210 protein-coding genes and 3 pseudogenes (1 of these 213 only partly in view) are annotated in these 226518 nt (G+C 72.9%); 99 read left to right on the top strand and 114 right to left on the bottom strand.

Annotated elements, in window-relative coordinates; translation table 11 throughout:
- The 13 genes from CHC11_RS21980 to CHC11_RS21920 all read left to right on the top strand — a co-directional run.
- A protein-coding gene (locus tag CHC11_RS21980; RefSeq protein ID WP_089313650.1) for an NRAMP family divalent metal transporter crosses the window boundary here: on the top strand, positions 1–1159 show its 3' portion. 71 nt of this gene lie to the left of the window's left edge; 1159 of the gene's 1230 nt are visible here — the last part of the coding sequence; the start codon falls outside the window, past its left edge; it ends in the stop codon at positions 1157–1159.
- A 7-nt stretch (positions 1160–1166) separates the two neighbouring features.
- Positions 1167–1775, top strand: a complete 609-nt coding sequence (locus tag CHC11_RS21975) for a 5-oxoprolinase subunit B family protein (RefSeq protein WP_089313649.1) — start codon at positions 1167–1169, stop codon at positions 1773–1775.
- Positions 1776–1791: 16 nt separating this feature from the next.
- Positions 1792–2682, top strand: coding sequence for a 5-oxoprolinase subunit C family protein (locus CHC11_RS21970; RefSeq protein WP_089313648.1), 891 nt, complete (start codon positions 1792–1794; stop codon positions 2680–2682).
- Complete coding sequence (locus CHC11_RS21965) at positions 2679–3470, top strand: putative hydro-lyase (protein WP_089313647.1); 792 nt, start codon at positions 2679–2681, stop codon at positions 3468–3470. The genes CHC11_RS21970 and CHC11_RS21965 overlap by 4 nt, the downstream gene beginning before the upstream one ends.
- 20 nt (positions 3471–3490) lie before the next feature.
- Positions 3491–4849: a protein kinase domain-containing protein gene (locus tag CHC11_RS21960; RefSeq protein WP_089313646.1), complete on the top strand. Its 1359-nt coding sequence runs from the start codon at positions 3491–3493 to the stop codon at positions 4847–4849.
- A gap of 161 nt (positions 4850–5010) precedes the next feature.
- Entirely contained in the window at positions 5011–6297 is a 1287-nt protein-coding gene (locus tag CHC11_RS21955) for an ABC transporter substrate-binding protein (protein ID WP_089313645.1), read from the top strand.
- Positions 6294–7208: a carbohydrate ABC transporter permease gene (locus CHC11_RS21950; protein WP_089313644.1), complete on the top strand. Its 915-nt coding sequence runs from the start codon at positions 6294–6296 to the stop codon at positions 7206–7208. The genes CHC11_RS21955 and CHC11_RS21950 overlap by 4 nt, the downstream gene beginning before the upstream one ends.
- Positions 7205–8098, top strand: a complete 894-nt coding sequence (locus CHC11_RS21945; protein WP_089313643.1) for a carbohydrate ABC transporter permease — start codon at positions 7205–7207, stop codon at positions 8096–8098. The genes CHC11_RS21950 and CHC11_RS21945 overlap by 4 nt, the downstream gene beginning before the upstream one ends.
- The gene (gene yicI / locus CHC11_RS21940) at positions 8098–10389 is read left to right on the top strand and encodes an alpha-xylosidase (RefSeq protein ID WP_089313642.1); all 2292 of its coding nucleotides are present in this window, start codon (positions 8098–8100) and stop codon (positions 10387–10389) included. The genes CHC11_RS21945 and yicI overlap by 1 nt, the downstream gene beginning before the upstream one ends.
- Positions 10389–11753, top strand: coding sequence for a GH1 family beta-glucosidase (locus tag CHC11_RS21935; protein ID WP_089313641.1), 1365 nt, complete (start codon positions 10389–10391; stop codon positions 11751–11753). Before yicI ends, CHC11_RS21935 begins: the two co-directional genes overlap by 1 nt.
- Positions 11754–11834: 81 nt before the next feature.
- Entirely contained in the window at positions 11835–12824 is a 990-nt protein-coding gene (locus CHC11_RS21930) for a LacI family DNA-binding transcriptional regulator (protein ID WP_245919566.1), read from the top strand.
- 105 nt (positions 12825–12929) lie between these two features.
- The gene (locus CHC11_RS21925) at positions 12930–15917 is read left to right on the top strand and encodes a glycoside hydrolase family 3 protein (RefSeq protein ID WP_245919563.1); all 2988 of its coding nucleotides are present in this window, start codon (positions 12930–12932) and stop codon (positions 15915–15917) included.
- A 352-nt stretch (positions 15918–16269) separates the two neighbouring features.
- Positions 16270–16593, top strand: coding sequence for a protealysin inhibitor emfourin (locus CHC11_RS21920; protein WP_143227191.1), 324 nt, complete (start codon positions 16270–16272; stop codon positions 16591–16593).
- A gap of 18 nt (positions 16594–16611) precedes the next feature.
- On the opposite strand, the gene CHC11_RS21915 is transcribed toward CHC11_RS21920, so the two are convergent.
- From CHC11_RS21915 to CHC11_RS21865, 11 genes are all read right to left on the bottom strand, one after another.
- Positions 16612–17088 carry a nucleoside deaminase gene (locus CHC11_RS21915; protein ID WP_089313638.1) on the bottom strand — a complete coding sequence of 159 codons (477 nt, stop codon included), beginning with the start codon at positions 17086–17088 and terminating at the stop codon, positions 16612–16614.
- 57 nt (positions 17089–17145) lie between these two features.
- A complete protein-coding gene (locus tag CHC11_RS21910; RefSeq protein ID WP_089313637.1) occupies positions 17146–18156 on the bottom strand; it encodes a LacI family DNA-binding transcriptional regulator in 1011 nt (336 codons plus the stop codon).
- Positions 18157–18189: 33 nt separating this feature from the next.
- Complete coding sequence (locus CHC11_RS21905; RefSeq protein ID WP_089313636.1) at positions 18190–19614, bottom strand: GH1 family beta-glucosidase; 1425 nt, start codon at positions 19612–19614, stop codon at positions 18190–18192.
- Positions 19611–20513: a carbohydrate ABC transporter permease gene (locus tag CHC11_RS21900; RefSeq protein ID WP_089313635.1), complete on the bottom strand. Its 903-nt coding sequence runs from the start codon at positions 20511–20513 to the stop codon at positions 19611–19613. Before CHC11_RS21900 ends, CHC11_RS21905 begins: the two co-directional genes overlap by 4 nt.
- Positions 20510–21499 carry a carbohydrate ABC transporter permease gene (locus CHC11_RS21895; protein ID WP_342750001.1) on the bottom strand — a complete coding sequence of 330 codons (990 nt, stop codon included), beginning with the start codon at positions 21497–21499 and terminating at the stop codon, positions 20510–20512. The genes CHC11_RS21900 and CHC11_RS21895 overlap by 4 nt, the downstream gene beginning before the upstream one ends.
- Before the next feature lie 108 nt (positions 21500–21607).
- Positions 21608–22918 (bottom strand): ABC transporter substrate-binding protein, encoded by a 1311-nt coding sequence (locus tag CHC11_RS21890; RefSeq protein ID WP_179278941.1) that lies wholly within the window; start codon positions 22916–22918, stop codon positions 21608–21610.
- 165 nt (positions 22919–23083) lie between these two features.
- The gene (locus CHC11_RS21885) at positions 23084–24130 is read right to left on the bottom strand and encodes a LacI family DNA-binding transcriptional regulator (protein ID WP_089313633.1); all 1047 of its coding nucleotides are present in this window, start codon (positions 24128–24130) and stop codon (positions 23084–23086) included.
- A gap of 10 nt (positions 24131–24140) precedes the next feature.
- A complete protein-coding gene (locus tag CHC11_RS21880; RefSeq protein WP_089313632.1) occupies positions 24141–25787 on the bottom strand; it encodes a glycoside hydrolase family 13 protein in 1647 nt (548 codons plus the stop codon).
- 31 nt (positions 25788–25818) lie between these two features.
- Positions 25819–26649: a carbohydrate ABC transporter permease gene (locus tag CHC11_RS21875; protein ID WP_089313631.1), complete on the bottom strand. Its 831-nt coding sequence runs from the start codon at positions 26647–26649 to the stop codon at positions 25819–25821.
- Entirely contained in the window at positions 26646–27674 is a 1029-nt protein-coding gene (locus CHC11_RS21870) for a carbohydrate ABC transporter permease (RefSeq protein ID WP_179278940.1), read from the bottom strand. The genes CHC11_RS21875 and CHC11_RS21870 overlap by 4 nt, the downstream gene beginning before the upstream one ends.
- Positions 27671–28972 carry an ABC transporter substrate-binding protein gene (locus CHC11_RS21865; RefSeq protein WP_089313630.1) on the bottom strand — a complete coding sequence of 434 codons (1302 nt, stop codon included), beginning with the start codon at positions 28970–28972 and terminating at the stop codon, positions 27671–27673. Before CHC11_RS21865 ends, CHC11_RS21870 begins: the two co-directional genes overlap by 4 nt.
- A gap of 208 nt (positions 28973–29180) precedes the next feature.
- Here CHC11_RS21865 and CHC11_RS21860 point away from each other — a divergent pair, with 208 nt between their 5' ends.
- The 9 genes and pseudogenes from CHC11_RS21860 to CHC11_RS42145 form a co-directional block, all read left to right on the top strand.
- Positions 29181–29882 carry a nucleotidyltransferase domain-containing protein gene (locus CHC11_RS21860; RefSeq protein WP_245919561.1) on the top strand — a complete coding sequence of 234 codons (702 nt, stop codon included), beginning with the start codon at positions 29181–29183 and terminating at the stop codon, positions 29880–29882.
- Complete coding sequence (locus tag CHC11_RS21855; RefSeq protein WP_245919559.1) at positions 29879–30625, top strand: nucleotidyltransferase domain-containing protein; 747 nt, start codon at positions 29879–29881, stop codon at positions 30623–30625. The genes CHC11_RS21860 and CHC11_RS21855 overlap by 4 nt, the downstream gene beginning before the upstream one ends.
- Before the next feature lie 114 nt (positions 30626–30739).
- Positions 30740–31402 (top strand): GTP cyclohydrolase II, encoded by a 663-nt coding sequence (gene ribA / locus CHC11_RS21850; protein WP_089313628.1) that lies wholly within the window; start codon positions 30740–30742, stop codon positions 31400–31402.
- Entirely contained in the window at positions 31399–32238 is an 840-nt protein-coding gene (locus CHC11_RS21845; RefSeq protein ID WP_245919558.1) for a CDP-alcohol phosphatidyltransferase family protein, read from the top strand. The genes ribA and CHC11_RS21845 overlap by 4 nt, the downstream gene beginning before the upstream one ends.
- Positions 32195–33166: a zinc-dependent alcohol dehydrogenase gene (locus tag CHC11_RS21840; RefSeq protein ID WP_089313627.1), complete on the top strand. Its 972-nt coding sequence runs from the start codon at positions 32195–32197 to the stop codon at positions 33164–33166. The genes CHC11_RS21845 and CHC11_RS21840 overlap by 44 nt, the downstream gene beginning before the upstream one ends.
- A 29-nt stretch (positions 33167–33195) precedes the next feature.
- Positions 33196–33594: a 6-pyruvoyl trahydropterin synthase family protein gene (locus CHC11_RS21835; RefSeq protein WP_089313626.1), complete on the top strand. Its 399-nt coding sequence runs from the start codon at positions 33196–33198 to the stop codon at positions 33592–33594.
- Positions 33591–34709, top strand: a complete 1119-nt coding sequence (locus CHC11_RS21830; RefSeq protein WP_089313625.1) for a glycosyltransferase family 4 protein — start codon at positions 33591–33593, stop codon at positions 34707–34709. The genes CHC11_RS21835 and CHC11_RS21830 overlap by 4 nt, the downstream gene beginning before the upstream one ends.
- A 26-nt stretch (positions 34710–34735) precedes the next feature.
- Positions 34736–35533 carry a class I SAM-dependent methyltransferase gene (locus CHC11_RS42150; RefSeq protein ID WP_218826192.1) on the top strand — a complete coding sequence of 266 codons (798 nt, stop codon included), beginning with the start codon at positions 34736–34738 and terminating at the stop codon, positions 35531–35533.
- A pseudogene (locus CHC11_RS42145) lies at positions 35461–36297 on the top strand (lysylphosphatidylglycerol synthase domain-containing protein); the annotation flags it as partial. The gene CHC11_RS42150 and the pseudogene CHC11_RS42145, both read left to right, overlap by 73 nt.
- On the opposite strand, the gene CHC11_RS21820 reads toward CHC11_RS42145, so the two are convergent.
- Positions 36298–37059, bottom strand: coding sequence for a creatininase family protein (locus tag CHC11_RS21820; RefSeq protein ID WP_089313624.1), 762 nt, complete (start codon positions 37057–37059; stop codon positions 36298–36300).
- A gap of 52 nt (positions 37060–37111) precedes the next feature.
- Positions 37112–37645 (bottom strand): annotated as a pseudogene (locus CHC11_RS42835) (phosphatase PAP2 family protein); the annotation flags it as partial.
- Positions 37646–37932: 287 nt separating this feature from the next.
- On the opposite strand from CHC11_RS42835, the gene CHC11_RS21810 reads away from it, so the two are divergent.
- The gene (locus CHC11_RS21810; protein WP_089313623.1) at positions 37933–38496 is read left to right on the top strand and encodes a DUF1349 domain-containing protein; all 564 of its coding nucleotides are present in this window, start codon (positions 37933–37935) and stop codon (positions 38494–38496) included.
- A gap of 40 nt (positions 38497–38536) precedes the next feature.
- On the opposite strand, the gene CHC11_RS43915 is transcribed toward CHC11_RS21810, so the two are convergent.
- From CHC11_RS43915 to CHC11_RS21795, 3 genes are all read right to left on the bottom strand, one after another.
- Complete coding sequence (locus tag CHC11_RS43915) at positions 38537–39046, bottom strand: hypothetical protein (protein WP_425427335.1); 510 nt, start codon at positions 39044–39046, stop codon at positions 38537–38539.
- A complete protein-coding gene (locus tag CHC11_RS42830) occupies positions 38940–39659 on the bottom strand; it encodes a hypothetical protein (protein WP_245919557.1) in 720 nt (239 codons plus the stop codon). Before CHC11_RS42830 ends, CHC11_RS43915 begins: the two co-directional genes overlap by 107 nt.
- Before the next feature lie 177 nt (positions 39660–39836).
- On the bottom strand, positions 39837–40793 hold the full coding sequence (locus CHC11_RS21795) for an NHL repeat-containing protein (protein ID WP_089313620.1): 957 nt from the start codon (positions 40791–40793) through the stop codon (positions 39837–39839).
- 91 nt (positions 40794–40884) lie between these two features.
- Between CHC11_RS21795 and CHC11_RS21790 the strand changes: the two genes are divergently transcribed.
- Positions 40885–41409, top strand: a complete 525-nt coding sequence (locus CHC11_RS21790; protein ID WP_245919556.1) for a MarR family winged helix-turn-helix transcriptional regulator — start codon at positions 40885–40887, stop codon at positions 41407–41409.
- Here CHC11_RS21790 and CHC11_RS21785 read toward each other — a convergent pair.
- Both CHC11_RS21785 and CHC11_RS21780 read right to left on the bottom strand, forming a co-directional pair.
- Positions 41406–41792: a dihydrofolate reductase family protein gene (locus CHC11_RS21785; RefSeq protein WP_425427338.1), complete on the bottom strand. Its 387-nt coding sequence runs from the start codon at positions 41790–41792 to the stop codon at positions 41406–41408. The two genes, CHC11_RS21790 and CHC11_RS21785, sit on opposite strands and share 4 nt — an antisense overlap.
- Positions 41793–41854: 62 nt before the next feature.
- A complete protein-coding gene (locus CHC11_RS21780; RefSeq protein ID WP_089313619.1) occupies positions 41855–42730 on the bottom strand; it encodes an NAD(P)-dependent oxidoreductase in 876 nt (291 codons plus the stop codon).
- Positions 42731–42863: 133 nt separating this feature from the next.
- Here CHC11_RS21780 and CHC11_RS21775 point away from each other — a divergent pair, with 133 nt between their 5' ends.
- Entirely contained in the window at positions 42864–43544 is a 681-nt protein-coding gene (locus tag CHC11_RS21775) for a reverse transcriptase domain-containing protein (protein ID WP_089313618.1), read from the top strand.
- A 507-nt stretch (positions 43545–44051) separates the two neighbouring features.
- Here the strand turns inward: CHC11_RS21775 and CHC11_RS21770 are convergent.
- From CHC11_RS21770 to CHC11_RS21740, 8 genes are all read right to left on the bottom strand, one after another.
- Entirely contained in the window at positions 44052–44945 is an 894-nt protein-coding gene (locus CHC11_RS21770) for a hypothetical protein (protein WP_089313617.1), read from the bottom strand.
- A gap of 262 nt (positions 44946–45207) precedes the next feature.
- On the bottom strand, positions 45208–45393 hold the full coding sequence (locus tag CHC11_RS42140; RefSeq protein ID WP_218826191.1) for a DUF4253 domain-containing protein: 186 nt from the start codon (positions 45391–45393) through the stop codon (positions 45208–45210).
- A 217-nt stretch (positions 45394–45610) separates the two neighbouring features.
- Positions 45611–47320, bottom strand: coding sequence for an ABC transporter ATP-binding protein (locus CHC11_RS21760; RefSeq protein WP_143227188.1), 1710 nt, complete (start codon positions 47318–47320; stop codon positions 45611–45613).
- Positions 47317–49053: an ABC transporter ATP-binding protein gene (locus CHC11_RS21755; RefSeq protein WP_089313615.1), complete on the bottom strand. Its 1737-nt coding sequence runs from the start codon at positions 49051–49053 to the stop codon at positions 47317–47319. The genes CHC11_RS21760 and CHC11_RS21755 overlap by 4 nt, the downstream gene beginning before the upstream one ends.
- Positions 49054–49201: 148 nt before the next feature.
- Positions 49202–49357: a VenA family class IV lanthipeptide gene (locus CHC11_RS41470; RefSeq protein ID WP_179278939.1), complete on the bottom strand. Its 156-nt coding sequence runs from the start codon at positions 49355–49357 to the stop codon at positions 49202–49204.
- A 5-nt stretch (positions 49358–49362) separates the two neighbouring features.
- Positions 49363–51219 (bottom strand): alpha/beta hydrolase family protein, encoded by a 1857-nt coding sequence (locus CHC11_RS21750; protein ID WP_089313614.1) that lies wholly within the window; start codon positions 51217–51219, stop codon positions 49363–49365.
- Positions 51220–51245: 26 nt separating this feature from the next.
- A complete protein-coding gene (gene lanL, locus CHC11_RS21745; protein WP_089313613.1) occupies positions 51246–54098 on the bottom strand; it encodes a class IV lanthionine synthetase LanL in 2853 nt (950 codons plus the stop codon).
- Between the two features lie 456 nt (positions 54099–54554).
- Positions 54555–55682: an ROK family transcriptional regulator gene (locus tag CHC11_RS21740; protein WP_089313612.1), complete on the bottom strand. Its 1128-nt coding sequence runs from the start codon at positions 55680–55682 to the stop codon at positions 54555–54557.
- Positions 55683–55830: 148 nt separating this feature from the next.
- Here CHC11_RS21740 and edd point away from each other — a divergent pair, with 148 nt between their 5' ends.
- The 4 genes from edd to CHC11_RS21720 are packed head-to-tail and all read left to right on the top strand — an operon-like array spanning position 55831 to position 59720.
- Complete coding sequence (edd, locus tag CHC11_RS21735) at positions 55831–57639, top strand: phosphogluconate dehydratase (RefSeq protein ID WP_089313611.1); 1809 nt, start codon at positions 55831–55833, stop codon at positions 57637–57639.
- Positions 57639–58655 carry a glucokinase gene (gene glk / locus CHC11_RS21730; protein ID WP_089313610.1) on the top strand — a complete coding sequence of 339 codons (1017 nt, stop codon included), beginning with the start codon at positions 57639–57641 and terminating at the stop codon, positions 58653–58655. Before edd ends, glk begins: the two co-directional genes overlap by 1 nt.
- Entirely contained in the window at positions 58652–59278 is a 627-nt protein-coding gene (gene eda / locus CHC11_RS21725) for a bifunctional 4-hydroxy-2-oxoglutarate aldolase/2-dehydro-3-deoxy-phosphogluconate aldolase (protein WP_089313609.1), read from the top strand. The genes glk and eda overlap by 4 nt, the downstream gene beginning before the upstream one ends.
- 52 nt (positions 59279–59330) lie before the next feature.
- A complete protein-coding gene (locus CHC11_RS21720; protein WP_089313608.1) occupies positions 59331–59720 on the top strand; it encodes a PPOX class F420-dependent oxidoreductase in 390 nt (129 codons plus the stop codon).
- Positions 59721–59893: 173 nt separating this feature from the next.
- Here CHC11_RS21720 and CHC11_RS43495 read toward each other — a convergent pair whose 3' ends face one another.
- Together CHC11_RS43495 and CHC11_RS21710 are read right to left on the bottom strand one after the other, a co-directional pair.
- Entirely contained in the window at positions 59894–60403 is a 510-nt protein-coding gene (locus CHC11_RS43495; RefSeq protein ID WP_089313607.1) for a DUF1707 SHOCT-like domain-containing protein, read from the bottom strand.
- Positions 60404–60405: 2 nt separating this feature from the next.
- The gene (locus CHC11_RS21710; protein WP_089313606.1) at positions 60406–61059 is read right to left on the bottom strand and encodes a PadR family transcriptional regulator; all 654 of its coding nucleotides are present in this window, start codon (positions 61057–61059) and stop codon (positions 60406–60408) included.
- Positions 61060–61266: 207 nt separating this feature from the next.
- On the opposite strand from CHC11_RS21710, the gene CHC11_RS21705 reads away from it, so the two are divergent.
- Positions 61267–63249 (top strand): bifunctional phosphatase PAP2/O-acyltransferase family protein, encoded by a 1983-nt coding sequence (locus CHC11_RS21705; RefSeq protein ID WP_179278938.1) that lies wholly within the window; start codon positions 61267–61269, stop codon positions 63247–63249.
- 75 nt (positions 63250–63324) lie between these two features.
- On the opposite strand, the gene hpnH is transcribed toward CHC11_RS21705, so the two are convergent.
- From hpnH to hpnC, 6 genes are read right to left on the bottom strand one after another with little or no spacing between them, the layout of a single operon-like run.
- On the bottom strand, positions 63325–64329 hold the full coding sequence (gene hpnH, locus CHC11_RS21700) for an adenosyl-hopene transferase HpnH (RefSeq protein ID WP_089313604.1): 1005 nt from the start codon (positions 64327–64329) through the stop codon (positions 63325–63327).
- Entirely contained in the window at positions 64330–66306 is a 1977-nt protein-coding gene (gene shc, locus CHC11_RS21695) for a squalene--hopene cyclase (protein WP_089313603.1), read from the bottom strand. It lies immediately after the preceding gene.
- On the bottom strand, positions 66306–67331 hold the full coding sequence (locus tag CHC11_RS21690) for a polyprenyl synthetase family protein (RefSeq protein WP_089313602.1): 1026 nt from the start codon (positions 67329–67331) through the stop codon (positions 66306–66308). Before CHC11_RS21690 ends, shc begins: the two co-directional genes overlap by 1 nt.
- Positions 67328–68647, bottom strand: a complete 1320-nt coding sequence (gene hpnE, locus CHC11_RS21685; RefSeq protein WP_089313601.1) for a hydroxysqualene dehydroxylase HpnE — start codon at positions 68645–68647, stop codon at positions 67328–67330. The genes CHC11_RS21690 and hpnE overlap by 4 nt, the downstream gene beginning before the upstream one ends.
- Positions 68644–69561: a phytoene/squalene synthase family protein gene (locus CHC11_RS21680; RefSeq protein ID WP_089313600.1), complete on the bottom strand. Its 918-nt coding sequence runs from the start codon at positions 69559–69561 to the stop codon at positions 68644–68646. The genes hpnE and CHC11_RS21680 overlap by 4 nt, the downstream gene beginning before the upstream one ends.
- A complete protein-coding gene (gene hpnC, locus CHC11_RS21675; protein ID WP_089313599.1) occupies positions 69558–70421 on the bottom strand; it encodes a squalene synthase HpnC in 864 nt (287 codons plus the stop codon). The genes CHC11_RS21680 and hpnC overlap by 4 nt, the downstream gene beginning before the upstream one ends.
- Positions 70422–70554: 133 nt before the next feature.
- Between hpnC and CHC11_RS21670 the strand changes: the two genes are divergently transcribed.
- Together CHC11_RS21670 and acnA are read left to right on the top strand one after the other, a co-directional pair.
- Entirely contained in the window at positions 70555–71538 is a 984-nt protein-coding gene (locus CHC11_RS21670) for a DUF2804 domain-containing protein (RefSeq protein WP_089313598.1), read from the top strand.
- Positions 71539–71800: 262 nt separating this feature from the next.
- On the top strand, positions 71801–74566 hold the full coding sequence (gene acnA / locus CHC11_RS21665) for an aconitate hydratase AcnA (protein WP_089313832.1): 2766 nt from the start codon (positions 71801–71803) through the stop codon (positions 74564–74566).
- A 57-nt stretch (positions 74567–74623) separates the two neighbouring features.
- Here acnA and CHC11_RS21660 read toward each other — a convergent pair whose 3' ends face one another.
- Positions 74624–75361 carry an SDR family oxidoreductase gene (locus tag CHC11_RS21660; protein WP_245919554.1) on the bottom strand — a complete coding sequence of 246 codons (738 nt, stop codon included), beginning with the start codon at positions 75359–75361 and terminating at the stop codon, positions 74624–74626.
- A 69-nt stretch (positions 75362–75430) separates the two neighbouring features.
- Here CHC11_RS21660 and CHC11_RS21655 point away from each other — a divergent pair, with 69 nt between their 5' ends.
- Genes CHC11_RS21655 through mug form a run of 4 tightly spaced genes read left to right on the top strand, consistent with a single transcriptional unit; the run spans position 75431 to position 77765 of the window.
- The gene (locus tag CHC11_RS21655) at positions 75431–76039 is read left to right on the top strand and encodes a TetR/AcrR family transcriptional regulator (protein WP_089313597.1); all 609 of its coding nucleotides are present in this window, start codon (positions 75431–75433) and stop codon (positions 76037–76039) included.
- A gap of 42 nt (positions 76040–76081) precedes the next feature.
- Positions 76082–77011 carry an aldo/keto reductase gene (locus tag CHC11_RS21650; protein WP_089313596.1) on the top strand — a complete coding sequence of 310 codons (930 nt, stop codon included), beginning with the start codon at positions 76082–76084 and terminating at the stop codon, positions 77009–77011.
- Positions 77012–77061: 50 nt separating this feature from the next.
- Positions 77062–77202, top strand: a complete 141-nt coding sequence (locus tag CHC11_RS41465) for a hypothetical protein (protein ID WP_179278936.1) — start codon at positions 77062–77064, stop codon at positions 77200–77202.
- Positions 77202–77765, top strand: coding sequence for a G/U mismatch-specific DNA glycosylase (gene mug, locus CHC11_RS21645; RefSeq protein ID WP_179278935.1), 564 nt, complete (start codon positions 77202–77204; stop codon positions 77763–77765). Before CHC11_RS41465 ends, mug begins: the two co-directional genes overlap by 1 nt.
- A gap of 18 nt (positions 77766–77783) precedes the next feature.
- On the opposite strand, the gene CHC11_RS21640 is transcribed toward mug, so the two are convergent.
- The 5 genes from CHC11_RS21640 to idi form a co-directional block, all read right to left on the bottom strand.
- Positions 77784–78212 carry an ASCH domain-containing protein gene (locus CHC11_RS21640; protein WP_245919553.1) on the bottom strand — a complete coding sequence of 143 codons (429 nt, stop codon included), beginning with the start codon at positions 78210–78212 and terminating at the stop codon, positions 77784–77786.
- A 243-nt stretch (positions 78213–78455) separates the two neighbouring features.
- On the bottom strand, positions 78456–79373 hold the full coding sequence (locus CHC11_RS21635) for a carbohydrate ABC transporter permease (protein ID WP_089313593.1): 918 nt from the start codon (positions 79371–79373) through the stop codon (positions 78456–78458).
- Entirely contained in the window at positions 79370–80278 is a 909-nt protein-coding gene (locus CHC11_RS21630) for a carbohydrate ABC transporter permease (protein ID WP_245919551.1), read from the bottom strand. Before CHC11_RS21630 ends, CHC11_RS21635 begins: the two co-directional genes overlap by 4 nt.
- Positions 80275–81579, bottom strand: coding sequence for an ABC transporter substrate-binding protein (locus tag CHC11_RS21625; RefSeq protein ID WP_089313592.1), 1305 nt, complete (start codon positions 81577–81579; stop codon positions 80275–80277). The genes CHC11_RS21630 and CHC11_RS21625 overlap by 4 nt, the downstream gene beginning before the upstream one ends.
- 141 nt (positions 81580–81720) lie before the next feature.
- Positions 81721–82299: an isopentenyl-diphosphate Delta-isomerase gene (gene idi / locus CHC11_RS21620; RefSeq protein WP_089313591.1), complete on the bottom strand. Its 579-nt coding sequence runs from the start codon at positions 82297–82299 to the stop codon at positions 81721–81723.
- Positions 82300–82449: 150 nt separating this feature from the next.
- Here idi and dxs point away from each other — a divergent pair, with 150 nt between their 5' ends.
- Positions 82450–84372, top strand: coding sequence for a 1-deoxy-D-xylulose-5-phosphate synthase (dxs, locus tag CHC11_RS21615; RefSeq protein WP_089313590.1), 1923 nt, complete (start codon positions 82450–82452; stop codon positions 84370–84372).
- Here the strand turns inward: dxs and CHC11_RS21610 are convergent.
- From CHC11_RS21610 to CHC11_RS21590, 5 genes are all read right to left on the bottom strand, one after another.
- Entirely contained in the window at positions 84369–84734 is a 366-nt protein-coding gene (locus CHC11_RS21610; RefSeq protein ID WP_089313589.1) for a hypothetical protein, read from the bottom strand. The genes dxs and CHC11_RS21610 overlap by 4 nt on opposite strands.
- Before the next feature lie 64 nt (positions 84735–84798).
- Positions 84799–86148 (bottom strand): FAD-dependent oxidoreductase, encoded by a 1350-nt coding sequence (locus CHC11_RS21605; RefSeq protein ID WP_089313829.1) that lies wholly within the window; start codon positions 86146–86148, stop codon positions 84799–84801.
- A gap of 64 nt (positions 86149–86212) precedes the next feature.
- A complete protein-coding gene (locus tag CHC11_RS21600) occupies positions 86213–87694 on the bottom strand; it encodes an amino acid permease (protein WP_425427334.1) in 1482 nt (493 codons plus the stop codon).
- Positions 87695–87870: 176 nt separating this feature from the next.
- A complete protein-coding gene (locus CHC11_RS21595; protein ID WP_245919549.1) occupies positions 87871–89952 on the bottom strand; it encodes a 3-hydroxyacyl-CoA dehydrogenase NAD-binding domain-containing protein in 2082 nt (693 codons plus the stop codon).
- Entirely contained in the window at positions 89949–91151 is a 1203-nt protein-coding gene (locus CHC11_RS21590; protein WP_089313587.1) for a thiolase family protein, read from the bottom strand. The genes CHC11_RS21595 and CHC11_RS21590 overlap by 4 nt, the downstream gene beginning before the upstream one ends.
- 234 nt (positions 91152–91385) lie before the next feature.
- On the opposite strand from CHC11_RS21590, the gene CHC11_RS21585 reads away from it, so the two are divergent.
- Complete coding sequence (locus CHC11_RS21585) at positions 91386–93176, top strand: AMP-binding protein (RefSeq protein ID WP_342750000.1); 1791 nt, start codon at positions 91386–91388, stop codon at positions 93174–93176.
- Here CHC11_RS21585 and CHC11_RS21580 read toward each other — a convergent pair.
- The 5 genes from CHC11_RS21580 to CHC11_RS21560 all read right to left on the bottom strand — a co-directional run bounded on the left by CHC11_RS21580 (position 93173) and on the right by CHC11_RS21560 (position 97452).
- Positions 93173–94357, bottom strand: coding sequence for a sensor histidine kinase (locus tag CHC11_RS21580; protein ID WP_245919547.1), 1185 nt, complete (start codon positions 94355–94357; stop codon positions 93173–93175). The two genes, CHC11_RS21585 and CHC11_RS21580, sit on opposite strands and share 4 nt — an antisense overlap.
- On the bottom strand, positions 94351–95013 hold the full coding sequence (locus tag CHC11_RS21575; protein ID WP_089313826.1) for a response regulator transcription factor: 663 nt from the start codon (positions 95011–95013) through the stop codon (positions 94351–94353). The genes CHC11_RS21580 and CHC11_RS21575 overlap by 7 nt, the downstream gene beginning before the upstream one ends.
- A 77-nt stretch (positions 95014–95090) precedes the next feature.
- On the bottom strand, positions 95091–95705 hold the full coding sequence (locus CHC11_RS21570; RefSeq protein ID WP_089313585.1) for a TMEM175 family protein: 615 nt from the start codon (positions 95703–95705) through the stop codon (positions 95091–95093).
- Between the two features lie 72 nt (positions 95706–95777).
- The gene (locus tag CHC11_RS21565; RefSeq protein ID WP_089313584.1) at positions 95778–96680 is read right to left on the bottom strand and encodes an NADP-dependent oxidoreductase; all 903 of its coding nucleotides are present in this window, start codon (positions 96678–96680) and stop codon (positions 95778–95780) included.
- 40 nt (positions 96681–96720) lie between these two features.
- Entirely contained in the window at positions 96721–97452 is a 732-nt protein-coding gene (locus CHC11_RS21560) for a TetR/AcrR family transcriptional regulator C-terminal domain-containing protein (RefSeq protein ID WP_089313583.1), read from the bottom strand.
- Between the two features lie 123 nt (positions 97453–97575).
- Here CHC11_RS21560 and CHC11_RS21555 point away from each other — a divergent pair, with 123 nt between their 5' ends.
- Positions 97576–99084: an MFS transporter gene (locus tag CHC11_RS21555; RefSeq protein ID WP_089313582.1), complete on the top strand. Its 1509-nt coding sequence runs from the start codon at positions 97576–97578 to the stop codon at positions 99082–99084.
- 30 nt (positions 99085–99114) lie between these two features.
- Positions 99115–100578, top strand: a complete 1464-nt coding sequence (locus CHC11_RS21550; protein ID WP_089313581.1) for a serine hydrolase domain-containing protein — start codon at positions 99115–99117, stop codon at positions 100576–100578.
- Between the two features lie 47 nt (positions 100579–100625).
- Here the strand turns inward: CHC11_RS21550 and CHC11_RS21545 are convergent, their stop codons facing one another.
- Entirely contained in the window at positions 100626–101762 is a 1137-nt protein-coding gene (locus CHC11_RS21545) for a hypothetical protein (protein WP_089313580.1), read from the bottom strand.
- Positions 101763–101873: 111 nt separating this feature from the next.
- Between CHC11_RS21545 and CHC11_RS21540 the strand changes: the two genes are divergently transcribed.
- Positions 101874–102548 (top strand): HAD family hydrolase, encoded by a 675-nt coding sequence (locus CHC11_RS21540; RefSeq protein ID WP_089313579.1) that lies wholly within the window; start codon positions 101874–101876, stop codon positions 102546–102548.
- A 53-nt stretch (positions 102549–102601) separates the two neighbouring features.
- On the opposite strand, the gene CHC11_RS21535 is transcribed toward CHC11_RS21540, so the two are convergent.
- The 10 genes from CHC11_RS21535 to CHC11_RS21490 form a co-directional block, all read right to left on the bottom strand.
- Positions 102602–103522, bottom strand: coding sequence for a cyclase family protein (locus CHC11_RS21535; RefSeq protein ID WP_089313578.1), 921 nt, complete (start codon positions 103520–103522; stop codon positions 102602–102604).
- A complete protein-coding gene (locus tag CHC11_RS21530) occupies positions 103519–104466 on the bottom strand; it encodes an ornithine cyclodeaminase family protein (RefSeq protein ID WP_218826189.1) in 948 nt (315 codons plus the stop codon). Before CHC11_RS21530 ends, CHC11_RS21535 begins: the two co-directional genes overlap by 4 nt.
- Positions 104463–104891, bottom strand: coding sequence for an aconitase X swivel domain-containing protein (locus CHC11_RS21525; RefSeq protein WP_089313577.1), 429 nt, complete (start codon positions 104889–104891; stop codon positions 104463–104465). The genes CHC11_RS21530 and CHC11_RS21525 overlap by 4 nt, the downstream gene beginning before the upstream one ends.
- Entirely contained in the window at positions 104888–106174 is a 1287-nt protein-coding gene (locus CHC11_RS21520) for an aconitase X (RefSeq protein WP_089313576.1), read from the bottom strand. Before CHC11_RS21520 ends, CHC11_RS21525 begins: the two co-directional genes overlap by 4 nt.
- Positions 106171–107409 carry a metal-dependent hydrolase family protein gene (locus tag CHC11_RS21515; RefSeq protein WP_089313575.1) on the bottom strand — a complete coding sequence of 413 codons (1239 nt, stop codon included), beginning with the start codon at positions 107407–107409 and terminating at the stop codon, positions 106171–106173. The genes CHC11_RS21520 and CHC11_RS21515 overlap by 4 nt, the downstream gene beginning before the upstream one ends.
- On the bottom strand, positions 107402–108427 hold the full coding sequence (locus tag CHC11_RS21510) for an oligopeptide/dipeptide ABC transporter ATP-binding protein (protein WP_089313574.1): 1026 nt from the start codon (positions 108425–108427) through the stop codon (positions 107402–107404). The genes CHC11_RS21515 and CHC11_RS21510 overlap by 8 nt, the downstream gene beginning before the upstream one ends.
- Positions 108424–110286 (bottom strand): dipeptide/oligopeptide/nickel ABC transporter permease/ATP-binding protein, encoded by a 1863-nt coding sequence (locus CHC11_RS21505; RefSeq protein WP_179278933.1) that lies wholly within the window; start codon positions 110284–110286, stop codon positions 108424–108426. Before CHC11_RS21505 ends, CHC11_RS21510 begins: the two co-directional genes overlap by 4 nt.
- Positions 110283–111293, bottom strand: coding sequence for an ABC transporter permease (locus CHC11_RS21500; protein ID WP_089313573.1), 1011 nt, complete (start codon positions 111291–111293; stop codon positions 110283–110285). The genes CHC11_RS21505 and CHC11_RS21500 overlap by 4 nt, the downstream gene beginning before the upstream one ends.
- Positions 111293–112849, bottom strand: a complete 1557-nt coding sequence (locus tag CHC11_RS21495; RefSeq protein WP_179278932.1) for an ABC transporter substrate-binding protein — start codon at positions 112847–112849, stop codon at positions 111293–111295. The genes CHC11_RS21500 and CHC11_RS21495 overlap by 1 nt, the downstream gene beginning before the upstream one ends.
- Before the next feature lie 188 nt (positions 112850–113037).
- Positions 113038–113637 (bottom strand): helix-turn-helix domain-containing protein, encoded by a 600-nt coding sequence (locus CHC11_RS21490; RefSeq protein ID WP_089313571.1) that lies wholly within the window; start codon positions 113635–113637, stop codon positions 113038–113040.
- A 176-nt stretch (positions 113638–113813) separates the two neighbouring features.
- Between CHC11_RS21490 and CHC11_RS21485 the strand changes: the two genes are divergently transcribed.
- The 11 genes from CHC11_RS21485 (at position 113814) to CHC11_RS21440 (ending at position 123397) form a co-directional block, all read left to right on the top strand.
- Positions 113814–114569 carry an SDR family oxidoreductase gene (locus CHC11_RS21485; protein ID WP_245919611.1) on the top strand — a complete coding sequence of 252 codons (756 nt, stop codon included), beginning with the start codon at positions 113814–113816 and terminating at the stop codon, positions 114567–114569.
- Between the two features lie 27 nt (positions 114570–114596).
- Entirely contained in the window at positions 114597–115529 is a 933-nt protein-coding gene (locus tag CHC11_RS21480) for a beta-keto acid cleavage family enzyme (protein ID WP_245919545.1), read from the top strand.
- Positions 115530–115544: 15 nt separating this feature from the next.
- A complete protein-coding gene (locus tag CHC11_RS21475) occupies positions 115545–116213 on the top strand; it encodes a helix-turn-helix domain-containing protein (protein WP_089313569.1) in 669 nt (222 codons plus the stop codon).
- Positions 116214–116268: 55 nt separating this feature from the next.
- Complete coding sequence (locus tag CHC11_RS21470) at positions 116269–117162, top strand: proline iminopeptidase-family hydrolase (RefSeq protein WP_089313568.1); 894 nt, start codon at positions 116269–116271, stop codon at positions 117160–117162.
- Positions 117163–117187: 25 nt separating this feature from the next.
- Entirely contained in the window at positions 117188–118840 is a 1653-nt protein-coding gene (locus tag CHC11_RS21465; RefSeq protein ID WP_089313567.1) for a gamma-glutamyltransferase, read from the top strand.
- Between the two features lie 340 nt (positions 118841–119180).
- A complete protein-coding gene (locus CHC11_RS43910) occupies positions 119181–119417 on the top strand; it encodes a zinc-binding dehydrogenase (protein ID WP_218826187.1) in 237 nt (78 codons plus the stop codon).
- 301 nt (positions 119418–119718) lie between these two features.
- Positions 119719–120036, top strand: coding sequence for a hypothetical protein (locus tag CHC11_RS42820; protein WP_245919543.1), 318 nt, complete (start codon positions 119719–119721; stop codon positions 120034–120036).
- Positions 120033–121070, top strand: coding sequence for a peptidoglycan-binding protein (locus tag CHC11_RS21455; RefSeq protein WP_245919541.1), 1038 nt, complete (start codon positions 120033–120035; stop codon positions 121068–121070). Before CHC11_RS42820 ends, CHC11_RS21455 begins: the two co-directional genes overlap by 4 nt.
- A complete protein-coding gene (locus tag CHC11_RS21450) occupies positions 121067–121777 on the top strand; it encodes an ABC transporter ATP-binding protein (RefSeq protein WP_089313565.1) in 711 nt (236 codons plus the stop codon). Before CHC11_RS21455 ends, CHC11_RS21450 begins: the two co-directional genes overlap by 4 nt.
- Positions 121774–122955 carry an ABC transporter permease gene (locus CHC11_RS21445; protein WP_089313564.1) on the top strand — a complete coding sequence of 394 codons (1182 nt, stop codon included), beginning with the start codon at positions 121774–121776 and terminating at the stop codon, positions 122953–122955. Before CHC11_RS21450 ends, CHC11_RS21445 begins: the two co-directional genes overlap by 4 nt.
- A 79-nt stretch (positions 122956–123034) precedes the next feature.
- On the top strand, positions 123035–123397 hold the full coding sequence (locus tag CHC11_RS21440; RefSeq protein WP_089313563.1) for a hypothetical protein: 363 nt from the start codon (positions 123035–123037) through the stop codon (positions 123395–123397).
- Positions 123398–123404: 7 nt separating this feature from the next.
- Here CHC11_RS21440 and efeU read toward each other — a convergent pair whose 3' ends face one another.
- The 4 genes from efeU to CHC11_RS21420 all read right to left on the bottom strand — a co-directional run bounded on the left by efeU (position 123405) and on the right by CHC11_RS21420 (position 126708).
- Positions 123405–124268: an iron uptake transporter permease EfeU gene (efeU, locus tag CHC11_RS21435; protein WP_245919539.1), complete on the bottom strand. Its 864-nt coding sequence runs from the start codon at positions 124266–124268 to the stop codon at positions 123405–123407.
- An 89-nt stretch (positions 124269–124357) separates the two neighbouring features.
- Positions 124358–125614, bottom strand: coding sequence for a ribonuclease D (locus CHC11_RS21430; protein WP_089313821.1), 1257 nt, complete (start codon positions 125612–125614; stop codon positions 124358–124360).
- 163 nt (positions 125615–125777) lie between these two features.
- Positions 125778–126344 carry a DUF3000 domain-containing protein gene (locus CHC11_RS21425; RefSeq protein WP_089313562.1) on the bottom strand — a complete coding sequence of 189 codons (567 nt, stop codon included), beginning with the start codon at positions 126342–126344 and terminating at the stop codon, positions 125778–125780.
- 151 nt (positions 126345–126495) lie between these two features.
- Positions 126496–126708 carry a hypothetical protein gene (locus CHC11_RS21420; RefSeq protein WP_179278931.1) on the bottom strand — a complete coding sequence of 71 codons (213 nt, stop codon included), beginning with the start codon at positions 126706–126708 and terminating at the stop codon, positions 126496–126498.
- Between the two features lie 226 nt (positions 126709–126934).
- On the opposite strand from CHC11_RS21420, the gene hemE reads away from it, so the two are divergent.
- Positions 126935–127951 carry a uroporphyrinogen decarboxylase gene (gene hemE, locus CHC11_RS21415; RefSeq protein WP_425427337.1) on the top strand — a complete coding sequence of 339 codons (1017 nt, stop codon included), beginning with the start codon at positions 126935–126937 and terminating at the stop codon, positions 127949–127951.
- On the opposite strand, the gene CHC11_RS21410 is transcribed toward hemE, so the two are convergent.
- The gene (locus CHC11_RS21410; protein ID WP_089313559.1) at positions 127948–128946 is read right to left on the bottom strand and encodes a DUF4349 domain-containing protein; all 999 of its coding nucleotides are present in this window, start codon (positions 128944–128946) and stop codon (positions 127948–127950) included. The two genes, hemE and CHC11_RS21410, sit on opposite strands and share 4 nt — an antisense overlap.
- A gap of 77 nt (positions 128947–129023) precedes the next feature.
- Entirely contained in the window at positions 129024–130142 is a 1119-nt protein-coding gene (locus tag CHC11_RS21405) for a hypothetical protein (protein ID WP_143227185.1), read from the bottom strand.
- Positions 130143–130269: 127 nt separating this feature from the next.
- Here CHC11_RS21405 and hemG point away from each other — a divergent pair, with 127 nt between their 5' ends.
- From hemG to CHC11_RS21390, 3 genes are read left to right on the top strand one after another with little or no spacing between them, the layout of a single operon-like run.
- Complete coding sequence (gene hemG / locus CHC11_RS21400; RefSeq protein ID WP_245919537.1) at positions 130270–131703, top strand: protoporphyrinogen oxidase; 1434 nt, start codon at positions 130270–130272, stop codon at positions 131701–131703.
- Positions 131700–132398, top strand: coding sequence for a hydrogen peroxide-dependent heme synthase (gene hemQ / locus CHC11_RS21395; protein WP_089313557.1), 699 nt, complete (start codon positions 131700–131702; stop codon positions 132396–132398). The genes hemG and hemQ overlap by 4 nt, the downstream gene beginning before the upstream one ends.
- A gap of 59 nt (positions 132399–132457) precedes the next feature.
- Positions 132458–133027, top strand: coding sequence for a hypothetical protein (locus CHC11_RS21390; RefSeq protein WP_143227184.1), 570 nt, complete (start codon positions 132458–132460; stop codon positions 133025–133027).
- Here the strand turns inward: CHC11_RS21390 and CHC11_RS21385 are convergent.
- The gene (locus CHC11_RS21385; protein WP_089313555.1) at positions 133024–133683 is read right to left on the bottom strand and encodes a TIGR04222 domain-containing membrane protein; all 660 of its coding nucleotides are present in this window, start codon (positions 133681–133683) and stop codon (positions 133024–133026) included. The two genes, CHC11_RS21390 and CHC11_RS21385, sit on opposite strands and share 4 nt — an antisense overlap.
- Positions 133680–134081, bottom strand: coding sequence for a peptide-methionine (R)-S-oxide reductase MsrB (gene msrB / locus CHC11_RS21380; RefSeq protein ID WP_089313554.1), 402 nt, complete (start codon positions 134079–134081; stop codon positions 133680–133682). The genes CHC11_RS21385 and msrB overlap by 4 nt, the downstream gene beginning before the upstream one ends.
- Positions 134082–134145: 64 nt before the next feature.
- Here msrB and CHC11_RS21375 point away from each other — a divergent pair, with 64 nt between their 5' ends.
- Complete coding sequence (locus CHC11_RS21375) at positions 134146–135231, top strand: DNA polymerase domain-containing protein (protein WP_089313553.1); 1086 nt, start codon at positions 134146–134148, stop codon at positions 135229–135231.
- Positions 135232–135292: 61 nt separating this feature from the next.
- Here CHC11_RS21375 and CHC11_RS21370 read toward each other — a convergent pair whose 3' ends face one another.
- A complete protein-coding gene (locus CHC11_RS21370) occupies positions 135293–137233 on the bottom strand; it encodes a Xaa-Pro dipeptidyl-peptidase (RefSeq protein ID WP_089313552.1) in 1941 nt (646 codons plus the stop codon).
- 242 nt (positions 137234–137475) lie between these two features.
- Here CHC11_RS21370 and CHC11_RS21365 point away from each other — a divergent pair, with 242 nt between their 5' ends.
- Complete coding sequence (locus CHC11_RS21365) at positions 137476–137682, top strand: DUF4236 domain-containing protein (protein ID WP_089313551.1); 207 nt, start codon at positions 137476–137478, stop codon at positions 137680–137682.
- Here CHC11_RS21365 and leuA read toward each other — a convergent pair.
- On the bottom strand, positions 137660–139336 hold the full coding sequence (leuA, locus tag CHC11_RS21360) for a 2-isopropylmalate synthase (RefSeq protein ID WP_245919607.1): 1677 nt from the start codon (positions 139334–139336) through the stop codon (positions 137660–137662). The genes CHC11_RS21365 and leuA overlap by 23 nt on opposite strands.
- Positions 139337–139637: 301 nt before the next feature.
- Here leuA and CHC11_RS21355 point away from each other — a divergent pair, with 301 nt between their 5' ends.
- Positions 139638–140333 carry a FadR/GntR family transcriptional regulator gene (locus CHC11_RS21355; RefSeq protein WP_089313549.1) on the top strand — a complete coding sequence of 232 codons (696 nt, stop codon included), beginning with the start codon at positions 139638–139640 and terminating at the stop codon, positions 140331–140333.
- Here the strand turns inward: CHC11_RS21355 and CHC11_RS21350 are convergent.
- Positions 140316–142727 (bottom strand): HelD family protein, encoded by a 2412-nt coding sequence (locus CHC11_RS21350; protein WP_089313548.1) that lies wholly within the window; start codon positions 142725–142727, stop codon positions 140316–140318. The genes CHC11_RS21355 and CHC11_RS21350 overlap by 18 nt on opposite strands.
- Before the next feature lie 219 nt (positions 142728–142946).
- Between CHC11_RS21350 and CHC11_RS21345 the strand changes: the two genes are divergently transcribed.
- A complete protein-coding gene (locus CHC11_RS21345) occupies positions 142947–144638 on the top strand; it encodes an alkaline phosphatase D family protein (protein WP_089313547.1) in 1692 nt (563 codons plus the stop codon).
- 45 nt (positions 144639–144683) lie between these two features.
- Here the strand turns inward: CHC11_RS21345 and CHC11_RS21340 are convergent, their stop codons facing one another.
- On the bottom strand, positions 144684–145775 hold the full coding sequence (locus CHC11_RS21340; protein WP_089313819.1) for an ATP-dependent DNA ligase: 1092 nt from the start codon (positions 145773–145775) through the stop codon (positions 144684–144686).
- Between the two features lie 64 nt (positions 145776–145839).
- On the opposite strand from CHC11_RS21340, the gene CHC11_RS21335 reads away from it, so the two are divergent.
- Together CHC11_RS21335 and CHC11_RS21330 are read left to right on the top strand one after the other, a co-directional pair.
- A complete protein-coding gene (locus CHC11_RS21335; RefSeq protein WP_089313818.1) occupies positions 145840–146541 on the top strand; it encodes a dihydrofolate reductase family protein in 702 nt (233 codons plus the stop codon).
- A gap of 152 nt (positions 146542–146693) precedes the next feature.
- Positions 146694–147095, top strand: a complete 402-nt coding sequence (locus CHC11_RS21330) for a hypothetical protein (protein WP_089313546.1) — start codon at positions 146694–146696, stop codon at positions 147093–147095.
- A 10-nt stretch (positions 147096–147105) separates the two neighbouring features.
- On the opposite strand, the gene glgX is transcribed toward CHC11_RS21330, so the two are convergent.
- The 4 genes from glgX to CHC11_RS21310 form a co-directional block, all read right to left on the bottom strand.
- Positions 147106–149214, bottom strand: coding sequence for a glycogen debranching protein GlgX (gene glgX, locus CHC11_RS21325; RefSeq protein WP_089313545.1), 2109 nt, complete (start codon positions 149212–149214; stop codon positions 147106–147108).
- Positions 149215–149308: 94 nt separating this feature from the next.
- Complete coding sequence (locus CHC11_RS21320; protein WP_089313544.1) at positions 149309–149893, bottom strand: GNAT family N-acetyltransferase; 585 nt, start codon at positions 149891–149893, stop codon at positions 149309–149311.
- A 47-nt stretch (positions 149894–149940) separates the two neighbouring features.
- Positions 149941–150516, bottom strand: coding sequence for a DUF4262 domain-containing protein (locus tag CHC11_RS21315; RefSeq protein ID WP_089313543.1), 576 nt, complete (start codon positions 150514–150516; stop codon positions 149941–149943).
- A 54-nt stretch (positions 150517–150570) separates the two neighbouring features.
- Positions 150571–151425: a hypothetical protein gene (locus CHC11_RS21310; protein WP_143227183.1), complete on the bottom strand. Its 855-nt coding sequence runs from the start codon at positions 151423–151425 to the stop codon at positions 150571–150573.
- 92 nt (positions 151426–151517) lie between these two features.
- Between CHC11_RS21310 and CHC11_RS21305 the strand changes: the two genes are divergently transcribed.
- Positions 151518–152312: an SAM-dependent methyltransferase gene (locus CHC11_RS21305; RefSeq protein ID WP_089313541.1), complete on the top strand. Its 795-nt coding sequence runs from the start codon at positions 151518–151520 to the stop codon at positions 152310–152312.
- Positions 152313–152378: 66 nt separating this feature from the next.
- On the opposite strand, the gene CHC11_RS21300 is transcribed toward CHC11_RS21305, so the two are convergent.
- On the bottom strand, positions 152379–152789 hold the full coding sequence (locus CHC11_RS21300; protein ID WP_089313540.1) for an organic hydroperoxide resistance protein: 411 nt from the start codon (positions 152787–152789) through the stop codon (positions 152379–152381).
- Positions 152790–152867: 78 nt separating this feature from the next.
- On the opposite strand from CHC11_RS21300, the gene CHC11_RS21295 reads away from it, so the two are divergent.
- The gene (locus tag CHC11_RS21295; protein ID WP_089313539.1) at positions 152868–153461 is read left to right on the top strand and encodes a TetR/AcrR family transcriptional regulator; all 594 of its coding nucleotides are present in this window, start codon (positions 152868–152870) and stop codon (positions 153459–153461) included.
- A gap of 198 nt (positions 153462–153659) precedes the next feature.
- Here the strand turns inward: CHC11_RS21295 and CHC11_RS21285 are convergent, their stop codons facing one another.
- Complete coding sequence (locus CHC11_RS21285; RefSeq protein ID WP_218826186.1) at positions 153660–154562, bottom strand: RNA polymerase sigma-70 factor; 903 nt, start codon at positions 154560–154562, stop codon at positions 153660–153662.
- Positions 154563–154745: 183 nt separating this feature from the next.
- Here CHC11_RS21285 and CHC11_RS21280 point away from each other — a divergent pair, with 183 nt between their 5' ends.
- The gene (locus CHC11_RS21280) at positions 154746–155513 is read left to right on the top strand and encodes an SDR family NAD(P)-dependent oxidoreductase (RefSeq protein ID WP_089313538.1); all 768 of its coding nucleotides are present in this window, start codon (positions 154746–154748) and stop codon (positions 155511–155513) included.
- A 67-nt stretch (positions 155514–155580) separates the two neighbouring features.
- On the opposite strand, the gene CHC11_RS21275 is transcribed toward CHC11_RS21280, so the two are convergent.
- Both CHC11_RS21275 and CHC11_RS21270 read right to left on the bottom strand, forming a co-directional pair.
- Complete coding sequence (locus tag CHC11_RS21275) at positions 155581–156381, bottom strand: SAM-dependent methyltransferase (RefSeq protein ID WP_089313537.1); 801 nt, start codon at positions 156379–156381, stop codon at positions 155581–155583.
- A gap of 199 nt (positions 156382–156580) precedes the next feature.
- On the bottom strand, positions 156581–157015 hold the full coding sequence (locus CHC11_RS21270) for a DoxX family protein (RefSeq protein WP_218826185.1): 435 nt from the start codon (positions 157013–157015) through the stop codon (positions 156581–156583).
- A 9-nt stretch (positions 157016–157024) separates the two neighbouring features.
- Here CHC11_RS21270 and CHC11_RS21265 point away from each other — a divergent pair, with 9 nt between their 5' ends.
- Positions 157025–157279, top strand: coding sequence for a hypothetical protein (locus CHC11_RS21265; RefSeq protein WP_143227182.1), 255 nt, complete (start codon positions 157025–157027; stop codon positions 157277–157279).
- A 355-nt stretch (positions 157280–157634) separates the two neighbouring features.
- On the opposite strand, the gene CHC11_RS21260 is transcribed toward CHC11_RS21265, so the two are convergent.
- Positions 157635–157823, bottom strand: coding sequence for a DUF397 domain-containing protein (locus tag CHC11_RS21260; protein WP_089313535.1), 189 nt, complete (start codon positions 157821–157823; stop codon positions 157635–157637).
- Positions 157814–158766, bottom strand: a pseudogene (locus CHC11_RS42815) (helix-turn-helix domain-containing protein). Before CHC11_RS42815 ends, CHC11_RS21260 begins: the two are co-directional and overlap by 10 nt.
- On the opposite strand from CHC11_RS42815, the gene CHC11_RS21245 reads away from it, so the two are divergent.
- Positions 158765–159163 carry an ATP-binding protein gene (locus CHC11_RS21245; protein WP_218826184.1) on the top strand — a complete coding sequence of 133 codons (399 nt, stop codon included), beginning with the start codon at positions 158765–158767 and terminating at the stop codon, positions 159161–159163. The pseudogene CHC11_RS42815 and the gene CHC11_RS21245 sit on opposite strands and share 2 nt — an antisense overlap.
- Before the next feature lie 321 nt (positions 159164–159484).
- The gene (locus CHC11_RS21240; RefSeq protein ID WP_089313532.1) at positions 159485–160219 is read left to right on the top strand and encodes a class I SAM-dependent methyltransferase; all 735 of its coding nucleotides are present in this window, start codon (positions 159485–159487) and stop codon (positions 160217–160219) included.
- A 266-nt stretch (positions 160220–160485) separates the two neighbouring features.
- On the opposite strand, the gene CHC11_RS21235 is transcribed toward CHC11_RS21240, so the two are convergent.
- Entirely contained in the window at positions 160486–162111 is a 1626-nt protein-coding gene (locus tag CHC11_RS21235; RefSeq protein WP_245919534.1) for an acyl-CoA dehydrogenase family protein, read from the bottom strand.
- 168 nt (positions 162112–162279) lie between these two features.
- On the opposite strand from CHC11_RS21235, the gene CHC11_RS21230 reads away from it, so the two are divergent.
- Complete coding sequence (locus CHC11_RS21230; RefSeq protein WP_245919532.1) at positions 162280–163071, top strand: DUF1707 SHOCT-like domain-containing protein; 792 nt, start codon at positions 162280–162282, stop codon at positions 163069–163071.
- Positions 163072–163095: 24 nt separating this feature from the next.
- Here the strand turns inward: CHC11_RS21230 and CHC11_RS21225 are convergent, their stop codons facing one another.
- The 6 genes from CHC11_RS21225 to CHC11_RS41460 all read right to left on the bottom strand — a co-directional run bounded on the left by CHC11_RS21225 (position 163096) and on the right by CHC11_RS41460 (position 167103).
- Entirely contained in the window at positions 163096–163311 is a 216-nt protein-coding gene (locus CHC11_RS21225; RefSeq protein WP_089313530.1) for a hypothetical protein, read from the bottom strand.
- Positions 163312–163352: 41 nt separating this feature from the next.
- Complete coding sequence (locus CHC11_RS21220; RefSeq protein ID WP_089313529.1) at positions 163353–164087, bottom strand: sirohydrochlorin chelatase; 735 nt, start codon at positions 164085–164087, stop codon at positions 163353–163355.
- Positions 164088–164095: 8 nt separating this feature from the next.
- The gene (locus CHC11_RS21215) at positions 164096–164806 is read right to left on the bottom strand and encodes a phosphoadenylyl-sulfate reductase (protein WP_089313528.1); all 711 of its coding nucleotides are present in this window, start codon (positions 164804–164806) and stop codon (positions 164096–164098) included.
- Positions 164803–164973: an Insertion element protein gene (locus CHC11_RS21210; RefSeq protein WP_089313527.1), complete on the bottom strand. Its 171-nt coding sequence runs from the start codon at positions 164971–164973 to the stop codon at positions 164803–164805. Before CHC11_RS21210 ends, CHC11_RS21215 begins: the two co-directional genes overlap by 4 nt.
- Positions 164974–164989: 16 nt before the next feature.
- Entirely contained in the window at positions 164990–166642 is a 1653-nt protein-coding gene (locus CHC11_RS21205; RefSeq protein ID WP_089313814.1) for a nitrite/sulfite reductase, read from the bottom strand.
- A 287-nt stretch (positions 166643–166929) separates the two neighbouring features.
- Positions 166930–167103, bottom strand: coding sequence for a hypothetical protein (locus tag CHC11_RS41460; protein ID WP_179278927.1), 174 nt, complete (start codon positions 167101–167103; stop codon positions 166930–166932).
- 242 nt (positions 167104–167345) lie between these two features.
- Between CHC11_RS41460 and CHC11_RS21200 the strand changes: the two genes are divergently transcribed.
- The 3 genes from CHC11_RS21200 to CHC11_RS21190 are packed head-to-tail and all read left to right on the top strand — an operon-like array spanning position 167346 to position 170235.
- The gene (locus CHC11_RS21200; RefSeq protein WP_089313526.1) at positions 167346–168398 is read left to right on the top strand and encodes a YihY/virulence factor BrkB family protein; all 1053 of its coding nucleotides are present in this window, start codon (positions 167346–167348) and stop codon (positions 168396–168398) included.
- A gap of 39 nt (positions 168399–168437) precedes the next feature.
- Positions 168438–169466 (top strand): phosphotriesterase family protein, encoded by a 1029-nt coding sequence (locus CHC11_RS21195; RefSeq protein WP_089313525.1) that lies wholly within the window; start codon positions 168438–168440, stop codon positions 169464–169466.
- 34 nt (positions 169467–169500) lie between these two features.
- Positions 169501–170235 (top strand): phosphoribosyltransferase, encoded by a 735-nt coding sequence (locus CHC11_RS21190; RefSeq protein WP_089313524.1) that lies wholly within the window; start codon positions 169501–169503, stop codon positions 170233–170235.
- A 314-nt stretch (positions 170236–170549) separates the two neighbouring features.
- On the opposite strand, the gene CHC11_RS21185 is transcribed toward CHC11_RS21190, so the two are convergent.
- The 4 genes from CHC11_RS21185 to CHC11_RS21170 form a co-directional block, all read right to left on the bottom strand.
- A complete protein-coding gene (locus tag CHC11_RS21185) occupies positions 170550–170846 on the bottom strand; it encodes a WhiB family transcriptional regulator (protein ID WP_089313523.1) in 297 nt (98 codons plus the stop codon).
- Positions 170847–171032: 186 nt separating this feature from the next.
- Complete coding sequence (locus CHC11_RS21180) at positions 171033–171947, bottom strand: sucrase ferredoxin (protein ID WP_089313522.1); 915 nt, start codon at positions 171945–171947, stop codon at positions 171033–171035.
- 62 nt (positions 171948–172009) lie between these two features.
- Positions 172010–173575 (bottom strand): glycerol-3-phosphate dehydrogenase/oxidase, encoded by a 1566-nt coding sequence (locus CHC11_RS21175; RefSeq protein ID WP_218826183.1) that lies wholly within the window; start codon positions 173573–173575, stop codon positions 172010–172012.
- On the bottom strand, positions 173572–174180 hold the full coding sequence (locus CHC11_RS21170; RefSeq protein WP_089313521.1) for a TetR/AcrR family transcriptional regulator: 609 nt from the start codon (positions 174178–174180) through the stop codon (positions 173572–173574). The genes CHC11_RS21175 and CHC11_RS21170 overlap by 4 nt, the downstream gene beginning before the upstream one ends.
- A 64-nt stretch (positions 174181–174244) precedes the next feature.
- Between CHC11_RS21170 and CHC11_RS21165 the strand changes: the two genes are divergently transcribed.
- From CHC11_RS21165 to CHC11_RS21145, 5 genes are all read left to right on the top strand, one after another.
- A complete protein-coding gene (locus tag CHC11_RS21165; protein WP_089313812.1) occupies positions 174245–175834 on the top strand; it encodes an FAD-binding oxidoreductase in 1590 nt (529 codons plus the stop codon).
- A 5-nt stretch (positions 175835–175839) separates the two neighbouring features.
- The gene (locus CHC11_RS21160) at positions 175840–176718 is read left to right on the top strand and encodes a diacylglycerol kinase family protein (RefSeq protein WP_089313811.1); all 879 of its coding nucleotides are present in this window, start codon (positions 175840–175842) and stop codon (positions 176716–176718) included.
- A 352-nt stretch (positions 176719–177070) separates the two neighbouring features.
- Entirely contained in the window at positions 177071–178585 is a 1515-nt protein-coding gene (locus CHC11_RS21155) for a metallophosphoesterase family protein (RefSeq protein WP_089313520.1), read from the top strand.
- Between the two features lie 157 nt (positions 178586–178742).
- The gene (locus CHC11_RS21150; RefSeq protein ID WP_089313519.1) at positions 178743–179237 is read left to right on the top strand and encodes a DUF4234 domain-containing protein; all 495 of its coding nucleotides are present in this window, start codon (positions 178743–178745) and stop codon (positions 179235–179237) included.
- A 313-nt stretch (positions 179238–179550) separates the two neighbouring features.
- Positions 179551–181242 carry a bifunctional 3'-5' exonuclease/DNA polymerase gene (locus tag CHC11_RS21145; protein WP_089313518.1) on the top strand — a complete coding sequence of 564 codons (1692 nt, stop codon included), beginning with the start codon at positions 179551–179553 and terminating at the stop codon, positions 181240–181242.
- Here CHC11_RS21145 and CHC11_RS21140 read toward each other — a convergent pair.
- The gene (locus tag CHC11_RS21140) at positions 181224–181910 is read right to left on the bottom strand and encodes an SGNH/GDSL hydrolase family protein (protein WP_089313517.1); all 687 of its coding nucleotides are present in this window, start codon (positions 181908–181910) and stop codon (positions 181224–181226) included. The two genes, CHC11_RS21145 and CHC11_RS21140, sit on opposite strands and share 19 nt — an antisense overlap.
- Before the next feature lie 10 nt (positions 181911–181920).
- Positions 181921–183336, bottom strand: a complete 1416-nt coding sequence (locus CHC11_RS21135; protein WP_179278926.1) for an MFS transporter — start codon at positions 183334–183336, stop codon at positions 181921–181923.
- Positions 183337–183451: 115 nt separating this feature from the next.
- Here CHC11_RS21135 and CHC11_RS21130 point away from each other — a divergent pair, with 115 nt between their 5' ends.
- Complete coding sequence (locus tag CHC11_RS21130; protein ID WP_218826181.1) at positions 183452–184102, top strand: TetR/AcrR family transcriptional regulator; 651 nt, start codon at positions 183452–183454, stop codon at positions 184100–184102.
- Here the strand turns inward: CHC11_RS21130 and CHC11_RS21125 are convergent.
- The 10 genes from CHC11_RS21125 to CHC11_RS21080 all read right to left on the bottom strand — a co-directional run bounded on the left by CHC11_RS21125 (position 184069) and on the right by CHC11_RS21080 (position 193973).
- Entirely contained in the window at positions 184069–185346 is a 1278-nt protein-coding gene (locus tag CHC11_RS21125) for a flavin-dependent oxidoreductase (protein WP_089313515.1), read from the bottom strand. The genes CHC11_RS21130 and CHC11_RS21125 overlap by 34 nt on opposite strands.
- Before the next feature lie 8 nt (positions 185347–185354).
- Positions 185355–186155 (bottom strand): ABC transporter ATP-binding protein, encoded by an 801-nt coding sequence (locus tag CHC11_RS21120; RefSeq protein ID WP_089313514.1) that lies wholly within the window; start codon positions 186153–186155, stop codon positions 185355–185357.
- 68 nt (positions 186156–186223) lie between these two features.
- Positions 186224–187084, bottom strand: coding sequence for an ABC transporter permease (locus CHC11_RS21115; RefSeq protein ID WP_245919530.1), 861 nt, complete (start codon positions 187082–187084; stop codon positions 186224–186226).
- Positions 187081–187857, bottom strand: coding sequence for an ABC transporter permease (locus CHC11_RS21110; protein ID WP_089313513.1), 777 nt, complete (start codon positions 187855–187857; stop codon positions 187081–187083). The genes CHC11_RS21115 and CHC11_RS21110 overlap by 4 nt, the downstream gene beginning before the upstream one ends.
- Positions 187854–188837 carry an ABC transporter substrate-binding protein gene (locus CHC11_RS21105; protein WP_089313512.1) on the bottom strand — a complete coding sequence of 328 codons (984 nt, stop codon included), beginning with the start codon at positions 188835–188837 and terminating at the stop codon, positions 187854–187856. Before CHC11_RS21105 ends, CHC11_RS21110 begins: the two co-directional genes overlap by 4 nt.
- 36 nt (positions 188838–188873) lie before the next feature.
- The gene (locus CHC11_RS21100) at positions 188874–189710 is read right to left on the bottom strand and encodes an ABC transporter ATP-binding protein (RefSeq protein ID WP_089313807.1); all 837 of its coding nucleotides are present in this window, start codon (positions 189708–189710) and stop codon (positions 188874–188876) included.
- A 5-nt stretch (positions 189711–189715) separates the two neighbouring features.
- The gene (mdlC, locus tag CHC11_RS21095; protein WP_089313511.1) at positions 189716–191320 is read right to left on the bottom strand and encodes a benzoylformate decarboxylase; all 1605 of its coding nucleotides are present in this window, start codon (positions 191318–191320) and stop codon (positions 189716–189718) included.
- Positions 191317–192165 (bottom strand): ABC transporter permease, encoded by an 849-nt coding sequence (locus tag CHC11_RS21090; RefSeq protein WP_245919529.1) that lies wholly within the window; start codon positions 192163–192165, stop codon positions 191317–191319. The genes mdlC and CHC11_RS21090 overlap by 4 nt, the downstream gene beginning before the upstream one ends.
- Complete coding sequence (locus tag CHC11_RS21085) at positions 192162–192839, bottom strand: ABC transporter permease (RefSeq protein ID WP_245919526.1); 678 nt, start codon at positions 192837–192839, stop codon at positions 192162–192164. The genes CHC11_RS21090 and CHC11_RS21085 overlap by 4 nt, the downstream gene beginning before the upstream one ends.
- Positions 192840–192992: 153 nt before the next feature.
- The gene (locus tag CHC11_RS21080) at positions 192993–193973 is read right to left on the bottom strand and encodes an ABC transporter substrate-binding protein (RefSeq protein WP_089313509.1); all 981 of its coding nucleotides are present in this window, start codon (positions 193971–193973) and stop codon (positions 192993–192995) included.
- 736 nt (positions 193974–194709) lie between these two features.
- Here CHC11_RS21080 and CHC11_RS21075 point away from each other — a divergent pair.
- The 5 genes from CHC11_RS21075 (at position 194710) to CHC11_RS21055 (ending at position 200392) form a co-directional block, all read left to right on the top strand.
- Positions 194710–197925 carry a sensor histidine kinase gene (locus CHC11_RS21075; protein WP_179278925.1) on the top strand — a complete coding sequence of 1072 codons (3216 nt, stop codon included), beginning with the start codon at positions 194710–194712 and terminating at the stop codon, positions 197923–197925.
- Positions 197922–198368: a roadblock/LC7 domain-containing protein gene (locus CHC11_RS21070; RefSeq protein WP_089313508.1), complete on the top strand. Its 447-nt coding sequence runs from the start codon at positions 197922–197924 to the stop codon at positions 198366–198368. The genes CHC11_RS21075 and CHC11_RS21070 overlap by 4 nt, the downstream gene beginning before the upstream one ends.
- Positions 198369–198398: 30 nt before the next feature.
- Entirely contained in the window at positions 198399–198854 is a 456-nt protein-coding gene (locus CHC11_RS21065) for a DUF742 domain-containing protein (RefSeq protein WP_089313507.1), read from the top strand.
- Positions 198855–198888: 34 nt separating this feature from the next.
- Entirely contained in the window at positions 198889–199503 is a 615-nt protein-coding gene (locus CHC11_RS21060; protein WP_089313805.1) for a GTP-binding protein, read from the top strand.
- Between the two features lie 115 nt (positions 199504–199618).
- A complete protein-coding gene (locus CHC11_RS21055; RefSeq protein ID WP_089313804.1) occupies positions 199619–200392 on the top strand; it encodes an SGNH/GDSL hydrolase family protein in 774 nt (257 codons plus the stop codon).
- Positions 200393–200421: 29 nt separating this feature from the next.
- Here the strand turns inward: CHC11_RS21055 and CHC11_RS21050 are convergent, their stop codons facing one another.
- Positions 200422–200760: an STAS domain-containing protein gene (locus tag CHC11_RS21050; RefSeq protein WP_179278924.1), complete on the bottom strand. Its 339-nt coding sequence runs from the start codon at positions 200758–200760 to the stop codon at positions 200422–200424.
- Between the two features lie 209 nt (positions 200761–200969).
- On the opposite strand from CHC11_RS21050, the gene CHC11_RS21045 reads away from it, so the two are divergent.
- Positions 200970–204545: an AAA family ATPase gene (locus tag CHC11_RS21045; RefSeq protein ID WP_089313505.1), complete on the top strand. Its 3576-nt coding sequence runs from the start codon at positions 200970–200972 to the stop codon at positions 204543–204545.
- A 30-nt stretch (positions 204546–204575) separates the two neighbouring features.
- Here CHC11_RS21045 and CHC11_RS21040 read toward each other — a convergent pair whose 3' ends face one another.
- Complete coding sequence (locus CHC11_RS21040) at positions 204576–205472, bottom strand: IS982 family transposase (RefSeq protein WP_089313504.1); 897 nt, start codon at positions 205470–205472, stop codon at positions 204576–204578.
- A 271-nt stretch (positions 205473–205743) separates the two neighbouring features.
- Here CHC11_RS21040 and CHC11_RS21035 point away from each other — a divergent pair, with 271 nt between their 5' ends.
- The 6 genes from CHC11_RS21035 (at position 205744) to CHC11_RS21020 (ending at position 209508) form a co-directional block, all read left to right on the top strand.
- The gene (locus CHC11_RS21035; protein WP_089313503.1) at positions 205744–206910 is read left to right on the top strand and encodes an LCP family protein; all 1167 of its coding nucleotides are present in this window, start codon (positions 205744–205746) and stop codon (positions 206908–206910) included.
- Positions 206911–206974: 64 nt separating this feature from the next.
- Entirely contained in the window at positions 206975–207268 is a 294-nt protein-coding gene (locus CHC11_RS21030; RefSeq protein ID WP_089313502.1) for a hypothetical protein, read from the top strand.
- Between the two features lie 85 nt (positions 207269–207353).
- Positions 207354–207512, top strand: coding sequence for a hypothetical protein (locus CHC11_RS41455; protein ID WP_179278923.1), 159 nt, complete (start codon positions 207354–207356; stop codon positions 207510–207512).
- Positions 207513–207683: 171 nt separating this feature from the next.
- Entirely contained in the window at positions 207684–207839 is a 156-nt protein-coding gene (locus CHC11_RS41450; RefSeq protein WP_179278922.1) for a hypothetical protein, read from the top strand.
- A 114-nt stretch (positions 207840–207953) separates the two neighbouring features.
- Positions 207954–208442, top strand: coding sequence for a glutathione peroxidase (locus CHC11_RS21025; protein ID WP_089313501.1), 489 nt, complete (start codon positions 207954–207956; stop codon positions 208440–208442).
- 151 nt (positions 208443–208593) lie between these two features.
- Positions 208594–209508, top strand: a complete 915-nt coding sequence (locus CHC11_RS21020; protein ID WP_089313500.1) for an oxidoreductase — start codon at positions 208594–208596, stop codon at positions 209506–209508.
- Here the strand turns inward: CHC11_RS21020 and CHC11_RS21015 are convergent.
- From CHC11_RS21015 to CHC11_RS21000, 4 genes are all read right to left on the bottom strand, one after another.
- Positions 209505–210080: a TetR/AcrR family transcriptional regulator gene (locus tag CHC11_RS21015; RefSeq protein WP_089313499.1), complete on the bottom strand. Its 576-nt coding sequence runs from the start codon at positions 210078–210080 to the stop codon at positions 209505–209507. The genes CHC11_RS21020 and CHC11_RS21015 overlap by 4 nt on opposite strands.
- Positions 210081–210163: 83 nt before the next feature.
- Positions 210164–210706: a methylated-DNA--[protein]-cysteine S-methyltransferase gene (locus tag CHC11_RS21010; protein WP_089313498.1), complete on the bottom strand. Its 543-nt coding sequence runs from the start codon at positions 210704–210706 to the stop codon at positions 210164–210166.
- A gap of 73 nt (positions 210707–210779) precedes the next feature.
- The gene (locus CHC11_RS21005; protein WP_089313497.1) at positions 210780–213425 is read right to left on the bottom strand and encodes a DUF6493 family protein; all 2646 of its coding nucleotides are present in this window, start codon (positions 213423–213425) and stop codon (positions 210780–210782) included.
- On the bottom strand, positions 213422–214795 hold the full coding sequence (locus CHC11_RS21000) for an SWIM zinc finger family protein (protein ID WP_089313496.1): 1374 nt from the start codon (positions 214793–214795) through the stop codon (positions 213422–213424). The genes CHC11_RS21005 and CHC11_RS21000 overlap by 4 nt, the downstream gene beginning before the upstream one ends.
- Before the next feature lie 221 nt (positions 214796–215016).
- Here CHC11_RS21000 and CHC11_RS20995 point away from each other — a divergent pair, with 221 nt between their 5' ends.
- The 3 genes from CHC11_RS20995 (at position 215017) to CHC11_RS20985 (ending at position 216765) form a co-directional block, all read left to right on the top strand.
- On the top strand, positions 215017–215373 hold the full coding sequence (locus CHC11_RS20995; RefSeq protein WP_089313495.1) for a hypothetical protein: 357 nt from the start codon (positions 215017–215019) through the stop codon (positions 215371–215373).
- Between the two features lie 72 nt (positions 215374–215445).
- Positions 215446–215769, top strand: a complete 324-nt coding sequence (locus CHC11_RS20990; protein WP_089313494.1) for a DUF3817 domain-containing protein — start codon at positions 215446–215448, stop codon at positions 215767–215769.
- 72 nt (positions 215770–215841) lie between these two features.
- Positions 215842–216765 (top strand): bifunctional helix-turn-helix transcriptional regulator/GNAT family N-acetyltransferase, encoded by a 924-nt coding sequence (locus CHC11_RS20985; RefSeq protein WP_089313493.1) that lies wholly within the window; start codon positions 215842–215844, stop codon positions 216763–216765.
- 574 nt (positions 216766–217339) lie between these two features.
- On the opposite strand, the gene CHC11_RS20980 is transcribed toward CHC11_RS20985, so the two are convergent.
- Positions 217340–217792: a hypothetical protein gene (locus CHC11_RS20980; protein WP_143227179.1), complete on the bottom strand. Its 453-nt coding sequence runs from the start codon at positions 217790–217792 to the stop codon at positions 217340–217342.
- A 286-nt stretch (positions 217793–218078) separates the two neighbouring features.
- Here CHC11_RS20980 and lon point away from each other — a divergent pair, with 286 nt between their 5' ends.
- Together lon and CHC11_RS20970 are read left to right on the top strand one after the other, a co-directional pair.
- Positions 218079–220475, top strand: coding sequence for an endopeptidase La (lon, locus tag CHC11_RS20975; RefSeq protein WP_089313491.1), 2397 nt, complete (start codon positions 218079–218081; stop codon positions 220473–220475).
- A 127-nt stretch (positions 220476–220602) separates the two neighbouring features.
- Positions 220603–221088 (top strand): VanZ family protein, encoded by a 486-nt coding sequence (locus CHC11_RS20970; protein ID WP_245919524.1) that lies wholly within the window; start codon positions 220603–220605, stop codon positions 221086–221088.
- Here the strand turns inward: CHC11_RS20970 and CHC11_RS20965 are convergent.
- Positions 221085–222596, bottom strand: a complete 1512-nt coding sequence (locus tag CHC11_RS20965) for a nitroreductase family deazaflavin-dependent oxidoreductase (RefSeq protein ID WP_089313490.1) — start codon at positions 222594–222596, stop codon at positions 221085–221087. The two genes, CHC11_RS20970 and CHC11_RS20965, sit on opposite strands and share 4 nt — an antisense overlap.
- Before the next feature lie 168 nt (positions 222597–222764).
- Here CHC11_RS20965 and CHC11_RS20960 point away from each other — a divergent pair, with 168 nt between their 5' ends.
- The 4 genes from CHC11_RS20960 to iolB are packed head-to-tail and all read left to right on the top strand — an operon-like array spanning position 222765 to position 226409.
- On the top strand, positions 222765–223775 hold the full coding sequence (locus tag CHC11_RS20960) for a Gfo/Idh/MocA family protein (protein ID WP_089313489.1): 1011 nt from the start codon (positions 222765–222767) through the stop codon (positions 223773–223775).
- The gene (locus tag CHC11_RS20955; RefSeq protein ID WP_089313488.1) at positions 223772–224623 is read left to right on the top strand and encodes a TIM barrel protein; all 852 of its coding nucleotides are present in this window, start codon (positions 223772–223774) and stop codon (positions 224621–224623) included. The genes CHC11_RS20960 and CHC11_RS20955 overlap by 4 nt, the downstream gene beginning before the upstream one ends.
- Positions 224620–225555 carry a 5-dehydro-2-deoxygluconokinase gene (iolC, locus tag CHC11_RS20950; RefSeq protein WP_089313487.1) on the top strand — a complete coding sequence of 312 codons (936 nt, stop codon included), beginning with the start codon at positions 224620–224622 and terminating at the stop codon, positions 225553–225555. The genes CHC11_RS20955 and iolC overlap by 4 nt, the downstream gene beginning before the upstream one ends.
- Complete coding sequence (gene iolB, locus CHC11_RS20945) at positions 225552–226409, top strand: 5-deoxy-glucuronate isomerase (protein WP_089313486.1); 858 nt, start codon at positions 225552–225554, stop codon at positions 226407–226409. The genes iolC and iolB overlap by 4 nt, the downstream gene beginning before the upstream one ends.
- The last annotated feature ends 109 nt before the right edge of the window (positions 226410–226518 follow it).

Here is a 226518-nt window from a genome sequence, read left to right as displayed (position 1 = left end):
CGCCATGTTCCTGATGGCCACGAGCGCCATCGGACCCGGCTTCATCACCCAGACGACCGTCTTCACCGCCGAGCTCGGCGCGGCGTTCGCGTTCGCGATCCTCGTGTCCGTGCTGGTGGACGTCGCGATCCAGCTGAACGTGTGGCGCGTCGTCGGCGTCTCGGGGATGCGCGCCCAGGAACTCGGCAACCGCGTCCTGCCCGGCGCCGGATACGGCCTCGCCGCGCTCGACGTGTTCGGCGGCCTGGTGTTCAACATCGGCAACGTCGCCGGCACCGCCCTCGGGCTGAACGCGCTGCTCGGCCTGGACGTCAAGATCGGCGGCGCGGTCTCCGCGCTGGCCGCCATCGCGATCTTCCTGGTCCGGCGGGCGGGCGTCGCCATGGACCGGATCGTCGTCGTGCTCGGCGCCGTGATGATCCTGATGACCCTGTACGTGGCGCTGGTGTCCGACCCGCCCCTCGGGGACGCGCTCCGGCAGAGCGTCGCGCCGGAGACCGTCGACTTCCTGGTCATCACCACGCTCATCGGCGGGACGGTCGGCGGCTACATCACCTACGCCGGGGCGCACCGCATGATCGAGTCCGGGGTGACCGGGCCGGACAACGTCAAGGAGATCAACCGCAGCGCCGTCACCGGGATCCTCGTCACCGGCCTCATGCGCGTGCTGCTGTTCCTCGCCGTCCTCGGCGTCGTCGCCGGCGGGGTGACCCTCGCCAAGGACAACGCCCCCGCCTCGGCCTTCGAGCACGCGGCGGGCGAGGCCGGGCTGCGCGTCTTCGGCCTGATCATGTGGTCGGCCGCGATCACCTCGGTCATCGGCGCGTCCTACACCTCGGTGTCCTTCCTGGTCTCGTTCTCCTCCTTCGTCGAGCGGCACCGCAACCGGCTGGTCGTCGCGTTCATCCTCGTCTCCGCCGCCCTCTACCTCGTGATCGGCACCACCCCGGCGAAGCTGCTCGTCCTCGCGGGCGCGCTGAACGGGCTCATCCTGCCGTTCGGGCTGGCCGTGCTGCTGTGGGTCGCCGCCCGCCGCCGCGACCTGCTCGGCGGCCACCGGTACCCGGTCGGGCTCCTCGTCATCGGCGTGGCGGCCTGGCTGCTGTCGCTCTACCTGGGCTGGAACAGCCTGTCCGGGCTCGACGACCTCTGGAAGTGAGGGCGGGGTGCGGATCCTCCCGAGCGGCGACGCGGCGCTGCTGGTCGAGCTGCCGGACCTGCCGGAGATGCTCGGCCTGTACGCGGCTCTCGCGGCGTCCCCGCCGCCGGGCGTCGCCGACCTCGTCCCGGCCGCCCGCACCCTGACCCTGCTGCTCGACCCGTCCGCCGACCCGGCCGCGGTCGCCGCCGCGGTGCGCGCCACCCGGCCGGGCACGGCGGACGGCGGCGCCGGCGAGGCCGAGATCCCCGTCGTCTACGACGGCGAGGACCTCGCCGAGGTCGCCGGCCTCACCGGGCTCTCCCCGGACGAGGTCGTCGCCGCGCACACCGGGACCCCGTGGCGGGTCGCGTTCACCGGGTTCGCGCCCGGGTTCGGCTACCTGGTGGGCGGTGATCCGCGGCTGGACGTCCCGCGCCGCGCGACGCCCCGCGTCCGCGTCCCGGCGGGCGCGGTCGGCCTCGCCGGGCGCTTCAGCGGCGTCTACCCGGTCGAGTCCCCGGGCGGCTGGCGGCTCATCGGACGCACGGAGGCCGTCCTGTGGGACCTCGAACGCGATCCGCCCGCCCTGCTCCGCCCGGGGACCCGGGTCCGCTTCGTCCGGAGGGGACCATGACGCTCCGGAGGGAACGATGACACGGGGTCTGGACGTTCTCCGCACAGGACCCCTGGCGACAGTCCAGGACCTGGGCCGCTCGGGTCACGCGGCGCTCGGCGTGGGGGTGTCGGGCGCCGCGGACCCGGGCTCCCTCCGCCTCGCCAACCGGCTGCTCGGCAACCCCGAGGAGGAGGCCGCGGTCGAGGTCACCTTCGGCGGCCTGCACGTGCGCTGCCGCGGCGGCGTGTTCGCCGCGGTGACCGGCGCCCCCGCCCCGCTGCTGGTGGACGGCCGCCCCGAGGCCCCGTACTCGGTCTTCCACATCCCGGACGGCGCCGAACTCCGGATGGGAGCCCCGCCCTCCGGACTGCGGAGCTACCTGGCCGTGCGCGGCGGCGTCGCCGTCCCGCCCGTTCTCGGGTCCCGCTCCACCGACACGCTCTCCGGCCTCGGCCCCGCCCCGCTCGAACCCGGCGACCTGCTCCCCGTCGGCGCACCGCCCGCCGCCGCGCCGCTCCTGGACGCCGCGCCCGTCCGCGCGCCGTCCGGCGGCGACATCGAGGTGCGCGCGATGCCCGGCCCGCGCCACGACTGGTTCGCCCCCGGCGCGCTGGACGCCCTCTTCTCCGCCGCCTACACGGTGACCAGCGAGATCGACCGCGTCGGCATGCGCCTGGACGGGCCGAGACTGGAGCACGCCGGGCGCGGCGAGCTGCCCAGCGAGGGGACGGTCACCGGGGCGCTGCAGGTCCCGCCGTCCGGGCGGCCGGTGCTGTTCCTCGCCGACCACCCGCTCACCGGCGGCTACCCCGTGATCGCGGTGGTCGCCTCCGCCGACATCGGACGCGCCGCCCAGGCCCGTCCCGGGCAGCGGCTCCGGTTCCGGCCGCACCCCGCACCGAACCTCCGGGAGGACATGCCATGACCGCACCCCTCGACCCGGGCGCACTCACGCCGGACCAGGCGAGGGCCCTGTTCCGGGCCGGCCTGCGCGTGCCCACGTCCGGCTGGTGCGCCGGCTGGGCGCAGGCGAACCTCATCGCCGTGCCGCGCGAGTACGCCTTCGACCTGCTGCTGTTCGCGCAGCGCAATCCCAAGCCGTGCCCCGTCCTGGACGTGACCGAGCCCGGCGAGACCTCCGCCCCGCTGTTCGCCGGGGACCTGCGCACCGACCTGCCCGGCTACGTGGTCTACGAGCACGGAGTGCCGGTCGCCGAGGTGAGCGACGTGACCGCCTACTGGCGCGAGGACCTCGTCTCGTTCCTCATCGGGTGCAGCTTCACGTTCGAGGACGCGCTCCGCGAGGCGGGCGTCCCCGTCCGGCACATCGAGCAGAACCGCAACGTCCCGATGTACCGGACGAACCGGATGTGCCGCCGCGCCGGCGAGTTCGGCGGCCCGCTCGTCGTCTCGATGCGCCCCGTCCCGGCCGCGCAGGTGGCCGACGCCGTGCGGGTGACGGCCCGGTACCCCTCCGTCCACGGCGCGCCCGTCCACGTCGGCGACCCCGTCGAGCTCGGCATCGACGACCTGTCAGCGCCGGATTTCGGGGACCCGGTCGAGATCCGGGTCGACGAGATCCCGGTGTTCTGGGCCTGCGGCGTGACCCCGCAGGCGGCGGTGATGGCCTCCCGCCCGAAGCTCGCCATCGGGCACGCCCCCGGCCACATGGCGATCACCGACGCCCGCGACAGCCGGTACCTCGTTCCCTGAGTCCGGCATAGGCTTCGTCCATGCCCGAGATCATCGCCCCGGGCGAACGCCTCGGGGGGCGCTACCGCATCGAGCGCCCGCTCGGCGCCGGCGGCATGGCGACCGTCTGGCGCGCGGTCGACACCGTCCTCGACCGCGCCGTCGCGGTCAAGGTCCCCAAGGACGGGGGGCCCGAGGAGTTCTCACGGCGCCTGCGCCAGGAGGCGCAGGCCGCCGCGGCCCTCACCCACCCGGGCATCACCGGTGTCTACGACTACGGCGAGCACCGGATCGGCTCGGAGGGGTCCTCGCGGCGCGGGTCCCGCCGTATCCCGTACGTGGTCATGGAGCTGCTGGACGGTGAGAGCCTGGCCGTGCGCCTGTCGCGCGGCCCGCTGCCCTGGCGGGAGGCCGCCGGGATCTGCGCCCGGGTCGCCGACGCCCTGGCCGCGGCGCACGACGCCGGCATCGTGCACCGCGACATCAAGCCCGGGAACGTCTACCTCACCCCGGTCGAGGTGAAGGTCCTCGACTTCGGCATCGCGTTCACCGGCACGACGGGCGGGCCGGTGATGGGCACGCCCGCCTACATGGCGCCCGAACTGGTGAGCGGCACGTCCCCGACTCCGGCGGCCGACGTCTACTCTCTGGGCGTCGTCCTGCACGAGTGCCTGACCGGCGCTCCGCTCACCCCCTCGTCCGCCTTCCGGAGGGAGACACCGGACGAGGTCGCGGCCCTCTGCCGCGACTGCCTGTCCCCGGACCCCGGCGCGCGCCCCGCCGCCGCCGAAGCGGCCCGTCTCCTGGCCGGCGCCGCGGGCGTCCAGCTCCACGTCCCCGGCGCCGCCGTGCCCGCCGGCCCTCCGCCTCCGGACCGGCCGCGCGACCCGACCCGCGTCCTGGACCACCCCGGGCCGCCCCGGCGAGGGGCCGGACGGCGGCCGCTGCTGATCGCCGGGGTGGCGGCCGGGGCGCTGACCGCGCTGGCCGCGCTGCTGGCGGCCCTCGCGCCCGACTCCTCCGATCAGGCCGGCGCCAAAGCGCCGGCGTCGTCCCCGCCGGCGGGCCGGACGACGGCGGCGGCCGCGTGCTCGGTGTCGTACCGCGTCGACGGGACGTGGCCGCGGGGGTTCCAGGCGACCGTCCGCATCACCAACCTCGGAGACGGCGCGATCGACGGCTGGACGCTGGGCTTCGCGTTCCCGGACGGGCAGGCGATCACCCAGCTGTGGAACGGCGGCCGATCGCAGGACGGTGCGTCCGTCACGGTGACGGCGGCGGAGTGGAACCGGTCGATCCCGCCGCACGGGACGGCCGAGTTCGGGTTTCTCGGGAGCCGGGACGGCGCCAACGGCGCGCCCGCGCGGTTCACGCTGAACGGCGCGGAGTGCCGCGGCTGAGGCCCGTTCATGGGAGCGCTCCCAGATGATCCTCGCAGGTCAGCGGGCTTCGAGTCGAATTGAGGTGGGTCGTCCTATTGTGTCGCGCCTGATCGAGGGCTTAGCATCCCGGCAATCGAAGCGCTTCGACAGGCGCTCGGTCCCACCCCGGAGGAAGACCCATGATCAAGGCAGGCAGGAGCGCGGCGGTGCTCGCCGCCCTTGCCGCGGCGGCGCTGTCGCTCACGGCGTGCGGCGGCGACGACGGCGGCGGTTCCGGTGGCAAGGAGCTGAAGCTCTGGCACTACGAGGCCCCCGACAGCGCCATGGGCAAGGCGTGGGACGAGGCGATCAAGGAGTTCGAGGCCACCCACCCCGGCGTCAAGGTGAAGTTCGAGGAGAAGGGCTTCGAGCAGATCCAGAAGACCGCGCCCATGGTGCTGAACTCCAAGGACGCGCCCGACGTCATGGAGTACAACAAGGGCAACGCGACCGCCGGCATGCTCTCCAGGCAGAACCTGCTCACCGATCTCACCCCCGAGGTCACCAGGCGGGGCTGGGACAAGCTGATCAGCCCGAACGTCCAGGTCACCGCCAAGTACGACGCCAAGGGCACGATGGGCGGCGACAAATGGTACGGCGTCCCCGACTATGCGGAGTACCTGCAGGTCTACTACAACAAGGACCTTTTCGAGAAGAACGACGTCAAGATCCCGACGACGTTCGCGGAGCTGACCGCCGCGATGGACGCGTTCGTCGCCAAGGGCGTCACACCGCTGACCAACGCGGGCGCCGAGTACATGGCGCACCAGTTCGTCTACCAGCTCGCCCTGGACAAGGCCGACCGCGCCTGGGTCGACGCCTTCCAGCGCTACACCGGCAAGACGAACTTCAACGACGCCGCCTGGACCTACGGGGCGACCACCTTCGCCGACTGGGTGAAGAAGGGCTACATCGCCAAGAGCTCCGTCAGCCTCAAGGCGGAGGACGCCGGAGTCGCGTTCATGAGCGGCAAGTTCCCCATGATGTTCTCCGGGAGCTGGTGGTTCGGCCGGGTCGCCGCGGAGGCGAAGTTCGACTGGGAGACGGCCGTCTGGCCCGGTGCCAAGATGACGCTCGGCTCGGGCGGAAACCTCTGGGTCGTCCCCAAGGGGTCGGAGAACAAGCAGCTCGCCTACGACTTCATCGACATCACGATGAAGAAGAAGGCGCAGACCACGCTCGGCAACGGGGGCGGCGTGCCGGTCGCGGCGGACCCGTCCGCGATCACCGATGCCAAGGCCAAGAAGCTCATCGCCGACTTCGACGGGCTGACCCGGTCCGACGGGCTCGCCTACTACCCGGACTGGCCGGTCGCCGGGTTCTACGACGCCTGGGTGGCGCAGACGCAGAAGCTCATGAACGGCACCGCGCCGGGTGAGGTTCTCGGCGGCATCCAGAAGACCTACGACGGCGGCCTGCCGAAGTGACGACGCCAGGCCGCGGCCGGTCGCGGGAGCAGTGGGGCTACCTGCCCTATCTGCTCCCCGGCCTGCTCCTCTTCACCGCCGTCATCGGGGTGCCGTTCCTGATGAACATCGGGACGAGCTTCACCGAGTGGACGGGCGTCGGCACCCCCGAGTGGATCGGGCTCGGCAACTACCGCGAGCTCGTCCAGGACGGGGAGTTCTGGGCCTCGTTCCGGCACAACGTCCTGATCATCTTCGGGATGGCGATCGTCCCGACGGTGATCGGACTGGTGCTGGCCGCGGCCCTGACCGACCTGGTCGACCGGCACTTCGGCCCGCGCACCGCGAGCGTCCTGCGCGCCTGCGTCTACCTGCCGCAGGTGCTGCCGGTCGTCATCGCGGGCGTGGTGTGGAGCTGGCTGCTGGCCCCCGAGAACGGCGCGGTCAACGCGCTCCTGGACGCCGTGGGCCTCGGCTCCCTCGCCCACGACTGGCTCGGCGACCCGGCCACCGCCCTGTGGAGCGTCGTCGGCGTCATGGTCTGGATGCAGATCGGCTTCCCCCTGGTGATCTTCATGTCGGGGCTGCAGCGGGTCGACCCGTCGCTGTACGAGGCGGCCGAGATCGACGGCGCCTCGTGGGGCCGCCGGTTCCGGCACATCACCGTCCCGCAGATCCGGCCGGAGATCTTCGTCGTGCTGCTGTGGACGACGATCGCCGCGCTGAAGGCCTTCCCGCAGATCTTCGTGCTCACCAAGGGCGGCCCGGGCGGGGCGACGAACGTGCCGTCCTACTACTCCTGGGTCAACTTCTTCGAGAAGTCCGACGTCGGCTACGGCTCGGCGATCGCGACCGTGCTGACGCTGGTCATCGTCGTGCTGACCGTCGTCTTCCTACGTCTGCAGGGACGCGATCTCGGGGAGGGGCGATGACCGCGACGCTGACGAGGAAGGCGGGCGCGCCGCCGCGCGACCGCCGGGGCGGGCCCCGCCGCGCCCGCCGCCGCGGCCCGTCGGCCTACGCGGTGCTGGTGGCGCTGGTCGCGCTCGCCGGCGTCATGCTGATCCCGTTCGTCGTGGTGGTCTTCAACGCGCTGAAGACGCCGCAGGAGTACTCCTCCAGCGGGCCGCTGTCGCCGCCGGACGGGTTCCACCTGGACGGCCTCCGGCAGTTCTGGGAGCGCGTCGAGTTCGGGCACGTCCTGCTGAACAGCGCGGTCATCAGCGGCTCCGTCGCCGTCCTCGCCGTGCTGCTGTCGGTGTTCAACGCCTACGCGCTCGGCATCGGCCGGATCAAGGGGCGGATGTGGGTGCTCGCCCTGCTCCTCCTGGCGAACACGCTGCCGCAGGAGGCGCTCGTCTACCCGCTGTACTACATGTCGAAGCAGATCGGCCTGTACGACACCAGGATCAGCGTGATCATCGTGTTCACGGTCATCCAGAGCGCGTTCGGCACCTACCTGCTGTCGTCGGTGATGGCGGCGTTCCCGCGCCCGCTGCTGGAGGCGGCGCGGATCGACGGCGCCGGCCGGTGGCAGGTGCTGTGGCGGGTCGTCGTCCCGGTCGTCCGGCCGACGCTGTCGGTCCTGCTCGTGTTCTTCTTCGTGTGGACCTGGAACGAGTTCCTGATCCCCATGGTCTTCCTCATCTCCAACGAGAACCAGACGGTCTCGGTCGCCCTCGGCGTCCTGCAGGGCCAGCGCCTCATGGACGCCACCATGTCCAGCGCCGCGTCGCTCCTCGGCCTCCTGCCGACCGTCGCGTTCTTCCTCATCTTCCAGCGCACCCTTTCGCGCGGACTCACGGCGGGGGCGATCAAGTAATGAAGTTCAGTGACGGCTACTGGATGCTGCGCGAGGGTGTGCGGGCGTCGCATCCGGTGGAGGTCCTCGACGTGGACGCCGTTCCCGGCGGGTTCACGGTGCACGCGCCGGTGCAGCGGATCCGGCACCGGGGCGACCTGCTCAAGGGGCCGGTGGTGACGGTGACGTGCGAGTCGCCGATGCCGGACGTCATCGGCGTCACCCTCACCCACTTCGCGGGGGAGAGGCGGCGCGGCCCCGAGTTCGAGCTGGCCGCCGACCCGACGGGGGAGGTGTCCGTGGACGATGAGGCGGCGACGCTGACGTCGGGCGCCCTGTCGGTCCGGGTCGGGCGCGAGGGGGAGTGGGGCGTCGACTTCCTTGCGGGCGGGCGCCGCCTGACCGGGAGCGCGCCCAAGGCGCAGGCCGTCATCGACACCGGCGACGGTCGCCACTACGTGCGCGAACAGCTCGACCTCGGCGTCGACCACTTCGTCTACGGGCTCGGTGAACGGTTCGGGCCGCTGGTGAAGAACGGCCAGGCCGTGGACGTGTGGAACGCCGACGGCGGAACGGCGAGCGAGCAGGCGTACAAGAACGTGCCGTTCTACCTGACCAACGCGGGTTACGGCGTCTTCGTCGACCATCCCGGGCGGGTCTCGTTCGAGGTGGCGTCGGAGGCCGTCGCCCGGACGCAGTTCAGCGTCGAGGGCCAGTCGATGCGGTACTTCGTCATCTACGGTCCGTCGCCGAAGGAGATCCTCCGCAAGTACACGGCGCTCACCGGACGGCCGGCGCGGCTGCCCGACTGGTCGTTCGGGCTGTGGTTGTCCACTTCGTTCACGACGTCCTACGACGAGGAGACCGTCACCTCGTTCATCGAGGGGATGGCGTCGCGCGACCTGCCGTTCAGCGTCTTCCATTTCGACTGCTTCTGGATGCGCGAGTTCCAGTGGTGCGACTTCGAATGGGACCCGCGGGTGTTCCCCGACCCGGAGGGGATGCTGCGCCGGCTGCGGGACCGCGGCCTGCGGGTCTGCGTCTGGATCAACCCCTACATCGGGCAGCGCTCCCCGCTGTTCGAGGAGGGGCGTTCGCGCGGTTACCTGCTGAACCGGCCGGACGGGGACGTGTGGCAGTGGGACAAGTGGCAGCCCGGCCTGGCCGTCGTCGACTTCACCAATCCCGAGGCGCGGGAATGGTACGCGGGAAAGCTGGAAGCGCTGCTCGACATGGGCGTGGACTGCTTCAAGACCGACTTCGGCGAACGCATCCCCACCGACGTCGTGTACCACGACGGCTCCGACCCGGAACGGGCGCACAACTACTACACCTTCCTCTACAACCAGACCGTTTTCGACCTGCTGCGCAAGAAGCGCGGCGAGGGCGAGGCGGTGGTCTTCGCCCGGTCCGCCACGACCGGCGGGCAGCGCTTTCCCGTGCACTGGGGCGGCGACGCCGAATCGAGCTTCGAGGCCATGGGGGAGAGCCTTCGCGGCGGCCTCTCCCTGGGCATGTCGGGGTTCGGCTACTGGAGCCACGACATCGGCGGCTTCGAGGGGACGCCCGATCCGGCGCTGTTCAAGCGCTGGATCGCGTTCGGGCTGCTGTCCTCGCACAGCCGCCTGCACGGCAGCCACTCCTACCGGGTGCCGTGGCTGTTCGACGAGGAGTCGGTGGACGTCCTGCGGCACTTCACCCGCCTGAAGATGCGCCTGATGCCCTACCTGGCCGGCGCGGCCCGCCAGGCGTACGGGGAGGGGCTGCCGATGATGCGCGCGATGGTCGTCGACTTCCCGGACGACCCCGCCTGCACGCATCTGGAACGCCAGTACATGCTGGGCGACGACCTGCTCGTCGCGCCGGTGTTCTCGTCCGGCGGAGAGGTCGCCTACTACGTGCCGGCGGGTGTGTGGACGCACTACCTCACCGGCGAGCGGGTCGAGGGCGGCCGTTGGGTCCGTGAACGGCACGGGTTCGACAGCGTGCCGCTGCTCGTCCGTCCAGGTGCGGTCTTTCCGGAGGGCGCGGTGGACGACCGTCCCGACTACGACCATGCTGACGGCGTCACGTTGCGCGTGTACGAGCCCGCCGACGGGGACACCGTCGTCACCCAGGTCGGTGACAGCACGTTCACGACCGTGAGAAACGGTGAAAACCTGCGCGTGACAGGCGAGGGAAACTGGAACGTCCTCCTCGTCAACGCCCGCGTGGCCGCGGTCGAGGGCGGGGAGTCGTCAGACCATCCGCACGGTGTCCTCGTCAAGGCGACCGGTGGCGAAGTGGTCGTCACCTTGGAAGAGGAGAGCTGATGGGGTTCCCCGAAGGGTTCGTGTGGGGAGCGGCCACCGCCGCCTACCAGATCGAGGGCGCGGCCCGGGAGGACGGCCGCGCGCCGTCCATCTGGGACACCTTCAGCCACACCCCCGGCAAGGTCCTGAACGGCGACACCGGCGACGTCGCCACGGACCACTACCACCGCTGGGAGGAGGACCTCGCGACGATGGCCGAGCTCGGCATCGGCGCCTACCGGTTCTCCATCTCATGGTCGCGGGTCCTGCCGGGCGGGACGCCGAGCCCCAAGGGCCTGGACTTCTACTCCCGCCTGGTCGACGGGCTGCTCGACCACGGCATCGCCCCGGTCGCGACGCTCTACCACTGGGACCTGCCGCAGGCGCTGGAGGACGCCGGCGGCTGGCCGGACCGCGACACGCCACGCCGGTTCGCCGACTACGCCGAGCGTGTCGGGCGTGTCCTCGGCGACCGCGTCCACACCTGGACGACGCTGAACGAGCCGTGGTGCTCGGCGTTCCTCGGCTACGCGTCCGGCGTGCACGCCCCCGGCCGCGCCGACCCGGTCGCCGCGCTCGCCGCCGCGCACCACCTGAACCTCGCGCACGGCCTCGCGGTCCGCGCGCTGCGCGGCGTGGTGTCGCCGTCCGCGCGGCACTCGGTCACGCTCAACCTGCACCACCTGCGCGGCGACGCGGAGGCGGTCCGGCGGGTGGACGCCGTCGCCAACCGCGTCTTCCTCGACCCGATGCTGGGCAACGGCTACCCCGCCGACCTCCTGGAGGACACGGCCCCCCTCACCGACTGGGGCTTTCTGCGCGACGGGGACGCGGACATCATCGCCGCGCCGCTCGACGTCCTGGGCGTCAACTACTACTCGCCCACCCTCGTCCGGGACTGGGACGGCGCCACCCCGCGCGCCCACGAGGACGGCCACCGCAGGGGCGCGGCCAGTCCGTTCGTCGGCTGCGACGCCGTCGAGTTCGCCGAGCAGCCCGGCCCCCGCACCGAGATGGGCTGGCCGATCGACGCGACCGGCATGGAGGAGCTCCTCCTGCGGCTGCACCGCGAGTACCCGGACACGCCGCTGATGGTCACCGAGAACGGCGCCGCGTTCGCCGACGCGGTGGACGGCGACGGCCGCGTCCGGGACGGCCGGCGCATCGCCTACCTGCGCGACCACATCGCCGCCGTCGAGCGGGCGTGCCAGGCGGGGGCCGACGTCCGCGGCTACTTCGCCTGGTCGCTGCTGGACAACTTCGAATGGGCCTACGGCTACTCCAAGCGCTTCGGTCTCGTCCACGTCGACTACGCCACCGGCGACCGCACCTGGAAGGACAGCGCCCACTGGTACCGCGACGCCATCGCCCGCGGCCCGTCGTGACGCCCGCGCACGGGGTTACGATCATTCGCACTCTCCACCGCTTCGAGGACGACGGGACGGTCCGTGGTCAAGATCACTGATGTGGCACGGCACGCGGGAGTGTCGCCGAGCACGGTCTCCTACGTGCTGAGCGGGAAGCGCTCGATCTCCGAGGAGACCCGGCGGCGCGTCCGGGAGAGCATCCACGAGCTCGGCTACCGGCCGCATGCGGGCGCCCGCGCCCTCGCCAGCAGCCGCTCCAACGTGCTGGCGCTGATGATCCCGCTGCGCTCCGGCATCGCCGTGCCGGTGGTCATGCAGTTCGCCGTCTCCGTCGTCACCGCCGCGCGCGGCCACGACCACGACGTCCTGCTGCTCACCCAGGAGGAGGGCGAGGACGGCCTGCGGCGCGTCGCCGACAGCGCCCTGGTCGACGCGCTGATCGTCATGGACGTCCAGATGAGGGACCCGCGGCTGCCGCTGCTGCGCTCCCTGGACCGGCCGAGCGTGCTCATCGGCTTCCCCGCCGACGCGGGCGACCTCACCTGCATCGACCTCGACTTCCACGCCGCCGGCGCGGTCTGCGTCCAGCACCTCGCCGGGCTCGGCCACCGGGAGATCGCGCTGATCGGCTCGCCGCCCGAGGTGTACGCGCGGCAGACCGGCTACGCCCAGCGGGTCGCCGACGGGTTCGCCGCCGCGGTCGGCGAGCACGGCCTGTCCGGGGACGTCCACCCGTGCGAGGCGACCGCGGACGCCGCCCGCGCGCTCGTCGCCCGGCTGCTCGCCGAGCGTCCCGGCCTCACCGGCGTCCTCGTCCACAACGAGCCGGTCGTCGGCCCCGTGGTGCGGGCGCTGCGCGCGGCCGGCCGGCGCGTCCCCGAGGACGTGTCGGTCGTCGCGCTGTGCCCGGACGAGATGGCCGAGCACGCCGAGCCGCCCCTGACGTCGGTGGCGATCCCCGCCGAGGAGGTCGGCGGGCGCGCCGTGGAACTGCTGATGTCCAAGCTCGACGGCGTGCCCGTGCCCGCCGCGACCCTGCTCCCGCCCACCCTGACCCGGCGCGCCAGCAGCGCGCCCGCGCCCCGCTGAGAGGCCGGTTCCCTACGCCGACGAAGGAGGTGAGGGGCCCTTTCCGGGCCGTTATCGAAGCGCTTCGACAGCCATTGCTCGGGGGACGTTCCAGAAGGAGAACAGTTGCACAGGACCCGTCGCAACCCCCGTTCCCCCGGCCGGCGCAACCGGTCGCTGACCCTCGTCCTCGCCGCCGCGCTGGCGGCCCCCCTCGCGTGGACGGCGCCCGCCGCCGCCCGCGAGACCTACCCGTTCCGCGACCCGTCGCTGCCCGTCCAGACCCGGGTGGACGACCTGGTCGGCCGGCTCACGCTCGACGAGAAGATCTCGCTGCTGCACCAGTACCAGCCCGCGATCCCGCGGCTCGGCATCGGCCGGTTCAAGACCGGCACCGAGGCTTTGCACGGGGTCGCGTGGTCCACCGACGTCCACGACGGCGGCGCCGTCGTGACCGCGAAGGGAACGGTGTTCCCGCAGTCGGTCGGGCTCGGCGCGACCTGGGACCCGGCCCTGATGAAGAGGATCGGCTCGGCCGTCGGCGACGAGGCCCGCGGCTACCACGGCGAGAACCCCGACGTCTGGGGCCTGCAACTGTGGGCTCCGGTCGTCAACCTGCTCCGCGACCCGCGCTGGGGGCGCAACGAGGAGGGCTACTCCGAGGACCCGCTGCTCACCGGCCTGCTCGCCACCGCCTACGGCCGCGGCATGCAGGGCGACGACCCCGGGCGGCTCAAGGCGGCGCCGGTCCTCAAGCACTACATGGCCAACAACAACGAGATCCGCCGCGACCAGACGTCCTCCAGCCTGCGGCCCCGGGTTCGCCGGGAGTACGACGAGGTCCCGTTCCGGATGCCGCTCGCCCGCGACGCCGCGACCGGGATCATGACGTCCTACAACCTCGTCAACGGCCGGCCCGCCACGGTCACCCCCGACGCCGGCGGGCTCGTCCGCTCCTGGTCGGACCGGACCCTGTTCAACGTCACCGACGCGGGCGCCCCCAACAACCTCGTCGGCTCCCAGAAGTACCACCCCGACCTGGCCACCGGCGACGCGGCGATCCTCAAGGCGGGCGTGGACAGCTTCACCACCGACGACACGAACTCCTCCATCACCGTGAACGCGGTCAAGGAGGCGCTGTCGCGCGGGCTGATCGCCGAGTCCGACGTCGACCGGGCGGCGGAGCACATCATGAGCGTGCGGGTGCGGCTCGGCGAGTTCGACCCGGGCGGCGGCCCCTACGGCAAGATCACCAAGGACGCGGTGGACAGCCCGGCGCACCGCGCCCTGGCCCGCACGGCCGCGGCGGAGCAGATGGTGCTGCTGAAGAACCGGCGCGCGACCCTGCCGCTCTCGAAGCAGAAGGTCGCGGTCGTGGGACCGCTGTCCGACACCCTCTACACCGACTGGTACTCCGGCTCGCTGCCCTACAAGGTCACGCCGCTGGACGGCATCAGGAAGCGCGCCGGTGCGGTGACCTCCAGCGAGGGCGTCGACCGCATCGCCCTCAAGGACGTGAGGACCGGCAGGTACATCGCCGGTGGAACGGGCTCCGGCGCGGTTCTGAAGACCGGACCCGCCTCGTCCGCCGACGCCACGACGCAGTTCGACGTGTTCGACTGGGGCCAGGGCATCGTGACCTTGCGCAGCGCCGCCAACGGCAAGACGGTCGGCCGCTACGACTGGGGCGACACGTTCGCCAATGACCAGGACCAGCCGAACGGCTGGTTCGTCCAGCAGATGTTCAAGCTGGAGAAGCAGGACGGCGGCGACTTCCTGCTCCGCTACGCCGGTTACGAGAAGGCCTACGACTGGGCCGATCCGGCGAAGACCTACGTGAAGGCTCAGGACGACGGAACGCTCGCCCTCACCACGAAGGCCGAGGCGTCCCGCTTCTCCAGGGACGTCGTCAGCAGCGGCGTGGATTCGGCGGTCAAGGCCGTGACGGGGGCCGGCGCCGCCGTCGTCGTGGTCGGCAGCATGCCGTTCATCAACGGACGCGAGGACCACGACCGCACCACGATGGCGCTGGCCGAAGGGCAGTCCGAACTCGTCAAGGCCGTCCGCAAGGCGAACCCGAAGACGGTCGTCGTGGTGGAGAACAGCTATCCCACGACGCTCGACTGGGAGCAGCAGAACGTCCCGGCGATCCTGTGGACGAGCCATGCAGGAGCCGAGACGGGCACCGCCCTGGCGTCCCTCCTGTTCGGCGACGAGAGCCCCTCGGGCAGGCTGCCGCAGACCTGGTACCGCTCCGACGCCGACCTGCCCGACATCCTCGACTACGACATCATCAAGTCGGACCGGACGTACCAGTACTTCAAGGGTGAGCCGCTCTACCCGTTCGGGTACGGCCTCTCCTACACCGCGTTCCGGTACGGCAAGCCGCGGCTCAGCGCCCGCTCCATCGGACGCGACGGGACGGTCACCGTCACGGTGCCGGTGACCAACACCGGTGGGAGGGCCGGGGACGAGGTCGTCCAGCTCTACACGCACCAGCGGAAGTCGCGGGTGAAGCAGCCGGTGAAGAGGCTGCGCGCCTTCGCCAAGGTCCATGCGGCCCCCGGCCGGACGGTGACCGCGACGCTCCGGCTGAAGGCGTCGGACCTCGCCGTCTGGGACGTCACGCGCAACAGGTGGGCGGTCGAGGAGTCGAGGCACGACCTGCTCGTCGGCGCCTCGTCCACCGACATCAGGCGGCGCGCGGCCCTCGACGTGCGCGGCGAGACGATTCCCGCCCGCGACCTCGCGACGCCGACCCGCGCCGCCGACTTCGACGACCAGAACGGCGTCCGGCTGGTCGACGAGACGAAGACGTCCGGTGACGCGGTGGCCGGCGCGGCCGGCTCCTGGCTGAAGTTCGCCGGCGCCGACCTCGGCTCGTCCACCGGAAGGATCACCGCGCGCGCGGCGGGCACGTCCGCCGCCACCGTCGAGGTCCGCCTGGACCGTCCGGACGGCCCCCGCGCCGGAACCCTCACCGTCCCGCCCACCGTCGACGACTACACCTACAAGGAGATCACCGCGCCACTGGCCGGAGCCCACGGCAACCACGACGTCTACCTGGTCTTCAAGGGCGAGACCCGCCTGAGCACCTTCTCCCTGACTCGCTGACCCCCGCGGCCCGGCCTACCCGTGGGGCGGCGAGGTGGGCCGGGCTTGGCATTGCACATCCGGGCAGACGTGATTTAAGAATGAACGGGTGGCCGACTTGGGACGGGGAATGGCCTTGTTCGGTAAAGTTTGTGGCATCTAATGTCTGGATGCGGCGGGACATCCACCACAATTGGAGGTCCCGTCGGCCATTGCCGCAGATCGCGGTGGGCGATCCGCGGACGTATCCGAACCGGTGCATCGCCGTGCGCGCCACCGGCGGAATCCTTTTCGGCGAGTAACCCACGATCTGCGGGCCGCCGGAATGGGGAGCGGGGTGCTGTCCGGCGGCCCGCGCGCAAAGGAGATGTCCATGCTCGCTCACACTGGGCCGGACGTGCTGGTGACCTATGAGCGTTCCGGAGGATTCGCCGGAATTCACCACAAAGTGACCGTAGATGTGTCGGGAACGGCGCTCGTCGACGACGAGAAGGTCGCGCTCGGCGCGGCGGAGATGCGCGGCCTGGAGGACGCGCTGGGCCGCGTCGCCACCACCGGGTCCTCGTCCGAGGGCTGCCAGGTGGCCGACCACTTCACCTACACGCTCACCTACCGCGGGCACCGGGCGACCCGGTGCCGGCTGCCGTCCGACTGGCGCGACGCCGTCGAGCGGCTGGAGGCGCTGACCGGGCGGTGAGCCCCGGAGTCGCCGCCCTCAGGCGCGCGTGTGCAGTTCGCGCATCGTCGCTTCGAGGGCGGCGACCGGGCCGTCCACCGGGACACCCGGCGCCACGTCCTGGACCGGGATGGCGTTGACCGGCCCCGCCGGGGCGCCCAGCTCGGTGCGCAGGGCCACGAGCTGCCGGGACGACATGATGTAGACGATGCGGCCGAGGCCGACCCAGGCGTGCGCGGCCGAGCACATCGGGCAGTGCTCGCCGGAGGTGAACACGGTGGCCGCCGCGCGCTCGTCCGGCGCCATGTTGGCCGCCGCCCACCGCGCGATCTCGAACTCGGGGTGGCGGGTCTGGTCGCCGTCCGCCGTGCGGTTGCGGTCCTCGAACAGGACCTCGCCGGACGCCGACACCAGCACGGACCCGAACGGCTCGTCGGCCGCCTCCAGGGCCTCCCGCGCGAGCTCAACGCAGCGGTCGAGGAAGACCCGCTCGGCGGCGGTCGGTTCGTAGGCCATGGCTCAGCTCCCTGCGGGGTGACGACTCAAATGATCATATGCGCGGAGCCGGGGTCCTCACGCGGAGTCGCGCAGCACGAGGTGGGGGCGCAGGATGACGACCGGGTCCGCGACGGTCTCGCCGCGGATCCGCGAGACCAGCAGCCGGGCCATCTCCCGGCCCATCTCCTCCGGCGACTGGTGGACGGTGCTGAGCGGCGGGTCGGCCAGCGGCGCGGCGGCCGAGTCGTCGAAGCCGATCACCGCGACGTCGCCGGGAACGCGGCGGCCGCTGCGGTGCAGGACCCGCAGCGCGCCGAGCGCCATCGGGTCGTCGGCGGCGAACACCGCGTCCAGGGACGGCTCGGCGGCCAGCAGCCGCTCCGCCGCGGTGATGCCGCTGGCCTCGCCGAAGTCGCCGTACTCGACGTACTCGGGCAGCCCCGCCTCGGCGAGCGCCTCCCGGTAGCCGGCCAGCCGGTCGATGCCGACCCCCATGTCCTGCGGGCCGGCGATGGTCGCGATGCGCCGCCGGCCGCCCGCGATGAGGTGGCCGACGGCCTCGCGGGCGCCGCTGCGGTTGTCGACGTCGACGTAGCTGACCGGGTGCAGGCCGGGCGGGCGGCCGCCGAGGACGGTCGGCACCCCGTTGGCCTCCAGCTTCGCGGGCAGCGGGTCCTCGGCGTGCAGGGAGGTGAGGAGCACCCCGTCCACGTGCTGGGTGGTGAGGTAGTCCTCCAGCCGGCCGTACTCGGCGGGGGAGCGGGCGAGGGCGAGCAGGAGCTGCAGGCCGGTGTCGCCGAGGCCGTTGCTGATCCCGCGGATGATCCCGGCGAAGTACGGCTCGCCGAACAGCCGCTGGTCGGACTCGGCGACGACCAGGGCCACGGTGTCGGTGCGGCGGGTGACGAGCGTGCGGGCCGCGCGGTTCGGCACGTACCCGAGCTCCTCGATCGCCTTCAGCACCGCCTCGCGGGCCTGCGGGCTGACCCGCGGCGAGCCGTTGACCACCCGGGACACCGTGCCGCGGCCCACACCGGCCCGCGCCGCGACCTCCTCCAGGGTCGGGCGCGTGCTCCTGCCCGTCATCTGGCCCCCTTCGTCCGTGCCGTCGCCCCCGGGTCAGCCCCGCTCGGGCAGCCCGCCCCGCCGGATCACTCCGGCGTACCACCGTGCGCTCTCCTTGGGCACCCGGCGCTGCGTGGCGTAATCGACGTGGACCAGCCCGAAACGCTTGGAGTAGCCCCAAGCCCATTCGAAATTATCCAGCAGCGACCACGTGAAATAGCCGTGCAGCGGGACCCCTTCGGAGATGGCGTCGTGGCACGCCCGCAGGTGCGCGTCGAGATAGGCGATGCGGCCCGCGTCTTGGACCGTGCCATCGTCGTCAGGGACCTCGTCGTAGCCGGCGCCGTTCTCGGTGATGTAGAGCGGGACGGACGGGTACTCGCGGTGCAGCCGGGTCAGCACCTCGTGCAGGCCGCCCTCGTCGATCTCCCAGCCCATTCCGGTGACCGGGCGCCCGGCCGGCACGAACCGGACGTGTTCGCTGCCGGGCCAGGGGGAGTTCGTCGCGAACGGCGACGACGCGGTCTGCGCCGCCTCGCCGGGCGTCCCCGCGACGGTGTGCCGCGAGTAGTAGTTGACGCCCAGCTGGTCGAGCGGCTGGCTGATGACCGCGAGGTCCGCGTCCGGCGGGGTGAACCCGTAGCGGGAGGTGTCGGCGAGGACGTCCTCGGGGTAGCGGCCGAGCAGCAGCGGGTCGAGGAACAGCCGGTTCTGCAGCCCGTCGATCCGGCGTGCCGCGTCGGCGTCGGCGGGGTCGCCGGTCGCGGGGGAGACCGCGTAGAGGTTGACGGCGGCGCCGAAGCGGTTGTCCGGGCGGCGGGCGCGCATCGCCTCGACGGCCAGGCCGTGGCCGAGCATCAGGTGGTGCGCGGCCAGCAGGGACCCGGCCGGGTCGACGCGTCCGGGCGCGTGGTCGCCGGAGGCGTAGCCGAGGAACGCCGCGCACCACGGCTCGTTCACCGTCATCCACCGCGCGACGCGGTCGCCGAGCGCCGCGTGCACGTGGTCGGCGTACTCGGCGAACCGGTGGGCGGTCTCGCGCTCGGGCCAGCCGCCCTTGTCCTCCAGCGGCTGCGGGAGGTCCCAGTGGTAGAGCGTCGGCCACGGCTCGATGCCCGCCTCCAGCAGCGCGTCCACCAGCCGCCGGTAGAAGTCGAGGCCCTCGGTGTTGAAGGCCCCGGCCCCCGCCGGCTGCACCCGCGGCCAGGAGATCGAGAACCGGTACGCGGTGAGCCCGAGGTCGGCCATGAGCGCCACGTCCTCGGGGAAGCGGTGGTAGTGGTCCACCGCGACGTCGCCGGTATCGCCGCGCAGGACCTTGCCCGGCGTGCGGCAGAAGGTGTCCCAGATGGACGGTCCGCGCCCGTCCTCGCCCGCGGCGCCCTCGATCTGGTAGGCGGCGGTGGCGGCCCCCCAGCGGAACGCGGTCGGGAAGGGGGCGGCGGGAGCCGCGCTGGTGTCGTCCTTGAGGGAGGTCACGCCTTCACTGCACCTTCCATGATCCCGCCGATGATCTGGCGGCCGAAAACGATGAACACCACGAGCAGCGGCAGGATCGCCACGCTGGTCCCGGCGAACATGAGCGTGTAGTCCTTGAAGTAGGCGTTCGCCAGGTTGTTGATGGACAGCTGCACCGTCGGGTTGTCCGGGCTCAGCACCGCCAGCGGCCACATGAACTCGTTCCAGGTCTGCATGAACGTGAACAGCCCGAGGACGCCCGCGGCGGGGCGCAGCGCGGGGAGCACGACCCGCCAGTAGATGCCGAACGTGGTGCACCCGTCGACGCGGGCCGCCTCGATCAGCTCGTCCGGGACGGCCTGGTCGGCGTACTGCCGCATCATGAACACCCCGAACCCGGTGACCAGGAACGGGACGATGACCGCCTGCAGGTGGTTCTGCCAGCCCAGCTTCACCATGATCATGTAGAGCGGGATGATGCCCATCTGCACCGGGATCATCATCGTGGCGATGATGGTGAGCAGCAGCCCGTTCTTGCCGCGGAAGCGCAGCTTGGCGAACGCGAACCCGGCCAGCGAGGCGAAGAACACCGTGGAGACGGTCACCGCGGCGGAGGCGAGCGCGGAGTTCAGCAGGCCCTTGGCGAAGTAGGCCTCCGGGTTGTCGAACAGCCGGCCGACGTTGTCGGCGCCGTGGCCGCCCGGCAGCAGCGGCGGCGGGACGTCGGCGACCACGCTGTTCGTGCGGGTCGCCACGATGATCATCCAGTAGATCGGGAAGATCGACAGCACCAGCGCCACGACCAGCGTGAGGTAGGTCAGCGGGCTGGCGTTCCACAGGCCGCGGTGGCGGCCGGGGTGCGCGGCGGCGCGCCTGCCGCCGGTCTTCCGGCCGCCGGGGCCGGCGAGGAGCGTGGTCACTTGGTGCCTCCCGTGCGGCGCACGGCCAGGAAGTTGATCAGGGAGAACACGATGATCATCACGAACAGCGCCCAGGCGACCGTCGCGCCGTAGCCGTAGCGGTCATGGCCGAACGCGTTGTCGTACATGTACATCGTGATCGTCTGGAACTGGTGCATCGGGCCGCCGTCCATCTTGTTCGGCGTGCCGACGCTGAACAGCACGGGCTCGGTGAACAGCTGGAGCCCGCCGATCGTCGAGATGATCACGGTGAAGATGATGGTGGGGCGCAGCATCGGCACCGTGATCTGCCAGAACTGCCGGATCCGGGACGCGCCGTCGATCGCGGCGGCCTCGTAGAGGTCCTTCGGGATCGCCTGCATGGCGGCCAGGTAGATGAGCGCGTTGTAGCCGGTCCAGCGCCAGTCGACCATCATGGCGATGGCGACCCAGGACCAGCCGCGGCTGCTCGACCAGTGGATCGGGTCGATGCCGACCAGCCCGATCGCCCAGTTGACCATGCCCCAGTCCTTGTCGAACATCTGGGTGAACACGATCGCGACGGCGGCGGTCGAGGTGACCAGCGGGGCGACCATCCCGATCCGGAACAGCGTCGGCAGCCGCATCCGCCGGTTCAGGGTGTTGGCGATCAGCAGCGCGACCAGCAGCTGCGGGACGGTCGAGACGGCGAAGATCCCGAGGGTGTTGACCGTCGCGTGCCAGAAGTCGGCGTCGGTCAGCAGGTAGTCGTAGTTGTCGAGCCCCACGAACTCGCGCGTCCCCGACGCCAGCTCCCAGTCGTGCAGGGAGACCCAGAGCGTGTAGACGAGGGGGAACGCGCCGAAGACCAGGAAGACGATGTAGAACGGCGAGATGAAGGCGTAGGGCGCGCCCTTCACGTCGAGCCGGGCCAGCCGGGCGCGCCAGGTGCGGCGCGGGTCCGGCCGCGCCGCCGCGGGCGAGGCCGGCGGCGGGCCGTTCCGGCTGGGGCGCAGGTCGGTGGTCACGTCGTGCGCCTCCTTTCCGAGGACGGGACGAAGCGGGGAGTGGGGACGGCGGCGGCGCGGGCGGGGGAGGTACGGCCCGGCGCCGCCGCCGCGGTCGGGGGCCGCCGGCTACCTGGCGGCCTTCTTCGCCTCGTCGACGGACTTCGTCCACGCCTGTTCGGGCTTCTGCTTGCCCTGGCCCACGGAGATCAGGACGTTCTCCACCGCGGCGCGCACGTCCTCGTTCTTCGGCCCGAGGTGCACCGGCTTCACCGCGGCGACCAGCTGCCCGAAGATCTGCCCGATCGGGGCGTCGTTGAAGTACGCGCTCTTGGCGCCCGCGACCGCCGGGTCCTGCGCGGCCTGCGGCGAGGACGGGAAGACGTTCGCGGCCTTGAACGCGCCGACCTGGCCCTCGGGGGAGGTCAGGTACTCGGCGAGTTCGGCGGCCGCCTTGGCGTGCTTGGTCTGCTTGGGCACCGCGAGCCAGGAGCCGCCCCAGTAGCCGGAGCCGCCGGGCGTGGTCGCCACGTCCCACTTGCCCTTGCCGGCCTTGCCGGAGAACTCCTCGATGCCGCCGAGCATCCAGGACGGGCACGGCAGGGTCGCGAAGGTGTCCCGCTTGAGGGCGGTCTGCCAGGGCGGCGTGAAGATCGACATGTCGGCGGTGAGCTTGGCCTGCTCGAACTTCATCGTCGTGTCGAACGCCTGCCGGACCGGCGGGTTGCTGTCGAAGACGAGGTTGTCGCTCTTGTCGAAGAAGCTGTAGCCCGGACCGGCGCCGGAGTTCTGCAGGACGGTGGCGCGGAACACGGCGGTGGGGCCGTCCAGCCACTTGCTGCCGGGCACCTTTTCCTGGAACTTCTGGCCCGTGGACAGGAACGCGTCCCACGTCGGCCAGAGCTTGCCGACCTCGGCGCGGTCGGTGGGCAGGCCCGCCTTCTTGAACAGGTCCGTGCGGTAGCACATGGCGAGGGGGCCCACGTCGGTGCCGAGGCCGATGAGCTGCTTGCCGTCCGCGGTGAGGCCCGCCTGCCACTTCCACGGCAGGAAGTTCTTCTCCAGGTCCTTGCCGCCGTAGTCGAACAGGTCGAGGAACTTGGCCTTCTGCTGCATGTAGAGCGGCAGGATGCCCTCCTCCAGCATGACGACGTCGCCCGCCCCGCTGCCGGTGGCCATCCACTGCTGGATGCGCGGCTTGTACTCGTCCAGGGTGGAGACCTTGCGCTGCTTGATCTTCACATTGGGGTGGGACTGCTCGTACTGCTTGTAGAGCGCGTCGTAACCCGGCTCGCCGAAGACGTCGACGGTCAACTCGACCGGCCCGCTGTCGGAGCCCCCCTTGTCGTCGCCGTCGTCGCCGCCGCACGCGACGGCGAGGCCGCCGACGAGTACCGCCGCCATCGCCGTACTCAGTCCGCGCCGCATGATGGCCCTCATGGCGGACCCCTCTCAGGTTGTGGTGGTGCATCGGTGTGGGAGCGCTCCCACGGATGAAAGACCGTGACCCGGCTCACTGTCAATGTGCCGAAACACAACCGTTACAAGAACCTGGCTTCCGCGGCAGCCGGGTCAGGCCAGGTCCGACACCCCGTCAGGCCCGGGTCAGCCCTCCTTGACGCGGGTCAGCCGGGACGCCGCCGGGGCCGGGGCCGTGGACCGCCGGACGACGAGTTCGGGCCGGTAGAGCAGCTCGGTGCGGGGCGCGCGGGCGCCGCGGATCTCGTCCAGGACGGTGCTCACCGCGGCCATCGACATCTCCCGCACCGACTGCCGGACCGTGGTCAGCGGCGGGTCGAGGTAGGCGGTGAGCGGCGAGTCGTCCATGCCGGTCACCGACACGTCCTCGGGAACCTGGAGGCCCCGCGACCGGGCGGCCCGGATCGCGCCGAGCGCCATGATGTCGTTGCCGCCGCAGATCGCCGTGCAGCCCGCGTCGAGCAGCGTCGCGGCCGCCGCCTGCCCGCCCTCGACCGTGTACATGGTGTTGACGACCAGCTCGTCCACCTCGTGCGGGGCGAGCCCGGTGTGCGCGGCCATCCCGCGCCGGAACCCCTCGGTCTTGCGCCGCGTCGGCACGTACACGTCCTGGCCGATCGCGAGGCCGATCCGGCGGTGGCCCATTGCGGCCAGGTGCGCGACCACCGCCTCCATCGACGCCACGTCGTCGTTGGAGACGTACGGCGCGTCGATGTCGGGACGGTAGCCGTTGACCAGGACGATCGGCAGGGCCTGTTCGAGCAGTCGCGCGTAGCGGGCGCGGTCGGAGTTGGCGTTGGCGTGCAGGCCGTTGACGAAGATGATCCCGGCGACGCCGCGCTCCAGGAGCATCTCGATGTAGTCGTCCTCGGCGACGCCGCCCGGCGCCTGCGAGCACAGCACCGCCATGTACCCGTGCCGGGCCAGCGCGCTCTCGATGACCTCGGCGAACGCCGGGAAGATCGGGTTGGTCAGCTCGGGGATGATCAGCCCGATCAGCCCGGCCCGCTGCTGGCGCAGCCGGGCCGGGCGCTCGTACCCGAGCACGTCCAGGGCGGTCAGCACCGCCTGGCGCGTGGTCGGGGACACGCCCGGCTTGCCGTTGAGCACGCGGCTCACCGTCGCCTCGCTCACCCCGGCGTGTGCCGCGATGTCCGCCAGGCGCGTCGTCATAGGTTTCAAGTCATCCCTCCTCGACGTCCCACCACAGTGCGGTGTCCGGGGGCAGCTCGACGTCTCCGCCGTTCACGGAGCCGCCGGCGCGGACCGGCCCGCTCGCCAGGAGCGGGGTCCCCCGCACGTGGACGCGCGCGGTGGCGACGCCCATGTTGACCGCGCACGCGAGCCGCCCGTTCCCGCCCCCGGCCGCACGCACGAAGACCAGTGTGCCGGGTGAGCTCGCGATCCAGTACAGATTCCCGTCGCCGAGTGCCGGATGCCCGCGGCGGATCCGCAGCGCCTCGCGGTACAGCGCGAGCATGGAACCGGAATCGCCGTCCTGCGCGGCGACGGTCAGGTCGCGCCACGCGGTGGGGATCGGGAGCCAGGACGCGCCGCCCGCGCCGAACCCGAACGGCGGCTCCTCGCCCTCCCACGGCATCGGGACGCGGCAGCCGTCGCGGCCGGCGCCCTCGGCCCGCAGCCGCTGCGGGTCCCGCTGGAACTCCTCCGGCAGGTCGAGCACCTCCGGCAGGCCGAGCTCCTCGCCCTGGTAGACGTAGGACGAGCCGGGCAGCGCGAGCGTGAGCAGCGCGGCCGCGCGGGCGCGCCGCAGGCCGGTGTCGCCGTCGCCGTACCGGGTGACGTGCCGTTTCACGTCGTGGTTGGACAGCACCCAGGTCGCGGGCGCGCCGACGGCCCCGGCCGTGCGCAGCGACTCCTCGATCACCGCCCGCATCCCGGCCGCCTCCCAGGGCGCGGTCAGGTAGTGGAAGTTGAACGCCTGGTGCAGCTCGTCGGGACGGGTGTAGTCGGCGAGCCGCTGCGGCGTGGGCGCCCACGCCTCGGCGACGGCGATCCGCTCCCCGCCGTAGGAGTCGAGCAGGCGGCGCCACGCGCGGTGGATGTCGTGGACGGCGTCCTGGTCGAAGTAGGGCAGGACGGCCGTGCCGAGCATCTCCGTCTGGTTCGGGTGGCCCACGTCGGGCAGGCCGGGCGCCTTGGCCATGCCGTGTGCGACGTCCACGCGGAAGCCGTCCACCCCGAGGTCCAGCCAGAACCTCAGGACGTCGGCGAACTCGGTGTGGACCTCGGGGTTCTCCCAGTTGAGGTCGGGCTGCTCGGACGCGAACAGGTGCAGGTACCACTGGCCGTCCGGTGTCCGCGTCCAGGCGGGGCCGCCGAACACCGACTCCCAGTCGTTCGGGGGTTCGGCGCCGTCCGGCCCCTTCCCGTCCCGGAAGACGTAGCGGTCGCGCTCGGCGGATCCGGGGGCCGCGGCGAGCGCGGCCCGGAACCAGGCGTGCCGGTCGGAGGTGTGGTTCGGCACGACGTCCACGATGATCCGCAGCCCGTGCGCGTGCGCGTCCGCGATGAGGTCGCGGGCGTCGGCGAGGGTGCCGAACAGCGGGTCGACGTCGCGGTAGTCCGCCACGTCGTAGCCGAAGTCGGCCATCGGCGAGACGTAGAACGGCGTCAGCCACAGCGCGTCGACACCGAGGCCGGCCAGGTAGGGCAGCCGGGACCGGATGCCCGGAAGGTCGCCGACACCGTCGCCGTCGGAGTCGGCGAAGCTGCGCACGTACACCTGGTAGATGACGGCGTCGCGCCACCAGCCTCCGCCTTCGGCGCGGTCGCCGGCGGTGTGCACGAGCAGGGTGTCCTGGGTCATGAACATCCTTCTTGTCGGGAGCTGTCGGGTGCTACTTGACGCCGCCGGCGGTGAGCCCGGCGACGATCCGGCGCTGGAAGACCAGCACCACGGCGATGAGCGGGACGGTCACGATGACCCCGGCCGCCATCTGGGTGCCGAACGGCTGGTCGAACCCGGACACGCCGGTGAACTTGGAGATCGCGACGGTCGCGGTCTGCATCTCCCTCTTGTTGACCATGGACAGCGCGATGAGGAACTCGTTCCATGCGGCGATGAAGGTCAGGATCGCCGTGGTGAACACCCCGGGCGCCGCCAGCGGAACGATGATCTTGCGGAACGCCTGGCCGCGGGTGCAGCCGTCCACCATCGCCGCCTGCTCCAGCTCGAACGGCAGCTGCCGGAAGAACGCGGTGAGCAGCCACACCGACAGCGGCAGCGCGAACCCGAGGCTGGGCAGCACCATCGCCTGGTAGGTGTTGATCCACTTGATGTCGGTGAAGAGCTTCAGCAACGGGACCAGCTGCGAGATTCCCGGGAACATCGACGTCGCGACGATCAGTCCGAGCACCGCGTTCTTGAACCGGAAGTCCAGCCGGGCGAGCGCGTACGCGGTGAACGTGCCGATCAGCAGGGTGAGCACGGTCGTGGTGCCCGCCACGATGACGCTGTTCAGCAGCGCGCGGCCGAAGCCGTTGTCGCCGGAGAACACGGCGGAGAAGTTCTCCCGCGACCACTGCGAGGGGACGAGAGAGTTGTCGAACTGGTCCTGCGGGCGCCGGAACGCCGAGATCGCCATCCAGTAGAACGGCGCGAGGCAGTACACCGCCACGGCGGCGAACCCGAGGTAGGACAGTGTCCGCTTCACCGGTGAGCCGGTCATGCCGCCCCCTTCCTTCTGCCGCGCGCCGGCCGGACGGGGCGTGCGCGCCCGGTGCTCCGGCGTGCCTCGCCGATGATGTCGGCGCCGAGCAGCTTCACGAACAGGTACGCGATCAGCGCGATGTACAGGAACAGTACGGTCGCGTACGCCGCCGCGGACCCGTACCGCAGGTTGGACGCCTCGAACCAGGCGATCATCGTCAGCGTCTCCACGGACTTCTGGTTGACGCCGATCAGCACGGCGGGCAGGTCGAACATCCGCAGCACGTCCAGCATCCGGAACAGCACGGCGACCAGCAGCGCGGGCCTGACCAGCGGGAGCGTGATCCGGAAGAACTGCTGGACGGGGCCGGCCCCGTCCACCCGGGCGGCCTCGTAGACGTCCCGGGGGATCATCTGCAGCCCGGCGAGGACGAGCAGCCCGATGAACGGGGAGGTCTTCCACACCTCGGCGATGACGACGGCCGCCTTGGCGGGGAAGCCGTCGGCGGTCCAGAGGATCTCCTGGCGCAGCACGGCGTTCGCGGCGCCGTCGGCCTGGAAGATCCATCGCCACAGCAGCCCGGAGATCGCGGTCGGGATCGCCCACGGGACGAGGATGCTCGCGCGCACCAGCGCCCGCCCGCGGAACGCCTGCTGCATGATCAGCGCCATCGCGACGCCGATCACCGTCTCCAGGACGACCGTGGTGAGGGTGAAGAACGTGGTGTTGGAGAAGGCGTTCCAGAACGCGTCGGCGCGGTCGCCCTGGAAGATCGCGGTGTAGTTGTCGAGGCCGACGAAGCGGTCGCCCTCCACGACGAACCCGTCGGCGTCCAGTCCCTCGCCGCGCGCGTACAGCGACTCGCGGAACCCGGCGAGGACCGGGTAGGCGATGACGAGCGCGAGCACGAGCAGGGTGGGCGACAGCAGGAGCGCCGCGAGCCGCCGCGTTCCCTGCACGTCGCCCTTCGCGCGTCGGCGGGGCGCGCCCGCCGCTGCGGTGCCGGCGGCGGGCGCGCTCTCGGTGGTGGTCGTCCCGCTCACTGCGCGGTCAGCGGCTGGAGCTTGGACTGCAGGTCGGTCAGGGCCTGGTCGACGGGCTTCTTCCCGGTCACCGCGTCGTACATCTCGCCCTGGATGGCGGCGGTGACGTCGCCGTACTTGACCGCGACCGGGCGCGGCCTGGCGTTGGCGATGGCCTGCTTGAGGACCGGCAGGTACGGGAACTTCTTCACCATCTCGGGGTCGTCGTACAGCGCCGCGACCGTGGGCGCCTGCGAGGTGGCGAGGAGGTTGGCGCGCTGGGCCTGCTCGCCGGTGAGGTAGCGGATGAAGTCGAGCGAGGTCGCCTTGTTCCCGGCGAACGCGGAGATCGCCAGGTTGTGGCCGCCGAGGTTGGCGACGCCGGGGCCGTTCGGGCCGGGCAGCGGCGCGACCGCGAACCTGCCCGCCACCTTGGACGAGCCGTCGCCCGAGTCGGCCAGCCCGTACTGGTAGGGCCACTGCCGCTGGAAGATCAGCCTGCCGGACTGGAAGTAGCGGCGCCCGCCCTCGGTGTCGAGGGTGACGGCCTCCTTCGGCATGTGGTCCTTCTTGGCGCCGACGAGGAACTCGACGCCCTGCTTGGCCTGCGGGGTGCCCAGCGCGGGCCTGCCGTCGGGGCCGATGATGGAGCCGCCGGCGCTCTCGATCGCCTCGACCGCGCTGATCGTCATGCTCTCGGTCTTGTTGACCTCGGTGAAGAAGCAGTCGGCGTCCTTCGCCTCGGGCAGCTTCCTGACCTTGGCGCAGTCGGCCCACATCTCGGCATAGGTCTTCGGCGGGCCGGTGATGCCGGCCTTATCCAGCAGGTCCTTGCGGAAGTAGAGCATCCCGGCGTCGGACGTGGACGGCACGGCGTACAGCTTGTCGCGGTACTGCCCGGTGGTGATGGTCGCGGGCAGCATCTTCGAGAGGTCGATCTGCTCCTTGGGCAGCTGCGCCAGCCACCGGTTGGCGGCGAACTCGGCCGTCCACACCACGTCGAGGTTCAGCACCGAGTAGGCGTCGGACCTGGTCGTCGCGTTCTGGATCATCTGCTGCCGCTGGTCGTTGGGCTCGTCCGGCAGCTCGATGACGCGGACCTGCTCCTTCGGGTGCTCGGCGTTCCAGCCGTCGAGCTGCTTCTGCAGGTAGCCCGAGCGGTCCTTGCCGGTCACGAAGGTGATCGGGCCGCGGCCCCGCAGGCTCGCCGCGCCCGCGCCGCCCTTCGAGCCGCCGTCGTCATCGCCGCCGCAGGCGGAGAGCGAGAGCGCGAGGGCGGCGCAGACGACGGTGCCGCCGATCAGGGGGGTGCGCCGCATGGTGTCCTCCTTCGCGGGACGTCCCTCGCCGGGCCGTCGTCCCGCAGGTCAACAGATGGGGGTGGCTGGTCCCGGACGTTAGCAACGCGTTTCAGTCTCGTAAACCGCTTGCAGAAACTTTCAGCAAGTCCGTGGCCGATCTGTAACCGTTTTTCGCAAGCCGGACAATCCGGTCGACATGCCGCGGGCCCTGCGCCAGGCTTCCCGCGTGACGAACCCCCACGCCTCCGGCGCGCTCGACCTCGTCCGCGACCACACGATCCTGTCGGTCGTGGCCGGGTCGCGCGCCTACGGGCTGGCCACGGACGAAAGCGACGTCGACCGGCGCGGCGTCTACGCGGCCCCGGCGCCCCTGTTCTGGCGTTTCGCGAAACCCCCCACGCATCTGGACGGTCCTCTCCCCGAGCAGTTCTCGTGGGAACTGGAGCGCTTCTGCGAGCTGGCGCTGAGCGCGAACCCGACCGTCCTGGAGTGCCTGTGGTCACCGCTGGTCGAGCGGGTCACGCCGGTGGGAGAGGAGTTGCTGGCCGTGCGGCCGGCGTTCCTGTCCCGGCACGCGCACCGCACCTTCCTCCGCTACGCCGAGGCCCAGTTCCGCAAGCTGGACGGTGACTTGCGCAACGGCGGCGCGCCGCGCTGGAAGCACGTCATGCACATGCTGCGGCTCATGGAGAGCGGCCGGCACCTCCTCCGGCACGGCGTGCTGCGGCTGGAGGTCGGCGGCCTGCGCGACCGGCTCCTCGCCGTCCGCCGCGGCGAGGTCGGCTGGGACGAGATCGGCGCGTGGCGCGCCTCGCTCGGCGCGGCGATGCAGGAGGCCCTGGACCGCAGCCCGCTGCCGCCCGAACCCGACCGCGCCGCGGTCGAGGAACTGCTCATCTCCGTCCGGCGCAGGAGCGTGACCTGGTGAACCTCCCCGAAGGCATGGCCGGCCGCCTCGCCGTCGACCACCCCTATCCCCGCGCGTTCCTCACCGTCAGCGGCGCGCACCTGTACGGGTTCCCGTCGCGGGACTCCGACGTCGACCTGCGCGGCGTCCACCTGCTGCCGCTGGAGGAGATCGTCGGTCTGGAGGCGGGGGAGGAGACCGTCACGCTGATGTGGGACCACGCCGGAGTGGAGGCCGACGCGGTCACCCACGACCTGGCCAAGTTCTGCACGCTGCTCCTGCGGCGCAACGGCTACGTCCTGGAGCAGGTCATGTCGCCGCTGGTCGTGGCCACCTCGCCCGTGCACGCCGAGTTGAAGTCCCTCGTCCCGGGGCTGGTCACCTCCAACCACGCGCACCACTACCTGGGGTTCGCGCGGTCGCAGTGGAAGCTCTTCGAGCAGTCGCACGAGCTCAAACCGCTCCTCTACACGTTCCGGGTGCTGCTGACGGGCGTCCACCTGATGCGGACCGGCGAGGTCGAGGCCGACCTGACGCGGCTCGCCGGGGACGGGCCGTCCTACCTGCCGGAGCTGATCGAGGCGAAGCGGGCCGCAGAGCACGGCGCGCTGCCCGGGGACGCGCCGGACCCGTCCCGCCTCAAGGACGACATCGCCGCGCTCACCGCCCTCCTGGAGGCCGAACGCGACCGCAGCGCCCTCCCCGGAACGCCCGCGAACCGCCGCGCCGTACACGACTTGGTGGTCCGCGTCCGCCTGGGCTGAACCCTCGGGCGCCTCCCCTGCGTGCCATCGGTTGTACGGATCGTTTTGGGACACAACCACCTAGGGCGTTCGCGACGTATCAGGGGTGGTTGTGTAGCCAGGGAAAGGGGAGCGATGGACGAGGGCATCGACCAGAAGGACATCGCGGAGGCGGACCTCAGGACCCGGCGCGGGGTGTTCCGCGCCGTCGCGTTCCGGGACCCGGTCGACGGGCACGAGCACATGGCGCTGGTGCGGGGCGAGGTGCGCGGACGCGACGACGTCCTCGTCCGGATGCACTCCGAGTGCATGACGGGCGACATCTTCGGCGCGACGCGCTGCGAGTGCGGGGACCAGCTCGGCGCCGCCCTCGACGCCATCGCCCGCGAGGGCGCCGGCGCGCTGGTCTACCTGCGCGGCCACGAGGGCCGCGGGATCGGGCTCGTGGCGAAGGTCCGGACCCACATCCTGCAGGACGACCAGGGCCTGGACACCGTCGACTCCGCCACGGCCATCGGCCTGCCGGTGGACGTGCGCGACTACGGCCCGGCCGCCCGGATCCTGCGGCATCTCGGCGTCCGGTCGGTGCGGTTGATGTCCAACAACCCGGTCAAGGTCAGCGCGCTGGAGACCTACGGCGTCGCCGTCGCGGCGCGCGTCCCGCTGCTGGTCCCGGTCAGCGCCGACAACGTCCGCTACCTCACCGCCAAGCGCGACCGGCTCGGCCACGACCTCCCGCAGCTCGACGCCCCCGCCGGGGCGCTCGGCGAGGCGCCGTGCAGGGAGGCCCGCCGATGACGCGGCCGATGACGCTCCCGCGCCCGGCGCCGGTACGGCTCCAGGCACCGCGCCGCCCCCGCCTGACGAGGAGCCGGGAGCTGGCCGCGGCCGTCGCGGCCCAGCTCGCACTGCTGGCGCTGCTCCGTCCCGGCCACGCGGGCCTGGCCGTGGGCGTGGGGTACGCGCTGGCCTCGTGGGCGCTGCTGACCGCCGCGTTCCGGCGGCGGCCGGCGCTGGGGCCGGCCGATCACGTGACGCTGGCGCGGGTGGTGCTCACCGGGGGTGTCGCGGCGCTGGTCGCGGGGCATCTCACCGGTGACGCCCGGGTCTGGCCGCTCGTCGCGGCCGCGGCGGCGGCCCTCGTCCTGGACGGCGTGGACGGACGGGTCGCCCGGCGCACCGGGACGGTGTCCAGGCTCGGGGCGCGCTTCGACATGGAGACCGACGCGGTCCTGGTGCTGGTGCTGAGCGTCGAGGTCGCGTGGTCGGCGGGACTGTGGGTGCTGGCCATCGGGGCGATGCGGTACGCGTTCGGCGCGGCGGCCTGGGCGGCGCCGTGGCTGCGCGCCGACCTGCGGCCCAGCGTCGCGCGCAAGGTCGTCGCCGTGGTGCAGGCGGTGGCGCTGGTCGTCGCGGCGTCGGGCCTCGTCCCGCACTCGGGTGCGCTCGTGGCGGCGGCGCTCGCGCTTCTGGTGTGGTCGTTCGGACGGGACGTGGTGTGGCTGGCGACCCGGCGGCGCGCGGACCGCCGTGGGGCCGGTGAGACCGGTGGGGCGCAAGGTGCTCAGGGGACTCGGGGGAGGGGCGGGAATGGAGCGCGACGCGCGCGCCTTCTGGATCCGGTCGCCAGGTGAGGGCGAGATCCGCGATGTCGTCCTGCCCGAGCCCGGACCGGGGGAGGTGCTCGTCCGTACGGTGTTCTCGGGCGTGAGCCGCGGCACCGAGGCGATCGTGTTCCGCGGCGGCGTCCCGCCGAACCAGCACGCGATCATGCGGGCGCCGTTCCAGGACGGGGCGTTCCCCGGGCCGGTCAAGTACGGGTACCTCAACGTCGGCGTGGTCGAGCACGGCCCCGCCGAGCTGGCCGGCCGCACGGTGTTCTGCCTCTACCCGCACCAGACCCGCTACGTCGTCCCGGCGAGCGCGGTCAGCGCCGTCCCGGACGAGGTGCCGCCGGAGCGGGCGATTCTCGCCGGGACGGTGGAGACGGCCGTGAACGCGCTGTGGGACGCGGCGCCGCTCGTCGGCGACCGCATCGCCGTGGTCGGCGCCGGGATGATCGGCTGCTCGGTCGCCGGCGTCCTCGCGGGGTTCCCGGGGTGCCGCGTCCAGCTGGTCGACACCGACCCGTCCCGCGCGGGCGTCGCGCGGGCGCTCGGCGTCGGGTTCGCCCATCCCGACCGGGCCGAGGGCGGCTGCGACCTCGTCGTCCACGCGAGCGCGTCCGAGGCCGGGCTCGCCCGGTCGCTGGAGCTGCTCGCTCCGGAGGGGGAGGTGATCGAGCTGAGCTGGTACGGCGACCGGCAGGTCCGCGTCCCGCTGGGGGAGTTCTTCCACTCGCGGCGCCTGACCATCCGGGGCAGCCAGGTCGGCGCCGTCCCGCCGTCCCGCCGGTCGCGCCGCGGCCTCGCCGACCGGATCGCGCTCGCGCTGCGGCTGCTCGCCGACCCCGCCTTCGGCGAGCTGATCACCGGGGAGAGCCCGTTCGGCGAGCTGCCGCGGCTGATGCCGCGCCTCGTGGGCGGCGAGCTGCCCGCCCTGTGCCACCGGATCGCCTACTGAGGCGGATCGCCTACCGAGGAGGACGTTCGTTGTTCGCCATCACCGTCCGCGACCACGTCATGATCGCGCACAGCTTCCGCGGCGAGGTCTTCGGGCCCGCGCAGCACCTGCACGGCGCGACGTTCGTGGTGGACGCGACGTTCCGCCGGGCGGACCTCGACCCGGACGGCATCGTCGTCGACATCGGGCTCGCCACCCGCGAGCTGGGCGTGGTCCTGGGCGCGCTGAACTACCGCAACCTGGACGAGGAGCCCGACTTCGCCGGGATCAACACCTCGACGGAGTTCCTCGCCAAGGTCATCGCCGACCGGCTCGCGGACCGGGTGCGCGCCGGGGCGCTCGGCGCGAACGCCGCCGGCCTGGCCGGCATCACCGTGACGCTGCACGAGTCGCACGTCGCGTGGGCCAGTTACGAGCGTGAGCTGTGACCTCCGGCGAGGTGTGGGTGATCGTCCCGGACGGCGTCGACGACGCCGCCGCTCCGAGCGGAGGCAACCGGTACGACCGGCGGCTCTGCGAGGAGCTCGCGGCGTCCGGTCGTGCCGTCCGGGAGCTGGCGGTGCCCGGCGCGTGGCCGCGGCCGGGCGAGGCGGCCCGCGCCGGGCTGGGACGCGCGCTGGCCGCGCTGCCCGCCGGGTCCGTCGTCCTCATGGACGGGCTGGTGGCGTGCGGCGTCCCGGAGATCGTCGTACCGGAGGCGGGGCGGCTGCGGCTCGCCGTCCTCGTCCACCTCCCGCTGGCGGACGAACCCGGACAGGCCGACTTGAACGCGGGCGAACGCGAGGTACTGGAGGCGGCCGGGGCCGTCGTCGCCACCAGCCCGTGGGCCCGGGACCACCTGATCGCCCACCACGGCCTGGAGCCGTCCCGCGTCCACGCCGTCGCCCCCGGCACCGACCCGGCGCCGCTCGCGTCCGGCACCGACGGGGCGGCGCGCCTGCTGTGCGTGGCGTCGGTGACCCCGCGCAAGGGGCACGACGTCCTCGTCGAGGCGCTCGCCACCGTCGCGCACCTGTCCTGGGACTGCGAGTGCGCCGGGCCGCTGGGCCGCGACGCGGGGCACGTCGCGCGGGTGCGCCGGCTGATCGGCGCCCACCGCCTCGACGGGCGCGTCAGGCTGGCGGGGCCGCTGACCGGCAAGCGGCTGGACGACGCCTACGCCGGAGCCGACCTGCTCGTCCTGGCGTCCCGCGCGGAGACGTTCGGGATGGTCGTGACCGAGGCGCTGGCGCGCGGCATCCCGGTGCTCGCGACCTCGGTGGACGGCATCCCCGACACGCTGGGCTTCGACCCGTCCGGCGGGGTCCCCGGCATGCTCGTCCCACCGGACGATCCCGTCGCGATGGGCGCGGCGCTGCGCCGCTGGCTCGTCGAGCCGGACTCGCGCGACCGGCTGCGCGCCTCCGCCCGGTTGCGGCGCGGCATGCTGCCGGGCTGGGACGACACGGCCCGGCAGATGGCAGTCGTGCTGTCCAGGCTTCGGAGGGATCAAGCCCCCCCGGGGGATGCGGGGAGTCGTCCCCCCGCAGGGAGGCAGCTGTGACCGGGGTCGATGCGCGGGGAGGCGCTGTGACGGGGTTCGATCCATCCTGGCTGGAACTGCGCGAGGGCGCGGACGCGACGGCGCGCGCCACGGAGCTGCTCGACCCGCTCCGCTCCGCGCTCCCGCCGGACGGGCCGCTGGTGATCTGGGACCTCGGGTGCGGCACCGGCTCCCAGGGGCGCTGGCTGTCCGGGCGGCTGCGCGGCCCGCAGCACTGGATCCTGCACGACGGCGATCCGCGCCTGCTCGCCCGCGCCCGCACGAGCGAGTACGTCACCGCCGACGGGACGCCCGCGACGGTCGAGACGCGCGCGGGCGACATCGGCGCGCTCCGCGCGTCCGACCTGGTCGGCGCGTCGCTCGTGACCGCGTCCGCGCTGCTGGACGTGCTCACCGCCGCCGAGGTCGAGGCGATCGCCGCCGCGGCCGCCTGCCCGGCGCTGCTCACCCTGTCGGTCGTGGGGCGCGTCCGGCTCTCCCCGTCCGAACCGCTCGACGCCGAGTTCGCCGCCGCCTTCGACGCCCACCAGCGGCGCGACGGGCTCCTCGGGCCCGACGCCGTCACCGCCGCGACCCGGGCGTTCGGGCGCCGCGGCGCGTCGGTCCAGGCGCGCCCGAGCCCCTGGCGGCTCGGCCCCGGCCAGGCCGCGCTGACCGCCGAGTGGCTGCGCGGCTGGGTCGCCGCCGCCGTCGAGCAGCAGCCGGACCTGGCCCCCTTCGCCGGGGACTACCTCGGCCGCCGCCTCACCGAGTGCGCCGCCGGGCGCCTCACCGCCGAGGTCCACCACGTCGACCTGCTCGTCCTCCCCGGGAGCGCATCGTGACGAAGTCCCTGCCCTGGCTGCGCCTGCTCGTCGGGCTGGGCATCCTCACCGCGCTCCTGTGGTGGCACAGCACGGACGCGTTCGTGGACGCGCTCCGCGCCGTCGACGCCGAGGCCGTGGCCGTCGCGCTCGCCCTGGGCCTGCTGACCACCGTGCTCAGCGCGGCCCGCTGGTGGCTGGTCGCGCGGCGGCTCGGCCTCCGCCTGCCGCTGGGCGGGGCCGTCACGGACTACTACCGGTCCCAGTTCCTCAACTCCGTGCTGCCCGCGGGCGTGCTCGGAGACGTCCACCGCGCGGTGAGCCACGGGCACCGGTCGGGCGACGTCGCGCGCGGGGTGCGGGCCGTGTTCCTCGAACGCGTCGCGGGGCAGGGCGTCGCGATCGTCGCGGGCGTCGCCGCCCTGCTCGCCCATCCCGCGCTGGTGTCGGCGATGGCGCCCGCCCTGGTCCCGGCGGGGGGCGTCCTGGTCCTGGTGCTGGTCCTCGCCCGGTGGCGCCGCCGCGCGCTGGCGCCGGCCCTCGCGGACGTGCGCGCCGCCCTGCGCGCCTGGCCCGCGATCGTGGGCCTGTCGGTCGCGGCGCTGACCGGGCACCTGGCCCTGTTCGTCGTCGCCGCCCGCCTCGTCGGTGCGACGGCCCCGCTGTCCACCCTCCTGCCGCTGCTGCTGCTGGCGCTCCTGGTGATGGTGCTGCCCGTGAACGTCGGCGGCTGGGGGCCGCGCGAGGCCGTGCTCGCCCTGGCGTTCGGCGCGGCCGGGCTCGGCTCAGCGCAGGGCCTGACCGTCTCCGTCGTGTACGGGGTGCTCACCTTCATCGCGTCCCTGCCCGGCGCGGCCGCCCTGCTGCTGAAGCACCGCGAGGACGTCCCCGAACGACGCGACGAAGCTCCGCAGCGTCTCCCGGCCCTTGCCGGCGTCGGCCAGTGACGGCCGCCCGACGACGCCGGACGTCGTGTAGGCCGCCATTCCCGCCGTCAGGAGGTGCCGCCGGTCGTCGGCCAGATGGTCGGCGGTCTGGTAGCCGTCCCGCACCATCTCCGGGTGGGCGTGCAGCAGGATGGAGGTCTCCAGCTCCCCGGCGTGCATGTCGCTGACGGCGGGCGTCTCGGCGCCGGCCGCCTTCTGCGCCGCCTCCCAGTGCTCCAGCGCGGGGAACAGGGCCATGTCGCCGTGCGCCTCCTGGACGACGTTGCCGAGCACGTAGTTGCCCCCGTGCCCGTTGACCAGCACGAGCTTGGGGACACCGGCCCGGCGCAGCGACTCGGCGACGTCCCTGACCACCGCGTACAGGGTCGCCGCCGAGATGCTCACCGTCCCGGGCCAGTCCGCGTGCTCATGCGAGCACGAGATCGTCACTGGCGGGAGCGTCCGCACCGGGTACGCCTTCGCGATCTCCGCCGCGATCGTGCACGCGATCACCGTGTCCGTCGCGAGCGGGAGGAACGGGCCGTGCTGCTCGTGGCTCCCGATCGGCAGGACCGCCACGGGGACGTCCGGAACCTCGGGACTCGTGTGCGTCGGCAGCATGCCCCACAGCTTGCCTCATCCGTCCGGCCAGGGAAACCAGGGCCATGGCGCCGGCCAGCAGGAGCGCGGCGACGATCCCGTCCGTCCAGTAGTGGTTGGCCGTCACGACCACCACGAGGACCGTGAGCGGCGCGTGCAGCGCGACGACCCACCGCCACCGGCTCCGCGACACCCGCACCACCGCCACGGCCACCAGGATCGCCCACCCGATGTGCAGGGACGGCATGGCCGCGTACTGGTTGGCGATCCCGTCGGCCGCCGCCGGGTAGGCCGAGGGCCCCACGGTCAGCATCGTGTCGACGGCCCCGATCCCGGCGAGCCGGGGCGGAGCCAGCGGGAACATCGTGTGCACCACGAGCCCGGCCGCCGTCAGCGCCACCAGTTCGTTGCGCACCCTGGCGTAGGACGACCTGTGCCGCACATAGAGCCAGATCAGCAGCAACGCCGTTCCGGGGAAATGGACGCTCACGTAATAGACATTGGCGAGGAGCGCCGCGTGATCCCATTCGAGCGCCCAATGCTGGAAGCCGACCTCGCTCGGCAGCCATTCCCGCTCGAACCGCCACAGCCCGTGCGCGTTCGCCATCGCCTGCCCGGGACCGCTCTCGAGCAGAGTCCGGCCCCACTTGTAGAAGGCGAACAGGACCGCCAGCAGCCCCACCTCGATGAGCAGTGGCCGCAACCGGCCGCGCCCCACCCCGCCCACTGCCGCTCCGCTCACCATCGTGCCCTCCCAGCCCGGTCGTCCCCGTCCATGACAACCCTCGCGTCTGACATTTCCGGAGACACTGGGTTCAGCTACCCGATCATGGGAGGTAAAACCCGCCCCTGGTGGTGGGGCTGGCTCCACCCCCTGACGTAGATTCCTGACCTGTGATCACCGGCGAATGGCTCAACCCGCCCCCGTCCGCGACCCCCGACGGCCCCGCCCTTCTCGTCACCGCGGCCAGGGGCGGCGACTTCTGGCGCACGACGTCCTACGGCTACGACCGCGACAGCGGGCACGCCCTGCTGTCCCCGTTCGGCCCCGAGGCCGCGATCGAGGTCTCCTTCGTCGCCGCCTACGACCAGCAGTTCGACCAGGCCGGCCTCCTCGTCCGCCTCTCCGAGACGACCTGGATCAAGGCGGGCGCCGAGTACTGCGACGGCGCACTCCGCTTGGGCGCGGTCGTCACCCGCGGCGTCTCCGACTGGTCCTCGGCCCCCGTCCCGTGGCAGGGCCGGGAGGTGACCATCCGCGCCAGCCGCTCGGGCGACGCCGTGACGGTCCGCGCCCGCGCCGGCGACGACCCCTGGCAGATGATCCGCCTGGCGCCCTTCCCGCCCGGCGTCACGGCCTCCGCGGGCCCCTACTGCTGCGCCCCCGAACGCGACGGCCTGACCGTCCGCTTCACCCGCGTCACCGAAACCCCGCCGGACACGGCCCTGCACTCATGAGCCGCTCATCTGCAGTCGAACTCCTTGGCGGCCCCGGTGCTCAGAGCGCAGTCCAGCGGCCATGCCTGCCCGGAGACCCCGTGGAAGGTGAGATGCCACTGGCCGCCCGTGTCGCGCAGTAGCGCGTAGCCGTGAACACCCCGCGAGACCGAGTGCTGGACGGTCTCGCCGTCGACGGTCTCGTGTACTTGGCGGCCTGGGCCTTGTCCGGCTTACTGCTCTCGCTCGCCGAACTGGAGTCGAACAGGACGAAATGCAGCGTGCCCGCATTGATCTGGACCGGCTCCGCCCGGGTCTGCGGCAGTGAGAAGCACTCGTTGTTCTGCTGGGGGGCCGTGGCGAAATAGCGGAACCATTCTGCGCCCCGTCCCACCTTCGGAGGCGTGCAGTCCTCGTGGTTGCCCCGCGCGAAGATGAAGGGCGCCTCGGCCAGCAGAGCCTGGTCAGGCCGCAGGAAGTCCTTGATGAGGCACGCCCAGTCGGCGGCCTCCCCCTGGGTGTCGCACCCTGGAGTCGCGTCGTTCGCCCCTTCCGGCGCCTCCCGGTACACGTAGTCGCCGACGTGGACGACGAGGTCCGGCCCGGGACTGCGCCGCCGCGTGCACGGAGAGCGGCTCCAGCGGCCAGTTCTTCTGGCAGTCCTGGTTCTGCGCCGCGCCGACCGTGGGGGAGGTGACCTCGCACCCCGCGTCACCGATCACCGCGATGCTCCGGGGACGCCCGTTCACGGGCCACTCGGGCAGCGGAAGCTGGAGACTCCCCGGATGCACGGTGGCCGCGATGGTGGTGGACGGCTCGATCAGCGCGTTTCTCGCCCCGTCGGGGACGGGTGTCACGCAGAAGGTCGTCGGAAACTGCTGGAGCCCGCCCCCGGTGACGAAAGGATCGCTGACCTTCTTCAGATCCGCGGTCTGCATCTTGCCCCCGATGTCGTACTGCAAGGTGGGGCAGTGCCCGGCGGGCTTCTCGGTGGTGGCGAAGCGGACCTCGGTCGTGTGGCTCGTCCCGTTCACCAGCTGCGTCCAGGCCCACGCCTCGCCGTTCTTGCCGGTGCCGGGCGGCGGGGGCTTGGCGGACGGGCTCGGGGCGGACTGCGCGAGCCCGGACATCACGGCGACCAGCAGTCCCACGACGGCCACCACCGCCGCAGCTGTACGCGACATAGAACCAGGTATCCAATCAGATCAAGACAAATGGGCTATTCAGACGCCTGGTACATCGGCGCCCGACGCCGGTCGATCTGCCCTGGTTGTCCGCCGCCATGTCATCCGCCGCGTGCGGTGTCGTTCAAGTTATCTTCGCGCCCGCGGCCTCACCCCCAGATAAAGCATGAATCGGACTTACGGGCGGGGAATGGCGACCGCGTTGTACGAGATGCCTGGAGTCGGCCCCGTGGCGAAGAACTGGATGTTGGGGAGGTACAGCCGCGAGCCGAAGGCGGCCACGGTCGTGGGCAGGGCGAACCGGCTGTCCGTCACCCGCCGCACAACACGGCCACTGGTTCCCGTCGCGTCCAACCGCAGGACGGCCACGGTGTCGAGCCGGTTCTGCACCGCGTACAACGTCCGGCCCCGCAGCAGCAGGCCGTCGCCTTCCGGCAGCGACTCGCCGTGCAGGTCCACCCGGCGGGTCCTGCCCGTCGGGTCGACGCGGAACAGCCCACCGGTGTTCGACTGCACGACGATCAGGCCCCGGCCGTCCGGTGTCGGCGTGATGCCGTTGGCGTTGAATCCGGCACTGTCGGGGCTGCCGGGATCGCCCTGGTAGACGAGATCGCCGGTGAGCGGCACCCGCACCGCGGCGGAGGGCAGCCGTCCGCCGCCGAGCGGCAGCCTGTAGAGCACCGGATTGGTGGAGTCGGTGAACCACGCGGCGCCCTGCGTGATGATGACGTCGTTGATGAACGACGGGCCGTCGGCCAGCCGGTAGGAGGCCAGCACCCGGCCGGTGCGGGCGTCGAGGACACGAGCGTCGCCGCCCGCACCTCCCGCCACGAACAGCCGCCCGCGCGAATCGCTCTTCAGCCCGAGGGCCTGCGTGCCCGGCCCCCGGCTGAGGATCGCGCCGCGCCCCGTGCGCAGGTCGGCGCGGTACACCGAGCCGTCGGCCATGGAACCGACGTAGGCGAACGGTCCGGGGCCGATCGCGATGCCCTCGGGCTGGAACCCGTTCGGCAGCCCGATCGTGGTCGGGTACGCCGCCGACGCGGCCTGCCGGCCCACGTCCGCCCGCACCGGTGCGCCCATCGCGCTGACCAGCCCGAACACCAGAACGGCAGAGATCGTCCGACGTTGCATGGAGCACCTTTCAAGGTTGAAATGTTCAACACTGAAAAAGGTAGGCGGAGTGCTACCTTGATGTCAAACAGTTCAACGTTGAGAGGTAAGTGTGGATCGAGACGCCGTCGACCTGATCGTCGAGCAGTGGGCCCGCGCCCGCCCCGACCTCGACGCGTCCCCCATGAGGGTGCTCGGCCGCCTCTCCCGGCTGACCCGGATCGCCGAGCGCGAACTCAAGGCGCTCTTCGCCGAGTTCGGGCTGGAGCGGGGCGAGTTCGACGTCCTGGCCACCCTCCGCCGCGCCGACTCACCTGGCGGCATCACCGCGGGCACGCTGGCCCGCTCCTCCATGGTGACCTCGGGCGCCGTCACCAACCGTTTGGACCGGCTCGTCGCCAAGGGCTACGTCACGCGCGACCTCGACCCCGCCAACCGCCGCACCGTCATCGTCGCCCTCACCCCCGCCGGCCGCGACCTCATCGACCGCGCCGTCACTGCCCACTTGGACAACGAACGCCGCCTCTTGGGGGCCCTCGACCAACACCAGCAGGACGACCTGGCCGCAACACTGCGCACCCTCCTGCTCAGCCTCGGCGACCAGGCAGGCAACTCCCGAACGACCACCCCTGGCTAGCGCGCCACGCGGTAGTGGAGGAAGACGACTCTTGAGTTGAAGGTGCGGGTCTCGACGAGTTCGAGACCCACCTGATGCTCGTGCTGCGGAAAGAACGGAACGCCACCACCGACCAGCACCGGGTTGACCCTGACCCGATACTCGTCGATCAGACCCGGTGCGGCCACCTCGGCGGCGAGAGTCGCGCCGCCGATCGCGATGTCGCCCTCGCCCGGCTCGGCCCGCAACCGCTCGATCTCCTCGGCCAGGCCGCCGGAGGCCAGGCGGGCGTTGCCCCGCACCGCCGACAGCGTGGTGGAGAACACCACCTTCGGGAGCGCGTTCCAGAGCACGGCGAGGTCACGCTGCGCATCAGACGCCCTCCTCGGAGACGGGTTCGACAGTATGACCGCCGGACACCGCAGGACTCATCGCGGCACATCCGCGAAGGACGGCGCCCACGGCCCTAGGGCCTGCGGAAGTGTTCGACGAGCCGGGAGTAGCTGTCGTCTCCGTGGCCCCGTTCGATCGCCGCCGCCACGAGCGCGCGGGAGTACTCGGGAAGCTCGTCGTCGATGCCCCGCGCCCGGCTCTCCCGCGCGAGGTCCTCGATCGAGGGCAGATGGTGGCGCAGCGCCCCGTAGGGCGTCGCGAACCGGCCCCGGTCCACCTCGTCCGCGATCGACGGCAGGAACATCGACAGCGCCGCAAGCGGGCTCTCGGCCTCCTTCAGGAACCGTCCGACCTCGACACCTTCGTCCGACAGCACCGCGGCCGCGTGCAGGAACCCGTTGAGGAGCCCCCACATCGTCCCGTGGACGGCCATGCCGTAGAGGACCGCGACACCGGGGTCGTCGGACACCAGAGGTGCGTGCCCGCTGAGAAGCCGCAGCACCTGCCGGTGACGCTCGTGAACGTCCGCGGAGCCGCTGTAGAAGACCGTCGCGTCCGGATGCCCGACGCCCGGCGCGATGGTCATGATCTGCCCGTGCAGGTACTCCCCGCCGCGCTCGGCGACCGCCGCGGCCACCTCCCTGACCTCGTCCGACGTCCCGTCCGTCAGGTTGACGACGACGCGTCCGCGCAGGTCGTCTCCTGCCGTCTCCAGCAGTTCACGGGCGACGGAGTTGCCCTTGACGTTGACCACCACGACCCGCCCGGCGGCAACGGCCTCCCGGACGCCGCTGGCCTGACTCGCCCCCTTGGCGACCAGCGCGTCGCCCTTCCCCGCCGTGCGATTCCACACGGTGGTCGGATGGCCGCCGTCCAGGATCGCTCCCGCCAGCGCGGCCCCCATCTCCCCAAGCCCGAGCACCGTCACGCTCACCCGCGCAGAACCCATCACAACCTCCCCCTCGAAAACCACCAGGAGCCTGCCACGCTAAAACCTCAACCACACTTGAGGTCAACCACGCCGCCCCACAGTCACGCCCTGGTGCAGGTCCAGGCGCTCGGGGACAGCAGCGTGATCTGTCCTGGCGATTGTCAGCGAGGGGAGCGGCGCTGGGCGAGGACCGCTGTCATCAAGCGCGGTCCGGAATGCACTGGAACCCGAGTGGGAGGCCCGGTTCGAGGCCAAGTCATATGAGTTTCGGCCGGGGCGAGGGTGTCATGACGCCATCGAGGCCATCGATGAGACGTGCAAAAGCAAGAGCGCAGCACGGCTATGGGTACTCGATGCGGATCTGGCTGCGGCGTTCGACCGCATCGACCACGAGACGTTGATGGAGGCGATCGGCCTGTTTCCCGCTCGGGAAATGGTGCGTGAGTGGCTCCGGGCAGGAGTGTTCGAGGCGGGACGCGGGTTCGCGACCGAGGAAGGAACTCCGCAGGGCGGGGTCATCAGTCCGCTACTGCTGAACGTCGCGTTACACGGTCTGGAAACGGTCGCTGGAGCCAGGTACAGAACTGCCGGTCCCAAGGCAGGAGGAAGTTATCCGGATTCTCCGGTGCTGATCAGGTACGCGGACGACCTGGTGGGGCTCTGTCACACCCGCCACCAGGCCGTGCTGATCAAGGAGCGACTGGCGCGGTGGCCGGGCGGTCGGGGCCTGTCTTTCAACGAGGATAAGACCCGCATCGTTCAAGTGGCCGAGAGTTTTGATTTCCTCGGCTTCAACGTTCAGATCGTCGCCTACCGCACCCGTTACGAGTGACCGGACGAAGCACGCACTTATCGGAGCGCCAAGGTCGCCAGGAGACTTGACGGCGGCCCTCGACGTTGAGTTCGTCGCCGAACCGCCCGAGCCGGTCCTCGGCGCGCCTCATCAGATCCCGCACGGGTGGGTGGCGCTGTCGGTGACCGGTGAGCTGCTGTTGATGGATGACCGGCTCACCGTGATCGGACGTGTCACGGTCCCCGATCGCGACGGCGATGTGCAGTGGCGGGCGAGCCACCCTGCTCCCTCCGTCGAGGGAACGAACGAGGTGGCGAGCTGTGCTGTCTGCACCCCGCCCAGTGCCGTACAGCTGAAAGGGCGTCTTCGGCTTCGAGGTGGAAGGACCGGTTCCCGCCCTCTGACGAGCGGGAACCGGTGATTGGTGATTTCTGCTGCAAGTCGGAGGATGGTCCGTCTGCGAGCTGAAAGATGAGGTCGCCGTAGTCAGCATTCGACGACGGATGCGGCACCAGATCCCATTGGCCGGACGACTGCATCCGTTTCTCAGTGGGACGGCATCCGAACCCAGGCGAGTACCTCCTCCCGGCTGGGCTGCCCCGGAGGACACCAGGAGGGGTTGGAGGGGCAGGACATCGCCTGCTCCCATTCTTCGATCTCCTCCTCGGAGATTCCAGCTCCGATCAGGAGGCTTTCGCAGAACCAGCGAAGCGCCATCTCCGCATCGCTGGCGGTATAGGTCCAGGCGCCATCGGCATTGAGCGAGAACCGAAGGACGCACGCAATAATTCTCTCGTGCGTGGCTCCCAGACCTCGCGCCAGGCGATAGAAGGCACTGTACCCGGATACATGCTCGTCTTCAGAAAGCCCCTGGAGAGCTTCCAGGGCCTCTTCCAGAGTGGCCACCTGGCTGATCTCCAAGAAGGCATCCGCCGGGACGCCCGTGCGCGCGACCCTCAGCGCCTTTCGGTGCTCAAGGTTCTTCCGCAACTTGATGTAGGGCCCGAAGGCAGACTTCTCGCCGTCGAGGACCTCCAGCGCCTCCTCGTGCGTGGCGACCGCTCGCAGTCTGATGTACGACTGAACGCAGTGGCCACCTTCGAGGACCTCCAGCGCCTCCCGATCAGTGGCAACCGCTCGCAGGTCGATGTACGACTTGACGCCGTGACCACCGTCGAGAAACTCCAGCGCCTCCCGATGAGTGGCAATGACACGCAGCCGGCAGTATCTGCGGAGATGCCTGCGGCACTCCTGGGGATCGGCGTAGCGGTCGATGACCTCGACTATCTCCTCCGCGGTCGCGTGTCGCTGTGCTTCGGAGAAGTCTCCATAAGGAACCGCCCTTTGGGAGACAGTTCCCGGCCGCTGAACGCGGCGCCTTGTGGCCAGATCGAGCGGTGACCCTGAGGTCGGACGCCCAATCTTAACGGTCTCTTCCATAAGAGCACTCCTGGTTCTCTAGATTGTTCATTCTGCGGAGAGCTTACCCTAAGGGCGTTCGGCGACCGAGGTGGACGACCCGTCCGAGGCGGCTCCGACGTGGTAGCGGACTGCGTACGGCCAGTGTGCTGGAACGCCTGGGTTTACGGGAGCTTCGTAAGGCGCTGGCCGCGCGGTGGGAACGCGAGTGGAGCTCACCGCCGAGGGGTGGGGTTCCGTCCCACCAGAACTCCCATGCGTTGAGGTCGACGAGGTCCTGGGCCTATGAGGCGAGTGTGGCGGGGGAGCTGTTCTGCCAGATGTCGTCCGGGCAGAACGCGGGATGCTCGGCGGCGAGTCGGAGCGCCTCCTCGTAGGTCGACGGTGGAGCCGCGACGCTCGGATACAGGTCGGCGAAACCGGCGCCGACGACCTGGGCACCGAAGCGATCCTCCCAGCTGCGGACCACTGACGCGATCTATCCCGGTGTCGTCGGTGTAGTTCAGCGGCCCGCTCCACCCCATGGAGACAAGCGCGTCCGAGCCCCGCTCGGCGGCGGCCAAGCCGAGCCGGAGGGATGAAAGCCGGTCGAGCAGGTGCTCCGTGTACCCGGCGGCGAAAGAGCCCGGCTCTCCTTGGGACTCCATGCTCGGCGCCAGGCCGGTATGGCATGACGCAGGTGTCTCTCAGGTCAGCCAGTGGCCTACCAGGTCTGCGTAGGTTTGGCTGCGGGTTTGGAGGGTCTCGTGGGTGCCCAGGAGGGGGACGGGGCCGTCCAGCAGGAGGACCTGGTCAGCTCGTTCGGCCGAGGTGATGCGGTGGGCTATGACGATCAGGGTGCCGCCGCGGGTCGCCAGGGCTTGTTCGGCGCGGGCCTCGGTGGCGGGGTCCAGGTGGCTGGTGGCCTCGTCCAGGACGATGACCGCGGCCGGGGACAGGTAGGCGCGTGCCAGGGTGATGAGCTGGCGTTCGCCCTGGGAGAGGTCGCCGCCGCCGGGTGGGATGTCCGTCTCGTAGCCGCCCAGGCGTTGGACGAGGTCCAGAAGTCCGACGGCGGCCGCGGCCTCGTCCAGGTTGGGTCTGGTGGCCTCGGGGTTCAGGTAGGCCAGGTTGTCGCGGAGGGTGCCGGCGAAGACGTAGCTCTCCTGTGGGATCAGCGTGATCTTCGAGCGCAGGTGTGCCGGGTCCAGGCGGGGGAGGGGGACCTTGCCGAGGGTGATCTTGCCCTTCCGGGGTTCCAGGAGGCCGGTGAGCAGGTTCGCGAGGGTGGACTTGCCGGTGCCGCTGGGGCCGACGACGGCCAGGTGCGTCCCCTCGGGGACGTGGAGCGACAGGTCCTCGACGACGGGGGCGGCGTGCGGGGAGTAGGCGAAGGTGACGTGGTCGGCCTCGATGCCGGACGATTCGGCCGTCGCCGTGCCGGGCGCCGGCGCTTCGGGGACGGTGCAGACCTCGGCGAGGCGGCCCAGGACCACCGCGAGGCTGAGCAGGAGGGTGCCGCCCGCGTCGACGAGGACGGTGATGCCCGGCTGGAGCCCGGTCACCAGGTAGCCCGCGCCGCCCGCGATCTGCCCGGCGGTGAGTCCGTGGTGCGCGGTCAGGTACGGCGCCAGGACGAGCAGGGCGAGCAGGGGCAGGTGCACCCCGAGGGCCAGGACGGGGAGGCGGACCCAGCGGGTGCGCGCGTAGGCGCGCAGGGCCTCCGCCTGTGCGTCCACGACCTCGCCCACCGCGGCGGCGGCGCGGTCCTCGGCGGCGCAGGCGGCGACGTCCCGGACACCGTGCACGACGCCGGCGGCGGCCTCCCCGATGCGCTCGGCCTGGCGGATGACGGCCCGGTAGCGGCGGATCTGCAGGCCCACGAAGGCCGCGTACACCCCCAGGGCGAGGGCCACCGACAGGCAGATGACGAGGGCCAGCGGCGGGGACAGCAGGGCCAGGCCCACGAGCGCGGCGGCGCCGGCGGAGACCAGCTGGCGGACGTTGCGCAGCGCGGTCCCCACCAGGGCCCGGACGGCCTCGGCCTGCTCGGTGACCTGGGAGACGCCTGCGCCGGCGGCGTCCGGGGTGCGGTCGGCCATCCGGCGGAGGGCGGCGGCGACGACCTCGGTGACCAGCGAGTCGCGCAGCGGTTCGACGGTCGCGGCGAGCCACGGGTAGACCCGTCCGGTCGCGACCGCGCCGACGGCGTACAGGGCCGCGAGGACGCCCAGCCAGCCGAGGCCGGTCAGGGTGCGTCCCGCGAGGAACCCGTGGTCGACGGCGCGGGCCAGGAGCAGGCCGGACGCGAACATCGGCAGGGACTCCACGACCGACCAGGCGGACAGGCGGCGCATCGCGGGCCACTGTCCGCGCAGGTGGCGGTGCAGCAGGCGCGCGGCGGGCGGGGCCGTCACGAGGCCGCCCGGGTCGAGAAGACCGCGCGGTAGGCCGGGTCGGCCCACAGTTCGGCGTGGGGGGCGAGCGCCCGCACGCGTCCGGCGTCCAGCCAGGCGACGAGGTCGGCGCGGGCGGCCGTCGCCGGACGGCGCGCCACCACCAGGCTGGTCCGCCCGCCGAGGATCTGCCGGAGCGCCTGGGTCACCTTCATCTCCGTGGCGGTGTCGAGGCTGCTGGTGGCGTCGTCGAGGAGGACGACCCGGGCGTCGGCGAGCGCGGCGCGGGCCAGGCCGAGCCGCTGCAGTTCGCCGCCGGACAGCGGGGCGCGGTCGAGAGGGGTGTCGTAACCGTTGGGCAGGGCCCGGATGAAGGCGTCGGCGACGGCGTCGCGGGCGGCGCGGTGCACCTCGGCGCGCGTCGCGCCGGGGCGGGCGTAGGTGATCGTCTCGCGCACGGTCGCGCCGAGCAGCGCGGGGCGTTCGAAGGCGTAGGCGACGGCGCGCCGCAGCTCCGCGAGAGGGACGGCGGTGACGGGGACGCCGTCGAGTTCGACCACTCCCTCGTCCGGGTCGAGGAGCCGCCCGATGGTCGACATCAGCACGCTCTTGCCCGTCCCGGACGTGCCGACGACCGCGACGGTCGTCCCGGGCGGCACGTCGAGGTCGAGGCCGTCGAGGACGGCGCGGCCGCCGAGCCGGACGGTGACGCCGCGCAGCCGCAGCTCGCCGGGCCCGTCCGGCAGCCGCACCGGACGCGCGGGCGGCCCGACCGCCGGGACGGCCGTCAGGATCTCGTCGATCCGACCGGCGCCGACCTGGCAGTTGAGCAGCGCGACGACGGTGTCGAACACCGACGCCGACGCGGCGGCCATGGCGGCGTAGGACAGGGCGCCCACGAGCTGGCCGGTGGTGATCTCGCCGCCGGCCAGGCGGACGCCCGCGACGCCGACGACCAGGACCTGGGTGAGGGGGGCCAGCAGCGCGAGCCGCCGGCTGACCTTGCCCTGCACGGCCCACGTCTCCCGGCCGGCCCGGCCGAGCCCGGGGAGCGGCGCGAGGATGCGCCGCACCTCGGCGGCGGCGGTGCCGCTCGCCCGGATCGTCCGGACGCCCTGCCGGGCGTCGAGCAGCCGCGTCGCGATCGCCGCCTGGCACGCCTGGTAGCGGGCGAACGGCTCGGTGGCCCGGACGACGAACACGCGCAGCGCGACCAGCAGCGGCGGCAGCCCGGCCGCGAACGCGGCGGCGAGCCACCAGTCGATCAGGGCCAGTCCGGCCAGCGCGCCCACGGTGGTGGCCAGCGTGGCGGCGGCCGACAGCAGCAGGACGGGGAACGCCGCAGGGCCCGACGCGGACTCGGTGAGCCGGGACAGCACGTCCCCCGCGGGGAAGCGGCGCCGCCCCTCCGGCCCGAGGGCCAGCACGTGCCTGAGCAGCCGGTGCCGGAGCCAGGCGGTGATGTCGCTGCCGCAGTAGGAGCCGAGCACGTCCTCGCCGGTGGTGGCGACGGCCGCCGCGGCCAGGACGAGCGCGAGCCACGCGGCGGAGGCGCCGGCGTCCTGCTGGGCACGGGCCGCGTCGACCGCCCTGGCCAGCATGATCGGCGTCGCCAGCGTCGCGGTGACGCGGACGGCCGTGAGCAGGACGAGCACGCCCATGGCCGGCCGGAAGCGGGCCATGGCGCCGCGCAGCAGCCGCCTGCCGCCGGCGCGCAGCGCCGCGGAGTCGCCCGATGTGCCGGTGAGGGCCACGCGCCACGGCTCCGTTCACGGTCCAGGGAAATCTTCTACACTCGCAAGTGGGTCCGGTCACGGACCGGCTCGTGGCCGGTCCGTGACCGGGGTTCTGCGGGCCGGGGTTCTTCTCAGGGGTCCCGGGTTCCGCATGGGTTGCGGTGCATCAGGCGCAGGAGATGCCGATGCACACGGTGTTCAGCAGCGTGAGCAGACCGACGCAGTTGCAGGTACCGCCGAGCTGGATGCCGTCGATCTCCACGGGGTCGGTCTCGGGCAGCTCCTGCAGAGCGGCCACGAGGTCACCGTCAAACGTGTTCATGCAATTCACCTCCTTTCGTTGTCGAGGGCCAAGGTCCGCCCCGCCGCGAGGCAGAAGCGGACCACCGCTTGGCGGAGGACCGGGGACCATGCCTGGACGACCCCGTTGTGGTCGTCGGCGGTCTCCAGGTAGTCGAAGTCGACTCCTTCGGTCCTGCCGAGTTCGAGAAGGCGCCGGCGCAGCGCCCTGGACTGCTCCACCGGGATGACCTCGTCCCGGACGCCGTGCGCCACCAGCAGCGGCGCCGCCAGCGCCTCGCACGCCCGCAGGACGTCGCGCCGGGCGTCCTGCTCGTCGCCGACGTCGCAGAGGCCGAGCCGCGACACGCGGTCCCTGACGATCCCGGTGGCGGTGCGGTGGAGGCCGGACGCCGAGGTGAAGGGCGCGAGCGCGGCGCATCCCGACCACAGGCCGGGGGTGCGGCAGGCCGCGAGCAGCGCCAGGAACCCGCCGTAGCTGGCGCCGAGCACGACGGGGCGCGGCAGCGCGGTGTCGCGGCCGTCCGCGATGGCGTGCCCGAGGTGGACGACGTCGTTCAGGTCGGGGCCGCCCCAGTCGCCGAGGACGGGCCGCAGGTGCTCGTCGCCGTAGCCGGTGCTGCCCCGGTAGTTGGGGGCCACGACGGAGACGCCCGCGGCGGCCAGGTACTGGAAGAGCGGCTCGAATTCGTAGTGCCACGCCGCCAGCGGGCCGCCGTGCAGGGCCAGCACCAGCCGGGGCCGGTCGCGCCAGCCGGGGCCGCCGTAGACGATCGCCTCGATGGGCCCCGCGGGGCCGGCGAGCTCGACGAGCTCGGCGTGCCGCCAGGCCGCCGCGCCGTCGGAGGGATGCGCGGCCATGTCCCAGCCGGTGCGCGCGGGGCGCCGTACCGTGGCGAGCGTCGGCGGCTGGTGGGGGGCCGAGAAGCGGACGTGGATCCGGCCGTCGCCGGCCCAGTGGGCGGGCGCCCAGAGCATGCCCGCCGGGCCGGGGACCGGCGTGATCCGGTCGTTCCCGGTGGCGTACACGGCCAGGCGTGCGGTGGCGCCGGCGATCTCCCGGACGAGCAGGTGCTCGCCCGCGGCGTCGAAGGTCAGCGGGGTCCGGTACGCGGCCGAGCGGTTGAGGATCTCGGGGAACCGGGCGGGACCGCCGCCGGGGAGGCGCAGCCCGATCTGCGGCGCGCCCCGCTGCTGCGCGCCCGGCGTGGTGGTGGTCACCGCGAGGGCGCCCGAGCGCGGGTTGTAGGCCGCGATCCGGTCGCTGGTGGTGTCGGAGACCGACCAGAACGGCCGCCAGGCGCGCTCGCGCAGGTCGACCAGGATTCCCTCGGTCCGGTGCCCGGCGCCGTCGTGGTCGAGGGCGAGGGTGCGGCCCTCGTCGGCCCAGACGCCTCCCGACAGCACGCCGGGGATCCGCAGCACCGGCTCCAGGACGGGGGACGAGGGCGAGACCCGCCAGATCCGCGAGTGCCGTTCGTTCTCGACGACCACGAGCACGACGGTCTGCGCCTGTCCCGGAGCGGCCAGCAGGAACCCGGCGAGCATCCGCGGCACCGCCCACGAGCGGGTGATCCTCAGCCCGGCGGGGGTCGCCTCGGCGGCGACGAGGGTCCCGTGGCCCGCGGGCTCCCCGCGGTCGCCGACCGCGGGCCGCACGACCAGGACGCGGCCGTCGTTCAGCGGCAGCGCCCCGCTGCGGCGGTCGACGATCCGGCCGCCCGTCTCGTCCCCGCCCGGAAGGCCGGCGTCGTCGAGCGTCCGCAGGGTCGGGCGCGGCCAGGTCAGGTCCCAGCGCTCCAGGACGACGCTGTCCTGCGCGGACCGCAGGCAGGTGGCCCAGCGGCCGTCGGCCGAGAAGGCGAAGCCGAACCGGCTCGGCACGGGGGGAAGATCCGGCAGGGGCTCTGTCATGACGCCCGCCCGGCGATCGACGGTTCGGCGGCGGCTGCCTGCGCGGCCTCGTCGGCCATCCACAGCCGCGGCGTACCGTGCTGGAGGCGCACCAGGAAACCGAGGACGCCGCCCAGGCCGTCTCCCCAGGAGGTCGAGACACCGCCCTGCTCGTCGGGGAACACCACCCGCCCGCCGCGGTGCGCCCGGTTGGCCAGAACGATCTGGGCCAGCCGCCACGCGTCGTCACGGTGCCGCTCGGTGCCGGTGAGCGCGGCCATGTCGAGCAGGAAGTCGCCGTTGCCGGCCAGGCCGTGGCACTGCCCCAGGATCGCGCGCCAGCGGTTGTCCATGACGGCGCGGACGGACATCTCGGCGGCCCGCTGGAAGCGGCCGTCGCCGGTGGCCTGGCCGAGGCGGCCCAGGAAGCCGCCGATGCCGGCCGAGCCGTGGCACCAGAACGGCGCGGTGGCGATGTCACCCGAACTGGCCGCCCACATCGCCGACCGCCCAGTGTCGATCATGGTGTCGAGCAGCGTCTCCCCGACACCGGCGGCGAGCGCCCGGTGGGCGTCGCCGCCGACCGACCCGGCGCAGGCGAGCAGGAAGCAGCCGACGCCCGAGACGCCGTGCGCGAACCCGTAGTAGCGCGCCCCGGCGAGCTTGGACTCGATCTCGGCGGGCGTGCTCCAGTCGAGCCCGCCCTCCCGTTCCTCGACGGTCTCGGCGAGGGCGTCGGCGGCGGCGACGGCGCGCTCGGCGAACCGCGCCTGCCCGGTGCGGGACCACAGGTGCAGGGCCGCGAGCCCGAGGCCCGCCGTCCCGTGCGTCACGTCCGGGCTGGGGACCGACTCCGGCAGGCGGTCGGCGACGGCGAGTGCGCCCTCGACCAGGCCGGCGTCGTCCAGGGCCAGGCCGGCGTCCAGCACCGCCCACGCGGCGCCCGCCGTGCCGAAGTACAGCCCCGGCGGACGGTCGCCGTCCCTCTCCAGCCGCCGCAGGATCCAGTGGCCCGCGCCGGCGATCGCCTCGGCGAGGCGCGGGTCGGCGCCGACCTCGAAACATCGGGTCAGGGCGCCCAGGGTCCCCGCGGCGCCGTGCTGGAGGCTGCAGGGGTCGGGAGCGCCGTAGACGCACGAGGCGGGCCAGAGCGTCTCGGCCGACTCCGGGTTCATGGTGGTGATCAGTTGGTCGACGATCCCGGCGATGGACAGCCGGCACTGCTTCCGCAGTGACGGGGTGGGACCGGCCTGCGGTGCGGTCTCGCCGCCTTCCGCCGGAACGCCCCGCGCCCCGCGGCTCCCGGCCGCGCGGTCCGGGACCATCCGCGCCAGCGCCTCCCGCGCCCGGTGCGGCGTCCAGCGATGGCCGGGCTCGTCGGCCATCAGGCCGAGCAGCAGCGGGACCAGCGAGCCGGGCAGGTCGAGGTCCAGGGTGCGGGCGGCCAGCCATTCCGCCAGGCGCTCGCTCAGGGGCCTGGGCGCGGGGCTCTCGTCCAGGAAGTAGGGGGGCCCGCCGGTGAGGACGTGGCAGAGGGTCGCGCCGAGGGCGAAATGGTCGGCCGTCCGGTCCGGCGCGGCGCCGGCCATCTGCTCCGGCGCGCTGTAGCCGGGGGTGCCCACCCGCATCCCCTCCGGCTCGGTGTCGTCGGCGGTGAGGGCCAGTTCCAGGTCGATCATCACCGGGGTGCCGTCCGGGCGCACCATGATGTTGCTCGGGTTGAAGTCGCGCACGATGAGCCCGGCGTCGTGCGCCTTCGCCAGCAGGGCGGCCAGGCGCCCGCCCATCTCCAGGACGGGGGTGACGTGCGGGCCCCATCCCGCGTCGCCGACCACATCGGCGATCCACTGCCGCAACGAGGTGCCCGGGATCATCTCCTGCGCCAGGAAGAGGTGGCCGGCCTGCGCGAAGAGCGCCACAGGGCGCGGGGCGATGCCCAGGGTCTCGACCGCCTCCAGCACGCGGGCCTCCGTCCGCAGCCGGTCGCGGGTGTCACGCCCCTTGGCGTCGACGTCCACGTGCGGGCGGCCCTCCTTGATGACGATCGCCTCGCCGGTCTCGGTGTCGGTCGCCCGGTACACGCCGCCCTTGTTGGTGTGGCGGATCGCCTCGTGGACGGTGAACCGCGATCCGATACGGATTCCTTTTCGGTTCTCGGCGCCATTCTGGCCGGCGCTCTTCTGGGCGCCTCCGAACCCGCCGGCTGTGTCCTCGTCTTTCTGGCCCTCCGCCGGTGGGACGTCCTGGGGAAATGGGCAGACGGCCCAGGGGGGCGGCGTGTAGGTGGCGCCGCGGCGGTCTTCTACGGGTTTGCCGTCGGGGTCGAGAATTACCCACGCGTAGAATCCGTCATTGGTGATCCGGCGCACCTCGACGAACGCTCCATAGCGGTAATGCACAAGGCTGCCGGGCCCGTAGGGGCGGTCGGACAGAATGCGCGGCCCGGGGAGGCCGGCGGTCGCCACGTGCAGTTCCGCCGCGAGGCGGACGGCCTCGTCGTCGTCGACCGGGTAGACGGTGATGAACTTCCCCGAATGGCCGCGCGAGGTGTTGCGCGCGGTCATGGCCGCGACGTGGTCGCGGGTGGCGGCGAACTTGAACATGGAACGGCCCGCCAGCAGCACGGGCAGCGAGCGGGCCAGCACGTCCTGGGCCGAAGCCGGCGTCGCGGAGACGTGCAGCTTCCAGCCCTGCTGGGGACACTCGCCGTTCTCCGGGCGGACGTGGGCCCACATCCCGCTGCGCAGCGACTTCCAGTGAAGCGGGCCGTCCGCCGCGGCGAGCGCCCGGTCGAGGACGTCGAGCAGACGGGTGTCGCCGCTGTCGGCGGCCGCCGCCCCGGACAGGACACTGAAATGGAAGTCCGCCATCCCCGCTCCCCCTCTCCTTTTCCGCTCGACCACCCGGGTCGCCCGGTCCTAGGTTATTGATCGTTTTGTCTTTTGGGGCCAAAAGTCAAAGAACGATCGGATGTTGCTTTCGTTGAGCAAGGACACGGTAACCACGAATCCTCCGGAAACGCCAGTCAGTCTCATTCGTCCGAGCTCTTCCGGGCGGTATAAAAGTCTTACCTGGCGGGGGATGTGACGATCGGCGCGCATGCAGAGAGTGATGGTGATCATCGGCTGCCATTGCATAATGGGGGGATATGTCGAGTTTGTCGTCACTCGGATCGATGATCGCTTTGCCCATTGAGTTGCGGGCGGTTTCCGTGCACGTCATGACCGATGGCTGCCACGTCGCCCGGTGGCGACCCGCCGCCCGGGTGTGCTAACACCGCGTCGCGCACGAAAGAGCGGACGCTCTCCCCGCGCGGCCCTCGCTTCTCAGGCGCCGGCCGCGGCGTCGACGGCGTCGGGGGAGAGGATGCGGTCCAGAACCATGGCGGCGCAGCCCGTCAGGCCCGCGCTCTCGCCCAGGCGGCTCGGTTCGATGTGCAGGTCGCGGGTCGCCAGCACCGTGGCGCGCTGGTAGACGATCTCGCGCACGCCGGCGATCAGCGGCTCGTCCGCGCCCGCGAGATCGCCGCCGAGGACGACGACCGCGGGGTTGAGGAGGTTGACGGCGGTGGCGACGACCTCGCCGATGCGGCGGCCGGCGTCGCGGAGCAGGGCGACGGTCGCGGGGTCGCCGGAGCGGGCGAGCGCCGCCAGGGCGGGCAGGTCGTCGGCGGGGGAGCGGGCCAGCAGGGCGGTGCCGCCGGCGACGGCCTCGACGCAGTTCACGTTGCCGCAGCGGCAGGGGGCCTCGCCGGGGACGGGCACCGGGATGTGGCCGATCTCCCCGGCCGCGCCGAGGGCGCCGCGCTGGATGCGGCCGCCCGCGATGATGCCCGCGCCGATCCCGGTCGACACCTTGACGAACAGGAGGTCGCCGACGCCGGGGTGGGCCTGGTGCTCGCCGAGGGCGGCGGCGTTGACCTCGTTGTCGAGGTAGGCGGGGACGCCGAAGCGCTCGGAGATGGGGGCGCCGATCTCCACGGCGTCCCAGCTCCCGGCCACGTGCTCGACGGCGTCGGGGACGCCGAGGCCGACGCCGCGGATGCTCGACGGGTCGGTGCCGGACGCGGCGAGCAAGGACTCCCACTGCTCGAACAGGCGGGGAAGCGTCTTGCCCGGGCTGACTTCCGCCGGGGGCCCGTCGGCGCGGGCCAGGGTCGTGCCGGCGAGGTCGCAGACGGCGAGCTGGCCGCGGGACTGGCCGAGGTTGGCGAGGAGGACGGCGCCGCCCGCCGCGTTGAACTCCAGCCGGGCCGGGGGGCGCCCGCCCGTGGAGGGCCCGTCGGCGCGCTCGACCACCAGGCCGCGCGAGACCAGGGCCGCGATGCGGGACGCCACGGCGGGCCGGGACAGCCCGGTGATGCGGCCCAGCTCGGCGCGGGTGGCCACGCCGTCCTCGCGGATCAGGCGCAGCATGTCGCCGCCGGTGGCCGGGCGGGTGACGGGGCGGGGCATCCGGCCAGTCAAGCACCCGCGGCTTTCGTGCGTCCAGTTCGAGGAACATCCTTACTTTTGTCATCCAAAGTTCATAAGTACGGTTGAACGGATGACCGATGTCTCGCTAGTTTGGTGATCCTGCGATCCCCTGGTCTTGGAGCATCTGATGGTTGTGCACCCCGTGCTGGCGGCAGTGACCCGGCGCGTCGTCGAGCGGAGCGCCGGACCCCGCGGCGCGTACCTGAACCGGATCCGGGAGGCCCGGTCGCAGGGCCCGGTCCGCGGCGGGATGGGGTGCGCGAACCTCGCGCACGGCTTCGCGGCCTGCGGCGTCCAGGACAAGCTGTGGCTGCGCGGCGACGTCACGCCCAACATCGCGATCGTGTCGGCCTACAACGACATGCTCTCCGCGCACCAGCCGCTCCAGGACTACCCCGAGATCCTGAAGTCCGCGATCCGCGCGGGGGGCGGCACGGCGCAGTTCGCCGGCGGCGTCCCCGCGATGTGCGACGGCATCACCCAGGGCCGGGCCGGCATGGAGCTGTCCCTGTTCAGCCGGGACGTGGTGGCGATGGCGACGGCCGTGGCGCTGTCGCACGACATGTTCGACGGCGCGCTGCTGCTCGGCGTGTGCGACAAGATCGTGCCGGGGCTGGTGATCGGGGCGCTGTCGTTCGGGCACCTGCCGGTGATCCTGGTGCCCGCCGGGCCGATGGCGTCGGGGCTGCCGAACGGCGAGAAGGCCAAGGTCCGCAAGCGGTTCGCGGCGGGTGAGATCGGGCGCGAGCAGCTGCTCGCCGCCGAGGCGGCGTCCTACCACTCGCCCGGCACCTGCACCTTCTACGGGACGGCCAACTCCAACCAGCTGCTCATGGAGGTCATGGGGCTGCACCTGCCGGGCGCCAGCTTCGTCCCGCCGGGCACCAAGCTGCGCGACGGCCTCACCGAGGCGGTGGGCAGGCGCATCCTCAAGCTCACGGACCTGGGCGACGGCTACACCCCGATCGGGGAGATGCTCGACGAGCGCGCGTTCGTCAACGGCGTCGTCGCGCTGCTCGCGACGGGCGGCTCGACCAACCACACGCTGCACCTGGTGGCCATGGCGGCCGCGGCGGGCATCGAGCTGACCTGGGACGACTTCGACGAGCTGTCCAAGGTCACGCCGTTGCTCACCCGCCTCTACCCGAACGGGACCGCCGATGTGAACCACTTCCACGCGGCGGGCGGCACCGCGTTCCTCATCGGCGAGCTGATCGACGCCGGGCTCCTGCACGAGGACGCGCGGACGGTCGGCGGCGACACCCTCGCGGCCTACCGCAACGTTCCGGAGCTCGTCGGCGGCAAGGTCGAGTGGCGGGAGGCGCCCGGGGAGTCCGGCGACACCGAGGTCCTGCGCCCGGCCGCCGAGCCGTTCGACACGCACGGCGGCCTGCACACCGTGCGCGGCAACCTCGGACGGGCGGTCGTCAAGGTGTCGGCGGTCCGGCCGGAGCACCGGACCATCGAGGCCCCCGCCCGCGTGTTCGACTCGCAGGAGGCGCTCCAGGAGGCGTTCGCCGCCGGGGAGCTGGACCGGGACGTCGTCGCGGTCGTCCGCAACCAGGGGCCGCGCGCGAACGGCATGCCGGAGCTGCACCGGCTCACCCCGCCGCTGTCGGTGCTCCAGGACCGGGGGCACCGCGTCGCGCTGGTGACCGACGGCCGCATGTCGGGCGCCTCCGGGGCGGTGCCCGCCGCGATCCACGTGTCGCCGGAGGCCTCGGCGGGCGGGCCGCTCGCCCGCGTCCGCGACGGCGACGTCGTCCGGCTCGACGCGGACGCGGGGGTGCTGGAGGTCCTCGTCTCCGCCGAGGAGTTCGCCGCCCGCGAGCCCGCCGCGGGGCCGCCCGACCAGACGTACGGCACGGGGCGGGAGCTGTTCCAGGCGTTCCGCCACGCCGTGGGCCCGGCCGAACGTGGCGCGGGGATCTTCTGATGAGCGAAGCGGACCGGGGGGAGTGGGGGGTCGCTCCCCCGTCGCAGGTACCGAGCGGGACGTGGCTGGTCGCGGACGTGGGCGGGACCAATGCCCGGTTCGGGCTGGTGGAGGGCCCCGGGGGTGCCCTTTCCGAGGTCAGGGCGCTGCCGACCCGCGACCATCCGGGGCTCGCGGAGGCCGCGGCCGCCTATCTCGACGCGGTCGGCGTGCGCCCGGTGGCGGCGTGCCTGGCCGTGGCGGGCCCCGTCACGAATGGCACGTTCCATTTGACCAACGCGGGCTGGCCCGAGGGCGACCCGGAGGCGGTGCGCGCCCATCTCGGCCTGGCGCATCTGGACGTCATCAACGACTTCGAGGCGCTCGCCCTGGCCCTGCCGCACCTCGGTGACGACGACCTCGTCTCCCTCGGGCGGGGGCGTCCGGACCCAGGCGCGCCCCTCGCGGTGGTCGGGCCCGGCACGGGCCTCGGCGTCGCCGGGCTCGTCCGGACGCCGTCGGGCTACGTTCCGCTGCCCGGCGAGGGCGGCCAGGTCGACGTCCCGGCCGCCACCGACCGGGAGATCGTGGTGACGCGGCTGCTGCGCGCCGAGAAGGGCGCGGCCACCGCGGAGTACCTGCTGTCGGGGGCGGGCCTGGCCCGCATCCGCCGCTACCTCGCCGCGATCGACGGCCGGCCCGCGCTGAACCTGACCCCGCGGCAGATCAGCGAGGACCGCGACGACCCCCTGTGCCGCGAGGCCGTGGACATGTTCTGCGCGCTGCTCGGGTCGCTCGCGGGCAACGTCGCCCTCACGCTCGGCGCGCGGGGCGGCGTCTATCTCGGCGGCGGGATCCTGCCGCGGATCGCGGACGTGCTGCAGGGCAGCGCGTTCCGTGCCCGCTTCGAGGGGAAGCCTCCCGTCGAGGACTACATGCGCGCCATCCCGACCGCCCTCATCGTCCATCCCGGCCCGGCCCTCGTCGGCGCCGCCGCCCGGCTCGCGCAGAGCCTGCCCGATCTGGAGCCCGCATGATCGCCGAAGACCTGTTCGACCTCGCGCCCGTCATCCCCGTGGTGGTGCTGGACGACGCCGAGGCCGCCGTCCCGCTGGCCCGCGCCCTGGTGGAGGGCGGCCTCCCGGTGATCGAGGTGACGCTGCGCACGCCGTCCGCGCTCGCGGCGATCGCGCGGATCGCCGCCGAGGTCCCGGACGCCGTGGTGGGCGCGGGGACCGTCGTGCGCCCCGAGGACGCCGAGCGCTCGGCCGCCGCCGGGGCGAAGTTCCTGGTCAGCCCCGGCTGCACGGCGCGCCTCCAGGCGGCGATGGTCGCGACCGGGCTGCCGTTCCTGCCGGGCGTCGCGACCGCCTCGGAGGCCGTCGCCCTGCTGGAGAACGGGATCACGGCGATGAAGTTCTTCCCGGCCGAGGCGGCGGGCGGCGCCGCCTACCTGAAGGCGCTGGGCGGGCCGCTGCCGCAGATCCGGTTCTGCCCGACGGGCGGGGTCGGCCTGCGGAACGCCGCCGAGTACCTCGCGCTCGGCAACGTCGGCTGCGTCGGCGGCTCCTGGCTCACCCCCGCGGACGCCCTCCGCGACGGCGACTGGGACCGCGTCGGCAAGCTCGCCTCCGAGGCGGCGGCACTCCGCACCGGGTGATGCCGGGGCGCGGTGATGTCACATCCGGGAGCGGGCAACACGTCTCCCGGGCATGGAGACCACATCGACGCTCGAGAAGCTGAGGAAGCAGCGCACCGTCCTGCTGACGAGCTACCGCAAGGACGGGACGCCGGTCGGGACGCCCGTGAACGTCGTCGTCCGCGGCGACCGCGCCTACTTCCGCACCTACGACAAGGCGTTCAAGGCCAGGCGGCTGGCGCGCAACCCGGAGGTGGAGCTCGCGCCGAGCACCTTCCGGGGCAAGGCCACCGGGCCGGGGACGCGGGGCCGCGTCCGCCTCCTCACCGAGGAGGAGGCGCGGCCGATCCGCAGGCTGCTCGCCCGCAAGCACCCGCTCCTGCAGGGGTTCGCGGTGCCGCTGGCCCACAAGCTGAAGGGCTACCGGACGCTGCACTACGAGCTCGCGCTCCACGGGGGCTGACCGCGCGGTGCGGGCACGGGCCGGCGGCGAGGCCACGCCCGCCGCCGGGGACGACGTCCATCGGCGGCCGCCCGCAGGCGCAGCGCGTCCAGGTGATCGCGCGCGGCCGGCCTGCCCTCCGCGACGCCGTCCCCGACCGCTGCGTCCCGGCGGCCGCCTGAACCGTCCCCCGGTCAGGAGCCGGGAGCGTGGCGCCGGGCCCGGCGGATCCCGAACGCCAGCAGGACCGCGCGCACGACCCAGGCGGCCAGCGCGATCTGCAGGACGACGAGGGCCCCCGTGCCGGGCCCCGCCGTGAAGGCGAGCACCAGGAACGCCGCGAACAGCAGGGGGAAGACCGGGAAGACCGGCCTGCCCCGGTGGCGGTGGGCCATGTGCCGGCGGTGGCGGTGCCAGGCGGGGTGCCCCGGCCCGCCGAACACGACCGCCGCCCCCGGCTCCCACGCGGACCCGGGCGGGGACTCCCACGGGGCCTTCTCGGGGGGTTCGGGCAGCCCGGTCGGGGACGGCAGGTCCCGGACGAGGGGGCGCAGGTCACCGCGCGTCTTGGCGGCGAGCACGGCCTCCAGCCGCTCGTCGAGCTCGGGGCGGTCCAGCCGGCCCTCGGCGAAGTGGTCGTGCAGGGCGACCATGACGGCGTCGCGCTCGGCGTCGCCGATGCGGATCTCGTCACGCGGTGCCATGATCACTCCTCGGTGTCGTCGGCCGTCGGCCCGGGGTCGTCCAGGTCGTCGGCCAGGATGCGGTACAGGCTGCGGCGGGCCTCCGACAGGACGTCCTTCGCCTGGCCGACCTGCTCGGGCGAGCCGGAATGGACGATCTGCATCACCGCGGCCCCGGTCTGCGCGGCCTGCTTGAACAGCTCCGGGACGCCCTCGCCGAACTCGGGCGTCATCTCCGCCCACGGCTCGGCCAGCCGCTCGGCGTTCTCCTCCACGTGGGCGCGGCCCTCGGCGGTGAGATGGAAGGTGCGGCGGCCGCCGGACTCGTCGCCCGCGATCAGCCCCTCGTCCGCGAGCTGCTGCAGCGCCGGGTAGACCGCGCCTGGGCTCGGCTTCCAGGCCCCGTCGCTGCGCTCGTCGATCTCCTGGATGATCTGGTAGCCGTTGCGCGGCTCCTCGGCCAGCAGGACGAGGATCGCCGCCCGGACGTTGCCCTTGCGGGCCTTGGCGCCCCGGCCCCACGGACCGCCGCGCCCCCGCGCCCACGGCGGGCGCGGACCGGGCCCGTGGCCGAACCCGCCGGGCGGGCCCCAGGGGCCCGGCCCGCCGCCGAACAGGGCGCCGAAGTTCGGGAAGTCGCCGCGGCCCCATGGGCCGCGGCCGTGCATGTGCCCCATGTTCTACACCACCTTCTGAGAGCTCTCTTTGACCTCTCGCGATACGACAACGATATATCGTAGACGTACGGATCGGCTAGATGGTTCCCCCAATCCGGATGCATGCGCCGCCGCCTCTCGTGGCGACAAACCGTGCGTCGGCTCCGAATGCGGCCAACGCCGTCTGATCGCGCGCGTCTTTGGGTACCACCGTGGGCGAGGGGGACGATGGGCACACAGGACGCGGTCGCCGCGCAGGACGCGGTCTTCGCCCCGGGCGCCACGGGCACGAGGCTCCGCGCCAGGAACGAGCTCGTGCTCGGCCTGGCGCTGTTCGCGCTCTACTCGCTGGTGGCGATGCTTCCCGAGCAGGCGAGGGCGGCGGCGGCCCGGGAGCACGGGGAGTCGCTGTACGCGCTGGAGCGGGCCCTGCACATGGACGTGGAACCCGCCCTCAACGGCTGGCTGGCGGACCAGCCCGTCCTGCGGGTCCTGGCCAACTACGAGTACGCCGTCACCTACGTCGCCAGCGCGCTGGCCCTCCTGGTCTGGCTGTTCCTGCGCCACCCCGAGCGGTACCGCACGGCCCGCAACGCGTTCGTCATGCTCAACCTCGCCGGCCTGGCGTGCTTCGCGCTGTACCCCGTCATGCCGCCCAGGCTGATGCCGCCCGGCCTCGGCTTCGTCGACACCGTCACCGACGGCCGCACCTGGGGGTCGTGGGGGTCGCCGCTGGTGAAGCACGCCGACGAGTTCGCCGCCGTCCCGTCCCTGCACATGGCCTGGACGCTGTGGGTCGGCGTGGAACTCGCACGCGTGAAGGCCAAGCGCTGGGTGCAGGGGCTGAACACCGCGCACATCCTGGTCACCCTCTACGTCATCCTGGCGACCGCGAACCACTACCTGCTGGACGCCCTGGCCGCCGTGCCGTTCGTCGTCGTGCCGGTCTACCTCGCCGAGCGCGTCGCGCGTCCGCCCGCGCGGCGCGTCCAGGGGCCGGACGCGTTCTTCCTCGCCGTGGAGACGCCCGAGTCCCCGCAGCAGGCCGGCGGCGTCATCATGCTCGACACCTCGCGGGCGGACGTCGGCCGCGCCGACCTCGTCCGGGTGATCGAGGAGCGCCTCGGCGGGCTGCCCCGCTTCCGGCAGCGGCTCGTCCGCAGGGGCCGCTGGCGCCGCCCCGTCTGGCGCGACCAGGACCGGGTCGACTGGGAGTGGCACGTCACCGAGAAGCGGGTCGGCGGCATGGCCGGGCTGCGCGCCGAGGTGGCCCGGCTCCAGTCCGAGGCCCTGCCGCTGGACCGGCCGCCCTGGCGGATGGTCGTGCTGAAGGGCGCCGAGCCCGGCCGTACGGCGGTCGTCTACCTGATGCACCACGTGGTCGCCGACGGCGTCGGCATCGTGGCGCAGGCCGTCTACCTGATGGAGCCGCCGCCCGAGCCGGTCGCCGGGCCGCCCCGGGCGCCGCTGCGCAAGGCGCTCGCCACCGCGGTCGGGCTCGGCCAGCTCGCCACCGCCGTCGGCAGGCCGGAGCGGCTGCCCGCCGCCGGGACGCGCGAGCGCCGGTTCGGCACCATGGTCCTCCCGCTCGGCACGGTGCGGGACGTCGCCCGCCGCCACGGCGCCCGCGTCACCGACGTCGTGCTGTGCGCCGTCGCAGGTGCCCTGAACCGGAGCGTCAGCGAGGAGGACGGCCGGCCCGGCACGTGCCGCGTCGCGGTCCCGCTGATGATGCGGCCGCCGGGCAGCGCGATGGTGGGCAACCACACCACCGCCGTGATGGTGGACCTGCCGATCGGGAAGATGGCCGAGACCGACCGGCTCGCCCTGATCTCCAGGCGCAGCCGGGTGCTGCGGTCCGGGACGCGGGCGCAGGCGGCGTGGTTCGTGATGTGGCAGGCGGGACGGCTGATGCCGCCCCCGCTGCACGCCCGCTTCGCGCGCATGTCCTACAGCGGACGGTTCCTGCAGGGCACCGTGTCCAGCCTTCCGGGGCCCGACCGGATCCTGCGGCTGTGCGGCGCCCCGCTCACCGCCGTCTACCCGATCGTCCCGCTCGCCCCCGGCACGCCCCTGGCGATCGCCGGGCTCGGCGTCCACCGCGACCTGTGCTTCGGCCTCTCCGTCGACCCCGGTCTGGCGGAGGACGCCGACGCGCTGATGGACGCCGTCCACGACGTCTTCGAGGAACTGCGGAAGGAGCCGGGGTGATCGGACGCCCCGTGCTCAGCAGCCCCGTGCTCAGCAGCTCCGTGCTCAGATGCTCCGTGCTCAGATGCTCCGTGCTCAGATGCTCCGCATGGCGCGCAGCGACTCCTTGAGCGAGCCCATGGTCGCGAACACGGCGGTGGGCTCGTAGCCGCAGTGCGCCATGCAGTTCGCGCAGCGCTCGTCGCGCCCCCGCCCGTAGGCGCCCCAGTCGGTGGTGTCGAGGAGCTCCCGGTAGGTCGCGGTGTAGCCGTCGTCCATCAGGTAGCAGGGCCGCTGCCAGCCCTTCAGCGAGTACGACGGGATGGCCCACGCCGTGCACGGGAAGTCGACCTTCCCCTCCAGGAAGTCCAGGAACAGCGGCGAGTGGTTGAACCGCCACCGTTCGCGGCGCCCGTCCGCGAACGTCTTGCGGAACAGGCCGCGGGTCTCCTGCACACCGAGGAAGTGGTCCTGGTCGGGCGCCTTCTCGTAGGCGTACGCGGGCGAGATCATCATCTGGTCGACGCGGAGCTCGTCGTTGAGGTAGTCGAGGACGTCGATGACGGTCTGCGGGGTGTCGGTGTTGAACACGGTCGTGTTCGTCGTGACCCGGAACCCCCGCTCCTGGCACATCCTGATCGCGTCCACCGCCTCGTCGAACACGCCCTCCTTGCAGACGGACGCGTCGTGACGCTCGCGCAGCCCGTCGACGTGCACCGCCCAGGCGAAGTAGCGGGACGGCCGGAACAGATCGATCTTCTTCGGGATCAGTGCGGCGTTCGTGCACAGGAACACGTACCGCTTCATCCGCACCAGCTCGGCGACCAGCTCGCCGATCCGCGGATGCATCAGCGGCTCGCCGCCCGCGATCGACACCATCGGCGCGCCGCACTCGCGGACCGCCGCGACCGCCTGCTCGACCGGCATCCGCTGCTTGAGCACGTCCGCCGGATGCTGGATCTTCCCGCAGCCCGCGCACGCGAGGTTGCACGCGAACAGCGGCTCCAGCTCCATGATCAAGGGGTATCTCGTCCGCCCCGCCAGCTTGTTGCGCAGGACGTAACCCCCGACGCGCAGGCTCTGGCGCAGTGGCATCGCCATTTAGGAGATCTCCTTCAGGTACCGGCCGAGCGCCGAGAGCGGGAACACGAGCCGGTAGAGGTGGTAGTTGATGTAGAAGTCGCCGGGGAAGCCGGTGCCGGTGAAGTGGTCCTCGTCCCAGTTGCCGTCCGGGCGCTGGTGCTCGACGAGCCAGCGGATCCCGCGCTCGACGGCCGGTCCGCGCTCGCCGGCGGCCAGCAGGGCGAGCAGCGCCCACGCGGTCTGCGACGGCGTGGAGGCGCCGTGCCCGATCCACGTCCGGTCCCGGTAGGAGCGCAGGTCCTCGCCCCAGCCGCCGTCGTCGCGCTGGTGGCGCTCCAGCCAGGCGACCGCGCCGCGGATCGCGGGCTTGCCCGGCCGGACGCCCGCCGCGATGAGGGCGGGCACGACGCTGCCCGTCCCGTACACGTGGTTGGCGCCCCAGCGGCCGAACCAGGACCCGTCCGGCTCCTGCGCCTTCAGCAGCCACACGACGGCCCGCTTGACCGTCTGCGAGTCGGCCATGCCGCGGTGGGACATCGCCTCCACCACGTGCGCGGTGACGTCGGCGGACGGCGGGTCGATGACCTCGCCGAAGTCGCAGAACGGCAGCCTGCGGCACAGGGCGCGGGTGTTGTCGGCGTCGAACGCGCCGAAGCCGCCGTCCCGGGAGGCCATCCCCGCCATCCAGCGCAGCCCCCGCTCGATCGCCGGCTCGGCCATCGGGTGCCGGGCGCGGCCGAGCGCGAGGATGACCTCGGCGGTGTCGTCGGTGTCGGGGTAGCAGTCGTTGTCGAACTCGAACGCCCAGCCGCCGGGGGGCAGGCCGGGGCGCCGCACCGACCAGTCGCCGGGGCCCCGCACCTCCTCGCCGATCAGCCATCCGGCGGCCCGCTCCAGGGCGGGGTGCCCGGCGGGCAGGCCCGCGTCGGCCAGGGCGTTCATCGCGAGCGCGGTGTCCCAGACGGGGGACTGGCACGCCTCCAGGCGCCGTCCCCGGTCGTCGCGGATCGTGAACCGCTCCAGCCCGTCCAGGCCCCGCCGGACGACCGGGTGGTCGAGGCCGTAGCCGAGCAGGTGCAGCGCGAGGAGCGAGTACACCCAGGGCGGCTGGATTCCGCCCCAGGACCCGTCCCGCTCCTGCCGCGCGACGATCCACTCGGCGGCGCGGCGCAGCGCGGCCCTGCGCACCCCCTTCGCCGGGTGCCGCTCGTACACGTGCAGGGCCATGTCGAGCGCCCCGAACGCCGCGTCCCACCCGGACAGGCCCCGGCGGCGGGCCGGGGGGACGTCGTAGCCGGGGTACAGCTCGTCCAGCGCGAACGGCAGCGGCCGGACGGGGCGCAGCGCGGCCACCACCGTCAGCGGGACGATCGTCTGCCGCGCCCAGCACGCCCAGTCGTAGACGTTCAGCGGGAACCAGCGCGGCAGGAACATCAGCTCCGGCGGCAGCACCGGCAGGTCCTCCCACGGCCAGCGGCCGAACATCGCCAGCCAGAACCGTGTGAAGACGCGGGTCGCCGGGATGCCGCCGCCGCCGCGGACGAAGGCGGCGGCGCGGATCATGTGGCCCGCGTCGGGCGGGTCGCCCGCGAGCCGCAGCGCGACGTAGGCCTCGACGGTCGTGGACAGGTCCGGCGGGCCGTCGTGGAAGTTCGCCCAGGTGCCGTCCGCGGCCTGCTGGGACCTGATCCAGCGCGCGGTCTCGCGGGTGTCCGCGTCGTCGCGGATGCCGAGGAACTCGCGCAGCAGCAGGTCCTCGGCGTCCATCGTCACGTTGGTCTGCAGCTCGCCCTTCCACCAGCCCTCCGGCGACTGGAGCAGGAGCAGGTGGTCGCGGGCGGCCTCCAGCGCCTCGGCGGCCGTCCTGATCCGGGCCGCCCCGCCGGCGCCCGGCCGTTCCGCGCCTACCGGCGGTGCTGCGGCGGGCGGCGGTGCTGCGCCGACCGGCGGTGCTGCGGCGGGTGTCGTCCCGGTGGTGGGCTCTGTCGTCGTCATCAGTGGTCCCGGCAGGTGACGAAGTCGGCGATGTGCAGGAACTCGGCGCGGACGGGGTCCGGAAGCCGCGCGGTGAGCAGGTGCTCGGCGGCGCGCTGGATGCGGCTCTCGGCCTCCATCTCGGCCCAGGCGCGCCCGCCCGCCGCCTCCACCAGCCCGGCGGCCTCGGCCAGTTGGTCCCCGGCCGCCTCCTCCTCGGCCGGCAGGGGCCGCGCGTACAGCCCGGCCAACCGCGCGGCCTCCGGCGTCCCGGAGTTCAGCGCGGCGACGACCGGCAGCGACATCTTGCGGGACCGCAGGTCCGACAGCGCGGGCTTGCCGGTGGTCGCCGGGTCGCCCCAGATGCCGAGCAGGTCGTCCACGAGCTGGAAGGCGATGCCGAGGTCCTCGCCGAACGCCTCCAGCGCGGCGCACAGCCGCTCCGGCGCACCGTCCAGGACGGCCCCGATCGCGCACGAGCACGCGAGCAGCGCGGCGGTCTTGCCGGAGGCCATCGTGAGGCACTCTTCCACGCCGATCTGCCTGCGCGTCTCGAAGTCCATGTCGAGGGACTGCCCGGCGACGAGGCGGCGGACGGCGGCCGCCAGCGCGCGGGCCGCCCGCGCCGAGCCCTGGCCGGGCGCCTCCAGCAGGACCTCTCCCGCGAGGGCGAGGAGGGCGTCGCCCGCCAGGATCGCGGACGCGTCGCCGAACACCGTCCACGCCGCCGGGCGGTGCCTGCGCGTCCGGTCGCGGTCCATGATGTCGTCGTGCAGGAGCGAGAACGCGTGGGCCAGCTCGACGGCGACGGCGCCCGGCAGCCCGCTCTCCGGCGGAGCCAGGGCGGCCCGCGCGGACAGCAGCGCCAGCGCCGGGCGCAGCGCCTTGCCCGCGGGGGCCTTGCGCGGGCGGCCCTCCTCGTCGGTCCAGCCGAGATGGTAGGCCGCGACCCGGTAGGTCCGCGGGTCGAGCCGCCCGACCGCGGCGCGCAGCGCGCCGTCGACCAGCTCACGGACATCGGTCAGCGAAACGGGCACGGCCGTCATCGGTCCTTCACCTTCTCCAGGTGGCGGCGGACCAGGCGGGCGGCGGTGAGACCACTGCGCACTGCTCCCTCCATGGTGTCGGGCCAGCCCGTGTCGGTCCACGCGCCGGCCAGGTACAGGCCCGGCGCGCGCGTCGCCGCGCCGGGGCGGGCGGCCGCGCTGCCGGGGCGCTGCCGGAACGTGGCGCGCCGCTCCCGCGTCACGAACACCTCCCGGACCTGCGCGCCCCACGCGGCGGGCAGGAGCCGCCGCAGCTCGGGGACGAACCGCGAGCGCAGCTCGGCGGTCGGCATGTCGATCCACGGGTCGGCGGCCGACAGGGACACCGCGAGGTACTGGCCGCCGCGCAGCCCGCTGACCGCCGTCCGGTCGAAGACCCACTGGACGGGCGAGCCGACCGCGGCGGCGAACGGCGCGTCCAGGACCCGGCGGTCGTAGACGACGTGCACGTTCACGATCGGGCTGGCGTCCAGCTCGGGCCAGCGCAGCGGGTCCGGCAGCGCCTCGGCGGGCAGCAGCCGCACCGCCGCCTCGTGCGGCACCGCGATGACGACCGCGTCGGCGGCGATCGGCATCCCGTCCACGACGACCTTCGGGTCGGCGGTGACGGCCTCCACCCTGGCCTTCAGCCGGACGGTCCCGCCCATCTCCGCGATGCGCCGCAGCGCCGGGCCGCCGTGCAGTTCCTCCAGCGGGACGAGCGGCAGCCCGATGTCGGCCGCGTCCGCGCGCCCGAACAGGGCCCGCCGGCACACCATCGCCGACAGGCCGAGCGCGGCGTCGTCCACCTCGGCGTTCAGCGCGGACGTGAGGAACAGGCCCCACAGCGCCTCCCGCGCCCACGGCCGCTGCCCGCGCTGCGCCAGCCACGCCCCGGCGGAGACCTGGTCGAGCACGGGGTCGGCGGGGTCGAGGCGCGCCAGCCCCAGCGCGGCGCGCACGGCCCGCAGCCGGTCGGCGGCCGACAGCGGCGCGTACCCGGCCAGCGCGGGCAGCAGGTGCAGCGGGCTCGGCAGGCCCGACCGGCGCAGCCGCGCCGGCGGCGCGCCCGCCCGCAGGACGGGGACGTCGAACCGGTCCTGCACGTCGACGAGGTGGTCGGCGCGCAGCCGGTGAAGCAGCCCCTGGTACGCCGTGCAGCACCGCAGGAAGACGTGCTGGCCGTTGTCGACGCTCAGCTCGCCCCGCCCGAACGAGTGCGTGGCGCCGCCCAGCCACGGCCGCGACTCCAGCAGCGTGACCGGAACGCCCGACTCCTGGAGCGCGATCGCCGCGCTGATGCCCGCGAGCCCCCCGCCCACGACGACGACGCTCACCGCTCCACCCCCGACAGCGCGCGCGCCGCCACCACGGCCTTCTGCCAGGTCGGCAGCGACACCCGCGCGTCCAGCGCGATCTGCGGACGGGCGGCGATGTTCTCCAGCAGCCGCCGGTAGATGCCGGCCATCGCCGCCGTGCACGCCGCGCTGCGCCGGTCCAGCAGCGGCAGCAGCCGCAGCCCCTCGGCGTACCAGGCCCGCGCCCGCTCCGCCTGGAAGCCGATCAGCTCGTTCAGCCGCCACGGCGGGTCGATGAACGCGCCCGACTCGTCCAGCTTCAGCGTGCAGCCGAACCGCGCCAGGTCCTCGGCCGGGATGTAGGCGCGCCCGGCCAGCCGGTCCTCGCGCAGGTCGCGCAGGATGTTGGTGAGCTGCAGCGCGACGCCGAGCGAGTCGGCGAGGCCCTCGGCCCGCTGCCGGCCGTCCGACCCGAACACCCCGAGCGACAGCCGCCCGACCGAGCCCGCGACCCGCTGGCAGTAGCGCAGCAGGTCGTCGAAGGTCTCGTAGTCGGCGCCGCGCACGTCGTCCTCGCAGCCGTCGAGCAGCTCCTCGAACGCCTCCAGGGGGATCGGGAACCGGCCCGCCGCGTCCGCCAGCGCGGTCAGCACCGGATGCCCCTCCAGCGCCCGGACGTCCGCCCGCCGCCGCAGCACCTCCTGCACGGTCATCAGCCGCTGCCGCGACCGGTCCAGCAGGTCGAGCCGGACGCACGCCGGCTCCGGGCCGTCGCCGATGTCGTCGATGCCGCGCGCGAACGCGTAGACCGCGCTCATCGCCCGCCGCTTCGGGGCCGGCATCAGCCGTATCCCGTAGGAGAAGTTGCGGGCCTCCTCGCGCACCACCCGCTCGCAGTGCCGGTACGCCTCGACCACCCGCTCGGAACCCTCGCACGTCTCCGAAACCGTCATCGCCCCCTCCTTCCAAGGGCGCGCGCCCACCCGGCCGGCAGCGTGGCCCGCCGTGGACGCAGCGCATGAGCGAGCACGTCGTACCGCCCGCGCTCCAGAGCCGACAGCGCGGCGCGCCCGCCGGCCACGTAGCCCGCCACGGCGATGCGCGCCCATCCCGTCAGGTCCGCCAGCAGCGGCGCTGCGCCGCCGTCCAGCAGTTCGCGGGCGCGGCCGGCCTGGAGCGCCAGGACGCCGCGCAGCCGGGTCGGCGTGACCGGGCGCGCGAGGTCGTCCTCGGCGCAGCCGAAGCGCCGCAGGTCCTCGCCGGGCAGGTAGATCCGGCCGGCCCGGTAGTCCTGCCCCGCGTCCTGGCAGTGCTCGACGATCTGCAGCGCCGTGCAGACGTCGTCGGACGCGGCCGCGAGGCGCGGCGTGTGCGCGCGGAACAGGCGCAGGACGATCCGTCCCACCGGCGCGGCGGACAGCGCGCAGTAGCCCTTCAGGTCGGCGAACGTCTCGTACCGGTGGACGGTCTGGTCCTGCCGGTTCGCCTGCACGAGGTCGCGGAACGGCTCCTCGGGGATCCGGTGCGCGTGCACCGTCTCCGCCAGCCTCCGCAGCTGCGGCAGGGCGGGCGTCCGCCCGGCGAACACGCGGTCCAGGTCGTCGTCCACGAGTCCGAGCAGCTTGGGCCGCTGCTCCGGCGGGGCCTCGTCGCCGATGTCGTCGACGAGCCGCGCGAAGCCGTAGACGGCCCGCAGGGCGGCGCGGTGCCGGGCGGGCAGGACCCGCGCCGCCACCGGGAAGTTCTCCCGGGAGGCGAGCCGGTCCAGCGCGCGATCGTGCTCCTCGGCGCTCCAGGGCGGTTCAATGATCACCTAGAGGAGATCGACCGGTCCGGCACGAGAGAAACTCTGGCCAAGGTATGGACTTATCTAAACGGGGCGTGTCCGGGGGCTGAACCGTTCCAGGGGTCACGGCGTCGCGCGGACCGCTCGGTAGCCTCGGGGCATGCCGACCCATGAGCGCGAGATCACCGAGCCCGTCGACCTGTGCACGCCTGACGGGCGGCTCGCTGCGCGGGCGGTCGGCTGGACGCGGCGCCCGCTGCACCGCGCGAACCTGCGCGGCTGGGGACGCGCCAAGCGCTGGGAGTACTGGGGCATCGTCACGCCCCGGCACGTCATCGGGCTGGTCGCCTCGTCGCTGGACTACGCCGCGGTCCACGGCGTGTACGTGCTGGACCGCGAGACGGGCGAGGAGACCTCCCGGGACGGCGTGGTCCCCTTCGCGCGCGGTGCGGTGTTCCCCGACCGCAGCGGGTCCGGGGAGGCGTCGGTGCGCGGGGCGGGGTTCGCCGTGGGCGTCCGGCAGGGGCCGTCCGGCTCGCGGGTGCGGGCGCTGGTCCCCGGGCTGGTGGACCTGGACGTCCGGGTTCCGCTGCCGGAGGGCCACGAGTCGCTCGGCGTGGTGATCCCCTGGAGCGCCCGGCGCTTCCAGTACACGGTCAAGGACGTCGGGCGTCCCGTGCACGGGCGGCTGCGGCTCCCGTCCGGCGACCACGAGATCGGGGAGGGCGCCTTCGCCGTCCTCGACCACGGGCGCGGCAAGTGGCCGTACCGGACGACATGGAACTGGGCCGCGGCGAGCGGCCCCGGCCTCGCCCTGCAACTCGGCGGCAAGTGGACCGACGGCACCGGGATGACCGAGAACGCGCTGTTCGTCGGCGGCCGGCTGCACAAGATCGGCGAGGAGCTCGACTGGTCCTACGACCGCGGCGACCGGCTGCGCCCCTGGACGGTCCGCGGGCCGCGCGTCGAGGCCGAGTTCCGGCCGTTCCACGAGAAGGTCGCGCGGACCGAGCTCGGCGTCGTCGGCACCGAGACCCACCAGTGCTTCGGCCACTTCAGCGGCCGGGCCCAGGCCGACGACGGCACATGGCACGACTTCGACGCCCTCACCGGCTGGGCGGAGGAGGCCCGCCAGCGCTGGTGAGCCGGACCCCTCGGCCGGGAGCAAGTAGCTTGATGTCGAGATAAAATGAAGATAGCTTGACGTCGAGAGAAAAGCGGCGGAAGTTAGGCGGCCCTGATTCCCGGTCAGGATTCCGACTAAGGCAGGATCAAGGGAGACGAAGCTCCCGTCCCGCCGCGCGCCGTCCCGCGTCGGCCTCGGGGACGGGCCTTATTGAAGATCAAACCAGCGCCGCGCGCTCATGTCCCGGACCGGACGCGCGGTGGCGACGGAGGAGGAGTCCGTGTCCGCGAACAGCTTCGGCAGTCTCGACAAGCTGCAGGTCGGCGACAGGTCGTACGACATCTACCGGCTGGACGCCGTCGAGGGCTCGGCCCGTCTCCCGTACAGCCTCAAGGTGCTGCTGGAGAACCTGCTGCGCACCGAGGACGGTGCGAACGTCACCGCCGACCACATCCGCGCGCTCGCGCAGTGGGACGCCAAGGCCAAGCCGAGCAAGGAGATCCAGTTCACCCCCGCGCGGGTGATCATGCAGGACTTCACCGGCGTGCCGTGCGTGGTGGACCTGGCGACGATGCGCGAGGCGGTGCGCGACCTCGGCGGCGACCCGACCAGGATCAACCCGCTGGCGCCGGCCGAGATGGTGATCGACCACTCGGTGATCGTCGACTACTTCGGCTCGCCGGACGCCTTCGAGCGCAACGTGCAGCGCGAGTACGAGCGCAACAGGGAGCGCTACCAGTTCCTGCGCTGGGGGCAGACGGCGTTCGACGAGTTCAAGGTCGTCCCGCCCGGCACCGGCATCGTCCACCAGGTGAACATCGAGCACCTGGCCCGCGTGGTGTTCGACCGGGGCGGGGTCGCCTACCCCGACACCTGCGTCGGCACCGACTCGCACACGACGATGGAGAACGGCATCGGCGTGCTCGGCTGGGGCGTCGGCGGCATCGAGGCGGAGGCCGCGATGCTCGGCCAGCCGATCTCGATGCTCATCCCGCGCGTCGTCGGCTTCAAGCTGACCGGCGAGATGCCCGCCGGGACGACCGCGACCGACCTCGTGCTCACCATCACCGAGATGCTGCGCGAGCACGGCGTCGTCGGCAAGTTCGTGGAGTTCTACGGCGAGGGCGTGCACGCGCTGCCGCTGGCGAACCGCGCCACGATCGGCAACATGAGCCCCGAGTTCGGCTCCACCTGCGCGATCTTCCCGATCGACGACGAGACGCTGAAGTACCTGCGGCTCACCGGCCGGGACGAGGAGCAGACCGCGCTCGTCGAGGCCTACGCCAAGGCGCAGGGCCTGTGGCTCGACCCGTCGGTGGAGCCGGAGTTCTCCGAGTACATGGAGCTGGACCTCGCGACGGTCGTCCCGTCGCTGGCCGGTCCGAAGCGCCCGCAGGACCGCATCTCCCTGGCCGAGGCCAAGCAGACCTGGCGGCGGGACGTGCAGAACTACGTCGAGAGCATCCAGGGCGCGGCCGACGAGGCGTCCAGCGAGTCGTTCCCGGCCTCGGACTCCCCGGCGATCAGCCACGACACCAACGGCGACAAGCCGCGGCAGCACGCCACCAACGGCGCCAAGCGCCCGCACAACCTCGTCCCGGTCACCCTGGAGGACGGGACGTCCTTCGAGCTCGACCACGGGCACGTCGCCGTCGCGGCCATCACCTCCTGCACCAACACCTCCAACCCGTACGTGATGATCGGCGCGGCGCTGCTGGCGAAGAACGCGGTGGAGAGGGGCCTGACCCGCAAGCCGTGGGTGAAGACCTCCCTCGCGCCCGGGTCCCAGGTCGTCACCGACTACCTGGAGCGCGCCGGCCTCACCCCGTACCTGGACAAGATCGGCTTCAACCTGGTCGGGTACGGCTGCACCACCTGCATCGGCAACACCGGTCCGCTGCAGCCCGAGATCTCCAAGGCGGTCAACGACAACGACCTCGCGGTCACCGCGGTGCTGTCGGGCAACCGCAACTTCGAGGGCCGCATCAGCCCCGACGTGAAGATGAACTACCTGGCCTCGCCGCCGCTGGTCATCGCCTACGCGCTCGCCGGGACGATGGACATCGACATCCTGCGCGACCCGATCGCCGAGGGCGCCGACGGCCCGGTCCGCCTGGCCGACATCTGGCCCGCGCCGGAGGAGGTCGCCGCGATCGTCGAGTCGTCCATCGGGCAGGAGATGTTCACCCAGAGCTACGCCGACGTCTTCAAGGGCGACGACCGCTGGCGGGGCCTCGACATCCCGACCGGCGACCTGTTCGAGTGGGACACCGCGTCCACCTACGTCCGCAAGGCGCCGTACTTCGACGGCATGCGCGCCGAGCCCGAGCCGGTCGCCGACATCCACGGCGCCCGCGTCCTGGCCAAGCTGGGCGACTCGGTCACCACCGACCACATCTCCCCGGCCGGGTCCATCAAGGCCGGCACGCCCGCCGCGCAGTACCTGCAGGACAACGGCGTCGCGGTCAAGGACTTCAACTCCTACGGTTCGCGCCGCGGCAACCACGAGGTCATGATCCGCGGGACGTTCGCCAACATCCGGCTGCGCAACCAGCTCCTGGACGGCGTCGAGGGCGGCTACACCCGCGACTTCACCCGGCAGGACGCTCCGCAGGCGTTCATCTACGACGCCGCGCAGAACTACGCGGCGCAGGGCACCCCGCTCGTGGTCGTCGCGGGCAAGGAGTACGGCTCCGGCTCGTCGCGCGACTGGGCGGCCAAGGGCACCGCGCTGCTCGGCGTCCGCGCCGTCATCGCCCAGTCCTACGAGCGCATCCACCGCTCGAACCTGATCGGCCTGGGCGTCCTGCCGCTGCAGTTCAAGGACGGGGAGTCGGCCGAGTCCCTCGGCCTCACCGGCACCGAGACGTTCGACATCACCGGCGTCACCGCGCTCAACGAGGGCGGGATCCCGGAGGAGGTCACCGTCAGGGCCGACGGCACGGAGTTCACCGCCGTCGTCCGCATCGACACCCCCGGCGAGGCGGACTACTACCGCAACGGCGGCATCCTCCAGTACGTCCTGCGGAACCTGCTCCGCAAGTAATCCGCACGCCGAAACGGGCCGCCTCCCCGACCTGGGGGGCGGCCCGTTCCCGTGCGGTCAGCGGCCGGTCGGCAGGGTCAGGCCGCCGTTGCACTCGACGACGTTGCCGGTGATGAACCCGTTCGTCGCGGTCAGCAGGATCGCCTGCGCCACGTCCTCGGGACGCCCGACGCGCCCGACCGGCAGGGCGGCGGCGTGCTCGGCGAACATGGCGGCGCGCTGCTCGGCGGGCATGGCGTCCCACCACGGGGTCTCGATGACGCCCGGGGACACGGCGTTCACGCGCAGCGGGGCCAGTTCGGCGGCCAGGGGCGGCACCATCGCCTCCAGCGCGCCGTTGATCGCCGCGAGCCCGGCCGTGCCGGGCAGCGCGGCCCGCGCCGACGAGGCGGTGACGAACGTGACCGAGCCGCCCGCCGCCAGGCGGGGGAGCGCGGCCTGGACGAGCCGCAGGTGCAACCAGAACTTGGCCTCGAAGCCGGCGCGCAGGTCGGCCAGGTCGAGGGTGGCGAGGGGGCCCGCGCCCGCTCCGCCGCTCAGCGCGAGGACGAGGTGGTCGTAGACCGTGTCCTCGGCGAAGAACGCGGCGACCTCCTCCGCGGAGGCCGCGTCCAGGCGACGCGCGGTGAGGCCGTCCGCGGCGGCCTCGGCCAGGCGCTCGGCGTCGCGTCCGGTGACGACGGCGTCGGCGCCCTGGCCGGCGAAGAGCCGGGCGGTGGCCGCGCCGATCCCCGAGGTGCCGCCGCATACCAGGGTCCGCTGCCCGTTCAGCGTCATGATGCGCCGCCCTTCCATTGTCGAGACCTTCCGTCTCGACAATTATTTGCCGAGACCGGCGGTTCCGTCAAACGGTATGCTCGGCCCATGACCGGGGAGGCCCATCGACCGCACACGGGGAGGCGCCGCAACGAGGCCGCGCGCCGGGCGATCCTGGACGTCGCGGTCGAACTGCTCGGCGGCACCGGCGACGCGCCCGTGACGATCGACACGATCGCGGCGTCGGCCGGCGTCGGGAAGCAGACGATCTACCGCTGGTGGCCGTCCAAGGGCGCCGTGCTGCTGGAGGCGGTGGCCGAGCGCGCCGGCGAGGACATCCCCGTCCCGGACACCGGCTCGCTGCGCGGCGACCTCGGGGCCTTCCTGCGCGCGACGTTCCGGGCCGTCGGGCACGAGCGCACCGTGTCGGTCCTGCGGCACGCGATGGCCGAGGCGCAGCGCGACCCCCACGCCCGCGAACCCATGCGCGCCTTCATCGCCGGACGGCGCACGGTGCTGCGCGGGCTGCTGGAGCGGGCGCGCGAGCGCGGCGAGATCACACCGGGGACCGATCTCGGCCTCGTCGTCGACCAGGCCTACGGGGTGCTCTGGTACCGCATCCTCGTCGGGCACGCCCCGCTCTCGGAGAGCGAGGCCGACATGCTCGCCCGCGCGCTCACCGCCCAGGTCACGGCTAGCGCGGCCGACGGGGGGTAGTGGTCCCTGCGACCCCGTGCCGCGATCGACGAGAAGGATGCCATGCACAGGATCGGTGAACTGGACGTCTTCCCGCTCTGCCTGGGCGGCAACGTCTTCGGCTGGACCGCGGACCGGGAGCGCTCGTTCCAGATCCTGGACGCCTATGCCGGGGCCGGCGGCAACTTCCTCGACACCGCCGACTCCTACTCGGCGTGGGTGGAGGGCAACCGCGGCGGCGAGTCCGAGTCGATCATCGGGGAGTGGGCGGAGTCGCGCGGCAACCGCGACGACCTCGTGATCGCGACCAAGGGCGGCCGCCACCCCGAGCACCCGGGGCTCGCCGCGGCGACGATGAGGGCGGCCGTGGACGACTCGCTGCGGCGCCTGCGCACCGACCGCATCGACCTGTACTTCACCCACTTCGACGACCCGGCGGTGCCCGTCGAAGAGATCATGACGACGCTGGACGGGCTGGTCGCCGCCGGCAAGGTCCGGCAGATCGGGGTGTCGAACATCGAGCTGGACAGGCTCCAGGCGTCCCTGGAGTTCGCCGAGCGGGAGGGGACGGCCCCCTACACGGCGATCCAGCCGGAGTACAACCTCGTCTCCCGCGGCTCCTACGAGGGGCCGCGGCGCGACCTGGCCGAGAAGTACGGGCTGGCCGCCGTCCCGTACTACGGCCTCGCGTCCGGCTTCCTCACCGGGAAGTACCGCCCCGGGTCCACGGTGGACAGCGCGCGCGCCGGGGGCGCCGCGCGGCACCTGGAGACCGAACGCGGACGCGCCGTCCTGGCGGCGCTCGACATCGTCGCCGAAGAGCAGGACGTCCCGGTCGCGACCGTCGCGCTCGCCTGGCTCGCCGCCCGGCCGACCGTCGCCGCGCCCATCGCCAGCGCCCGGACCCTGGAGCAGCTCCCACCGCTCGTGGAGGCCGCCCGCACGACCCTGACCGCCGCCCAGCTCGACCACCTGACCACGGCGTCCGCCTGACCGCCGCCGGCGGTTCAGAACTCCATGAGGACCTGCGGGTCGAACCGGACTTGGCACCGCCCGTCTTGGAGTTCCAGGCCGCGGCCTTCGTCCTCTCGGGCGTGGAGGTCCTCCGCCGTGTACGGGCCGCACCCGCCATGATCGTGCGCGACGCGCTCCCGCTGGTGGCGTACGTCCGTAGCCTGATCTGATGCGCCCCACCAAGGCCGATCTGGAGGCCGCCCGCGACCGCGTCATCCCCGACATCCTCCCCGAGGCCCCCGGGACGCTCCGCGTCCTGTTCTGCGGCATCAACCCGGGCCTGTACTCGGGGGCGACCGGCCGCCACTTCGCCCGTCCCGGCAACCGCTTCTGGCCCGCGCTGCACCTGTCGGGCTTCACCGACCGCCGGCTGCACCCGTCCGAGCAGGACCTCCTGACCGGGTACGGCCTCGGTATCACCAACCTGGCTCCGCGCACCACCGCCCGCGCGGACGAGCTGACCGACACCGAGCTCCGCGAGGGCGGGCGCCGTCTGGCCGCCCTCGTCGAACGCCACCGCCCGGCCTACCTGGCCGTCGCCGGCGTCACGGCCTACCGCACCGCCTTCGCCCGCCCCAGGACGCAGATCGGCCCGCAGGACGAGGACTTCGGCCCCGCCCGCCTGTGGGTGCTGCCCAACCCGAGCGGCCTCAACGCGAGCTGGCCCCTCGCCCGCATCGCCACCGAGTTCGGCCGCCTCCGCCAGGCGGCCGACGCCCTCAGAACGCCGTGAGGAGCGGTCTTCCTACGCTCAGTCGGCGTTGTTGAGTGCGGCGACGGCGAACATCGTGTCCACCTCTTTGAGGAGGGTGGGGGTGGGCTGCCACAGGTCGGTGCGGCCCACGGCGACGATGGGGCGGGGGAGGGCCCGGATGCCGGACAGGCACCAGTGGTGGGAGGCGGAGCCGGCCCAGGGGCCGCAGTCGCAGGCGGCGCCGCGCACGGCGGCGGAGCAGACGTCGTCGAGTTCGGCGACCGCGATGACCGCGCCGATGGTGGCGAGCGGGTCGCGGGGGTCCCATCCGGCCGCCTGGATCAGCGGCGAGTCGCACGCCTTCAGGTCGACGCGCATCGAGGCGTGGACGAGGAGCGGGCCGCGGTAGGCGGTCGGGAAGCTCTGGTTCGACACGCTCTTGCCACCACGCGCGATCGCGAACGCCCAGGGCTGCTGAACACTCATCGCCTGCACGCGGTCACCTCCGTTGTCCGCCGGTCCGTCCGCCCCCCGGGATCGCCGGGACGCCCGGCGGTGGAAGCCGGGTGCCGCGCGACGATGCCCGAGAGGTTAGGCGCATCCCGCAGGAATTGCCAACGTACGAGGCGAAAGGGTCCTTGTCCGTCATGAGCCTTTCGAACTCATGAGGTGCTTGATCACCCATGTGACGCTTGAGGCGGATATACGGTTGACGTGTTCGGGAAATTCTCAGCCCTTCAACGCGCCCGCCATGAGGCCGCGCATGAAGAACCGTCCGAGGAGCAGGTAGACCAGGAGGGTCGGCAGGGACGCGAGGAGCGCCTCGGCCATCTGCTGGTTGTACTGGACGGCCACGGCCCCCGAACCGGCCGTGTTGTTCAGCATCACCGTGACCGGCCAGCTGTCGGGGGCGCCGAGGAACACCGCGAACAGGAAGTCGTTCCACATCGAGGTGAACTGCCAGATCAGCGTCACCGCGAACGCCGGCGCCGACACGGGAAGGACGACCGACCAGTAGGTGCGGAGCATCCCGGCGCCGTCGACGCGGGCCGCCTCGATCAGCTCGTCCGGAATCGTCACGTAGTAGTTCCGGAAGATCAGCGTGCAGATCGGGATGCCGTACACGACGTGGGCGAGGACGAGGCCGCGGATCGTGCCCACCAGCTGCATGTCGGTGAGCAGGCCGGCCAGCGGGATCATCACCGCCTGGTACGGGATGAACATGCCGAACAGGAACAGCGTGAAGACCACGTCCGCGCCCGGGAACCGCCACTTGGACAGCACGTAGCCGTTCAGCGAGCCGAGCACCGCCGAGATCAGCGACCCCGAGACGGCGATCTTGACGCTGTTCTCCAGGCCGGGCCGCAGCGCGTCCCACGCGGAGCTCCAGCCGGACGTGCTCCACTGGCCCGGCAGGTTCCACGCGCTGCTCGGGTCCGCCTCGTCCAGCGGCTTGAAGCTCGTGACCACCAGCACGTACACGGGGATCAGGAAGAGCAGGACGAACGCCAGCAGGACGACGAGCTTCACCGCCCGCCAGACGCCGGACGAACTCCCCGGCTCCGCCGTCGCGCCGCCTCCACCACCGCGCAGCCCGCCCGCCAGCCGGCGCCGCACCGGCGCCGGGGATGCCTCCACGCGCGTCATCGCGTCCGCTCCGAACGTACCGACCAGACCAGATAGGGGATCACCAGGACGGCCACCGCGACCAGCAGGTAGGTGGCGATCGTGGCGCCGTTCGCCGGGTCGTGCCGGTCGAAGATCTCGACGTAGGCGGCCACGGCCGGCACGTAGGTGATGATCTGCTTGCCCGCGATCGCCATGATCAGGTCGAACACCTTCAGCGAGATGTGCCCGAGGATGATCAGCGCGGACAGCGTCACCGGGCGGAGCTGGGGGAACACCACGTACCGGTACACCTTCCACTCGGACGCGCCGTCCACCCGCGCCGCCTCCCGCAGCTCCCCGGGGACGCCGCGGAACCCGGCGAGGTACAGCGCCATGACGTACCCGGACATCTGCCAGATCGCGGGCAGCGCCATGGCCGCCATGCCCCAGTCCGGGTCCTGCCACCAGCTGTTCGCCAGCGCGCCGAGGTGCAGCTTGTCGAACAGCTGGTTGAAGCCGACCGCGCGCTCCGGCGGCGCCGGGTTCATCAGCCAGCGCCACACGACGCCGCTGGCGATGAACGACACCGCCATGGGGAACAGGTAGATGACGCGGAAGGACGCCTCGCCCCTGATGCCCTTGTCCATCAGGAACGCCAGGAACGCGCCGAGCACCAGGGCGCCGATGACGAACGCCGCCGTGAACAGCAGCGCGTGCTTCACCGCGCCGGGCCAGCTGGGCTGGTCCCACAGGTCGACGAAGTTCCTGCCCTTGTCGAACCCGTACTCGGTGACCTCGTCGTGCTTGCCGCTCACCGCGACCCGCGTGTTCCAGAAGATGAGCCCGTAGACGAACAGGCCGATCGCGACGATGGACGGCGAGACCAGCAGCAGCCCGGGCAGCCACCTGCGGCTACGGGCCCATCTGGAACCGGGAGACCTCACTGGCCGCTGTTCTTGGCCGCGCTCACCAGCCCCTGCTGCAACTTGGCGACGTCCTTGTTCTGGAGGAAGAGGCCCACCGCCGTGTCGATGTCGGTGTGCTGCTTCTTGCTGGCGTTGACGCCGTGCCAGAACGAGCCCGCCAGCTTGATGCCGGGCTTGTTCCACTGCTCGAACGCGTACTGGAGGTAGCCCTTGTAGAGGCTCTTGTCGGCGTCCTTGCGGGCGGGGACGGATCCCTTCTTCGGGTTGAACAGGTCCTGCCCCTCCTTGCTGGACACCTCCTTCAGCCATGCGAGGGCGCCGCCGCGGTGGGGTGCGCCCTTGGGCAGCGTGAAGCTGTCCGACAGCCACATGTAGGTGCCGTCGGTGCCGGGGGAGGGCGCGTACTTGAAGTCGGTGTCGAGCTTCTTGCCGAGGCCGTTGGGCGCGCTGCCGACGAAGTACCCGTACGCCCAGTCGCCCATGATGTTGAACGCGGCCTTGCCGTCCACGACGGCCTTCGCGGCGCCCTGCCAGTCGGTGGACGCGGCCTCCAGCGTCGTGTACTTCATGATCTCGGCGTAGTCGGTCAGCGCCTTGGTGACGGCCGGGCTGCCCCAGTCGGCGCCCGGCTTCCACAGCGCGTTGTAGGCGTCGGTGCCGAGGTCGCCCAGCAGGACGTTCTCCAGCAGGTGGTCGGCCGTCCACTGCGCGCCGAGCGACAGCGGGACCTTCTTGGTCTTGTCCTTGACGGCCTTCAGCGCGGTGATGAAGTCGGCGATCGTCGCGGGCGGCCCCGCGATCCCGGCGTCCTTGAGGATGCCCGGGTTGTACCAGAGCATGTTCGACCGGTGGATGTTCACCGGCACCGAGTAGATCTTGCCCTTGTAGCTGATCTGGTCGAGGAGCTGCTGGGGATAGACCGACTTCAGGTTGTTGTCGCCGTAGAAGGAGTCCAGCGGCTCGATCTGCCCGGCCTTGATGTAGTCGAGCAGTTCGGCGCCCGCGTGGCCCTGGAAGGAGTCCGGCGGCTTGCGGTTCTGCAGCCGGCTCGCCAGGACGGCCTGGGCCTGGGTGCCGGACCCGCCGGCGATGGCCGCGTTGACGAACTTGGTGCCGGAGTTCTTCTTCTCGAAGTCGGCCTGCATCGCGGCGAGCCCGTCCGCCTCGCCCGGACCGGTCCACCAGGAGAAGACCTCGACCTCGGATGTGTCGTTGGAGCCCTTGTCGTCGCTGCCGCCGCAGGCCGAGACGGTGAGCGCGGCCGTCATCGTCACGGCCGCGACCGCCGTCCAGCGGCGCCGGGGAGCACGTACTCGCATCGTCCGTCCCTTCGGTTACACCGAAGAACAAGCGTCTGCTTGGACGGACGGACGGTCAACACCGGACGCCGAATAGTGATCTTTCAGTGATGCGGGACACACGCGGCCGGCCGCGCCCGGGACACACGCGGCCGGGCGCGGCTACCAGCCGAGGGCGGGCGGCAGGCCGAGGCGGCCCGTGTCCGGCCAGTCGAGCGGCGTGCCGAGCGGCGCCAGTTCGGCTATCTGGAGCCGGTACCAGGGGGAGGACTCGGGCTTTCCGGTCAGCTCCAGGCAGCGCTCCCACGTCCACCACTCGGCCCGCTCGACCTCCTCGGGATTCGGGTGGACGGCCGAGCCCGCGGGGACGACGGCGCGCACGACCGGGCATCGCTCGTGCTCGACCGTCCCGTCCTCGGCCACCGCCCGGTAGTGGAACCGGGGCAGGACGGGGGTGAGTGTCGCGTCCTGGATGTCCAGCTCGTCCCGCAATCGCCGGAGCACGGCGTCGCGGAGCTTCTCGCCGGGGCCCGGATGGCCGCAGCAGCTGCCCGTCCAGACGCCGGGGAAGGTCCGCTTGCCGAGGGCGCGCTGAGTGATCAGAACACGACCCTCCGTGTCCGTCACATAGCAGGAGAAGGCCAGGTGGTACGGCGTGTCTCTATGGTGGCTGGCGCTCTTGGGCGCGGTTCCGACGGCCTCGTCGTCCGCGTTGAGCAGCACGATCTCTTCGACGCCCATGCTCTTTTCCTACCTCATCCCTCGCACCGGGGTCAGTCTTTTCACACCCCCCGGGCGGGTGGTCTGCGGCGCGTCGCGGGCGAACCGGGATTAAACTCAGAACGGCCCGAGCCAGGGGAGACCGAATCCCCGACGGAGGAGTTGAAACGAGTGAGCTTGCTGGAGTCGATCACAGGTCCCGGCGACCTCAAACGACTGGACGCCGCTCAGCTGTCTCGGCTCGCGGAGGAGATCCGCGAGTTCCTCGTCCAGGCGGTCTCCAGGACCGGCGGGCACCTGGGGCCCAACCTGGGAGCCGTCGAGCTGACGATCGCGCTGCACCGCGTCTTCGACTCGCCGCACGACAAGATCCTCTTCGACACGGGCCATCAGGCCTACGTGCACAAGGTGCTCACCGGCCGGCACGACTTCGAGCTGCTGCGCAAGCGCGGCGGCCTGTCGGGCTACCCGAGCCGCGCCGAGTCCGAGCACGACATCATCGAGAACTCGCACGCCTCGACCGCCCTGTCCTACGCCGACGGGTTCGCCAAGGCCTTCCAGCTGCGCGGCGAGGGCGACCGCGCCGTCGTCGCGGTCGTCGGTGACGGCGCGCTGACCGGCGGCATGTGCTGGGAGGCGCTGAACAACATCGCCGCCGGCGTCGACCGCCCCGTCATCATCGTCGTCAACGACAACGGCCGCTCGTACTCGCCGACGATCGGCGGCCTCGCCTCCCACCTGGCCGACCTGCGCGTCACCCAGGGCTACGAGAACGCGCTCGACCTGATCAAGAAGACGGTGCCGCGGGCGCCCGTGGTCGGCAACGTCGCCTACGAGGCGCTGCACGGCATCAAGAAGGGCCTCAAGGACGTCCTGCAGCCGCAGGCCATGTTCGAGGACCTCGGCATGAAGTACGTCGGCCCGATCGACGGCCACGACGAGGACGCCGTCGAGCGGGCGCTGCGCCGCGCCCGCGGGTTCGGCCGCCCGGTGATCGTGCACTGCATCACCACCAAGGGGCGCGGCTACGCCCCCGCCGAGAACGACACCGAGGACTGCATGCACGGCGGCGGCGCGTTCGACCCCGCCACCGGCAAGTTCGTCACCGGCAAGGGCGGCCCCGCCTGGACGAAGGTCTTCGGCGAGGAGATGGTGGCGATCGGGCGGGAGCGCCGCGACGTCGTCGGCATCACCGCCGCGATGCTCTACCCGGTCGGGCTCGCGCCGTTCGCCGAGGCGTTCCCCGACCGCATCTTCGACGTGGGCATCGCCGAGCAGCACGCGGTCACCTCCGCCACCGGGCTCGCGATGGGCGGCCTGCACCCGGTCGTGGCCGTGTACGCCACGTTCCTCAACCGCGCCTTCGACCAGGTCCTGATGGACACGGCGCTGCACCGCCAGCCCGTCACCTTCGCCCTGGACCGCTCCGGCGTGACCGGCGACGACGGCGCCAGCCACAACGGCATGTGGGACATGTCGATCCTGCAGCTCGTCCCGGGCATGCGCATCGCCGTCCCGCGCGACGGCGCCCGGCTCCGCGAGCTGCTGCGCGAGTGCGTGGCGGTCTCCGACGGCCCGACCGCGATCCGCTACCCCAAGGGCCCGGCGGCCGCCGACATCGAGGCGGTCGGCAAGGCCGGCGGCATGGACGTGCTGGCCCGCCACGACGGCTCCAACGGCACCCGCGTCCTCATGGTCGCGGCCGGTTCGATGGCGGCGCCCGCGGTCGAGGCGGCGGAGCTGATCGCCGCGCAGGGCATCGGTGTCACCGTCGTCGACCCCCGGTGGGTGAAGCCGCTCGACCCGGCGCTGCTCGACCTCGCCCGCGAGCACACCCTCGTCGCCGTCGCCGAGGACAACGGGCGCACCGGCGCCGTCGGCGACGCCGTGGCCCGGCTGCTGCGCGACGCCGGCGTCGACGCGCCCCTGCGCACCTTCGGCATCCCGCAGGAGTTCCTCGACCACGCGTCCCGGAGCCAGATCCTCACCGACATCGGGCTCACGCCGCAGGCGCTGGCACGCGACGTGACCGAGTCGGTGGCCCGCATCACGGCCGGCGCCGACGAGCCCGCCGCCTCCGAGGAGCGCTCCTAGGCGCCTTCCGCCGACAGCAGCCGCCACGCGTGGGTGATGGACGCGGCGGACGTGCCGAGCTCACGTCCGAAGTACGTCCATCGCCCGCGCAGGCACCAGGGGCGCCCCGCGCCGTCCTGGACGTAGACCTGGAGCGGGAAGCAGGCGTCGTGCGCGCGGATGACGCCCGCCGGGTCGACCGAGGGGGCGAGCCGGGGCGCGCCCTCGCACCGCACGCCCATGACGGACGTGCGCGGATCCTGGCGCAGGAGACCCCGCGTCAGGTCGTACACCAGTACGGAGACGTAGTCGGGCCCTAGCCACCTGAGGTCGGGGACCGTCTCGGGTGGGGGGAACCCGTGCAGTTCAGGACCGCCGGTCACACGCGCACCGTAGCGTCCGGGTCACCTTTCCGTCACTAGTTTCCCGGCGGGGAGTTCGAGGGGATCACGCGGGACCCCGGCAGGCGGACCGCATCGCCTCCCAGCGCGCGAGCTTGACGCGCTCCCCGCGGTCGAGGCGGCGTGCGAGGGCGATCTCGGCGGCGTCCAGGTTCAGCCAGTCGTCGTAGGTGACGACGGGCAGCCCGCGCGACTCCAGCAGCTCCTCGATGGTGCGCTCGGGCGCCGTCCCGGCGTCCGCGAGGTCCGCCAGGAGGTTGCGGACGGTCTCGGCGGCGTCGGACTTGTTGGTCCCGACGACGCCGGACGGGCCGCGCTTGATCCAGCCGGCGACGTACTCGCGGGGCACGAAGGCGCCGTCCGGGCCGACGATGCGGCCGCCCTCGTTCGGGACGACGAAGGAGCGCTCGTCGAACGGGACGCCCTCCAGCGGGACGCTCTGGTAGCCGACGGACCGCAGCACCATGCCGACCGGCAGCGTCTCGAACTCGCCGGTTCCGGTGACGCGGCCCGACTCGTCCAGGCGGGTCGTCTCCAGCCTGAGGCCCTCGACGCGGTCGGTGCCGAGGATCTCGACGGGGGCGCGCCAGAACCGGACGTCGATGTGGCGGGCGCTGCCGGCCGCGGGCTCGCCGGTCCAGGCACTCAGCGCCTTGATGTTGCCGCGGACGTGCCGGTCGCTCTCGGCCAGCTCGGCGCTCGCCGGGTCGAGCTCCATGTCCCGGGGGCTGACGTGGATGCTCGCGTCGGGCAGCTGGCCCAGCTCGCGCGCCTCCTTGGTGGTGAACTTCGCCTGCGCCGGCCCGCGCCGCCCGATCATGTGGATGCGCCGGACCCGGCTGCGCGACAGTACCTCGATCACCTGCTCGGGGACGTCGGTGGCGCGCAGCTCGGCGGCCGTCCTGGCGAGGATCCGCACGACGTCCACGGCGACGTTCCCGACGCCGACCACCGCGACCTCCTCGACCGACAGGTCGAACTCGTGGTCGGCGGCGTCGGGGTGGCCGCAGTACCAGTTGACGAAGTCGGTGGCGGCGATGCTGCCGGGCAGGTCCTCGCCGGGGATCCGCATGTGCCGGTCGACCATCGCGCCGGTGGAGTAGACGACGGCGTCGTAGCAGTCCAGCAGGTCGGCGCGGGTCACGTCGCGGCCGAGCTCGACGCACCCGAAGAACCGGACCGCCGGGTCCTCCAGTACCCGCTGCAGGTACCGGGCGATCGACTTGATCGAGGTGTGGTCGGGCGCGACGCCGTAGCGCACCAGCCCGTAGGGCGTCGGCAGCCGGTCGAAGACGTCCACCCGCACCTCGTCGCCGGCCTGCTTCACCAGGGCCTCGGCGGCGTAGATCCCCGCCGGGCCGGATCCGATCACCGCGACGCGCGCTGGAGGTGCCATGCGCGCCATTGTGCACACCCGTCGGTCAAAAGGACACCGTGAGCCCCGTCACGGCGGGGGAGTGTCAGGACTTGTGGGAGATCGGCTCCGCCCGCCGGCCCACCTTGCTGTTGCGGTACCCGTAGGCGGCGTAGACGACACCGCCGACGACCATCCAGACGAGGAATCGCAGCCAGGTCTCCACCGGCAGGTTGATCATCACCAGCAGGCAGGCCAGCACGGACAGGATCGGGACGACCGGCATCCAGGGCGTGCGGAACGCGCGCGGCAGCTCGGGGCGGGTGCGGCGCAGGATCACCACGGCGATCGAGACGACGAGGAACGCGAACAGCGTGCCGATGTTGACCAGCTCCGCCAGCTCGGCGAGCGGGATGAAGCCGGCGAGCACGGCGACGACCACGCCCATGATGATCGTCGAGCGGTAGGGGGTGCCGAAGCGCGGGTGGACGGCCGAGAGCCAGGGCGGCACCAGGCCGTCGCGGCCCATCGCGAAGAAGATGCGGCTCTGCCCGAGCAGCAGGATCAGCACGACGGTGGTGAGCCCGACGACCGCGCCGATGCTGATGATCGTGGCGAAGACGGGATGGCCGACGGCCTTGAAGGCGTCCGCGAGGGGCGCGGCGACGCTCAGCTCCGTGTACTTCTGCATGCCCGCCACGACGGTCGCCACGGCCGCGTACAGGACCGCGGTGATGACGAGGGAGCCGATCAGCCCGACCGGCAGGTCGCGCTGCGGGCGCCGCGCCTCCTCGGCCGCGGTCGCGACGATGTCGAAGCCGATGTAGGCGAAGAACACGATGGCGACGGCCGAGAAGACGCCGAGCCAGCCGTAGCTGACCGGCGCGCTGCCGAACAGGACCTGGATCAGCGGCGCCTTGAGGCCCTCCACGTCCGGCGTCGGCTTGGACGGCGGGATGTAGGGGTGGTAGTTGGCGCCCTTGACGAAGAACAGCCCGGCGAAGATCACCAGCAGCACGATGGCCACCTTGACCGAGACGACCACCGCGTTCACCCGGGAGGAGATCTTGACGCCGAGGACGAGCAGCGCGGTCACCGCCAGCACGAGGCAGATGGCGGGGACGTTCACCGTCCCGCCCTCGCCCGGCGGGGCGGCGAGCGCCGTCGGGATCGTGACCCCGGCGTCGTCGAGCAGCGAGGCGAGGTACCCCGACCAGCCGACCGACACCACGGCCGCGCCGAGTGCCATCTCCAGGATGAGGTCCCAGCCGATGATCCAGGCCGGGAACTCCCCGATCGTGGCGTAGGAGAAGGTGTAGGCCGACCCGGCGACCGGGACCGTGGAGGCGAACTCGGCGTAGCAGAGCGCGGCGAGGCCGCACACGACGGCGGCGAGGATGAACGACAGGGCGACCGCGGGACCGGCCTTGTCCTTGGCGACCTGGCCGGTGAGGACGAAGATGCCGGTCCCGATGATCACGCCGACCCCGAAGACCGTCAGGTCGAACGCCGACAGGTCACGGCGGAGCCGGTGCTCGGGCTCCTCGGTGTCCCTGATCGACTGCTCGACCGACTTCGTGCGCAGCACGTTCAATTTCGGCGCCCCTCCGCGTCCCGTGTCCGGCATACGACCGTCAGCCGTATGCCCATATGTGCGCGGGTTATGATCCGCCGAAACGCGCGCATGCCCGTGACGTAGGGGAACGCCAGAAAAGAGGCGTTCCGAAGGTGGTTCGGAACGCCCCCTCTCCGGACGGGCCCGGGTCAGGAGGGCAGGGAGGCGACCCCCGGCTCCAGGAAGCGGCCGCCCGCGGCCCGCTCGGCGACGCCGGACCTGTCCAGGTACGGGGTGATGCCGCCGAGGTGGAACGGCCAGCCGGCGCCGAGGATCATGCACAGGTCGATGTCCTGCGGGGCCGCGACGACGCCCTCGTCCAGCATGATCCGGATCTCGTCGGCGAGCGCGGCGAGCGCCCGGTCCAGGACCTGCTCCTCGGTGGAGGGGCTCGTCCCGCCGGAGAAGATCTCCACGACCTCGGGATCGAGGGTGAAGTCGGGCAGGTACACGCCGCTCTTGCCCGCCGCGACCATCTTGGCCAGGTTGTCCGACAGCGGGAACCGGTCCGGGAACGCCGCGTGCAGGGTCTCGTTGACGTGCAGCGCGATCGCCGGGCCGACCAGCCCCATCAGCACGAACGGCGGCATCGGCAGGCCGAGCGGGGCGGCGGCGCGCTCGGCGGCCTCGATCGGCGTGCCCTCGTCCACCGTCTTGACGATCTCGGCGAGCAGCCGCAGCAGCACGCGGTTGACGACGAACGCCGGGGCGTCCTTGACCAGGACGCACGACTTCTTCAGCGCCCTGCCCGCGGCGAACGCGGTGGCGAGGGCCGCGTCGTCGGTCCTCTCGCCCCGGACGATCTCCAGCAGCGGCAGCACCGCGACCGGGTTGAAGAAGTGGAAGCCGACCACCCGCTCGGGGTGCGCGAGCCCGGAGGCCATCTCGGTGACCGACAGCGAGGAGGTGTTGGTCGCGAGGACGCACTCGGCGGAGACGTACTCCTCGACCTCGGCGAACACCTTCTGCTTGACCGACATCTCCTCGAAGACGGCCTCGATGACGAAGTCGGCGTCGGCGAACGCGTCCTTGGTGAGCGAGCCGGTGACGAGCCCCTTGAGGCGGTTGGCCTTGTCGGGGGACAGCCGCCCCTTGCCCAGCAGCTTGTCGATCTCGCCGTGCGCGTAGCCGACGCCCTTGTCCAGGCGCTCCTGGTCGAGGTCGGTCAGCACGACCGGCACCTCCAGGCGCCGCGCGAACAGCAGGGCGAGCTGCGAGGCCATCAGTCCGGCGCCGACGACGCCGACCTTGGTGACCTTGCGGGCGAGCTCCTTGTCCGGGGCCCCGGCGGGCCGCTTGGCGCGCTTCTGGGTGAGGTCGAACGCGTACAGCCCGGCGTGCAGCTCGTCGCTCATGATGAGGCCGGCCAGGGCCTCGTCCTCGGCGGCGAAGCCCTCGTCGCGGGTGCGGTCCTTGGCGGCGCCGACCAGATCCAGCGCCCGCGTGTAGGACGGGGCCGCGCCGTGCAGCCTGCCCTCGACGTTCCAGCGGGCCATCGCGACGGCGTCGTCCCACGCCTTGCCCCTGTCGACCTCGGGGCGCCGGACGGTGATCTCGCCCCTGAGCACCCGGGCCGTCCAGGCGAGGGACTCCTCCAGGAAGTCGGCCGAGTCGAAGATCGCGTCGGCGATGCCCAGCTCGTAGGCCTGCGCGCCCTTGAGCATCCGGTTCTGGGCCATGGGGTTGTCGATGACGACCTTGAGCGCCTTCTCGGCGCCGATCAGGTTCGGCAGCAGGTAGGTGCCGCCCCAGCCGGGCACGAGGCCGAGGAACGCCTCGGGCAGCGCGAACGCCGGGACGCCGCGCGAGACCGTCCGGTAGTCGCAGTGCAGGCCGATCTCGACGCCGCCGCCCATCGCCGCGCCGTTGTAGTAGGCGAAGGACGGGACGCCGAGCTCGCCGAGGCGGCGGAACACGTCGTGGCCGAGCCTGCCGATGGCCGCGGCGTCCTCGCGCCGCCGGATCAGCGGGACGCCCTTGAGGTCGGCGCCCACGGCGAAGATGAACGGCTTGCCGGTGACGCCGACGGCCGCGATGTCCTCGCGCCCGGCGACCTCGTCGAGCGCGGCGTTCAGCTCGGCGAGGCCGCCCGGGCCGAACGTGTTGGGCTTGGTGTGGTCGAAGCCGTTGTCGAGCGTGATGAGCGCGAGCGTGCCCGCGCCGTAGGGCAGTGTCACGTCGCGTACGCGCGCGTGCGTGACGACCTCGTCCTTGAAGATGTCGGGGTTCACTTGGCGCCCTCCCAGTTCGCGTTCTCCCAGAGGACGGTTCCGCCCATGCCCATGCCGACGCACATCGTGGTCAGCCCGAACCGGACGTCCGTGCGCTCCTCGAATAGGCGGGACAGCTGGTTCATCAGCCGCACGCCGGACGAGGCGAGCGGGTGGCCGAGGGCGATCGCGCCGCCCCACGGGTTCACCCGCGCGTCGTCGTCGGCGATCTTGAAGTGCTCCAGGAACGCGAGCACCTGCACGGCGAAGGCCTCGTTGATCTCGATGAGGCCGATGTCGTCCATGGTCAGCGCGTTGCGGGCGAGGAGCTTCTCGGTCGCGGGGACCGGCCCGACGCCCATCACCTCCGGCTCGACGCCGGCGAAGGCGAAGTCGACGAGCCGCATCCGCGGCGCGAGGCCGAGCTCGCGCGCGACGTCCTCGGCCGCGAGCAGGCAGGCGGTGGCGCCGTCGTTGAGGCCCGCGGCGTTGCCCGCCGTGACGTTGCCGTGCACGCGGAACGGGGTCTTCAGCGCGGCAAGGCTCTCCACCGTCGTGCCAGGCCGCGGCGGCTCGTCCTCGGTGGCCAGGCCCCAGCCCCGCTCGGCGGAGCGGACCGCGGTCGGCACCAGGTCGGGCTGGATCCTCCCGGCCGCGTACGCCTCGGCGACCTTCCGCTGGCTGCGCACGGCGTAGGCGTCCGCGCGCTCCTTGGTGATGCCGGGGAACCGGTCGTGCAGGTTCTCCGCGGTCGAGCCCATGACCAGGGCGGACGGGTCGACCAGCCTGTCGGCGAGGAACCGCGGGTTCGGGTCGACGCCCTCGCCCATCGGGTGCCGGCCCATGTGCTCGACGCCGCCCGCGATGGCGACGTCGTAGGAGCCGAACGCGATGCCGGCGCCGGTGGTGGTGACGGCGGTCATGGCCCCCGCGCACATCCGGTCGACGGCGAAGCCGGGGACGCTCTTCGGCAGCCCGGCCAGCACGGCGGCGGACCGCCCGATGGTCAGGCCCTGGTCCCCGATCTGGGTGGTGGCGGCGACGGCGACCTCGTCCACCCGCTCTGGCGGGAGGGACGGGTTGCGGCGCATCAGCTCCCGGATCGCGCGGACGACCATGTCGTCTGCGCGCGTCTGCGCGTACAGCCCCTTCGGGCCGGCCTTGCCGAACGGCGTGCGGACGCCGTCGACGAACACGACGTCGCGTGCGGTGCGAGGCACGGGTCGTCCTCCCTGGGATGGGCTCGGGTGAAGGTGTCGAGCCCCGTGCCGCCCCTGCCGGCGGCACGAGTACCCGCACCAGCGATGCTACTCGCTGGTAACCCATAATGCTACTCGTCAGTAACCACTGACGCGCCACTCTCCGTCCCGATGCCCGCCGACAGCGGGCCTGACGCCCTTGTCCGGTTCATGACTGATGGGTAACGTGACCGGAAATCACCGGAGGAGGGCGCGGTGACGCACGCAAGGCCCGCTTACCGGCCGGGGATGCGCCGGCGGATCGGGCACATCCGCGACCTCGCCGCCCTCCTGCTCCGCACCGGCCTGCTGTTCTCCGGCGGCCCCCGCCGGCTGGTCCGCCAGATCGGCACGCTGCGCCGCTGGGGCACCACGCTCGCCGGACTGGTCGCCTCCGCCGCCGCCCGCTCCCCGTCCCGCACCGCCCTGATCGACGACGAGGGCGAGCTGACGTTCGGCGAGCTGGACGAGCGCGCCGCCCGCCTCGCCACCGGGCTGCCCCTGCACGGCCCCCGCCCGCGCGTCGGCGTCCTGTGCCGCAACCACCGCGGCATGGCCCTGACCCTCGTCGCCTGCTCCCGGCGGGGCGCCGAGGTCGTGCTGCTCAACACGGGCTTCGGAACGGGCCAGATCCGCGCCGTACTCGGCGAGCTGCGCCCCACCCTGCTCGTCGCGGACGCCGAGTTCGCGCCGCTGCTGGCGAACGTCCCGATCGCGCTGCGCCGGACCGTGGTGTGGGCCGATCACCGGCCGCCCGCCGCCGCCCCGCTGTCGGCCCCCGTCCCCGCCGCGACGCTGCCTCCGCCCCGCACCGCCCCGGAAACCGTCCTCACCGCCCCGGGGCCGAGCATCGAGGAGATCATCCGATCGGCGCCGGCCGCCGCCGCCGCGCCCCCGCAGATCCAGAGCCGGACGATCATGCTGAGCTCGGGCACCACCGGCCGTCCGAAGGGCGCCCGCCGCCCGCCCCGTCCCGGCCTGTGGCCGCTGGCCTCGATGACGTCCCGGATCCCGCTGCGCGCCCGGCAGACCATGATCGTCGAAGCGCCGCTGTTCCACACCTGGGGCTACGCCGCGCTGCAGATGGCGTGGGCGCTGCGGGCGCCGATCGTCCTGCACCGCCGGTTCGACCCCGAGCGGACGCTGCGGGCCGTCGCCTCCCACCGCGACACCACCCTGTTCGCCGTCCCGGTCATGCTCCAGCGGATTCTGGAACTGGCCCCCGAACGCCGCGAGCGGTACGACACGTCCTCCCTGCGGATCGCGGCGCTGAGCGGCGCCGCGCTGCCCGGCGACCTCGCCACCCGGTTCATGGACGCGTTCGGCGACCGGCTCTACAACGTCTACGGCACCACCGAGGCGTCCTGGGTGTCCATCGCGACCCCGCGCGACCTGCGGCTCGATCCGCGCACCGCCGGACGCCCGCCGCGCAACACCGCCCTGGCGATCCTCGACGAGGAGGGCCGCCGCCTCGGCCGCTCCACCCGCGGGCAGATCTTCGCGGCGAACGAGCTGCTGTTCGAGGGCTACACCGGCGGCGAGCCGATGGAGGTCCGCGACGGCCTGCTCGCCACCGGCGACCTCGGCCACATCGATCACCGCGGCCTGCTGTTCGTGGACGGCCGCAGCGACGGCATGGTCGTGTCCGGCGGCGAGAACATCGTCCCCTGCGACGTCGAGGAGGCCCTGCTGCGGATGCCGGAGATCCACGAGGTCGCGGTCACCGGCGTGCCCGACCCCGAATGGGGGCAGCGCCTCGCCGCGTACGTCGTCCTGCGGCCCGGTGCCCGGCTCGACGCCGACGCCGTCCGCGCCTACGTGCACGCCCAGGTCGCCCGCTACGCGGTGCCCCGCGACGTGCACTTCATCCCCGAGCTGCCGCGCAACGCGACCGGCAAGGTCGTGCACCGCTGGCTGACCGCCCGCCCCGACCGGCCCGAGCCCGAGGGCCGCGTCCCGTGGCCGCAGCCGCCGCCCTGGCCCCTCGGCGCGCAGCCGGCCGGCTAGGCGGTGAGCGCGGGCTCGGCGGCCACCGGCAGCCGGACCGTGATCGACAGTCCGCCGTCCGGCCGCGGGACGGTGTCGATCGCGCCGCCGTGCGCCGCGACGACGGCCCGCACGATCGACAGGCCGAGTCCCGCGCCGTCCCTGGACCCCGTCCGGTCCGCGCGCAGCCGCCGGAACGGCTCGAAGATCGTCGCGACCTCGTAGGACGGGACGGGCCGCCCGGTGTTGACCACCTGCAGGAACGCCTCGCCGTCCCGGACCCCCGTGCGCACCCAGACCCGGCCGTCCCCCACGTTGTACTTCACGGCGTTCTCCAGCAGGTTCACGGCGCACCGCTCCAGCAGCACCGGGTCACCGGTCACGGCGGCCGGGCCGAGCCGCGCCTCGACGTCCACGCCCGCCTCCTCCACCTGCCCGTCGAGCTGGTCGAGCGCGCTGCGCACCACGTCCCGCAGCGGCGTGCCGGCCCGCGTGGCCGGCTCCCTCTCGGACCTGGCGAGCAGCAGGAGCCCCTCGATGAGCCGCTCATGGCGTGCGGTGTTGCCGAGCAGGACGTCCGCGAGCGCCCTCGTCTCCGGCGGGCTCCTGCGGCTCGCGAGCGCGACCTCCAGCACCGTCCGGTTGATGGTCAGCGGCGTGCGCAGCTCGTGCGAGGCGTTCGCGACGAACCGGCGCTGGGCGTCGAACGCGCGGTTCAGCCGGTCCAGCATCCGGTCGAAGGTGTCGGCCAGGTCCTTGATCTCGTCCTGCGGGCCGTCCAGCGCGATCCGCTCGTGCAGGTTGCTCTCCGACAGCCGCCGCGCCGTCGCGGTCACCGTGTGCAGCGGCCGCAGCATCCGCCCCGCCACCACGTACCCGATCACCACGGCCAGGACGCCGAGGACCAGCATCGTCACCAGGGAGCTCTGCAGCAGCTGCGCCAGGACGTCGTGCTTCTGCCGCGCCAGCTCCCGGTCGGCGTCGGCCTTCAGCCTCACCAGCCGGCTGACGTCCCCGTCGACGGCCAGCGCCCGCAACCGGGTGATCGTCGTCGCGTCCACGTTCTGGCGCGAGGTGAACCGGTCGTCCATCGTCCTGACCGTCAGCAGGTACGTCACCGCGACCAGCGCCGCCGACGTGACGAGGAACAGCGACCCGTACACGAGCGTGAGCCGCGTCCTGACGCTCAGCCTCTTCACCATGCCTCCAGCCGGTACCCGGACCCGGTCACCGTCTCGATCACCGGCGGCTGCCCGAGCTTGCGCCGCAGCGTCGCCATCGTGACCCGGACGATGTTGCTGAACGGGTCGATGTTCTCGTCCCACGCCCGCTCCAGCAGGCGCTCGGCGCTCACCACGCCGCCCTCCGCCCGCAGCAGCTCCTCCAGCACGGCGAACTCCTTGTTGGTGAGCCGCAGCTCCCGCCCGTCCCGCGCCGCCCTGCGCCGGTACGGGTCGAGCCGGATGCCCCGCCCCTCGAGGACGGGCGGCACCGGCGGCCCCGACCTGCGCGCCAGCGCCCGCACCCGCGCCACCAGCTCGCCGAACACGAACGGCTTGGGCAGGTAGTCGTCGGCGCCCAGCGTCAGCCCGTCCACGCGGTCGTCGACGTCACCGGCCGCGGTCAGCATCAGGATCCGCACGGGACTCCGCCGCCCCACCAGCTCCCGGCACACGTCGTCCCCGTGGACGGTCGGCAGGTCGCGGTCGAGGACCACCACGTCGTACTCGTTGTAGGAGGCCCGCTCCAGAGCGTCGTCGCCGTCGTACACCACGTCCACGGCCATCGCCTCGTCCCGCAGTCCCTCGGCGATCGTGTCCGCGAGCACCCGCTCGTCCTCAACGATCAGTACACGCATGCCGCCGAGCATGACGCGCAGGGGGTTAAACGCCGATAAGCCCTGCCGCCTGGCGCGCATCGAGCGGGCACGATCGCTCAGACTCCGACGAGCCTCCAGAACCTGTCGACCGGAGCTTGGAGGAGGAGCAGGAACAGCGCGAAATACGAGACGCCTGGGAGGACCGCGACCACGGCGAGGGCCAGAGCGAGCAGGGCCAAGTTGGACAGCGAGCCCCGGACCGACTCGATCGTCGGCGGATCGGATTCCAGCGCGACATTCGGATCGCGGTAGGAGATCGCCGTCAGTGCGGTCTGGAAGGCGCCCGCGACGAGGACGTTCCCGATGTACAGCATCACGGTGAACCGGTCGTCCCCCGGATAGGAGGCGACCATCTCCGTGGGGAACGGCAGGAACACGATGGCCAGCAGCCAACCCGCGTTCACCAGCATCAGCGCCCGGGTGTAGCCGCCGATGTGCTCGAAGACCCGGTGATGCACGAACCACAACCGGATGATCACCACGAAGCTGAGCACGAAGCTCCAGATCTGCGTCCGGTGCTCGGTGACGACCTCGACCGACCGCCGGTGCGCGCCCACCGCCTCCGGCACCACGTCGACCAGCGGCAGCACGAGCAGCGTCACGGCGATCGCCACGACCGCGTCAGTGAACAGAATGAGCCGATCGGGATCCCGAGACACCGCCCGTGACATACCAGGACCCTACAGCCGCGGCCGCGGCCGCGTCCCGGCCCGGGATTGACCGGCCCGGCGCCGGTCCCCGCGTCAGCCGACCAGCAGGACCAGCTTGCCGCGCACGTGGCGGCCCTCTCCGGCACGGTGCGCCTCCGCGACCTCGGCGAGCGGGAAGGTCCGCGCGACCGGGAGCGCGAAGCGCCCCGCCTCGACCAGCGCGCCGATCTCACCGAGCACGTGGACCGCGCGGCCGTCGTCCCCGCGGCTGAACCGCACACCGTGCTCCCGGGCTCCGCCGAAGTCGGCGACCGTGACGACGTGCTCCGCGCCGCCCGCGAGTGCGATCAGCTCGGGCAGCACGCCGTTGCCGGCGACGTCGAGCGCCGCGTCGACGCCGTCGGGCGCCAGCGCTCGAACCCGCTCGACGAGACCTTCGCCGTAGGCGACCGGCTCGGCCCCCAGCGAGCGCAGGTACTCCTGGTTCGCCGGACCGGCGGTACCGATCACGCGCGCCGCCCGCGCCGCGGCGAGCTGGACCGCGGCGCCGCCGATGCTCCCGGAGGCGCCGTTGACGAGCAGCGTGCCGCCGCCCCCGGCGCCGAGCTGGTCGAGTGCGCGCGTGGCCGTCTCGATGGCCGCAGGCAGGGCGGCGGCACCGGAGAAGTCGAGCGACGGTGGGATCGGCGCATAGTGGGACAGCACGGCCAGCTCGGCCTGGGCCGCCCCCTCGACGCAGAACCCGAACACGCGATCGCCGACGGCGACGTCCGCCACGCCCTCGCCGAGCTCGTCGACGACCCCCGCCGCCTCGTAGCCCAGGGTCTGGGGGAGCTCCTGATCCATCAGCCCCCCGCGCTTCTTCCAGTCGCTGGCGTTCACCCCCGCCGCGCGCACTGCGACCCGCACCTCGCCGGGCCCCGGATGCGGATCGGGAAGATCCACGACCTCGAGGACCTCCGGCCCCCCGAACCGGCTGAAACGCACAGCCTTCATCACGTGCTCCCTTTCGGATCGCTCCGCTGCTCCGACCGGCTCAGCGGGCGTCGAGCCTGGTCTGGAGGCCGTCGAGGAAACGGTCGAGCCCGTAGGCGAAGTTGGTGTCGCGCACCACGCGCGGATCGGCGTCCGGGCGGGCGGCGAACTCCTCGCGCAGCCGGGGGTGCTCGTCCAGAGCCCGCTCGGCGGCGGGGCGCAGGCCTTCGGCCCACTCCTGCTCGGTCCGGCCGCTGCGGGCGAGCATCGACAGGTACGCCGCCTCGCTGATGCTCATACCGATCACGTACGCGAGCAGCCCGTTCATGGCCTGCTCCGCCTCGCCCGGCGGGAAACCGGCGGCATGGAACAGGGCGAGCTGGCGCTCGGACCGGTCGATCAGGTTGGGGCCGAGTTCGGCGAGCCCGACCTGGCCCAGCGCGGGCGCGACCCACGGGTGGCGCAGGATCATCGAGCGCAGGCTCTGGGCGCAGTGCTCCAGGGGCGCCCGCCAGCCGGCCGCGCCGGCGGGGCCGGGCACCTCCACCTCGCCGTACAGCTCGTCGACGACCAGCTCGATCAGCTCGTCCTTGTTGGCCACGTGACGGTAGAGCGACGTCGCCGCCGTCCCCAGGCGGACGGCGAGGCTGCGCATGCTGAGCGCGTCCATGCCCTCCTCGTCCAGGAGCCGGACGGATTCGGCGACGATCCGCTCGCGGCTGAGTGCGGGCTGGGCGCGCGTCGCGCGAGGGCGTGCCCACACCGAGGGGATGGGCGGCTTGTCGGCTGGCATGCCACCACCATAGGGCACATCGTTCGCTGACGCGTACGGCCAACGCTGTTGCGTACAATGATCCGCTATGCGTACAGTGTTCGCATCCTGAGTACGGCGTTCATAACGGCGAGAGGAACACCGATGCCGACGCGCAGTCCGCACCGCTGGCTGATCCTGACCGTGCTGTGCCTGAGCGCGATGGTGCTGGTCATCGACAACATGGCGCTGGCCGTGGCGATCCCGGCACTGGCCGACGATCTGGGCGCGAGCCCCCGGGACACGCAGTGGATCCTGGACTCCTACATCCTCGTGTTCGCCGGTCTGCTGCTGACCGCCGGCAGCCTCTCCGACCGCTACGGCCGGCGCCGCGTCATGGTCATCGGCCTGGGACTGTTCGGCGCGGCGTCGCTGGCCGCCGCCCTCGCCGCCGCCCCGGCCCAGCTGATCGCCGCCCGCGCGGTGATGGGCGTCGGCGGCGCGCTGGTCATGCCGAGCACCCTGTCGATCCTGGTCACCGTCTTCGACGAGGCCGAACGGCGCAGGGCCATGGCCTGCTGGAGCGCGGTCGCCATGCTCGGCCTGGTCGGCGGACCCGTGCTGGGCGGCGCCCTGATCGCCTGGTTCCACTGGGGCGCGGTCTTCCTGATCAACGTGCCGATCGCCGTCCTGGCCATCGTCGCCGCACTCGTCCTGATGCCCGAGTCCAGCGCCCCCGCGGGCAGGCCGGACCCGCTGGGCGCGGCACTGTCGATGATCGGCATGACGGCCCTGGTCTGGACGATCATCGAGCTGGGTCACGGCGCCTCCTGGCCGGCGCCGGCGGCGGCGATCCTCGCCCTGGGCGGCTTCGTGGCATGGGAGTTGCGCACGCCGCACCCGATGGTGCCGCTCGCCCTGTTCCGCCACCGCGCGTTCAGCGGCGGCAGCCTCTCGCTGACCCTGGTGCAGATCGGCAACGGCGGGCTCCTGCTCGTCCTCACCCAGTACCTGCAGTACGTCCTGGGCTTCACCCCTACCGAGGCCGGACTCGCCCTCATCCCGATGGCGGTCTCCTCGCTGATCTTCAACACCCTCGGCGCCACCGTCCTCGCCGGCATCGGGCACCGGGCGCTGACCACCGCGGGGCTGCTCGTCTCGGCCGCCGGGTTCGGAGTGATGGCCGCTCTGCAGCCCGATGGCGGGCTCGTCCAGCCGGCCCTCGGCCTGTTCCTTCTCGGCGCCGGCGGCGGCCTGGCGGTTCCCGCGGCCGTCGCCTCCCTCATGGGCACGATCCCCGCCGAGCACGCCGGTGTCGGGTCCGCCCTGAACGACACCGTCCAGCAGGCCGGCGCCGCGCTCGGCGTGGCCGTCCTCGGCAGCATCGTGTCCGGCGGCTACACCGGCGGCATGCCCGCCGGCGCCCCCACAGAGGCCGCGCGTTCCGTGGGCGGGGCGCTCGCGGTCGCCGGACGCACCGGTGACACCGCGCTCGCCGGCACCGCCCGCGAAGCGTTCACCTCCGCCATGTCCACCGCCTTCACCGTCAGCGCCGCGGGCGTGCTGGCGGCGGCCGTCCTCGCCTTCCTCGTCCTGCGCGAGCGGAGGGCGCCCGAACCCGAAGCGGCCCCCGACGGCGGCGCGGCTCAGGAACGCCTCGCCACCTCCTTCTGAGACCTCCCCCTCCATCGAAAGGAATCGATCATGTCTGAGCAGCTGGACTGGAACTCGAACGCCGACTGGAAGGCGCAGGGTGACTGGGGTATGCGCGATTCGACGGGCCGCCGCTTCGACCTGGACCACTGGCAGTCCCGGCTCGACGCGCTGCGCGCGGCCCACCACGTGCCGGGCGCATGCCTCGCGGTGGTGGTCGACGGCCGGCTGTACGAACTGGCCGGCGGGGTGCTGCACCGCGGCACCGGCGTCGAGGTGACCACCGACTCGGTGTTCCTGTCAGGCTCGATCGCCAAGGTCTACACCGCCACGCTCGTGATGCGGCTCGTGGACGAGGGGAGGCTCGACCTGGACGCGCCGGTCGTCGAGGTGCTCCCCGAGTTCGGCACCCCCGACCCGGCGGACACCAAGGCGATCACCATCCGGCGGTTGCTGTCCCACACCGGCGGGGTGACCAACGACTTCAACTTCGACGGCGGCCGGGGCGACGACTGCATCGCCAACTACGTCGAGGCCGCCCGCCGCGTCCCGCTGGACTGCCGGCCCGGCACGGCGATCTCCTACGGCGGCCTCGGCTACGTCGTCCTCGGCCGGGTCGTCGAGAAGATCACCGGAATGACCTGGGACCAGGCCCTCAAGGACCTCCTCTTCCGGCCGCTCGGCCTGGAGCACTCGATGACGCTGCCGGAAGAGGCCATGAGCCACCGCGCCGCCATGAGCCACCTGGGCGAGCCCGGCACCGACCCCGACCCCGACCCGGCCCCGGCGTGGGACCCGATGCCCCGCTCGGTCGGACCGGCCGCCCGCGTCATCGTCTCCGCGGGCGACATGGCCCGCTTCGCCCACATGCACCTGGAGAACGGCACGGCACCCGGCGGCGCCCGCGTCCTGTCCCCGCAGGCCGTGGCGGCGATGCAGCACCGGGAGGTGGACGTCCCGGACAAGTGGACCGTCAGCGCGGACGGCTGGGGCCTCGGCTGGACGCTCTACGACTGGGACGGCGTCGCCGGCTTCGGTCACGACGGCGCCGCCATCGGCCAGTACGCCTACCTGCGGGTCGTCCCGCAGGCGAACCTGGCCCTCGTGCTGATGACCAACGGCGGCGCGGCGCGCCTGCTGTACGCCGACCTGTTCCGCGAACTGCTCGCCGAACTCGCCGGCGTCACCATGCCCGTACCGTTCGCCCCGGCGGATCCGCCCCCCGCGGTGGACCTCGCCCCGCTCCTCGGCACCTACAGGCGCGAGGGCGTCGTCATCACCGTCTCCCAGGAGCCCGACGGCTCGCCCCACATGCGGTACGAGTTCGTCGACGACATGAAGGACCTGTCCCCGCCTCTGGAGATGGACCTGGAGCCGGTCACCGGCACGGTCTTCGCCGCCTCCGGCGCGGGCCCCTCCTTCAGCGAGGACTACATGCCGGTGGTGTTCTCCACCCTCGGCGACGGCAGCCGGGTCTGCTACGTCGGCATGCGGGCCACCCCCAAGATCGCGTAGGGGTGGACGGCCGCCGGGACGAGGCCCCCGGCGGCCGGCCGCGTGGGTCAGGCGAGCAGGCGTTGGACGAAGAAGACGACCAGGGAGGCCAGGATCCCGGTCACGTACTGCAGGAGGGTGGCGGTCTTGACCGGGAGGCGGCGCAGCGCCCGGAAGTGGGTGTAGGCCTGGAAGGCGCCGCCCAGGTCTTCGGAGAGCAGGAGATGTCCGGGCGGGCGGTGCGTCTGCGCCATCAGCGGGTCCACGATCGTGTCGATATGGCGCCGGACCAGGTGAGCGAGCGTGACGTAGGGCTGGATGCCGACGTACAGGGCCGTGACGACCGCAAGCACGGGAAAGCCCACGAAGAACGCCTGCATCAGCGGGCCCGGACGATCGCCGGCGACGGCCACGGTCGAGAGTTCGGCGATGAGGACACCCACTCCCGCGCTGAACGCGACCCGCCCGTAGACGCGGCACAGCTGGACGATGGCGGGCGTGTGCGCGGGGTCCATCCAAGCCATCTGCAAGTCCATGCACCGGTGCAGGCGCAGCGGCACTTCGGCGAGCGTGTAGAGCCAGTAGAGGACACCGCCTCCGATGAATCCCGTCCAGCCGGAGCACACGTAGATCCACACGCTGACCGAGACCGAATCGGCCTGCTGGTGCGACATCGCGTAGACCATGAGCGCGGAAAGGCCCGTCCCGGCGATCCCCGCCGCCAGTTGCGGCACCGGACGGCAGCGCCCGTGGAGCCAGCCGAGGAACTCCCTTCGCTCCGCCGACACGGCCAGCAGGTCGGACACGCACTCGGCCAGGACCGCCGTCCAGCGCCAGGCGATCCACGAAAGGGCCAGCATCAGCACGGACGTTGCGGTCGCGGCCAGGACGAGCAGCCCACCGGTGGTCCCGCGCAGCGGGTCGTCCTCGAAGAGCCCGCCCAGGGCGAGCGCGAGAACGCACGGCCAATCGGCCATGACCAGCACCGACAGCGCCGCGGTGAGCGGCGTGATCGGGGCGGGCAGCACCCGGGCGACGGCCCTCGCCAGCAGCACCACCACGACGCGCCCGCGCCCCTGCTCGGCGAACCGCCGCAGTTCCGCCGCGGTCGCCGGATCCCGCAGCCGACGGCGGTCCACCGCACCCAGCCGGCTCAGCAGGTCGCCCCGTCCGTCGTCCGCTCGCCCCTCCGCACGCAGATCCATCGCCGCCCGCCTCGCCCGTGGCCCTCCGTGGCACCACGGTGACGAATCGTTCCAGCAAGTGCAACCCCCCGCCAAGGCCACACCTGGACCCCGCCGCTGTAACCTCAGGACATGATCGAGGCCGTGCTGTGGGACGTCGATGACACGATCTTCGATTTCACCGGCTCGGAGCGGGCCGGGCTGCTGCGCCACTTCGCGGCCGAGGGCCTGCCGTCCGACCAGGCCGCATTGGACCGCTGGCACCAGATCACCAGGCTCGGACACCGGCGCCTCGCGGCCGGCCTGGTGACCTACGAGCAGCAACGCCGCGCGAGAGTCCGCACGTTCGTCGAGCGTCCGCTCAGCGACACAGAGGCGGACGCTTGGCACGGCCGTTACGAGGCACGGTTCGAAGCGGCATGGTCGGCATTTCCCGACGTGGCGGCGGTACTGAACACGCTCCCTTACCGAAACGGCATTTTGTCCAACTCAAGCACCGTCCACCAGGAGCGCAGGATGACGGCGCTGGGCCTGCGCCACCATTTCGAAGTCCTCCTTTGCTCTGACCGACTCGGCTGCGCGAAACCCGACCCCGAGGCATTCCTGGCCGCCTGCACCGCCTTCAACCTGCCTCTCGCCCATGTCGCCTACATCGGCGACAAACTGGACGTGGACGCAGTAGGCGCACACAACGCAGGACTTCGCGCCATCTGGCTCGACCGAGCAAGAACGGCAACCCCGGCCCCCGCCGGCATACACCGGATCTCCACCCTGACCGGGCTCTCCGCGCTCCTGGCCGCCTGCTGACTCCCACCAGGCGGCCGGAACCGGAGGCCGTCGCGGTGCGATCCTCCTGGCGTCTACTTCAGTGCGAGGGGGTTGACGGGGGAGCCGACGGCGCCGGTGACCTTCAGCGGCGGTGCGACGAACAGGAACTCGTACACGCCGTCGTCGGCGCAGTCCTCGCCGAGGGCCTCCAGGTCGAAGATCTCCCCGAGCGGGATACCGACGTCGCGGAGCAGCACGCAGTGCACCGGGCTGGTGACGGCGAGGTCCTCTCCGGGCGCCACCTCGATGCCCCAGTTGTCCATGCCCAGCGCGGCGAGGTCGTGGGCGCGGATCCACCGCACGCAGCCGAGGCCGAGCCCGGGTTCGGTGCTCATCCACCCGGCGGCGTCCCGTTCGACCACGAACTTCTTCCACCATCCGGTCCGGATCAGCACGATGTCGCCCGCCCGGATCTCGGTGCCCTGCCGCTCCGCGACGGCGTCGAGGGTCTCCGGGCCGATCACGTGGCCCCCCTCCAGCCAGTCGACCTCGGCGTGCCGGGCGACGTCGAGCAGGACGCCCCGCCCGGCGATCCCGTTGCCGAGGGCGTCGATCGAACACCGCGCCGCGCCGTGCGGGCCGACCGCGTCCTCGCCGAATCCGTTGTAGAGCAGGCCGTCGTACCAGACGTGCGCGAACGCGTCCCACTGCGTCCCGGCCTGCAGCGGCATGACGACGTAGTCGTCCGACCACTTCGCGCCGCCCGGGTACTCCTGCCGCGCACCGGTCTCGGTCATCATGTGCAGCGGGTTGATCCGGCCGGGGAACGCCTGCGGGCCGTCGGCGCCGAGCGGGATGCCGAGGTCGAACACCGCGCCCCTGAGCACCGACCGCGCCGCCCGCACGATCTCCCGCGGCGTGATCAGGTTGAGGGTGCCGCGTTCGTCCTCGGCGCCCCAGCGGCCCCAGTTGCTGACCTCGGCGCCGACCCGGCGGAAGTCCTCGGAGGTCATCGTGACGCCAGATCGCGCTCGTGCACAGCGACCGCCACGGCCAGGTCCTCCCAGGCCATGCCGACGCTCTTGAACACCCTCGGTCTCCCGTCCCGCGCGATGGCCCCGCCGCGGACGAGGCCGGCCAGCTCGATCAGGTCGGTCTCCGCGATCGCCCCGTGGTCGAGCGCCTGGACCACGTCGCCGGCCTCGGTCGTGGCCACCGTCCGCGACTCGACCACGACCTGCGCGGCCTCCATGACGTCGTCGCCCAGCTCACGGGCGTCGGGGTGGTGCGAGCCGACCGCGACGACCACGGTCCGCGGGGCCAGGAGCTCCGCCGCGAACAGCGGTTCGCGGGCGCTGGTACAGCAGATCACGACGTCGGCCTCGGGCACGTCGCGTGCCGAGCCGGCGCGGGCGCGCAGGCCGTCGTCGGCGCAGCGGCGGACCAACCGCTCGGTCCGCCCGGGGTCGCGTCCGGCGATGACCACGTCACGCAGACCGTGCAGCGCGTGGAACGTCTCGATGTGCGCGCGGGCCTGCGGCCCGCTGCCGAACACGACGGCCGAGCGGATCGGCCGGGCCGCCATGTGCCGCGCCGCGAGGGCGGACACGGCCGGGGTCCGCAGCAGGGTGAGCTCCCCGCCGTCCAGCACGGCGAGCAGCCGGAGCGTACGGGAGTCCATCAGCAGGTACAGCCCGGAGATGACCGGGAGTCCCCGGGCCGGATTGCCCGGAGCCAGGCCGAGCACCTTGACGCCGATGTGGCCGGCGGCCTCCGACGGCATCAGCAGCAGTTCGCCGTGGCTCGTCGGCCGCGAGACGCGTCCCTGTTCGTCCTCCGGCCGGAGGCCGCCGAGAAGCGCCCGCTCCAGCGCGTCGACCAGGTGCCGCGCGTCGCCGAGCCGCCGCATCCTCTCGCCGTCGATCCCGTCGATCCCGTCGATCCCGTCGATGCTCATCGCCGTCCCGTCTCGTCGATCCGAACCTCGGCGCTCTCGTCCGTCGCCGTCACCGTCACCGTGCCCGTACGCGGGAGCGCGTCGAAGTCGCCGGCGGACAGGACGACGACCGGTACCTCGATCGCGTAGAGCTCGCGGGCGACGATCGCCGCGAGTGCCACGATCGCGTCCGGCCGGCGGAGCAGGATGGCCGCCGGCGCCACACCGCGCCGGATCTGCTCGGCGAGCACGGTGGAGCTCGAACTCGACCCCCGGCTTCCGTCGAAGGCCAGCACCCGGCCGGCGGCCGAGGCCCCGCGCTGCGGATGACGGACGTCGGTGATCTCGCCGGTCGCCACGTCGCTGCCGCCCCAGAACGACAGCGGCTCGTCCAGCAGGAGCAGGGGAGCGGTCGTCCGCCCCGGGCTGAGCGGTAGCCCGATCACGGCGCCGCCCAGAGCGCGGGGTCGCGGACCACGCGGCCCGCGCGTGCGGACAGCACGCACTCGGCGAGCGAGGCGAACACGACGTCGATGCCGAGGTTGGTCGGCGCGTACCACGCCCACTTCGCGGAGTTCGTCATCACCACGCGTGCCGACGCCCGCAGGACCGGAGCGATGTAGGTGCAGGTGTCCACCAGGATCCGCGCTCCGGCGCGACGGCAGACCGCGGCGTCGCCGGTGCGTTCGGCGTCGGCGAGGACGGCCCGGCTCGTCGAGATCCAGAACTCGATGCCCGCGTCGAACGGCGGCCCGCCCGCCAGCAGCGCGGCGAGCGCGCGGAACTCGGCGGCCGAGAAGTGCGGCGTGCCGACGCTGATCGCGTCGAGCCGTCCGTCCGGCGCCGTGGTGAGCTCGTCGCACGCCGCGCGCAGGTCCGCCGCGGTCACCTCGAACCGCCGCCCGGCGGCGCGGCCGCGGAAGGCGGTCGCGGTGTCGGGGGCCTCCGGCGTCAGGCCGACGGCGTGGAACAGGGCGACGCCCCCGGCAGAGGCGGCCGCGGCGCCGAGCGCCTTCAGCCGGTCCTCGTCCGCGTCGCCGGGCAGCCCGGCCAGCACGGGGACCCGGGTCCCCGACCGGCGGCCGACGAGGTGGCCGAGCGCCGCCCAGGCGACGTCCGCCTCGAACGTCCCGGCGGGCACCCCCGAGCAGTCGAACAGGTCCTGACCGGCGCGGTTCTCGTCCAGATGCAGGCCCACACGCGGGGCGAAACCGGTGACCGCGGCGCAGATGTCGGCGAAGTCGCCGTAGCGGTCGGTACGGGCGCCGAGGACCGAGTTGGCGAACACGATGGCGTTCGATTCCGCCCACGCCACGTGCCGGCCGTACGCCGGCCGCTTCGGCAGCTGGTACGGGGCGCAGGTCCACGTGGGCTCCGCGCCGAGGGCGACGTAGCCGTCCATCAGCCGCCGGGCGTCCGCCCGCTCGCCGGCGTCGCCGCGCACCACGCCCGGGTGCAGCAGGTCCAGCGAGCCGACGTTGAGCGTCGTCGGGACGGCGACCCGCGCGCCCCCGGAGATCAGCCGCTCGACCAGGTCGATCCCCACCTGCCCGTGGAAGAGGCAGCCGTCGACGTGCGCCGAGTCGACCGGGATCAGCCGGTCGGCGCCGAGCGCGCGAGCGAGCCGGACGACCACCCGCATGGCCAGCGCGGCCCCGTCGCCGTGGCGGCCCGCGAGCATCGCCCGCTGCGCGCCCGTCAGCGCCGGATCGCAGATCGCGTGCTTCATGAGACCTCGCTCAGCCGCGCGCACCCGTGCACGATCCGGCCGTCCTTGACGACGAGCCGGATCCGCGCCAGCGCGCCGATGTCGGCGGCGGGGTCGCCCTCGACCAGCACCAGGTCGGCGAGTTTGCCCACGTCCACCGTGCCGGTGTCGTGCAGCACGTCCATGTTCTCCGCCGCGTTGCGGGTGGCCGCGCGGATCACCTCGGGCGCGGTCAGCCCGTACCGGACCATGAGCTCCAGCTCGCGGACCAGATCCGTGTGCGGGTTGAACGGGGTGCCCGCGTCGGTGCCGGCCGCGATCCTGAGGCCGGACCGGACCGCCGCGACGAAGCTCTCGCGGTGCCGCTCCGCCTCGCGCTGGGCCTTCTCGTGCACCCAGGGCGGCATGCCCGCGCCGGTTCCGGCCGTCACGATCGACGCCACCGCGAGCAGCGTCGGCACGAGGTAGGTGCCCCGCGCGACGGCGAGTTCGAGCGCCTCGTCGTCGAGCCGGATGCCGTGCTCGATCGAGTCGACGCCCGCGCGCAGGGCGTTCTTGATCCCCTGGTCGCCGATGGCGTGCACGGTGATCCGCCGTCCCGCGTTGTGCGCCTCCTGCGCCGCGACCGCCAGCTCCTCCTGGACCAGCCCGATGTGGCCGGGGTCCACGCCGGCGGTCAGCACTCCGCCGGTCGCCATCGCCTTGATGAAGTGGGCGCCCGCCTTGAGCTCGGCGCGGGTCGCCGCCCGCACCCCGTCCGCTCCGTCGGCCTCGCGCCCGATGAAGTGGCCGTGTCCGCCGGTCATCGTGATCACCCGCCCCGCGGCCCTGACGCGCGGCCCCGGGACGATGCCGTCGTCGATGCCCTTGGCCAGCTCGATCACGACTCCGTCGGCGGCGCCGCAGTCGCGGACGCCGGTCACTCCGGCCCGCAGGGTCGCCGCGGCCGTCGCCGCGCTCTTCAGCGTGGCGAGCGGCAGCGAGTCGGACTCGATCTGCCGGGTGAAGTCCGGCCCGGCGTCGGCGGACAGGTGGACGTGCGAGTTGATCAGTCCGGGCAGCAGGCTGCAGCCGGCGCCGTCGACGATCGCGTGCGCCGGGAACGGCGGGGCGGACTCCGCCGGGCCGACCCACGCGATCCGCCGGCCGTCGACGACGACGGCGTGGCCGGGGCGCCCGGGCCCGTCGTGCCCGTCGATCAGGTTCACGTCCCGGATCAGGAAGGCCGCCGGGCCGGCCGGCACGGGCTCACTCACCGCGGCCGTCCTCGTCCGGGTTCTCCGCGGCCGGCCCGATGGGGTAGTGGCACGCCGCCCTGCGCGCGTGCGGCGTGAGGTCCCGGAGGATCGGCGGCTCCGCCGCGCAGCGGTCCCTGCCCCCGTGGGCCCGCGGCCCGTACCGGCATCGCGGGTGGAACACGCATCCGGACGGCGGGTTCGCCGGGTCGGCGACGTCCTCGCTCGCGAGCCCGCCGGCCGGCGTCGGCAGCGACCGGCCACTCGGATCGGGCCGGCTGTCGCGCAGCAGTTCGGTGTAGGGGTGGCCCGGACGGGAGAGGACGTCGGTCGTTCCCTGCTCGACCAGCGTGCCGAGATACAGCACGCTCAGGTCGGTGCACATGTACTGCGCGACCGCCAGGTCGTGGGTGATGAAGACGTAGGTCAGCCCGAGCCTTCTCTGCAGGTCGAGCAGCAGCTCCAGGATCTCGGCCTGCACCGAGGTGTCGAGCGAGGACGTCACCTCGTCGGCGATGATCACCCGCGGCTCGGCGGCCAGGGCGCGCGCGATGACGATGCGCTGGCGCTGGCCGCCGGAGAACTCGTGCGGCAGCCGCCGCGCGGCGGAGGCGTCGAGCGCGACCGACTCGAGCAACCCGGCGATGCGGTCCCGGTGCGCGCCGGTGCGCAGCCGCCCGCGCGGGGCGACCGCCTCGGCCAGCGCCCGCCCGACGGACATCCGGGGATCCAGCGAGGAGTAGGGGTCCTGCGGGACGAGCTGGATCTGCCGGCGGGCCGCGAAGCGCTCCCTGCGCGACAGCCGGTGGACGTCCGTCCCGTCGAGGCGGACCACGCCCCGCGCCGGGGCGATCTGCCCCACCAGCACCCGGGCCAGCGTGGACTTGCCGGAGCCGGACTCGCCCACGACGCCCATCGTGCGGCCGCGGGCGATTGCGACGCTCACGTCGTGCAGGACGTTGCGGGAGCGCACGCCGTAGCCGGCCGACACCCCCTCGGCGTCCAGCACGATGTCGCCCGGTTCGTCGGTGTGCGTCATGACCAGACCTCCGTGGCCGGTGTCTCGGCGTGGCAGGCGACGGCGTTGCCCGAGGGTGCGGCGACCAGCGGAGGAACGACATCGGCGCAGACGGGGGCCGCGAGCGAGCACCGGGGCGCGAAGGCGCAGCCCGTGCCTCGTGCCTCGGCGGACGGGGCGCGTCCGGGCAGCGGCACGAGCCGGGCGCCTTCCAGGTCGGCCGCCGCGTCGGGCGAGGCGGCCAGGAGCGCACGCGTGTAGGGGTGCCGTACGTCGCGCCGGCGAAGGTCCTCCACCGACACCTCCTCCACGACGCGCCCGGCGTACATCACGCAGACCCGGTCGCAGAGCGCGGAGACCACGCCGATGTCGTGCGAGATGAGCAGGATCGCCGTGCCGTGCGCGGTGTTGATCTGCTTCAGCAGGCGCAGCACGTCGGCCTGCACGGTGACGTCCAGGGCGGTGGTGGGCTCGTCGGCGATGATCAGTTTCGGCTCGTGCAGCATCGCCGCCGCGATCATCGCGCGCTGCCGCATGCCGCCGGAGAGCTCGTGCGGATACTGGCGCATCCGCAGCTCGGGGGAGGACACCCGCGTCTCCGTCAGCCGGGCGACCGCCAGCGCGTCGGCCTGCCGCCGGGACGTCTTCGTGTGCGCCCGCAGGACCTCGGTGAGCTGGGTGCCGATCCGCAGCGCGGGGTTGAAGCTGCTCGACGGGTCCTGGAAGACGATCCCGAGTTCGGTGGCCAGCCGCGCGGGCGGGGCCTTCGCCGGGTCGGCCAGATCGATGCCGTTCACGTCGAGGTGCTCCGCGGACCAGTCCAGCTCGCGGGGCAGCAGCCGCGCGAGGGCGAGCGCGGTCAGGCTCTTGCCGGAGCCGGACTCGCCGACGATGCCGACGATCTCGCCGGCGCCGACGGCCAGCGAAACCTCGTGGATCAGCTCCCGGCCGTCGGGCCGGCGGACCGACAGGCCCCGCACCGACGCCGCGGCGGCACGCTCCCCTCCCGTGTGGCCGGACGGGGCGGGGCGCGGCGGCGCGGCGGCGGGCGCGGGCCGCCGCGGCCGCGCCGCCCCGCGCGGGTCCAGGTGCCGGACGAGGCCGTCGCCCACGAGACCGGCGGCGAGCCCGGTGACCAGGATCGCCACGGCGGGCCCGAGGGCCTCGCCCGGATTGTCGTAGATGTTGCGTAGCCCGCTCGCCAGCAGGCTGCCCCAGTCGTAGGAGGGCGGCTGAACGCTCAGCCCGAGGAAGCTGAGCCCGGAGACCGTCAGCACGCTGGTCGCGAACCCCACCGAGATGAGCACGAGCAGCGGCGCGGCGATGTTCGGGACCACGTGCCGGGTCAGGACGCGGAACCGGCCGACGCCCAGCGAACGCGCGACCGTGACGTAGTCCCGCTCGTTCACCGACAGCGCGAGCCGGTTGGTCAGCCGCGCGAACTGCGGGCAGAACGCCAGGCCCAGCGCGCCGACCACGGACGCGCGTCCCGGCGAGAGGATCGCGGTGAAAGTCAGCGCGATGATGATCGGCGGGAACGACAGCAGCAGGTCGATGACCCGGTCGCCCACCGCGCGCACGGCCGGGCCGGCGGCCGCGATCCCCGCGCCGAGGAGCGTGCCGAGCACCGCGGCGATCGCGGTGGCGGCCAGCGCCATCTCGATCGTCAGCCGCGTCGCGACCACGGTCCGCCAGAACACGTCGCGTCCCAGGGCGTCGGTGCCCAGCCAGTGCGCGCCGGAGGGGCCCTGGCGGATGTCTGCGGTCAGCCCGTCGGCGCGTGCCCGCCACAGCATCGGCGCCACGACGGCGACCACCACGATCAGGGTGGCCAGGACGAGGCCGGCGACGAGCAGCGCCGGGAGCCGGGTGCGCCTCATGAGCGTGTCCTCGTCAGCACCCGCGGATCGAGCAGGCCCAGCGTGACGTCGACGATCAGGTTGATCAGGACGGCGACCAGCCCGAGGACGAGGATGATCCCCTGGACCTCCGGATAGTCGCGCTTGACGATCGCGCGCACGATCTCCGAGCCGATGCCGGGCATGTTGAAGACGTTCTCGGCGACGACCGTCCCCCCGAGCAGCGCGACGAGGATGAGGCCGCCGAGCGTCAGCGTGCTGGTCACGACGTTGGGCACCACGTGCCGCAGGAACAGGCGCGTGTTCGACAGCCGTTTGCTCATCGCCATCGTGATGTAGTCCTGCGACAGCACCGCCGCGGTCTCGTTGCGCACCAGGCGGGTGAGCACCGCCGCGGGCGCGATCGCGATGGACAGGGCGGGCAGGATCATCGAGGTGAACCCCGCGCCGCCCTGGACGGGCAGCCAGCGCAGGTTCAGCGCGAACACGAAGACGAGCAGGGTCCCGGCGATGTACTCCGGCATGGCGCCGAGGACCGAGGCGCCGACCCCGAACGACGACGTCGCGGCCCGGGCGCGTCCGCGCTGCTGCGCGACCCCGACCGCGGTGCCCAGCGGCAGCGCCACGATCAGCACGACGACCAGCGCGCTCGTCGCCAGCGCGACCGTGAGCGGCAGCCGCTGGGAGAGCATCGACGACACCGGCTGGCCCGTCGTGAAGGAGGTGCCGAAGTCGCCGTGCGCCAGTCCGCCGAGGTACGAGCCGAACTGCCGCCACAGGGGCTCGGTCAGCCCGAGCCGCTCGCGGACCTGCCGCACCTCCTGCTCGCCGGCGGTCAGCCCGACGATCTGCCGGGCCGGATCGCCCGGCACCAAGCGCACGATCATGAACGTCACGACGACGAGGAAGGCGAGCACGGCGGCGACGCCGCCGAGACGCCGGGCGAGGTAGCCGGCCCACGGGGAGCCGGCCACCCGCCGTGCGAGACCGCGGCTTGGCGCCGATGCGCCGGCGGCGGTCGCCGCCATCAGCCGCCCGCCTTGCCGACGCGGATCGAGGCCGGCACCGCGAAGCCGTTGACGACGCTGCCGCTGGTACCGCCCGCGAACAGGACGTGCACCGGCGCGGTGGCCAGGGGCAGGACGTCGACGTTGCGCAGCAGCGACTGCTGGAAGGTCTTCAGCGCGGCGCACTTCTTTTCGGGAGAGCCGGTCGCGGCCTGGTCGTACGCCTGCTCCGCGGCCGGGTTCCTCGTCGCGCCGAGGTTGAGCCCCTTCGGCGGCGCGTCGTGCACGAAGAACTGCCCGACCGGCAGGAAGCTCGACAGCCGGTTGCCGTAGACGAAGATCGTGACGTCCCAGTCGTTCTTGCCGCTGAACAGGTCCGACACCCACGCCTGGTTGTCGGTCGTGCGCACCGTCGCGGCGGCGCCCGCGGCCTGCAGGGCGGCCATGACCTGGTCGTTGGCGGCGCCGCCGGCCAGGATGTTCGTGCCGATGACCCGGAGCTTCACGCCCTTGAGCGCCGCGGCCGCCGCGGCCGCGTCGTGCTTGGGGACCAGGGCGTTGGAGCCGGCGTCGAAGCACTCGTAGGAGGATCGGCCGAGGCTGGAGATCAGCTCGCCGGAGCCGAAGCTCTGCACCTTGTTCAGAACGGAACGATCCAATGCCTGGGCGATGGCGAGCCGGACGTTCCGGTCGGCGGTCGGATGGCCGGCGGTCTCGTTGAAGACGACCATCGTGTCGGACTGCGGTGCCGTGCGGACGGTGATCCCGCCGGTCGACTCGAACCGGTCCCACGCGTTGGAGGTGAAGGAGGGGATCTGGAGCTCACCGGTGGAGGTCAGGTTGGCCCGGGTGTTCTCGTCGTCGACCACCTTGAGCACCAGCTTCTTCGGCGGCTCGCCCGCGGCCTGGCCCGCGTACGCCGGCCCCCACGCGTACTGGGGCCGCCGGGTCAGGGTGTAGCTGGAGCCGGTGACCTGCGACTCGGAGACGAAGGCGCCCGTGCCGGCGGACGCGGTCCGCAGGCTCGACGGGTTCTTCGTGCCGGACGGGCAGACGATGCCGGCGAACGGACCGGTCATACCGGGCACCAGGTCCGACCAGGGCTTCGCCAGCGTGATCGTCACCGAGTCGCCGGTCGACGTCGCCTTCGCCGCGTTGCCCGGGCCGATCGCCTGGCGCACGAGGGGCGCCTTGGTGGCCGGATCGAAGAGCCGGTTCAGCGACGCCTCCACCATCGCGCCGGTCAGGGAGGTGCCGTCCGAGCAGGTGACGCCGCTGCGGAGGTGGAAGGTGGCGGTCTTCGGGGTGGACTTCCATGTGTCCGACAGCCCGGGGACCAGCTTGCCCGACGGATCGAAGTGGACGAGCGTGTCGTACAGCGCCGCGAGGGCGACCGAGTCCTGGAACGTGCTCGCCTGGGTCGGGTCGTAGCTGCTGACCGGGCCGTCGAGGGTCATGGACACGACGCCGTTCGTGACGTTGGGCGGCGCCTTGCCGCCGGAGTCCGACGCCCCGCCACAACCGGCGACGAGGGCCGCGCAGACGGAGACACTCGCGACGACTGCCCGATGCCCCATTCGAATTCTCATGGTGGTCCTTCGGTGATGTGCCGGATGAGAGGTGCGGTGCCCCGGTGCGGGCGCCTGGTCGCGTTCAACAAAGTGAACTTGTGTCGGCCATGGTGACGACCCGGCTATCCGATGTCAATATGTTGAACGTACGAATCAGGCGCAGCCGGATCGGCTGCGCCAGGACGTTCCGTGAGTCAGAACGACGGCGGCGTCATTGCGCCGACGAGCACGGCGTTGCTGTCGGTGGCGTTGCGGTACCAGTGCGACAGGCTTGAGTCGTAGGTGAGCGAGTCGCCCTCGTAGAGCGTGTGCATGGTGCCCGCGACGCTCACCATGAGCTCGCCCTCGGTGATCAGGATGCACTCCTCGCCGGGGTGCTCGAACGGCGTGCTCTCGTTACTCCACCCGGCGGCGACCTGCGCCTTTATCATCCCGAGCCGGCCGTTCATGTGCGGCGTGATCAGGGTGTACTCAAGGTTCTCGTCGGCCAGCAGCAGGCGGCGGTGGGTGCCGGCGCGGACCAGCGCGCCGGCCGCGGTGTCGGCGAGGAAGAACCGGCCGACCGGCACGTCGAGCGCCTGCGCAAGCTTCACGAGCGTCGTGAACGAGGGGTTCCCCTGGCCGCGCTCGATCTGGCTCAGCAGGCCGGGACTCAGGTCGGCGGCCTGGGCCAGGGCGGCGATGCTCAGGTCGGCGGTGCGGCGCAGTTCGCGTACGAGGTTGCCCACGACGGCCATGGTCGGCGTCGGGTTGCCCGGCTGACCGGCCTCTGTCGACTCTGCGCTGCGCGGCATGGTGACAGCCTGCCCGACTCGGGCAGGTGTCGTCAATATATTGAACAACGCGGCTGGACCGGCGCCCCGGACCACTCGTCCTTGACGCTCGTCTCTACGTAAGTATAGCTTACGCCACCTAAGTGACAGTAACGATGTGGTTAACCGCCACGACACGTGGAGGGCCGTTGACCAGCGTGTTCGAAACCTCACTGAGCGGTCTGCTCACCGGCCGGGTCGCCCTGGTCACCGGTGCGGCCGGCGCCCTCGGCGAATCGATCTGCCACGCCCTCACCCGGGCGGGCGCCGAGGTCGTCGGCGTCGACCTGGTCGAGGGCGGCGCCTGCGACTTCGTCGCGGACGTGGCGACGGCCGAGGGCAACCGGCTCATGGTCGCCGAGGCCGTCCGCCGTCACGGGCACCTCGACGTGCTGGTCCTCAACGCCGGCGTGCAGTTCGTCGCGCCGATCCCCGAGTTCCCCGAGGAGCAGTGGGACCGGCTCATGGACGTGATGGCCAAGGGCCCTTTCCTGGCCATGAAGGCCGCCTGGGCGGAGCTGACCGGCCGGCCGGCGTCGCGCGTCCTGATCACGTCCTCCGTCTCCGGCATGGTGGCCGAGCCGTTCAAGGCCGCGTACGTCTCGGCCAAGCACGCGGTCAACGGCCTCACCAAGGTCGCCGCACTGGAGGGCGCGCCGCACGGACTGACCGTCAACGCGGTCGCCCCCGGCTGGATGTCGACGCCGATGGTCGAGCGCCAGCTGCCCGAGCAGATGGCCCTGCGCGGCCTCACCCGGGAGCAGGTGCTGGAGCTCCTGCTCGACCGCCAACCCGTCAAACGGCTGATCGGCACGGACGAGGTCGCCACCTTGTTCGCGCTGCTCGCCAGCGACCTGTTCTCCGCGGTGACCGGCGTCTGCCTACCGGCGGACCTCGGCACGCTCGCGTCCTGAAGCATCGCCTTACCGAAGGGACCAGTCATGTTGCGCGACAAGTACGAGCCGTGCGTCCTCACCGCCGCGGTGACCGGCGGCGACGTCCTTCCGAGCCAGAGCCCGCACATCCCGTGCGGCCCGGAGGCCATCATCGAGGAGGCCGTGAGCGCCGCCGAGGCGGGGGCCACGTGCGTCCACCTCCACGCCCGCGAGCTCGACGGCCGCCCCTCCGGCGACCCCGCCCTGTTCCGCGAGATCGTGGCCGGCGTCCGCGAGCGGTCCGACGTCGTCATCAACATCAGCACCGGCGGCACTCCGGGGATGCCCGAGGAGCAGCGCCTGGCCGGCATCCGCGCCTGCCGGCCGGAGATCGGCACGCTGAACCTCGGGACGATGAACTACGAGGGCTTCCCGGACAAGGCGCGCTGGCCGAAGGTGCGGCACGCCTGGGAGCAGGAGGTCCTGGACAAGTCCGGCGAGGGCGTGTTCACCAACACGCTCGGCACCGTCCGCCGCTTCGCGGCCGAGTTCCGCGACCTGGGCGTGACGCCGGAGCTGGAGGCCTACGACCTCGGGCACCTGTCCATGGTCCGCTTCCTGCTCGACGAGGGCACCCTTGAGGGCCCCGTGCGGATCCAGCTCGTGCTGGGCGTGCTCGGCGGCGCCGGCAACGCCCTCGACGACTTCTTCATGCTGTCCCAGGCGGCCGCCCGTATCCTCGGACCCGACGCTGCGAGCCTCAGCGTGGCCGCGACCGGTTTCCCGGGCGAGTTCCGCCATGTCGCGACCGCGCTGTCATGGGGCGCCGACTGCCGGGTGGGCCTGGAGGACAACATCCGGGTCCGTCGTGACCGGCAGGCGGAGAGCAACGCGGAACTGGTCCACGTCGCCACCGGCCTCGCCGATCTGCTGGCCAGGCCGATCGCGACGCCCGACGCGCTGCGCAGCGAGCTCGGTCCCTGGTACAAGGCCACATAGAGGAGTGGAAGCGAATTGGCTGCTCGCCCGCCGGCACATCACCACCAGAGCGGCAACAAACGCCCCGGCCACTTCGGCGGCCCGGCCGCCGAGGGCGCCCGCACCGACGAGGGGCCGGACGGTGACGCCGACGCCGTCAAGTCGCTGCTCGGCCGCAACATCAACAGCCTGCGAACCCAGCGCGGCATGGCGGTCCGCGACCTGGCCGAGCAGGCCGGTGTGTCGGCGGCGTTCATCTCGCAGGTCGAGCACGGCACGGCGTCGCCCTCGGTGCCGACGCTGGTCCGCATCGCGCAGGCGCTGCGGGCCCACATCGGCGACCTGTTCCAGGCGACGCTGTCGCGCAGCCAGATCGTCCGGCACGACGAACGCGCGGCGTACGAGTACCCGGACCGCGGCATCACCGAGGCCCAGGTCAGCTCGGACGCCAGCGGGTGCCTGGAGGTGCTGTGGGTGAAGCTCGAACCGGGCGGTGGAACCGGCCCGGAGCTGTTCGCCCACGGTGCGGACACCGAGTTCGTGTTCGTCCTGAAGGGGCAGGTCGCCATCACCGTCGGGTCGGAGGCCCACCGCCTCTCCGCCGGGGACAGCCTCACCTTCCCCGGCAAGGACGTGCACGGCAGCCAGAACCTGTCCCGCGGTTCGTCGGAACTGCTCTGGGTGCAGACCCCCGCCTCGTACTAGGAGAGGTCTCGGCGCGCACCCTTCACCCTGTCACTACGGTCGTCGGGAAACGCCAGTGAACCTTTCCGAGAAGCCGACCGGCTTCGTCACGATGCCCCAGGGCACCGTCGCGTACTGGCGCGTCGGCACGCCCGGCCGGGCCCCGGTCGTGTGCCTGCACGGCGGGCCCGGCCTGCCGCACTCCTACCTGGAGCCGCTCGCCCGGCTGGGCGCCGACCGGGAGGTGATCTTCTACGACCAGGCGGGCTGCGGGGAGTCCGGCCGGCGGTCGCCGGAGCCGTCGTGGTCGATCCCGTACTTCGTCGAGGAGCTGCGGGGGGTCGTGGCGGCCCTGGGCCTGGAGGAGTTCCATCTCTTCGGCAACTCCTGGGGCGGGTGGCTCGCGCTGGAGTACGCGCTCGCCGCGCCGCCCGCGGCGCCGGTCTCGCTCCTCCTCAACAGCTCCCCGCCGAGCGTGGCGAGCTGGATCAGCGGCGTGCGCGAGCTGCGCGCCCGGCTTCCGCAGGACGTGGTCCGGGCGATGGACGAGCACGAGCGGGCCGGCACGGTGCACTCGCGCGAGTACCGGGACGCCCTCGCCGTCTTCAACCGCCGGCACATGTGCCGGGTGCGGCCGTGGCCCGCACCGCTCAAGGCCGCGCTCGGCGGATTCGGCGACGAGGTGTACGCGGCCCTGTGGGGGACGAGCGAGTTCGGGCCGGTGACCGGCGCGCTCGCGGACTGGGACGTCACGCCGCGCCTGCCGGAGATACGCGTGCCCACCCTGGTCACCTGCGGGCGGCATGACGAGGCCGCGCCGGAGCACATGGCAGTGCTGGCGGACGGTATCGCGGGCGCCCGGTTCCGGGTCTTCGACGACAGCTCGCACATGGCGTTCCTCGAAGAGCCGGACGCCTTCATCGCCGAGCTTTCGGCGTTCCTGGCCGACGTCGAGGCGCGGCGCCGGTGAACCCTCTTTCGACAAGGACGGGACGATGAGCGAAACCAAGGTCGGCCGGATCGGCCCCAAATCGACGGCGGAGGGCCGGAACGCGGTCTGCTCCAGCGCGCATCCGCTCGTGACCGACGCGATGCTCGACATCCTGCGCGAGGGCGGCAACGCCATCGACGCGGCCATCGTCGGATGCCTGCTCAACGCGACGGTCCAGCAGGACATGACGTGCCACGCGGGCACGGTCACGATGCTGTTCTGGAACGCCGAGCAGGGCCGGTGCCACGAGCTCAACAGCATGGGCACGATCGTGCCGGGACTCGCGCCGTTCCGGCCGGTCGCCGTCTCGTCGGGGCCGTACACCGCGATCCCGGAGGGGCCGTGCGCGGTCATCCCCGGCTTCATGCCGGGGCTCAAGACGATGCACGAGCGGTTCGGGTCGCGGCCGTGGGACCGGCTCTGCGCGCCCTCGATCCACTGGGCCGAGGAGGGCCACGAGGTCGACTCCTTCGAGCACCTGGTCCTGGGGCACAGCGTCGAGCTTTACATGAACACCGCGTCCGGGCGGCGCCACTTCACCCCCGGCGGGCACCTGCCGCAGGCCGGGCAGCGGTGGCCGAAGCCGGAGCTGGCCCGGACGCTGACGAAGCTGGCCGCCGAGGGACCGGACCTGTTCATCGACGGTGAGTGGGCGCGGCTGTTCGTCGAGCGCGCGAACGAGGTCGGCTGGCCGATCGAGATGCGGCACATGCGCCAGGACGAGCCCCGGTGGGGAGACGGCCTGCGCTACCGGCACGGCGACGTCGAGGTCGTCCAGCAGGCGCCGCCGGAACGCCAGGCCGTCATGTCGGCGATGGTCCTCGGCATCCTCCACGAGCTGGGCGTCGCCGAGCTCGGGCACTACGCCGAGTCGCCCCAGTCGCTGTACTACATGGCGCACGCGCTGCGCCGGGCCGCGTACGAGACCGGGTTCATCAACGACCCGGAGGTGTTCGAGGACCCCAGCAGCGTGCTGATGTCGCGGGAGTACCACCGCGCGCTCGCCGCCGTTCTCCGGATGAGCCGCACCAAGGTGGACCTCACCGAGCACGTCCGGCTCACCTCGACGCCGGGCGCGCTGGGCGAGGCGACCGGCCGGTCGGGCGAGTCGGTCGGCAGCTGCGAGCTGAGCGTCGTCGACGCCCAGGGCAACTGGGTCCAGCTCGTCAACACGGTGCAGGGCGGAGGCGTCCCGGGCCAGGTCATCGGGGGTGTACCGATGATCGGCAGCACCATGACGAGCAGCCTCACCGCCATGCTCGGCGGCTGGCTGACCGGCGGTGGACGGATCCGCTCGGTCATCGGCAACACGCTGCTCCTGCGGGACGGCCGCCCGTGGCTCGCCCTCGGCACGCCCGGCATCCCGCACATCACGGTGCCGCAGGTCATGACGAGCATCCTCGAGAACGGCCTGGACCCGTACGCGGCGGACGACGCGCCTCGCATGCTGCCGCTCGCCGACGACTATTCGGTGACGGTCGAAAGCCGGCTGGCGCCCGAAGTCGTCGCCGAGGTCGCCCGCATGGGGATCCTGGTCCGGCCGATGGCGCCGTACCAGTATCAGATGGGCAGCTTCCACATGACCTGGCGCGACGACACGGGCGCGCTGCACGCGTCCGCCGGCCCCCGCCGCGCCGGACAGGCCGCAGGATTCTGACCGGCGGTCCGTGAGGCCGGCATGGTCAGGCCGTGCCGGTGAGGTCTTCGGTGGGGCGGGTGACGGCCCAGGCCGCTGGGGACGCATGCCCGAGGGGATGGCGTTCGAGGAGGCGGCCGGGTACCCGTCCGTCGTGGAGACCGCGCTGCGGGTCATCCGCCAGGTCGGCGTGGAGCCGGGCAGACGCTGCCGGCCAGCGGCGCGTCCGGGGGAGTGGGGTCGGCGGTGCTGCAGATCGCCCGCGCCCGCCGCATCTCGGTGATCGCCACGGCCGGGCCGGCGAACCAGGACTACCTGCGAAGCCTGGGCGCCGTCGCCACGACCTACGGTGACGGGGCTCGTGGCGCGCGTACGGAAGGTGCTCTCGATCGCCGATCCCGGGGCACCGGAACTCGGCGTGCGGTTCTCCGCCAAGGCGGAGGACCTCCCGGCCGCGATCGCCGAGGCCGCCCGGCTCTTCGCTGCCGGCAGGCTGCGCATCCCGGTCGAGAAGACCTACACACTCGACCAGGCCGCCGCGGCGCACATCGACAGCGCCGCAGGCCACACCCGCGGCCGACGAGTCCTGGTCATCTAGCCACCGACCCCCAAGACCCCGTATCCCCGCCGCCCCCTAATGCGGGTTTAACCCTCGGGGGGCTCTTATGGGCTGCGCTGGGGCAAGGCGTCCCGGGGAGAGGGTCGGCATGAGGGTGTGGGGTTGGGGTGTTGTCGCGGTGCTCTTGCTGGGGGGCGTCGCCGGGTGTGGGGATGACGGGGGCGGGAGCGGGGTCGCCAGTGCTGGTGGGGTGGCGGCCTCGGGGTCTGCTTCGCCGGGCAGGTCGGTTTCTCCGGAGGACGCCCAGCTGAAGTTCGCGCAGTGCATGCGGGAGAACGGGGTGGACGTTCCCGATCCGGGGAGTGGGGACGGGCACGCGCTGCGGCTGGGGAAGGGCGGTGACCGCTCGAAGCTGGAGGCGGCGCTGAAGAAATGCCAGTCGTGGCTGCAGGCGGGCGGGAAGATGCCCGATCTGAAGGATCCGAAGGTGCGCGACCAGTACGTCGAGTTCGCGCAGTGCATGCGCGAGCACGGGGTCGACATTCCCGATCCGGGGCCGGACGGGCAGATCAAGCTCCCGACCGGGCAGGTCGACCGGGGGCAGGCGAACAAGGCTCGGGAGGCGTGCAGGGGCACCCTGCCGGGGGTCGGGAAGTGAGGCGGGCCGTGGTCGCGGGCGGGGTCGCCGTCGTTGTGGCGGGGGCCGGCGGTGCCCTCGCGTGGACCAGGGACGGGAGTCAGGCGCAGGGGGCGCAGGCTCCGCTGGCGACGGCGGTCGTGAGCCGGGGCGATCTCGTGGACACCGAGAAGGTGGACGGGAAGCTCACCTATGGCGATGTCCGGGACGTGTGGGCTGGGGCGTCCGGGGTCGTGACGTGGGCGCCGGAGGCGGGCGCGACTGTTCAGCGCGGGGAGACGCTGCTTTCGGTGGCGGGAAGGCCCGTGACGTTGCTGTACGGCGGCCGGCCCATGTACCGGACGCTGCGTGAGGGCGTCTCCGGGAAGGACGTCCGGCAGCTCGAAGAGAACCTGCGGGCTCTCGGGTACGGCGGCATCACCGTGGACGGCGAGTTCACCGGGGCCACGGGGGCCGCCGTCGAGGAGTGGCAGGACGACCGGGGGCTGGCGGAGACCGGGCAGGTCGACGCTCGTCAGGTCGTCTTCCTGGGCGGGGCGGTGCGGGTCCGGGAGGTCAAGGCGCCCGAAGGGAAGCGGATCGCTCAGGGGCAGCCCGCCCTGACGGTGGCCGGGACCAGGCGGGTCGTGCACGTCGATCTGGACGCCGACAAGCAGGACCTCGCCAAGGAGGGCGCCCGGGTCTCGGTGGAGCTGCCCGGTGGGGCGACCGTCAAGGGCACGGTGAGCGAGGTCGGCAGCGTCGCCCAGACGACCGGGTCGGGGCAGGACCAGAAGACCACGGTCGGCGTCGATATCTCGGTGGGGAACGCCGAGACGGGGCGGCTGGACGAGGCGCCGGTCAGTGTCGAGTTGGAGAGCGAGCGGCGGGAGGGCGTGCTCTCGGTGCCGGTCGAGGCGTTGCTGGCGCTGCGGGAGGGCGGCTTCGGGGTCGAGGTCGTGGACGGCTCCAGGCGCCTGGTGCCCGTGGAGGTCGGGGCGTTCGGCGGCGGGCGGGTCGAGGTCGCCGGGAGCGGGCTCCGTGAGGGGACGAAGGTCGGGGTGCCCGCCGGATGAAGGGCTTCGACGACAAGGGCGCGGACATCGTGGAGCTGGCCGGGGTGGTCAAGGAGTACGCGGGCGGGGTCGCGGCCCTCCGGGGCGTCGATCTGGTGATCGCGTCGGGGGAGATGGTGGCGATCGCCGGGCCGTCCGGGTCGGGGAAGTCGACGCTGCTGCACATGGTCGGGACGCTGGACCGGCCGACCCGGGGGAGCGTGCGGGTCGCCGGGCACGAGGTCGCGGGGCTCGCGGACCGGGAGCTGTCGGCGCTGCGGGCGCGGCACATCGGGTTCGTGTTCCAGCAGTTCCACCTGGCCGCCGGGGTGAGCGCCCTCGACAACGTCGCCGACGGGCTCCTGTACGGCGGGGCCCGGCTGCGGGAGCGGCGGGAGCGGGCGCGGGCGGCGCTCGCACGGGTCGGGCTGGCGGAGCGGACGGCGCACCGGCCGCACCAGCTGTCGGGCGGCGAGCAGCAGCGGGTCGCGGTCGCGCGGGCGGTCGTGGGCGAGCCCGACCTGCTGCTCGCGGACGAGCCGACCGGCAATCTCGACTCCGCCGCCGGCGCCGACGTGCTCGCCCTGCTGGACGAGCTGAACCGCGCCGGCACCACCGTCCTGGTCATCACGCACGACGCGGAGGTGGCGGCCCGGGCGCCGCGGCGGGTGCGGGTCCGGGACGGAGTGATCGTCGCGGACGAGCGGGCGGGGGTGGGGAGCCGATGAGGCCCGCGCGGCTCGGTGCGGCCGACGTGCTGCGCGTCGGGCTCGGGGGGCTGAGGGCCCGTCCGACGCGGGTGGTGCTGTCGGCCCTCGGAATCGCGGTCGGGATCGCGACCATGGTCGCCGTCATCGGGATCTCCTCCTCCAGCAGGGAGGATCTGCTGCGGCGGCTCGACCGGCTCGGCACGAACCTGCTGACGGCCACGCCGGGCGACACGCTGTTCGGCGACAAGGCGGAGCTCCCCGAGACGGCACCGGAGATGGTGCGGCGGATCGGGCCGGTCACGGCGGTCGGCGCGACCGGGTCGGTGGAGGCCACCGTCCGCCGCACCGACAGGATCCCCGAGGAGGTCACGCAGGGGATCGCCGTGCAGGCCGCCACGGCCGGGCTGCTCGGCACCCTCGACGTGGCGCCGGCGAGCGGGCGGCGGCTGGACGCGGCCACCGGGGGCCGGCCCGTCGTCGTCCTCGGGTCGGAGGCGGCGCGGCGGCTCGGCCTGGACCGGGCGGGCGGCCAGGTCTGGATCGGCGGCCGGTGGTTCGTCGTCCTCGGCGTGCTCCGGCCGGCGGAGCTGGCTCCCGAGATCGACCGCTCCGCCCTCGTCGGCTGGGACGCCGCGCGCCGGTACCTCGGGTTCGACGGGCACCCCACGACGATCTACGAGCGTTCCGCGGACGCCTCGGTCGGCGACGTCCGGGACGTGCTGGCCCGGACGGTCAACCCCGAGCGTCCCGAGGAGGTCCAGGTCAGCCGGCCCTCGGACGCCCTGGAGGCGCGGGCGGCGGCGTCGGGGGCGTTCACCGGGCTGCTGCTCGGGCTCGGGGCCGTCGCGCTGCTGGTCGGCGGGGTCGGGGTCGCCAACACGATGGTGGTCTCGGTGCTGGAGCGGCGCCGCGAGATCGGGCTGCGCCGGTCGCTCGGCGCCACCCGCGGCCAGGTCCGCGTCCAGTTCCTCGCCGAGTCGCTGCTGCTGTCGGCGTTCGGCGGCGCGGCCGGGGTCGTGCTCGGCGCGGCGGTGACCACCGGTTTCGCGCTGTGGAAGGGATGGCCGCCGGTCGTGCCGGCATGGGCGCTCGGCGGCGCGTTCGCCGCGACCCTGGTGATCGGGACGGTCGCGGGCCTGTACCCGGCGGCGCGGGCGGCGCGGCTGCCGCCGACGGCGGCGCTGGCGGCCGCGTGAGGCTGGTCACGATCTGTCCGATCAGTGCATGATTGGGGCGGCGACGTCGACCCGCCCTGGGGGAGGTGCCTCAACCGCCATGCCGGTGCCACGCCCGCTCCGCGACCGCTGCAGGGAGTTCCTCGGGCTCGACGGGGAGATCCGCTACATCTTCCCCGCGATGACCTGTGGCGGCGGCGCGGGCTTCATCTTCGTCGTCACGGGCGACCAGGTCGCGGTGATCTCCACCGGCTCGCTGAGCCGCAGCACCCCGAAGAGCATCTGGGGCAGCTACCCGCGCGGCACCCGGATCGGGCCGGTGGAGACGGGCGTCGGCGCGTCGTTCGAGTTCGCGGGCGCCGTGTTCGAGCTCGACGACGAGTACGTGCCGGTCGTCAACGCGGCCGACGCCGAGGTCTTCGCCCGCGACAGCCTGCCCCGCGACCCGCTGCCCGATCTGTGACGAAGCGTCAGGACGTCGGCGCCGGCTCGGTGGCCTTGGCCTGAGCGGGCTTGGACGGCGACGGGCTGCGCAGGAACAGCGCCATCACCGGCACCAGGTAGGCCGCCCACATGACCAGCTGCAGCCAGGTGATCTGCGGCGTGACGTTCAGGACGCCCTGGAAGACGGTCTGCATCCAGTCGCCGGCGCCGCCGAACTCGGCGAAGAAGGCGTGCGGCTCCAGCGCGACCGAGTGCAGGCCGGGGAACACCTCCGCCTCCTGCAGGTCGTGGAAGCCGTAGCCGAACACGCCGGCGGCGACGACGATGAGCGCGGCGCCCGTCCAGGTGAAGAACCGCTTGAGGTTGATCTTGAGGCCGCCGCGGTAGAGCAGGTAGCCGAGGGCGACGGCGACGGCGAGGCCGAGGAACGCGCCGGTGATCGGCTGGGTGGACCCGCCGGAGGAGTTGGAGATGTTCGTCCACAGGAACAGCGCGGTCTCCAGCCCTTCGCGCCCGACGGCCAGGAACGCGACGGCGGCGAGGGCGAGCGGACCGATGTCGAGGGCGCCCTCCAGCCTGCCCTCCAGCTCGGCCTTCATGAACCGGGCGGTCTTGCGCATCCAGAAGACCATCCAGGTGACCAGCCCCACCGCGACGATCGACAGGACGCCGCCGAACAGCTCCTGCGTCTTGAACTGCATCTCCGACGACGCGGCGCTCAGCGCGATTCCGAATCCGCACGACACGACGACGGCGGCGCCGATGCCCGTCCAGACGGGGAGCAGGGCCCGGCGGTTGCCGGTCTTCACCAGGTAGGCGATCAGGATGCTCACGACCAGGGCGGCCTCGAGCCCCTCACGCAGGCCGATGAGGAAGTTGCCCAGCAGCATCGACGCACTCCTCGGGGGATCACACGGACTTTTAGGCAAAGCTAACCTAAGCCAGTGTGTGCCTCGCGGCCGCCCCCTGCAAGTCCGGTCTAGAGCTCGCCCTTGCCGTCGAGGCGCAGGAACGCCTTGGCGATCGGCTGGGCGGTGAGCTCCACCTGCCAGCCGCGGGCGCCGAGGCCGCGCAGGGCGGCGCCGATCGCGGACGCCGACGGCTCCGCCGGGGGCGTCCACGCCAGCCGGCGGACGTAGTCGGGCTGCACGAGGTTCTCCGACGGCATCGAGTGCTCGTCGGCGAGCGCGGCGACGACGGCGCGGGCCGCGGTGAGCCGCTTGGCGGCCTCCGGGTCGCGGTCGGCCCAGCGGTGCGCGGGCGGCGGCCCGTCGCCGGGCAGGTTGGACGCGGGCAGCTCGCGCTCGCCGAGCTCGCGGGCGCGGGCGACGGCGCGCAGCCACGCCGACTGGTGCCGGCGGGCGCCGCGGCCCCGCATCGTCGGCAGGGCCAGCAGCTCGGCCGGGGTCTTCGGGGACTTCTGCGCCAGCTCGATGATCGCCGCGTCCTGGAGCACCCGGCCGGGGGACAGGTCACGCTCCCGGGCGAGCTTGTCGCGCGCCTCCCAGACCTCGCGGACGGCGGCGAGCGTCCGCCGGTTGCGCACCCGGTGGATGCCGGACGTCCGGCGCCACGGGTCGGGACGCGGCGGCTTCGGCGGCATGGTCAGGATCGCCGCGAACTCCTCCCGCGCCCACTCCAGCTTGCCCGCCGCCTCCAGCTCCTCCCGGAGCACGTCGCGCAGCTCGACCAGCAGCTCGACGTCCAGCGCGGCGTAGCGCACCCAGTCCTCGGGGAGGGGGCGCGTCGACCAGTCGGCCGCGGAGTAGCCCTTCTCCAGCACGAAGCCGAGCACGTTCTCGACCATGGAGCCGAGCCCGACCCGGGGGTAGCCGAGCAGCCGCCCGGCCAGCTCGGTGTCGAACAGCCGGCGCGGGACGAGCCCGACCTCGGCCAGGCACGGCAGGTCCTGGTTGGCGGCGTGCAGGACCATCTCGGCGTCGGCGAGCGCGGCGTCCAGCCCGGACAGGTCGGGCAGCGCGACCGGGTCGATCAGCGCGGTGCCGGCGCCCGCGCGGCGCAGCTGGATGAGGTAGGCGCGCTGCCCGTACCGGTAGCCGGAGGCCCGCTCGGCGTCGACCGCGACGGGGCCGGTGCCCGCGGCGAACGCCGCGATGACGCGCTCCAGGTCGGCGGCCGTGGTGAGCACCGGCGGGACGCCGTCGCGCGGCTCCAGCAGCGGGACGGCGGGGGGACCGGTGTCGGCCTCCGCGACCGCCGGATCGGGGCCGGGCACGGCCGGCCCGGGAACGGTCCCGGGAGGGGGCGCCGCCGTCTTCTCCGCACCGGCGCCCCGCTCGGGGCCGGTGGCGCGCGTTTCGGACACTCCCACTTCTTCCGTGTTCTCCCCCGCCGCCTCGGTTTCGGACGCTGTGCTCACGCCCCCTACCGTACGTCGCTCAGCCGCCCGCGCCGTCCGGCCGGTCCGGCAGCGCGGCGACACCGGTGGGCGGAAGCCCCGCCGTGGTGCACATCACCTCGCACCAGGCCAGCACGTGACCGGCGAGATCGTCGCCGGTCGGGGACCACGAGGCGCGCAGCTCCAGTTCCGTGGTGGACGGCTCGTCGCGCTTGTCGCCGAAGCTCTCCGACACCGCTCGGGTGATCGTCCCCGACACCGCGGCGTAGCCGGCGGGCTCCAGGGCCTCCAGCAGCCAGTCCCACGCGACGGAGCCGATCAGCTCCTCGGCGGCGATGTCGGGCTCCAGGTCGGCGCGGATGTAGGCGACGATGCGGAAGCCGTTCGTCCAGCCGGGGCGGCCGTCGGGGTCGTACAGCACGATGAGGCGGCCCATGGCGACCTCGGTGTCGTCGTCGCGGTAGACGCTGCCGGACATGGCCGCCGCGTGCGGCGCCAGGCTCTGCGGGGCGGGCATGTCCTCCAGGTCGAGCTCCGGCCGGACGGCGGGCCCGTCGAGGATCTCGCGCAGCGTGTCGACGGCCCGCTGGAAGGCAGGTGGGTTCATGGGTGGACCGGCCTGATCGCGGGGGAGGGTCGGGCCGCCGGGCACCGGTTCGGGCCGGTGGCGGCGGGACGGGGCGGTGCCGCAGGGGGCGGCGGGTGGACGTGGAGGGGAGGCAGGCACGACACAGGTTTCGTCTCGGGGGCCGGGCCGGTCAGGCCACGGCCCGCACGGTGGCGGCGCGGCCGCGCACCCGGGCGGTCTCGGAGGCCCGGCGGAGGGCCGGGGCGGTCACGGCGGGCGGCAGGCCGACCAGGACGGCCGAACCGCAGTCGACGCAGGCCCGCTCGGGGCACTCCGCACCGTGCCCGTCCTCGCACGGCGGCTGCTCGAACGAGCGTTCATCACCGCAGGTGAAGCAGTACAAGGGGGAACCTCCCTCGGCTATGACACGCATCACGTTCGCACGCGCCGGTGACAGAATGCGGGACTTCGCTCGGCGTGTCCGGAAGTTCGTTCCGCCTCACGCGCCACTCCAGGGCTCTCCCATCGGCTTTTCGTGGGACCATCGCAACGTGACCGCTGACGCAGCCCGTTCGAACGACCCCTCTGCGCGCACGCCTGACGGCGGCGGCCTCGCCGAGAGCCCCTTCCTGCTGGCCTGCCGGCGCCGGCCGGTGCCGCACACGCCCGTGTGGTTCATGCGTCAGGCGGGGCGCTCGCTGCCGGAGTACCTGCGGGTCCGCGAGGGCGTCCCGATGCTGGAGTCGTGCGCCCGCCCGGACCTGATCGTGGAGATCACGATGCAGCCGGTGCGCCGGTACGCGGTGGACGCGGCGATCTTCTTCAGCGACATCATGGTCCCGCTCCGCGCGGTCGGCGTCGACCTCGACATCAAGCCCGGCGTCGGCCCGGTCATCGCCGATCCCATCCGCGACGCCGCGGGCCTGGACGTCCTGCGCCCCCTCTCGCCCGACGACGTCCCGTACGTGACCGAGGCCGTCGAGGGCCTGGTCGGCGAGCTGGGCGCGACGCCGCTCATCGGGTTCGCGGGGGGCCCGTTCACGCTCGCCTCGTACCTGATCGAGGGCGGCCCGTCCAAGAACCACGAGCGCACCAAGGCCATGATGTACGGCGAGCCGGAGCTGTGGGCCCGGCTCATGGAGCGGCTGGCCGACCTCACGATCGCGTTCCTGAAGGTGCAGGTCGCGGCCGGGGCGAGCGCGGTGCAGGTCTTCGACTCGTGGGTGGGCGCGGTCGCCGCGCAGGACTACCGCGAGTCCGTCCTGCCGCACGCCCGCCGCGTCTTCGCCGAGATCGAGCCGCTCGGCGTCCCGCGCATCCACTTCGGCGTCGGGACGGGCGAGCTGCTCGGCCTGATGGGCGAGGCGGGGGCGGACGTCGTCGGCGTCGACTGGCGGGTGCCGCTGGACGAGGCCGTCAGCCGGGTGGAACCGGGCAAGGCCCTCCAGGGCAACCTCGACCCGGCGATCCTCTTCGCGCCGTGGGAGACCGTGGAGCGCCGCGCCCGCGACGTGCTGGCCCGCGGCCGCACCGCCGAGGGGCACATCTTCAACCTGGGCCACGGCGTCCTGCCGTCCACGGACCCGGACATGCTGGCCCGCCTCGCCGACCTCGTCCACGAGGCGAGCAGCGAGGACCCGCACTAGACGGGCGGCGGCGGCCCCTGCCGCGGTGCCTGCGAGGCGTCCTCGCCCGCGCCGACGGCGGCCTTCGCGTTCTCCGGCTCCGGTGCCCGCTCCGGTGCCTGCTCCGGGTCGGTCGCGTCGCCGCCCGCGGGCCGGGCGCGCACCCGGCGGCGCAGGGCAAGCGCGGGCAGCCCGATCACGGCGGCCGCGACGAGGAACGGCAGCAGCCAGCCGAGCACGGCGGCGACGCCGCCGGCGAACGCGCTGAACGCGTGCCACCCGTTCCGCAGCCCGCCGACGAATCCGCCGCGGGGCTCGTCCTTCTCGGGCGGCGCGGCCTTGGCCACGAGCGTCACCGTCACGGTCGCGAACTGCGTGCGGTGCGCGAGCGACTTCTGGCGCGCCTGGAGCGCCTCCAGGTCGGCCTCCCGCTCGGAGATCTCCTGCTCGATGCTCATGATCTCGCTGACGGAGTCCGCCCGGTCGAGCAGCTTGCGGAACGACTCCAGCGCGGCCTTCGCGGACCGCACCCGCGCGTCGACGTCGGCCACCTCGCCCGTGACGTCCTCGGCCTGCTGGCCGAGCGACAGCTTCGTGCCGAGCTCGGTGCCGAGCCGGCCCAGCACCTCGGCGTACCGGTCACCGGGGATCTTGAGCGCGATCTCCGAGCGGGCCGGGTCGCTCGACGTCGACTCCCGCTCGACGTAGCCGCCCGCCGCGGCGACCAGCTGCTTGGCCTTGGCGGCGGCGGCCTCCACGTCCCCGGCCCGCACCCGCAGGTCGGCCGTGTGGACGACCATGCGCCCGGTGGGCAGGGGCGCCTCCGGGCGCGCGGTCCCGCTCTGCGGGGCGCCCTCGGCGCGCCGGGCGCCGCCCGGCAGGGCCGGCGCCGTGGCCATGCCCCGGGGGGCGGAGTCCGACGCGCCGGAGGAGTGGTCGCCGCCCCCGCAGGCGGCCATGCCCCCGGCCAGCGGCAGGACGACCAGTGCGCAGGTGATGCTCCTGACGATCCGCATGGGGCTTGGACGGGGTGCGGCGGATCACCGTTCCCCGGGACCGGTCGCGATCCGGGCACGAAGCGGGCACGCGGCGATCACGGGCCGTCGGTGAGGACGACCGGCCCCCCGATGTTCACGGACCCGAGCGTCCACAGGGCGCCGGTGCCGGGGACGACGGCGAGCGCGGTCGCGTAGATGCTGCTCCGGTTCGGCACGGCGGTGGTCGGGACGCGCTCCCAGGCACCGCCGCCGTAGCGGAGCAGGCCGGGCTCGGCGGGCTCGTCGAGCGAGTGCCCGACCGCCCACAGCGTTCCGCCCTCGCCCTCGACGATCCTGGTGAGGGCGTTGAGGCCGGGCGGCGGGGTGACGCCCGTCCAGGCCGTGCCGTCCCAGTGCATCAGGACGGGTGAGGCCGGGGACGTGCGGTAGCTGATGCCGGTGGCCCAGGCGTCGGTGGGGGAGAGGGCGATCATGTCGGTGAAGCTGGTCCCGGGTACGGGCTCGTGCACGGGGACGCTCTGCCAGGACCGCCCGTCCCAGTGGTGCGCGACGAGCGTCTGGTCGGTGCGGGAGACGCTGCCGAGGAACCAGATGTCATCGTCCGCCCGGATGTAGGACGCGTACTGCTGCATGTCCGGGATGGCGGTGATGTGCGTCCAGGTGTCGCCCGTCCGGCGGTAGACGCCGCCGCCGGTGCCGACCCAGACGCCGTCGGCCCTCGCCTGGAGGTCCGCGCCGCGGGCGCCGGGCGGCAGCGCCACCTGCTCGAACCGCGATCCGGTGAAACGCGCCACGTAGGGGGTCGTCGTCGCGGTGCCGCCCGAGCCGTACTTCGGACCGGTGATCCACACGTCCTCGGGACCGGCCGCGTCGACATCGGTGACGGTGCCGCGGCCGGACAGGTTCTGGAGGTCGTACTCGACCCAGCGGCCGTCCTTCCAGCGCCGGACGACGGGGTTTCCCGGGATGCTCTGCCCGGTCCCCGGGATCGGGCCGGGGATCACCAGTTCGCCCTGGTGCCCGGTGATCCAGACGCTGTCGGGCGAGGCGGCGTCGACGTCGTAGAGGCTGTTGTTCGGCCAGAAGAACGGCAGCGGGACCGGTGTGAACCCGCCGCGGGCCGCGGCCGACGCGGGGGACGCGAGCCCGCCGGCCGCGAGCACTCCGGCCGTGAGGGCCGCCGTGAAGAGGGCGGAGGTCTTCCGAGGCTTCATGGCTGCCAGTATCCACTGGCGCAGTCTTGGGATCTTGTCATCTCCGCGACAAAAAACCCCGGCGCCGAGCGCGCCGCCGGGGCCGCCCCGGTGCGCGATACGGCGAGGCGTCTGGAAGGCTGGAGGCATGACCACGTCCCATGCCGTTGTCGTCGGGGGCGGCATCGCGGGCCTCGCCGCCGCGCGCATGCTCGCCCGGGAGGGCGTCCGGGTGACGGTCCTGGAGGGCTCCTCCCGGATCGGCGGGAAGCTGCGCGTCAGCGAGATCGCCGGGATCCCGGTGGACGAGGGCGCCGAGTCGATGCTCGCCCGCCGTCCCGAGGGCCTGGACCTGGTGCGCGACCTCGGCCGCTCCGGCGATCTGGTGAACCCCGGCACCACCTCCTCGGGGATCCTCAGCCGCGGCGCGCTGCGGCCCCTCCCGTCCGGGCAGGTGATGGGCGTCCCGTCCGACCTGAAGGCGCTGGCCGCCGCGCACGTGCTGTCGCCGGCCGGGCTCGCCCGCGTCCCGCTGGACCTCGTGCTGCCGGAGACGCCGCGCGGCGGGGACGTGTCCGTCGCCGACTACGTCGGCGCCCGCCTCGGCGGCGAGGTCGTCGACCGGCTCGTGGAGCCGCTGCTCGGCGGCGTGTACGCGGGACGGGCCGAGCGGCTGTCCTTCGAGTCCACGCTGCCCGCCGTCGCCGCCGCCGCGCGCTCCCACCGGTCGCTGATCCACGCCGTCCAGGGCATCCGGGACGCCGCGCCGGCGAACCCCGGCCCGGTGTTCGCCACGCTGCCGGACGGGCTCGGCACGCTCCCGCACCTGGTCGCCGCCGACATCGCCGAGGCCGGCGGGACGGTCAGGACCGGCGCGACGGTCCGCGGGCTGCGCCGCCGCGAGGACGGCTGGCGGCTCACCGTGGGGCCGGCCCGCGACCCCGAGTACCTCGACGCCGACGCGGTGGTGGTCGCGGTCCCGGCGGCCCCGGCGTCGCGCCTGCTGGAGCCGGACGTCCCCGCCGCCGCCCGGGAGCTCGGCGGCATCGAGTACGCCAGCATGGCGATCATCACGCTCGCCTACCGGGCCACCGCGTTCCCGCGGCTCCCGGCGGGCAGCGGCTACCTCGTCCCGAACGTGGAGAGCGACACCGCCCGCGGGGGCCGGGGGGTCAAGGCCGTCACGTTCAGCTCGCTGAAGTGGCCGCACCTGCGCGAGCGCGACCCGGGCGTCATCGCGGTGCGCTGCTCCATCGGCCGGTACGGCGAGGAGCACACGCTCCAGCGGACCGACGAGGAGCTCACCGCGACCGCCATGGCCGAGCTGGCCGCGACGTGCGGCGTCACCGAGCTGCCCGCCGAGAGCCGGGTGACCCGCTGGGGCGGCGGTCTCCCGCAGTACAACGTGGGCCACGCCGACCGCGTGGCCAAGGTCCGGGCCGCGGTCGCCGGAGCGCCGGGGCTGGCCGTCGCGGGCGCCGCCTACGACGGCCTGGGCATCCCCGCGTGCATCGCCTCCGCGCGTGCGGCGGCGCTCCGCGTGCTGGACCATTTGCGCAGTCGAGAAGGAGTCGGACCATGACGGAGCAGCCGGGCAAGCCGAAGGCGCGCGAACTCAACAACGTCATCCGCTACACGATGTGGTCGGTGTTCCGGGTCGCGAACCCCGGAACCGCGGGCGAGCAGGAGGCGGCGGAGGTGCAGGACCTCCTCGACCAGGCCGCCCAGAAGGACGTCACCACGCGCGGCGCCTACGACGTCGCGGGCCTGCGGGCGGACGCCGACTACATGTTCTGGTGGCACGCGCCCACGTCCGACGACCTTCAGGAGGTCTACACCCGGTTCCGGCGGACGGCGCTGGGCCGTGCGAGCGAGCCGGTGTGGTCGCAGATGGCGCTGCACCGCCCGGCGGAGTTCAACAAGAGCCACATCCCCGCGTTCCTCGCAGACGAGGAGCCCCGCGCCTACGTGTGCGTCTACCCGTTCGTCCGCTCCTACGAGTGGTACCTGCTGCCGGACGAGGAGCGCCGCGCGATGCTCTCCGAGCACGGGAAGATGGCGCGCGACTACCCCGACGTCCGGGCCAACACGGTGTCGGCGTTCGCGCTCGGCGACTACGAGTGGATGCTGGCGTTCGAGGCCGACGAGCTGCACCGCATCGTCGACCTGATGCGGCACCTGCGGGGCGCGAGGGCCCGCCTGCACACCCGCGAGGAAGTGCCGTTCTACACGGGTCGCCGCAAGCCGGTCGCCGAACTGGTCGCCGGCCTGGCCTAGCCCGCCCATCACGCCGAATCGCGCGTGGGGCGGGGGTGGGCGGCAGTAAAGTGCCGTCCGTGACCAAGTCTCCCGCCCGGCACGCCCGCGGACGGCACGCGCGACCGCCGTCCGAGTTCTCGACCCGCCTGCACCGCCTGATCGCGTCCCTGCGGGGCTCCCGGCGGCGCCGGCTGGGCGCCGCCGGGGCGGTGACCGCGACGGCCGCGGTGATCGCGGCCGTCGCCGTCCTGGCGCTGCCCGGCGGCTCGGGCCCCGCGCCCCGCGCCGCCGTCGCCGCCCGCACGGCCGCCGCCCCGTCCCCGAACGAGCGCGTCGGGGACCCCGACGAGATCACCGACGCGGTGCCCTACTTCGAGACGAAGGACCCCGGCGGGAAGGTCGTCGAGCACGTCACCGACGTCCGCCGCAGCGGCAGCTTCGTGCGCGTCTACACCGATCTCGGGGAGGCCGACGAGAACTCCGAGCCGGCCATCGACCTGTGCAAGTGGACGACCCAGTTCCTGGAGGACGGCGGCGACGACGAGCCCCGCGTCTTCGTCCACGGCAAGAGCGACGACAACGGCAGCGTCGTCCTGGCCAACAAGCAGAGCGACAAGGACGACTGCGAGGTCCCCGAGACGCCCTAGCAGTTGCCGGACCCGCTGTCGTTCGAGTCGTAGTAGCCCGAGTACTGCGTGTCGGACAGGAGACTCTGCTCGGTGTTCCGGTTGACCCCGTTCAGAGCCCATGCGTAGGGCAGGTCGAGCGGCTTGGGGTTGTCCATCTCCATGACCTGGCGGAGCTTGGCGTCCTCGACGGCGACCGTGCCCAGCGCGGCCAGCCTGGCGACCGCGTCCCCCGTGCCGGACTCGGCGTCCGCGCGGAGCCTGCGCCGGGCCGCCCTCCCCTCGCGCGTCGGCCGGAGCCGGCCGCGGAAGCCCCGGCGCAGGAGGCCCGTCTTGACCAGTCCGCCCGCGACGGCGGCCACCTCGTCCGACTCGGCGACCGCGTCGAGGACGTGGCCGAGCTGGAAGCCGCTGCCCGGGACCTCGTCGAGAAGCGCGGCCTGGACCCCGTCGTCGGGCTCGCGCTCGACGACGGTCACGCGGCGCGTGCCCCGCGAGACCCGCACGCGGCGCAGCTCGTAGAGGGCGAGAAGCGCGCACTGGGCGGCGCGGGTGGGCCCGCCGCAGAGTAACGCGATCTCGTAGGAGGTGAACTCGTCCACGGCGACTCCCCGGGGCTGACCGTCACTGGTGTGATCGTCGATGTGACGCGTCAGGGCCCGGGGAGGTTGCGTCATCCGGCGGGTTCGAGGGTGAGCGAGATCGAGTTGATGCAGTAGCGGTCGTCGGTCGGGGTGTCGTAGCCCTCGCCGTGGAACACGTGCCCCAGATGCGAGTCGCACACCGCGCAGCGGACCTCGGTGCGGACCATGCCGAGGGAGCCGTCCTCGATCAGCGTGACCGCGTCCGAGTCGGACGGCGCGAAGAACGACGGCCAGCCGCAGTGGCTCTCGAACTTGGTCTCCGACCGGAACAGCTCCGTCCCGCACGCGCGGCACCGGTAGACACCGATGGTCCTGGTGTCGTTGTACTCGCCGGTGAAGGGCTTCTCGGTGCCCGCCTCCCGAAGCACGTGGTACTCCTCCGGGCTGAGCCGGGCCCGCCACTCGTCCTCGCTTTTGCGGATCTTCTCCATGGTTCGACCGTACCCGGCGGCGCTGCGCGGGAAGACTGTCGTGCCCGTGGGTTAACGTGCGGCTATGGCCTCGCCCTTCATCGAGATCCCGGTCGGGGATCGGCTCGTCAAGGTGACCAATCCCGACAAGGTCTACTTCCCCGAGCACGGCTACACCAAGCGGCAGCTCGTGGAGTACTACCTGGCCGTGGGGGAGGGGATCCTGCGCGCCACCCGCGACCGCCCGACGACGCTGGAGCGCTGGCCCGCCGGGGTCTTCGAGGGCGCCCGGATGGCCACCCGCGAGGACTACGCGCGCGGCCAGGCGGGCATGGGCGCCGGGAAGACCGACGCGTTCTACCAGAAGCGCATCCCGAAGGGCGCCCCCGACTGGGTGCGGACCGCCCGGATCGCCTTCCCCAGCGGGCGTTCGGCCGACGAGGTCTGCCCGACCGAGGTCGCCGTGATCGCCTGGGCGGCCAACCTCGGGACGCTGACCTTCCACCCGTGGCCCGTCCGCAAGGGCGACGTCGACCATCCGGACGAGCTGCGCATCGACCTCGACCCGCAGCCCGGCACCGACTTCTCCGACGCCGTCCGGGTGGCGCTCGGCCCGGCCCGCGACCTGCTGGCGGAGCTGGGCTACACCGGGTACGTCAAGACGTCCGGCAAGGGCGGCGTGCACATCTACGTCCGCATCGAGCCGCGCTGGACGTTCACCGAGGTCCGCCGGGCCGCCCTCGCCTTCGGCCGCGAGGTGGAGCGCCGCGCCCCCGCCGAGGTCACCACGAAGTGGTGGAAGGAGGAGCGGGGCGAGCAGATCTTCATCGACTTCAACCAGAACGCCCGCGACCGCACGATCGCGTCGGCCTACAGCGTCCGGCCGGCCCCGCACGGGCCGGTGTCGGCGCCCGTGACCTGGGAGGAGCTGTCCGGCGTCGACCCGCGCGACTTCACCATCGCCACGATGCCCGCCCGCTTCGCCGAGTTGGGCGACCTGCACGCCTCGATCGACGACGCGTCCTTCTCCCTGGAGGCCCTCCTCGACATGGCCGACCGCGACGAGAACGACCACGGCCTCGGCGACATGCCGTACCCGCCGAACTACCCGAAGATGCCCGGCGAGCCCAAGCGCGTCCAGCCCAGCAAGGACACCGGCAACCAGGCCTGACCGCCGACGGCGTGGACGGCCGCGGCCCGCCGCCCGGGAGGGGGCGGCGGGCCGTCCCGTGTCAGTAGAGCCTGCGCTCCTGGACGGGGAGGTCCACCTCGGCCGGGCCGCGCCAGGTCTCGGCGGAACGCGGCGGGGCGAGGAGGGTGGCCGGGTCGTCCTGGGCCGTGACGACCGGGATGCTGACCGAGCTGCCGCGCAGGTCCACCGTCACCCGGACGCCCGTCGGCGTCTCGGTGTTGTAGTCGGCGTCCGTCCCGGCGAGGACCAGGGCCAGCCGGTGGCCCTTCTTCAGCAGGTACTCCTGGCTGAGGGTCTGCCAGCGGACGCCGTAGTAGCGGCCGGGCGCCAGCGGCTTCGGACGGCTCAGCGACCTGTCGTTCTGGGCGTCGAGCCAGCCGCGGGCGACCACGTTGACCGGCGAGGTCACGGTCGTGACCTCGGTCCGCCGGTAGCAGGCGTCGTCGCCGGGTGTGCTCTCACCGTGGCAGTCCTCGGTGGTCAGCGTGCGGATGCCGGAGCCGGCGCCGAGGTAGTCCACGCGGGTGTCGTCGCCGTAGTCGACCAGCAGCGCCGTCAGGTTCGCCGTGGGCCCGTCCAGCTTGATCTTCAGGCGGGCGTCGGGGGTACCGGACAGGCGCCCCGTCCCCGGCAGCGGGGCCGACACGAACGCCGTCCGGTACGGCCGCGCCGCCGTGGGGTCGGCGACCATCGCGTCCTCTGGATGGCCGGCGCCCTGCGGACCGGCGGCGTCGGTGAAGGCGGCGGTCACGCCAGCCGCGGCGGGCTTCAGGCCGAGGGAGCCGTTCTCGCCGGGGCGCAGGACGACGCTGCGCGCGTCCCGGGCCGGCCAGTCCCGCTGGGTGATCCACTGGTCCGGCCCGATCTCGATGTCGGCGCGCGGCTGCCGCATGACGTCGTTGGGAACCCGCTGCAACTCGTGGTCGAACCACTTGTGCAGGGTCGCCACCCACGCGTCCCGCCGGGTGTCGAACGGGTCGACGTGGCCGCGCTGCGTCAGCCAGACCTTGCGCTGGACGCCGCGGCGCGCGAGGGCGTTCCACCATTCGGCGAAGTGGTCGTCCTTCACGTTCAGGTCGTTGACGCCGTGCGCGGCGAAGATGCTCGCGTGCACGCGGGACGCGCGGCCGATCGTCCCGTCCCGGTAGTCGGCGGTCTTCCAGTAGCCGTTGTAGTCGCCGGTGCCGTCGTCCTCGCCCTTGTCCAGGTCGGCGTTCACGGCGGCGCACTTCTCGGGCGGGTCGGTGTCGACGTAGCTCGCCAGCCACGGCTGCTCGTCGGTCCAGTACTTCACGCCGTTCATCCGGCTGTAGTCGTACCAGCTGCTGATCGCCGAGATGGGGACGATCGTCTCCAGCCCCTCGACGCCGGTGGCGGCCACGCCGTTGGCGAGCGTCCCGTCGTAGGACTTGCCGATCATGCCGGTGCGGCCGGTCGTCCAGGTCGCCTTCGCCGGGCTGCCGTCCGCCCGGTAGGCCCGGGCGCGTCCGTTGAGCCAGTCGACCACGGCCTTGCCGCCGAGGACGTCGGTCGGGCCTCCGCTGACCGGGCAGCCGTCGGAGCGCGTCGTCCCGACCATGTCCACGGCGAGGAACGCGTACCCGCGCGGCACGAAGTAGTTGTCGTAGTAGAGCGGGAACTTCACCGGGTTCCCGTTGGCGTCGTAGGTCTTGCGCTCGCTCTCGTTGCCGCGCCCCGCGTTGTCGTAGTAGGGGCTCTCATCCATGATCACCGGCACCTTCAGACCGTGCTCGGTCTCCTTCGGCCGGATGATGTCCACGTTGACGCGGTCCTTCTCGCCGTCCCGGTCGCTGTCGACGCCCGACTCGACGTAGACGTGCTCGCGGACCGCGTCCTTGTAGGAGAAGACGGGCTGGGTGACCCCGCCCTTCACCACGATCTTGGGGGACGTCCCGGCCAGCGCCGTCGCGCCGCCGCCCGCGCCGGCGAGCGCCGCGCCGGTCAGCACGGCCACCGCCATGGTCCGCCGGGTTCGTCTCAGGGATCGCCTGGCCAACCCGCACCTCCGAGTATGGAAATGATCTCCGACGGGGCACAGGCTCCTCGCCCGGAGGCCGCCGGTAAAGGGCGGTGCGCGACGAAGACGGGCCGGATTTGGTCACGTCCTGCCCTTGCCCAAGCGGGGATGTCCGTATTGCGGATTTCGGTTGTCCGGGAACGGATCGCGGGGATGCCCGGCGGCCGGCCGGGCATCCCCGCCCCATGGGTTGGAGCTATCGGAAATCACTCAGGATGGGCCCGTTCCGCCTCAACTTCTCCAAGAAGGGCGTCGGGCACAGCGTCGGAGGGCGCGGAGCCCGCTACACCCGCTCGGCGGACGGGCGCCGTCACATGACGTTGCGCGTCCCCGGGACGGGCCTGTCGTGGAGACGGTCCCTGAAGTCGTCTAGCCGCTCTTCGCGCGGTTGACCGCCGACAGGACGGCCTCCACCGACGCGGTGAGCACGGACGTGTCGCGGCCCGCGCCCCAGCGGGTCGCGCCGTCCACGCGGCATTCGGCGTAGGCGACGGCCACGGCGTCCCGCCCTGCCCCGGCCGAGTGCTCGGCGTAGTGCAGGACGTCCACCTTGATCCCGGCGGACGCCAGCGCGCCGGTCAGCGCGTCCAGCGGGCCGTTGCCCGTGCCGGTGTGCTCGCGCTCGCCGCCGTCGACCCGGACGACGCCGGTGAAGTCGTGCCGGGCCGGGCCGGTGCGGGAGGTCCGCCACCGGGTCACCTGGACCGGTCCCGGCCGGTCCAGGTACTCGGCGCGGAAGAGCTCCCACAGCTCGCCCGCCGTGACCTCCTCGCCGCTGCCGTCCGTCGCCCGCTGCACGACCCGGGAGAACTCGATCTGCAGGCGGCGCGGCAGGTCGAGCCCGTGCTCCGTGCGCAGCAGGTAGGAGACGCCGCCCTTCCCGGACTGGCTGTTGACGCGGATGACCGCCTCGTACCCGCGCCCGACGTCGGCCGGGTCGATCGGCAGGTACGGCACGTCCCACGGCAGGTCCTCCGGCGGCACGCCCCGCTCCCCGGCGAGGCGCGCGTGGCGGGCCATGCCCTTGCCGATCGCGTCCTGGTGGGTGCCGGAGAACGCCGTGTACACCAGGTCGCCGCCGTACGGGTGCCGCTCGTGGACGGGCAGCCGGTTGCAGTGCTCGACCGTCCGCCGGATCTCGTCGATGTCGGAGAGGTCGATCCGCGGGTCGACGCCCTGGGCGTGCAGGTTCAGCGCCAGCGTGACCAGGTCGACGTTGCCCGTCCGCTCCCCGTTGCCGAACAGGCAGCCCTCGACCCGCTGCGCGCCGGCCAGCATCGCCAGCTCCGCGCACGCGACGCCCGTCCCGCGGTCGTTGTGCGGGTGGACCGACAGGACGACCGCGTCGCGCCTGGCCAGGTTGCGGTGCATGTACTCGATCTGGTCGGCGTACACGTTCGGGGTGGCGATCTCGACCGTGGCCGGCAGGTTCAGGATCACCGGGCGGTCGGGAGAGGCGTCCCACAGCGCGGTGACCGCGTCGCACACCTCCAGCGCGTAGTCGGGCTCGGTGACGTTGAACGTCTCGGGGGAGAACTCGAACCGCACGCCGGGCCCGGCGAGCCGCGCCACGTCGGCCGCCCCGTCCAGGATCAGCCGCCGCACCCCGTCCCGGCCGGCCCCGAGCACGACGTCCCGCCACACCGGCCCCGTCGCGGTGTACAGGTGGACGACGGCCCTGGGCAGCCCCTCGATGGAGGCGAAGGTCCGCTCGATCAGCTCCCCGCGCGCGGGCGTGAACACCACGGGCGTCACGTCGTCGGGCACGCCGGCCTCGGCCAGGTGCCGGACGAAGTCGAAGTCGGTCCGGCTGGCCGAGGGGTAGCCGACCTCGATCTCCTTGAAGCCCATCGTGACGAGCAGGTCGAACATGCGGCGCTTGCGGGCGGTGTCCATGGGTTCCGCCAGCGCCTGGTTGCCGTCCCGCAGGTCCACGGGCACCCACAGGGGCGCGCTCCGGATGCGCCCGGACGGCCAGGTGCGCTCGACGTCCGCCACGGGCGACGGCACGCGCTCGTGGACGGACCGGTACCGGTGGAACGGCATGGAGCTGCCGCGCTGGGGGTTCCAGAAGGGAGCGCCGTCCGCCACCGGGCCGGACGGGGTGCGCAAGGTGGGGAACTGCGTGCGCGGAGTCGGGACGTTCATGGGCCTGTTCCTCGTTCATCGCCGGACGACCGGCGGCACCGGACCCCGCGACGGGGTGCCGGTCCGGATCAGGCCCCGCCGCGGCGACCGAGAAGAAGGCCCTGCCACGACATGCCGCCCACCCAACCACACCTCAGCTCCTCAGACAAGCTGAGGTGGCTTAGTCTGGAGGCCCACCCACGTCCCCGGAGGACTCCCGATGCCGCTCGGCCCGCTCCGTCCCAGCCCGCTCGTCGAGCAGGCCGCGCAGCGGCTGCGCGACCAGATCGCCGCCGGGGCGTGGCCGGTCGGAACGCGGCTGCCCGGCGAGACGACGCTCGCCGGGGAGCTGGGCGTCGGCCGCTCCACCGTCCGCGAGGCCCTGCGCGCCCTGGCCGGAGCCGGTCTCGTGCAGGCCCGGCAGGGCGCGGGCGTCTTCGTCATCGCGACCGAGCCGGCCGAGGACTGGTCCGCCCGGCTCCGCCGCGCCTCCGTCGCCGACGTCTACGAGATCCGCGCCATGCTGGAGGTCCGCGCCGCCGAGCTGGCCGCCGAGCGCCGCACCCCGGACGACCTCGCCGCCCTCGACCGGGCGCTCGCCGACCGTGACACGGCCTTCGCCGGCCCCGGCGTCGAAGCGTTCATCGACGCCGACATCGCCCTGCACGCCGCCGTCATCGCCGCCGCGCACAACCCGGTCCTCGCCGACCTGTTCGCCGGGTTCGTCCCCGTCCTGCGCGACGGCCTGCTCGACCTCGCCTCCCTGGTCGACGTACGTGGATCCGACGACGCCCACGGCAGGGCGGCCCACGCCGCCCTGGTCGAGGCCGTCCGCGCGCAGGACCCGGCGGCCGCGAGCGAGGTCGTCAGGGCCGAGCTCGACCGGACCCTGACCGGCCTACTCCAGAGCCGATAGCAGGGACGGCAGGTCACCGTCGTGGACGACGGTCAGGCGGCGGGTGGCCCTGGTGAGTGAGACGTAGAGGTCCTGGCCGCCCTTGGCCGACTCGGCGAGGATCCCGGCCGGGTCGACGACGACGACCGAGTCGAACTCCAGGCCCTTGGCCTCCTCGGCGGTCAGGACGACCACGGGCGAGTCGAGGGCCTCGGGGGTGGCTCCGACGGCGGCGTCCGGGAGGGCCCGCAGCACGGCGGCGTGGCGCGCCGCCGAGGCGATGACGGCGAGGCGGCCCTCCTTGAAGGCGCCGCCGATGTCCTCGCCGCCGGTCACGAGGACCAGTTCCGAGCGGACGAGGGACGGCAGCTCGGCGACCGGCAGCGCGACCGCGGCCGGCGGCGGCCCGTCGTCGCGGACGGGTTCGGGCGGCGTCTGGTCCGGGGCGACGGCGGCCAGCACGTCCGCGGCGACCTTCATGATGGCGGCCGGGGTGCGGTAGTTGACCATGAGACGCTGCTCGCGCCAGCGGCCCGGGACGTAGCGGTCGAGCATCTGGCCCCATGACGCCGCGCCGGCCACGCTGCCGGTCTGGGCGATGTCGCCGACGACCGTGAGGGAGCGGGTCGGGACGCGGCGCATCACGGTCCGCCACGCCATCTCCGAGAGCTCCTGCGCCTCGTCCACGATGACGTGGCCGTAGGCCCATTCGCGGTCGGCCATGGCGCGCTGGGCGGTGGTGAGGCGCGGACCGTCGTCGTGGTGGCGCTCGGCCAGCTCGCTCGCGGAGATCAGATCGCTCGCCAGGATCATCTCGGTGCCGTCGGTGGTCTGCATGACCTCGCGGGCGTAGCGCTCCTCCTCGGCGAGCGCGGCCTGCGCCGCACGCGCGCGGGCCCTGTCGGCGGAGTCGTCCTTGCCGAGGAGCTCGGCGGCCTCGTCCAGCAGGGGGACGTCGGAGATCGTCCACGGCGAGCCGGGCGGGCGGCGCAGGAGCGCCCACTCGTCAGGGGAGAGGCCGGCCTCGGCGCCCGCGCGCGCCACCGCCTCGCCGGAGGCGTAGAAGTCGCTGAGGAGCCGCTCCGGGGTGAGGTCGGGCCAGAGCTCGTCCAGGGCGGACCTGACGGCCGGGTCCTGCCAGAGGGCCTCCTTGGCCAGGCGGAGGTCGGTCTCGTCCAGAAGGGGCTCGTCCTCGGCCTCGTCGATCAGCTCCTGGAGCCAGGCGGGCAGCCCGCCGGACTTGGCGATCTCTTCGAGCGGCTCGTCCATGATGCGGTCGAACTGCTCGGCCCGGTTGAAGGCGAGCGCCTCCAGCATGTCGTGGACGAAGCGGCGCCGCTGGATGTTGTGCGGGGCGCGCAGGGCACGGGCGCGTGCACGGATCTGCTCGCACTTGCCGGCCTCGACGACCAGGGTGAGGCCGTCGGCCTCGACGCGCAGGCCCCCGGCGGGGACGCGCTGCCGGTCGCGGACGGCGGCCTCCACGAGGCCGGCCATGCGCAGGCCGCCCTTGACGGCGGCGGCCGCGGGCGTCTCGGCGGCCACCGCCTTCAGCCCCGGGTAGAGCTCGCCGACCGTGGCCAGCGCGACGTCCGTCTCGCCCAGGCCGGGGAGCACCTGCTCGATGTAGCGCAGGAACGTGGCGTTCGGGCCCACGATGAGGACGCCGCGCCGCTCCAGGACGTCGCGGTGCGTGTAGAGGAGGTAGGCGGCCCGGTGCAGCGCGGCGACCGTCTTGCCGGTGCCGGGGCCGCCCTGGACGACCAGCACCCCCTGGAGGCCGGAGCGGATGACCTGGTCCTGCTCCTCCTGGATGGTCGCGACGACGTCGCTCATCCGGCCCGTCCTGCCGCGGCGGAGGGTGGCGAGCAGGGCGGCCTCGCCGACGATGCCGCCGCGCTCGGACTCCTCCAGGCCCTCCAGGTCGAACACCTCGTCGTCCAGCCGGACGACCTCGCGGTGGCGCAGGTGCAGGTGGCGGCGGCGCGCGAGCGTGCCCGGCGCCCCCGGCGTGGCGGTGTAGAACGGGCGGGCCGCGGTGGCGCGCCAGTCGATCAGGAGGGGCTCATGGTCCTCGTCGCGCAGGCCGATGCGGCCGACGTAGAAGGTGTCGCCGGAGCCGCCGGCGTCGGCGCGGTGGTCGATGCGCCCGAAGCACAGGCCGTGCTCGACGGCGTTCAGCCGGACGAGCCGCCGGGCCGCCTCGTCGGTGGCGATGGCGCTCTCGACCCGCGCCTGGAACGCGGCGCCGCCGCCGGCGGCGGGGCCCTCGCGCAGCGCGGTCGCGGCCCTGTCCCGTTCGGCGTCGAGCCGCGCGTACACGCGGGACACGTACTCCTGCTCGACGCGCACGGCGGCCCGCGCCGCCTTTTCTTCCCGTTCGGGGTTGACAGCGCCCGCTTGACGAAGTCCCATGCTTCGACTACACTCCTATTCATAGGATGGAGTATCTCTGTGCGCATTTGCGACTTGGTAGTCTAGCATCCTTTCCGTGCATCGCGTGATCTTCTAGCGCCGTCCAAAAGATCGTCTCTGTTGTGGCGGGCGTCATGCGCGCGGAACCCCCCGGTCATCGATCTTCGTGAGGCTGTCGGCGAGCAGCACTGCCGGCCCCCTCCGAAAGGTCACCTCTCCATGGCCGACTCCGCCCGCCCGCTGAACCGGCGCGCCTTCCTCGCCTCCAGCGGGCTCGCCACCAGCGGACTCCTCACCGCCGTCGCCGTGACCGGCATACCCGGCACCGCCCACGCGGCCCCCCGCGGCCGCGCCCTGCCCGCCGATCCGTTCACCCTCGGCGTCGCCTCCGGCGACCCCGAACCCGACGGATTCGTCCTCTGGACCCGCCTGGCCCTGGACCCGCACGCCGAGAACGGCCTCGGCGGCATGCCCGCCCGGACCGTGCCCGTCCGCTGGGAGGTCTCCTCCGACTCCCGCTTCCGCCGCATCGACCGGCGCGGCACCGCCGCCGCCCGCCCCGACGCCGCCCACTCCGTCCACGTCGAGCTGAACGGCCTGCGCCCCGGCCGCGACTACTGGTACCGCTTCCGCGTGGACGGCCACGTCTCCCCGGTCGGGCGGACGCGCACCGCCCCCCACCCGGCCACCTTCGGCCCCGCCCTCGCCATGGCCTTCGTGTCGTGCTCGCAGTTCGAGCACGGCTACTTCACCGCGTACCGGCGGCTGGCCGAGGAGCACCCCGACCTGGTCCTGCACCTCGGCGACTACCAGTACGAGTACAAGAAGGGCGTCTACACGATCCCGGGCGGCAACGTCCGCGACCACGAGGGCCCCGAGACGGTCAGGCTGGCGGACTACCGGCTGCGCCACGCCCAGTACAAGGCCGACCGCGACCTGCAGGCCGCGCACCAGGCCGCACCGTGGCTCGTCGTGTTCGACGACCACGAGGTGGAGAACAACTGGGCCGGCCCCATCCCCGAGGAGGGCTCGGACACGCCCTCCTACGACGACTTCCGCGCCCGCCGCGCCGCCGCGTTCAAGGCCTACTACGAGAACATGCCGCTGCGCCGCCGGTCCGTCCCGAAGGGCCCCGACATCCAGGTCTACCGGCGGGTGCGGTGGGGCCGGCTGGCCAACTTCCACATGCTCGACACCCGCCAGTTCCGCGACGACCAGGGCTGCGGCGACGGCTACAAGGACTGCCCCGCCGCCACCGACCCGAAGCGCTCCATCACCGGTGCCGGCCAGGAGCGGTGGCTGCTCGACGGCTTCCGCCGCTCCACCGCCCGGTGGGACGTCCTCGGCCAGCAGGTGTTCTTCGCCCAGCGCGACAACACCGCCGGGCCGGTCAAGAAGACCTCGATGGACTCCTGGGACGGCTACGCCGCCTCCCGCGACCGGATCACCAAGGGCTGGCTGGACGCCGGGGTCCGCAACCCCGTCGTCCTCACCGGCGACGTCCACGCCCACTGGGCGAGCGACCTGAAGGCCGACTACGACGACCCGGACTCCAGGACGGTCGGCGCGGAGCTGGTCTGCAGTTCCATCACCAGCACCGGCGACGGCAGGGACTCCGACCCCGCCGACCACCCCTACCTCAAGATCAACCCGCACCTGCGCTTCTACAACAACCAGCGCGGCTACGTGCTGACGAGGATCGGCAAGGAGGAGATGAGGGCCGACTTCAAGACGCTCCCGACCGTCCGGACCCCGGGCGCCGACGTCTCCACCAAGGCGACGTACGTCATCGAGGACCGCGTCCCCGGCGTCCACCAGGCCTACCTGCGTCCTTACGCCTCGGCGAAGGCGGCGGCGCAGCCGGACGAGGACCTGATCCGGCAGACCGTCCGGAACGAGACCCAGCCCTGAGGGCGGGCGGCCGGGACGCGCGGGGCGTCCCGGCCGGTCCGGCTCTCAGCGGTCCATGCGCGGGCTCGTCGCGGGGCCGCCGAAGATGTCGTCGAGGTCGTAGGCCACCGGCACCTCCAGCTGGGCGTAGGTGCAGGAGTCGGGCGTCCGGTCGGGGCGCCAGTTCCGGAACCGGGCGGTGTGCCGGAACCGGTCTCCCTCCATCGCCTCGTACGCCACCTCGACCACCAGGTCGGGACGCAGCGGAACCCAGCTGAGGTCCTTCTTGCCGGTCCAGCGGGAGACCGCGCCGGGCATGCGGTCGACGGTCGCGTCCGTCTGGCTCGCCCACTCGGCCCACGGGTGCCGGGACAGATCCTCCAGCCGGTAGGGCTGCAGCTCCTCGACCAGTTCGGCGCGGCGCTTCATCGTGAACGAGGCCGCGACGCCGACGTGCTGGAGGTTGCCGTCGGCGTTGTAGAGCCCGAGCAGCAGCGACCCCACGATGGGCCCCGACTTGTGCCAGCGGAAGCCCGCCACCACGCAGTCGGCCGTCCGCTCGTGCTTGACCTTGAACAGGACGCGCTTGTCGGGCTGGTACGGGACGTCCCGCGGCTTGGCGATGACGCCGTCCAGCCCGGCGCCCTCGAACTCGTCGAACCAGCGCAGCGCCAGCTCGTAGGAGTCGGACGCGGGCGTGACGTGGATCGGCGCCTTCGCCCCGGCCAGGGTGTCGACGAGCCGCCGCCGCCGCTCGCCGAGCGGCACCTCCATCAGCGACTCGTCCCCGAGGGCGAGCAGGTCGAACGCCACGAACGACGCCGGAGTCTCCTCCGACAGCAGCTTGACCCGTGACGCGGCCGGGTGGATGCGCTGCTGGAGGCCGTCGAAGTCGAGGCGCGTCCCCTTGGGCAGCACGATCTCGCCGTCCACCACGCACCGCTCGGGCAGCTCGCGCCTCACGGCCTCGACCAGCTCGGGGAAGTAGCGGGTCAGCGGCTTCTCCCCGCGGCTGGACAGCTCCACCTCGTCACCGTCGCGGAAGACGATGCAGCGGAACCCGTCCCACTTCGGCTCGTACAGCAGGTCGCCCTTGGGCATGGTCTTGACCGCCTTGGCCAGCATCGGCGGCAGCGGCGGGCTGATCGGCAGGTCCATGCCCCCCATCTTGCGCCCCCGCACCGACAAAAGGGCATCCCGGGGGTCCGATAACGTGCAGGTCATGCGCCGTCTGCTGCCCGAGCCCGCCGCGATCGGCGTCGATCCCTACGAGGCCTACGGTGACCTGCCGCGCCTGCGGCTCGGCATGGTCATGAGCGCGGACGGGTCCGTCACCGACGCCGAGGGCTGGACCGACGGCCTCGGCGGCGCCGCCGACTTCCGCGTCTTCCGGACCCTGCGCGCCCTGGCCGACGGGATCGTCGTCGGCGCCGGGACCGTCCGCACGGGACGCCTCGGTCCGGCGCGCCTGCGGGATGACCTGCGCGCGCGACGCGGCGGGCCGCCCGCGCCCATCGTCGTCGTGAGCCGATCCCTCGACCTGGACTGGACACTCCCGCTGTTCACCGAGGCCGAGACGCCCACCATCGTCGTGACGACCCGGACCGCCGAATCCAGGGTTCCGGGCCGTCTCCGGGTGGTCGCGGCAGGCGAGGACGACGTCGACCTCCCCGCCGCCGTGAGAGCGCTGCGCGAGGACCTCGGCCACGAGCACCTCCTCTGCGAGGGCGGTCCGTCCCTGGCCGCCGCGCTCATCAGGGCGTCCCTCGTGGACGAGCTGTGCCTCAACATCGCGCCCACCCTCCTCGGAGGCGCGCGCCACACCCGCCTGCTGGAGGGCCTGGACGCCGAGGTGCCGCTCGACCCTGCCGCCCTCTACCTGGACGAGGGCGTGCTGTTCGTCCGCTACCGGTTGCGGGCGTAGCGCGGGAACGGTGCGCGGCGCCGCGGACACCCGACCTGACCGGTGTGGTGACGGCCTGTCTCCCAATCTGTACGAATCCGTCATGTTGGAAGCGTGGGGGAGCGACACTAGGCGGCAGGGGAACGGGTGAGAATCTCACGAAAGGAGCGGGGGTGGAGTACGTCGCATTGGGCGCGTGGATCATCGCCGCCGCCGTGGGCGGGTACCTGCTCGTCGTGTGGCTGGTCAACGGGGGGCGTTCGACGAAGGTGACGCGGTTCCCGCGTCTGGTCGTGGCGGGGCACCCGCTCTCGGCCGTCGCGGGCCTCGCCGTGTGGATCCTCTACGTCGTCACGGGGAACGCCGCCTACGCCTGGGTCGCCTTCGCGGCCCTGCTCGTCGTCATCTTCCAGGGGCTGCTGCTGTTCACCCGCTGGCTCGTCGGCCGCGGCGGCCGCCACGCCAGGGGCGCGGAGCAGGCGTTCCCGGCCGCGGCGGTCGCCGTCCACGGCGTCGTGGCGGTCGCGACGTTCGTCCTGGTCTTCCTGACCGCGATGGAGGTCGGCCGGGCGTGAGCCCCGCGGCTCACGCCCCGCGCCGCAGGACGAGCAGCGCGCGGTCCCCGACCGTCACGACGTCGCGGGCCTTGAGGCGGGGCCGATCGCCGAGGGTGCCGGGCTCGGCGGTGTCGAGGGCGAACTCCCAGCGCTCGCCGTACTCGGCGCCGGGCAGCGTGAACTCGACCGGCTCCGACCCGGCGTTGACCAGCAGCAGGAACGAGTCGTCCCGGACGCGCCGGCCGCGCGGGTCCGGCTCGGTGATGGCGTCGCCGTTGAGGAACACGCCGAGGGACTTGGCGAAGCCGACGTTCCAGTCCTGGTCGGTCATGCTCTCGCCGGCCGGGGTCAGCCAGGCGATGTCGGCGGCGGCGCCGCGGCCCGTCCCGGTGAAGAAGCGGCGGCGCCGGAACACCGGGTGGTCGTGCCGCAGCCGGGAAAGGAGCCGGACGAACTCCATGTCGCCCGAGCCCTCCCAGTGGACCCAGGCGATTTCGCCGTCCTGGCAGTAGGCGTTGTTGTTGCCCTCCTGCGTGCGGCCGAGCTCGTCCCCGTGGGAGAGCATCGGCACGCCCTGCGAGAGGAACAGCGTCGCGAGGAAGTTGCGGCGCTGCCGGGCCCGCAGTTCGAGGACCCCGGGGTCGCGGGAGGGGCCCTCGACGCCGCAGTTCCACGACCGGTTGTCGTCGGTGCCGTCCCGGTTGTCCTCGCCGTTGGCCTCGTTGTGCTTGTGGTCGTAGGACACGAGGTCGGTGAGCGTGAACCCGTCGTGGCAGGTCACGAAGTTGATGGACGCGAACGGGCGGCGGGCGCTGTGCTCGTACAGGTCGGAGGAGCCGGTCAGCCGCGACGCGAACTCCGGCATGGTCGCGTACGAGCCGCGCCAGAAGTCGCGGACGGTGTCGCGGTACTTGCCGTTCCACTCCGTCCACAGCGGCGGGAAGTTGCCGACCTGGTAGCCGCCCTCGCCCACGTCCCACGGCTCGGCGATGAGCTTCACCTGGGACACGACGGGGTCCTGCTGGACGAGGTCGAAGAACGCGGCCAGCCGGTCGACGTCGTGCAGCTCGCGGGCCAGCGCCGAGGCGAGGTCGAAGCGGAACCCGTCGACGTGCATGTCCAGGATCCAGTAGCGCAGCGAGTCCATGATGAGCTGCAGCGCGTGCGGGTTCCGGACGTTCAGTGAGTTGCCGCAGCCGGTGTAGTCGAGGTGGTAGCGCTTGTCGTCGTCGCGCAGCCGGTAGTAGGAGGCGTTGTCGATGCCCCGGAACGACAGCGTCGGGCCCAGGTGGTCGCCCTCCGCCGTGTGGTTGTAGACGACGTCCAGGATGACCTCGATGCCCGCCTCGTGCAGGGCGCGGACCATCGCCTTGAACTCCAGCACCTGCTCGCCGGACTGCCCGGAGGAGCTGTAGGAGTTGTGCGGCGCGAAGAACCCGATCGTGTTGTAGCCCCAGTAGTTGTCCAGGCCCCGCGCGACCAGGGCGTGCTCGGGGACCGCCTGGTGCACCGGCATCAGCTCGACCGCCGTCACCCCGAGGTCGAGGAGGTGGTCGATCATCACCGGGTGCGCGAGGCCCGCGTACGTTCCGCGCTGCTCCTCGGGGACGGCCGGGTGCAGCTTCGTCAGGCCCTTCACGTGCGCCTCGTAGATGACGCTCTCGTGGTAGGGGACGCGCGGCGACCGGTCGTCCCCCCAGTCGAAGAACGGGTTGACCACCACGTTCTTCGGCATGTACGGGGCGCTGTCGTCCTCGTTCAGCGCGTCGGGGTCGGCGAACCGGTAGGAGAACAGCGCCTCGTGCCAGCGGATCAGCTCGCTCGGCGTGGCGCCCGCGACGGCCTTGCCGTACGGGTCGAGCAGCAGCTTGGAGGGGTTGCAGCGGTGCCCCTCGCGGGGGTCGAACGGCCCGTGCACCCGGTACCCGTAGCGCTGGCCGGGCCCGATGCCGGGAAGGTAGCCGTGCCAGACGAACCCGTCCACCTCGGGCAGGTCCCGTCGCGTCTCGCGCCCCTCGGCGTCGAACAGGCACAACTCGACCCGCCGGGCCACCTCCGAGAACAGCGCGAAGTTCGTGCCCGTGCCGTCCCAGGTGGCGCCCAGCGGATAGGGGTCCCCGGGCCATACCTCCCGCAATGCTCCTCCACCCCTCGGCCGGTTCGTCCTGGCCCGTCGATTGTGGCCTACCCGCTCCCTTCCCCGCGCGCCGCGGCCCCTCACCGGGCGCGTGTCATCGCGGCGGGGCCCCGCGGGGGAGGCGCCAGACGACCTCCTCGTCGCGGGTCTCCCCGGTGCGGCTCAACCCGATCCTGGACGCGACGGCCGCGGACGCCCGGTTGTCCGGGTGGACGGTCGCGACGACGTCGCGCACGCCGTGCGCCGCGAGCCACTCCAGCAGCGCGCGGGCGGCCTCGGTGGCGAACCCGAACCCCTGGTACGGCATGCCGATCACCCAGGCGACCGACGCGACGGGCCGCGGCGGGCCCGGCGTGACCGTCGACCCGGCCGCGGCGGGCGTCACGGCGAACCCCGGCGGCGCCGGCGTGACCGTCGCCTGCACGTAGCCGACGGCCTGCCCGTCCCGGGCGCGGCGCACGATCCAGTTCAGCCAGCACTCCTGGTGGTAGGGCGCCGGGCCCGCGACCAGGTGCGCGTAGCGGGCGCGCAGCTCGTCGCGCGTGAGGGGCTCGCCGCCGATGTGGCGGTGCAGGCGCGGGTCGTCCAGGACGGGGGCCATCTCGTCCGCGTGGTGGACCGCCAGCGGCTCCAGGACGAGGCGCTGGGTGCGGATGGTGTCGGCGATCGGCCCGTACACCCGCCGATCGTATGCTCTCGCGGGCCGCAGGGCCCGGGGAGCGGCCGTCAGCGGCGCCACTCGGACCGCTTGTCGGACAGCCGCCGCGTCCAGGCGCCGGCCGGATGCTGCCGCGGATGGAGCCACAGCCACGGCTGGCCGTGCCGGAACGGCAGGTCGGTGCCGGGCTGCCACGGGAACAGGCCGTCCCCGTTGGGCCAGACGACCTGGAGGATCGGCAGCGGCGGACTCCGGTAGAACGCCACGGCGCCGCCGAACAGCCCGTCGAACCAGTGCGGGTCGACGTCCCGGAAGGCCGCCTGCCGCCCCCGGACGACGCCGTCGCGGCGCTCGCCGTCCGCGGGGGCGCGCCCCTCGGCGGTCTCGCGGCCGAGCATGTTGAGGATCTCTTCCGTCTCGTACACGTCGCCGCCGAACATCGAGAGCTCGGGGGCGCCGTGGCTGTGCCACAGCCCGACCGTGTACGCCCAGCCGGGTCCGTCCTCGTCCGGCTGGACGAGGACGACGCTCCACCCGTACTGGGTGACGTGCACGATCGTGCGGAGCTGGAAGTTGTCCAGACGGTCGCGGTCGCCGTAGTCACGGCACATCACGCAGGTGCATGAGGGGCGATCGCCGGACATGACCCTCAGTTTACGATCAACCGACCCTGGGCGAGCATGCCGTCGCGCGCAGGATCACCAGAACACGCCGGTGTCGCGCGGCGGCGCCTCGTGCCCGTGCCGGACGGCGGGGCCGCACAGGCTCCGGACGGCCATGGCGCCCAGCAGCATCGCGGCGGGCATGCCGAGGGGCAGGGCCGTGAGCGGCGCGACGGACGCCACGTCCAGGGCCGTCCCGCCGAGCCGGCCGGCGACGCCGAGGTCGGCGCCGCGGCGTCCCGCGCCCAGGGGCAGCGCCAGGAGGGCGGCGGCGACGGCGAGCCCGGCCGCGGGCGCCGCCAGCGCACGGCGCCGGACGAAGAAGGCCAGCGCCACGCCCAGCGCTCCCAGCACGGGCAGCGCCATCACGCCGTACCAGCGTTCCGGTTCCGGCCTCATGCCGATCCGGATGACGGGAGCCGGGACGCCCTTGCGCAGGTGCCAGCGGCGATTTCCGGATATGTCAGGACTCGTCGTTGCGGATACCGGCGGAAGCCGCAATTTCATGACCGTGTCGTCGAATCCCCGCGCGGCGAGTTCGCGCGCCGCGCCGGAAGTGTCGATTCGCAGGAACGGCCTGCGTCCCGTCCGGTAGGCGCGGTCGATCTCGGCGCGGGCGAAAGGTGCCCCGCGGCCTTCCCCCGTGCGGACGCGGACGCCCTCGGTGCCCGGGAACAACGCCCTGATGATCCGCCGCGCGAGCGCCCGGACCTCGGCGTCCGACCGGAGCCGTCCCGCCGCGTACAGGTCGAGGCGGGCGCCGCCGTCGGCCAGGAGGACGACCTCCATCCGCGACCGCTGCTCCCGGGGCGGCGCTCCGCCGCCGCATCCGGCGAGCACGGCGAGTCCTAGCAGGGTCGTCGCGACCGCGGCAAGCCACCGAAAACGCACCCAGGGCCTCGCTTCGTCGGTCGGTGTCGCGGCGCCGGAAGAATGATCTATTTTATGCGCGACCACCGGTGGAGCACAGTAGGGAGAAGACCATGGCCGACGATCCGGTCAACGCGATCGACACCTCCGTTCCGCACTCCGCGCGGATATGGAACTACTGGCTCGGCGGCAAGGACAACTACCCGGTCGACCGCGAGGCCGGTGACCAGTACGTCAGCATCTATCCGGGGATCGTGGACATCGCGCGGACCGGCCGGCACTTCCTGGCCCGCGCCGTCCGGTACCTGGCGGGGGAGGCGGGCGTCCGCCAGTTCCTGGACGTCGGCACCGGGCTGCCCACCGTCGACAACACCCACGAGGTGGCGCAGCGCGTCGCGCCCGAGGCGCGCATCGTGTACGTCGACAACGACCCTCTCGTGCTGTCCCACGCGCACGCCCTGCTGACGAGCCGTCCCGAGGGCGAGACCAGCTACATCGAGTCCGACATGCGGAACCCCGAGCAGATCCTCCGGATCGCCCGGGGCAAGCTCGACTTCGACCGCCCGATCGGTCTGATGCTGATGGGCGTCCTCGGGCACGTCGACTCCTACGACGAGATCCTGCACATCATCCGGACGCTGATGGGCGGCCTGCCCTCCGGCAGCCACCTCGCCCTCTACGACGACACCGACACCGACGAGGCCCACAACAAGGCGCAGCAGGAGTACGACGACACCGGCGCCGTCCCGTACCGGCTGCGCCGCCCCGAGCAGATCGCCGGGTACTTCGACGGCTTCGAGCTGGTCGAGCCCGGCGTGGTGGCGTGCGAGAAGTGGCGCCCCGAGCCGAGCCCGTTCGGCGAGACGCCGAGCACCTCGACCCTCTGCGGGGTCGCCCGCAAGGCCTGACCGGGCGGCCCGACCGGTCGCGGCCGACGGCCGGAACCGGCCGTCGGCCGCGACCCGGGCGACACGTCAGACGGTCGTCAGCTCCACCGGGATGTTGCCGCGGGTGGCGTTGGAGTAGGGGCACACCTGGTGGGTGGTCTCGACGAGCCGCTGCCTGGTCTCCGCGCTGAGGGCGTCGGGCAGCTTCGCCAGCAGCTTGACGTCGAGCTGGAAGCCGCCCGAGCCGTTCGGGCTGAGGCCGACCTCCGCGGTCACGGACATGCCGGAGACGTCGATCTTCTGCTTCCGCGCCACCAGCTGCATGGCGCTGGCGAAGCACGCGGCGTAGCCGGCCGCGAACAGCTGCTCGGGGTTGGTGCCGTCGCCGTCGCCCCCGAGCTCCTTCTGCAGGGCCATCTGGAGGTCCAGCCGGCCGTCGGAGGTGAACGCGCGCCCGTCGCGCCCGGTGGAGGTGGCGGTGGTCGTGTACTGCCGCATGAGCTGCCCCTTCGCGAGTAGACAGACAGATCTGTCTGCAATCGGAGACTAGACCGGTCTGTCTGGTAGCGTCAAGGTGTGACCACGAGATCCTCGGCGCCTCGCCGGAGCGCGGCCTGGTTCCGCGTCTTCGACACCGCGACGCGCCTGTTCTACGCCGAGGGCGTGCACGCCGTGGGCATCGACCGGATCATCGCCGAGGCCGGCGTGGCGAAGGCGACCTTCTACCACCACTTCCCGAGCAAGGACGACCTCGTCCGCGCCTACATCACCGAGCAGAGCCTGCTGCAGCGCGGCATCGCCGACATGCCCGCGTCCACGGCGCCCCGCGAGGCGATCCTCACGGCGTTCGAGCGGATGTGCACCTTCGGCTCCGCCCCCGCCTACCGCGGCTGCCCGTTCATCAACGCCGCCGCCGAGTACCCCGACCCCGCCCACCCGGTGCGCCGGGCGATCGACTCGCACCGGGAGTGGTGCCGGGGCCTGTTCCGCGACCTGCTGGTCGCCGCCGGCCACCCCGATCCCGACCGCACCGCCGACATCCTCATGCTGCTCAGGGACGGCCTCTCCGTCGGCTTCGACCTCGACGACCCCTCGAAGGTCCGCGCCGCAGTCGACGAGGCCGTCACCACGGCCCTGGACGCCCCCACCCGTCCCCCGGCCGCCCGCTGACCGCCGAATCCACGCGCGCCCTCGTCGCGTGGGCGGCGGGGCGACCCTTCGGCTGGGTCGACGACGAGATCACCGACAGGGACCGCGCCTGGGTGGCCGCGCGGCATCCGGGGGGCCTGCTCTTGCGCATCGGGTCGATCCGGGAAGGGGCATCACTGATGCCGGCTACCGGGTGCTGGGGGAGTGGCTGCTCGGTTGTCAGCGGTTGAGGGGGGTCTCCCGGGTCATGCGGGAGAGTTTCTCGGGGTTGCGGACGGCGTAGAGGCCGGTGACGCGGCCGTCGTCGATGCGGGTCGCGATGACGGTGTCGATCTCGCCGGCGCGGCTGAGGACCAGGGCGGGGTGGCCGTTGACGAGCGTCGGCCGTAGCGAGACCGCGCTGGAGATCTTCGCGAGAACGCCGGCCACCTTGTCGGCCCCCACGACCGGCGCGACCGCGGCCCGGACGACTCCGCCTCCGTCGGTCAGCAGGACGACGTCCGGCGCGAGGACGTCGAGCAGGTTCCGCAGGTCGCCGGTCTCGACCGCCTGCCGGAAGGCGTGGAGCGCGGCCCGGGTGTCGGACGGGGAGGCGGTGTCGCGGGGGCGGCGCGCGGCGACGTGCCCGCGGGCCCGGTGGGCGATCTGGCGGACCGCGTCGGGGTTCTTGCCGACGGCCTGGGCGATCTCTCCGTAGTCGAGGGCGAACACCTCGCGCAGCACGAACACCGCCCGTTCGGTCGGCGTGAGGGTCTCCAGCACCATCAGCATCGCCATCGAGAGGCTCTCGGCCAACTCGACGTCCTCGGCCACGTCGGGCGCGGTCAGCAGCGGCTCGGGCAGCCAGGGCCCGACATAGGACTCCTTGCGCCGGCGCAGCGTGCGCAGCCGGGTGAGCGCCTGCCGGGTGGTGGTCCGCACCAGGTATGCGCGGGGATCCCGCACCGTTTCGAGGTCGACGCCCGTCCACCGCAACCACGTCTCCTGCAGGGCGTCCTCGGCGTCGGCGGCAGAGCCGAGCATCTCGTAGGCGACGGTGAACAGCAGGTTGCGGTGGGCGACGAACGCCTCGGTCGCGGCGTCCATGCGGCCGGCGGCCGTGTCCTTCGATCGTCCGTCCATGGCCCTCTTCTTCCCGTTGCGCGTTCCGTGTGCCGTGCACAGGACGCCCGGCCCTGTCCATCTGTGACACCCGAGACCGGTGTCGCACGTCACATGCGGGGACTGTCACGGGCGAGGGAGCGGTGTCGTCTCGTGTCCAGAGCCGCGTGGTGAACCGCGCGGGCCACGAGACGGGAGTCGAGGATGAACGAGGACACCGGGCGCCGGACGGTGGCGATGGTCACCGGGGCGAACAAGGGGATCGGCCGGGCGGTCGCCGAGGCGCTCGCCGGCCTGGGCATGACGGTGCTGGTCGGTGCGCGGGACCAGCGGCGCGGGGAGGAGGCCGCCGCGGCGCTGCGCGCGGCGGGCGGCGACGTGCACGCGGTCCTCCTGGACGTCACCGACACGGCCACCGTCCAGGAGGCCGCGAAGCGGGTCGAGGAGCGTTACGGGCATCTCGACGTTCTGGTCAACAACGCCGGCATCACCGGCTCTGGACGGGTGGCGCCCCAGGACGCCGTCGACCAGATCCCCAGTTCCGTCGACCTGGAGACGGTCCGGGCGGTGTTCGCGACCAACGTCTTCGGCGTGATCGCGGTGACCAACGCCATGCTGCCGCTGCTGCGGCGGTCGCCGGCGGCGCGCGTCGTCAACGTCAGCAGCCACGCGGGGTCGCTGGCCCTCACCAGCGACCCGGACGGTCCCTTCGCGGCGCTGCTGCCGTCGGCCGCGTACACACCGTCCAAGGCCGCGCTGAACGCGCTGACCGTGCAGTACGCCAATGAGCTGCGGAAGGACGGGGTGCTCGTCAATGCCGCCGCCCCCGGCTTCGTCGACACCGACAGCAACGACCACACCGGGCATCTCACCCCCGCGCAGGGCGCCGCCGTCGTGGTGCGCCTGGCCACCCTCGGCGCGGACGGGCCGACCGCCGGCTTCTTCGGCGAAGACGGCCCGCTGCCCTGGTAGGGCCCTCAGTCGGGCAGCATGCCGTGGCGCAGGGGAAGGGGGTTCGTCCGCATAGCACCAAGAAGGATCAGGGCTTGCGGCCGACGCCGCCTGTCATGAAGCGGACGTCGATGGTGCTGGCGTCCAGGACGGGCTCGTCGGGGCGCCACAGCGGGAGCGGGACGAGGCCGGGCGGCAGGATCTCGAGGCCGTCGAAGAAGGCGGCCAGTTCGGCGGGGGTGCGGACGCGGCCGGTGCCGAGCTGCTCCAGGAGCTGCTCCTCCAGCGCGACGGATTCGGGGGCGTCGCCCAGGCGGGTGAAGTTGGTGATGAAGAAGAAGGAGCCGCTGGGCATCGCGTCCCGCAGCACCTGGACGATCTGGCCGGGCTTCTCGTCGTCGGCGAGGTGGTGCAGGATGCCGACGAGCATCACGCAGACGGGCTGGTCGAAGTCGATGAGCGCGCGGACCTCCGGACGTTCGAGGAGGTCGCCGGGCTGGCGGATGTCGGCGGTCACCACGGTGGTGTTGGCGTTGTCGGCCAGGATCGCGCGGCCGTGCGCCAGCACGATCGGATCGATGTCGACGTACACCACGTGAGCCCGCGGGTTGATCTCCTGGGCGACCTCGTGGGTGTTGCGCACGGTCGGCAGCCCCGAGCCCAGGTCGAGGAACTGGGTGATCCCCTCCTCCGCGGCGAGATGGCGGACGACGCGGTGCAGCATCGCGCGGTTGTGCAGGGCGATGTCCCGCAGCTCCGGCATGATCGTGAGGCTGCCCTCGGCCACGGCCCGGTCCACCGCGTAGTTGTCCTTGCCGCCGAGCATCACGTCATAGACGCGTGCCGCGGTCGGGACGCCGGTGGGAATCTGCGGGGACGACTCGGCCATGTGCACCTCAACGCTCAGGAGATCTTGCTCCGCATCGTAGCTTCGCCAAGCCGCGCAGATTGCGAAAACCCCTATGCCCAAGGGCTTTTCGCGAAATGTGGCCCCGTTGCCCCCCGCCGGGGGCGAACGGGGTGTGCCGCAGAGCCTTCCTTTGGGGCTCGACATCCGAAAGCGGACGATCCGGCAGGAGGCGCTCCCGTCACGCGTTGACCGTGTCCGCCTGCCGCCGCATACACCGGCCCGGGGAGTGCCGGCGCGGGGGCCTCTTGGCAGCCCACAGGGCGACCGTGATGAACAGGATCTGTTCCGGGACTCTGAACCACAGGGGCGTGGCCGGATCATCGTTGAGCGGGACGTCCTCGATCGCGGCGTAGACGTTCGCGGGGAACATGAGCACGAACAGCGCCGCGAGGCCGAACCCGGCGGTGGTCCTGGTGGTGGCCACGACCAGCCCCACGGCCCCCAGCAGTTCCAGTACCCCGGTCGCGTAGATCATCAGGTGCGGGAGCGGGACGAACGGCGGCACCATGGCGGCCAGGTCGCCATGGCTGGGCATCACCGTGACGCTGTCGGGGACGAAGTGCGCGGCGCCGGTGAACAGCAGCATGGTGGCCAGTGCGTGGGCCCCGCTCACCCGCCAGAGATGGCACGCGACCTCGCACGCCATATCGGCGCGGGCGACGTCGATTTCGCAAAGCTGCGCTGGCTGGTGCCCGCGGACCAGCTCAAGGCGCTCGAAAGGCCGCTCGGCGACGCGTTCCGCGCAGCGATCAACGATGACCGCGTCCAGGACGCCATCGCGGTGTCGCCACACGACATGATCGACGTGATGACCCGGCTCGACGCCGCGATCAGAGGCGGTCGCCTGATCGGCTTCTTCGACGCCAACGCACCGTGAACCCGCGAAGCCCTCCCCGGGTGACCGGGTTTCGAGTCGACCAACCCGGGTGGGGAACCATCCCCGCGTGGCGGGGCCGACCTTCGCCCCCTTCTGGACGATGTCCCAGAAGGTGAACCATCCTCGCGCGGGGATGGCTCGCGCGGTTCCCTGCACCAGTCCCGGTCTGTGCTCTCAGCCCCGCCCACGCGGGGATGGTTCGAGCACAACGGTGATGATGCTGGCGTTTGTCCACTCGGCCCCGCGCACGTGGAGATGGTTCCCACAAGCCGACGTTCAGGGGCCAGGATGACGGCTCGGGCCCGCGCACGCGGGACTCAGCGCTGGGGAGACCAGGGGAAGGTCGTGGGCGGGGTCAGCGGGGCGTGAGGGCGGAGTTCACGGCGGAGCGCAGGGCCGCGCGGGTCAGCAGGAGGACGGGACCGTCCGGGTCCTTGCTGTCCCGCACCGCCACCGCGTCGGCCGCGTCCGCCATCTCGACGCAGTTGCCGCCGTTGGAGCCGGTGTAGCTGCTCTTGCGCCACTTCAGGTTCGTCAGGTCCATCTCTCCTGAATGACCTTTCTGATCAAGTCGCGCGACATGTCTTCGGTGAGCGCCCGCGAGCGAAGCGCAATCAGAGTTCGCGTAAGCATGGACAGGTCGGTGGGATCGTCCGTCGTTATTGCGCGTATGGCGGTCTCGATGTAGGCGACCTCGCTGCGGTCGTCCATAGTTGCGACCACGAACGCGCCCATGTTGCCGTCATGCTCGCCACTTGCCAACACTAATTGAACTGTGACGTTGGGCAAGATGCTTATCTCGACAAGGTGTTCAAGCTGCTCCCTGGTCGTCTCGGACGTACCACGGGACGGTAGAGTGCCTGCTCGTCCACCAGCAGGACCAGGTTCGGAGGAACCCGTTCCTCGTTGCCGGTGATGACGTCCTGTCGGCTGAGGCCCGCCTCTACTGCCTCTTGGTTGCGATTCAAGAGAGCTGATGCGTACGCCGGAGTTTGGACGAGACCGGCGATCAGCATGGGCTCCCACGAGACCAGCGTGGCGGCGTCCGCCTCGACCCTGGGCCAGTCGAACCAGGCCGGGACCGGGTGGCCGTTCCTGTTCAGGTCCGCCCGTAACTTGATCAGTGCTCCGTCGGCTTCGAGAATCCGGTCGACCGCCTCGACGAAGGAGCGAGTGGCGCGCCTGGTGCCGTTCTCGATACGGCTCACCTGGCCCTTGCTGATGTTCGTGTGATCAGCGAGGGACTGTTGCGTGATCTTCTTCCCCTCGCGCATCCGGCGCATCTGGCCACCGAAGGCGATCAGGGCGGGGACTCCTTGGGGCGTTGGCGTCGTGGGGGCATGAGCGCAACGTTTCCTTTCCTCGGCACCTCGCCGGAAAGGCACGACTGTTGCCAGTCGTCGCCAACGCGACTTGGCAACATCACGATACTCCGCAACCTTGCTAATTGTGTGGTGTTCACCACACACAGTGAGGAGAAGGATCATGGGCGAGGCGGCGCGTCACGAGAACGAGATGGTGCTGAAGAACGACCTCGCGGCCGTCGCCGAGGTGCGGCGGTTCGTTCGGCTGGTCACGGGCCAGTGGGACATGGACGACTTCGTGCCGTGCCTGGTGGCAAGCGAACTGGTCACCAACGCTCTCCGCCACGCGTCCGCTTCCGGCGACGACGTGACGTTCCGCATCGGGCGCACCGACGACGGCGCGCTGTGGCTGGAGGTCCAGGACGCGACCTGCGACCTGCCCCGCATCCAGTGCGCGGACACCATCAGCGAAGTAGGCCGCGGCCTGTTCATCGTCGACCAATTCGCCCGCTGCTGGGGCATCCGCCCCCTGACCGGCAACGCCGGCAAGGTCGTCTTCGCAGTCCTCGACCCCACATGAAGACCAGTGGAGGGGCGGTCTCCCCGACCGCCGCTCCGCTACCTACCGGCTGTGTTCGCTCCCCGTGGCTAGCCCGTATCCCGGCAGCGGGCTGAGTGTCAACGTGTACTCCTCCCCGTCCTCCAGCGCATTGTCGAAGCAAATGCCAGCGGCAGCCATCCGGTCACGCGCTCAGCCCGGCGCCCGTCCACACTTCGCCGTCGCGGATGAAGACCGGGTCGGCGGCACCACGGTGTCGGGTACTCGGCGGCGAGTTGGTCGGCGGTGGACCAGTGCGTCGTAGCCGGCCCCCGAGGGGCCGGTTCGTGGCAGAGTGGCGGGATGCCTGGAGCGCGGTACGGGATGGATGCGCCCTACGGGTTCGGCTTCGTGGGGCTGGTCGTGCTGGGGTTCTGGGTGACCGGGCTGGTGATGGCGGTCACCGCCGATCCGGCCGCCGCGCTGCCCGCGCTGGTCTCCGGCACCCTGCTGGCGGGATGCCTGGCCCTGAGCCTGCACGCCACGCTGCGCGGCAAGTTCCTGGTCTGGCGGGACGTGCTGGACGAGCTGGACCTGAGTGGCGACGAACGGCTGCTCGACCTCGGCTGCGGACGCGGCGCCGTCCTGTTGGCCGCCGCCCGGCACCTCCCGCAGGGCCGGGCGGTCGGCGTGGACCTGTGGCGCGGACGGGACCAGTCCGGCAACACCCCGGCGGCGACCCTGCGCAACGCCCGCGCCGAAGGCGTCGCCGACCGCGTTCGCGTGCAAGGGGGTGACCTGCGCAGACTCCCCTACGCGGAGGCAAGCTTCGACCTGGTCGTGTCCAGCCTGACGGTGCACACCATCTTCGGCGCGGACGCCCGCGCCCAGGCGATCGCCGAGGCGTACCGGGTGCTGCGGCCCGGCGGCCGCCTGCTGATCGCCGATTTGGCGCGGACCCCCCGCGAGTACGCTGCCGTGCTGGCCCGGCTGAACGCCCAGGACATCCGCGTGCGCGGCCTCGGCTGGCGCGCGTGGTGGGGCAGTCCGTGGGTCCCGACCCGCCTGCTCACCGCCCGCAAACCAGCCACCCCCTGAACACACCTACCGGCACGATCCGGGCCCCATGATCACCTGGCGTCCGATGAGCACCGTCGATTCAGTAAGTAGTCGGACGGGTGGCTCACGGCTTCCGGGAGGTCATTTTCCGTCTCATCGGCAGGACCACCATCACCGTCATCGCGGTGTCGGCCGCGCTGGCGGCCACCGCCCCGTTGGTCGCCGACACCCATAGCGGATGATCTTGTTCGGATCGGTTGCGGGCAGGCGGATGCGGTGGCTCGGCAACGCCAGGAGCTGAGGACTCAGGCGACCTTCGGGGTGGCGCGGTCGATGATCGGGGCGACGTCCAGGCCCGGCGGGAGGGTGCCGAAGGCGCCGCCCCAGTCGCCGGCCAGGCGGGTCGCGCAGAATGCGTCGGCGACGGCCGGGTGGCCGTGTCTGACCAGCAGCGATGCCTGCAAGACGAGGGCCAGGTTCTCGGCTACTCGGCGGGCGCGGTACTCGATGGTGGACGTGTCGGCGAAGCTTTCCTTGGTCTCCTTGATGGCCGCGTCTAGGCGCTTGTCAGCGCCTTGGGAGAGGGCTACTTCTTCGAAGAACGCCTCTAGGGTTTGCGGTTCGCGTAGCGTTGCGCGGAGGAGATCGAGTGCCGCGACATTGCCGGAGCCCTCCCAAATGGAGTTCAGGGGCGACTCGCGGAAGAGGCGGGGCATGCCGGACTCCTCGACGTAGCCGTTGCCGCCCAGGCATTCGAGGGCCTCGGCGGCGTGCGCGGGCCAGCGCTTGCAGATCCAGTACTTGCTGACCGCGAGGCCGAGGCGCTTGAAGGCGGTCTCGGTCTCGCTGCCGCGCACCGAGCGGTCGGTGGCGCCCGCGAGGCGCAGCATCGTGGTCGTGGCGGCCTCGGACTCGATCGCGAGGTCGGCCAGGACGTTGCGCATCAGCGGCTGGTCGATCAACGGCCGGCCGAACGCCGAGCGGTGGGCCGCGTGGTGCGCGGCGGTGGTGACGCCGAGCCGCATCCCGGACGCGGCGCCGATCACGCAGTCCAGGCGGGTCATGTTGACCATCTCGATGATGGTGCGGACGCCGCGGCCCTCGTCCCCGACCCGCCACGCGACCGCCTCGTCGTACTCCACCTCGGAGGAGGCGTTGGAGCGGTTGCCGAGCTTGTCCTTCAGCCGCATCAGGCGCAGCGGGTTGAGGCCGCCGTCCGGCAGGACGCGGGGGACGAGGAAGCAGGTCAGCCCGCCGGGTGCCTGGGCGAGGGTGAGGAACACGTCGCACATCGGGGCGCTGGTGAACCACTTGTGGCCGACGAGCCGGTACGTCCCGTCCGGCTGGGGCGCGGCCGTGGTGGTGTTGGCGCGGACGTCCGAGCCGCCCTGCTTCTCGGTCATGGACATGCCGGCGAGGAGCGCGGTCTTGGTGAGCGGGGGCCGCAGCCCGAAGTCGTACTCCGGCCTGGCCAGGAGCGGCTCGTACCGCGCGGCCAGCTCCGGCGACTGCCGCAGGGCGGGGACGGCGGCGTAGGTCATCGAGACGGGGCAGCCGTGGCCCGCGTCGACGCGCCAGGTGTAGAACTTCGCCGCGCGGGCGACGTGGGCGCCCTCGCGGGGGTCGGTCCAGGCCGAGCCGTGCAGGCCGTGCGTGACCGCGACGGTCATCAGCTCGTGCCACGCCGGGTGGAACTCGACCTCGTCGATCCGGTGCCCGCAGCGGTCGTGGGTGCGCAGGACGGGCGGGTGCTCGTTGGCGAGGCGCCCCCACTCCTGGGCCCGCCCGGTGCCGGCCAGGCGGCCGAGCTCGCGCACCTCGCCCTCGGCCCACCCGGCGCCCTCGCGGTGCAGCCCGTCCAGCAGGGCCGCCTCGTCGGACACGTCGTGCCCGGCGAGCGGGGGAACCTGGTTGAACACCTCGTGCGTCACGCGCCCTCCCAACGTTCGTGCCGTCCACCCGCAGAATACAGAACGCGGTTCGGGTGCCGATTCGATCATGCCTGTGGGGTGGAAGGACGTCCATCCTCCTCAAGTGGTGGGGCGATCTCGTCCGCGCGGCGGATTGTCCCGCGCCGCCGGGGGCATACCGTCGAAATCATGAGTCAGTCCGGTCCGCAGCCCGAGTGGCCCACCGCGAGCCGGCCGCCGCAGCCGCGGCGGGACGGCGGCCCCGTCCCCGAGCCGGTCGACGTGGCGACCGGCCCCGGCACCGGGCGGGCGTCCGGCACCGGGCGGGCCTCGGATGCCGGGCGGCCCTCCGACAGCGGACGGACGAACGACACCGGGCGGGCGAACGACACGGTGCGGGCGTCCGACGCCGAGCGCGAGGCCGTCGTCGAGCGGCTGCGGATCGCCTCGGTGGAGGGGCGGCTCACCTTCGAGGAGCTGACCGAGCGCACCGAGGCCGCCTACGCGGCCGTCAGCCGCGGCGACCTCGAACGCATCACCGCCGACCTGCCCGGCATGGGCGCGCCCGGCGCCAACCCCGCGCCCGCGCAGGTCAAGCGCAGGTTCAGCGCGGTCATGGGGGACTGCAAGGAGCGCATCGTCGGCCGCATCGACGGGCCGCTGGAGGCCGTGTCGGTGATGGGCGACGTCGAGCTCGACCTGCGCGGCGCCCAGGTCCCCACCGGCGAGGTGCACATCTGCGTGACCGCCGTGATGGGCGACGTCAAGATCATTGTCCCGGACGGCGTCAGCGTCGTGCTGACCGGGCACAACTTCCTCGGCGACCGGCGGGTCGCGGTCCGCGACCCGCACCCCGGCGCCCGCGTCCCCGTCGTGCGCGTCACCGCGACCGCCGTGATGGGCGACATCAAGATCGTCGACGAGGAGCACCACGCCCCGCTCCGGAGCGCCCTCACCACCTGGTGGAAGGACCACCGGTAACGGGAGGCCGGCGGGGTCCCGGGGTCAGCGGCTGTCGTCGTGCGCCTCGGCGTCCTCGACGCCCGCCTCGTCCGGCGGCAGCGTGTCGGGATGCTCGTACTTCACCCCGGGGACCCCGGTGCCGCTCGTCTCCTCCCCGCCCGGGACGGTGCGGCCGCGGGCGTCGGACCGCTCGTTCACCGGGGCGAAGCGGCGGTCGTCGGTCTCTTCGGGCTCATGGCCGGGTTCATCGCGCGTCATGGCTGCCCGCATACCCGGCGGCCGGCGCTTCGAACGCCCGATCAGACCGCGGCCGCGGTGCGGAAGGCCTCCAGCGCCGCGGCGTAGCGGTGCACGATCAGGTCGGCGACCTCCGGAGCCGCGCCGAGGGCGGGGGACACCGCGGCCGCGCCGGCGGCCAGGGACTCCCGGCGGACCTTGTCGGCGAAGTGGCCCGGCGCGAGGATGTAGGACGCCACCGCCACGCGCGGCGCGCCCGCGTCGAGCAGGGCCCGCACCGCCTCGGCCGGCGCGGGGCGGGCCGCCGTCGCGTACGCCGGCACCACGTCCCGCCAGCCGCGCGCACGCCACCGCCGCGCCAGCCGCGCGATCACGGCGTTGGCGGACGGGTCGCTGGAGCCCGCCGAAGCGAGGACGACCGCCGTGTCCGGGTCGCCGGGCGCCACGCCCGCGTCGGACAGGCGCCGCTCCAGGGCGTCCAGCAGCAGCGGGTGCGGGCCCAGCGTGTCCGCCGTGCGCAGGACGAGCCGCGGATACCGGCCGCGCACCCGGTTCAGCACGCCCGGGATGTCGGTCTTGCTGTGGTAGGCCGCGGTGAGGAGCAGGGGCAGGACGACCGCCTCGTCCGCGCCGTCCCCGGCCAGGCCGTCCAGCACCCGGTCGGGGGCGGGCGGCGCGTGGTCCAGGAACGAGGCGTGCACGGGCACGTCCGGGCGGCGCGCCCGGACGGCGTCGAGCAGCGCGGAGACGGTCGCGGCGGCGCGGGGGTCCCGGCTGCCGTGCGCCACCGCGACCATGGGGACGCTCACAGGTGGATGCCGCACTCGGTCTTGCCCATCCCGGACCACCGGCCGCTGCGCGGGTCCTCGCCGGGCGCGACCGGGCGGGTGCACGGCGCGCAGCCGATCGAGGGGTAGCCGTCGTAGTGCAGCGGGTTGACGAGCACCCCGTTGTCCTCGATGTAGTTGTCCATGTCCTCCTGGGACCAGCCCAGGATCGGGTTCACCTTGACCATGCCGCGCTTGCGGTCCCACTCGACGACGCGGCGGTCGCGGCGGCTCGCGGTCTCGTCCCGGCGGATGCCGCTGAACCAGGCCATGTAGCCCTCCAGCGCGCGGCCGAGCGGCTCCACCTTCCGCAGGTGGCAGCACAGGTCGGGGTTGCGGCCGTGCAGGCGCGGGCCGAGCGCGGCCTCCTGCTCCTCGACCGTGCGGGACGGGGTGACGTCGATGACGTTCAGCGGGTAGACGGCCTCGACGGCGTCGCGCGTCCCGATCGTCTCGGCGAAGTGGTAGCCGGTGTCGACGAACAGCACGTCGATGCCGGGCTTCACCTTCGACACGAGGTGGATGAGGGCCGCGTCCGACATGGAGGAGGTGAGGCAGATGCGGTCGCCGAACGTGGCGACCGCCCACCGGATGACCTCCAGCGTGGGGGCGCCCTCCAGTGCGGCGGCGGCCGATTCGACGATGTCCTGGAGGTCCAGGGTGGGTCTGTCGGTCTCCAGCAGGGTCACCGGGGGACCTCCTTGCTCGCGGCGCGGGGAGTGCCGACACCGAGGAATTTCAAGCTGAAGGAACGCAGGCAGTCGGGGCAGAACCAGGCCCCGGGGTTCTCGTCCCGGGGTTCGAGGTTCTCTTCGCCGCAGTAGGGGCAGTGGAACGGTGCCATTCGCTCGCTCATGCCAGCTCAGCCCCGCTCACTTGAGGTCCGCCTCGTCGGCGCGGTGCGCCCACTCGGCGAACGTCTCGCCGCCGGTGCGCTGCTCGTCGAACCTGCGCACGACGCGCTCGACGTAGTCGGTGAGCCCGGCCGAGGTGGTCTTCAGCCCGCGGACCTTCTTGCCGAACGACGCGCCGAGCCGCCCCCCGAGGTGGATCTGGAAGCCCTCGACCTGCTCGCCGTCGTCGTCCACGACCAGCTGGCCCTTCAGCCCGATGTCGGCGACCTGGATGCGGGCGCAGGCGTTCGGGCAGCCGTTGACGTTGATCGTCAGCGGCTGGTCGAAGTCGGGGAGCCGCTCCTCCAGCTCCTCGATCAGGTCCATCGAGCGCTGCTTGGTGTCGACGATCGCGAGCTTGCAGTACTCGATGCCCGTGCACGCCATCGTCTGGCGGCGGAACGTGGACGGCCGGACCTGGAGGTCGTGCTCGGCCAGCGCGTCGGCGAGCGCCTCGGCGTCCTCCTCCGGGACGTCCAGGATGACCATCTTCTGCTCGTTGGTCGTGCGGACCCGGCCGGAGCCGTAGCGCTCGGCGAGGTCGCCGATGACGCCGAGCAGTTCGCCGTCCACCCGTCCGACGCGGGGCGCGAACCCGACGTAGCAGGCGCCGTCCTTCTGCGGGTGGATCCCGACGTGGTCGCGGCGGGCGAGCGGCGCGGCGGGCTCGGGGCCGTCCGGCAGCGCGTACCCGAGGTACTCCTTCTCCAGCACCTCGCGGAACTTCGCGGCGCCCCAGTCCTTCATCAGGAACTTCAGCCGGGCGCGGCTGCGCAGCCGCCGGTAGCCGTAGTCACGGAAGATGGAGGTGACGCCGTGCCACACCTCGCTGGTCTGCTCGGGCTTGACGAACACGCCGAGGCTCTGCGCGAACATCGGGTTGGTGGACAGCCCGCCGCCGACGAACACCTGGTAGCCGGTCTCGCCCGCCTCGTTCACCACGCCCACGAACGCGATGTCGTTGATCTCGTGGACGGTGCAGTGCGACGTGCAGCCCGACATCGCCGTCTTGAACTTGCGCGGCAGGTTGGAGAACTCCGGGGAGCCGATGTAGCGGTCGTGGATCTCGCGCAGGTGCGGCGTCGCGTCCACGACCTCGTCGGCCGCGATCCCGGCCAGCGGACAACCGATGATCACACGCGGGACGTCGCCGCACGCCTCCGTGGTGTGCAGACCGACCGCCTCCAGGGCCTCCCAGATCGCCGGGACGTCCTCGATCCGCACCCAGTGCAGCTGGACGTTCTGGCGGTCGGTGATGTCGGCGGTCCCTCGGGCGTACCGGGTGGAGACGTCCGCGATCGTGCGCAGCTGTGGTCCGCTCAGCTGCCCGCCGTCGATCCGCACCCGCATCATGAAGTAGCGGTCCTCGAGCTCCTCGTCCTCCAGCGCGCCGGTCCTGCCGCCGTCGATGCCGGGCTTGCGCTGGGTGTACAGGCCCATCCAGCGGAACCGGCCGCGCAGGTCGGAGGGGTCGATCGAGTCGAAACCGCTCTTGGAGTAGATGTCGATGATCCGGCGGCGGACGTTCAGGCCGTCGTCGTTCTTCTTGTTCTCTTCGTTCTTGTTGAGCGGTTCGCGGTAGCCGAGGGCCCACTGGCCCTCGCCCTTCTTGCGTTTGGTCGCGGGTGGCACGTCGCGCGTCCTCATCTGTGGTCGTGAGGGACGCGTGGCACACCGGCGCTCTGAGGCAGCCGACTCGACGCTGAGCAGGATGAGGTCAAAGGTGACGCCGATACGCCACGCGCCCGGTTGTACAGGGGCGTGGTCGGAGCGTCACCTACAGATCGCGCTGCGCACGCGGAGGAAGTCGACGTGCCGGCGCTTGGCCAGCAACGGGTCCGCGGCGCTCATACCCGAACTCTGACACGCCGTCTCGCGGACTGTCCAGTGACGTCCGGCATGCGGACGCGTGAGATGCGTCATCCCTGCCGCCTCCAGTTCACCTGAGGCTCGGCCTGCCCGCCGGTCGCGGAGTCCGTGCGGCGCTCGGCGCCGGGCGTGGGGGCGGCGGGCGCGGGACGGTGCTGGCAGTCGCACCAGGAGCCGCCACGGCAGTCCTCGTGGTGGCGCTCGCGGCACGACTGGCAGATCATGTCTCCATTGTCACTCATGAAGGCAAATGCCCGGTTCGCCATGGTCGAGCGCAGATGATCATGGTCCGCAGAACGTTCCGTGCCGTCATAACGGGTATGCACCAAGGGATGTGCACGGAACGGGCGGCACGCCCGCCACACGACCGGGCGGGGGAGGCGATCGGCACGCCACGCGCGGAGCGGACCAGTGAAGTGCGCGATGCGGCACGTTCCGGGCGCGCGACCCTCTACGGTGGGGCGGTGTGACCACCGTCTCCGACGCAGCGGGCGCCTCCCGGGCTGGGGACTCGCCCTCCGGACAGGCCCCGGAGGGCCCGCAGCGGCGCCTGCGGGACCGCCTGGCCGAGCGCGTGCGCGCTGCCGCGCGGGCCGCCGCGGGAATCGCCTGGACGCTGACCAAGGGCACCGCCGTCGGCGGGTTCCGCTACCGGGTCACCGGGCTGGCGGCGGAGGCCGCGTTCTTCGCCCTGCTGTCGATGCCGCCCCTGGTCATCGGGCTCATCGGCACGATGGGCCACCTGCGGGGTCTGTTCGGCGAGGAGACGATCGCCGAGGTGCGCTCGTGGGTGATCGAGCACTCCCAGACGGTGCTGACCGGACCCACCGTCGAAACGGTCGTGGTCCCGCTCATCGACGACGTGATCAGGGGCGGCAGCCCCGACATCGTGTCGGTTAGCTTCCTGATCTCGCTGTGGGCGGGGTCGCGGGCCACGAACGTCTACGTCGACACGATCACGATCGCCTACGGGCTGTCGGGCGTGCGCGGCGTGGTCCGGACCCGGGTGCGCGCGTTCGTGCTCTACCTCATCGGGCTGCTGACCCTGATCGTCGTGATCCCGATGCTGGTGGCCGGGCCCGCGCTGGTCCGCCAGGCGCTGCCGGAGAGCACCGAGGCCGTCCAGGCGCTGTACTGGCCCGTCGTGGTGAGCCTGTCGATCGTCTTCCTCTCGCTGCTGTACCACATGAGCGTCCCGGTACGGACGTCCTGGTGGCGCCAGACGCCCGGCGCGGCGCTGGCGCTGCTGATCTGGATCGTGGGCAGCTTCGTCCTGCGGATCTACCTGGCCGGCTCGCTGACCGGGGTGTCGGTGTACGGGTCGCTGGCCGCCGCGATCGCGCTGCTGGCCTGGCTGTACGTGGCGGCGCTCGCGGTGCTGATCGGGGCCGCGCTGAACGCCGAGATCGACCGGCTGTGGCCCAGCGGGGACACCGCCCGGATCCGCGCCGCGCTGGAGGCGGAGGCCGACCAGCCGCCCCGGGACCAGGACGCGGCGGGTAAGAACCACCCCGATTAAGGTCCTGAAAAGGGCAAACATGTCGTAGCCTCGCGTGACATGACCCCCCGTGAGGAGACCGGCCGGCTGCGGACCGTGACCGGCACGATCGCGACGTCCGACATCACCGGGCCGGTGCTCTCCCACGAGCACCTCCAGCTGGACCTGCGCTGGCCGGCGCGCCCCCAGCTCGCCGGCTCCGACCCGAACCGGTGGCTGGACGAGGAGAAGGCCGTCCAGCGGGAGCTGAACGCCCTGCGCAAGGACCACGGCCTCGGCCTCGTCGTCGACCTCACCTGCTCGGGCATGGGGCGCAACGCCGCCGCGCTCGCCCGCATCAGCGCCGGCGCCCGGGTCGCCGTGGTGGCCGGGACGGGCGTGTTCACCGAGCCGTTCCACCCCGCGTTCGTCCGCGAGATCCTGGCCGCCGGAGAGCCCCCCGCGGTCCCCGGCTTCGAGCCGGACCTCTCCGAGGGCGGGTACCCGGGCCCGCCGGCGGTCGACCGGCTCGCGGAGCGGCTGCTCGCCGAGGTCGGCTTCGGCATGGACGGCACGAACGCGCTGCCCGGCGTCATCGGCGAGATCGGCGCCTGGGGTGAGGCTCCGAGCGAGACCGAGGAGCTGTGCCTTCGCGCCGCCGCCCAGGCCGCCCGCTACGCCGGGCTGTCGGTCGCGACCTACGGGCGCGCGGGCCTCGCCCAGCTGGAGATCCTCACCTCCGCCGGGCTGCCGCCCGAGCGCGTCGCGGTGGGCCAGCAGGACCGGGTGGACGACCCCGCCCAGCACCGCAAGATCGCCGAGTCGGGCGGCTACGTCTCGTTCGGCACTCTCGGCCTCGCGGGGGAGGACGCCGCCGCCGTCGGCGCCCGCGTCCGCCGCGTCCTGGACCTGCTGGAGGCCGGGCACGCCGACCGGGTGCTGCTGAGCACCGGGGTCGCCCGCATGGCCCAGGTCGCCCGCTACGGCGGCGCCGGGTTCGGGTACCTGTTCGACGCGTTCCTGCCCGAGCTGCGCGCCGCCGGCGCCGACGAGGCGACCCTCGGCGCGATCCTGCACGACAACCCGCTGCGGTGGCTCACCGGTTCCTGAGTGGGTAGGGGGACCCCGGAAGGGGGTGCGCCCGATGTCCTGGAACGGACCCGCGGGCGAGGGCGCCCGGCGGCCCGGAACCGTCCGGCTCCCCTTCACCGACCGTGCCGAGGCGGGCCGGGTGCTCGCGGCGCGACTCGCCACGATGGGGCTGGAGGGAGCCGTGGTCCTCGCGCTGCCGCGCGGCGGCGTCCCCGTCGGCCACGAGATCGCGCGGCACCTCCGGGCCCCGCTCGACGTGCTGGTGACCCGCAAGATCGGGTATCCGCCGCAGCCGGAGCTCGGCGTCGGCGCGATCGCCGAGGGCGGCGCCCCGGTGTTCGACGCCGGCCTGCTCGCCCGCCTCGGGCTCCGCGAGGACGAGCTGGCCCCCACCGTGCGGGCCGAGCGCGCCGAGCTGGACCGCCGGGTCGCGGTCTACCGGCGCGGGCGGCCGCTGCCGCGGGTAGCCGGGAGACCGGTGATCGTGGTGGACGACGGGCTCGCCACCGGCGGCACCGCCCGCGCGGCCGTGCGGGCGGTGCGCGGGCGCGGACCGTCCCGGCTGGTCCTCGCGGTGCCGGTGGGCGCCGCCGAGACCGTCCGGAGCCTTGAGGCGGAGGTGGACGACCTGGTGGTGCCGGTCGCGCCCTGGGACTTCCATGCCGTGGGGCAGTGGTACCGCGACTTCGGGCAGCTGTCCGACGCCGATGTGACGGCCTGGCTGGAGCGCGCCGCGTGGCCGGGAGGCGAGGCCCCGGGCGGACCCCCGGAGCCGGGCCGGGCGTGAGCCGCGGTGCCGGGCCGGGCGTGAGCCGCGGTGCCGGGCCGGGCGTGAGCCGCCGGGCGGTCCGGACGGAATGGTGCCCCGCGAATTTTCGGGAAATGGCCACATCGGCGGGGACGGTGCGGTAAAAGGGCGGCCCGCCGGAATGTCGTGGAGCGAGGCGACGGGTCGTGACGCAGATGTGACGAAGAACCCGGGCCCGGTCGGGATGGACCGGGCCCGGGCAACGCAAACGGCCCCGCGGGGCGGGGCCGTGACGTTTTAGGTGGCGTGCCGGGGTTTCGCGATGGGAGCGTTTCGGCGGCCTGCGCCTTCGTTCAGGTGGCGTTGGCGCGACGCATGCGACGACGGCGCTCGGACGCGCGCTCGTCCTCGTTCAGGCCGCCCCAGGTGCCGTACTTCTCGGGCCGGGACACCGCGTAGTCCAGGCAGTCCGTACGGACCGGGCAGCCCATGCAGATCTGCTTGGCCTTGCGCTCGCGGATCTCGCGCTCGGGCTGGCGCTCGCCGTCGGGGCCGAAGAAGAGGACGAGGTCTTCCCCCCGGCACGCCGCGGCGTCCTGCCAGCCCCAGCTGGGACGAGGGAGGTTTGCCTGCCGACGTACCTGAGCCATGGAACACCCACCTTGATTGGTTTTCGAACAAATTCGGGACATGGACGCTCGACGTGCTTCGGATGACAAGAGTCAGAGAAGCGCCGAATGTTCCAACGTCTGGAGTTGCCGCTCTGTTCCCCGTCCGGTTACTCCGGAAACCTGGGGACGTGCGACAGGAGACCCTCGAATGGGGCCTCAGCGAGATTACACGAGGGCCGCCTCGTTGAGAAGGGTGAGTTCCCTAACAACGTAGGTTCTCTGGTTCTCGCCGCAGTCGACCCCGCACGGGTCGGGCTGCTGGACGGCTTCGACTACCACCCGGTAACGGCTCCGCTTCAGGAGAACGACCGCTTCGTGCCGGGTTGTTCCGTGGATTCCAGTGATCGACGCCACGGTCACGTCGTCCACCCCGAGCCGCTCCGTGTGCGCGCGGACGAAGTGCTCCGCCGCCTGCGCGGGCTCGGGGGCTCCAGCCCGTCCGCGCAGCCTGGGAAGGGCGACCTCGCCCCGCAGGTAGGCGTCCGCCGCCGCGTCCGCCTCCGCCTCGCTCAGGTCGCCGTACGAGAATCCGTGGGGAAGACATACCAAATTCGCCGCAAATCGGTCACCGCCGACATGGGTGGTTTCCCAGATGAGGCGGTCGAAACGCATTGCGAGGGAACGGGCCAGCGGCGCACCGGTGCGGGCGCAGCAGGCGTTGCGGCGCCCGTGCGTGCAGACCAGCAGGACCGGCTCGGCCACCCGCTTCCCGAGGCCCGGGGACCGGCCCCTCGCGAGCGCGTCCAGGTCGAGCGCCGCCAGCTCGGCCGGATCGGCCAGCTCGCGCCCCTCGATCCAGGCCTCGCCCCCGCGGGAGGACCCGGCGTAGACCTGGAGCGGCGGGGTGGCGCGCCGGCGGCCCGGCCGGCGGATCAGCTGCGGCCGGACGCCCGCCTTCTTCGCCATCCGCACGGCCTCGGCGACCGGCGCCGGGTCGGCGAGGTCCTCGACGCGTTCGGGCCAGGGGCCGGGGTGCTCGATGAGCAGCCAGGCGCCCGCCTTCACGGTCGCGGTCGCCAGGCACGGCCGCTCGCCGGTGTGGCTCCCCGGACAGTGTCCGCAGCTTCTGCCGCGCGTCACGCAGTCCCCCCGCCGATCTTCGTTCATCCCCGTCAGGCCGAAAACGATTAGGTAAGGGTAACCTAAGGCGCGACGGCCAAACCAGGAGGGGCGGCGAGCAGCGCCTTTGCCGCGGGCAGGGCGGCCTCCCGGTCGGTCGCCACGAGGCCGATCCGGGTGCGCCGGTCCAGGAGGTCGCCCGCGTCGAGGGCGCCCTCGTGCAGCACTCCCCAGGCCAGCTCCGCGCCGGTCACCGGCAGCCCGGGCACGACCGGCTCCAGCAGTGCCGGGTCCCGCCTCCCCAGGGCTGCCAGCAGCGGCGCCTCGGTGCCGTACCGCCGGACGAGCCGGGCGGGCGCGTCCAGAGCGTCGAGCCGGGCGCGCGGAGCCGCGCCGACGAGGGGCAGCCCCGCGGTGCGGCAGGGCCCGGCGGGAAGGCCGCGGGCACGCACGACCGCGTCCACGGCGTCCTCGGCCATCCGCCGGTAGGTGGTCAGCTTGCCGCCGACGATCGTGACGACGCCGTCCCGCGACGTCAGGACGGCGTGCCGGCGGGAGATGTCGGCGGTGTCGCCCCCGTGCCCGAGGTCGAGCAGGGGCCGCAGCCCGGCGTAAGCGCCGGCCACGTCGGCGCGCCGCACCGGGACGTCCAGCGCCGAGCCCAGGACGTCGAGCAGGAAGCCGATCTCCCCCTCGGTCGGCTCCGGCACGTCCGGGACGGGGCCCTCCGCCGGCTCGTCGGTGAGGCCGACGTAGACGCGGCCGTCGCCCTGCGGGAGCACCAGCACGAACCGGTTGCCCGCGCCCGGGATCGGGACGTGCATCGCGGCGGTCAGCCCGCGCAGCGCCTCGGCCCGCAGCACCAGGTGGGTACCGCGGGACGGGCGCAGCCGCACGCCATCCACCAGGCCGCCCGCCCACACACCGGCGGCGTTCACCACCGCGCGCGCCCGCACGGTGATCTCGCGGCCGGTGAGCTCGTCCCGGACGAGGGCGCCGTCGCCGGTCAGCTCGACCGCGCGGCAGCGGGTGAGGATCCGGGCACCGTGCCCGGCGGCGGTCCGGGCGAGCGCGGTGACGAGGCGGGCGTCGTCGGCGAGCTGGCCGTCCCACGACAGCAGCCCGCCGCGCAGCCCGTGGGGGCGCAGGGCGGGGGCGAGCCGGAGCGTCTCGACCGCCGACAGCCGGCGGGGGCCCGGCAGGACCGAGCGCGGGGTGCGGGCGGCGAGCCGCAGCAGGTCCCCGGCGCGCATGCCGCCGCCGGCCAGCAGCGCCTGCGGGCGGGACACCAGCGGGGTCAGCGGCAGCACGAACGGGAGCGCGCGCACCAGGTGCGGGGCGGTGCGCAGCATCAGCGCGCCGCGCTCGACCGCGCTCTCGTGCGCGACGTCCACCTGCCCGGAGGCCAGGTAGCGCAGCCCGCCGTGGATCAGCTTGGAGCTCCAGCGCGACGTGCCGAAGGCCAGGTCGCGGGCATCGACCGCGGCGACGGACAGGCCGCGGGACGCGGCGTCCAGCGCGGCGCCCGCGCCGGTGGCGCCGAGGCCGACGACCAGCACGTCCACCGCCTCGCCGGACAGTTCGGCGAGCTCGCGCTCCCTGCGCGCGGCGTTGAGGGAGGTCCGCGGGTCGGGTCCGGCTGCGTTCACGGCGCGAGCATCCTCTCCAGGATGTGGCGGAGTTCGGCGTCCAGGGCGTCCGCGTCGACCCCGGGCTCTCGCGCGTCGATCATGATCTGCGCGGAGAGCCCGAACGACTGGACGACGAGCAGGAGCGCGCGGGCCTGGAGCGCGGGGTGGCCCGCCCGGATCGTGCCGTCCCGCCGGCCGGCGGCGATCGACTCCTCGAACCCCGCGAGGAAGGCCTGCTGACTGGCGCCGCAGCGGTCCAGCAGGTAGGGCAGCAGCAACTCCGGGTCGACCTCGATGATCTTGCGGAGCAGCGGGTGGTCGCGGAACGTCCGCACGCCGGTGACCAGGCCGTCCACCAGCCGGGGCCGGACGGGGCGGCCGTCGTCGGGAGGCCGCAGCGCGTCGCCGATCCCGGTCCACTCGCGGGTCATCAGGTCGGCGACGATGGTGCGGACGTCCGGCCAGCGCCGGTAGAGGGTCATCCGCGAGACGCCGGCCCGGCGCGCGATGTCGGTCAGCGTCGTGCGCCGCACCCCGACCGCCAGCACGCAGTCGCGCGCGGCGTCCAGCACGGTGTCGTCGGCGGTCCGCGCCGCCGACCTGTTGTGACGGTTCGACGTCATGTGTCACAGTGTAAGCCATCAGGTAGCCGGGGCGGCGAGGGAGGCGGGCGTGGAGACGCGCGACATGCTGTGGAGCGGCTGGGGCGACCCGGCGAAGGCGGCGCCGCTGCCCGAGCCCGTGGTCGGCCTGCTGCGCGACCTGCTCGGCGTGCGGCCCGCCGCGGAGCCGCCGGCCGCGCTGAGCGGCGTCCGGGTCGCCGAGCCCCGGCTGTCCGGGGACGACCTGACCGCGCTCGCCGCCGTCGTGGGGGAGGCGAACGTCCGCGCCGACGCCGAGGCGCGGATCCGCCACACGCGCGGCAAGTCCACGCCCGACCTGCTGCGCATCCGGGCAGGCGACGCCGCCGGCGCACCGGACGCGGTGGTCCTGCCCGGTGACCACGGCGAGGTGCTCGCGGTCCTGGAGGCGTGCGCCGAGCGGCGGATCGCGGTCGTCCCGTTCGGCGGCGGCACCTCGGTCGTCGGCGGGCTTGCGCCGGAGGGCGTGGACGCCTTCGTCGCCCTCGACCTGCGCCGCATGGACGGGCTCGTCGAGCTGGACGAGGTCTCCCGGACGGCCGTCCTGCAGCCCGGCCTGCGCGCCCCGGCGGCGGAGGCGCTGCTCAACGAGCGCGGCTACACGCTCGGGCACTTCCCGCAGTCCTACGAGTGGGCGTCGATCGGCGGGTTCGCGGCGGCGCGGTCGAGCGGGCAGGCGTCCGCCGGATACGGGCGGTTCGACGACATGGTCGTCGGCCTCACCGCGGCCACCCCCGAGGGGACGCTCGACCTCGGGCGGGCGCCGAAGTCGGCCGCCGGGCCCGACCTGCGGCAGCTCGTCCTCGGCTCGGAGGGCGCGTTCGGCGTGATCACCTCCGTGCGGGTGCGGGTGCATCCGGTCCCGCGGGACCGGGCGTACGAGGGCTGGCGGTTCGCCTCGTTCGACCAGGGCGCCGCCGCGCTGCGGCGCCTCGCCCAAAACGGCCCCCTCCCCGCGGTCCTGCGGTTGTCGGACGAGACCGAGACCATGGTCGGGCTGGCCGATCCGGCGGCGATCGGCGACGGCTCCTCGGCGGCCGGGGCCCTGGCCGTCCTCGGGTTCGAGGGCGCCCCCGCCCTCGTCGCCGACCGGCGGGCCGGGGCCGCGCGGGTGCTGCGCGACGCCGGCGGCGAGCCGCTCGGCGCCGGGCCGGGGGAGAAGTGGGAGCACGGCCGCTTCGACGCCCCCTACCTGCGCGACGCCCTCCTGGACGCCGGCGCCTTCGCCGAGACGCTGGAGACCGCCGCCTTCTGGTCGCAGGTCCCCGCGCTGTACGAGGCCGTCCGGCAGGCCCTGATCGGAACGCTGTCGGGCGCCGGGACGCCGCCGCTGGTGATGTGCCACATCTCGCACGTGTACCCGACGGGCGCGTCCCTCTACTTCACGGTCGTGTCCGCGCGGGGCGAGGACCCCGTCGGGCACTGGGCCGCCGCCAAGCGCGCGGCGTGCGACGCGATCCTCGCGGCGGGCGGGACGATCAGCCATCATCACGGGGTGGGCACCGACCACCGCGACTGGTACGCCCGGGAGATCGGGCCGCTCGGCGCCGCCGTGCTGCGCGCCGTCAAGGACCGGGTCGATCCCGCCGGGATCCTCAACCCGGGCGTCCTCGTCCCGCCCGCGGGAAGGGAGTGAGCGCCGTGCGCGCGTTCACCGCGATCGTCAATCCGGCGGCGGGCGGCGCGTCCGCCTCGTGCCTGATCCCGCTCGCCCGGCTGCTGCGCGACGCGGGCGCCGAGGTCGACGTCGAGTACAGCCGGGGGATGGAGCACGCCGCCGGCGCCGCCCGCGCCGCCGCCGGGGCGGACCGCGTGGTGCTCGGCGTCGGCGGGGACGGTTTGGTCGGCTGCGTCGGCGGGGCCCTGGCCGGGACGGACGCCGTCTTCGGGATCGTCCCCGCCGGAAGGGGCAACGACTTCGCGCGGCAGCTCGGCGTCCCGTCCGACCCCGAGCGGCTCGCCCCGCTGCTGCTGGAGGGCGAGCCGCGCGCCGTGGACGCCATCGACGCCAACGGGACGGCCGTGCTCGGCAGCGTCTACGCGGGCGTGGACGCGGTCGCCAACGACAACGCCAACAGGACGCGGCTGCTGCGCGGCTCGGCCGCCTACTACGTCGGGGCGCTGCGCGCGATCGCCTCGTGGCGGCACGCCGACTACCTGATCACCGTGGACGGCGAGCGGCACCGGCGGGAGGGCTACACCGTCGTCGCCGCCAACTCCGGCTACTACGGTTTCGGCAAGCACATCGCCCCTGACGCGCGCGTCGACGACGGCCTGCTCGACGTCGTGCTGATCCGCAAGGCGCCGAGGACGCTGTTCTTCGCCGTCATGCGGGAGCTGGAGGCCGGGACGCACGTCCGGCGGCCCGAGGTGGAGGTGCTGCGCGGCCGCGAGGTGCGCATCGAGCTCGCCGGCGGGTCCGGCAGGACGCTTCCGTACGGCGCGGACGGCGAGCTGCCCGGGGTGCTCCCGGTCACCGCGCGGGTGATGCCCGGCGCACTGCGCGTCCTGGCGCCCTGACCGGCCGCGCCGAGGTTTTGCAGGGCGTTTAGGGCGGTTTACGCCCTCATTACGGCCCTCCGGATAGTGTCGGTTACGTCCCGCTACGGGACCTTGGGGCTGTCTGTGGAGGCATCATGGGAAGGCGACTGCACTGCTCGCCGTTCTGGGGGGACTCATGATGACCGCAGGCCCCCTCGTCGTGGTGGCGCCGGCGTCCCTGGGGGTGGCGCCGGCGCCTAACACGTCCGCCTGACGGGCCGACCGCGTCCGGCCTGAACCGAAGTGTCTGCTTACTGGCGTCGTGTCGTCTTGACGGCGTGACCGCCTCCGGAAAGGCTGTGAGCAACCCCTCACCGCCCGGAGGCATCCTGTGTCTGCCGAGGTCCCCCCCGGACCCGACAACTCGCGCACCTCCGAGGAGGGCGCCGGCTGGGCCTGCGGCAGGCGGGGAAGCTTCTACGAGCTGCTCCCGGACCGCGTGCCCGAGTTCTCCTGGCGCCGCCCCTCGGTGCTTTGGCGCTCGCGCAACGACGTGCTGGCGCGCCTGTTCGGCGACCCGGCGAACGCCATCCGCCGCCGCTGCGTGGCGTCCCTGCGCGAGCGCGGCACCCCTGCCGCGTTCACCGTGCACCGCCCGGCGCCGGAGTTCTCCTTCGTGCTGGTCGGCGACACCGGCGAGGGCGACCGGTCGCAGTACGCGGTGGTCCCGCCGCTGCTGCACGCGACCGAGGGCACCGACTTCATGGTCATCGCCAGCGACGTGATCTACCCCACCGGCGACGCGGAGGACTACCCCGACAAGTTCTTCCGCCCCTATAAGGACTACCCCGCCCCCATCTATGCCGTGCCCGGCAACCACGACTGGTACGACGGGCTGCGGGGCTTCCTGCACGTCTTCTGCGGCCTGGACGAGAACTGCTCGCCGCCGCCCTGGCGCGGGCCGCTCGCGTTCATCCCGCGCCGCCTGTGGCGGCACTCGGGAGCCGTCGACGCGGAGGCCCTGGCCGAGGCCCGCAGGCTGTACCGGGGCGCGCCCGGCCAGCAGGGCGTGCAGCCGGGGCCGTACTGGGCGATCGACACACCCGCGCTGCGCGTCATCGGCATCGACACCGGGATCACCGGCCGGCTCGACCGCGACCAGGGCCGCTGGCTCCGGGAGGTGTCCGGCGGGCCGAAACCCAAGCTGCTGGTGACCGGAAAGCCGCTGTACGTGGACGACGACCACCGTCCCGGGCCGATCGAGGGCGGCGGGACGGTCGACGAGATCGTCCAGGACCCGGCGCACCACTACGTGGCCGCGATCGGCGGCGACATCCACAACTACCAGCGCTACCCGGTGAGGACCGGCGACGGCCGGACGATCCAGTACATCGTCTCGGGCGGCGGCGGCGCCTTCATGCACGGGACCCACACCATCCCGCGGACCCGGGTGGTGGAGGAGGACGAGTTCCGCTGCTACCCGCTGCGGGGCGACTCCCTGTCGCGCTACAGCAAGCTGTACGGCCGGTGGCTGCGGCTCCCGGGGCTCTTCGAGCTCACCCCGCAGGAGGCCGCCGCCGCCGTCGAGCACCGGCTCGGGATCAAGCCGGGGCGCGGATACGACGGCCCCGCGCCGTCCCGCCGCGCGCTCTTCGTCGCCGCCGTCCTCGGCGTGCCGCGCAACAGCCGGAGCCGGCCCCGGTTCCTGCGGCTGCCCGTGCGCAGGCTGCCGCAGCGGTTCCGTTCGGAGCTGGCCGACTGGGACCGGCCGCCGTTCTTCAAGAACTTCCTGCGCCTGGACGTGACGGAGTCGCAGCTGCGCATCCGTTGCTTCGCCGTTACGGGCTGCGGCGACCACGAGACGGCGCCCCCGTGCGAGGACGAGGTGACGATCGCGCTGCGGTAGCCGGCCGGTTTGGAGAAACCGCCAGCAACGGGCCGAATGTGGTCGATCTTCCCTCGCGACGTGCCCTGATCCCGTTACAGTCGGTGGCTCACCAAACCGGTGAACGGTAACGGACGGTCGGCCGGAAAACGACCGCGTCCCCCAGGAGAGCTTCTCGATGAGTTACCCCCAGCAGGGCCAGGGCCAGCAGCAGGCATACCAGGGCGGCTACTCGCCCGCCCCCGCGCAGCACCAGGCGCCCGTCGCCGTCGGCACCGGCCTCAACATGAAGCGCCGCAACCCGGTCGGCGCCTGGCTCGGCCTGCCGATGATCACCTTCGGCATCTACGGGCTCGTGTGGTTCTTCAAGGTCCACAACGAGCTGCACGAGTACGACCGGCGCATCGACAACGCCGCCACCAACGCGCTGCTGTCCATGCTGTTCGGCGGCATCACCCTCGGCATCTGGCCCCTCGTCATGTGGGTCAAGCTCGGCGGGCGCATCGCCCAGGCCCAGCGCGCGGCCGGCCTCCAGCCGAGCTGCAGCGGCGGCATGGGCTTCCTGCTCGGCATCTTCGGCTTCGGCGTGCTGTACTACCAGCTCCAGCTGAACAAGGTCACCGACCGCTACGGCGACACGCCCGCCGCCCAGCAGGTGTCCCTGGCTGCGTAGTTTTTGCATTTTCCTCCTTCTTCGGGCCTGGCGGCCCTCCATCGTCGGGAAATGCGGGCGATCGCCGGCATCGCTTCGTCTCGCCTTGCGGCTCGCTTCGCGATCAGTTTCTTGCTTCGCTCGAAACCGCCCTTGGACGCGATCGCGAGGCGAGGTCGTCGCCGGCTGAGCTTCAGACGCTGTGTTGAGCAGCGGGCCGCGGCCCTGGCCTGCTGATTCAGGTTGCACCGGACCCCTCCGTGGACTCCTCACGGAGGGGTCTCGGCATGTGGGCGGGGGGTGGACTGTCGGTGGGCGGGGTCAGAATGGGGGCGTGAGGATCGCGGTCGCGGCCGGGGGCGGGCGTGGGGGAGCGCTGCGGGCGGTGGCGGAGGACGGGTCGCCCGTGGCGGCCGTCGAAGAGGTGTCCGACCTGGTCTCGGCCATCGCTGAGCGGGAGCGTGACTTCGCGCCGCGCTGGGTGTGGCCCTCCACCGCGCGGCTCTATCCCCGGCTGCTGGAGGCGGGGGTGCGGGTGTCGCGCTGCCATGACCTCGAACTGGTCGAGAGCCTGCTGCTCGGCCATGCCGGACGGTACGGGGAGCCGCGCTCGGTTCGGGCGGCATGGGCGCGGCTGCGCGGCGAGCCCGTCCCGGCCGATCGGCCGCCGTCACGGGACGACGCGGCGCAGCCCTCGCTGTTCGACGACGACGCCGGGCGGGAGGAGCCCGCCGACGACCTCGGCCAGATCGTCGCGGTGCACGCCGAGCAGCAGCGCGCCGCGGCCGGGCTCGACGGGTTCGCGCTGCTCGCGGCGGCGGAGTCGGCCGGGTCGCTGGTGGCCGCCGAGATGGCGCACGACGGGCTGCCCTGGTCGGCGGCCGGGCACGACGCGCTGCTCACCGAGATGCTCGGGCCGCGCCCCACGGGCGGTCTGCGACCCCGAAGGCTGCAGGACCTCGCCGACCGCATCAGCGCGGCGTTCGGGCCGCGCGTGCACGTCAACCCCGACTCGCCGGCGCAGATCATACGGGCGTTCGCCTCGGCGGGGCTGCCGGTGCCGTCCACCCGGGCGCACGTCCTCAGGCGGCTCGACCACCCCGCCGTCCCCCTGCTGCTGGAGTACAAGGAGCTGGCGCGGCTGCACGCCGCGCACGGCTGGACGTGGCTCGACACGTGGGTGAGCGGCGGCCGGTTCCGTCCCGAGTACGTCGTCGGCGGCGTGGTGTCCGGGCGGTGGGCGACGAGCGGCGGCGGGGCCCTGCAGATCCCGCGCGTGCTGCGCAAGGCCGTCGTCGCCGACCCCGGATGGGCCCTGGTCGTGGCCGACGCGGCGCAGCTCGAACCCCGGGTGCTGGCGGCGCTCGCCGGCGACCGCGCGTTCGCGGAGGCCGCCGCCCACGGCGACCTCTACGCCGCTTTGTCCGACGCCTTCCGCGACGACGCCGACGGAAAGCGGACCGCCCGCGACAAGGCCAAGATCGCCTTGCTGTCCGCCATGTACGGGGGAGGGACGGCGGACGCGGTGCAGCTCCTCGCCGTCCTGAAGAGCCGGTTCCCGCAGGCGTTCGAGTACGTGGAGGCCGCCGCGCGGGAGGGGGAGCGCGGGGGGCTCGTGCGGTCCCGCCTCGGGCGCACGTGCCCGCCGCCCTCGGCCGGGTGGCGCGAGCTGACGTCGGCGGGCGACGACGACGCGGCCCCGGGGCCCCGGGGCGGCCCGGCGGCCCAGGCGCTGCGGGGGCGGGGCCGCTTCACCCGCAACTTCGTCGTCCAGGCCACCGCCGCCGACTGGGCGCTCGCGCTCCTGGCCTCCCTGCGCCGCCGCCTCACCGCGCTCGGCCCGCCCCGCCTGGTGTTCTTCCAGCACGACGAGGTCATCGTGCACAGCCCGGCCGACCTGGCCGAGGAGGTCGCCGGCGCGGTGCGCGACGCGGCGCTGGAGGCGCGGGGACTGCTGTTCGGCGACACCCCGGTCGTCTTCCCGATGGAGATCGCGGTCGTCGGCCGCTACGCCGACGCCAAGTGAGCGGCCAGCGCGCGGATCGTGTTGGCCGCGGCGAACGCCTGCCCCCGGGCGTTGAGGTGCAGCCGGTCGGCGCAGTAGATGCCCGGATCGGCCGCGACGGGATGCCCGCGGGGATCGTCGACGTGGCAGGCGCCGTGCTCGGCCGCGACCTCGGCGGTGAGCGCGGCCAGCCGCCGCGTCCGCGCCGAGATGACCTCCCGGTGACGGGACGGGCCGAGCCCGGCGGCGGTGATGTCCAGCAGCCCGATCGTGACGACGTCGGCGCCGGCCGCGCGGAACGCCGCGACCATCCCGGCCAGCTCGCGGCGCACGCCGTCCGCGTCGAAGTCCGGGCGGAGCATGTCGTTGCCACCGGCCACCACGAACGCCAGGTCGGGCCGGAACTCCAGGGCCGGCCCGAGCTGCCCGGCCGCCACCTGCGCGGCGAGGAGGTCGCGCCGTCCCAGGTTCAGTGCGGTGAATCCGGGCGCCGCCGCGCCCAGCGCCTCCTCGACGCGGTCGGTCCAGGACAGGTCCCGGTAGCCGGGGACGGGCTCGCGGACGCCCTCGGCGATGCTGTCGCCGATCGTCACCATCCGGGTCCACGGCGCGCCGGCCAGCAGCGCGGCGGCCTCGGCGGCGGGCAGCACGGACGGGTCCGTCCACTCCGACAGGATCGTCTCGGTCATGGTCCCTCCTTCAGGGTTTCGCCGGGCGGACGGTGAGGAGCAGGCCGGCGGCCGCCGTGCCCGCGGCGGCGATCGTGCAGAACAGGTACACGGAGGCGTAGTCGCCGAGCGCGGCGCGCTCCGGCAGCAGCGCGGCGAGGACGGCGATGCCGAGCGCGCCGCCGAGCTGGCGCGCCGTGGTGTTGAGCCCGGTGGCGCCGGCGAACCGCAGCGGTCCGGCCGACAGCGCGGCGGCCGCGGCGGTGCCGGTGCTGAGCATCCCCACCCCCGTCCCGAGCAGGAGCCCGACCGGGAGCCAGAACGTCAGGAAGTGCGGCTCGGCGGGCAGGGACGCGACCGCCCAGACCCCGGAGGCGGCCACGATCAGCGCGCCGCCCGTCACGGCGGGGCGGACGCCGGCGCGGGCGGTGAGCCGTCCCGTCAGGACCGCCGCCGCGGTGGCCGTGAACGCGCCGGGCGTCGAGGCGAACCCCGCCTTCAGGATCGAGTAGTGCCACTGGCCCGTCAGGAAGAGCACGCCGACGAGCAGCCACGCGTACAGCGCCGTCCCGTACAGGAACGAGGCGGCGTTCACGACCGCGAACCGGTGGTTGCGCCACAGCGAGATCTCCAGCGCGGGCACCGGGTGCCGCGCCGACCGCCACAGCGCCAGGCCGGCCAGGCCGGCACCGCCGATCAGCAGGGCGGGCGTCCGGGCGTCCGTCCATCCCCAGTCCTGGCTCTGCGTCACGCCGAGCGCGACGCCGCCCACGCCGGCGCCGAGCAGCACCGTCCCGGCGAGGTCGGGCAGCCGGCCCGCGCCGCCCTCGGCACGGGGCAGGCGCCGCCCGCCGAGCAGCATCGCCAGCCCGAACGGGAGGTTGATGAGGAACAGCGACCGCCAGCCGGACAGGTCGACCAGCACCCCGCCGAGGCCGGGGCCGATCGCGGCGGCGAACGCGCCCGCCGCGCTCCACAGCCCGATGCTGCGGGCGCGCCGCTCGGGGGGCGTGTCGCGCAGCAGCAGCGCCAGGGACGCGGGGATCAGCGCCGCCGCGGCGGCGCCCTGCACGGCGCGCGTCGCCAGCAGGACGGGCAGGTTCGGCGCGATCGCGCACGCCAGCGACGCCAGCGTGAACAGCCCGGTGCCCCACAGGTACAGCGACCGCCGCCCGACCAGGTCGGCGACGCGGCCGGCGGGGGCGAGCAGCGCCGCGAACAGCACCGCGTACAGGGTGATCACCCAGGTCAGGCCGGACAGCGTGCTGCCGGGGAAGTCGGCGTGCAGGTCGGGGACGGCCAGGTTGGCGACGGTGGCGTCGAGCATGGCCAGGAACGTCGCGCCGGCGGCGAGCCAGGGCACGTCCCGCCGCGCGGCGGGCGGCGCCGGCGGCGCCGGGCCGGTCCCGGTGGTCTCGGTCGCGGTGGTCTCGGTCTCGGTGGTCATGGGCGGACCTTTCCGGAAAAAAGAACGAACGGTCGTACAATCTTCGTTGGGAGTGGTCCGCGTCAAGGGGGTCGGCTCATTGACTTTGAACGAACGGTCGTGCAGATTTGAGGGTGTGAGCACCGACGGACGGCTCCTCAAGGGTGAGCAGACGCGCAGCACGATCCTCGGCCGCGCCGTCGACATCGCTTCGGCGGAGGGACTGGAGGGCCTGTCGATCGGCCGGCTCGCGACCGAGCTGCGGATCAGCAAGAGCGGCGTGTTCACCCACTTCGGCTCCAAGGAGGAGCTCCAGCTGGCGACGGTCCGCAGGGCGGCCGAGGTGTTCCGCCTGCACGTTGTCGAGCCCGCGCTCGCCGCCCCCGAGGGGATCGCCCGCGTCCGCGCGCTCCTGGACGCCTGGCAGCGCTACCAGCGCGAGCCCGTCTTCCCCGGCGGATGCTTCTTCCACTCCACGATGGCCGAGTTCGACGCCCGCCCCGGACGCGTCCGCGACGCGATCGCCGCGTCACAGCGCGACTGGCGCGCCTTCCTGGAGCACTGCATCCGCGAGGCGCGCGAACTCGGTGAGATCGAGGCCGCGACCGACGTCTCCCAGCTCGCCTTCGAGCTGGAGGCCCTCTGCCGCACGGGCGCCGCGCAGGCCCTCCTCCACGACGACCCGTCCCGTTACGAGCGCGCCGCCTACGCCATGAACACGCGGCTGGCCGCCGTCACCCCGCCCGACGGCTTTCAGGCGGGGGAGCCCTCGCCCGCGACCGTGTAGGACGGGCGGGTGTTGAGGCTCTCGGCATCGGTGAAGGACGTCCGGAGGTAGGCGCTGCTGATGGCGGTCAGCTCCTCGGGAGCCAGGACGTCCTCGATGGCCGCGAAGCCGTGCGGCGCCCGTTCCGCGACGAGCCGCAGAACGCGTTCGGCGGGCATGTCCCGGCAGGCGAGGACGACGGCGTTGGCCGCCTCCCGGCGATCCTTCTCGTAGCCGAGGAGCCCCTCCCCGGCGCTCGCGGCGGTGGCCAGCCGGTAGGCCAGGACCCGGGCGTCGAGCACCGCCTGGGAGCCGCCGTTGGAGCCGATGGGGTACATCGGGTGGGCGGCGTCGCCGAGCAGGGTGACCCGGCCGAACGTCCAGCGGTCGACGGGCTCCCGGTCGACCATCGGGTACTCCAGGATCTGCGCCGCGCCGCCGAGCAGGGACGGGACGTCGAGCCAGTCGAACCGCCAGTCGGCGAAGTGCGGCAGCACGTCCTCCAGGCGGCCGGCCCGGTTCCAGTCCGCGGCGCCGCTCCGCAGGTCGCCCGGGACCCGTACCTCGGCGACCCAGTTCAGCAGCGCCTTCCCCCGGCGCTCGGCGCGCATCGAGATCGGGTAGACGACCATCTTGGCGGCGGCGTTGCTGCCCGCGACGGCGAGGGTCCGCCCGGTCAGGAACGGCTCCGCCTCGGTGAGGCCGCGCCACATCCGGATGCCGTTCCACAGCGGCGCGCCCTCGTCCGGGTACAGCCGCGCGCGGACGGCGGAGTGCAGGCCGTCCGCGCCGACCAGCACGTCCGCCGGTACGGACTCGGCGGTGCCGGACGCGCGGTCGAGGAGGCGGGCCCTGACCGTGTCCTCGTCCTGCTCGAATCCCTCGAAGAGGGTGCCGGTGCGGACGGCGCCCTCGCCGAGCCGCTCCCGCACGGTGTCGAGGAGCAGCATCTGCAGCTCGCCGCGATGGATCGAGTACTGCGGCCAGTCGTACCCCAGCGCGCGCCCGCGCGGGTCCCCCCAGATCCGGCCCCCGTACCGGTCGAAGTGCACCATCTCGGCGGTGGGGACGCCGAGCTCGGCCAGCGCGCCGCCGAGGCCGAGCTCGGTCAGCTCGCGGACGGCGTGGGGGAGCAGGTTGATGCCGACGCCGAGCGGCCGCAGCCGGACGGCGGCGTCGACGACGACGGTCTCGATGCCCGCCTGGTGCAGGCTCAACGCGGTCGTGAGCCCGCCGATCCCGGCTCCGACGACGAGTACGCGCATCGATCCCCCTACTTGTCGAGCGCGGCGCCCGAGGCCGCGGGCGCCGCGCCCGGCACCTTGGCGCCGCCCCGGACGAGCCGTCCCACCTCGGCCCGGAGCCGGACGAACTCCGGAAGGCCCCGGGTCTCGATCTGGTCGCGGGCGGCCGGCAGGTCCACCGGCAGGTCTGCGTGCACCCGGGCGGGGGACCGGTTCAGCACGACGACCCGGTCGCCGACGTAGACGCTCTCGTCGATGTCGTGGGTGACCAGCAGGATCGTCATCTTCTGCGTCCGGTGGACCTGCAGGACGAGGTCCTCCAGGTCCTCCCGCGTCTGCGCGTCGACGGAGCCGAACGGCTCGTCCATCAGCATCAGCGAGGGGCGGTAGGCCAGCGCCCGCGCGATCGACACGCGCTGCTGCATGCCGCCGGACAGCTGCCAGGGGTACTTGCGGCCCGCGTCCGGCAGCCCCACCGACTCCAGCGCCTCCTGCGCCGCCGCGCGCCGCTCCTGGCGCGACTTCCCGCGCCGGCGGAGCGGGAGCGCCACGTTGTCGCGGACGGTCAGCCAGGGGAACAGTGAGCGGCTGTAGTCCTGGAACACCACGGCGAGGTCGCCCGGGACCCCGTCGATCGGGGACCCGTGCAGCGTCAGGGTCCCGCCGGTCGGGCGGATCAGCCCGGCGATGCACCGCAGCAGGGTGGACTTGCCGCAGCCGGACGGGCCCACGATGCTGACCAGCTCGCCGTCCGGGACGCGCAGGTCCAGGCCGTCGAGGGCCAGGTGACCGTCGGCGTAGGAATGGGTGAGGCCGGTTATCTCCAGCATCGCGGCCGCCTTTTCTGTGTGTGCGTCATGGGTGTCGTCGGTCGGATTCTCATCGGTAGGGGTCGTCGTCAGTTCTGGAGCCGCCGCGCTCCGGCGTGCCAGGCCAGGAGCCGCCGTTCCAGGAGCTGGAACACGGTGTTGAAGAGGAAGCCGAGGATCCCCAGCATCACGATCCCCGCCCACATCCGCGGCAGCTCGAAGGAGCGCTGCGCGCCGATCAGCTCCGAGCCGATGCCCGCGGTGCTGCCGAACAGCTCCGACAGCACCATCAGGATCAGCGCGAACGACAGCGCGACGCGCAGCCCGGCGAAGATCTTCGGCGCGGCCGCCGGAAGGATGACGGTCACCAGCCTGCGGAGGGGGCCGACGCCGAACACCCGCGCCGTGTCCAGGTGCAGCGGGTCCACGGCGCGGACGCCGTCGGACGCGTTGAGCAGCACCGGCCAGACGACCCCGAACGCGATCGTCACGATCTGCATGGTCGCGCCGAGCTGGAACACCATGATGAAGAACGGCACCAGCGTCGGCGGCGGCACCGCCCGCAGGAACTCCAGCACCGGGTTCAGCAGGTCGGACAGGGTCTGCGAGCGTCCGATCGCCGCCCCGAGCACGACGCCGGCGGCCCCCGCGGCGGCCCACCCGGCGAACAGGTGGGTGAGGCTGGCGGAGAAGTCGTCGAGGGCCTTTCCGGTGAGGAACAGGTGGGACGCGGGGCCGGCGAACCACAGCTCGTGCAGCGACGCCAGGATCGTCGTGGGCGGCGGGAAGTAGGTCTCGTCCACCGCCCTGGTGACCAGTTCCCACAGCACCGCGACGAGCGCGACCAGCCAGGCGCGCTCGGCGAACCCGCGCACCGCGCCCGCGGTCCTCGCACCCGCTCCGCGCGGGAGGACGGCCGCGTCCGCCGCCGGCCCCGTCCCGGCCTTCACGCGACCCCCTCCACCTGGGCGCCGTGCCAGCGGAACGCGAGCCGTTCCAGCCGCCGCAGCCCGGTGTTGGCCACGAGGCCGAGCACGCCGGCCCAGCAGGCCCCGGCCAGCAGCAGGTCGGTGCGTCCGCCGCCGGACTGGGTGTCGCCGAGGTAGATGCCGACGCCGTCGACCCCGCCGGCGAACAGCTCGGTGCTGATCACGACGATGAGTCCGACGGAGGCGGCGATCCGGACGCCGGTCGCGATGAACGGGGCGGCGCTCGGCAGCGACACCCGCCACAGCACCGACAGCGGGCCGAACCCGAAGGCGCGGAGGGTGTCCTTGGCCAGCGGGTCGACGTCGCGGAGCGCGTACAGGGTGTTGATGAGGATCGGCCACAGGCACGCGTAGAAGACCAGCGACATCTCCATCCGCGTCGGGTCCGCGAACAGGATGATGGCGAGCGGGATCAGCGCGACCGACGGGACGGGGCGCAGCAGTTCGACCAGGGCGCGCGCGGCGGTGCCGAGGAACGGCACCGAGCCGAGCAGGACCCCGAGCGGCACCGCCGCGAGCACCGCCAGCGCGAGCCCCCCGAACCAGGCCCTGAGCGTGGCCGCGACGTCCACGAGGAACTCCCGGTCGACCGCCAGCCTCCCGGCCTCGCGCCCGATGGTGGACGCCGGGGGGAGCGCGCTCGCGTCGACGAGGCCGCCGCGGCTCAGAAGCTCGACGGCGGCGGCCGCGCCGGCCGCCCCGGCGGCGCCGAGAAGGACGCGGCGCCGGGTCATGGGGCCGGCGCGACGAACGACGTGACGTCGATCTTCTCGTCCACGTACCCGAACCGCTGCATGAGGTCGGCCACGCGCTGCAGCGCGGCGGCGTCGATCGACGTCGGGTAGGTCCCGTAACTCATCCCGGCGGCGACCGCGGCGTCGATGCCCTTGGCGTAGGTCGGCAGGATGCCCTGCACCAGCCCGCGGTCGCCCGCGGCCATCCCCTGCGCCTTCTGGAGCGCCCGCCGGAAGGCGGCGACCGTCTTCGGGTTCTCCTTCACGAACTTGTCGGTGGCGGCGTAGCCGGCGATCGGCAGCCCGTCGGCCTCGCCGGCGGAAAGGTCGGCGACCATGCGGGCGCCCATCGACTTCTGCATCTGGGTGCCGAACGGCTCGATCGCCTGGACGGCGTCCACGCTCCTGGACTTCAGCGCCTGCTCCATGGCGGGCGGTGCGATCTCCACGAAGTTCCTGTCCTCGTCGAAGGTCACGCCCTGGGGGCGGGCGGCGGCGCGGACCAACATCGTGCTGACGTTCCGCTTGGTGTTGACGCCGATCTTCCGTCCCGCCAGGTCCTTGACCGTCCGGTAGGGGGAGTCGCCGCGCACCATCAGCGTGTGGGTCTTCGGCGCGCTCCGGAACCCGTCCGCGACGATTCTCGGCTTGAAACCGGGGTCCTTGGTCCCGGCGGTGAGCAGCGAGACGTAGTTGCCGAAGCTGAAGTCGAGACGGCCGCTCTTCAGCAGCGGGACGCCGGCCGCACCGCCCTGGATGACCTGGGTCCTCACGGTGAGGCCCTCGGCCTTGAACAGTCCCTTGGACAGGGCTATCTGGACGGGCGCGGTGTCGGCGACCGTCATGGTGCCGAGCCTCACCTCGGACTGCTCAAGGCCGTTGGCCGACTTCTTGCCGCCGGAGCCGCCGCAGGCGGCGCCGAACGCGAGCGCGATGCCGAGCACACCCGCGAGGGCCGCTCGGGGACGGGAAGCAGACATGAGCGATGCTCCATGCGCCGGGGGGTCGTTGAAGGCTTAACCTTTCACAGTTCCCCGCGCCCCGGAATGGGTCCCCGCCCCCGCCGTCGCGTCCGCCGCCCCGGGCTCGTCCGCCGCCTTGCCGCCGGCGACGCCGCGGACCAGCCGGCCCACCTCGGCGCGCAGCCGGACGAACTCCGGGTCGGACCGCGTGCCGATCTGGTCGCGGTCCGCGGGCAGCGTGACGGGCAGTTCGGCGCGGATCCGGCCCGGGTCGCGGGCGAGCACCACGACCCGGTCGCCGAGGTAGACGCTCTCGTCGATGTCGTGGGTGACGAGCAGGATCGTCACGCCCTGGCTCCGGTGGACCTGGAGCACCAGGTCCTCCAGGTCCTCGCGGGTCTGGGCGTCGACGGAGCCGAACGGCTCGTCCATCAGCATCAGGGTCGGCCGGTAGGCCAGCGCCCTGGCGATCGACACGCGCTGCTGCATCCCGCCCGAGAGCTGCCACGGGTACTTGCCCGCCGCGTCCTTCAGGCCGACCGACTCCAGCGCCTCGGCGGCCCTGGCGCGCCGCTCGGACCGGCCGAGGCCGCGGCGCCGCAGCGGCAGCCCGACGTTGTCGCGCACCGTGAGCCACGGCATCAGCGAGCGGCTGTAGTCCTGGAAGACCACGGCGAGGTCGTCGGGGACGCCGGCGACGGGGGCGCCGTTCAGCACGACCTTCCCCTCGCTCGGCGCCATCAGCCCGGCGAGGCAGCGCAGCAGCGTGGACTTCCCGCACCCCGACGGCCCGACGATGGTGACGAGTTCGCCCTCGCCGACCCGCAGGTCCATGCCCTTCAGCACGCGGTGCCCGCCGTAGGCGTGGCCGAGTCCGGTGACCTCCAGCATGCCGCTCACCTCGCTTCGGGCGTGTAGGCGGCGGAGTCGTCGGGCGCGACCCGCACGTCGACGACGAACGGGCCGTCGTGCGCGAGCCCCTCGGCCATGGCGGCGTCCAGGTCCGCGGCGCGGGTCACCGTCCTGCCGTCGCAGCCGAGGCTCCGGGCGAGCGCCACGAAGTCGATGCCGTGGATGTCGGTGCCGGGGACGGTCTCCAGCTCGATCCGGCGGCCGAGCGCCTTGACGGCGCCGTACCCGTGGTTGTTGAGCACGAGGACGGTCATCGGGACACGGTGCTGCGCGGCCGTCCAGAGGCTCTGCACCGAGTACATGGTCGAGCCGTCGCCGATGACGCAGACGATGCGCTCGCCGGACCCGGCGATGGCCCGCCCGACCGCGACGGGCAGGCCCCAGCCGAGCGCGCCGCTGCCGGTGGTCAGGAAGCCCCCGGACCGCGTGATGGGCAACCGCGCGTGGAACAGGTCCCGGTGGCTCGGGCACTCCTCGACGATGACGGCGTCCTCGGGCATCCGCTCGCGGAGCGTCTCGACGACCAGCGCGGGATCGATCGGGTCGGTGGCCTGCGGTCTGGCGAGCCTCTCCCGCGGCTCGGGGTGCGGCCGGTCGGCCTTGGCGACGAGCTCCAGCAGCCCGGCCACGCCCGCGTCGATCGTGGTGAGCACGCTGGTGCCGACCGGCGCCCACGCGGTCGTCGCCGGGTCGCAGTCGAAGTGGAACAGCCGCGCGCCCTCGGGGATGACCCGCCCCTCGGAGTGCACGTGGTAGGTGAAGATCGGCGTGCCCAGGGCGAGGATGACGTCGTGCCCTTCGAGCCGGGCCGACAGCTGGTCGCGCACGGGCGGCAGGAAGCCGCGGAACAGCGCGTGGTCCTCGGGGAACCCGGAGCGGCCCGACAGCGGGCTGATCCAGACCGGCGCGCCGGTCCGCTCGGCGAGCTCGACCACGCCGGGCAGCGCGCCCTCGTCCTCCACCCCGGCGCCCACGATGATGACCGGGTTCGCGGCCCCGTCCAGCGCCGCGGCCACCTCCCGCAGCGCGGCGGGGGACGCGGTGAAGTCGGTGCGGATCTCGCGGTGCGGGACGGGCTCGGAGGGCCGGTCCCAGTCGTCCTCGGGCACCGACAGGAACACCGGGCCGCGCGGCGGCGTCATGGCCACCCGGTAGGCCTCGGCGAGCGCGGCCGGCACGTCCTCCGCGCGCTCGGGCTGCCTGCTCCACTTGACGTACGGGCGGGGGAACTGGGCGGGCTCGTCGGCGCCGAGGAACGGGTGGGTCGGCAGCATCGCGCGGGACTGCTGGCCCGCGATGATCACGACGGGGACCCGGTCGCGGTAGGCGTTGAAGACCGCGCCGAGGGAGTGCCCGACGCCGCCCGCCGAGTGCAGGCTCACCAGCGTCGCCCCGCCGGTGCCGAGGGCGTGGCCGGCGGCCGCCGCGACGGCGACGGTCTCCTGCAGGGCCAGGACGTACCGGAAGTCGTCCGGGAAGTCGCGGAACATCCGCAACTCGGTCGATCCGGGGTTGCCGAAGACGGTGGTCATCCCCACGCTGCGGCAGAAGTCGAAGAACGCTTCCCGGACGGTGAGCTGGGTGGTCATGCGTTGGCCTTTCGGGCCCCGCGGTGCCGGGCGAGGACGCGCCGCTCCACCACGAGGAGGATCGAGTTGAACAGGTAGCCGAGGACGCCGAGGAGCACGATCACCGACCACAGGGTGCCGAGGTCGGACTGGCTCTGGGCGTTGGTCAGCATGAAGCCGAGCCCGTCGGAGGTGCCGGGCAGCAGCTCGGAGAAGACCATGAGGATCAGCGACAGGGACAGGGCGAGCCGCAGTCCCGCGAAGATCTTCGGCAGGGCGGAGGGCACGATGACGAACCGGATCCGGTCGAGCGCGGAGAGCCGGAACGCCTGGGCCGTGTCCATCTGGACGCTGTCGACGCTGCGCGCGCCGTCCGCGGTGTTGAGCAGGATGGGCCAGATGGCGCTGAAGATGATCGATGCGACCTGCATCTGCGTGCCGAGCTGGAAGAGCACGATGAAGACCGGCACCAGGGTCGGCGGCGGGATCACCCGGGCGAACTGCAGCAGCGGCTGCAGGTAGGCCAGCACCCGCTGGGAGCGGCCGAGCGCGATGCCGAGGACGACCCCGACCACGATCGACAGCGCCAGTGCCAGGAACATCCGGCCGAGGCTGGGCGCGATGGAGTCGCCCGCCTCGGGGGTGAGGTACAGGTGGTCGGCCGGGCCGGACAGCCACAGCTCCCGCATCCGCCGGACGATCCGCGAGGGCGGGGGGAAGAACGCGCTGTCGGCGGCCCGCGTCGCCGCCTCCCAGGCCGCGACGAGCAGGACCAGCGGGAGCAGCCGGTGCAGCACTCCGCCGGTGATGCGGGCGGCCGCGCCGCGGGTGCGGGCGCGGGGCGCGCCGAGGGTCGCCGCGGTCACGATGCACCACTCCTCTGGGCCTTGTGCCAGCGGAACGCGCGGTCCTCGCCCTTTCCGAGCACGGTGTCGATGACGAGGCCGAGGCAGCCGGCCCACACCGTCCCGGCGAGGACGTCGGTGGTCCCGTCCGGGACGTTGCCGGCCTGGGCGATGAACATGCCGAGACCGTCGCCGAAGCCGGAGAGGATCTCGGTGCCGACGGCCAGGATGAGCGCGATGGACGCGGCGAGCCGCACGCCGGTCGCGATGAACGGCGCGGCGCTCGGCAGCGAGACGCGCAGCAGCACCTGGAACCGGCTGAAGCCGAAGCTGCGCAGGGTCTCCTTGGCCGTCGGGTCGACGTCGTCCAGCCCGTAGACGGTGTTGAACAGGATGGGCCAGCTGCACGCGTAGACGATCAGTGGCACCTCCATCTCCAGCCCGGACCCGAGGACCAGCGCGGCGAGCGGGATGAGGGCCACCGACGGGATCGGGCGCAGGAACTCCACGATCGCGCGGACCGCGGTGTTCACCGCGGGGACGCTGCCCAGCAGCAGCCCGAGCGGGATCGCGACCGCGCAGGCGATCAGCAGGCCGAGCGCCCACGCGGTGAGGGTCACACGGACGTTGAACAGGAACTCGGTGTCACCCGCGAGTTCGAACGCGCGGGCGGTGATGCTGGAGGCGGGGGGCAAAAAGGAACGGTCCACAATGCCTGCGCGACCCAGCAGCTCGCTCGCCAGGAAGAGGACCGCCACCCCGGCGGCCCCCCGCGCCCAGACTCCTGGGCGCGAGAGGCCGCGGGGCGGCGTGGGCTCGTGTGCCATGAGGTGATCAGTGTCCCCGGGTCACGACGTCGGCTGGAAGAGGATCGACTTCAGGTCCGGCTTCTGCTTGAGCAGGCCGGAGGTCTGCATCAGCTCGGCGATCCGCTGCATGCGGGTGGTGCTCAGCGAGGTGGGGTAGCCCGGCAGCGTGATGACCGAGGCGACCTGCGGGTCGATCTTGGCGTAGCTCGGCAGGACCTCCTCGACCTTCTTGCGGTCCTGGGAGGCCAGCTTCTGCGCCTTGATGATGGCGCGCTGGAAGGCCGCGGCCGTCTTCGGGTTCTTCTGCGTGAACTCCTGCGTGGTCACGTAACCGCTGATGGGGAGGCTGGTCACCGGCTCGCTGCCGCCGTCCACGAGGACCCGGGCGCCGAGCTTCTTCTCGCTGTCGGACAGGAACGGCTCGACGGTGTGAATGGCGTCGACCTGCTTCTTCTGGAGGGCGGTCGCCATCTGCGGGAACGGCACCTGGACGTACTCGACCTTCTTCGGGTCGACGTTGTTGGCCTTGAGAATGGCGTCCAGCGTCAGCGACTGGATGTTGTTCAGGATGTTGACCGCGACCTTCTTGCCCTCCAGGTCCTTGGCGGACTTGAGCTTGGAGTCGGGCATCACGAGCACGTTCATCATGTTCGAGGTGAGCTGGGCCCCCTCGGCCAGGATGCTGAGCTTCAGCGCTCCCTGCTCGTTGGCCTGCATGAAGGACACGTAGTTCGCGCCGGCGATGACGTCCACGTCACCGGCCTTGAGGGCGGGCAGCGCCTTGATGCTCTGCTGGACGGGCACGATCTTGACATCCAGCCCCTCGGCCTTGAACAGCTTCGCCTTCTGGGCGATGTGGAGGGCGGCGCCGTCCACGAGCGGCAGCGAGGCCACCTTGATGGAGTCCTTCTCCAGGCCCTTGCCGCCGCCGGAGGAGTCGTCTCCGCCACAGCCCGTCACGAGCGAGGCGACCAGGGTGAGCGCGCTGACCAGCGCTGAAACACGTAGGGATTGCCGCATTGGGCACTCCTTAACTCGAAGGGGGAAGCTGCTTCGGCAGGGCTTGGGCCGACCAAGGCATGCGAGCCAGGGGGAACGACTGTAGCCACGGCACCCGCCGTGCCCGAAGATCACGTGCGCCGGGAGCGTATCGCGGACCGCCCGGGGAGAGTCGATTCAGGAGGAATTGTGTGACTCTCTTGTGTCCTTGGGAGGTTGGCGGCTAATCGCCGGGGGGCCTGCCCGGCCCTTCGGATAATGCGCTGGATAAAGGCTTCCCGGGGGTTCCGGTGACGATCCATGGCCGAGCATATTCGTAGAGTGAGCGGACGGGGGTTCGGCGTCCCGCCCGGAACCGCGCCTCCGCCGAGGTCCGGCGGAGGCGAGCAGGTGGCGTCACTTTTCGCGATCGGTTGATCACGAAGCGTCCCTGTGCGCAGCGTGACCCCGCATGCTCACGGAATCGGACATATAGGCATAAAGTCATGATCGAGTCGTTGATAGTTATCGACTCGCCTATGGTCCTTTGCGGCCTATCCATGGATGTGCTGCAATGTCGTGCGCCGGAGGCGGAGACGATGTTGTATTAACCCTTCGCGGCGGCGACGTCACGGAGAGTGCGGCATTGTGAGGGAGAGGGTGTAAACGGCGGATGCAACCAAGCGACGAGGGTCGCGACCATCCTCGGCCTGGTGACGTCGAGGTGCGGTCGGACCATTCGAGACGGTCGGGCAGGCTGAGCCTGCGGAACTGGCGTGTGCCGCAGCGGCTCATCGTGCTGATCCTGGTCCCGACGGTCGCCGCCGTCGTGCTCTCCGGACTGCGCATCTCCGGCTCGGTCAGCGATGCGGAGACCTACGGGCGCGTCGAGCGGATGGCGGAGCTGGGGCAGGGGATCACCGAGTTCGTCCAGGAGTTCTCCGCGGAGCGGGACGAGGCGATCGAGTACATCGCGGCCGGCCGGCCCGCCGCGCTGCAGCAGCCCCTGGAGGCTCAGCAGCGCAGGACCGACGCCCTGGTCGCCAAGGTCCGGGCGTTGAGCGGCCCCATCGACGGCTCCTACGGCACCGAGGCGGTCCGCGACGCCACCACGGTCAGAAGCCGTGTCGACGGGGTCAAGGCCCTGCGCTCCCTGGTGGTCGGCACCAAGGTCCCGGCCTTCATCGTGCTGCAGAAGTACACCGACTCCGCCCAGGAGCTGATCAACGTCCTGGACGGCATCTCGCAGAACGTGGCCGACGACACGCTCGCGGAGTCAAGCCGTGCGCTCGGCGCCCTCGCCCGCGCCAAGGAGGCGGTCTCCCGGCAGCGGGCCCTGATCCTCATCGGCGCGCGGGAGCGGCGGCTCGACTCCCAGGAGCTGAACGCGCTCACCGCGGCGCGCTCCCAGGAGGACAGTGAGCTGGCCGCCTTCCGCGGCTCGGCCTCCCTGGAGCAGATCCAGCGGTTCGAGGACACCGTCGTCGGCACGAGGATCGACCAGGCGCGGGACCTGCGGCAGCGGGTGATCCAGGCGGCGGCCGCGACCGGGGGCCGGCTGCCCCTCCAACTGGGCACGGCCGGGTCGGCCAAGGTGATCCGCTCCTCGATGACCGCCATGATCGACCAGATGCGCGCGGTGGAGAAGTACCTGGCCGACCAGATCGAGGCGCAGAGCAGCCAGAGCGGCGATGACGCCCGGACCCAGGCCGTCATCAACTCCGTGGTGGTCGCGATCCTGCTGCTCATCGTCCTGCTGATCACGATCGTGATGGCCCGCTCGCTGGTGCGGCCGCTGCGCCGGCTCCAGTCCGGCGCGCTGGACGTGGCCAACGCGCGGCTGCCCGGCCTGGTCGACCGGCTGCGCGACCCCGAGGCCGCCGCGGGCGGCATCGAGGTCAAGCCGATCGAGATCGACTCCACCGACGAGATCGGCCAGGTCGCGCGGGCGTTCGACGAGGTCCACCGCGAGGCGGTCCGGCTGGCCGCCGACGAGGCCGTGCTGCGCGGCAACATCAACGCGATGTTCGTCAACCTCTCCCGCCGCAGCCAGTCCCTGATCGAGCGGCAGCTGCGGCTCATCGAGGAACTGGAGCAGAGCGAGCGCGACGAGGAGCAGCTCGGCAACCTGTTCCGGCTGGACCACCTGGCCACCCGCATGCGTCGCAACTGCGAGAACCTCCTCGTCCTCGGCGGCCAGGAGCAGGTGCGCCGGTGGAACCAGCCCGTCCCGCTGATCGACGTCGTCCGCGCGTCGCTGTCCGAGGTCGAGCAGTACGAGCGCGTCGCGCTGCGGGTTCAGGGCGACATGACGGTCGTCGGCCCGGTCGTCAACGACCTCGTCCACCTGCTGGCCGAGCTGGTGGAGAACGCCACCGTGTTCTCCTCGGAGAACACCAAGGTGACGGTTTCGGGGCAGATGCTGAGCGGCGGCGGCTGCATGCTGCAGATCACCGACAACGGCGTCGGCATGTCGCCCGAGGAGCTGGAGCAGGCCAACTGGCGGCTGGCGAACCCGCCCGTCATCGACTTCTCCGCGGCCCGCCGCATGGGCCTGTTCGTGGTCGGCCGCCTGGCCGTCCGGCACGGGATCCGCGTCGAGCTGCGGGCCGCCCAGGGCGGCGGTCTCACCGCGTTCGTGGTGCTGCCGGACGCGGTGGTCACGCCGGGCGAGTCCGGCGGCATCGGCACCCGCCCCGGCCTCGCCCCGCGCGAGGCCGGCTCCCACGGCCAGCTCGCCGCCCTCACCACCACCGCGGCCGAGCCGCCCGCGGGCGGATTCCGGCAGGACGACTACGGCCCCGCCCCCACCATGGGCGGCGGCACCGGACCGCATTCCATGACGGGCGGCACGGGCGCGCACCCCATGGTCGGCGGCACCGGGCCGCTGCGTCCCATCCGCGGCGCCACCGGCCCGCAGCCGAGCATCGCCGAGACCGGGCCGATCCCGGCCCCGGGCGCGCACGACCCCTACGGCACCGGTGCGCAGCCCGCGGTCCCGCCCGCAGAGCGACGCCCCCCGCGGGACCGGCGCACTCCCGCGCACGACCCCTACGGGACCGGTGAGCGGCAGCCGCCGCGCAGGCCGGGCGAGCTGCCGGTCCGGGAGCCGGGCACGCATCTGCAGAACCGCCCTTCCGACGGAGGCTCCTCGAACGGGCTCTTCCAGCCGCGCAGCGAGCGTCCGCAGGAGGTGGAGGACGCCGGCACCAACGGCGCCTACCGGCCGGGCGGCCGGACCGGGCCGCAGTCGGTCGTCCCGGAGGCGCAGCCGCTGGTGCCCGAGCCCGGCGGCGCGCGGCACATCCCGTGGGAGACCGGGCCGCTGGAGCAGGTCGGCCCGAACCCCGGCCAGGCGCCGGCCCCCTACGCCGAAGACGTTTCGCCCAGGTCCGCTCCCCGCGTACCGGAGGGCCCCGTCCCCGAGCCGCAGGCCGTGCGGGCCGCGGCGGCCGCACAGCCGGAGCCGAAGGCCCCGCCGCGGGTGCCGGAGCGCTCGCCCATCTTCGACGCGATGCAGTCGGAGTGGTTCATGCACAGGTCGGGCGGCGCGTCCGGCGAGGTCCCGTCCAAGGGCTGGGAGTCCCCGGCGGACGCGGGCTTCCGCGCCGCCGAGGCGGCCCGCGAGCCGGTGGCGACGAGCCGCACCGGCGTCGGACTGCCCAAGCGTGTGCCCGGCAAGAACCGCATCCCCGGGGCGGTCGGCCGCGGGGCGCAGGACGCGCCCCAGGCGCCGGCGGGCCCGCCGCAGGGCCGCCCGGCGCCCGGCGGAGCCGGCCAGGGGCCGCAGGCGCCGACGCAGGGCCTGCCGGTCATCGGCCAGCAGCCGCAGGGACAGCAGGCGCAGGGCCACGGCCAGTCGGCCGACGACGTACGCAACCGCTTCGCGAGCCTGCAGCGCGGCGTCCACCGGGGACGCCATGAGGCTCGCGGCACAGGCACATCAGGTGAGGTGCCGTCACAGGGTGACGGCGAGACAGGAGGCACCCGGTGAGCGGGCAGGATCTCAACTGGTTGGTGACGAACTTCGCGGACCGTGTCGCGAAGGTCGCGCACGCCGTCGTGGTCTCCTCGGACGGATTGCCGATGGCCTACTCGTCGGGCTTCCCGCCCGAGCGGGCGGACCAGCTCTCGGCGATCGCCTCGGGGCTGATGAGCCTGACCCAGGGCGCGGCGAAGATCTTCGACGCCGGCGGGGTGAACCAGACCGTCGTGGAGATGGACCGCGGGCTGCTGTTCGTCATGTCCATCACGAACGGGTCGGTGTTCGCGGTGCTTGCGGCACCCGACTGCGATCTCGGGCTGGTGGCCTACGAGATGACGCTCCTGGTGGAACGGGTGGGACGGGTGCTGACTCCCGCCCTGCGGGCCCAGGAGCAGCCGCCGTACTCGGGGCCTTCCGTGACCGAGATGGGCGCCGGGCCCGCCCGCTATTGACCGTGACTGACTCTGACGGAGGTCGGCGACATGGATCGAGGCAGTCCCTTCGGGGGCGGTCCCGGAGGCGGCGGCCGCTGGCCGGGTGACCAGGGACGGGTCCCCGTGCAGGGCCGGCCCCCCGAGCGGGACGACAACGACGGCAGTTCGCTCGTGCGCCCGTACGCGGTCACCGGCGGGCGCACCAGGCCGCGCTACGACCTGGCCATCGAGGCCCTGGTCACCGCGGCGCCCTACCCGCCGCGGGACGTGGCCGTGCTGACCCCGGAGTACCGGGCGATCATGGACCTGTGCCGGTCGGCCCGCTCGGTCGCCGAGGTGTCCGCGCTGCTGCGCCTGCCGCTCGGGGTCGCGCGGGTGCTCGTGGCCGACATGGCCGTCGAGGGACTGCTGCGGCTGCACCAGTCGCAGTCCGCTACTACCGCCGGCGGACAGCCGGACCTCCGCTTGCTAGAAAGGGTGCTCAGTGGCCTTCGGAAGCTCTGACCAGGTCCCGGGGCCGCACGGCGGGGAGACCGAGCTGACCTCGGTCAAGATCGTCGTCGGTGGCGGCTTCGGCGTCGGCAAGACCACCTTCGTCGGCTCCGTCTCGGAGATCATGCCGCTCACCACCGAGGCGGTGATGACCGCGGCCAGCGCCGACGTGGACGACCTGTCGGCCGTCCCGGACAAGACGACCACCACGGTCGCGATGGACTTCGGCCGCGTGTCGCTGGACAGCGAGCTGATCCTCTACCTGTTCGGCACGCCCGGGCAGCACCGCTTCTGGTTCATGTGGGACGACCTGGTCCGCGGCGCGATCGGCGCCGTCGTGCTGGTCGACACCCGCCGGCTGGAGGACTGCTTCGCCGCGGTGGACTACTTCGAGGAGCTCGGCCTGCCGTTCGTGGTGGGCGTCAACGGGTTCCACGGGGAGTTCCAGTACGCCGTGGAGGACATCCGCGACGCCCTGTCGATCAGCGCGCACGTGCCGATCGTGCAGTGCGACGCGCGGAGCCGCGAGTCCACCAAGCAGGTGCTGATCACGCTGGTCAGGCACGCGATGACGGTGCACGCCACCGGAGCGCACGCCACCGCCCCCGCGCCGGGCGCGCCCGGCGGGCAGCTCGGGTCCACGTCCCCGAGCTGGACCTAGCCCGCCGCGCGCGGGGGCGCGGCGCGGTCCGGCCACCGGCTACGGTCGCGTAGGTCGTGTGCACGATGCATGATTGTTCGTCGTGATCGAGCATGAATCCGCGCGGGGGGTTGCGATGGGCGAAGTGGAGACGATCGGAACGTTCGTGGCCATCGGCGACAGCTTCACCGAGGGCATGAACGACCCGTACCCCGGCGAGACCGAGGTCTTCCGGGGCTGGGCGGACCGGCTCGCCGAGCACATCGCCGTGCTGAACCCGGGCCTGCGCTACGCCAACCTCGCCGTCCGCGGGAAGCTCGTGCGGCAGATCGTGGACGAGCAGGTGCCGATCGCCGTCGGCCTCTCGCCCGACCTGGTCACGCTGTGCGCGGGCGGCAACGACATGATCCGTCCCGGCGCGGACCCCGACGCGGCCGCGGTCCTGTTCGACGACGCGGTCCGGCGGCTGCGCGCCACCGGCTCCCGCGTCGTGGTCTTCACCGGGTTCGATCCGCGCGGGCTGCGCACCGGCGGCCGCATCCGGGGCAAGGCCGCCACCTACAACATGCACCTGCGCGCGATCGCCGACCACCGCGACTGCTCGGTGGTGGACCTGTGGCCGCTGCGCGTCTTCCACGACCCGCGCGCCTGGTACGAGGACCGCCTGCACCTGTCGCCCGAGGGGCACCGGCGCATGGCGCTCTACGTCGCCGGGGCGGTCGGCATCCCGGTCGAGGGCGACTGGCGCGAGCCCTGGCCGCCCCTGGACCGTGCCGACTGGCTCACGATGAGGCGCGAGGACGTCCACTGGGCCCGGGCCTACCTCCTGCCGTGGATCGGCCGCCGGGCCACGGGCCGCTCCTCCGGCGACGGACGCGGCCCCAAGCGCCCCACCCCCCTCCCGCTGTAGGGCGGGCGCGCGCCCTGGCCGCGCCCGTCCTAGGCGCGTTCGGGCTCGGTCGCCAGCGCCTCCTGCAGGGTCCGCTTGACGGGGATGCGCCGGTGCAGCCCCGTGATCTCCAGGGCGCGGCGGACGATGGGCCGGGGGCCGGCGAGGACGAGGCTGCCGCCCGCCGCGGTGGCGGCCTTGTAGCAGGCGACGATGACCGACAGGCCGCCCGAGTCCATGAACTCGAGGCCGGTGAGGTCCAGCACGAGGTGGTCGCCGTGCTCGCGGCGCGCCTCGTTCAGGTGCACGCGCAGCTCCTCCGAGCCCGCGACGTCGAGTTCTCCGCACAGCCTGAGGACGGCGCGTCCGCCGTCGGGCCGTGTGGTCACTTCCAAAGGTGACACGGGGGGTTCCCCTCTTGTGTTGCTTGTTGCTTTTGCCGGAATCGTCCGACGAATAGTTTCCGCCTGACAACTATCGCGGACGCCGGGCCGCCTGCCAACCCGCCGCAACAGGGGTGTGCGTGATCGTGACGCGCCGTAAGGTGCTTGTCGGATGTGATTGCCTCGACGATCCGCTGCGTAGGAGACGACCCCAGGTGAGTTCCCCCCGGCTGCCGGACCATCTCGAAGTGCTGCTCACTGAGGAGCCGGTCCTCGACGTGTACGCCTACGGTCCCTGGCGCGTGCCAGACGGTCTGTACGAGGAGATGCGCGAGCGCGCCGTCGCCTACAACACCGACCAGCGCGCCATCGTGCTGACGCGGCAGCTCAGCGACTTCTACGGGAGCGACACCAGCGCGGCGGGGGCCGAGCAGTGGTCGCTGCTGACGTTCCTGCTGGGAGCGTCGGCGGTGCGCGGCGGGTCGCGCGGCGACGTGGACTACGAGCTGCTGTCGGCGTTCCTGGCGACCCCCGAGTCGGCCGTGCGTGACCCGGTGGCGTGGTTCACCCAGGGCGGGCGCTGGCGCCCGCCGGGCCTGTGGCTGCCCGAGCCGGCCGGGGACGACCGGGAGCGGCGCGCGGTGATGTTCGAGCTGGCGCGCGCCGGGCTGGACGTCTTCGAGGGCCTGGAGCCGCTGGAGCGGCGCCGGCGGGCGCTGATGGACCTGTTCGACCGGCGCGCCGCCGACCCGGCGCTGCGCGAGGCGGACATGACCGTCCCCAACCGGCGCCTGGAGGACCTCTGGGTGTCCGGCCTGACCGAGGAGGAGCTGGCCGTCCTGCCCGAACTGGCCGGGCCGGTGGGCTACCTGGGCTGGGTGTGCGAGGGGCTGGACGCCGCGCACGAGGGGCTGGCCGGGTCCGTCGCCGACTCGGGCGAGCCCGACGCGGCGCTGGCGCGGCTGCTGCTGGCGGCGGACGCCGCGGTCGTCCCGGCCGAACTGGCGGTCGTGCTGGGCACCGCCCGCTACGAGAACGTGGAGGAGCGGTTCCGTGCCGCGCGGGAGGGCTTCGCCGCCGAGGCGTGGCAGCTCGACGTGCGGGCGTGGCTGGCGCGCGGGCTGGTCGCGGGCGAGGCGGACGCGGCCCGCGCCTGGCTCGACATGGCGGTGCGGTTCACCGGCGCGGTGCAGGGCCTGCCGGAGGCGCCGGCCAGCCCGCGCTGCCGGGTGCCGGTGCGCCCCTTCCAGGCCGACCTGCGGCGGCTGTTCACCGTCCGCCGGGTCTTCAACACCCTGAAGTTCGGTTCCGGCGAGGACGGCCCGCGGACGGCCGCCGAGCGGGCCGAGCCCGGTGAGGAGAGCGGGCCCCCGCTGGTCGGGCAGCCGGAGCTGTCACGGGCGCTGCAGGACGCGGTGGCGGCGCGGCTGGCCGGGCAGCGGCCGGTCCGGCTGCTCGTCGCCGGCCCGGAGGGCACCGGCAAGGGCACCGCCGCCGAGATCGTCGAGGGCGCGCTCGGCGAGGGCGGCGCCGTCCGCGAGGCGCTGTGGATCTCCGACCAGGTCTTCGCCTCGCTCGGCGTGAGCGACGCCGTCCTGTGGCTGCAGGCCCGCGTCCGCGACTGCCTGGAGGGCCGCATGCTCCTGGTCGTGGACGACCTGGAGAAGCTCGCCGCGCACGAGCGGTGCGGCGCCGCCGCCGCCGAGGAGCTGCGGCGGCTCATGGCGCGTTCGCCGTCCCTCAACGTCGTCGCCCTGTGCCGCCCCGGCGGCGACCGGCGGCTCTTCGACGCCAACCCCGCGCTGGTCCGGGCGTTCGACGTCGCCCGCACCCGCGACTTCGCCGAGGACGACTTCGCCGAGCTGTTCACCCTGGCCGTCGCGCGGCGCGGCGCGCGCGCCGGGGCGCAGGTCGCCGCGGACGCCGGCGCCATGCTCCGCCGCACCCCGCCCATGCTGAACCTGCGCGGCGCCCGGCTGGTGGAGCACATGGCGGCCCAGGCCGTCGCCGCCGCGGACCGGCGGGCCCGGGAGGACGGGACGGACGCCGAACCCCTGGAGGTCACCGCCGCGGACCTGCCGCAGCGGCTCATCGCCGGCCGTCCCGCCGAGTCCGACCCGCTCGCCGAGCTGGCCGCCTGCGTCGGCATCGAGCCCGTCAAGCGGGAGGTCGAAGCGCTGATCGCCGAGGCCAAGGCCGCCCGGCTGCGCCGCGAGGCGGGCATGACGGCGCGGAGCCGGCTGCGGCACCTGGTCTTCACCGGCAACACCGGCACCGGCAAGGGCAAGGTCGCGCGGATCCTCGGCCGGATCTACGCCGACCTCGGCGTGCTGTCGTCCGGCCACGTCGTCGAGGTGGAGCGCGCCGACCTGCTCGGCGAGTACGCCAGCGAGAGCGTCCTGCGCGTCCGCCGGGCGGTGGAGCAGGCCCACGGCGGCGTCCTGGTCGTCCGCGACGCGCACGCCCTGGTGTCGGCGGCGGCCGACGCGGCGCGCGGCCGCGAGGTGCTGGACGTGCTGCTGACGAGCGTCCAGGCGCACACCGAGGACCTCGTCGTGGTGCTGACCGGTCCGGCGGCGGAGATGAACGGGCTGCTGAAGGCCCACCCCGACCTCGCCGCCGCCTTCCCCCGCACGCTCCGCTTCCCCGACCTCACCGACGAGGAGCTGGTGGAGGTGTTCACCGCCAAGGCCGCCGACTCGGGGTTCGAGCTGGCCCCCGGCGTCCTGGACAAGGTGCGCGCGCTCGTCGAGGCGGCGCCGCGCGAGCGCGGGGTCGGCAACGTCCGCATCATGACGAACCTGCTCGAACGGGCCGTGGCGATGCAGGGGCGCCGCGTCCTGGCCGACGGGATCGTCGACGAGGACGAGTCCCTCGACGTGATCCTGCCCGAGGACGTCCCCGAGACCCTCACCCGCGGCCGCGACGACGTCCCCGGCGACCCGCTTGCGGAGGTCGAACGGCTGATCGGCCTCGCCGACATCAAGCGGGAGATGGCCGCGCTGGTCGCCGAGGTCCGCGCCGAGCAGCTGCGGCGCGACGCCAAGGTGTCCCCGGCGCCCCCGGCGCGGCACATGGTGTTCGCCGGCAACCCGGGCACGGCCAAGACGACGATCGCGCGGCTGGTCGCCGCCGTGTTCGCCCGGCTCGGCCTGCTGTCGTCCGGGCACCTGGTGGAGGTCACCCGCGCCGACCTGGTCGCCGAGTTCATCGGGCAGACCGCGCCGCGCGTCCGGGACGCGGTCGGCCGCGCCCTCGGCGGCGTGCTGTTCGTGGACGAGGCGTACACGCTGGCGTCCGGCGGCGGCGACCGGCGCGACTTCGGCCACGAGGCGATCGCCGAGCTGCTGCGGCTGATGGAGGAGCACCGCGGCGACCTGGTGGTCATCGTCGCCGGCTACGACGCCGAAATGGAGCGCTTCCTGGACGCCAACCCGGGGCTGAAGTCGCGGTTCCCGAAGCGGCTGCGGTTCCCCGACTACTCCGACGACGAGCTCGTCACGATCTTCGAGTTCATGGCGGCGGAGGACGGGTTCGCGCTCGCCCCCGGCATCCTGGAGGACCTGCGCCGCCTTGTCGCGGCCCAGCCGCGCGGCACCTCGTTCGGCAACGCCCGGCTCGCCCGCAACCTGCTGGAGGCGGCGATCTCCCGGCAGGCCCAGCGCATCACCGCCAAGGAGGACGCGGCGGCCGGCGAGATCGACCCGGCCGAGGTCGCGCTGCTGCGCCCCGAGGACCTGCCCGAGGCCCCGCCCCGCGAGGAGGAGGGAGGCTACGGCCTCTACATCTAGCGGGGCGCCCCCGGCCTAGACGAGTGATTCTTAATGGTCGTAGGCGGTCAATGATCGGGTGATGGGCTGGCCGGTGCGGTGGTTGTGCCAGATCGCGGCGGCCATGGCCAGGATGCGCTGGGCGACGCGGACCGACACGCCCTCGATGGTGCGTCCGCCGTGTCGTTCCAGGTCGAGCTGGCCTTTGAGGGTGTCGTTGACCGACTCGATGAACTGGCGGACCGGCTTGAGTAGACGTTCACCGGGCCGGTCGGGCTCGTTGCGCATCGAGGGGCGCAGCAGCTCGATGCCGCGGCGGGCCAGGTCGTCTTCGAACCAGCGGGCTTTGAAGCCCTTGTCGGCGATCAGCAGCAGCCCCGGCCGGTCGGCCGCCAGGCCGGGCTCGACGTCGAGCATCGCGGTCACCACCTCACGCTCGTCCAGCTTCGGGTGGGCCAGGGCCCAGGTGATGGGCAGCCCAGCCGGGGTGCAGATCAGATACAGCCGCAGCCCCCAGAAGTATCGGGAGTGGGAGCGGCAGTAGCCGTAGCCGGCCCACCCGGCCAGGTCCGAACGCTGCACGGTGGGCCGGGAGCGTCCGCATTCCACGGGGGTGGAGTCGGTGATCCACACGCTGTCGTGCCACAGGTCGGTGTCGACCGCCAGCGTGCGGATGGTGCGTTTGATCTGCGGCAGCGCGGCCCGCAGCCGCTTGTTGTAGCCGGGCTGCTGCGGCACGAAGGGAAACAGGTGCCCCAGGTGGGTGCGCACGTGCCGCAGCCAGCGGGCTTCGGAGGTGTGGCCGAGCATGGCCTGCATCACCGCCAGGCAGATCAGCTCGGCATGGCTGAGCCGGGGCGGGCGTCCGGGCAGCCGGAGGGTTCCGGCGGCGTCGTCGTCGATCTTGACGTACAGTGCGATCACGAGGGTGTCCAGGTCGGTCTTCACACATTGATCTTGGACACCCTCTTCGCATGCCGGGACGGGTCGACCACATCGTGATCATTAGGAATCACTCGTCTAGGCGGCTGGAACGCCAGGAAGAAAGCCGTCGTGCACCCATGCGCCGCCCTCCGCGCGTACTACCGGCCAGGGGCAGTGTGCGCCTTCAGGGGGACGGTGTCCGCTTCTTTTCTCACAGAGCGCGGTGATTTGTTGGTGTGGACAATCATGCGCCGGACGGACGCGCGGCACGCCCGGGTTGTCTAGGGTCTACGGCATGACCGACGGCTGGCCGCAGGGCCGGACACGCAAGGAGGGCGACCGCGTGGGGCGCAGCAGGGAGAACTCCGCACGCGCGGAGCACCACCACGCCGCCTACGGGCGGGACACCTACGGGGGCCCGTACGACGACGACCCGTACGCCGGAGACCAGCTCGCCGGGGGACGGGTCGACCAGGGCGGCCCCCCCGGCGGGGCGCCCTACCGGCGGCGGCGCCGGCGGCGCTGGCCGCGGGTGCTCGGCGCCCTCGTCGCCGTGCTCCTGGTGGTCGTGGTCGGCGGCTACTTCTTCCTGGACTCCCGGCTGAAGCGCGAGTCGGTCCTCGTCGACTACGCGGGCAGGGTCGCCGACACCCCGGGGACGAACTGGCTGGTCGTCGGGTCCGACAGCCGCGAGGGCCTGTCGAAGGACGACCAGAAGCGCCTCGCGACCGGGTTCGCCTCCGGGCGCCGCACCGACTCGATGATGCTGCTGCACTACGGCTCCGGGGGGACGTCCCTCATCAGCCTGCCGCGCGACTCCTACCTCCCGATCCCCGGGCACGGCTCGAACAAGCTGAACGCGGCCTTCGCCTTCGGCGGGCCCAAGCTGCTCGTGCAGACCGTGGAGAAGGCCACCGGGCTCCGCATCGACCACTACGCCGAGATCGGCTTCGGCGGCTTCGTGGGCGTGGTGGACGCCGTCGGCGGCGTCGACATCTGCGTCAAGCAGAACATCAAGGACCGCAAGGCGGGGCTGAACCTCAAGGCCGGATGCCAGACACTGGACGGCGGCCAGGCGCTCGGCTACGTCCGGACCCGCGCCTACGCCCGCGCCGACCTCGAACGCGTGGAGCACCAGCGGCAGTTCTTCGGCGCGCTGATGAAGAAGGCCACGAGCCCGGGCACGATGCTCAACCCGTTCCGCGGAATCCCGCTGGCCATGAACGCCACCAGCAACTTCCTGGTGGACGACGGCGACCACCTGTACGACCTGGTCCGCATGATGTGGGCGATGAAGGGCGTCAGCGGCGGGAACGGCGTCACGACCACGGTCCCGATCGGGGGCGCCGGAAGCTCGGCCTCCGCCGGGTCCTACATCACCTGGGACAGGTCCAAGGCGTCCACGCTCTTCGGCGCGCTGAAGCAGGACCAGGAGATCCCCTCGAACGTCATCACGAAGTGACGGACCGGCCCGGAGCCCCGCCCGGCGCGAGGTGACGGGCCGGACGCTCGAATAGAGTCGGGCCATGTCCGAACAGACGCCGGACGGCGGGAACCTGGACGAGCTGACGTCCAAGGAGCTGTACGAGCGGGCGATGGGTCTCGCCAGGGAGCGGCGCGACGTCGGCTTCCTGTGGGACCTCCTGCGCGCGATCCCGGCCGCCGCGGCGGCCACGGGGGAGGTCGACCGCGCCGAGTTCGACCTCCTCCACGGCCTGTCGCTGCTGGAGGAGTTCACGCACGCGGGGGAGGGCGAGATGGCCGACGCCCTCCGGCCCTTCTACATCGACTATCTCCACCGGCACGCCAAGGGGACCTGACCTGCTCTTTGTCCCCACTTGATCTCTCTTCGGCCACCCTGGGGAATCACTGAGAGTAAGTGATCGACCGCAGAGGGTGGTTGAAGTGAACAAGAAGCACATGAAGATCGCCGCCATCGCCTTCACGGCGTGGTACGTCATCAGCAGGCCCGAGGGGGCGGCGCATCTCGTCAACGGCGCCCTGAGCGGGCTCGGCAACGCGGCCGAGTCGTTGTCGCAGTTCATGAGCGCCATCCCGAACTGACCGACGGCTCCCGGGCCCCGTACCCCCGCCGGTACGGGGCTTCTCAACGCGACGCCATCAAGAAGTCGCCCGCGCGTCACAGTAAAATCGCGCTTTGCGGGCCGACGCGGCTGGGCACAATGGGATCGGGTCGATTGTGTCGCGCGCTACGAAACAGGGACGGCGTTACGGATGAAGAAGAACCTCCGCTATGTGGCGATCGCCTTCGTCATCTTCTACTTGCTGAGCTCACCGACGGATGCGGCAGGAGTGGTCAACAACGCCTTCGGCCAGCTGGGCGAGGCGGGCAACTCGCTCGCGGCCTTCGTGAACGCCTTGGGCAAGTAACCGGCGGCGCCCTGGGCGCGTGAGAGCGGTCGGCGGCGGGAACCACCCGTCCGCCGGCGGCATCGGCGGCGAGGACGGGGCCGATCCGCGGAGCGATCTCCTAGGATCGGCCACATGTCTGTCTTCGACGTAGAGATCGAGGGCCTGCGCGGCGGGCCCGCGGACCTCGAGCAGTACCGGGGCAAGGCCGTGCTGGTCGTCAATGTGGCCTCCAGGTGCGGCCTCACCCCTCAGTACTCCGGCCTGGAGCGGCTGCAGGAGACGTACGCCGGACGGGGCTTCACCGTCCTCGGCGTCCCCTGCAACCAGTTCATGGGGCAGGAGCCCGGCAGCTCCGAGGAGATCGCCGAGTTCTGCTCGGCGACCTACGGGGTCACGTTCCCGATGACCGAGAAGATCGAGGTCAACGGCGACGGCCGGCACCCGCTGTACCGGGAGCTCGTCGGCGTCCCCGACGCCGAGGGCCACACCGGCGACATCCGGTGGAACTTCGAGAAGTTCCTGATCGCCCCGGACGGCGCCGTCGCGGCCCGCTTCGCACCCCAGGCCGAGCCGGAGTCCGCCGAGGTCGTCACCGCCATCGAGAAGAACCTTCCCACCTGACCGGCGGCGCGCGCTCCGGTGCCGGGGGACGCGCCCTCCGGACGGGGGCGCGTCCGCCCGGGTGTGAATCGCGCCACATCGCGCGGGCGTTGCCTCCTATTCGAGGGCGCGTCTAACTTGTGGGATTCGCGATATGACGTGGAGGTGCCCCATGGGCGGATGGACGGCCGGCGACATCCCCGATCTGCACGGGCGGCGGGCGATCGTCACCGGGGCCAACAGCGGGATCGGCTACCACACCGCGCTCCAGCTCGCCCGGCACGGCGCGTCCGTCGTGCTGGCCTGCCGCAGCGCCGAACGCGGCCGGGCCGCCGTGGAGCGGATGAGGGCCGCCGCACCGCAGGCCGACCTCGTCCTGGACTCCCTGGACCTCGCCGACCTGGCGTCCGTGCGGGAGTTCGCGGCCCGGCACGGCGAGGCGCCCCTCGACGTCCTGGTCAACAACGCCGGGGTCATGGCGATCCCGCACCGCACCACCGCCGACGGCTTCGAGATGCAGTTCGGCACCAACCACCTCGGCCACTTCGCGCTCACCGGCCTCCTGCTGCCCGCGCTGCGCACCGCCCCGTCCGCCCGCGTCGTCACCGTCACCTCGGGCTTCGCCTGGACGGGACGCATCGACTTCGACGACCTGCAAGGCGAGCGCCGGTACCGCAAGTGGACCGCCTACGGCCAGGCCAAGCTGGCGAACCTGGTCTTCGCCAAGGAACTGGACCGGCGCGTCTCCGAGGTGACCAGCGTCGCCGCCCATCCCGGCTACGCCGCGACGAACCTGCAGCAGACGGGGCCGCGCATGCAGGGCAACACGCTCATGGAGAAGGCCACGGGGTTGGGCAACGCGGTGGTGGCGCAGTCCGCCGCCGCGGGCGCGCTCCCGTCCCTGTACGCCGCGACGGCGCCGGACGTGCGGGGCGGCTCCTGTTACGGTCCCCGCCTGTTCCAGTACCGCGGCTCCCCGGCCAAGGTCGTCACGCCCCGGCAGGCGGACCGTCCAGGCCTGGGCGAGCGCCTCTGGGAGGTGTCCGAGACCCTCACGGGAGTCACGTACGCCGAGGCGCCCGCCTAGCGTAGCCCGCGGACCGCCTGGGCGAGCGCGGCGGCCACGACGGTCTCGGCGCCGGACGGGTCGCGCTGCGCGAGCCCGGCGGCGGCGTCGACCAGCCCCTGGATCAGCCGGGCGCGCAGCGCCGGTTCGGGGACGCCGGCCTCCGCCAGTGCCGCGGCGAGCGGGCGCAGCAGCTGCGCGTGACCGGTGCGGATCCGGTCGAGCGCGGGCTGGGCGAGGGCGTGCTCGACGAGCGCGACGGCGGCGGCGTGGCGCCCGTCCGTCATGACCTCCAGCTGGGCCCTGATGTAGGCCTCGACCTTGCCGTCCAGGTCCGCCGGGCCGCTCAGCGCGTCCTCGACCACGGCCGCCCAGCGGGGCAGTTCCTCCTCGACGACGGCCGCGACCAGGTCGTCCTTCGACCGGAAGTACTCGTACAGGCTCGGCCGCGACAGGCCGACCCGCCGGGCCAGCGCGGCGAGCGACAGGGCGTCGATGCCCTCCTGCGCGACCAGGTCCCGCGCGGCGTCCAGCAGGGTCCGCAGCTGGCGCGCGCGGTGCTCGGCGACGGTGGCCTCACTGATCTTCGGCACCCGCCCATTCTAGGTTTGCCGACCTCCTGCCGGTATGCGCGCCGAAGACAGGGCGCGCGGCCGGCAGGCGCGTGGCCGGTACGTCACGGCCCCCGGTCGATGTCCCAGTCCAGGGTGGCGGGGACGGACCCTTCGAGGGTGAGCAGCCAGCGCTTGACCTCGACGCCGGAGCCGCCGCTGTAGCCGCCGAGTCCGTTCGAGGCGACGACGCGGTGGCAGGGGACGATCAGAGGGATCGGGTTGCTGCCCATGACCTGGCCGATGACCTGGGCGTGGACGCCTGTGCCGCTGCGCTGGCCGAGGTCGCCGTAGGTGAGGACGTGTCCGTAGGGGACGGTCTCGTACAGCGTCGAGAGCACCTGCCGCTGGACGTCGGACGTGAGCCGCCAGTCGATGGGCAGCTCGAAGTGCTTCAGGTCGCCGGTGAAGTAGTCCCGCAGGGCCGCCAGGGCGGGGGCCAGACGGGCGGGGGCGTCCACGACGGGCAGCCCGGCCGCCTTGGCGGTGCGGGCGCGCGCGGCCGGGGTGTCGTGGAAGTGCAGCGAGACGACCCCCGTCTCGGTCTCGCCGACGAGCAGGCGGCCGAGCACGGTGTCGACCGTGCCGAACGCCAGGGTCTCGGTCATCGTTCAGCGCTCCTTCCGCGGGGCTCAGCGTGCCACACCGGACCGGTACTTCCGTCAACACCGGGGCGCGCCCTCACGTTGCGAGCGTGCGGTGCAGGCGGGCGGACTCCTTCACCAGGCGGCTCGAACCGCCGCGGGCCGCCACCTCTCGGAGACCCGGCACGGCGCCCTCGGCGCCGGTCGCCTCCGCCAGGCGGGTCGCGAGGGCGATGAGGTCGGGCACCCCGGTCACGGCGCGCTCGCCCGGGGCGGGGAGCGCGTGCGGGAGCGCCGCGGCGAGGATCGTCCAGACGCCGGCGTGCCCGCCGCCGTCGGCGGCCGCCGTGAGGGCCTTCACGGCGCGGGGGAGGGTGAGGCGCTTCAGGCCGGCGAGCCGTCCGAGCGCCGTTCCCGTCTCGGCCGCCGGCAGGTCGCCCCGGGCGCTGAGGACGAGGAGCGCCTCGACGGCGTCCGCGCGCACGTTCTGGTTCCGGTGGGCGAGCGCGCAGGCGAGCAGCGTCCCCGTGGCGGCGCCGGTGGGCCCGTCGGCCTCGGCCAGGTCGAGCATGATGGCGCCCTGGTCCAGGTCGTCATCGCCCGCGCCCGCCAGGTCGGGGACGAGATGCGCGGCGGTCACCTCGCGGTGGGACGGCAGGACCGACGGCCAGAACTTCTGGGCCGCCCTGATCCCCGCCGTCCCGAAGTCCGTCCAGCCGTCCTCGGGGAAGGCGCACAGGTGGGCGATGTCGGAGTCGCCGGGGACGTCCACCGTGGACAGGATCCGGGTCGGCAGCCGGACCGTCCGGCCGCGGACGCTCGCGAGGGGCTTGTCGAGGACCGTGCACTCGACGGCGGGGTCGGCGAGGCCGCCGTCCCCCAGCCACGCCGCGAGGGTCCTGCCGGCCTTGGACTCCAGCCGTCTCGCGCGCGCCGCGGCGGCCGGGTCGATCTCGCGGGGCACGCGCAGCATCGCCTGCACGAGGTCGGCCCGCCCCGGTTCGGCGCCCGCCGCCTCGATCCGTTCGAGCCGCGCGACCAGGACGCCGGGGTCGACGTGGCCGCTGCCTCCGGTCGGGGTCGCGAGGAGGACGGGCGCCTTCCCGACCGCGGACGCGATCTCGTGCCTGCGCAGGGTGAGGAAGCGCTCCATCTGCGGGTGGAACACCGTCCCGTCCTTGCGAAACCGTCCTTTCAACAGGGAGGCCAGCGCTTCGACAAGGCCGTGCGACTTGGGCGGGTGCAGGAGGCTTCGCACCGGCAGCGCGATCCAGCTCGCCCGGACATAGGCGCCCCAGTACCCATGGCCATCGGAGCCCGTGAGCCAGGACGCGAGGTCGTCGGCAGGCTTGCGGAGCGCCGCGCGCGTCCCCTCCGGGTCGCGGTAGGCGAACTCGACGAGCGCTGCCAGGAAGCGTTCGGACGTGCGCCACTCCTCGTCGGCGCGCAGCAGGACCGCGAACTCCTCGGCCAGTTCGTCGAGGGAGCCGATCGGGGCGGGCGCCTCGCGCGGGGTGAAGGGCGGCGGGCCCGGGAGCGGCTCGGGAGCGGCGGCGGCCTCGACCGCGCCGAACGCCGCCGCGACGGGCTCGCGCAGCACGGCCGGCAGGTCGCGGGCGGCGGCGCGGACCTCCTCGCGGACGGCCTCGCCCGCCTGGCCCGCGAACCTGGTCGCGACCGCGACGGCGCGCTCGCGCAGGTCGAGCGCGTCGGAGCCGAAGACGGCCGTGACGGCGCGCAGCGTGGCGTCGACCCGGTCGCGCCTGCGGGCCGTGCGGTCGAGCCAGGTCAGGGCGGCCTGGACGAGCTTCTTCTCGGGCCGGAACAGCACCGCGCCCGCGGCCTCCTCGAACAGTGCCGCGTCGAGCTCGCCCCGGTCGTCGACGCGCCGGACCTGGCGCAGGGCGAGGCCCGCGACGGTCGAGGGCGCGGCCGGGAGCAGGCGGACGTAGTCGCGCACGAGGGCGGCCGTCTCCTCGTCGGTGGGCTCCAGCGCGTCGTGCAGGGCGATGAACCAGCGGAGGTCGCGGGCGGTGCCGCCGCGCAGGAAGCGGCGGACGCAGCCGTCGAGCAGGACCGCGCGGTCGAGCCGCCCGCTCGCGGCCAGGCCGGAGAGGGTGCCGGCCCAGGTGCCCTTGCGGGACTTGTTCCACTGGAGCCTCGCCTCGTCCTCGGCGAGGGCGCCGCCCACCGCGTTCACCTCGAACAGCTTCGGGACGAGCGCGTCCAGGAACGGGTCGTCGGCGTCGGGGAGGTCGCGCTCGGCCACCCAGCCGACCACGAACCCGTCCGACTCCGGGACGGCCCCGGCGGACTCGGCCAGCGCCGCCGCGATGTACCACAGCATGGGCTCGCCGTCGGCGACGCGGATCCGGTCGGCGACGCGGCGGCCGACCTCGGCGCGCCATTCGTCCGGGCGCGCGGACGTGACCTCGCACAGCGCCGCGCACAGCCGGAGGAAGCCGTCCGACGCCCACCACAGGCGCAGGTCGCGGCGGCACAGCCACGCGGCCGCGGCCGCCGCCCCGCCGAGCGTGCCGGCCCCGGCGACCAGCAGCGGCTCCACCGTCCCACGGGTCAACTCGCTGTAGGGCGCCGCGGCGCGCATCGCCTTCAGGCGGTCGGTCAGGCCCTTCGCCACGGCGCGCCGGGCGTCCTCGTCGAGCTCGGCCACCAGCCGCGCCGTCCGCTCCACGTCGCCGGCGTCGAGCGCCTTCTGGAGGTCGTCCGCGGGGGCGGTCATCGGGCCGCCTCCGCGCTCGCCTCGCGGCGGACGATCCGGGCGGCGAGGACGTGCTTGCACGGGCCGCGCTCGCCCCGATGGTCGTACCACCACGGGCATGTGCAGGTGACCCGGTCGCCGTCGAAGCGGACCCGGCGCTCGCCGCCGCCGCCGAGGACGACCGCCGCGTCCTCGGCGGTGAACCGCACGGCGCCCTCCGCGACCAGCGCCCGCGCCGAACGCAGCCGCGGGTTGAGGTCGGCCACCCGCGCCGGGTCGTAGGGCAGCTCGCGGTGGAAGAACGCGGCCTCGGCGGTGTCGAAGCCGACGCGGCCGGACGTCCCCAGCTGGACCAGCGCCGCCTTCGTCCGCGCGAGCGCGAGTCCCGACCGCTCGGCCAGCAGGCCCGGCTCCACCCGCGGCTCGAAGGACAGCAGCGCGCCGACCAGGTCGGCGTCCCCCGCCGCCTCGTCGGTCGAGACGGCGTCCAGCACGGCGCCCTCCCCGGAGAAGCCGCGCGAACGCTGCGGCGACAGCGTCAGGACGTACCGCATGCCGGGCAGCTCCAGTTCCCAGACGCTCGACACCGGTCCGCTCCCGCCGGCGACGGGCGGCCCGTAGACGCGCAGCGCCTTCGCGAACCGCAGGAGCGGCAGCACCGTCCGCAGCCGGTCGGGCCCCGCCAGGCAGACCGCCCCGGGGGACGGGCGCGCCGCGACCCGCAGCGTCCGGCCCGCGGGGACGACCCACAGCGGCTCGCGCGCCCCGCGCGGCAGGGACCGCAGGAACCGCACCGCGTCGGGCCCGCTCAGCTCCCCGCGCGGGTCGAACCCGGCCGTGATGACCTGGACCTCGGCGAAGCCGCGGAGCCAGCGGTCGGGCAGCGGGACCTTCTTCTCCACGACCGCCCCGTCCATGGTGGTGACGGCCATCTCCCCGGCGCCGACCGCCAGGTGCAGCGGATCGGAGCCGCCCACGCGGGCGAGCGCCTCGCGCAGCGGCCCGTTCACGTCCACGTTCGTCGTGCCGCGCTCGTGGACCTCGCCGTCCAGCGCCGCTTCCAGCACGTCCAGCCGCGCGTAGACGCCGCCGCAGGCGGAGAACGACTCCATCCGGATCCGGTCGCCGTTGCACGTGACGACCGGATCCCGGAACGAGGTCGGACGCGGCTGGAAGTACCGGGTCTGCGCGACGTCGGCCAGCGCGAGCAGGCCGGCCGCCGCGGCCGGCGCCTGCGTGAGCACGCCGCTGAAGAAGTGCGGGTGCGCCTGCGGCCCGCTGCTCGTCGTCCCGCCGGACGTGGAGAGGCCCAGCAGCCCCTCGTCCAGCCCGGAAGGCCTCGTGTACCGGTACGACTGCGCGGCCCCTGCCGCCACCGTGCTGCTCGCCATGCCGGAAACGTAGAGCTTCGGGCTGACAAATCAGGCCGATTCCGCGATCAGGGGGTCTGGCGGGGAAAGAGCGGCGCCGGTTCGCGCGGGTGGGCGGCGATCAGGCGGCGAGGCTGCTGAGCCCCCCGCGCCGATCGCGGGCCCGGAGCCCGCCCGACGGCCCGGCGCGCCGGGCCGGGGTCGCGGTCGGGGCCCGTGGGACCGGGGGTAGGCTCGGTGACGTGCGAAGGTTCCTCACCCCAGGCTGGCTCGGGCTTCACGCGCTCGCCATCGTGCTGTGCGGCGCGTTCCTCGGCTTCGGCTGGTGGCAGTTCGACCGGGCCCAGGGCGGCAACGACCGCAGCTGGGCCTACACGTTCGAGTGGCCGATCTTCGCGATCTTCGTGATCGTGATGTGGGTCAAGATGATCCGGGACGAGCGGGCCGGGGTGCAGCCCGCCCCGAGGACCATCGAGGAGCCCGCGGAGGCCGAGGTCAAGCGGGAGATCATCCGGCGGCAGGAGGAGGAGGACCCCGCCCTCGCGGCCTACAACCGCTACCTCGCGCGGCTCGACTCCGAGAGCCGCGGGCGCGGCTGACCCGCGCCCCGCACACCCCGCCATGGGGGCCCGCCCCGCCCGAGGGGCCGCCGAACGAAAGGTGCGTTTGCTGTGGAAGGCGCGGTGACCAGGTACCGGATCCTGGCGCTCGTGGTCGGCACGCTGCTGGTGCTGCTGGTGATCGGCATGATCCTCAAGTACGGGCCCACCGACATGCCGGCCCTCGCGGGCATCGTGGCGCCCGTCCACGGCTTCCTCTACATGGTCTACCTGGTGGTCGCCTACGACCTGTGGCGGCGCACCGGCTGGCCGCTGGGCCGGATGGTGATGATCGTGCTCGGCGGCGTGGTGCCGCTGATGACCTTCTTCGTCGAGCGCAGGGTGGTCCGCGACGCGCGGGAGCTGCGGCCCGCGGAGGCCGAAGCGAGCGTCTGACCGTTCCCCGGGGCTGGTGCGCGGCGCCCGTCTCGCCTAATGTTTGACTGAGTCAAACGTTAGGAGGCGGGCATGGAGGCGACCCGGGAGGACGTCGGCACGGTCCGCGCGTTCAACCGCTTCTACACCGGCGTCATCGGGGTGCTCGGCGAAGGGCTCGTCCGGTCGCCGTACTCGCTCACCGAGGCCAGGGTGATCTTCGAGCTGGCGCAGCGGGAGGACAGCGAGGTGCTGGCCCTGCGCCGCGTCCTCGGCCTGGACGCCGGCTACCTCAGCCGGATGCTCGCCCGGTTCGAGACCGACGGCCTCGTCGCGCGGGAGCGCGCACCGGGCGACGCCCGGCGCCAGATCGTCCGGCTCACCCCGCGGGGCCGCGAGGTGTTCGGCATGCTGGACGAGCGGTCCGTCGCCGAGGTCCGCGAGCTGCTGGACGGCCTGGACCCGGCCGACCGCCGCCGCCTGCTGGCGGCGATGCGCACCGTCCAGGACGTCCTCGGGGAGCGTCCCCGCCGGGAGGGCTTCGCCCTGCGCCCGCTGCGCCCCGGCGACCTCGGCTGGGTGGTGGAGCGCAACGGCGCCCTCTACGACGTGGAGTGCGGCTGGGACCGCACCTACGAGGCGCTGGTCGCCTCCGTCGTCGCCGACTACGTGCGCGGGCACGACCCGGAGCGGGAGAACGCCTGGATCGCCGAGTCGGACGGGGAGCGGCTGGGCGCGGTGTTCTGCGTCCGGCGGGAGGACGGCGTCGCGCAGCTCCGGCTGCTGCACGTCGAGCCGCAGGCCCGCGGGACGGGCGTCGGGGCGGCGCTGGTCGCCGAGTGCGTCGGCTTCGCCGCCAAGGCGGGCTACGCCGAGATCATGCTGTGGACGACGGCGCTGCAGCGTCCCGCGCACCGCCTCTACGAGCAGGCCGGGTTCGTCCTGGAAGAGCGGGAGGCGCCGGTGGAGCGCTTCGGGGACGTCGTGCACGGGCAGGTCTGGCGCCGGAAGCTGTGAACGGGGCCCGCGGAGGGTGTCGCTCCTCCACGGGCCCTGCTCCGCAGCGATCCCTGACTGCGTAGGCGGCCGGGACGGGGGTCGGACGGAGTACCGGCCGCCTGAACTCACCGGCTGCACGCCGGTTCGGGTCGGGTCTGGCTCCCACCTCCTTCCCGTGCCACGCCGGGCGCGGGCGCTCGCCCGGCGGTCGGGAGAGGGCGCCTGCACGGCGCCCGGATGCCTGCGGCCGGACCGGCGGCACGGCTGCGCGCCGCGGCCGGTCCGGCCTGTGGGGGCGCCGGTGCCGCGGGGGCGAGCGGCACGGGGCCCGGGGGAGGACGTCGGCGCCGGGCCGGTCCGGTACGGCCGAGGACCCGAGGTGTGTCGCCGTGCCCGCCCACCGCGGCTCCCGCCGGGGGGCGGGGGCGGCCGCGGTGCGGTACGCCGCGAACGTTCTCGGCCGTACGGACCGGGCCGCGCGGGGAAGGGGGCGCGGAGACGGGCCGGTCTGCGCGCTTGCTGCGGTGCATCCGTCGCCTCCCGCCGTTCGACCTGGGGCTTTGCCGCCCGAGTACCTGTCGTTCACCCTGCGTCACGATCTCGTTGCGTTAAGTACCCTCGCGTCATGCGCGCGTAAACCGGCCCCCCGGCAAAGAATCAAGATCGCGAAGGGGCCTTTGCCTCCGCATTGCCCCGCGGGTCCGGGCGGGCGGAACGGCGCAGCAGGTGCCGGGCGAGCGCCGCGCATCCCAGCAGGGCGACGAGCGCGCAGACGGCCGTCCAGCCGAACCGCGTGCAGGCGCCCGCGCCGAGCCACGATCCGGTGCTGCCGCCGAGGAACGCGCAGGTCGTAGGCGGTGTTGATCCAGATGCGGGCGTCCGGGCGCAACGCGAAGATCCGCGCCTGGTTGGCGATCATGCCGGACTGCATCGCGATCTCCAGCAGCAGCGTCCTGTTCCCCGCGGCGACGCCGCAGGTCAGAGCCAAGAGGAAGATCATTCGGCGGTCGATCGAGGCGTCCGCCGGAGGCAGGGGAGAAGACACGGATGCTCCACGTCGGTCGACGCCGGCGCGGAGTCCGCGCAGGCCGGGACGGCGGGGCTGACCCCCGCGACCCGGCGGAACGCGGGAACCGCCTCGGCGTCGTGGAGCGGTGCCGGCCTAGGCCGCCGCGCGCCCCGCCGCCGAGACGCCGGTCGTGGCCTTGCTGCGCGCTCCGGGCGTGATCGCTGAGAGCGAACGTTGCTGCGGAAACAAAATGTTGCTCCGTTTTCTTGAGTGTGTATGACTCAATCTTGCGGTTGGGTGTCCTACTGAGTTGGAGCTGAGCATGAGCGAGACCCTGACGCTGCCGGTGCTGCCCCTGGAAGACGGGGTCGTTCTGCCCGGCATGGTGGTGCCCCTGGACCTGTCGGAGAGCGGCGAGGTCCGGGCCGCCGTCGAGGCCGCGCGGGCGGTCGCGCAGACCAAGGGGCCGGGCATCCGGTCGGCGGCCAAGCCGCGGGTGCTGCTGGTGCCCAGGCTGAACGGGCAGTACGCCGGCATCGGCACGCTCGGCGTGATCGAGCAGGAGGGGCGGCTGCCCGGCGGTGAGCCGGGCGCCGTCGTCCGCGGCGTGCAGCGGGTGCGGATCGGCACCGGGACGACCGGGCCGGGCGCGGCGCTGTGGGTCGAGGGGACGGCGGTGGAGGCGCCGCCGGCGACCGGGCGCGCGCAGGAGCTGGCGAAGGAGTACAAGGGGCTGGTCAGCGCGATCCTGCAGAAGCGGGGCGCCTGGCAGGTCGTGGACGTCGTGCAGCAGATCGACGACCCCTCCACGCTGGCCGACAACGCCGGTTACGCGCCGTACTTCACCGACGAGCAGAAGATCGAGGTCCTGGAGACCGTCGACGTCGTGGAGCGGCTCACCCTGGTGATCGGGTGGACGCGCGACCACCTCGCCGAGCTGGACGTGGCGGAGACCATCCGCAAGGACGTCCAGGAGGGCATGGAGAAGACGCAGCGGGAGTTCCTGCTGCGCCAGCAGCAGGAGGCCATCCGCAAGGAGCTGGCCGAGCTGAACGGCGACCCGGCCGACGAGGAGGACGACTACCGGGCCCGGATCGAGGCCGCGAACCTTCCCGAGAAGGTGCGCGAGGCGGCGCTGAAGGAGGTCGACAAGCTGGAGCGGTCGTCCGACGCCTCGCCCGAGGGCGGCTGGATCCGCACCTGGCTGGACACCGTCCTCGACATCCCCTGGAACGAGCGGACCGAGGACGCCTACGACATCGCGGGCGCGCGGGAGATCCTGGACGCCGACCACGCCGGTCTCGACGACGTCAAGGAGCGCATCGTCGAGTACCTGGCCGTGCGCAAGCGGCGCGAGGAGCGCGGCCTGGGCGTCGTGGGCGGACGCAGGAGCGGCGCGGTGCTGGCGCTGACCGGTCCTCCCGGCGTCGGCAAGACGTCGCTGGGCGAGTCGGTCGCGCGGGCCATGGGACGCGAGTTCGTGCGGGTCGCCCTGGGCGGCGTGCGGGACGAGGCCGAGATCCGGGGGCACCGCCGCACGTACGTGGGCGCCCTCCCGGGGCGCATCGTCCGCGCCATCCGCGAGGCGGGGACGATGAACCCCGTCGTCCTGCTGGACGAGGTCGACAAGGTCGGCGCCGACTACCGGGGCGACCCGACCGCGGCGCTGCTGGAGGTCCTCGACCCCGAGCAGAACCACACCTTCCGGGACCACTACCTGGAGGTGGAGCTCGACCTGAGCGACGTGCTGTTCCTGGCCACCGCGAACGTGGTGGAGGCGATCCCCGGGCCGCTGCTCGACCGGATGGAGCTGGTGGAGCTGGACGGCTACACCGAGGACGAGAAGGTCACGATCGCCCGCGACCACCTGCTGCCGCGCCAGCTCGACAAGGCGGGGCTGGAGGCGTCCGAGGCGGTCTTCGGCGACGACGCGCTGCGGCTGCTGGCGGCCGAGTACACCCGGGAGGCCGGCGTCCGGTCCCTGGACCGCTCGATCGCGCGGGTGCTGCGCAAGGTCGCGGCCAACGTCGCGCTCGGGAAGGCGGCGCTGCCCGTCCGGATCGGCGCGGACGACCTGAGGGACTACCTCGGCCGGCCGCGGTTCACCCCGGAGGTCGAGCTGAGCAGGAACGAGCGCCGCACCGGCGTGCCGGGCGTGGCGACGGGCCTCGCCGTCACCGGCGCGGGCGGCGACGTCCTCTACATCGAGGCGTCGCTGGCCGACCGGGAGACCGGGGACACCGGCGTGACGCTCACCGGCCAGCTCGGCGACGTCATGAAGGAGTCGGCGCGGATCGCGCTCAGCTACCTGCGCTCGCGCGGCGCGGAGCTGGAACTGCCGGTCGGCGACCTGAAGGACCGCGGCGTGCACGTCCACGTGCCCGCCGGCGCGATCCCGAAGGACGGCCCGAGCGCGGGCATCACGATGACGACGGCGCTGGCGTCGCTGCTGTCGGGCCGCCCGGTGCGCTCGGACGTGGCGATGACCGGTGAGGTGTCGCTGACCGGGCGGGTGCTGCCGATCGGCGGGCTGAAGCAGAAGCTGCTGGCCGCGTCGAGGCTCGGCATCACCACCGCGATCGTGCCCAAGCGCAACGAGCCGGACCTGGAGGACGTCCCGGCCGAGGTGCTCGACACGATGACGGTGTTCGCCGTCAGCGACGTCCGCGAGGTGCTGGACCTGGCCCTGGAGCCCGCCACCACCGCGGTCGCCGCCTGATCGCGGCGCACGGAGCGCCCGTGCCGGGTTCATCCCGGTACGGGCGTTCTGGCTTCAATGGACTATCCGGTCATACCGAAACCCGGGGATGCGCATGGACCGTGGCGGACGGGGCAGACCGCGGCGCGTGTTGGTCGAAATGTGGCAGCCCGCAGCGGCGGGCGAGAGGGTCCCCTGGTACGTCATCGCCCTGCGCGTGGTGGTCGTCATCATCTCGTTGGGTTTTCTCGGCGTCTTCTTGTATTTCGCGTTCAAACTCACGCTGACGCCCGTCCATGACAACGGGCAGGCGGGCGGGAACACCGATCCGGGCCGGTCGCTCCGGTTCTACATGGACCAGCCGACCAAGGACGCGCTCCTCCAGATAGGCGGCAACGTGGTGCTGCTGGCTCCGCTCGGAGTGCTGCTGCCCCTGGTCTGGACGACCCTCCGCGGCCCCGTGCGGCTGGCCCTGGTGGGCGGCATGCTCTCGCTGGCCATCGAGACGGTCCAGGGCACGTTCGTGATGGGACGGGCCTTCGACGTCGACGACGTCATCCTCAACGTCAGCGGTGTCGTGCTCGCCTATCTGCTCATCGGCCGGAAGCTTTCCAGGACCCTTCGCGGCCGTTAGCGGGGCCTCAGGCGGAAGACCCTGAGCTGCCGTTCGGCGCGTTCCACGTAACGGTCGTAGACGGGCCAGACGGCGGTGAGGCGAGGCCAGACCTCCTTGCGCTCGACGTCGTCCAGGAGGCGGGCGGTGACCGGGACGGTGCGGCCCTGGAAACTGACCTGCGCGTCGGGGTTCTTCAGGAGGTTGCCCGTCCAGGCGGGGTGCTTCTCCCGGCCGAAGTTGGAGCCGACGACGTACCAGCCGCCCTCCTGGTCGGGCAGGCACGCGAGCGGCGTCTGCCGGGGGAGCCCGCTGACGGCGCCGGTCGTCGTCAGGACGAGGCTCGGCACGAGGAGCTGGCCGAGCATGAGCCGCCCGCCGGTGAGCCGGTGCAGCGTGCGGTCCACGGGCGGGACGACCCTGGGGCCCACTCTGGAGAACCACTCGGCGCCCGAGACCCGGTGGAAGACCGGGCCGAAGGTGCGCTGGACGAGGGTCGGCATGGGGGCCTCCTTGGCGGCGAGCCGTCCGGCCCGGCGCGGGTTCAGATGGCCGTTCTCGGCCAGCCAGCGCAGGCCGTCGGCGACGGTCTCCTCGACGGGGCGCAGCGTGAGGCCGAGCGCGTCCAGGACGGGGCGGTCGTCGGTCGGCACCAGCGTGACCATGAACTCGGCGGCGTCGCGGGTGAGCGGGTAGTCGAAGCGGCGGACGCGCTTGGCCGCGTCGAGGGCGGAGCCGAGCGCGAGCATGACGCGGCTGGGCACGCGGACGCGGCGGCACTTCACGCCGGTGAGGCGGTCGCACAGGTCGGCGTACTGCGGCCAGGTCAGGTAGTGGCCGCCGAGCACCCAGCGGCTCGGGCCCTGCCGTGCCTCGACGGAACGTGCCAGCGCCTCGCCGAGGTCGCGGACGTCGATGACCGAGACGCCGCCGCCCGGAAGTGGCCACACCTTGCCGAGCGCGGCGGCGAGCCCCTCCATCAGCGCGTCCAGCGTCGGCTGGTTCGGGCCGCACACGCCGCCGGGGTAGACGATGGTGACCGGCGCGCCGTCCGCCTGGAGGTCGCGCACGTAGCGTTCGGCCGCCAGTTTGGACCTGCCGTAGTCGGTCCGGGGGCTCGCCAGGGCGTCCCCCGCGGTGATGACCGGGCCGGACGGCGGGACGAACACCCCGATCGTCGACACGTGGACCACCGGGGCCAGGCCCTGCGCGACGGCGCCGCCCACCACGTTGCGGGTGCCCCGGACGTTCACCTCCACCAGGTCGCCGGCGCCCCCGGTCACCCCGATCGCCGCGGCGGTGTGGATCGCGGCGTCGCAGCCGCGCAGAGCCTCGGCGACGGAGCCCTCGTCCAGCATGTCGCCGGGGACGAGTTCGACGTCCCGGGGGTCGACGCCGACCGTGCGCAGCACCGTCGCCGCCCTGTCCGGGTCGCGGACCAGCGCGCGCGGCCGGTGCCCGGCGGCGAGCAGGGCGCGGACGGCGTGGGACCCGACGAAGCCGGAGGCGCCGGTGACGAAGATCCGCATGAGGCAAAACTAGCGCTTGGTAAGGCTTCGGCGACAGCCGAGGCCCCGAGTAACGGCCGGGATTTCGGACACCTCCATTACCGATGAGGCGGACAGCCGGGGCGTTGACGCTGCTGGAACGCTCCATCAGACTCGTGTCCCACCTGACCGCCGACCGGGAGGAGATCGATGAGGATCGGACTGGCCGGCGCGGGGCGCATTGGTGCGCGCCACGCCGCCGCGCTGCAGGAGTTGCCCGAGGTGGGGGCGGTGGTCATCGCGGACGCGGATCCGGGGCGGGCCCGAGATCTCGCCGCGCGCCTGAGCGGGGGACCGCCCGAGGTCACCGCCCTGGACACCGTCGAGGGACTCTTCTCCGCCGGCCTGGACGGCCTGGTCGTCGCGGCGGCCACGGACGCGCACGCGGCCCTGGTGGAGCGGGCCGTGACCGCGCGAATCCCCGTCTTCTGCGAGAAACCGCTCGCGTCCGATCTAGATGGAACGTTCCAAGTCGTCCGGGCGGCGGCGGGCGCCGGCGTCCCGGTGCAGGTCGGGTTCCAGCGCCGGTTCGACGCCGGGAACGCGGCGGCGCGCGAGGCCCTCGCGTCCGGGCGGCTCGGCTGGCTGCACACCGTCCGCTCGTGCAGCTTCGACCCGGCGCCGCCGCCGGCCGAGTACGTCCCCACGTCCGGCGGGCTGTTCCGCGACTGCCTCATCCACGACCTGGACCTCATCCGGTTCGTCACCGGCCGCGAGGTCGTCCGGGTGATGGCGGCGGGCGCCAACCGCGGCGACGACTTCTTCCGCGAGGCCGGCGACGTCGACACCGGGTCCGCGCTGCTCATCCTGGACGACGGGACGCTCGGCCAGGTCTCGGCCACCCGCTACAACGCCGCCGGGTACGACGCGCGCCTGGAACTGTTCGGCTCCAAGGACAGCGTCATCACCGGCCTGGACGACCGGACGCCCGCCACCGCACTGCCGGACGGGGACCAGCCCAGGACGCCCTACGGCGGCTTCATGGAGCGCTTCTCCGACGCCTACGACGCCGAACTGCGGGCCTTCGCGGACGTCGTGGCGGGCCGCCGCGCCAACCCGTGCCCGCCGGAGGAGGCGCTGGAGGCGTTCTACCTCGCCGAGGCGTGCGAACTGTCCCTGCGTGAGGAGCGGATGGTCGGCGTCGAGGAGGTGCGGCGGTGAGGATTGCCGGCGCGCCGATCTCGTGGGGCGTGTGCGAGGTGCCCGGCTGGGGCCACCAGATGGAGCCGGGCCGGGTGCTCGCCGAGATGCGCGACCTCGGCCTCGCCGCGACGGAACTCGGGCCGGACGGCTTCCTCCCTGCGGCCACCCAAGAGCGGCACGAACTGCTGACCGCCTTCGGGCTGGGTCTCGTAGGGGCGTTCGTACCTGTCGTCCTGCACGACCCCGCGTTCGACCCACTGCCCGTGGTCGAGAAGGCGCTGGACGACATCGACGGTGTCCTCGTCCTAGCCGCCGCAACCGGACTCGACGGATACGACGAGCGTCCCGTCCTCGACACCAAGGCGTGGGCGGCGCTGCTCGCGAACCTCGACGCGATCGCCGCGCGCGCCGCGGAACGCGGCAGGCTCGCCACCCTGCACCCTCACGTCGGGACGGTCGTGGAGCGCCGCGCCGAGGTCGAACGCGTGCTGGGCGGATCCAGTATCCCCCTCTGCCTCGACACAGGGCACCTTCTGGTCGGCGGCACCGATCCGGTCTGGCTGGCGCGTTTCGCGGCGCCGCGCATAGCGCATGTCCATCTGAAGGATGTGGACGTGGGCCTCGCCCAACAGGTACTCAAGGGAGAGATCACGTACACGAGCGCGGTGCGGGACGGTCTGTACAGGCCGCTCGGGGACGGTGACATCGACATCCCCGACATCATCCGGACCCTGGAGGCCGCCGGTTACGAAGGCTGGTGGGTGATGGAGCAGGACGCCGTCCTGACCGGCGAGCCGGCGCAGGGAGCCGGACCGTTCGGCGACGTCCGCAGGAGCCTCGACTACCTCGCCGGGGTGGCCCGATGACGTTCGACCTCATCACGATGGGGCGGGTCAGCGTCGACGTCTATCCGAACCAGGTGGGCACGCCGCTGGAGGACGTCGAGTCGTTCGGCAAGTACCTCGGCGGCAGCCCGACCAATGTCGCCGTGGCGGCGGCCAGGTACGGCCGCAGCTCCGCCGTCATCACGCGCACGGGGGAAGACCCCTTCGGCCGGTTCATCCACAACGCCCTTCGGGGCTACGGCGTGGACGACCGCTTCGTCACCGCCGTCCCCGGCCTGCCGACACCGCTGGCCTTCTGCGAGATCTTCCCGCCCGACGACTTCCCGCTGTACTTCTACCGCTACCCCAAGGCGCCCGACCTGGAGATCCGCCGGGACGAGCTCGACCTCGACGCGATCCGCTCGGCGCGCATCGTCTGGGCCACGGTCACGGGCCTTTCGCAGGAGCCCAGCCGGGAGGCGACCCTGACCGCGCTGGGGGAGCACCCTGGGCAGACCGTCATCGACCTCGACTACCGGCCGATGCTCTGGGAGGACCCCTCGGAGGCTCCGCACTGGGCAGGTCTCGCCTTGGAACGGGCGACGGTCGCGGTCGGAAACCTGGAGGAGTGCGAGGTCGCCGTGGGGGAGCGGGAGCCGCGCGCCGCCGCACGCGCGATCCTGGCCCGCGGCCCGGAACTCGCCATCGTGAAGATGGGCCCGGAGGGCGTCCTCGCGGCGACGGCCGACGAGGTCGTGGAGGTGCCACCGGTCAAGGTGGACGTCGTCAACGGACTCGGCGCCGGGGACGCTTTCGGCGGCGCCGTCTGCCACGGCCTCCTCGCCGGATGGGAACTGCGGCGGCTCGTCGAGTTCGCGGGCGCGGCAGGGGCGATCGTCGCGTCCCGGATCGCCTGCTCCGACGCGATGCCCACGCAAGACGAGGTCGACGAACTCCTCAAGGAGACGCGATGAAACACCACCTCCCCGCCGGAACCGCCGCCGAAGCCCCGTACGGGCTCGTCGTGACACCCGAGTCGGCCGGTTGGGCGTACTCGGGGCTGCGGGTGCTGGAGCTGCCGGAAGGCGGGTCGCACACGTTCGACACCGGTGAGTTCGAGACCATCGTGCTGCCGTTGGCGGGGTCGTGTGCCGTGGAGTGCGACGGCGAGCGGTTCGAGTTGGAGGGCCGCGAGGACGTCTTCGCCCGGGTCAGCGACTTCGCCTACGTGCCGCGCGACGCTCGGGTGACCATCCGTGGCCGTGGGCGGTTCGCGCTGGCGGGGGCCAGGTGCGAGCGCCGGCTCGCACCTCGCTACGGGCCCGCCGAGAAGGTGCCGGTGGAGTTGCGGGGTGCGGGGTCGGCGAGTCGGCAGGTCAACAACTTCGGGACGCCGGAGGGGTTCCCGTTCGCCGAGAAGCTGATCGCCTGCGAGGTGCTGACGCCGGCGGGCTGCTGGTCGTCGTTCCCTCCGCACAAGCACGACGAGCAGACGCCCGACGAGGCCGTCCTCGAGGAGATCTACTACTTCGAGGTCGCCGGGGACGGCATGGCCTACCAGCGCGTGTACGGGTCGCCGGGGCGTCCGATCGACGTGCTGGCGGAGGTCCGCAGCGGCGACGCCGTGCTGATCCCGCACGGCTGGCACGGCCCGTCGATGGCGCCGCCCGGGCACGACCTGTACTACCTGAACGTGATGGCCGGGCCGTCCCCGGAGCGCGCTTGGCGGATCTGCGACGACCCCGCGCACGCCTGGATCCGCGACACCTGGGAGGGGCTGCCGGTCGATCCCCGGCTGCCGCTGACCTCGCCGGAGGGACGCGCATGAGACTGACGGTGGGTCAGGCGCTGGTGCGTTTCCTGTCGGTGCAGTTCAGTGAGCGGGATGGTGTGGAGCGGCGGTTCTTCGCGGGCTGTTTCGGGATTTTCGGGCATGG

The organism is Actinomadura mexicana (assembly GCF_900188105.1).
GTDB classification, from domain to species: domain Bacteria; phylum Actinomycetota; class Actinomycetes; order Streptosporangiales; family Streptosporangiaceae; genus Spirillospora; species Spirillospora mexicana.
The sequence above is the reverse complement of the archived record's forward strand: the minus strand, read 5'-3'. Positions and strand labels throughout refer to the sequence as shown.

What these genes read in the sequence shown, in the direction of transcription:
- CHC11_RS21970 (WP_089313648.1), top strand. Translation starts at nt 1,792, where the DNA reads ATGACACGGGGTCTGGACGTTCTCCGCACAGGACCCCTGGCGACAGTC.
- CHC11_RS21965 (WP_089313647.1), top strand. Translation starts at nt 2,679, where the DNA reads ATGACCGCACCCCTCGACCCGGGCGCACTCACGCCGGACCAGGCGAGG.
- CHC11_RS21960 (WP_089313646.1), top strand. Translation starts at nt 3,491, where the DNA reads ATGCCCGAGATCATCGCCCCGGGCGAACGCCTCGGGGGGCGCTACCGC.
- CHC11_RS21955 (WP_089313645.1), top strand. Translation starts at nt 5,011, where the DNA reads ATGATCAAGGCAGGCAGGAGCGCGGCGGTGCTCGCCGCCCTTGCCGCG.
- CHC11_RS21945 (WP_089313643.1), top strand. Translation starts at nt 7,205, where the DNA reads ATGACCGCGACGCTGACGAGGAAGGCGGGCGCGCCGCCGCGCGACCGC.
- yicI (WP_089313642.1), top strand. Translation starts at nt 8,098, where the DNA reads ATGAAGTTCAGTGACGGCTACTGGATGCTGCGCGAGGGTGTGCGGGCG.
- CHC11_RS21935 (WP_089313641.1), top strand. Translation starts at nt 10,389, where the DNA reads ATGGGGTTCCCCGAAGGGTTCGTGTGGGGAGCGGCCACCGCCGCCTAC.
- CHC11_RS21920 (WP_143227191.1), top strand. Translation starts at nt 16,270, where the DNA reads ATGCTCGCTCACACTGGGCCGGACGTGCTGGTGACCTATGAGCGTTCC.
- CHC11_RS21915 (WP_089313638.1), bottom strand. Translation starts at nt 17,088, where the DNA reads ATGGCCTACGAACCGACCGCCGCCGAGCGGGTCTTCCTCGACCGCTGC.
- CHC11_RS21910 (WP_089313637.1), bottom strand. Translation starts at nt 18,156, where the DNA reads ATGACGGGCAGGAGCACGCGCCCGACCCTGGAGGAGGTCGCGGCGCGG.
- CHC11_RS21890 (WP_179278941.1), bottom strand. Translation starts at nt 22,918, where the DNA reads ATGAGGGCCATCATGCGGCGCGGACTGAGTACGGCGATGGCGGCGGTA.
- CHC11_RS21885 (WP_089313633.1), bottom strand. Translation starts at nt 24,130, where the DNA reads ATGACGACGCGCCTGGCGGACATCGCGGCACACGCCGGGGTGAGCGAG.
- CHC11_RS21880 (WP_089313632.1), bottom strand. Translation starts at nt 25,787, where the DNA reads ATGACCCAGGACACCCTGCTCGTGCACACCGCCGGCGACCGCGCCGAA.
- CHC11_RS21875 (WP_089313631.1), bottom strand. Translation starts at nt 26,649, where the DNA reads ATGACCGGCTCACCGGTGAAGCGGACACTGTCCTACCTCGGGTTCGCC.
- CHC11_RS21865 (WP_089313630.1), bottom strand. Translation starts at nt 28,972, where the DNA reads ATGCGGCGCACCCCCCTGATCGGCGGCACCGTCGTCTGCGCCGCCCTC.
- ribA (WP_089313628.1), top strand. Translation starts at nt 30,740, where the DNA reads ATGGACGAGGGCATCGACCAGAAGGACATCGCGGAGGCGGACCTCAGG.
- CHC11_RS21845 (WP_245919558.1), top strand. Translation starts at nt 31,399, where the DNA reads ATGACGCGGCCGATGACGCTCCCGCGCCCGGCGCCGGTACGGCTCCAG.
- CHC11_RS21840 (WP_089313627.1), top strand. Translation starts at nt 32,195, where the DNA reads ATGGAGCGCGACGCGCGCGCCTTCTGGATCCGGTCGCCAGGTGAGGGC.
- CHC11_RS21820 (WP_089313624.1), bottom strand. Translation starts at nt 37,059, where the DNA reads ATGCTGCCGACGCACACGAGTCCCGAGGTTCCGGACGTCCCCGTGGCG.
- CHC11_RS42830 (WP_245919557.1), bottom strand. Translation starts at nt 39,659, where the DNA reads ATGTCGCGTACAGCTGCGGCGGTGGTGGCCGTCGTGGGACTGCTGGTC.
- CHC11_RS21795 (WP_089313620.1), bottom strand. Translation starts at nt 40,793, where the DNA reads ATGCAACGTCGGACGATCTCTGCCGTTCTGGTGTTCGGGCTGGTCAGC.
- CHC11_RS21780 (WP_089313619.1), bottom strand. Translation starts at nt 42,730, where the DNA reads ATGGGTTCTGCGCGGGTGAGCGTGACGGTGCTCGGGCTTGGGGAGATG.
- CHC11_RS21770 (WP_089313617.1), bottom strand. Translation starts at nt 44,945, where the DNA reads ATGGAAGAGACCGTTAAGATTGGGCGTCCGACCTCAGGGTCACCGCTC.
- CHC11_RS41470 (WP_179278939.1), bottom strand. Translation starts at nt 49,357, where the DNA reads ATGAACACGTTTGACGGTGACCTCGTGGCCGCTCTGCAGGAGCTGCCC.
- lanL (WP_089313613.1), bottom strand. Translation starts at nt 54,098, where the DNA reads ATGGCGGACTTCCATTTCAGTGTCCTGTCCGGGGCGGCGGCCGCCGAC.
- CHC11_RS21740 (WP_089313612.1), bottom strand. Translation starts at nt 55,682, where the DNA reads ATGCCCCGCCCCGTCACCCGCCCGGCCACCGGCGGCGACATGCTGCGC.
- edd (WP_089313611.1), top strand. Translation starts at nt 55,831, where the DNA reads ATGGTTGTGCACCCCGTGCTGGCGGCAGTGACCCGGCGCGTCGTCGAG.
- glk (WP_089313610.1), top strand. Translation starts at nt 57,639, where the DNA reads ATGAGCGAAGCGGACCGGGGGGAGTGGGGGGTCGCTCCCCCGTCGCAG.
- eda (WP_089313609.1), top strand. Translation starts at nt 58,652, where the DNA reads ATGATCGCCGAAGACCTGTTCGACCTCGCGCCCGTCATCCCCGTGGTG.
- CHC11_RS21720 (WP_089313608.1), top strand. Translation starts at nt 59,331, where the DNA reads ATGGAGACCACATCGACGCTCGAGAAGCTGAGGAAGCAGCGCACCGTC.
- CHC11_RS43495 (WP_089313607.1), bottom strand. Translation starts at nt 60,403, where the DNA reads ATGGCACCGCGTGACGAGATCCGCATCGGCGACGCCGAGCGCGACGCC.
- CHC11_RS21710 (WP_089313606.1), bottom strand. Translation starts at nt 61,059, where the DNA reads ATGGGGCACATGCACGGCCGCGGCCCATGGGGCCGCGGCGACTTCCCG.
- CHC11_RS21705 (WP_179278938.1), top strand. Translation starts at nt 61,267, where the DNA reads ATGGGCACACAGGACGCGGTCGCCGCGCAGGACGCGGTCTTCGCCCCG.
- hpnH (WP_089313604.1), bottom strand. Translation starts at nt 64,329, where the DNA reads ATGGCGATGCCACTGCGCCAGAGCCTGCGCGTCGGGGGTTACGTCCTG.
- shc (WP_089313603.1), bottom strand. Translation starts at nt 66,306, where the DNA reads ATGACGACGACAGAGCCCACCACCGGGACGACACCCGCCGCAGCACCG.
- CHC11_RS21690 (WP_089313602.1), bottom strand. Translation starts at nt 67,331, where the DNA reads ATGACGGCCGTGCCCGTTTCGCTGACCGATGTCCGTGAGCTGGTCGAC.
- CHC11_RS21680 (WP_089313600.1), bottom strand. Translation starts at nt 69,561, where the DNA reads ATGACGGTTTCGGAGACGTGCGAGGGTTCCGAGCGGGTGGTCGAGGCG.
- CHC11_RS21670 (WP_089313598.1), top strand. Translation starts at nt 70,555, where the DNA reads ATGCCGACCCATGAGCGCGAGATCACCGAGCCCGTCGACCTGTGCACG.
- CHC11_RS21660 (WP_245919554.1), bottom strand. Translation starts at nt 75,361, where the DNA reads ATGGAAGGGCGGCGCATCATGACGCTGAACGGGCAGCGGACCCTGGTA.
- CHC11_RS21655 (WP_089313597.1), top strand. Translation starts at nt 75,431, where the DNA reads ATGACCGGGGAGGCCCATCGACCGCACACGGGGAGGCGCCGCAACGAG.
- CHC11_RS21650 (WP_089313596.1), top strand. Translation starts at nt 76,082, where the DNA reads ATGCACAGGATCGGTGAACTGGACGTCTTCCCGCTCTGCCTGGGCGGC.
- mug (WP_179278935.1), top strand. Translation starts at nt 77,202, where the DNA reads ATGCGCCCCACCAAGGCCGATCTGGAGGCCGCCCGCGACCGCGTCATC.
- CHC11_RS21640 (WP_245919553.1), bottom strand. Translation starts at nt 78,212, where the DNA reads ATGAGTGTTCAGCAGCCCTGGGCGTTCGCGATCGCGCGTGGTGGCAAG.
- CHC11_RS21635 (WP_089313593.1), bottom strand. Translation starts at nt 79,373, where the DNA reads ATGACGCGCGTGGAGGCATCCCCGGCGCCGGTGCGGCGCCGGCTGGCG.
- CHC11_RS21625 (WP_089313592.1), bottom strand. Translation starts at nt 81,579, where the DNA reads ATGCGAGTACGTGCTCCCCGGCGCCGCTGGACGGCGGTCGCGGCCGTG.
- idi (WP_089313591.1), bottom strand. Translation starts at nt 82,299, where the DNA reads ATGGGCGTCGAAGAGATCGTGCTGCTCAACGCGGACGACGAGGCCGTC.
- CHC11_RS21605 (WP_089313829.1), bottom strand. Translation starts at nt 86,148, where the DNA reads ATGGCACCTCCAGCGCGCGTCGCGGTGATCGGATCCGGCCCGGCGGGG.
- CHC11_RS21580 (WP_245919547.1), bottom strand. Translation starts at nt 94,357, where the DNA reads ATGGTGAAGAGGCTGAGCGTCAGGACGCGGCTCACGCTCGTGTACGGG.
- CHC11_RS21575 (WP_089313826.1), bottom strand. Translation starts at nt 95,013, where the DNA reads ATGCGTGTACTGATCGTTGAGGACGAGCGGGTGCTCGCGGACACGATC.
- CHC11_RS21570 (WP_089313585.1), bottom strand. Translation starts at nt 95,705, where the DNA reads ATGTCACGGGCGGTGTCTCGGGATCCCGATCGGCTCATTCTGTTCACT.
- CHC11_RS21565 (WP_089313584.1), bottom strand. Translation starts at nt 96,680, where the DNA reads ATGAAGGCTGTGCGTTTCAGCCGGTTCGGGGGGCCGGAGGTCCTCGAG.
- CHC11_RS21560 (WP_089313583.1), bottom strand. Translation starts at nt 97,452, where the DNA reads ATGCCAGCCGACAAGCCGCCCATCCCCTCGGTGTGGGCACGCCCTCGC.
- CHC11_RS21555 (WP_089313582.1), top strand. Translation starts at nt 97,576, where the DNA reads ATGCCGACGCGCAGTCCGCACCGCTGGCTGATCCTGACCGTGCTGTGC.
- CHC11_RS21550 (WP_089313581.1), top strand. Translation starts at nt 99,115, where the DNA reads ATGTCTGAGCAGCTGGACTGGAACTCGAACGCCGACTGGAAGGCGCAG.
- CHC11_RS21545 (WP_089313580.1), bottom strand. Translation starts at nt 101,762, where the DNA reads ATGGATCTGCGTGCGGAGGGGCGAGCGGACGACGGACGGGGCGACCTG.
- CHC11_RS21540 (WP_089313579.1), top strand. Translation starts at nt 101,874, where the DNA reads ATGATCGAGGCCGTGCTGTGGGACGTCGATGACACGATCTTCGATTTC.
- CHC11_RS21535 (WP_089313578.1), bottom strand. Translation starts at nt 103,522, where the DNA reads ATGACCTCCGAGGACTTCCGCCGGGTCGGCGCCGAGGTCAGCAACTGG.
- CHC11_RS21530 (WP_218826189.1), bottom strand. Translation starts at nt 104,466, where the DNA reads ATGAGCATCGACGGGATCGACGGGATCGACGGGATCGACGGCGAGAGG.
- CHC11_RS21520 (WP_089313576.1), bottom strand. Translation starts at nt 106,174, where the DNA reads ATGAAGCACGCGATCTGCGATCCGGCGCTGACGGGCGCGCAGCGGGCG.
- CHC11_RS21510 (WP_089313574.1), bottom strand. Translation starts at nt 108,427, where the DNA reads ATGACGCACACCGACGAACCGGGCGACATCGTGCTGGACGCCGAGGGG.
- CHC11_RS21505 (WP_179278933.1), bottom strand. Translation starts at nt 110,286, where the DNA reads ATGAGGCGCACCCGGCTCCCGGCGCTGCTCGTCGCCGGCCTCGTCCTG.
- CHC11_RS21500 (WP_089313573.1), bottom strand. Translation starts at nt 111,293, where the DNA reads ATGGCGGCGACCGCCGCCGGCGCATCGGCGCCAAGCCGCGGTCTCGCA.
- CHC11_RS21495 (WP_179278932.1), bottom strand. Translation starts at nt 112,849, where the DNA reads ATGGGGCATCGGGCAGTCGTCGCGAGTGTCTCCGTCTGCGCGGCCCTC.
- CHC11_RS21490 (WP_089313571.1), bottom strand. Translation starts at nt 113,637, where the DNA reads ATGCCGCGCAGCGCAGAGTCGACAGAGGCCGGTCAGCCGGGCAACCCG.
- CHC11_RS21480 (WP_245919545.1), top strand. Translation starts at nt 114,597, where the DNA reads ATGTTGCGCGACAAGTACGAGCCGTGCGTCCTCACCGCCGCGGTGACC.
- CHC11_RS21465 (WP_089313567.1), top strand. Translation starts at nt 117,188, where the DNA reads ATGAGCGAAACCAAGGTCGGCCGGATCGGCCCCAAATCGACGGCGGAG.
- CHC11_RS21450 (WP_089313565.1), top strand. Translation starts at nt 121,067, where the DNA reads ATGAAGGGCTTCGACGACAAGGGCGCGGACATCGTGGAGCTGGCCGGG.
- CHC11_RS21445 (WP_089313564.1), top strand. Translation starts at nt 121,774, where the DNA reads ATGAGGCCCGCGCGGCTCGGTGCGGCCGACGTGCTGCGCGTCGGGCTC.
- CHC11_RS21440 (WP_089313563.1), top strand. Translation starts at nt 123,035, where the DNA reads ATGCCGGTGCCACGCCCGCTCCGCGACCGCTGCAGGGAGTTCCTCGGG.
- efeU (WP_245919539.1), bottom strand. Translation starts at nt 124,268, where the DNA reads ATGCTGCTGGGCAACTTCCTCATCGGCCTGCGTGAGGGGCTCGAGGCC.
- CHC11_RS21425 (WP_089313562.1), bottom strand. Translation starts at nt 126,344, where the DNA reads ATGAACCCACCTGCCTTCCAGCGGGCCGTCGACACGCTGCGCGAGATC.
- CHC11_RS21410 (WP_089313559.1), bottom strand. Translation starts at nt 128,946, where the DNA reads ATGCGGATCGTCAGGAGCATCACCTGCGCACTGGTCGTCCTGCCGCTG.
- CHC11_RS21405 (WP_143227185.1), bottom strand. Translation starts at nt 130,142, where the DNA reads ATGAAGCCTCGGAAGACCTCCGCCCTCTTCACGGCGGCCCTCACGGCC.
- hemG (WP_245919537.1), top strand. Translation starts at nt 130,270, where the DNA reads ATGACCACGTCCCATGCCGTTGTCGTCGGGGGCGGCATCGCGGGCCTC.
- hemQ (WP_089313557.1), top strand. Translation starts at nt 131,700, where the DNA reads ATGACGGAGCAGCCGGGCAAGCCGAAGGCGCGCGAACTCAACAACGTC.
- CHC11_RS21385 (WP_089313555.1), bottom strand. Translation starts at nt 133,683, where the DNA reads ATGACGCAACCTCCCCGGGCCCTGACGCGTCACATCGACGATCACACC.
- msrB (WP_089313554.1), bottom strand. Translation starts at nt 134,081, where the DNA reads ATGGAGAAGATCCGCAAAAGCGAGGACGAGTGGCGGGCCCGGCTCAGC.
- CHC11_RS21375 (WP_089313553.1), top strand. Translation starts at nt 134,146, where the DNA reads ATGGCCTCGCCCTTCATCGAGATCCCGGTCGGGGATCGGCTCGTCAAG.
- CHC11_RS21370 (WP_089313552.1), bottom strand. Translation starts at nt 137,233, where the DNA reads ATGGCGGTGGCCGTGCTGACCGGCGCGGCGCTCGCCGGCGCGGGCGGC.
- CHC11_RS21365 (WP_089313551.1), top strand. Translation starts at nt 137,476, where the DNA reads ATGGGTTGGAGCTATCGGAAATCACTCAGGATGGGCCCGTTCCGCCTC.
- leuA (WP_245919607.1), bottom strand. Translation starts at nt 139,336, where the DNA reads ATGCCGTTCCACCGGTACCGGTCCGTCCACGAGCGCGTGCCGTCGCCC.
- CHC11_RS21355 (WP_089313549.1), top strand. Translation starts at nt 139,638, where the DNA reads ATGCCGCTCGGCCCGCTCCGTCCCAGCCCGCTCGTCGAGCAGGCCGCG.
- CHC11_RS21350 (WP_089313548.1), bottom strand. Translation starts at nt 142,727, where the DNA reads ATGGGACTTCGTCAAGCGGGCGCTGTCAACCCCGAACGGGAAGAAAAG.
- CHC11_RS21345 (WP_089313547.1), top strand. Translation starts at nt 142,947, where the DNA reads ATGGCCGACTCCGCCCGCCCGCTGAACCGGCGCGCCTTCCTCGCCTCC.
- CHC11_RS21340 (WP_089313819.1), bottom strand. Translation starts at nt 145,775, where the DNA reads ATGGACCTGCCGATCAGCCCGCCGCTGCCGCCGATGCTGGCCAAGGCG.
- CHC11_RS21335 (WP_089313818.1), top strand. Translation starts at nt 145,840, where the DNA reads ATGCGCCGTCTGCTGCCCGAGCCCGCCGCGATCGGCGTCGATCCCTAC.
- CHC11_RS21315 (WP_089313543.1), bottom strand. Translation starts at nt 150,516, where the DNA reads ATGTCCGGCGATCGCCCCTCATGCACCTGCGTGATGTGCCGTGACTAC.
- CHC11_RS21305 (WP_089313541.1), top strand. Translation starts at nt 151,518, where the DNA reads ATGGCCGACGATCCGGTCAACGCGATCGACACCTCCGTTCCGCACTCC.
- CHC11_RS21300 (WP_089313540.1), bottom strand. Translation starts at nt 152,789, where the DNA reads ATGCGGCAGTACACGACCACCGCCACCTCCACCGGGCGCGACGGGCGC.
- CHC11_RS21285 (WP_218826186.1), bottom strand. Translation starts at nt 154,562, where the DNA reads ATGGACGGACGATCGAAGGACACGGCCGCCGGCCGCATGGACGCCGCG.
- CHC11_RS21280 (WP_089313538.1), top strand. Translation starts at nt 154,746, where the DNA reads ATGAACGAGGACACCGGGCGCCGGACGGTGGCGATGGTCACCGGGGCG.
- CHC11_RS21275 (WP_089313537.1), bottom strand. Translation starts at nt 156,381, where the DNA reads ATGGCCGAGTCGTCCCCGCAGATTCCCACCGGCGTCCCGACCGCGGCA.
- CHC11_RS21265 (WP_143227182.1), top strand. Translation starts at nt 157,025, where the DNA reads ATGGCACGCGACCTCGCACGCCATATCGGCGCGGGCGACGTCGATTTC.
- CHC11_RS21260 (WP_089313535.1), bottom strand. Translation starts at nt 157,823, where the DNA reads ATGGACCTGACGAACCTGAAGTGGCGCAAGAGCAGCTACACCGGCTCC.
- CHC11_RS21245 (WP_218826184.1), top strand. Translation starts at nt 158,765, where the DNA reads ATGGGCGAGGCGGCGCGTCACGAGAACGAGATGGTGCTGAAGAACGAC.
- CHC11_RS21240 (WP_089313532.1), top strand. Translation starts at nt 159,485, where the DNA reads ATGCCTGGAGCGCGGTACGGGATGGATGCGCCCTACGGGTTCGGCTTC.
- CHC11_RS21230 (WP_245919532.1), top strand. Translation starts at nt 162,280, where the DNA reads ATGAGTCAGTCCGGTCCGCAGCCCGAGTGGCCCACCGCGAGCCGGCCG.
- CHC11_RS21225 (WP_089313530.1), bottom strand. Translation starts at nt 163,311, where the DNA reads ATGACGCGCGATGAACCCGGCCATGAGCCCGAAGAGACCGACGACCGC.
- CHC11_RS21220 (WP_089313529.1), bottom strand. Translation starts at nt 164,087, where the DNA reads ATGGTCGCGGTGGCGCACGGCAGCCGGGACCCCCGCGCCGCCGCGACC.
- CHC11_RS21210 (WP_089313527.1), bottom strand. Translation starts at nt 164,973, where the DNA reads ATGAGCGAGCGAATGGCACCGTTCCACTGCCCCTACTGCGGCGAAGAG.
- CHC11_RS41460 (WP_179278927.1), bottom strand. Translation starts at nt 167,103, where the DNA reads ATGATCTGCCAGTCGTGCCGCGAGCGCCACCACGAGGACTGCCGTGGC.
- CHC11_RS21195 (WP_089313525.1), top strand. Translation starts at nt 168,438, where the DNA reads ATGACCCCCCGTGAGGAGACCGGCCGGCTGCGGACCGTGACCGGCACG.
- CHC11_RS21190 (WP_089313524.1), top strand. Translation starts at nt 169,501, where the DNA reads ATGTCCTGGAACGGACCCGCGGGCGAGGGCGCCCGGCGGCCCGGAACC.
- CHC11_RS21185 (WP_089313523.1), bottom strand. Translation starts at nt 170,846, where the DNA reads ATGGCTCAGGTACGTCGGCAGGCAAACCTCCCTCGTCCCAGCTGGGGC.
- CHC11_RS21170 (WP_089313521.1), bottom strand. Translation starts at nt 174,180, where the DNA reads ATGACGTCGAACCGTCACAACAGGTCGGCGGCGCGGACCGCCGACGAC.
- CHC11_RS21165 (WP_089313812.1), top strand. Translation starts at nt 174,245, where the DNA reads ATGCTGTGGAGCGGCTGGGGCGACCCGGCGAAGGCGGCGCCGCTGCCC.
- CHC11_RS21150 (WP_089313519.1), top strand. Translation starts at nt 178,743, where the DNA reads ATGAGTTACCCCCAGCAGGGCCAGGGCCAGCAGCAGGCATACCAGGGC.
- CHC11_RS21140 (WP_089313517.1), bottom strand. Translation starts at nt 181,910, where the DNA reads ATGACCGAGACGATCCTGTCGGAGTGGACGGACCCGTCCGTGCTGCCC.
- CHC11_RS21135 (WP_179278926.1), bottom strand. Translation starts at nt 183,336, where the DNA reads ATGACCACCGAGACCGAGACCACCGCGACCGAGACCACCGGGACCGGC.
- CHC11_RS21125 (WP_089313515.1), bottom strand. Translation starts at nt 185,346, where the DNA reads ATGCGCGTACTCGTCGTCGGAGCCGGGATCGGCGGGCTCACGACCGCG.
- CHC11_RS21120 (WP_089313514.1), bottom strand. Translation starts at nt 186,155, where the DNA reads ATGCTGGAGATAACCGGCCTCACCCATTCCTACGCCGACGGTCACCTG.
- CHC11_RS21110 (WP_089313513.1), bottom strand. Translation starts at nt 187,857, where the DNA reads ATGACCCGGCGCCGCGTCCTTCTCGGCGCCGCCGGGGCGGCCGGCGCG.
- CHC11_RS21105 (WP_089313512.1), bottom strand. Translation starts at nt 188,837, where the DNA reads ATGTCTGCTTCCCGTCCCCGAGCGGCCCTCGCGGGTGTGCTCGGCATC.
- CHC11_RS21100 (WP_089313807.1), bottom strand. Translation starts at nt 189,710, where the DNA reads ATGCTGGAGGTCACCGGACTCGGCCACGCCTACGGCGGGCACCGCGTG.
- mdlC (WP_089313511.1), bottom strand. Translation starts at nt 191,320, where the DNA reads ATGACCACCCAGCTCACCGTCCGGGAAGCGTTCTTCGACTTCTGCCGC.
- CHC11_RS21080 (WP_089313509.1), bottom strand. Translation starts at nt 193,973, where the DNA reads ATGCGGCAATCCCTACGTGTTTCAGCGCTGGTCAGCGCGCTCACCCTG.
- CHC11_RS21065 (WP_089313507.1), top strand. Translation starts at nt 198,399, where the DNA reads ATGGATCGAGGCAGTCCCTTCGGGGGCGGTCCCGGAGGCGGCGGCCGC.
- CHC11_RS21055 (WP_089313804.1), top strand. Translation starts at nt 199,619, where the DNA reads ATGGGCGAAGTGGAGACGATCGGAACGTTCGTGGCCATCGGCGACAGC.
- CHC11_RS21035 (WP_089313503.1), top strand. Translation starts at nt 205,744, where the DNA reads ATGACCGACGGCTGGCCGCAGGGCCGGACACGCAAGGAGGGCGACCGC.
- CHC11_RS21030 (WP_089313502.1), top strand. Translation starts at nt 206,975, where the DNA reads ATGTCCGAACAGACGCCGGACGGCGGGAACCTGGACGAGCTGACGTCC.
- CHC11_RS41450 (WP_179278922.1), top strand. Translation starts at nt 207,684, where the DNA reads ATGAAGAAGAACCTCCGCTATGTGGCGATCGCCTTCGTCATCTTCTAC.
- CHC11_RS21025 (WP_089313501.1), top strand. Translation starts at nt 207,954, where the DNA reads ATGTCTGTCTTCGACGTAGAGATCGAGGGCCTGCGCGGCGGGCCCGCG.
- CHC11_RS21020 (WP_089313500.1), top strand. Translation starts at nt 208,594, where the DNA reads ATGGGCGGATGGACGGCCGGCGACATCCCCGATCTGCACGGGCGGCGG.
- CHC11_RS21010 (WP_089313498.1), bottom strand. Translation starts at nt 210,706, where the DNA reads ATGACCGAGACCCTGGCGTTCGGCACGGTCGACACCGTGCTCGGCCGC.
- CHC11_RS21005 (WP_089313497.1), bottom strand. Translation starts at nt 213,425, where the DNA reads ATGACCGCCCCCGCGGACGACCTCCAGAAGGCGCTCGACGCCGGCGAC.
- CHC11_RS21000 (WP_089313496.1), bottom strand. Translation starts at nt 214,795, where the DNA reads ATGGCGAGCAGCACGGTGGCGGCAGGGGCCGCGCAGTCGTACCGGTAC.
- CHC11_RS20985 (WP_089313493.1), top strand. Translation starts at nt 215,842, where the DNA reads ATGGAGGCGACCCGGGAGGACGTCGGCACGGTCCGCGCGTTCAACCGC.
- lon (WP_089313491.1), top strand. Translation starts at nt 218,079, where the DNA reads ATGAGCGAGACCCTGACGCTGCCGGTGCTGCCCCTGGAAGACGGGGTC.
- CHC11_RS20965 (WP_089313490.1), bottom strand. Translation starts at nt 222,596, where the DNA reads ATGCGGATCTTCGTCACCGGCGCCTCCGGCTTCGTCGGGTCCCACGCC.
- CHC11_RS20960 (WP_089313489.1), top strand. Translation starts at nt 222,765, where the DNA reads ATGAGGATCGGACTGGCCGGCGCGGGGCGCATTGGTGCGCGCCACGCC.
- iolC (WP_089313487.1), top strand. Translation starts at nt 224,620, where the DNA reads ATGACGTTCGACCTCATCACGATGGGGCGGGTCAGCGTCGACGTCTAT.
- iolB (WP_089313486.1), top strand. Translation starts at nt 225,552, where the DNA reads ATGAAACACCACCTCCCCGCCGGAACCGCCGCCGAAGCCCCGTACGGG.